The 230686-nt window shown below is 41.9% G+C and carries 212 protein-coding genes and 4 pseudogenes (2 of these 216 only partly in view); 157 read left to right on the plus strand and 59 right to left on the minus strand.

The window, feature by feature from the left end; genetic code table 11:
- Positions 1 to 135: the end of a 23S rRNA (pseudouridine(1915)-N(3))-methyltransferase RlmH gene (gene rlmH, locus ACZ9EE_RS16225; RefSeq protein ID WP_476032980.1), read on the plus strand. It extends 345 nt beyond the left edge of the window; 135 of the gene's 480 nt are visible here — the last part of the coding sequence; its start codon lies beyond the left edge, outside the window; the stop codon is at positions 133 to 135.
- Positions 136 to 301: 166 nt separating this feature from the next.
- The gene (locus ACZ9EE_RS16230; RefSeq protein ID WP_476028563.1) at positions 302 to 1195 is read left to right on the plus strand and encodes a LysR family transcriptional regulator; all 894 of its coding nucleotides are present in this window, start codon (positions 302 to 304) and stop codon (positions 1193 to 1195) included.
- 96 nt (positions 1196 to 1291) lie between these two features.
- Here the strand turns inward: ACZ9EE_RS16230 and ACZ9EE_RS16235 are convergent, their stop codons facing one another.
- Complete coding sequence (locus tag ACZ9EE_RS16235; RefSeq protein ID WP_476028565.1) at positions 1292 to 1663, minus strand: hypothetical protein; 372 nt, start codon at positions 1661 to 1663, stop codon at positions 1292 to 1294.
- A gap of 11 nt (positions 1664 to 1674) precedes the next feature.
- The gene (locus tag ACZ9EE_RS16240; RefSeq protein ID WP_144566153.1) at positions 1675 to 2190 is read right to left on the minus strand and encodes an acyl-CoA thioesterase; all 516 of its coding nucleotides are present in this window, start codon (positions 2188 to 2190) and stop codon (positions 1675 to 1677) included.
- A gap of 452 nt (positions 2191 to 2642) precedes the next feature.
- Between ACZ9EE_RS16240 and ACZ9EE_RS16245 the strand changes: the two genes are divergently transcribed.
- The 6 genes from ACZ9EE_RS16245 (at position 2643) to ACZ9EE_RS16270 (ending at position 9030) form a co-directional block, all read left to right on the plus strand.
- Complete coding sequence (locus ACZ9EE_RS16245) at positions 2643 to 3158, plus strand: acyl-CoA thioesterase (protein ID WP_476028567.1); 516 nt, start codon at positions 2643 to 2645, stop codon at positions 3156 to 3158.
- A 24-nt stretch (positions 3159 to 3182) separates the two neighbouring features.
- The gene (locus ACZ9EE_RS16250; RefSeq protein ID WP_476028569.1) at positions 3183 to 3554 is read left to right on the plus strand and encodes a hypothetical protein; all 372 of its coding nucleotides are present in this window, start codon (positions 3183 to 3185) and stop codon (positions 3552 to 3554) included.
- 741 nt (positions 3555 to 4295) lie between these two features.
- A complete protein-coding gene (locus ACZ9EE_RS16255) occupies positions 4296 to 6014 on the plus strand; it encodes a sigma 54-interacting transcriptional regulator (RefSeq protein WP_476028571.1) in 1719 nt (572 codons plus the stop codon).
- 474 nt (positions 6015 to 6488) lie between these two features.
- Positions 6489 to 7841, plus strand: coding sequence for an APC family permease (locus ACZ9EE_RS16260; protein ID WP_476028573.1), 1353 nt, complete (start codon positions 6489 to 6491; stop codon positions 7839 to 7841).
- 96 nt (positions 7842 to 7937) lie between these two features.
- Positions 7938 to 8729 (plus strand): carbon-nitrogen hydrolase family protein, encoded by a 792-nt coding sequence (locus ACZ9EE_RS16265; RefSeq protein WP_476028575.1) that lies wholly within the window; start codon positions 7938 to 7940, stop codon positions 8727 to 8729.
- Between the two features lie 199 nt (positions 8730 to 8928).
- Positions 8929 to 9030, plus strand: a complete 102-nt coding sequence (locus ACZ9EE_RS16270) for a hypothetical protein (RefSeq protein ID WP_476028577.1) — start codon at positions 8929 to 8931, stop codon at positions 9028 to 9030.
- A 234-nt stretch (positions 9031 to 9264) separates the two neighbouring features.
- Here ACZ9EE_RS16270 and ACZ9EE_RS16275 read toward each other — a convergent pair whose 3' ends face one another.
- From ACZ9EE_RS16275 to ACZ9EE_RS16305, 7 genes and pseudogenes are all read right to left on the minus strand, one after another.
- Complete coding sequence (locus tag ACZ9EE_RS16275) at positions 9265 to 11847, minus strand: lipocalin-like domain-containing protein (RefSeq protein WP_476028579.1); 2583 nt, start codon at positions 11845 to 11847, stop codon at positions 9265 to 9267.
- A 547-nt stretch (positions 11848 to 12394) separates the two neighbouring features.
- Positions 12395 to 13192 carry an AIM24 family protein gene (locus ACZ9EE_RS16280; protein WP_476028581.1) on the minus strand — a complete coding sequence of 266 codons (798 nt, stop codon included), beginning with the start codon at positions 13190 to 13192 and terminating at the stop codon, positions 12395 to 12397.
- 364 nt (positions 13193 to 13556) lie between these two features.
- A complete protein-coding gene (locus ACZ9EE_RS16285; protein ID WP_476028583.1) occupies positions 13557 to 15362 on the minus strand; it encodes a glycosyl hydrolase family 28 protein in 1806 nt (601 codons plus the stop codon).
- Between the two features lie 450 nt (positions 15363 to 15812).
- Positions 15813 to 16121, minus strand: coding sequence for a hypothetical protein (locus ACZ9EE_RS16290; protein ID WP_476028585.1), 309 nt, complete (start codon positions 16119 to 16121; stop codon positions 15813 to 15815).
- A complete protein-coding gene (locus ACZ9EE_RS16295; protein ID WP_476028587.1) occupies positions 16112 to 16831 on the minus strand; it encodes a hypothetical protein in 720 nt (239 codons plus the stop codon). Before ACZ9EE_RS16295 ends, ACZ9EE_RS16290 begins: the two co-directional genes overlap by 10 nt.
- A 32-nt stretch (positions 16832 to 16863) precedes the next feature.
- Complete coding sequence (locus ACZ9EE_RS16300; RefSeq protein ID WP_476028589.1) at positions 16864 to 17745, minus strand: ABC transporter permease subunit; 882 nt, start codon at positions 17743 to 17745, stop codon at positions 16864 to 16866.
- A 133-nt stretch (positions 17746 to 17878) separates the two neighbouring features.
- Positions 17879 to 18132, minus strand: a pseudogene (locus ACZ9EE_RS16305) (amidohydrolase); the annotation flags it as partial.
- 184 nt (positions 18133 to 18316) lie between these two features.
- Between ACZ9EE_RS16305 and ACZ9EE_RS16310 the strand changes: the two are divergent.
- Positions 18317 to 19045, plus strand: a complete 729-nt coding sequence (locus tag ACZ9EE_RS16310) for a ribulose-phosphate 3-epimerase (RefSeq protein WP_476028591.1) — start codon at positions 18317 to 18319, stop codon at positions 19043 to 19045.
- A gap of 62 nt (positions 19046 to 19107) precedes the next feature.
- Here ACZ9EE_RS16310 and ACZ9EE_RS16315 read toward each other — a convergent pair whose 3' ends face one another.
- Together ACZ9EE_RS16315 and ACZ9EE_RS16320 are read right to left on the minus strand one after the other, a co-directional pair.
- Positions 19108 to 19332 carry a hypothetical protein gene (locus ACZ9EE_RS16315; protein WP_476028593.1) on the minus strand — a complete coding sequence of 75 codons (225 nt, stop codon included), beginning with the start codon at positions 19330 to 19332 and terminating at the stop codon, positions 19108 to 19110.
- A 3-nt stretch (positions 19333 to 19335) separates the two neighbouring features.
- Positions 19336 to 19656, minus strand: coding sequence for a YbjQ family protein (locus ACZ9EE_RS16320; RefSeq protein WP_476032981.1), 321 nt, complete (start codon positions 19654 to 19656; stop codon positions 19336 to 19338).
- Positions 19657 to 20001: 345 nt separating this feature from the next.
- Between ACZ9EE_RS16320 and ACZ9EE_RS16325 the strand changes: the two genes are divergently transcribed.
- The 9 genes from ACZ9EE_RS16325 to ACZ9EE_RS16365 all read left to right on the plus strand — a co-directional run bounded on the left by ACZ9EE_RS16325 (position 20002) and on the right by ACZ9EE_RS16365 (position 31143).
- The gene (locus ACZ9EE_RS16325; RefSeq protein WP_476028595.1) at positions 20002 to 21504 is read left to right on the plus strand and encodes a malate:quinone oxidoreductase; all 1503 of its coding nucleotides are present in this window, start codon (positions 20002 to 20004) and stop codon (positions 21502 to 21504) included.
- A gap of 179 nt (positions 21505 to 21683) precedes the next feature.
- Positions 21684 to 21845: a GGDEF domain-containing protein gene (locus tag ACZ9EE_RS16330; RefSeq protein ID WP_476028597.1), complete on the plus strand. Its 162-nt coding sequence runs from the start codon at positions 21684 to 21686 to the stop codon at positions 21843 to 21845.
- A gap of 379 nt (positions 21846 to 22224) precedes the next feature.
- The gene (gene uxaC / locus ACZ9EE_RS16335; RefSeq protein WP_476028599.1) at positions 22225 to 23631 is read left to right on the plus strand and encodes a glucuronate isomerase; all 1407 of its coding nucleotides are present in this window, start codon (positions 22225 to 22227) and stop codon (positions 23629 to 23631) included.
- Between the two features lie 246 nt (positions 23632 to 23877).
- A complete protein-coding gene (locus ACZ9EE_RS16340) occupies positions 23878 to 25278 on the plus strand; it encodes a glycoside-pentoside-hexuronide (GPH):cation symporter (protein WP_476032982.1) in 1401 nt (466 codons plus the stop codon).
- Between the two features lie 127 nt (positions 25279 to 25405).
- Positions 25406 to 26404: a LacI family DNA-binding transcriptional regulator gene (locus ACZ9EE_RS16345; protein WP_476028601.1), complete on the plus strand. Its 999-nt coding sequence runs from the start codon at positions 25406 to 25408 to the stop codon at positions 26402 to 26404.
- A gap of 85 nt (positions 26405 to 26489) precedes the next feature.
- Entirely contained in the window at positions 26490 to 27959 is a 1470-nt protein-coding gene (locus ACZ9EE_RS16350) for a tagaturonate reductase (RefSeq protein ID WP_476028603.1), read from the plus strand.
- A gap of 14 nt (positions 27960 to 27973) precedes the next feature.
- Complete coding sequence (locus ACZ9EE_RS16355; RefSeq protein ID WP_476028605.1) at positions 27974 to 29461, plus strand: UxaA family hydrolase; 1488 nt, start codon at positions 27974 to 27976, stop codon at positions 29459 to 29461.
- Between the two features lie 58 nt (positions 29462 to 29519).
- Positions 29520 to 30173 (plus strand): bifunctional 4-hydroxy-2-oxoglutarate aldolase/2-dehydro-3-deoxy-phosphogluconate aldolase, encoded by a 654-nt coding sequence (locus ACZ9EE_RS16360; RefSeq protein WP_476028607.1) that lies wholly within the window; start codon positions 29520 to 29522, stop codon positions 30171 to 30173.
- Entirely contained in the window at positions 30160 to 31143 is a 984-nt protein-coding gene (locus tag ACZ9EE_RS16365; RefSeq protein WP_476028609.1) for a sugar kinase, read from the plus strand. The genes ACZ9EE_RS16360 and ACZ9EE_RS16365 overlap by 14 nt, the downstream gene beginning before the upstream one ends.
- A gap of 128 nt (positions 31144 to 31271) precedes the next feature.
- On the opposite strand, the pseudogene ACZ9EE_RS16370 reads toward ACZ9EE_RS16365, so the two are convergent.
- From ACZ9EE_RS16370 to nagA, 4 genes and pseudogenes are all read right to left on the minus strand, one after another.
- A pseudogene (locus ACZ9EE_RS16370) lies at positions 31272 to 32608 on the minus strand (IS3 family transposase).
- A 173-nt stretch (positions 32609 to 32781) separates the two neighbouring features.
- Positions 32782 to 33504: a GntR family transcriptional regulator gene (locus ACZ9EE_RS16375; protein ID WP_476028611.1), complete on the minus strand. Its 723-nt coding sequence runs from the start codon at positions 33502 to 33504 to the stop codon at positions 32782 to 32784.
- A gap of 79 nt (positions 33505 to 33583) precedes the next feature.
- Entirely contained in the window at positions 33584 to 34324 is a 741-nt protein-coding gene (nagB, locus tag ACZ9EE_RS16380; RefSeq protein ID WP_476028613.1) for a glucosamine-6-phosphate deaminase, read from the minus strand.
- Entirely contained in the window at positions 34321 to 35520 is a 1200-nt protein-coding gene (gene nagA, locus ACZ9EE_RS16385; RefSeq protein ID WP_476028615.1) for an N-acetylglucosamine-6-phosphate deacetylase, read from the minus strand. The genes nagB and nagA overlap by 4 nt, the downstream gene beginning before the upstream one ends.
- A 225-nt stretch (positions 35521 to 35745) precedes the next feature.
- On the opposite strand from nagA, the gene nagE reads away from it, so the two are divergent.
- Positions 35746 to 37632: an N-acetylglucosamine-specific PTS transporter subunit IIBC gene (gene nagE, locus ACZ9EE_RS16390; RefSeq protein WP_476028617.1), complete on the plus strand. Its 1887-nt coding sequence runs from the start codon at positions 35746 to 35748 to the stop codon at positions 37630 to 37632.
- Between the two features lie 110 nt (positions 37633 to 37742).
- Positions 37743 to 38528: an SDR family oxidoreductase gene (locus tag ACZ9EE_RS16395; RefSeq protein ID WP_476028619.1), complete on the plus strand. Its 786-nt coding sequence runs from the start codon at positions 37743 to 37745 to the stop codon at positions 38526 to 38528.
- Positions 38529 to 38605: 77 nt separating this feature from the next.
- On the opposite strand, the gene ACZ9EE_RS16400 is transcribed toward ACZ9EE_RS16395, so the two are convergent.
- From ACZ9EE_RS16400 to ACZ9EE_RS16415, 4 genes are all read right to left on the minus strand, one after another.
- On the minus strand, positions 38606 to 39814 hold the full coding sequence (locus ACZ9EE_RS16400) for a PP2C family protein-serine/threonine phosphatase (RefSeq protein WP_476028621.1): 1209 nt from the start codon (positions 39812 to 39814) through the stop codon (positions 38606 to 38608).
- Positions 39814 to 40659: an alpha/beta fold hydrolase gene (locus tag ACZ9EE_RS16405; RefSeq protein ID WP_476028623.1), complete on the minus strand. Its 846-nt coding sequence runs from the start codon at positions 40657 to 40659 to the stop codon at positions 39814 to 39816. Before ACZ9EE_RS16405 ends, ACZ9EE_RS16400 begins: the two co-directional genes overlap by 1 nt.
- A 212-nt stretch (positions 40660 to 40871) precedes the next feature.
- A complete protein-coding gene (locus ACZ9EE_RS16410; protein WP_476028625.1) occupies positions 40872 to 41945 on the minus strand; it encodes a Gfo/Idh/MocA family protein in 1074 nt (357 codons plus the stop codon).
- Between the two features lie 271 nt (positions 41946 to 42216).
- Positions 42217 to 43206, minus strand: coding sequence for a glycoside hydrolase family 43 protein (locus ACZ9EE_RS16415; RefSeq protein ID WP_476028627.1), 990 nt, complete (start codon positions 43204 to 43206; stop codon positions 42217 to 42219).
- A 200-nt stretch (positions 43207 to 43406) separates the two neighbouring features.
- On the opposite strand from ACZ9EE_RS16415, the gene ACZ9EE_RS16420 reads away from it, so the two are divergent.
- Positions 43407 to 44255 carry an NAD-dependent epimerase/dehydratase family protein gene (locus ACZ9EE_RS16420; protein ID WP_476028629.1) on the plus strand — a complete coding sequence of 283 codons (849 nt, stop codon included), beginning with the start codon at positions 43407 to 43409 and terminating at the stop codon, positions 44253 to 44255.
- A 46-nt stretch (positions 44256 to 44301) separates the two neighbouring features.
- A complete protein-coding gene (locus tag ACZ9EE_RS16425) occupies positions 44302 to 45141 on the plus strand; it encodes an aldo/keto reductase (RefSeq protein ID WP_476028631.1) in 840 nt (279 codons plus the stop codon).
- A gap of 180 nt (positions 45142 to 45321) precedes the next feature.
- Here the strand turns inward: ACZ9EE_RS16425 and ACZ9EE_RS16430 are convergent, their stop codons facing one another.
- Positions 45322 to 46659: a L,D-transpeptidase family protein gene (locus tag ACZ9EE_RS16430; RefSeq protein WP_476032983.1), complete on the minus strand. Its 1338-nt coding sequence runs from the start codon at positions 46657 to 46659 to the stop codon at positions 45322 to 45324.
- A 496-nt stretch (positions 46660 to 47155) separates the two neighbouring features.
- On the opposite strand from ACZ9EE_RS16430, the gene ACZ9EE_RS16435 reads away from it, so the two are divergent.
- Positions 47156 to 48712: a flavin monoamine oxidase family protein gene (locus tag ACZ9EE_RS16435; RefSeq protein ID WP_476028633.1), complete on the plus strand. Its 1557-nt coding sequence runs from the start codon at positions 47156 to 47158 to the stop codon at positions 48710 to 48712.
- Between the two features lie 75 nt (positions 48713 to 48787).
- On the opposite strand, the gene ACZ9EE_RS16440 is transcribed toward ACZ9EE_RS16435, so the two are convergent.
- The gene (locus ACZ9EE_RS16440; RefSeq protein WP_476028635.1) at positions 48788 to 49993 is read right to left on the minus strand and encodes an MFS transporter; all 1206 of its coding nucleotides are present in this window, start codon (positions 49991 to 49993) and stop codon (positions 48788 to 48790) included.
- Positions 49994 to 50344: 351 nt separating this feature from the next.
- Here ACZ9EE_RS16440 and nirB point away from each other — a divergent pair, with 351 nt between their 5' ends.
- Positions 50345 to 52438 carry a nitrite reductase large subunit NirB gene (gene nirB, locus ACZ9EE_RS16445; protein ID WP_476028637.1) on the plus strand — a complete coding sequence of 698 codons (2094 nt, stop codon included), beginning with the start codon at positions 50345 to 50347 and terminating at the stop codon, positions 52436 to 52438.
- Positions 52435 to 54567, plus strand: a complete 2133-nt coding sequence (nasC, locus tag ACZ9EE_RS16450; RefSeq protein WP_476028639.1) for an assimilatory nitrate reductase catalytic subunit NasC — start codon at positions 52435 to 52437, stop codon at positions 54565 to 54567. The genes nirB and nasC overlap by 4 nt, the downstream gene beginning before the upstream one ends.
- Positions 54568 to 54640: 73 nt before the next feature.
- On the opposite strand, the gene nspC is transcribed toward nasC, so the two are convergent.
- From nspC to ACZ9EE_RS16485, 7 genes are all read right to left on the minus strand, one after another.
- On the minus strand, positions 54641 to 55768 hold the full coding sequence (gene nspC / locus ACZ9EE_RS16455) for a carboxynorspermidine decarboxylase (RefSeq protein ID WP_476028641.1): 1128 nt from the start codon (positions 55766 to 55768) through the stop codon (positions 54641 to 54643).
- Position 55769: 1 nt separating this feature from the next.
- The gene (locus ACZ9EE_RS16460) at positions 55770 to 57005 is read right to left on the minus strand and encodes a saccharopine dehydrogenase family protein (protein ID WP_476028643.1); all 1236 of its coding nucleotides are present in this window, start codon (positions 57003 to 57005) and stop codon (positions 55770 to 55772) included.
- A gap of 565 nt (positions 57006 to 57570) precedes the next feature.
- Complete coding sequence (locus ACZ9EE_RS16465; RefSeq protein WP_476028645.1) at positions 57571 to 58299, minus strand: GntR family transcriptional regulator; 729 nt, start codon at positions 58297 to 58299, stop codon at positions 57571 to 57573.
- A 67-nt stretch (positions 58300 to 58366) separates the two neighbouring features.
- Positions 58367 to 59149: a fructoselysine 6-kinase gene (gene frlD / locus ACZ9EE_RS16470; protein ID WP_476028647.1), complete on the minus strand. Its 783-nt coding sequence runs from the start codon at positions 59147 to 59149 to the stop codon at positions 58367 to 58369.
- Positions 59150 to 59216: 67 nt separating this feature from the next.
- Entirely contained in the window at positions 59217 to 60230 is a 1014-nt protein-coding gene (locus ACZ9EE_RS16475; protein ID WP_476028648.1) for an SIS domain-containing protein, read from the minus strand.
- 134 nt (positions 60231 to 60364) lie between these two features.
- Positions 60365 to 61708 (minus strand): amino acid permease, encoded by a 1344-nt coding sequence (locus tag ACZ9EE_RS16480; protein WP_476028649.1) that lies wholly within the window; start codon positions 61706 to 61708, stop codon positions 60365 to 60367.
- 22 nt (positions 61709 to 61730) lie between these two features.
- Positions 61731 to 62552 (minus strand): TIM barrel protein, encoded by an 822-nt coding sequence (locus ACZ9EE_RS16485; protein ID WP_476028650.1) that lies wholly within the window; start codon positions 62550 to 62552, stop codon positions 61731 to 61733.
- Between the two features lie 221 nt (positions 62553 to 62773).
- On the opposite strand from ACZ9EE_RS16485, the gene ACZ9EE_RS16490 reads away from it, so the two are divergent.
- Positions 62774 to 63331 carry a hypothetical protein gene (locus tag ACZ9EE_RS16490; protein WP_476028651.1) on the plus strand — a complete coding sequence of 186 codons (558 nt, stop codon included), beginning with the start codon at positions 62774 to 62776 and terminating at the stop codon, positions 63329 to 63331.
- Between the two features lie 46 nt (positions 63332 to 63377).
- Here ACZ9EE_RS16490 and rluF read toward each other — a convergent pair whose 3' ends face one another.
- Positions 63378 to 64094, minus strand: a complete 717-nt coding sequence (gene rluF, locus ACZ9EE_RS16495; RefSeq protein ID WP_476028653.1) for a 23S rRNA pseudouridine(2604) synthase RluF — start codon at positions 64092 to 64094, stop codon at positions 63378 to 63380.
- A gap of 225 nt (positions 64095 to 64319) precedes the next feature.
- Here rluF and ACZ9EE_RS16500 point away from each other — a divergent pair, with 225 nt between their 5' ends.
- From ACZ9EE_RS16500 to ACZ9EE_RS16515, 4 genes and pseudogenes are all read left to right on the plus strand, one after another.
- Positions 64320 to 64571, plus strand: coding sequence for a hypothetical protein (locus ACZ9EE_RS16500; protein WP_476028655.1), 252 nt, complete (start codon positions 64320 to 64322; stop codon positions 64569 to 64571).
- Positions 64572 to 64623: 52 nt separating this feature from the next.
- Positions 64624 to 65082 (plus strand): annotated as a pseudogene (locus ACZ9EE_RS16505) (GDSL-type esterase/lipase family protein); the annotation flags it as partial.
- Positions 65083 to 66436: 1354 nt separating this feature from the next.
- Positions 66437 to 67606: an Alp7A family actin-like protein gene (locus tag ACZ9EE_RS16510; RefSeq protein WP_476028656.1), complete on the plus strand. Its 1170-nt coding sequence runs from the start codon at positions 66437 to 66439 to the stop codon at positions 67604 to 67606.
- 8 nt (positions 67607 to 67614) lie between these two features.
- Entirely contained in the window at positions 67615 to 68229 is a 615-nt protein-coding gene (locus ACZ9EE_RS16515; protein WP_476028657.1) for a hypothetical protein, read from the plus strand.
- A 49-nt stretch (positions 68230 to 68278) separates the two neighbouring features.
- Here ACZ9EE_RS16515 and ACZ9EE_RS16520 read toward each other — a convergent pair whose 3' ends face one another.
- The gene (locus ACZ9EE_RS16520) at positions 68279 to 68404 is read right to left on the minus strand and encodes a DUF4023 domain-containing protein (protein ID WP_476028658.1); all 126 of its coding nucleotides are present in this window, start codon (positions 68402 to 68404) and stop codon (positions 68279 to 68281) included.
- Positions 68405 to 68637: 233 nt separating this feature from the next.
- Here ACZ9EE_RS16520 and ACZ9EE_RS16525 point away from each other — a divergent pair, with 233 nt between their 5' ends.
- Entirely contained in the window at positions 68638 to 69573 is a 936-nt protein-coding gene (locus ACZ9EE_RS16525; RefSeq protein WP_476028659.1) for a phosphotransferase, read from the plus strand.
- 34 nt (positions 69574 to 69607) lie between these two features.
- On the opposite strand, the gene pepT is transcribed toward ACZ9EE_RS16525, so the two are convergent.
- Both pepT and ACZ9EE_RS16535 read right to left on the minus strand, forming a co-directional pair.
- The gene (pepT, locus tag ACZ9EE_RS16530) at positions 69608 to 70840 is read right to left on the minus strand and encodes a peptidase T (RefSeq protein WP_476028660.1); all 1233 of its coding nucleotides are present in this window, start codon (positions 70838 to 70840) and stop codon (positions 69608 to 69610) included.
- A gap of 492 nt (positions 70841 to 71332) precedes the next feature.
- Positions 71333 to 72316 (minus strand): nuclease-related domain-containing protein, encoded by a 984-nt coding sequence (locus ACZ9EE_RS16535; RefSeq protein WP_476028661.1) that lies wholly within the window; start codon positions 72314 to 72316, stop codon positions 71333 to 71335.
- Positions 72317 to 72472: 156 nt separating this feature from the next.
- Here ACZ9EE_RS16535 and ACZ9EE_RS16540 point away from each other — a divergent pair, with 156 nt between their 5' ends.
- Genes ACZ9EE_RS16540 through ACZ9EE_RS16555 form a run of 4 tightly spaced genes read left to right on the plus strand, consistent with a single transcriptional unit; the run spans position 72473 to position 75608 of the window.
- Positions 72473 to 73096 (plus strand): TetR/AcrR family transcriptional regulator, encoded by a 624-nt coding sequence (locus tag ACZ9EE_RS16540; protein WP_476028662.1) that lies wholly within the window; start codon positions 72473 to 72475, stop codon positions 73094 to 73096.
- 13 nt (positions 73097 to 73109) lie between these two features.
- On the plus strand, positions 73110 to 73994 hold the full coding sequence (locus tag ACZ9EE_RS16545) for an ABC transporter ATP-binding protein (protein WP_476028663.1): 885 nt from the start codon (positions 73110 to 73112) through the stop codon (positions 73992 to 73994).
- A 6-nt stretch (positions 73995 to 74000) separates the two neighbouring features.
- Positions 74001 to 74798 carry an ABC transporter permease subunit gene (locus tag ACZ9EE_RS16550; RefSeq protein WP_476028665.1) on the plus strand — a complete coding sequence of 266 codons (798 nt, stop codon included), beginning with the start codon at positions 74001 to 74003 and terminating at the stop codon, positions 74796 to 74798.
- 12 nt (positions 74799 to 74810) lie between these two features.
- Positions 74811 to 75608, plus strand: coding sequence for an ABC transporter permease subunit (locus ACZ9EE_RS16555; RefSeq protein ID WP_476028666.1), 798 nt, complete (start codon positions 74811 to 74813; stop codon positions 75606 to 75608).
- Between the two features lie 76 nt (positions 75609 to 75684).
- Here the strand turns inward: ACZ9EE_RS16555 and ACZ9EE_RS16560 are convergent, their stop codons facing one another.
- The gene (locus ACZ9EE_RS16560) at positions 75685 to 76380 is read right to left on the minus strand and encodes a hypothetical protein (RefSeq protein ID WP_476028667.1); all 696 of its coding nucleotides are present in this window, start codon (positions 76378 to 76380) and stop codon (positions 75685 to 75687) included.
- 143 nt (positions 76381 to 76523) lie between these two features.
- Here ACZ9EE_RS16560 and ACZ9EE_RS16565 point away from each other — a divergent pair, with 143 nt between their 5' ends.
- The 12 genes from ACZ9EE_RS16565 to ACZ9EE_RS16620 all read left to right on the plus strand — a co-directional run bounded on the left by ACZ9EE_RS16565 (position 76524) and on the right by ACZ9EE_RS16620 (position 91671).
- Complete coding sequence (locus ACZ9EE_RS16565) at positions 76524 to 77273, plus strand: gluconate 2-dehydrogenase subunit 3 family protein (protein ID WP_476028668.1); 750 nt, start codon at positions 76524 to 76526, stop codon at positions 77271 to 77273.
- A 77-nt stretch (positions 77274 to 77350) separates the two neighbouring features.
- A complete protein-coding gene (locus ACZ9EE_RS16570) occupies positions 77351 to 79066 on the plus strand; it encodes a GMC family oxidoreductase (RefSeq protein WP_476028670.1) in 1716 nt (571 codons plus the stop codon).
- Positions 79067 to 79137: 71 nt separating this feature from the next.
- Entirely contained in the window at positions 79138 to 79488 is a 351-nt protein-coding gene (locus ACZ9EE_RS16575; protein ID WP_476028672.1) for an ASCH domain-containing protein, read from the plus strand.
- Between the two features lie 693 nt (positions 79489 to 80181).
- The gene (gene ltrA / locus ACZ9EE_RS16580; RefSeq protein ID WP_476025550.1) at positions 80182 to 81507 is read left to right on the plus strand and encodes a group II intron reverse transcriptase/maturase; all 1326 of its coding nucleotides are present in this window, start codon (positions 80182 to 80184) and stop codon (positions 81505 to 81507) included.
- 167 nt (positions 81508 to 81674) lie between these two features.
- Positions 81675 to 83408: an ABC transporter ATP-binding protein gene (locus tag ACZ9EE_RS16585; protein WP_476028674.1), complete on the plus strand. Its 1734-nt coding sequence runs from the start codon at positions 81675 to 81677 to the stop codon at positions 83406 to 83408.
- Complete coding sequence (locus ACZ9EE_RS16590) at positions 83409 to 85256, plus strand: ABC transporter ATP-binding protein (RefSeq protein WP_476028676.1); 1848 nt, start codon at positions 83409 to 83411, stop codon at positions 85254 to 85256. It begins immediately after the preceding gene.
- 163 nt (positions 85257 to 85419) lie between these two features.
- Positions 85420 to 86625, plus strand: a complete 1206-nt coding sequence (locus ACZ9EE_RS16595) for an MFS transporter (RefSeq protein WP_476028678.1) — start codon at positions 85420 to 85422, stop codon at positions 86623 to 86625.
- Between the two features lie 317 nt (positions 86626 to 86942).
- Entirely contained in the window at positions 86943 to 88115 is a 1173-nt protein-coding gene (locus ACZ9EE_RS16600; RefSeq protein ID WP_476028680.1) for an ABC transporter substrate-binding protein, read from the plus strand.
- 226 nt (positions 88116 to 88341) lie between these two features.
- Positions 88342 to 89220 carry a branched-chain amino acid ABC transporter permease gene (locus ACZ9EE_RS16605; protein WP_476028682.1) on the plus strand — a complete coding sequence of 293 codons (879 nt, stop codon included), beginning with the start codon at positions 88342 to 88344 and terminating at the stop codon, positions 89218 to 89220.
- Between the two features lie 15 nt (positions 89221 to 89235).
- Entirely contained in the window at positions 89236 to 90210 is a 975-nt protein-coding gene (locus tag ACZ9EE_RS16610) for a branched-chain amino acid ABC transporter permease (protein ID WP_476028684.1), read from the plus strand.
- Positions 90185 to 90964 carry an ABC transporter ATP-binding protein gene (locus ACZ9EE_RS16615; protein WP_476028686.1) on the plus strand — a complete coding sequence of 260 codons (780 nt, stop codon included), beginning with the start codon at positions 90185 to 90187 and terminating at the stop codon, positions 90962 to 90964. The genes ACZ9EE_RS16610 and ACZ9EE_RS16615 overlap by 26 nt, the downstream gene beginning before the upstream one ends.
- Positions 90964 to 91671: an ABC transporter ATP-binding protein gene (locus tag ACZ9EE_RS16620; protein WP_476028687.1), complete on the plus strand. Its 708-nt coding sequence runs from the start codon at positions 90964 to 90966 to the stop codon at positions 91669 to 91671. The genes ACZ9EE_RS16615 and ACZ9EE_RS16620 overlap by 1 nt, the downstream gene beginning before the upstream one ends.
- 227 nt (positions 91672 to 91898) lie before the next feature.
- Here ACZ9EE_RS16620 and ACZ9EE_RS16625 read toward each other — a convergent pair whose 3' ends face one another.
- Positions 91899 to 93707, minus strand: a complete 1809-nt coding sequence (locus ACZ9EE_RS16625; RefSeq protein WP_476028689.1) for a TIGR04190 family B12-binding domain/radical SAM domain protein — start codon at positions 93705 to 93707, stop codon at positions 91899 to 91901.
- A 291-nt stretch (positions 93708 to 93998) separates the two neighbouring features.
- On the opposite strand from ACZ9EE_RS16625, the gene ybaK reads away from it, so the two are divergent.
- Both ybaK and ACZ9EE_RS16635 read left to right on the plus strand, forming a co-directional pair.
- Entirely contained in the window at positions 93999 to 94475 is a 477-nt protein-coding gene (gene ybaK / locus ACZ9EE_RS16630) for a Cys-tRNA(Pro) deacylase (RefSeq protein WP_476028691.1), read from the plus strand.
- Between the two features lie 212 nt (positions 94476 to 94687).
- Positions 94688 to 95791: a PRK06851 family protein gene (locus ACZ9EE_RS16635; RefSeq protein WP_476028693.1), complete on the plus strand. Its 1104-nt coding sequence runs from the start codon at positions 94688 to 94690 to the stop codon at positions 95789 to 95791.
- A 31-nt stretch (positions 95792 to 95822) separates the two neighbouring features.
- Here the strand turns inward: ACZ9EE_RS16635 and ACZ9EE_RS16640 are convergent, their stop codons facing one another.
- Positions 95823 to 95978 (minus strand): hypothetical protein, encoded by a 156-nt coding sequence (locus ACZ9EE_RS16640; RefSeq protein ID WP_215045415.1) that lies wholly within the window; start codon positions 95976 to 95978, stop codon positions 95823 to 95825.
- Between the two features lie 121 nt (positions 95979 to 96099).
- Between ACZ9EE_RS16640 and ACZ9EE_RS16645 the strand changes: the two genes are divergently transcribed.
- Together ACZ9EE_RS16645 and ACZ9EE_RS16650 are read left to right on the plus strand one after the other, a co-directional pair.
- Positions 96100 to 96765 carry a DNA alkylation repair protein gene (locus ACZ9EE_RS16645; protein ID WP_476028695.1) on the plus strand — a complete coding sequence of 222 codons (666 nt, stop codon included), beginning with the start codon at positions 96100 to 96102 and terminating at the stop codon, positions 96763 to 96765.
- A gap of 72 nt (positions 96766 to 96837) precedes the next feature.
- Positions 96838 to 97692, plus strand: a complete 855-nt coding sequence (locus ACZ9EE_RS16650) for a Cof-type HAD-IIB family hydrolase (protein WP_476028697.1) — start codon at positions 96838 to 96840, stop codon at positions 97690 to 97692.
- 218 nt (positions 97693 to 97910) lie between these two features.
- Here the strand turns inward: ACZ9EE_RS16650 and bshB2 are convergent, their stop codons facing one another.
- The 3 genes from bshB2 to pdxK form a co-directional block, all read right to left on the minus strand.
- Positions 97911 to 98576: a bacillithiol biosynthesis deacetylase BshB2 gene (gene bshB2 / locus ACZ9EE_RS16655; protein ID WP_215045418.1), complete on the minus strand. Its 666-nt coding sequence runs from the start codon at positions 98574 to 98576 to the stop codon at positions 97911 to 97913.
- Between the two features lie 33 nt (positions 98577 to 98609).
- Entirely contained in the window at positions 98610 to 98957 is a 348-nt protein-coding gene (locus tag ACZ9EE_RS16660) for a YojF family protein (RefSeq protein ID WP_215045419.1), read from the minus strand.
- Positions 98958 to 99210: 253 nt separating this feature from the next.
- Entirely contained in the window at positions 99211 to 100047 is an 837-nt protein-coding gene (gene pdxK, locus ACZ9EE_RS16665) for a pyridoxine/pyridoxal/pyridoxamine kinase (RefSeq protein ID WP_476028700.1), read from the minus strand.
- A gap of 478 nt (positions 100048 to 100525) precedes the next feature.
- On the opposite strand from pdxK, the gene fdhD reads away from it, so the two are divergent.
- The 14 genes and pseudogenes from fdhD to ACZ9EE_RS16735 all read left to right on the plus strand — a co-directional run bounded on the left by fdhD (position 100526) and on the right by ACZ9EE_RS16735 (position 113852).
- Positions 100526 to 101302 (plus strand): formate dehydrogenase accessory sulfurtransferase FdhD, encoded by a 777-nt coding sequence (gene fdhD / locus ACZ9EE_RS16670; RefSeq protein WP_476028702.1) that lies wholly within the window; start codon positions 100526 to 100528, stop codon positions 101300 to 101302.
- Positions 101303 to 101424: 122 nt separating this feature from the next.
- Positions 101425 to 101997 carry a twin-arginine translocation signal domain-containing protein gene (locus tag ACZ9EE_RS16675; RefSeq protein ID WP_476028704.1) on the plus strand — a complete coding sequence of 191 codons (573 nt, stop codon included), beginning with the start codon at positions 101425 to 101427 and terminating at the stop codon, positions 101995 to 101997.
- A gap of 12 nt (positions 101998 to 102009) precedes the next feature.
- Positions 102010 to 104409 (plus strand): annotated as a pseudogene (gene fdnG, locus ACZ9EE_RS16680) (formate dehydrogenase-N subunit alpha); the annotation flags it as partial.
- A gap of 2 nt (positions 104410 to 104411) precedes the next feature.
- The gene (locus ACZ9EE_RS16685; protein WP_476028706.1) at positions 104412 to 105236 is read left to right on the plus strand and encodes a 4Fe-4S dicluster domain-containing protein; all 825 of its coding nucleotides are present in this window, start codon (positions 104412 to 104414) and stop codon (positions 105234 to 105236) included.
- Entirely contained in the window at positions 105229 to 105942 is a 714-nt protein-coding gene (locus ACZ9EE_RS16690) for a formate dehydrogenase subunit gamma (RefSeq protein ID WP_476028707.1), read from the plus strand. The genes ACZ9EE_RS16685 and ACZ9EE_RS16690 overlap by 8 nt, the downstream gene beginning before the upstream one ends.
- A gap of 506 nt (positions 105943 to 106448) precedes the next feature.
- A complete protein-coding gene (locus ACZ9EE_RS16695) occupies positions 106449 to 107258 on the plus strand; it encodes a formate dehydrogenase accessory protein FdhE (RefSeq protein ID WP_476028709.1) in 810 nt (269 codons plus the stop codon).
- A gap of 16 nt (positions 107259 to 107274) precedes the next feature.
- Positions 107275 to 107883: a molybdenum cofactor guanylyltransferase gene (gene mobA / locus ACZ9EE_RS16700; protein WP_476028711.1), complete on the plus strand. Its 609-nt coding sequence runs from the start codon at positions 107275 to 107277 to the stop codon at positions 107881 to 107883.
- A 26-nt stretch (positions 107884 to 107909) separates the two neighbouring features.
- Positions 107910 to 109142 (plus strand): molybdopterin molybdotransferase MoeA, encoded by a 1233-nt coding sequence (locus ACZ9EE_RS16705; RefSeq protein ID WP_476028713.1) that lies wholly within the window; start codon positions 107910 to 107912, stop codon positions 109140 to 109142.
- Between the two features lie 13 nt (positions 109143 to 109155).
- Positions 109156 to 111093 (plus strand): molybdopterin biosynthesis protein, encoded by a 1938-nt coding sequence (locus tag ACZ9EE_RS16710; RefSeq protein ID WP_476028715.1) that lies wholly within the window; start codon positions 109156 to 109158, stop codon positions 111091 to 111093.
- A complete protein-coding gene (locus ACZ9EE_RS16715) occupies positions 111090 to 111557 on the plus strand; it encodes a molybdenum cofactor biosynthesis protein MoaE (protein ID WP_476028717.1) in 468 nt (155 codons plus the stop codon). Before ACZ9EE_RS16710 ends, ACZ9EE_RS16715 begins: the two co-directional genes overlap by 4 nt.
- Positions 111550 to 111783 (plus strand): molybdopterin converting factor subunit 1, encoded by a 234-nt coding sequence (gene moaD / locus ACZ9EE_RS16720; protein ID WP_476028718.1) that lies wholly within the window; start codon positions 111550 to 111552, stop codon positions 111781 to 111783. Before ACZ9EE_RS16715 ends, moaD begins: the two co-directional genes overlap by 8 nt.
- Before the next feature lie 65 nt (positions 111784 to 111848).
- Entirely contained in the window at positions 111849 to 112868 is a 1020-nt protein-coding gene (locus ACZ9EE_RS16725) for a thiazole biosynthesis adenylyltransferase ThiF (protein WP_476028720.1), read from the plus strand.
- A gap of 286 nt (positions 112869 to 113154) precedes the next feature.
- Positions 113155 to 113463: a YwdI family protein gene (locus ACZ9EE_RS16730; protein ID WP_476028722.1), complete on the plus strand. Its 309-nt coding sequence runs from the start codon at positions 113155 to 113157 to the stop codon at positions 113461 to 113463.
- 17 nt (positions 113464 to 113480) lie between these two features.
- A complete protein-coding gene (locus ACZ9EE_RS16735; protein ID WP_476028724.1) occupies positions 113481 to 113852 on the plus strand; it encodes a DUF423 domain-containing protein in 372 nt (123 codons plus the stop codon).
- A gap of 52 nt (positions 113853 to 113904) precedes the next feature.
- Here ACZ9EE_RS16735 and gerQ read toward each other — a convergent pair whose 3' ends face one another.
- Entirely contained in the window at positions 113905 to 114381 is a 477-nt protein-coding gene (gerQ, locus tag ACZ9EE_RS16740) for a spore coat protein GerQ (RefSeq protein WP_476028726.1), read from the minus strand.
- A 400-nt stretch (positions 114382 to 114781) separates the two neighbouring features.
- Positions 114782 to 115525 (minus strand): hydrogen peroxide-dependent heme synthase, encoded by a 744-nt coding sequence (gene hemQ / locus ACZ9EE_RS16745; RefSeq protein WP_476028728.1) that lies wholly within the window; start codon positions 115523 to 115525, stop codon positions 114782 to 114784.
- A 260-nt stretch (positions 115526 to 115785) separates the two neighbouring features.
- On the opposite strand from hemQ, the gene pta reads away from it, so the two are divergent.
- Both pta and lipL read left to right on the plus strand, forming a co-directional pair.
- Entirely contained in the window at positions 115786 to 116757 is a 972-nt protein-coding gene (gene pta, locus ACZ9EE_RS16750; RefSeq protein WP_476028730.1) for a phosphate acetyltransferase, read from the plus strand.
- Positions 116758 to 116878: 121 nt separating this feature from the next.
- Positions 116879 to 117718, plus strand: coding sequence for an octanoyl-[GcvH]:protein N-octanoyltransferase (lipL, locus tag ACZ9EE_RS16755; RefSeq protein WP_476028732.1), 840 nt, complete (start codon positions 116879 to 116881; stop codon positions 117716 to 117718).
- A 111-nt stretch (positions 117719 to 117829) separates the two neighbouring features.
- Here lipL and ACZ9EE_RS16760 read toward each other — a convergent pair whose 3' ends face one another.
- Positions 117830 to 118600 (minus strand): RsfA family transcriptional regulator, encoded by a 771-nt coding sequence (locus ACZ9EE_RS16760; RefSeq protein WP_476028734.1) that lies wholly within the window; start codon positions 118598 to 118600, stop codon positions 117830 to 117832.
- A 324-nt stretch (positions 118601 to 118924) separates the two neighbouring features.
- Here ACZ9EE_RS16760 and ACZ9EE_RS16765 point away from each other — a divergent pair, with 324 nt between their 5' ends.
- The 3 genes from ACZ9EE_RS16765 to ACZ9EE_RS16775 all read left to right on the plus strand — a co-directional run bounded on the left by ACZ9EE_RS16765 (position 118925) and on the right by ACZ9EE_RS16775 (position 121331).
- Positions 118925 to 119146 carry a YuzB family protein gene (locus tag ACZ9EE_RS16765; protein WP_160724467.1) on the plus strand — a complete coding sequence of 74 codons (222 nt, stop codon included), beginning with the start codon at positions 118925 to 118927 and terminating at the stop codon, positions 119144 to 119146.
- A gap of 270 nt (positions 119147 to 119416) precedes the next feature.
- Positions 119417 to 120724, plus strand: a complete 1308-nt coding sequence (locus tag ACZ9EE_RS16770; RefSeq protein WP_476028737.1) for an HD domain-containing protein — start codon at positions 119417 to 119419, stop codon at positions 120722 to 120724.
- 103 nt (positions 120725 to 120827) lie between these two features.
- Entirely contained in the window at positions 120828 to 121331 is a 504-nt protein-coding gene (locus tag ACZ9EE_RS16775) for a YwgA family protein (protein WP_476032984.1), read from the plus strand.
- Between the two features lie 111 nt (positions 121332 to 121442).
- On the opposite strand, the gene ACZ9EE_RS16780 is transcribed toward ACZ9EE_RS16775, so the two are convergent.
- Positions 121443 to 121628 carry a 2-hydroxymuconate tautomerase gene (locus tag ACZ9EE_RS16780; RefSeq protein WP_144566071.1) on the minus strand — a complete coding sequence of 62 codons (186 nt, stop codon included), beginning with the start codon at positions 121626 to 121628 and terminating at the stop codon, positions 121443 to 121445.
- A gap of 194 nt (positions 121629 to 121822) precedes the next feature.
- On the opposite strand from ACZ9EE_RS16780, the gene ACZ9EE_RS16785 reads away from it, so the two are divergent.
- Both ACZ9EE_RS16785 and ACZ9EE_RS16790 read left to right on the plus strand, forming a co-directional pair.
- Positions 121823 to 122476, plus strand: a complete 654-nt coding sequence (locus tag ACZ9EE_RS16785; RefSeq protein WP_476028739.1) for a site-2 protease family protein — start codon at positions 121823 to 121825, stop codon at positions 122474 to 122476.
- A gap of 14 nt (positions 122477 to 122490) precedes the next feature.
- Positions 122491 to 123003 carry a YwhD family protein gene (locus ACZ9EE_RS16790; protein ID WP_476028741.1) on the plus strand — a complete coding sequence of 171 codons (513 nt, stop codon included), beginning with the start codon at positions 122491 to 122493 and terminating at the stop codon, positions 123001 to 123003.
- A 203-nt stretch (positions 123004 to 123206) separates the two neighbouring features.
- Here the strand turns inward: ACZ9EE_RS16790 and ACZ9EE_RS16795 are convergent, their stop codons facing one another.
- Complete coding sequence (locus ACZ9EE_RS16795) at positions 123207 to 125273, minus strand: transglycosylase domain-containing protein (protein ID WP_476028743.1); 2067 nt, start codon at positions 125271 to 125273, stop codon at positions 123207 to 123209.
- Positions 125274 to 125707: 434 nt separating this feature from the next.
- Between ACZ9EE_RS16795 and speE the strand changes: the two genes are divergently transcribed.
- The 6 genes from speE to ACZ9EE_RS16825 all read left to right on the plus strand — a co-directional run bounded on the left by speE (position 125708) and on the right by ACZ9EE_RS16825 (position 131586).
- Complete coding sequence (speE, locus tag ACZ9EE_RS16800; protein WP_476032985.1) at positions 125708 to 126535, plus strand: spermidine synthase; 828 nt, start codon at positions 125708 to 125710, stop codon at positions 126533 to 126535.
- Between the two features lie 246 nt (positions 126536 to 126781).
- Positions 126782 to 127654 (plus strand): agmatinase, encoded by an 873-nt coding sequence (speB, locus tag ACZ9EE_RS16805; RefSeq protein WP_476028745.1) that lies wholly within the window; start codon positions 126782 to 126784, stop codon positions 127652 to 127654.
- Positions 127655 to 127835: 181 nt separating this feature from the next.
- On the plus strand, positions 127836 to 128324 hold the full coding sequence (locus ACZ9EE_RS16810; RefSeq protein WP_476028747.1) for a YwiB family protein: 489 nt from the start codon (positions 127836 to 127838) through the stop codon (positions 128322 to 128324).
- Positions 128321 to 129991, plus strand: a complete 1671-nt coding sequence (gene argS, locus ACZ9EE_RS16815) for an arginine--tRNA ligase (RefSeq protein ID WP_476028749.1) — start codon at positions 128321 to 128323, stop codon at positions 129989 to 129991. The genes ACZ9EE_RS16810 and argS overlap by 4 nt, the downstream gene beginning before the upstream one ends.
- 129 nt (positions 129992 to 130120) lie before the next feature.
- Entirely contained in the window at positions 130121 to 131281 is a 1161-nt protein-coding gene (locus ACZ9EE_RS16820) for a hypothetical protein (RefSeq protein ID WP_476028751.1), read from the plus strand.
- 125 nt (positions 131282 to 131406) lie between these two features.
- Positions 131407 to 131586 carry an H-type small acid-soluble spore protein gene (locus ACZ9EE_RS16825; RefSeq protein WP_476028753.1) on the plus strand — a complete coding sequence of 60 codons (180 nt, stop codon included), beginning with the start codon at positions 131407 to 131409 and terminating at the stop codon, positions 131584 to 131586.
- A gap of 31 nt (positions 131587 to 131617) precedes the next feature.
- On the opposite strand, the gene uvsE is transcribed toward ACZ9EE_RS16825, so the two are convergent.
- Both uvsE and cls (ACZ9EE_RS16835) read right to left on the minus strand, forming a co-directional pair.
- A complete protein-coding gene (uvsE, locus tag ACZ9EE_RS16830; protein WP_476028755.1) occupies positions 131618 to 132577 on the minus strand; it encodes a UV DNA damage repair endonuclease UvsE in 960 nt (319 codons plus the stop codon).
- 12 nt (positions 132578 to 132589) lie between these two features.
- Positions 132590 to 133792 (minus strand): cardiolipin synthase, encoded by a 1203-nt coding sequence (cls, locus tag ACZ9EE_RS16835; RefSeq protein ID WP_476028757.1) that lies wholly within the window; start codon positions 133790 to 133792, stop codon positions 132590 to 132592.
- A gap of 186 nt (positions 133793 to 133978) precedes the next feature.
- Between cls (ACZ9EE_RS16835) and ACZ9EE_RS16840 the strand changes: the two genes are divergently transcribed.
- The 9 genes from ACZ9EE_RS16840 to ACZ9EE_RS16880 all read left to right on the plus strand — a co-directional run bounded on the left by ACZ9EE_RS16840 (position 133979) and on the right by ACZ9EE_RS16880 (position 148256).
- Positions 133979 to 136090 (plus strand): (Fe-S)-binding protein, encoded by a 2112-nt coding sequence (locus ACZ9EE_RS16840; protein ID WP_476028759.1) that lies wholly within the window; start codon positions 133979 to 133981, stop codon positions 136088 to 136090.
- A gap of 234 nt (positions 136091 to 136324) precedes the next feature.
- Positions 136325 to 137512 (plus strand): acetyl-CoA C-acetyltransferase, encoded by a 1188-nt coding sequence (locus ACZ9EE_RS16845; RefSeq protein ID WP_476028761.1) that lies wholly within the window; start codon positions 136325 to 136327, stop codon positions 137510 to 137512.
- Positions 137513 to 137741: 229 nt separating this feature from the next.
- Positions 137742 to 138593 (plus strand): 3-hydroxybutyryl-CoA dehydrogenase, encoded by an 852-nt coding sequence (locus ACZ9EE_RS16850; protein WP_476028763.1) that lies wholly within the window; start codon positions 137742 to 137744, stop codon positions 138591 to 138593.
- A gap of 167 nt (positions 138594 to 138760) precedes the next feature.
- A complete protein-coding gene (locus tag ACZ9EE_RS16855) occupies positions 138761 to 139891 on the plus strand; it encodes an acyl-CoA dehydrogenase (protein WP_476028764.1) in 1131 nt (376 codons plus the stop codon).
- Positions 139892 to 140025: 134 nt separating this feature from the next.
- Positions 140026 to 141165 carry an acyl-CoA dehydrogenase gene (locus ACZ9EE_RS16860; protein WP_476028765.1) on the plus strand — a complete coding sequence of 380 codons (1140 nt, stop codon included), beginning with the start codon at positions 140026 to 140028 and terminating at the stop codon, positions 141163 to 141165.
- Between the two features lie 60 nt (positions 141166 to 141225).
- A complete protein-coding gene (locus ACZ9EE_RS16865) occupies positions 141226 to 141882 on the plus strand; it encodes a TetR/AcrR family transcriptional regulator (RefSeq protein ID WP_476028767.1) in 657 nt (218 codons plus the stop codon).
- 27 nt (positions 141883 to 141909) lie between these two features.
- Positions 141910 to 145158 (plus strand): fused isobutyryl-CoA mutase/GTPase IcmF, encoded by a 3249-nt coding sequence (gene icmF / locus ACZ9EE_RS16870; protein ID WP_476028769.1) that lies wholly within the window; start codon positions 141910 to 141912, stop codon positions 145156 to 145158.
- Positions 145159 to 145735: 577 nt separating this feature from the next.
- Entirely contained in the window at positions 145736 to 146329 is a 594-nt protein-coding gene (gene rpoE, locus ACZ9EE_RS16875) for a DNA-directed RNA polymerase subunit delta (protein ID WP_476032987.1), read from the plus strand.
- 331 nt (positions 146330 to 146660) lie between these two features.
- Entirely contained in the window at positions 146661 to 148256 is a 1596-nt protein-coding gene (locus tag ACZ9EE_RS16880; protein WP_476028771.1) for a CTP synthase, read from the plus strand.
- A gap of 223 nt (positions 148257 to 148479) precedes the next feature.
- Here the strand turns inward: ACZ9EE_RS16880 and ACZ9EE_RS16885 are convergent, their stop codons facing one another.
- The gene (locus tag ACZ9EE_RS16885; RefSeq protein ID WP_476028773.1) at positions 148480 to 149010 is read right to left on the minus strand and encodes a DUF2529 domain-containing protein; all 531 of its coding nucleotides are present in this window, start codon (positions 149008 to 149010) and stop codon (positions 148480 to 148482) included.
- Positions 149011 to 149170: 160 nt separating this feature from the next.
- Between ACZ9EE_RS16885 and ACZ9EE_RS16890 the strand changes: the two genes are divergently transcribed.
- The 35 genes from ACZ9EE_RS16890 (at position 149171) to ACZ9EE_RS17060 (ending at position 183293) form a co-directional block, all read left to right on the plus strand.
- Positions 149171 to 149542: a response regulator gene (locus tag ACZ9EE_RS16890; RefSeq protein WP_335502835.1), complete on the plus strand. Its 372-nt coding sequence runs from the start codon at positions 149171 to 149173 to the stop codon at positions 149540 to 149542.
- Positions 149543 to 149791: 249 nt separating this feature from the next.
- Positions 149792 to 150646 (plus strand): class II fructose-bisphosphate aldolase, encoded by an 855-nt coding sequence (locus ACZ9EE_RS16895; RefSeq protein ID WP_235741611.1) that lies wholly within the window; start codon positions 149792 to 149794, stop codon positions 150644 to 150646.
- Between the two features lie 124 nt (positions 150647 to 150770).
- Positions 150771 to 151421, plus strand: coding sequence for a fructose-6-phosphate aldolase (fsa, locus tag ACZ9EE_RS16900; RefSeq protein ID WP_476028775.1), 651 nt, complete (start codon positions 150771 to 150773; stop codon positions 151419 to 151421).
- Positions 151422 to 151752: 331 nt separating this feature from the next.
- A complete protein-coding gene (locus ACZ9EE_RS16905; protein ID WP_476028777.1) occupies positions 151753 to 153039 on the plus strand; it encodes a UDP-N-acetylglucosamine 1-carboxyvinyltransferase in 1287 nt (428 codons plus the stop codon).
- A gap of 395 nt (positions 153040 to 153434) precedes the next feature.
- Entirely contained in the window at positions 153435 to 154697 is a 1263-nt protein-coding gene (gene rho, locus ACZ9EE_RS16910) for a transcription termination factor Rho (protein ID WP_476028779.1), read from the plus strand.
- Between the two features lie 277 nt (positions 154698 to 154974).
- Positions 154975 to 155187 carry a 50S ribosomal protein L31 gene (gene rpmE, locus ACZ9EE_RS16915; RefSeq protein ID WP_160724203.1) on the plus strand — a complete coding sequence of 71 codons (213 nt, stop codon included), beginning with the start codon at positions 154975 to 154977 and terminating at the stop codon, positions 155185 to 155187.
- Between the two features lie 167 nt (positions 155188 to 155354).
- Complete coding sequence (locus tag ACZ9EE_RS16920; protein WP_215045460.1) at positions 155355 to 155951, plus strand: thymidine kinase; 597 nt, start codon at positions 155355 to 155357, stop codon at positions 155949 to 155951.
- Positions 155952 to 156329: 378 nt separating this feature from the next.
- Positions 156330 to 156827, plus strand: a complete 498-nt coding sequence (locus ACZ9EE_RS16925; protein WP_476028782.1) for a hypothetical protein — start codon at positions 156330 to 156332, stop codon at positions 156825 to 156827.
- Positions 156828 to 156975: 148 nt separating this feature from the next.
- Positions 156976 to 158049, plus strand: a complete 1074-nt coding sequence (gene prfA / locus ACZ9EE_RS16930; RefSeq protein ID WP_476028783.1) for a peptide chain release factor 1 — start codon at positions 156976 to 156978, stop codon at positions 158047 to 158049.
- A complete protein-coding gene (prmC, locus tag ACZ9EE_RS16935; RefSeq protein ID WP_476028785.1) occupies positions 158042 to 158959 on the plus strand; it encodes a peptide chain release factor N(5)-glutamine methyltransferase in 918 nt (305 codons plus the stop codon). The genes prfA and prmC overlap by 8 nt, the downstream gene beginning before the upstream one ends.
- A 528-nt stretch (positions 158960 to 159487) precedes the next feature.
- Positions 159488 to 160456 (plus strand): stage II sporulation protein R, encoded by a 969-nt coding sequence (spoIIR, locus tag ACZ9EE_RS16940; RefSeq protein ID WP_476028787.1) that lies wholly within the window; start codon positions 159488 to 159490, stop codon positions 160454 to 160456.
- Between the two features lie 111 nt (positions 160457 to 160567).
- On the plus strand, positions 160568 to 161014 hold the full coding sequence (locus tag ACZ9EE_RS16945; RefSeq protein ID WP_476028789.1) for a GNAT family N-acetyltransferase: 447 nt from the start codon (positions 160568 to 160570) through the stop codon (positions 161012 to 161014).
- Positions 161015 to 161199: 185 nt separating this feature from the next.
- A complete protein-coding gene (locus tag ACZ9EE_RS16950; protein ID WP_476028791.1) occupies positions 161200 to 162243 on the plus strand; it encodes an L-threonylcarbamoyladenylate synthase in 1044 nt (347 codons plus the stop codon).
- A gap of 416 nt (positions 162244 to 162659) precedes the next feature.
- Entirely contained in the window at positions 162660 to 163217 is a 558-nt protein-coding gene (locus tag ACZ9EE_RS16955) for a manganese efflux pump MntP (RefSeq protein ID WP_476028793.1), read from the plus strand.
- 243 nt (positions 163218 to 163460) lie between these two features.
- Positions 163461 to 163901, plus strand: a complete 441-nt coding sequence (locus tag ACZ9EE_RS16960; RefSeq protein ID WP_476028795.1) for a low molecular weight protein arginine phosphatase — start codon at positions 163461 to 163463, stop codon at positions 163899 to 163901.
- Positions 163902 to 164151: 250 nt separating this feature from the next.
- Positions 164152 to 164598, plus strand: a complete 447-nt coding sequence (gene rpiB / locus ACZ9EE_RS16965) for a ribose 5-phosphate isomerase B (RefSeq protein ID WP_476028797.1) — start codon at positions 164152 to 164154, stop codon at positions 164596 to 164598.
- Between the two features lie 25 nt (positions 164599 to 164623).
- Positions 164624 to 165190 (plus strand): TIGR01440 family protein, encoded by a 567-nt coding sequence (locus ACZ9EE_RS16970; protein ID WP_476028799.1) that lies wholly within the window; start codon positions 164624 to 164626, stop codon positions 165188 to 165190.
- 175 nt (positions 165191 to 165365) lie between these two features.
- Positions 165366 to 166607, plus strand: a complete 1242-nt coding sequence (gene glyA, locus ACZ9EE_RS16975; RefSeq protein WP_476028801.1) for a serine hydroxymethyltransferase — start codon at positions 165366 to 165368, stop codon at positions 166605 to 166607.
- A 255-nt stretch (positions 166608 to 166862) separates the two neighbouring features.
- Complete coding sequence (gene upp, locus ACZ9EE_RS16980) at positions 166863 to 167492, plus strand: uracil phosphoribosyltransferase (protein WP_476028803.1); 630 nt, start codon at positions 166863 to 166865, stop codon at positions 167490 to 167492.
- Positions 167493 to 167574: 82 nt separating this feature from the next.
- Positions 167575 to 169749: a S8 family serine peptidase gene (locus ACZ9EE_RS16985; RefSeq protein ID WP_476028805.1), complete on the plus strand. Its 2175-nt coding sequence runs from the start codon at positions 167575 to 167577 to the stop codon at positions 169747 to 169749.
- A gap of 434 nt (positions 169750 to 170183) precedes the next feature.
- Positions 170184 to 170411, plus strand: a complete 228-nt coding sequence (locus ACZ9EE_RS16990; RefSeq protein ID WP_476028807.1) for an AtpZ/AtpI family protein — start codon at positions 170184 to 170186, stop codon at positions 170409 to 170411.
- On the plus strand, positions 170411 to 170794 hold the full coding sequence (locus tag ACZ9EE_RS16995) for an ATP synthase subunit I (RefSeq protein WP_476028809.1): 384 nt from the start codon (positions 170411 to 170413) through the stop codon (positions 170792 to 170794). The genes ACZ9EE_RS16990 and ACZ9EE_RS16995 overlap by 1 nt, the downstream gene beginning before the upstream one ends.
- A gap of 11 nt (positions 170795 to 170805) precedes the next feature.
- Positions 170806 to 171519, plus strand: a complete 714-nt coding sequence (atpB, locus tag ACZ9EE_RS17000; RefSeq protein ID WP_476028811.1) for a F0F1 ATP synthase subunit A — start codon at positions 170806 to 170808, stop codon at positions 171517 to 171519.
- Positions 171520 to 171592: 73 nt separating this feature from the next.
- Positions 171593 to 171817, plus strand: coding sequence for a F0F1 ATP synthase subunit C (gene atpE / locus ACZ9EE_RS17005; protein ID WP_335561034.1), 225 nt, complete (start codon positions 171593 to 171595; stop codon positions 171815 to 171817).
- Positions 171818 to 171932: 115 nt separating this feature from the next.
- The gene (locus ACZ9EE_RS17010) at positions 171933 to 172463 is read left to right on the plus strand and encodes a F0F1 ATP synthase subunit B (protein ID WP_476028813.1); all 531 of its coding nucleotides are present in this window, start codon (positions 171933 to 171935) and stop codon (positions 172461 to 172463) included.
- Positions 172460 to 172996, plus strand: a complete 537-nt coding sequence (locus ACZ9EE_RS17015) for a F0F1 ATP synthase subunit delta (RefSeq protein WP_476028815.1) — start codon at positions 172460 to 172462, stop codon at positions 172994 to 172996. The genes ACZ9EE_RS17010 and ACZ9EE_RS17015 overlap by 4 nt, the downstream gene beginning before the upstream one ends.
- A 31-nt stretch (positions 172997 to 173027) precedes the next feature.
- Positions 173028 to 174536 carry a F0F1 ATP synthase subunit alpha gene (gene atpA, locus ACZ9EE_RS17020; protein ID WP_476028817.1) on the plus strand — a complete coding sequence of 503 codons (1509 nt, stop codon included), beginning with the start codon at positions 173028 to 173030 and terminating at the stop codon, positions 174534 to 174536.
- Between the two features lie 87 nt (positions 174537 to 174623).
- A complete protein-coding gene (gene atpG, locus ACZ9EE_RS17025; RefSeq protein WP_476028819.1) occupies positions 174624 to 175481 on the plus strand; it encodes an ATP synthase F1 subunit gamma in 858 nt (285 codons plus the stop codon).
- A 133-nt stretch (positions 175482 to 175614) separates the two neighbouring features.
- Positions 175615 to 177036, plus strand: a complete 1422-nt coding sequence (atpD, locus tag ACZ9EE_RS17030) for a F0F1 ATP synthase subunit beta (protein ID WP_476028821.1) — start codon at positions 175615 to 175617, stop codon at positions 177034 to 177036.
- A 21-nt stretch (positions 177037 to 177057) separates the two neighbouring features.
- Positions 177058 to 177465: a F0F1 ATP synthase subunit epsilon gene (locus ACZ9EE_RS17035; protein WP_476028823.1), complete on the plus strand. Its 408-nt coding sequence runs from the start codon at positions 177058 to 177060 to the stop codon at positions 177463 to 177465.
- 413 nt (positions 177466 to 177878) lie between these two features.
- Positions 177879 to 179156: an ABC transporter substrate-binding protein gene (locus ACZ9EE_RS17040; protein WP_476028825.1), complete on the plus strand. Its 1278-nt coding sequence runs from the start codon at positions 177879 to 177881 to the stop codon at positions 179154 to 179156.
- A gap of 96 nt (positions 179157 to 179252) precedes the next feature.
- Complete coding sequence (locus tag ACZ9EE_RS17045; RefSeq protein WP_476028826.1) at positions 179253 to 180128, plus strand: carbohydrate ABC transporter permease; 876 nt, start codon at positions 179253 to 179255, stop codon at positions 180126 to 180128.
- A gap of 2 nt (positions 180129 to 180130) precedes the next feature.
- Positions 180131 to 181045, plus strand: coding sequence for a carbohydrate ABC transporter permease (locus ACZ9EE_RS17050; RefSeq protein ID WP_476028828.1), 915 nt, complete (start codon positions 180131 to 180133; stop codon positions 181043 to 181045).
- A 130-nt stretch (positions 181046 to 181175) separates the two neighbouring features.
- Positions 181176 to 182189, plus strand: a complete 1014-nt coding sequence (locus tag ACZ9EE_RS17055; protein WP_476028830.1) for an SIS domain-containing protein — start codon at positions 181176 to 181178, stop codon at positions 182187 to 182189.
- Between the two features lie 270 nt (positions 182190 to 182459).
- The gene (locus tag ACZ9EE_RS17060; RefSeq protein WP_476028832.1) at positions 182460 to 183293 is read left to right on the plus strand and encodes a PfkB family carbohydrate kinase; all 834 of its coding nucleotides are present in this window, start codon (positions 182460 to 182462) and stop codon (positions 183291 to 183293) included.
- 582 nt (positions 183294 to 183875) lie between these two features.
- On the opposite strand, the gene ACZ9EE_RS17065 is transcribed toward ACZ9EE_RS17060, so the two are convergent.
- Complete coding sequence (locus ACZ9EE_RS17065; protein WP_476032459.1) at positions 183876 to 185057, minus strand: IS256 family transposase; 1182 nt, start codon at positions 185055 to 185057, stop codon at positions 183876 to 183878.
- A gap of 278 nt (positions 185058 to 185335) precedes the next feature.
- Positions 185336 to 186322: an SIS domain-containing protein gene (locus tag ACZ9EE_RS17070; protein WP_476028834.1), complete on the minus strand. Its 987-nt coding sequence runs from the start codon at positions 186320 to 186322 to the stop codon at positions 185336 to 185338.
- A 220-nt stretch (positions 186323 to 186542) separates the two neighbouring features.
- On the opposite strand from ACZ9EE_RS17070, the gene ACZ9EE_RS17075 reads away from it, so the two are divergent.
- The 14 genes from ACZ9EE_RS17075 (at position 186543) to nuoN (ending at position 200988) form a co-directional block, all read left to right on the plus strand.
- Positions 186543 to 187379 (plus strand): sugar phosphate isomerase/epimerase family protein, encoded by an 837-nt coding sequence (locus ACZ9EE_RS17075; protein ID WP_476028836.1) that lies wholly within the window; start codon positions 186543 to 186545, stop codon positions 187377 to 187379.
- Positions 187380 to 187516: 137 nt separating this feature from the next.
- Positions 187517 to 188236 (plus strand): GntR family transcriptional regulator, encoded by a 720-nt coding sequence (locus ACZ9EE_RS17080; protein WP_476028838.1) that lies wholly within the window; start codon positions 187517 to 187519, stop codon positions 188234 to 188236.
- A gap of 44 nt (positions 188237 to 188280) precedes the next feature.
- A complete protein-coding gene (locus tag ACZ9EE_RS17085; protein ID WP_476028840.1) occupies positions 188281 to 189138 on the plus strand; it encodes a YitT family protein in 858 nt (285 codons plus the stop codon).
- Between the two features lie 1085 nt (positions 189139 to 190223).
- Entirely contained in the window at positions 190224 to 190595 is a 372-nt protein-coding gene (locus tag ACZ9EE_RS17090; RefSeq protein ID WP_476028842.1) for an NADH-quinone oxidoreductase subunit A, read from the plus strand.
- On the plus strand, positions 190586 to 191098 hold the full coding sequence (locus tag ACZ9EE_RS17095; RefSeq protein ID WP_141561107.1) for a NuoB/complex I 20 kDa subunit family protein: 513 nt from the start codon (positions 190586 to 190588) through the stop codon (positions 191096 to 191098). Before ACZ9EE_RS17090 ends, ACZ9EE_RS17095 begins: the two co-directional genes overlap by 10 nt.
- Positions 191099 to 191101: 3 nt before the next feature.
- A complete protein-coding gene (locus ACZ9EE_RS17100; RefSeq protein ID WP_476028845.1) occupies positions 191102 to 192565 on the plus strand; it encodes an NADH-quinone oxidoreductase subunit C in 1464 nt (487 codons plus the stop codon).
- A 3-nt stretch (positions 192566 to 192568) separates the two neighbouring features.
- Entirely contained in the window at positions 192569 to 193669 is a 1101-nt protein-coding gene (locus ACZ9EE_RS17105; RefSeq protein ID WP_476028847.1) for an NADH-quinone oxidoreductase subunit D, read from the plus strand.
- Positions 193669 to 194673, plus strand: a complete 1005-nt coding sequence (gene nuoH / locus ACZ9EE_RS17110) for an NADH-quinone oxidoreductase subunit NuoH (RefSeq protein WP_476028849.1) — start codon at positions 193669 to 193671, stop codon at positions 194671 to 194673. Before ACZ9EE_RS17105 ends, nuoH begins: the two co-directional genes overlap by 1 nt.
- A gap of 51 nt (positions 194674 to 194724) precedes the next feature.
- The gene (nuoI, locus tag ACZ9EE_RS17115; protein WP_476028850.1) at positions 194725 to 195144 is read left to right on the plus strand and encodes an NADH-quinone oxidoreductase subunit NuoI; all 420 of its coding nucleotides are present in this window, start codon (positions 194725 to 194727) and stop codon (positions 195142 to 195144) included.
- On the plus strand, positions 195141 to 195662 hold the full coding sequence (locus tag ACZ9EE_RS17120) for an NADH-quinone oxidoreductase subunit J (RefSeq protein ID WP_476028852.1): 522 nt from the start codon (positions 195141 to 195143) through the stop codon (positions 195660 to 195662). Before nuoI ends, ACZ9EE_RS17120 begins: the two co-directional genes overlap by 4 nt.
- The gene (gene nuoK, locus ACZ9EE_RS17125; protein ID WP_476028854.1) at positions 195659 to 195973 is read left to right on the plus strand and encodes an NADH-quinone oxidoreductase subunit NuoK; all 315 of its coding nucleotides are present in this window, start codon (positions 195659 to 195661) and stop codon (positions 195971 to 195973) included. Before ACZ9EE_RS17120 ends, nuoK begins: the two co-directional genes overlap by 4 nt.
- A gap of 144 nt (positions 195974 to 196117) precedes the next feature.
- On the plus strand, positions 196118 to 197989 hold the full coding sequence (nuoL, locus tag ACZ9EE_RS17130; RefSeq protein WP_476032988.1) for an NADH-quinone oxidoreductase subunit L: 1872 nt from the start codon (positions 196118 to 196120) through the stop codon (positions 197987 to 197989).
- The gene (locus tag ACZ9EE_RS17135) at positions 197986 to 199494 is read left to right on the plus strand and encodes an NADH-quinone oxidoreductase subunit M (protein WP_476028856.1); all 1509 of its coding nucleotides are present in this window, start codon (positions 197986 to 197988) and stop codon (positions 199492 to 199494) included. The genes nuoL and ACZ9EE_RS17135 overlap by 4 nt, the downstream gene beginning before the upstream one ends.
- Positions 199495 to 199500: 6 nt before the next feature.
- Positions 199501 to 200988, plus strand: a complete 1488-nt coding sequence (gene nuoN / locus ACZ9EE_RS17140) for an NADH-quinone oxidoreductase subunit NuoN (protein ID WP_476028858.1) — start codon at positions 199501 to 199503, stop codon at positions 200986 to 200988.
- Positions 200989 to 201194: 206 nt separating this feature from the next.
- Here nuoN and ACZ9EE_RS17145 read toward each other — a convergent pair whose 3' ends face one another.
- Positions 201195 to 201368: a CsbD family protein gene (locus tag ACZ9EE_RS17145; protein WP_476028860.1), complete on the minus strand. Its 174-nt coding sequence runs from the start codon at positions 201366 to 201368 to the stop codon at positions 201195 to 201197.
- Positions 201369 to 201433: 65 nt separating this feature from the next.
- Positions 201434 to 201733 carry a hypothetical protein gene (locus tag ACZ9EE_RS17150; protein WP_476028861.1) on the minus strand — a complete coding sequence of 100 codons (300 nt, stop codon included), beginning with the start codon at positions 201731 to 201733 and terminating at the stop codon, positions 201434 to 201436.
- Between the two features lie 146 nt (positions 201734 to 201879).
- On the opposite strand from ACZ9EE_RS17150, the gene ACZ9EE_RS17155 reads away from it, so the two are divergent.
- Both ACZ9EE_RS17155 and ACZ9EE_RS17160 read left to right on the plus strand, forming a co-directional pair.
- The gene (locus ACZ9EE_RS17155) at positions 201880 to 203379 is read left to right on the plus strand and encodes a mechanosensitive ion channel (RefSeq protein ID WP_476028863.1); all 1500 of its coding nucleotides are present in this window, start codon (positions 201880 to 201882) and stop codon (positions 203377 to 203379) included.
- Positions 203380 to 203451: 72 nt separating this feature from the next.
- Complete coding sequence (locus tag ACZ9EE_RS17160; protein ID WP_476028865.1) at positions 203452 to 204777, plus strand: hemolysin family protein; 1326 nt, start codon at positions 203452 to 203454, stop codon at positions 204775 to 204777.
- Positions 204778 to 204925: 148 nt separating this feature from the next.
- On the opposite strand, the gene ACZ9EE_RS17165 is transcribed toward ACZ9EE_RS17160, so the two are convergent.
- Together ACZ9EE_RS17165 and ACZ9EE_RS17170 are read right to left on the minus strand one after the other, a co-directional pair.
- Complete coding sequence (locus ACZ9EE_RS17165) at positions 204926 to 205648, minus strand: TrkA C-terminal domain-containing protein (protein ID WP_476028867.1); 723 nt, start codon at positions 205646 to 205648, stop codon at positions 204926 to 204928.
- A gap of 54 nt (positions 205649 to 205702) precedes the next feature.
- The gene (locus tag ACZ9EE_RS17170; RefSeq protein ID WP_476028869.1) at positions 205703 to 205972 is read right to left on the minus strand and encodes a hypothetical protein; all 270 of its coding nucleotides are present in this window, start codon (positions 205970 to 205972) and stop codon (positions 205703 to 205705) included.
- Positions 205973 to 206093: 121 nt separating this feature from the next.
- On the opposite strand from ACZ9EE_RS17170, the gene ACZ9EE_RS17175 reads away from it, so the two are divergent.
- Together ACZ9EE_RS17175 and ACZ9EE_RS17180 are read left to right on the plus strand one after the other, a co-directional pair.
- Positions 206094 to 207026: a magnesium transporter CorA family protein gene (locus ACZ9EE_RS17175; RefSeq protein ID WP_476028871.1), complete on the plus strand. Its 933-nt coding sequence runs from the start codon at positions 206094 to 206096 to the stop codon at positions 207024 to 207026.
- Positions 207027 to 207205: 179 nt separating this feature from the next.
- On the plus strand, positions 207206 to 207685 hold the full coding sequence (locus ACZ9EE_RS17180) for a hypothetical protein (RefSeq protein WP_476028872.1): 480 nt from the start codon (positions 207206 to 207208) through the stop codon (positions 207683 to 207685).
- A gap of 127 nt (positions 207686 to 207812) precedes the next feature.
- On the opposite strand, the gene ACZ9EE_RS17185 is transcribed toward ACZ9EE_RS17180, so the two are convergent.
- On the minus strand, positions 207813 to 207983 hold the full coding sequence (locus ACZ9EE_RS17185) for a hypothetical protein (protein WP_476028874.1): 171 nt from the start codon (positions 207981 to 207983) through the stop codon (positions 207813 to 207815).
- Positions 207984 to 208254: 271 nt separating this feature from the next.
- Between ACZ9EE_RS17185 and ACZ9EE_RS17190 the strand changes: the two genes are divergently transcribed.
- The 4 genes from ACZ9EE_RS17190 (at position 208255) to ACZ9EE_RS17205 (ending at position 211123) form a co-directional block, all read left to right on the plus strand.
- On the plus strand, positions 208255 to 208569 hold the full coding sequence (locus ACZ9EE_RS17190; RefSeq protein ID WP_476028876.1) for an anti-sigma factor antagonist: 315 nt from the start codon (positions 208255 to 208257) through the stop codon (positions 208567 to 208569).
- A 13-nt stretch (positions 208570 to 208582) separates the two neighbouring features.
- The gene (rsbW, locus tag ACZ9EE_RS17195) at positions 208583 to 209065 is read left to right on the plus strand and encodes an anti-sigma B factor RsbW (protein ID WP_476028878.1); all 483 of its coding nucleotides are present in this window, start codon (positions 208583 to 208585) and stop codon (positions 209063 to 209065) included.
- Positions 209031 to 209825, plus strand: coding sequence for an RNA polymerase sigma factor SigB (sigB, locus tag ACZ9EE_RS17200; RefSeq protein WP_476028880.1), 795 nt, complete (start codon positions 209031 to 209033; stop codon positions 209823 to 209825). The genes rsbW and sigB overlap by 35 nt, the downstream gene beginning before the upstream one ends.
- An 86-nt stretch (positions 209826 to 209911) precedes the next feature.
- Positions 209912 to 211123, plus strand: a complete 1212-nt coding sequence (locus ACZ9EE_RS17205) for a PP2C family protein-serine/threonine phosphatase (protein WP_476028882.1) — start codon at positions 209912 to 209914, stop codon at positions 211121 to 211123.
- A 328-nt stretch (positions 211124 to 211451) separates the two neighbouring features.
- Here the strand turns inward: ACZ9EE_RS17205 and ACZ9EE_RS17210 are convergent, their stop codons facing one another.
- Together ACZ9EE_RS17210 and ACZ9EE_RS17215 are read right to left on the minus strand one after the other, a co-directional pair.
- Positions 211452 to 211907: a Dps family protein gene (locus ACZ9EE_RS17210; protein ID WP_476028884.1), complete on the minus strand. Its 456-nt coding sequence runs from the start codon at positions 211905 to 211907 to the stop codon at positions 211452 to 211454.
- Between the two features lie 21 nt (positions 211908 to 211928).
- The gene (locus ACZ9EE_RS17215; RefSeq protein WP_476028886.1) at positions 211929 to 212168 is read right to left on the minus strand and encodes a hypothetical protein; all 240 of its coding nucleotides are present in this window, start codon (positions 212166 to 212168) and stop codon (positions 211929 to 211931) included.
- Here ACZ9EE_RS17215 and ACZ9EE_RS17220 point away from each other — a divergent pair.
- The 3 genes from ACZ9EE_RS17220 (at position 212151) to cls (ACZ9EE_RS17230) (ending at position 217581) form a co-directional block, all read left to right on the plus strand.
- Entirely contained in the window at positions 212151 to 214913 is a 2763-nt protein-coding gene (locus ACZ9EE_RS17220) for a CHASE3 domain-containing protein (protein ID WP_476028888.1), read from the plus strand. The genes ACZ9EE_RS17215 and ACZ9EE_RS17220 overlap by 18 nt on opposite strands.
- Before the next feature lie 47 nt (positions 214914 to 214960).
- On the plus strand, positions 214961 to 215785 hold the full coding sequence (locus ACZ9EE_RS17225) for a CheR family methyltransferase (protein ID WP_476032990.1): 825 nt from the start codon (positions 214961 to 214963) through the stop codon (positions 215783 to 215785).
- 296 nt (positions 215786 to 216081) lie between these two features.
- A complete protein-coding gene (gene cls, locus ACZ9EE_RS17230) occupies positions 216082 to 217581 on the plus strand; it encodes a cardiolipin synthase (RefSeq protein ID WP_476028890.1) in 1500 nt (499 codons plus the stop codon).
- A 146-nt stretch (positions 217582 to 217727) separates the two neighbouring features.
- On the opposite strand, the gene ACZ9EE_RS17235 is transcribed toward cls (ACZ9EE_RS17230), so the two are convergent.
- Together ACZ9EE_RS17235 and ACZ9EE_RS17240 are read right to left on the minus strand one after the other, a co-directional pair.
- Positions 217728 to 217982: a GlsB/YeaQ/YmgE family stress response membrane protein gene (locus ACZ9EE_RS17235; protein ID WP_476028892.1), complete on the minus strand. Its 255-nt coding sequence runs from the start codon at positions 217980 to 217982 to the stop codon at positions 217728 to 217730.
- Positions 217983 to 218052: 70 nt separating this feature from the next.
- Entirely contained in the window at positions 218053 to 218400 is a 348-nt protein-coding gene (locus ACZ9EE_RS17240; RefSeq protein ID WP_476028894.1) for a hypothetical protein, read from the minus strand.
- Between the two features lie 145 nt (positions 218401 to 218545).
- On the opposite strand from ACZ9EE_RS17240, the gene ACZ9EE_RS17245 reads away from it, so the two are divergent.
- From ACZ9EE_RS17245 to murA, 5 genes are all read left to right on the plus strand, one after another.
- Entirely contained in the window at positions 218546 to 218872 is a 327-nt protein-coding gene (locus tag ACZ9EE_RS17245) for a YflT domain-containing protein (protein ID WP_476028896.1), read from the plus strand.
- Positions 218873 to 218939: 67 nt separating this feature from the next.
- Complete coding sequence (locus tag ACZ9EE_RS17250) at positions 218940 to 219119, plus strand: hypothetical protein (RefSeq protein WP_476028898.1); 180 nt, start codon at positions 218940 to 218942, stop codon at positions 219117 to 219119.
- A 182-nt stretch (positions 219120 to 219301) separates the two neighbouring features.
- Positions 219302 to 219535, plus strand: a complete 234-nt coding sequence (locus tag ACZ9EE_RS17255) for a DUF1146 family protein (RefSeq protein ID WP_476028899.1) — start codon at positions 219302 to 219304, stop codon at positions 219533 to 219535.
- Between the two features lie 301 nt (positions 219536 to 219836).
- Positions 219837 to 220646 (plus strand): YwmB family TATA-box binding protein, encoded by an 810-nt coding sequence (locus tag ACZ9EE_RS17260; RefSeq protein WP_476028900.1) that lies wholly within the window; start codon positions 219837 to 219839, stop codon positions 220644 to 220646.
- Positions 220647 to 220678: 32 nt separating this feature from the next.
- Positions 220679 to 221989: a UDP-N-acetylglucosamine 1-carboxyvinyltransferase gene (murA, locus tag ACZ9EE_RS17265; RefSeq protein WP_476028902.1), complete on the plus strand. Its 1311-nt coding sequence runs from the start codon at positions 220679 to 220681 to the stop codon at positions 221987 to 221989.
- A 223-nt stretch (positions 221990 to 222212) separates the two neighbouring features.
- On the opposite strand, the gene ACZ9EE_RS17270 is transcribed toward murA, so the two are convergent.
- Complete coding sequence (locus tag ACZ9EE_RS17270; RefSeq protein ID WP_476028904.1) at positions 222213 to 222383, minus strand: hypothetical protein; 171 nt, start codon at positions 222381 to 222383, stop codon at positions 222213 to 222215.
- Between ACZ9EE_RS17270 and spoIID the strand changes: the two genes are divergently transcribed.
- Positions 222382 to 223422: a stage II sporulation protein D gene (spoIID, locus tag ACZ9EE_RS17275; protein ID WP_476028906.1), complete on the plus strand. Its 1041-nt coding sequence runs from the start codon at positions 222382 to 222384 to the stop codon at positions 223420 to 223422. The genes ACZ9EE_RS17270 and spoIID overlap by 2 nt on opposite strands.
- A 77-nt stretch (positions 223423 to 223499) precedes the next feature.
- On the opposite strand, the gene ACZ9EE_RS17280 is transcribed toward spoIID, so the two are convergent.
- On the minus strand, positions 223500 to 224597 hold the full coding sequence (locus tag ACZ9EE_RS17280) for a GerAB/ArcD/ProY family transporter (RefSeq protein WP_476028907.1): 1098 nt from the start codon (positions 224595 to 224597) through the stop codon (positions 223500 to 223502).
- A gap of 477 nt (positions 224598 to 225074) precedes the next feature.
- On the opposite strand from ACZ9EE_RS17280, the gene ACZ9EE_RS17285 reads away from it, so the two are divergent.
- The 4 genes from ACZ9EE_RS17285 to ACZ9EE_RS17300 all read left to right on the plus strand — a co-directional run.
- Positions 225075 to 225884: a peptidoglycan DD-metalloendopeptidase family protein gene (locus ACZ9EE_RS17285; RefSeq protein ID WP_476028909.1), complete on the plus strand. Its 810-nt coding sequence runs from the start codon at positions 225075 to 225077 to the stop codon at positions 225882 to 225884.
- Between the two features lie 329 nt (positions 225885 to 226213).
- A complete protein-coding gene (locus ACZ9EE_RS17290; RefSeq protein WP_476028911.1) occupies positions 226214 to 228211 on the plus strand; it encodes a penicillin-binding transpeptidase domain-containing protein in 1998 nt (665 codons plus the stop codon).
- A gap of 371 nt (positions 228212 to 228582) precedes the next feature.
- Positions 228583 to 230055 (plus strand): ABC transporter substrate-binding protein, encoded by a 1473-nt coding sequence (locus ACZ9EE_RS17295; protein WP_476028913.1) that lies wholly within the window; start codon positions 228583 to 228585, stop codon positions 230053 to 230055.
- A 54-nt stretch (positions 230056 to 230109) separates the two neighbouring features.
- A protein-coding gene (locus ACZ9EE_RS17300; RefSeq protein WP_476028915.1) for a carbohydrate ABC transporter permease crosses the window boundary here: on the plus strand, positions 230110 to 230686 show its 5' portion. Its footprint extends 380 nt past the window's final position; only the first 577 of its 957 coding nucleotides appear in the window; its start codon is at positions 230110 to 230112; its stop codon lies beyond the right edge, outside the window.

Consider the following 230686-nt stretch of genomic DNA (forward strand, 5'->3'; position numbering starts at 1 on the left):
GAGGTAATCAAACGTTCAAATGAGCAGCTGTCTTTTTCACGGATGACTTTCCCCCATCAATTAATGAGGCTGATTCTAGTAGAACAGATTTATCGGGCGTTTAGAATTAATCGGAATGAACCGTATCATAAGTAAATGAGGTTTTAGTATAAATTAATTAATTAAAAGCCAGCCAGCATATGAGTAAGCTTAAGGTTAATATGTTTCCCTTTTGGGTATGACACAAGTGCGTGTCTTTAAAGAAAAATTTGTGGTAAACTAGTCTATCTTTGAAAAAGAAATATAAGGTGTTTGATGATAATTGGAAATTAAACAGTTGCAATTTTTTATTGAAGTTACGCGTACTGGTAGTTTTACTAGTGCAGCAGAAAATCTTTTCATTACGCAGCCTGCCCTCAGCAGAACCATCAAATCATTGGAAGACGAACTTGGCACAAAGCTTTTTGTTCGAACAAGGAAAAAGTTGATCTTAACCGATGCAGGACGTGTCCTAAAAAAACATGCATTAAAAATTGAAGAACAGCTGCAGCAATTGGATGAGGAAATGGATAAGATGTTAATGCTAAAAAAAGGACACATCCGTATCGGGCTCCCTACAGTTACCAATTCTACTTTTTTCTCAAAACTTCTTGCTTCTTTTCATCAAGAATATCCAGAAGTTACGTTCCAATTGGAAGAGGACGGATCAAAGCCGATTGAAGAGAAGATTGTCAATGGTTTACTTGATTTTGGTATTGTCTTTCTCCCTGACAAAAATGAAAGTATTGACTATTATACGTTTATTAATGAGAAACTAAAACTGGTTGTACCCGCCTCCCACCGTTTTATTGGCAAACAGGAAGTGTCATTGCAAGAGCTGAAAGAAGAAAATTTTATTATGTTTAACCGAGATTTTGAATTAAGGAGTCTGGTTATTGCTGCATGCAGAGGAGTTGGTTTTCAACCGACCATTATTTCGGAAACATCACAATTAGATTTTATCCAAGAAATGGTTGCTTCTAATCTGGGTATTACCTTGCTGCCTGAGAGTATATGTATGCAATTAACACATGATATTCAAACAATCTCAATAACCAACCCGACAATCCGATGGAGTTTAGCATTGATCTGGAAAACGGATGCATACATGTCACAGGTTGAGAAAGAATTTATCCGGTTTGCAAAAGTGAAGCTGTCGGAAGTATCCTTACCGTGATTCATAATCTATGATAGAAGATTTCAGCAATGGATTTTTATGCCGTGTCTACAAACAAAACGAGGCTGGGGGGAATTTCCTCACAGCCTCGTTTTATTAATGAATCACAGTTGGACCGGCTAGTTCCCTTGGCGGGTTTCCCAATGCTAACTTGCTGATATTAGCATAACTCACTTGTTCATACTCTTTTAGCAACTGTTTTAGTTCAGAAAATTTTTCGTCCTTTTTTAACTTTTCGATTTCCTCTTGATAGACGGACAAAACATAATCATCTTGTCCTGATGGCGTAAATTCGCCTGGGTCTTCATCCATGAGTAATGCTCCCATATATTGGTATCCAAAATTAAGTTTACGAGTTAGTTCAATGATATTTAAGAACATATGATAAATAGATGGTTTTGTTTCACCTAAGTGTTCAATGGCCATTTTTGCGTCAATCAAATCTTCATAATTTGCTGAGACTAACATGTTTCAACCCCCTAAGTACATGTTTTTTTCGGTGACAGTCTGGATACGAGTTCTTTATTTTGCTCTCTTTTGAGTCTGCGGATTTTTTCGCGTTCTTTTCCAGTTTCGTAAAGATATTTTTCTTCGTCTGTTTCTGGAATAACTTCTGGTACTTCCAAAGGTCTTTTATTTTCATCTAGAGGGACGAAAGTAAAGAAAGCTGTAGCGGCAATTTTGCGTTCCCCTGTTTCAAGATCTTCAGCAACTATTTTGCAGAAAATCTCCATCGACCTTCTACCGGTATAGCAAACAAATGATTCGATACTAACCGAATCGCTTTGACGAATGGGGTGAAGAAAATTAACGGAGTCTGTCGATGCCGTAACACATTGTTTTACTCGTGAATGCCGGCGAGCCGAAAGTGTCGCGCATGCATCCATCTTCTTCATAAGAACCCCGCCAAATAATGTATCATAATTATTCAAATCATTAAGTAACACCTGATCGGTATGAATTACACGCGTTTCACTAATTTTTTTCGCTTCCATTTTATCACCCTATTAAGCAATATCTTCATACTTACCTTCCGCTTTTCTTAGTGTTGGGAGATGTTATCTCAATTAAACCAGTTAGATATTTCCTGAAGTAATGAACAAATGAGGATCAGTTAATTTTCTATTCTTCATGTTTTTCTTATGAATTCTAGTGCTGGACCTAGAATTAAATTGGAATATGATGTAATAAAACAAAGAATGTACCTGTTATATCCTGTACGAAAGAGTGTTAAATAGTGCAATAAGTAATTTTTTTGTACACCTCATATTGGAACGGTTTACTTGTCTTTTAATGTTCAGGCCAAAAACGCTTTCATACAGTTTTGTTATGAATTCCATATATTATTGGCATTGTACCTTTCCACTGTGGTTATATTATAATCACCTATGTGATGTATGAGAAGCGAACGCTTCAAAAACATTTTATATATATAGGGAGAAAATAAATGGAAGCAAAGAAAATTAAAAACACACGTGTTGTTCAAACCGATCAAGTGCTCATCAACGATTTGAACAATTATTCTACATTATTTGGTGGAGTTCTGATGAAGAAGATGGATGCTTGCGCGACTCTTTCCGCCCGTAGGCATTCACGGGTAAAGGAATGTGTTACTGCATCGACAGACTCCGTTAATTTCATTAAACCAATCCGACGAAGTGATTCAGTTTGTATCGAGTCATTTGTCAGCTATACAGGTACAAAATCAATGGAAATTTTCTGTAAAGTGATTGCAGAGGATCTTGAAACTGGGGAACGAAGAATTGCTGCTACTGCATTTTTTACTTTTGTCCCTCTAGATGAAAATAAAAGACCGTTGGAAGTGCCTGGAGTCATTCCAGAAACAGAGGAAGAAAAATTTCTTTATGAAACGGGAAAAGAGCGCGAAGAAATCCGTAAGTTAAAAAGAACAAAAAATAAAGAACTTGTGGCCAGACTTACACTAGATAAACCATGGGATTAATAGTGAAACAAAGGGGAAGATAGTATGATCAGACAATCAAATTACACTGAATTGAAAAATGCACAACTTGCTATCGAAAACTTACATGCAACAAAACCTTCTATTTATAAAAAATTTATCAATATCGTAAAACTAACACGTCAATTGCACTGTGGATATCAGTATATGGGCACAGTCATTATGGATGAAAACACAAGTGATTTCTACCCTAAGTCCCTGGATGACTACGTAATGTCCGTCTACCATCGTGAAATCGAGAAATTAAAAACAGACGAAAAGTTCTCTGAATTAAAACAGGTTCTAAAAAAGTATAAACAAGTAACCTATGTCAACATTAGCAAGTTGGCATTAGGCGAAAATCCAAAAGAATTAGTTGGTCCAATTTTGATCCATTAATAGTTCGAAGGAAACAAATGAGGCACTTATATTTTTCAGTCTTTCAGAAATTCATTGATATCTTATATTAATAACCTAAAACATATTAGTTGGGTGAATCGAAAATTTAGTTCGATTCACCCAATTTGCTTTTAAGACTCCATTGCCAGTGGGATATTTACGGAAAATGGCTTGAGTGGAGATTCTTCAATAATTTTTTGGTTGCTATAGAGTAAGTTGAGAAGTTTCACGTGAAACAAGTAAGGATTTATTGAATTGGAAATCTCAAGAAAAGAAAAAACACAAGGAAGAACCTCAATTAAAATCTGTTACGGTGATCCGTATCATAAGTAAATGAGGTTTTTTGATATCATTTTTTCTTGGAGATTTCTAGGGCCATATTATGGTCCCAGAAATTATTTTTATAGATCTCCTGCAACAACAAGTAAATAATGTGCTAATCCAGTTTGCTGTTTTTCTAACATTTCTCTATGAAAGTCGTCTTTTTAAAAAAAATTTGTTTGATTAACATCCTTTATACTAATTGTATGACCATTTTTATTTAAAAATTAAGTGGTGTTTTACAACATTCTGTATATGGTGAACAGTACCAGTCACTTTTCGCCTCATCCTTTCCCTCCTTATTACACATTTCTCATCCTCACCCTCTTAGTGCCACTTTTCCAATGAAACCGTGTTATCATGAGATTATAAATTATTGGGAACATTATGATTTCTGCCGCTGGAAAGGAAGTAACCAAATTGGATTATAATAAAGAATTTGTCTTAATAAATGAAGCAGCAACCGTAAAGCAAGCCTTAGATATTATGATTCAATGTAACGCAAAACTGCTGGTTATCACTAACGACAAGAAAATTATTGGTATCTATGATAGTCATAACCTTTTAATGCAAATCACTACGCTAGATCAAAAGTTGGTATTTGAAACAGATTTTATTATCGTAAAATATAATGAACTTCTTTCTATTTCTAGTCATGACTGTCCCTATGTCCTTATTGTTGATGAGGATAATCAACTGTTGGGTTGGGCAAATGGAAAATCATTGGAAATCTATTCTTTAAAGCAGGCTTATTCTCAGGATTTGATGGAGCTAACGACGGATTTAGAAGCCATTGTTGACTCCGTTTATGATGAGGTACTAGTGGTAGATCCACTCGGTAAAATTCTTAGAGTTTCGAACCGAAGTACCCATAATTTATGGGGGGTGGACCCTCAGACTGTCATAGGACAAAATATTTTAGACCTTGAAGTAAAAGGCTGGTTCAAGCCATCCGTTACTCGAAAAGTAATAGAAGAAAATAAGAAAATATCCGTTGTTCAGCATAACCGATTCGGAAGAAAAATCTTAGCTGTCGGCAATCCGATCTTTAATCGAAATAAAGATTTAGAACGAATTGTTATTGCTTCTCGTGATATTACACAAGTAACCCGATTAGAGAAAGAGCTGGAGGAAGCAAAAACACTGAAGGAGCAATACCGTAAAGAGGTTGATATATTGAGAAGGGTTCATCAAGGAAAAGATAAGAGGATTATCTACCAATCTGAACAAATGAAAGAGTTAATGTTTGAAGTTGAGCGTGTTGCTCAGGTTGAATCGACAGTAACAATCTATGGAGAATCAGGAGTAGGGAAAGAATTAATTGCCCACTCCATTCATCAGTTGAGTCCACGTGCGGAAAAGCCCTTTATTCGAATCAATTGTGGTTCGATTCCAGAAAATTTATTGGAGAGTGAACTGTTTGGTTATGAAAGAGGTGCCTTTACTGGCGCTCTCAATCATGGAAAAAAAGGTTTGTTTGAATTGGCTAATGAAGGGACCCTTTTTCTTGATGAAATTGGTGAATTACCTTTAAATTTACAAGTTAAACTCTTAAGAGCCATTCAAGAACGCGAGATTATGAAAATTGCTGGAACGAAGGTCATACCGATTAATATCCGCATTATTGCAGCAACTAATAAAAACTTAGAAGAAATGGTAAATGAAGCAGCGTTTCGTGAGGATTTATTTTACCGGATTCATGTTATTCCGTTAGTGGTTCCGCCATTGCGTGAGAGAATGGAAGATATTGAATCTTTAGTTCATCATTTTGTAGAGTATTATAATGACCGATTTTCTACTAAAAGGCACTTTTCGGAAGATGCGATGGAAATGTTAAAGGCCTATAAGTGGCCGGGGAATATAAGACAATTACAAAATATAACAGAAAGAGCTATAGTCACTGCCTCTAATCAAATGATAACGGCTAATGATCTTGTAAAAATTTTAGAGAACCGCAAGAAGAACCAAAATGTAGTCGAGGTTCATTCGATCATCCCTTTACAGCATGCTGTCCTAGAAACAGAAAAACAACTTATTCAATTAGCTCTTTTGAAATACAAAACACTTACGAAAGTAGCAGAAGTATTAGAAGTAAGCCAACCTACCATTAGCAGACTCTGTATGAAACTAAAGAAATAATCATCGGGGTGTTCATGTATAGATTTATTTATAGACATACATAGCATGGATTTAATCAACTGAGTGTTAAGGGTATGCTCATTCATTTTTGAATAATCGTTATTCAAAAATGAATGAGATCTTCTTTTTTTTTTTGAACGAGCCTGAATAATTAAAAGAATCTTCTGAGAAAATAATTGGCACGATAATTGCATTCCTAATATTAACCCTATTTTATTCGAATTTTTAAATGGGGATATTGGGGGAATTTGTAGCAAGAAACGTTAAGATAAGGAGGGCAGAAGGGGTGTGCTTGAAGCAAGGCAGAAAAATTTTTAACAAAAACATTCTGATTATTTTAATTATAAAAAATTATCAGATGTATCTAAGAGGAAGTATTATTGATCGTTAAACAAACTTATGGCTTAAACATTCAATCAAATAACAAGATTGATCTAATTATCCATTATTCTACGGTGTCAAAGGAGGATATAAATGAAAAATCACGAAGTCTCTCTGGAACGAACCTTAACCTTACCGCACTTGGTCCTTTTTGGACTTGCCTATTTAGCTCCGATGATTGTATTTGGAATTTATGGGACGGTTGCCCAAGTAACTCATGGTCTTGAGGCGAGTGCTTATCTTGTTGCCTTAATTGCCATGTTTTTTACAGCCTTCAGCTATACTCAAATGGTTAAAGCCTTTCCTGTTGCCGGGTCTGCCTATACGTACACGCGAAGGTCTCTTAATTCACATCTAGGGTTTATGGTAGGTTGGGCAACCCTTTTAGACTACGTGTTTATTCCGATGGCCATTTGGCTGATTGGAAGTGCCTATTTACATGCAGCTTTTCCAGCGGTACCTATTTGGCTTTGGATAGTATCATTTATATTAGTAACAACATGCATTAATATATTAGGAATAAAATTGAGTACTAAAGTAAATTCCATCATGATGATTTTTCAATTTTTAGTGATTGCTCTTTTTATTATTTTCAGTATTAAAAGTATTTTAGGTGGAATGGGAGAAGCGACACTGTTTTCTATTTCTCCATTCTTTGATGAAGGTGGATCCTTATCATTCATATTTGCGGGGGCTTCGATTGCCTGTTATTCATTTCTTGGCTTTGATGCGATTTCAACTCTTACAGAAGAAACCAATCAACCTGAAAAAACTATTCCAAAAGCAATCATCCTTACTACTGTCATTGGTGGTGCTATTTTCGTAGTTTCTACCTATTTCACTCACTTGGCCCACCCTGGTTTTAATGATTTTGAACGCGTAGACTCTGCTGGGTTTGAAATTGCCAAGCAAATAGGCGGCAATTTGTTTAGCTCGATTTTCCTTGCTGGGATTATCATCGCGCAGTTTGCCTCTGGAATTTCGGCACAAGCGAGTGCATCGAGATTGTTATATGCGATGGGCCGTGATTCTGTACTACCAAAGAAAATCTTTGGTTATCTACATCCTAAATTCAAAACTCCTGTATTCAACATTCTAACGGTTGCGATTATAGGTTTGCTCGCACTTAGACTTAATGTATCCACGTCCACTTCTTTTATTAACTTCGGGGCGTTCGTAGCATTCACGTTAGTCAATGTTTCCGTTATTGCTCACTATTATATTAAAGCTGGAAAAAGATCAGGAAAAGATCATATCATTTATTTATTATTTCCAGCAATCGGTGTTATTTTTGACTTTTGGCTATTAGTGAACTTAGATACACACGCAATGATTTTAGGTGGAGTGTGGGCAATATGTGGTTTTATCTACTTGCTTTTGCTCACGAAAATGTTTAAAAAACAGCCGCCGGAATTGCATTTTGAAAAAATCGAAAAAGTGATGTAACCGTTTAGATTTTTAGTAGCAATTAAAGGATAGTGGTTCTAAAGTCATTTAAGATTTGGGGCCATTCCTTTATTAGTAGCAGGAGGTCGTACTTAAATGGAGAAAAAGCTAAGAATTGCACTGGCTCAACTTTCAGTCATTGACGGAAATAAAAATGAGAATCTAAAAAAAGTGGAGATGGCACTTAAAAAAGCTTCTGACGGATCGGCAGATATCTTGATTTTACCGGAGTTGAACTTGAGCGGGTCGGTCTCGCTGGAACAAATGAAAATATTGGCGGAACGCCGTGAATCTGGAAGTTTTAAACGAATCCAGGATATGGTGAAAATCTATCCGGTCGCAGTACTTTACTCCTTCCCAGAATATGTATCCGAAGAGGAGATGTATATTACATCTTGTCTTATGGATAAAGAGGGTGAGGCGCTGGCTTATTATAGAAAGACACATCTTTTTACAGAAGAAAATCAACTATTTAGTCAAGGCAATGAGTTAGTGAAAATGAGTTTAGGTGGGATTTCAATCGGTCTTCTAACCTGCTATGATGTTGAATTTCCTGAACCAGCAAGGGCATTGGCATTACAAGGTGTAGAAGTACTACTTGTAACCTCTGCTAATATGGCACCCTATGAATATATTCATAGACTGTTGATCCGTGCAAGAGCGCTTGAAAATCAGTGCTTTGTTGTATATTGCAATCGCATCGGCAGGAATGAAAAATTTACGTATCATGGACAAAGTGCCGTTATTGGGCCGGATGGTCAAGTAGTTACAGAAATCGAAGAAGATCTAGAGTCTGTCAAAATCGTTGATTTATCGATCGAGGAGATACAAAAATCAACCTCTGTATTTCACTACATCACTGAACGGAGAACGGAACTCTACCATTGACTTCAAGATAGTAGAAGCTTAATTGAAGCACAATATGAGGTGATAGTATGAAAGAATATAAAAAATGCCAAAGCTGTGGTATGCCATTAAAGAAAATGGAGATCGTGGTACGGAAAAGAATTTAGATAAAAGTTTAATGTACTGTTAGCATTGTTATCAAGAAGGAGAATTCACACAAAAGGACATTTCTGTAGATGAAATGACACAATTTGTTAAAGATAAGTGCATTGAAATGGGGTTTCCGAAGTTTTTGGCAGGAATGTTTGTAAAAAACCTTCATAAATTGGAGAGATGGAAATAGACCTTACAATCCAAGTTAAAAGAGCAATATGTTAGGCTTACCTCATTTTGATTGGTTACGGTGACCGTACCATAAGTAACGTCGAAATGTTCAATTATTAAGAGAGATTTTAATTGTTTAAGGAAGTGTGTATATTTGTATTTAAGTAATTATTCTTAAGTAAGAAAATGTTACTTTAAGATAAACGAAAGCCGATATCAATTGGATATCGGCTTTACAGATTATATTGACAAATTAATTAGATAACTGAGCTAATTGGTTCGGAGTGAGTGCACCAGAATAAACGCGAAGGTCATCCATTTCACCTTTGAATGGTGTATCCCAATAGTTAACGCCTAAACCAAAGCTTGCATTTTTGTTTGAAAAAATGTTCGGGAAATTGCTTCCAGTGAACTTCTTCTCACCATTTACATAGACAATAGCTGTCCCATTATCAGCCGTGAAGATTAGGTTTGTCCACTGATTTAATGGTAAATTGACACCTGTAGCAGCATCATACCAAGCATCTCCTGACCAAACCTGTGCACTTCCGTTTAGAGGCCCTTTTGGAACCAAGCTAACCCAGCTATTAGGATTCGCTGCTCCAAAGAAGGTTGTTGTATAGGTTGTTAACTGGCTTGGTTTGACCCAAAGGGAAACAGAATACGAATTGCTATTGATTAAACCATTTGGTAATTTAATACCCGAAGTACCATTAAATATCGCTGCCTGACCATCTTTGCCTTGAGTATCATAAGTAATCGAACCGCCTGCTGGATTATCTAGCTTATCCCCAGTAACAGAACCGGCACTAAAAGCATTTGCACTTTCCGTCAAATCACCATTAAGGGCATAATGTGCCACTAACTTTGCTGGTACATAAGGAACAATAGTAACCGTAAATGATTTTGTTTTCGTGATGCCACCTTTTGTAATGGTTGCAGTCAATGTTGCGGATACAGTATTCGTACCGTCTGGACGATTCACTTCACCCGTATTGGAAACAAGGCTTGGATCAGAAGATTGCCATGTAATGGCTGCCTCATGTGTTCCTTCAGCCGGCAATGCCAAGTTAGAGTTTACTTGGTCTGCATTGTCAATACGTAAGTCATTATATACCGCATCGACAACTTGAGCATCTGGCATATCGGTATACTTACTTCCCCAAATCGTAACACCTTCACTTGATACCGCTGTAAAGGTCATGACATAGGCTTGAGAAACTGGATCCCAATCACGGACGAATACACCATCATACGTATTGCCGTCAATCGTAATTTCAGCTTGGTAATGGCCTGCTTTCTCCCAAGTCCCTGTCACAGCACCTGAAACCGTTCCGTCTTGATTTAAATGAATGTCGACGGGTTTCGTAATATCTGCAGTTGTTGCTTTGCCATGGTTAATGAATTTATAATCTCCCACAAGGTCTTCTCTATTTACTTTTGCAATCGTTTCCCCTGCATAACGATATGGTGAAATTACAGGCCAGCCATCTTCGTTCATGAAGATTTGCTGAACACGTACTGCATGGTACTCGCCTTGACCTGGGAAGCGGGCATGCATAACCACAAACTTCTTACCTGTTTTATTGTCATATAAGACAGAATTTCCTCCTGGTGAAACATACCCTTCCCCGAGCCCTGTTCCAGGGTCTCCTGGTTTGCGGTCAAATAGGAAGTTCCCCATTAATTTTTCACCATAATCTGAATTATTGACTGAGCTGTTTGGAAAAACTGCATTTTTTCCAGATGGATCAAGATATGGTCCATCTGGATTTTTGGAGCGGAACACTCTCATATTGTAACCGCCATTTGCAGCTAAACCGCCGAGTGATTCATATAAGTAGTAATAGTCTGTATCCTTATCGTAATTAATGAATGGGCCCTCACCTGATTTACCATAACCGCCTGAGATTTTTATTCCAAAATATCGATCAATATAGTTCCCATCAGCAGTTGTCTCATCTTTCCCCGGATAAATGGCCTTACCGGTTGTTTTATCGATTGGGAGAATATATAGCCCGCCGGACCAGGAACCGTAAGTCATCCAAAGGTTGCCATCCTTATCAGGGAATACGGTAGGATCGATGGCATTTGGAACATTGCTTGTATTAAAACTGCCATTGCTATTAAACCAATAATCACTTGGACCGGATAAGGTACCGTTATCCATCAGTTGCTTAATATTGGTATTCGTATATTGGGTGTTGATTTTGCTATAGCTTGTCGGATTCTTACTTAATCCATTGGCGCCATTATCATAATTACTCATCTTTGTAAAACCGGAATACACAATCGTATCAACATATGTGTATGGCCCATCGATCGTTTTCGATACGGCATACCCAATTGCTGATCGTTTATATGTAGAGGATGTGCAGTAGTACATCAAATAGGCACCTTTGGAGCCATCTGAATTGACGTAATCTTTATTCCAAAACGGATCCAGCGCCCAGACAGAATAACCATTAGGATTATCGCCATCATGGTTTCCCGCCCATGCAAATGAACCTGCAAGGTTTTGAGCCAGATCCCCAAATATTATATTGTTTGGTGTGTCGTAACCGTTGTCAAATTGAGTCCAGTTCATTAAATCGGTTGACTTTGCAGCGGCGAGATGAGATCCAAAAGCATAATAGCTGCCATCTTTCGCTTGGATGACAGACGGATCATGTACCGAAGCATTTGAAAATGTAGGTGTTGGTCCTTGATGAGGCAGATTTGGTTTGTTATTTTTGTCACTTGGCGGTGTTGCTGCATTACTTGGAACAGTAGTTGGCAATATAAGCCCAACTGTTAAAGCGGATATCGCTCCGATTTTTGCTAATTGCATTTTCATTTGACACTTCTCTCCTTTATTAAAGCAGAACTTGTAAACGTCATTATTCGTTTTATAACTTTAACTATAAACAACTTAAGATGAGTTATCAGAGGAGTAAACCCTTACATTTTTATTTCGAAAAGGGATTTGGAATGAACTGCTTTTGCTGAAAATAACCGAATCTCGTTATTTTTTGTTGTATCCCTCCTAAAAGGCACAAAGTAACAAATGTTAATACATGGATGGCAAATTAGTATATTAATATTTTTGTTAATCAACTTACCATTTTACTAATAATATAATAGTTGACTATCTATTGTAAATAGAGACTTTTTTACTAGTTTTGTTTAAAAGTTATTAAATATAGAAGACTTCCCTGGGACGGTTGAGCCGGTCATAGTATTCGAGAGCAGAAGTTAGTTTTTAAAGTAGATGCGATGTGAGTTTTTTTAAAAATAAAAAGGTACCTGACCAAATTGCATTTACGCATATGTGGCAGGTACCTTTCCAATTTTCTTACAAGCTTATTACTACGGGGGACTGCCTCCATAGCCTGAGATCCTTTTTATTTTGACGACGGCACTGGGTTTAACATATATCCTAACTTTTCATAAACAGGTAACGTTGGTGCAATAAAGACTTTCCCAGTACCTCTAAATGTTTGAAGCAGACCTTCGCCCGATGCAACAGAACCGAAAATGCTTTTTGATGATTTCTCAACGGTAAAGTCAATATTTCCAAGTCGGAAAAGTGTGAAATTCCCATCTACTTGAACCATTTCATTTTGGAGTTCAAACTCTACAAGTTCATCTTCTGGAACAGGAATTTCAAATACACAATATCCGCTTCCAGATACTTTTGTTTGAAATAATCCTTCACCCCCAGCAATGGCAGAAGAAATATTTTTCACTGGTTGAACAGAAATAGAAACAGTCGATTCACAGCAATAAAAAAGTCCCTTATCCGCAATGATTTCTTCGTTATTAAGTTCAACAATCATAAAGTGTTTAAAACTTGGTTCTAAATAAATAATTCCACTACCTTGGTATTGTGGTTTAATCATGGATTCATTGGCTAAAACACTGGAGGCTATTCCTCTTAAGAAACCTTTAGCATTAGTTCCTCCTAAACTTTTTAATGAAATATTCCCTTTCATAAACTGCAGGGCACCGGATTCAGCTGTAAGGGAGCTGTTTTTAAGTGTGATCCTTACTTGTCTTAATTTAATGTTGGATTTTTGCGCAAAAAATAATTTTTCAGCAACAGAAAAATTATCATTCCCGCCTAATTGTTGATACTCCAAAACCTCAATTTTTATATTTTGATTTTCAACGAAACTTATCACTTGATATGCCTCAGACATCACAATTTCTCCTTTTTCACTTTCTATATTTTTTGAGAAAGATTTTCAACATTCCAAGCACTAGGTGAGCTCATTATCAAACAGTAATTAATGGGTAAAGCTGTACAAAGTTTCATTTTTGTAAGACGTTAGGGACGCAATAACACAGGAGTGTATTCCTCTTCACGCTAGATGGCTTCTCCATCATTAATTTCGCAAGATTAATTATACTAAATTGAAAGGGCTGAGGACAAAGTAATGAAGGTGTACATTAGCCGCCACTTAAATTGCCTGGAATAGCGGCAGTGTTTATATTCCGAATAACATAAAAAAACAGCATCAGTAATTTCTACTAATGCTGTTTTTTATATAACTCTTTATTGTGCTACTTCCATTCAGTATCTGGAAGAGTCTTGCCATCAACTTTGAGATTTTGATATATGCTACCAGGCTGGAACATATCACCGTCATTAATGTTGACATTTTCCATGGTAATATTCTTGACGTATTGGAAATACAACGGTTTATCAGCATGCACAGTGATGTTCTTTAATGTTAGACCATCAACAGGGCTTTCATATAGTCCTTGGAAGAAGGAAGCTTCTTGGGCACCTTCACATGTTATATTTTGAATCGTAATATTTTTAATGTGAGGCGTTGTTTCATCAACTACACCAGTGTATGGAAGTGGAACACCATTTGAGGTGTAATTTGAGTTAATATTGAATGCATCGCCTTGAATATCTTTCATTATGATGTTGTCAAATGTAAGATTTTCAATAGTACCGCCGCGGCCGCGAAGGGTTTTCATACGAATACCAACATTGGTGCCGTCAAATATATCATCCCTGGCAACAACGTTTCTAACGTCACCGGACATTTCGCTGCCGATTGTAACGCCGCCATGTCCATGTTTCATAATGTTATTTCGGATTTCAATGTTTTGGCTTGGTCTGCCAATTTGGCGGCCTTCAGCATCCTTACCGGATTTAATCGCGATCGCATCATCACCAACATTAAATGTCGAACCAAAAATCTTTAACCCATCAACTGAATCTGGGTCGACACCATCTGTGTTTGGTGCATCAACTGGGACAGCTGGATTATTTACGTATACACTATCAATCACCACATTGTTACTGTATAAAGGCTGGATTGTCCAAGATGGTGAATTGGTAATGTTTAGGCCTTGGAGAAGTACATTTTCTGAATCCTTGAATTGAATCAATCTAGGGCGGGCAGTTTGAGTTGCTGGATTGGTAGCTTTTGGATTATCCCACCATAATCCCATATTAAAGTATACTGTTGTGCTAGCATCTGTGTTCGGGTCATATTTTCCATTGTTATAGTCATATGTCCCGGCAAGGTTTACTTTTTTATAAGGATAACCGAATTCATCGACTCCGTTCGAAGGCATTGCTTTAATTGGTCCAGCATTTCCATCGATTGTCCCTTCACCGATGACTTTTAGATTTTTAGCACCTTGGGATGCAATCAAGCTTTGATAAGAGTGGAATGTAGTACCTTCCCAACGGTCTTCAATAACTGGATAGTCAGAAACGTCACGGCTTCCAAGAAGTGTTGCATCTTTTTGAATCTCGAATGTCATATTGCTTTTTAAATTTAGAGGAGCAGAATAATATGTACCTGCCGGAAGTACGACAAGACTGTCTGGACTAGCGGAAGCTGCATCAATGGCTGCTTGAATGGCAGCGGTATCTTTGGTTAAACCGTCACCTTTTGCTCCAAAATCTTTAACATTGAATACTTTACCTAACACATCAGTTCTTACATTAACATGAGCGCTTTTGTTTGAATGATTACCTGCAGCATCTCTTGCAACAACTTTGAAGCTATACATTGTATTTGGTTTTAAGTCAGTTACGGTAAGGTTTGTCATGGCAACACCGTATTCATTTGGTGTTGAACTTCCCGCCAATTTACCATTTACATAGACATCATAAGCTGCTATCCCAGTATTGTCAGAAGACTTATCCCAGATAAGACTTACAGATTTATAGGTTGTCGCATATGCATTAAGATTAAGAGGTGATGTTGGCGCTGATTTGTCCAATGAAACTTGTGCATCACTCGTTGGCGGTGCAGCAAACACTGCATATGGCGCGATTGCGGAACAACTTAGAGCTAGACTTAGTGCTACTGTTGATAATGCTTTTTTTCTTAGTCTCATAAATTACCTCCTGAGTTTAGATGAAAATGCTTACAGTTTTAGATAGTAAAATTCCTGACTTTGGTCTGCATTAACCCAAAAACAACGTTTTCATTTTTAAATAAAAAAGCTAATAGTTTATTTAATAAGTTGCTATCAAAAGTGAAGCGGGTGTCTGATTACACATCCTTTCTAGAAAATGTTAACGTTAACATTTTTTTGTTAACGTTAACATAATTTTTATATTCTAAATCTAATCTTTTATTTTATTTTATTCAATATATATTTTGACCTGTTTGAAAAATAAGACTATATGGCTATTAATCAATAATTAACAAGGGACTGCCGGTATAATAGTTGGTGGTGCATCCGTTCGATAAGTAAATGAGGTTCTTCTTTCTAAAAGTAAATAAGTGGTAAAAGGTGTTAATCCTAAGAAAAATTATTATAGGATTGAACACCCTTGTTTTGTCAATTTTCCAATTCTGTTTTATTTTGCAAAGTAAAATCCGGAGAAAGGGGTGAGACAGTATTGTCGCCTTGAGTTTTATTTTTCTGTACTTTCTTAGACTGCAGGTTTTTGGAGTTGCCTTCCATTACTGCCTCAAGTTCTTTTTTCATCATATTAATAAGGAATATTAAAAAAAAGTATGCAAATAGTGGATCTAAGACAATCCATGGAACCCGGTAGAATTCTCGGTAGTTTTGACCAATTAGTCCAGACCATTCCTTTGTAAGTGAACTCACTTGACTTGGAACATTGTGAGCACCTAGCCCCAAGCTCCCTGATTGATCTGTACCGACAATTTCTTCTGTGAGATACCACCCAAATAAATATTGAAGGTACCGAGGAACATAATCAACACCAACGTATTGAGTAATTGTTGAACAAATATGAGCAAACCATAGGAGGTCATAAAAGGCTTCAGATGTCTTTTTATAATATGAAAATGACTTGCCCCCATCAAATAGGAACTTTGAATAAAGGACTTTCCTTTTAGTTCTTGGATGATATCTGATGTACTAATTAGGACAGAAGGGACACCCACAATAACCAAAATGATCATCTGATAAACAATTATGAACACTGTACCATCTTTTACATAGGTAGTTGAAGTAGCTGTAATAAGCAATAATGTGATAATAATATGCGGAATGATCCGAAATACAACAAACAAATCCTTTACAATTGGCAAAAGTAGCTTAAGCCAAAATGAAAAAATAATCCCGAACAGACCACCAATAAAAACTCTCAGTATGGTGATGCCAAAGGCAATAAGGAGTGTATATTTCGCACCATAAATCATCATTAAAAGGATATCTGCTCCGTTCCGGTCGGTACCAAGAATAAAACGTGATGAAGGCGGGAAAGGCGGGATGACGCTCATAACTCCATTATCATCATGAAGAATTCGTGTTTTGTTAAAATCCGCCGGACCATATAGGGGATAGAGAAAGCTTAGAATTAAGATAAAACTCAGGATAAACAAGCCAAATATGGTCTTTTTGTAGTTTAATATCCTCATATACTGTTATGTTCCTTTCTATTCATTCTCATGGTTACAAACCACGAAAGTAAATTCGATAGAATAATAGGAACCGCAAAAAGCAGAAGACTGATAACATATGGGACAATCCGCTTTGCAAAGAAAGATTTTACAACTCCAATATACCCATCAATGTTAAATAGGTATTCTACTACAATAATATTCGTAAGAATGTACCAGATAATTACTTTTAAATGAATGAGTAATAAAGGAATAATGTTACGAAGGATGTGTTTTAAATAAATAGCTCTCCGTGACAGGCCTTTTGCTCTTGCAAATACTACATAATCCTTTAACTCTTCATTCGAAAATTCTTTTAATAAAAACTGGATTAAGAAAAGGGCGGGGAGAAAGGACGATACGAAAGCAGGTAAAAAATAGGGCTGTGTACTCAGTCCGTCATATAACTGAAACAGTTTAATATCGTAAGTTTTATATAGATAGATGACTAAATATTGTAACAAGAAGATGATTAATAGTTCAGGTGCACTCGTCGTGAAATCGATAAAACCTTTTAATCTTTGTCGGGCGGATGTGGGCAGCATCATGATGGCGGTTGAAACAACTAGCCCCACAATGACTGCAAATAGGAGGGCAAGTGATAAGATGCTCATTGTATAATAATATTTATCAATGGTTGATGCATTTAAATATTCAAAGATAAATGGAACTTCGTCTTTGATATGAAGAAACCAGCTTAGATTACTTTTGGAGTACTCCCAATATAAGCTAACATCCATATCTATTCTTTTTTCTTTCGCATTAAATTGGAGAAATAAAGGGATATTCATCAAAAAGACGAAACCAGCCAAAATGGCTGTTACTTGTATGGGGAGATACAATATTTTTTTAATCAAAAATTATCCATCCCTAACAATAAATTAGTTAAACTTATAGAATTATTAAATATTCCTATTTATTTTCATTTACTATTTTTTCCAGTTTTTTCAAACCTTGTTTAAATGCTAAAAAACATAATAGATTGTCAATTTTATAAAGGTTTTCAATCCATTCTTTTGTGTCTCCTGTCATGTATCGGATAACACGTTCAAGCTCCACACGATCTTTAATCACATTAAAGGTTCCTTTTCCGTCAAATGAACCAATGGTGATGACATCCATATCAAAGGGATTTAAACGGCGGCTAATATTCGTTTGCACCGCTGTCACAAATAAGAACCGGCAACAATTGCATGATTGGCCATATGTGGGGAAGAGCCATGTCCCCGTTCTTCCATAAATTTGTGTTAGGTGGTTTTTATAGGCCTCTGAATAATTTAAAATCCGGGAAATTTGACTACCTTATAATCAGTAAAGTACAATTAGCGGGTATATTTGCCTGTAACTCTCAAAAGGGAAATATTGAATATACCAGATTTCTAAGATACGCTTGAAGTTGTTAACCTATATACAGGAAGGTGTAAATATATGGCAATTGTACTTGCGTCCATTCTTGATGCAGATTGGTCGAAATTATCAGATGAAATACGTGACGTGGACCGTGCAGGAGTAGATGGTTTTAGTATTGATATTATGGATGGAAAATTTGTTCCCAGAACAACATTTGGGCCAAATGATGTTTCTTTTATTAGGAATTTAACAAATGTACCTATTGAAGTACATTTAATGGTTAGTAATCCAGAGAACCATGTTGAATTGTATTGTGATGCTGGAGCAGACCAGGTGGTTTTTCATATAGAGGCAGCGAATGACCCGCTTTCAATTATTGAGTCTATCCACTCTAGGGGTTTACGGGCAGGTATCGCGATTCTTAAAGAAACACCCCTTGACAAAATATCGGATGACGTACTCCAATCGATAGATGCATTGACTATCATGTCTGTTACGGTTGGATATGGCGGTCAAAAGCCATCTTCCGAAACAGTTCAGCGTATTATTGAAATTAGAGAACGAGCTAAAGAAATAAACCCTAATCTTTTCATCGTAATAGATGGTGGGATGAAACCGGATAATTGTTCAGAATTTGTTCAGGCAGGTGCCGATGCAGTTGTAATCGGAACAGGTATTTATCACGCTTCAAATTATGAGGAAGCAATTAAAATTACCCATCAAAATATAGATCCAGATGAACCTGTCTCGAAGCAACGGATAGAAGGCTTGCTTGCCTTACCAAGCAAAAAACGTTTGGAAAAATAAAACGAAAGGAGCCTGTTTTGTTAAAAATTAAACTGGCTCCTTTTTACTATAATGATGGTGCATTATTCTTCTTTATAAAAGCGCTCTCCCGTTTCCTGGTTATAATAAACGACTAATTTTTTATTTGTTGTTGGATCAAATGATACCTCATTTGTTCGGACGAAGCCTTTAGGCACTTGCTGCCCATTCTTTGCCTTGAAGCGGCGGTCCCAGAAGAACCAAGATCCAATGATTAAAATGATTAGAATAATGAGTTGAATTCCGTAATAGCCAATAATCCATTTCATTAATCATACCTTTTCTGCGATAACAGCTGTTCCATAAGCAACAATTTCACTCATATTCTGGCCGATTTCTCCAGAGTCAAAGCGCATCATAATGATTGCAGATGCACCCATAGCGGAAGCGTTTTTTACCATCCGGTCGATTGCTTGCTTTCTGGCATCTTCGAGCATTTCCGTATATTGACTGATTTCCCCGCCTACTAGTCCCTTTAAAGAAGCAACGATATCTTTACCGATTCCTCTTGCTCTTACAGTTAAGCCAAATACTGGACCTATCACTTCTGTAATTTTATGATTGGCAATATTTTCAGTTGTTACGATGATCATACGGAACCGCCCCTTAACAAAAATGATGACTACATGCTCTATTTTACTTTCTATTGGATACAAATACCATCAGTATTTAAATCTTCACAAATGCCGTATTCAACCAGTGCAAATTAGGTCCAGTTTGTTTTGAGAGGGATGTCCCACTTTATTACAAGCTTTAAATAGTTTATAATAATCAGATAATGCTAGATATATAAATCTATAAATAAAGATATTAATTATCACATGATTATCATTGGTACAAAAATGTGTGTTCCTAGGCGGCGCCGTGCTTTTTGTGACACCTATTCAGGAGCGCCTACATCTTTTTTTTCAAATATAGGAGATAAGGAAGCGGTTATAATGAGCAGCATACAGACAAAAACAGACATTATTTTAATTGGTGCCGGAGTCATGAGTGCGACTTTGGGATCTTTATTGAAAGAGTTAGCACCGGAATGGGAAATTAAAGTGTTTGAGAAGCTCGCAAGTTCTGGAGAAGAAAGCTCGAACGAATGGAATAATGCAGGTACCGGCCATTCTGCACTATGCGAACTAAACTATACATCTGAAAAATCAGATGGGTCTATAGATATTAGCAAAGCTATACAAATTAATGAACAGTTTCAGCTCTCAAGACAGTTTTGGTCTTATCTTGTAAACCGTAATTTGATTCAAAATCCGCAAGACTTTATCATGCCAATTCCTCATATGAGTTTAGTACAAGGGGAAAGTAATGTAACTTTTTTGAAAAAACGATTTGAAGCGCTGTCAAGCAATCCCCTGTTTCAAGGGATGGAATTTTCCGATGATCCTGAAAAACTGAAGGAATGGATTCCGCTGATCATGGAAGGCCGGACAACCAATGAACCGATAGCGGCAACAAAAATTGACTCAGGAACAGATGTCAACTTTGGTGCTTTAACCCGCATGTTGTTTGATCACTTACGGAGCAAAAACGTCGAGATAAACTATAAACATAGTGTTAAAGATATTAAGCGTGCTAACGATGGCTCTTGGGAAGTGAAAGTGCATGATATTGATAGCGATACTATGGAAAAGCATTCAGCAAAATTTGTCTTTATCGGCGGTGGCGGCGGAAGTCTGCCGTTACTACAAAAAACTGGCATTCCTGAGTCAAAACATATTGGAGGATTTCCGGTAAGTGGATTATTTTTGGTATGCAACAAACCGGAGATTGTCGAGCAGCATCATGCAAAAGTATATGGTAAGGCTAAGGTTGGCGCTCCCCCCATGTCCGTACCGCATCTTGATACTAGATTTATTGAGAATAAAAAATCTTTACTATTTGGACCGTTTGCTGGCTTCTCACCCAAGTTTTTAAAAACTGGATCCAATATGGATTTGATAAGTTCCGTAAAGCCGAATAATGTCCTGACTATGTTAGCTGCAGGAGCAAAGAATATTCCATTAACAAAATATCTAATCCAACAACTCATGCTATCAAAAGAACAACGGATCGAAGAGTTACGTGAATTTATTCCCAATGCTAAGATTGAGGATTGGGATATCGTGACAGCTGGCCAACGTGTGCAAGTGATCAAGGATACGGAGGCAGGCGGAAAAGGGACCCTTCAATTTGGGACAGAAGTAGTTAGTGCTGCTGATGGTTCAATCGCTGCATTGCTAGGGGCATCTCCTGGTGCGTCTACTGCGGTTCACGTTATGCTGGAAGTATTAGAAAAATGTTTCCCACAACATATAAAAGAATGGGAACCGAAAATATTGGAGATGATCCCTTCCTATGGCTTGTCGCTAGTGGAAAACCCAGAATTTTTCGAGGATATTCATACTTCAACGGCACAGACACTTAATCTAACCGAAAAGGAATTGGTCTATAGCTAATTTTTAACATTTTGGCGGAAGAGTATCATCATAAAAACTAAGAGTAAAGAAACGGGAATTGGATGATCCAATTCCCGTTTCGATTTCGATTACAACAGACTAATAATAATGATCCACATTTATTTTTATCTATGCTACATTAAAGGAAAAAAGTGTTATTCCAAAAGAGGCATTAAACCGTGAATTCACAACTGACAGTCGATATTACGGTAGCTGGAGTGGCTGAGGTAATGAAAGGTACAGAGGAAACGCTGCATCAGCTGTTGAATAAAGCTGATAAAGCTTTATATTCCGCAAAAAGAGAAGGGCGTAATCAAGTGCAAGTCTATACAGCCATTTAGAAACTAATAAATAGTAAGTTAATGCCTCCAAAATGGGAGGCATTTTTGAATTATGTTAGTTTAACAATATAGTCAGCCAGCTAAAGTGTAATGGCAGATTTGTGACAACCTTCTAATAGAATTTTGAACATTTATTGAAAACGCTTAAAAATTTTTTATAAAAACGATTGAATGATGACTTTATCCGAGGTATTATAGAAACAGATAAAATGTTCACGTTAACATACTGAATGAACAAACCAAAGAATACAATCATTAAAATGGAATGAATCCAAATTTTTTCCAGTAAATATGTTAACGTTAACAAAGCATTTTGCGGTCAACTTAAACTTTCTTTCAAATGGCCAAAATATAAATTTACAGGAAGATGGTGAAGAATATGCAAAAATTCATGGATGATAATTTTCTTTTAAAAAATGAAACAGCCGTCCGCTTATATCATGATTATGCAAAACAAATGCCAATCATCGATTACCATTGCCACTTAAGCCCAAAGGAAATCTATGAAAATAAAACCTTTAAAAATATTACGGAAATCTGGCTTTATGGAGATCATTACAAATGGCGTTTAATGAGAAGTAATGGTATAGAGGAAGAGTTAATCACTGGAAGTGCAAGTGACTATGAAAAATTCATGGCTTGGGCAAGAACAGTCCCAATGACAATTGGTAATCCATTATATAACTGGACACATCTAGAATTACAAAGGTTTTTTGGGATTTATGATTTACTCGATGAAGAAAGTGCACCACATATTTGGGATAAGGTTAATACCTTATTAAATAGTGAGGGCTTTGGAGCAAGAGATTTTATTAAAAAATCAAATGTAAAAGTCGTTTGTACAACCGATGACCCAACAGACAGTCTTGAGTATCATCTTAAATTGAAAGAAGAAACTAATTTTGATGTCAAGGTGCTGCCAAGCTTTAGACCTGACAAGGCTTTAGAGATTAATAGAGACACCTTTCAGCAATGGGTTGCAACGCTTCAAGCTGTATCAGGTGTTTCAATCGAATCCTATGAAAATTTTCTAGAGGCACTTGAATCAAGAGTTAGATTTTTTGATTCCGTTGGCTGCAAAGTCTCGGACCATGCTATTGATCAAATGATGTACGCTGATACGACAAAAGAAGAAGCAGCTGTCATTTTTAATCAAGCATTACAAGGAAATAAGGTTTCCATTGAAGATGAAAAGAAATTCAAAACATTCACCTTTAAATTTTTAGGCAAACTTTATAGCGAGCTGGACTGGGCTATGCAATTCCACATTAATGCATTAAGAAATAATAATAGTAGAATGTTTGAAGCAATGGGTCCTGACACTGGCTGGGATTCGATTAACGATGAATCGATTGCGAAGCCATTATCAAAATTATTGAACTTGATTGAACAAGAAAGCGGACTTCCAAAGACCATCATCTACTCATTAAATCCTAACGACAACAATATCATTGCCTCTATGATTGGTAATTTTCAAGGCGGCGGAATCCCAGGGAAAATTCAATTCGGTACAGCCTGGTGGTTTAATGATACGAAGGATGGAATGATTGAACAAATGAAGTCATTATCCAATATGGGGCTTTTCAGCCGATTCATTGGAATGCTGACTGATTCCAGAAGTTTTCTATCTTACACAAGGCATGAATATTTTAGAAGAATCGTATGTTCCCAGATTGCCGAATGGGTTGAAAACGGGGAAGTTCCGAATAACATTGAGTTTTTAGGGAGTATTGTCCAAGGTATTTGTTATCAAAATGCTAAAGAATACTTTGGGTTTGAGCTATAAAAAAAGTCCCACCCTTTACTAGTATTATTGCAGTAATACTAGTAAGGTGGAACACCAAGAAAAATTAATCAATAAATTATATCAAAAATTCACTCCTTGTTTCAAGTAGACACATCGTTTAAAAGGTAAAATACCAAAGTTTTTAAGGTTTTATGGAAACGGATTCAGTAGACTGGTTGAATTAACTAATTATGTATAAACTGCAGGTCCTTATTATATAAAGGTGGTGTATTTATGGCAGACAATATGGCAAGAACATTAAATAAAGATAATAGTACTTCAGATCAAGGCTCAGGGAAAATTACCACAAAAGAGAAAGTTAGTTATGGATTTGGTGACTTTGGAAACGGCTTCATGTTTGACTTAGGTCAGTCCTATTTAATGCATTTCTATACAGACATTGCGGGCATTAGTGCAGCAGCCGCAGCAGGTGTTTTTTCAATAACAAAAATCTTTGATGCTTTTATGGATCCGTTGGCAGGTTCATATATCGATTCAAGGACACCTGGTAAACGAGGTAAATTCCGCCCTGTTATGATGCTAGCTTCCATTTTGCTCGCAGTTATGACGGTCGTTACATTTACAATGCCTGACCTTTCAATGGGTGGAAAAATTGCTTGGGCTTATGGTACCTATATGGCATGGGGTCTAATCTATTCCTTTACAAATGTTCCTTATGGTTCCTTGGCTTCCGTTATGACGAGGAATGTTGGCGAGCGTTCGATTATGGCATCAACACGACAAGCGGGATCAATCGGTGCCCAATTAGTTACGGGCGTTGCCTTTGTTCCAATCTTGATGCTATTCCCAAGTCAAAAAATAGGTTATCCAATAACGGCTGCCATTATGGCATTAATAGGTGTTATTGGTTTTTGGATTTGCTATAAAAATACTAAAGAACATATTAAAGTTGAAAACTCTAAAGGAAAAGAAAAGCAGTCAGCGAAAGATTATTTCCGAGTTGTCTTCACAAACCGTCCATTATGGTGCTTAATTTTAATGACCTTGTTTACGATTTCAGCCATGAATACAAATAACGCAATGATGATTTATTTTTGCCAATATAACCTTGGCCACGTTGGGTTGCAGCCAATTATTAACTTCATCCAAATGGGTAGTTCAGTTGCAGGTATTGCGTTAATTCCTATGCTAGTACGCCGCTTTGGCAAAAAGAAAACAGCGATGGCGGGTCTCTTAATTGGTGTCCTTGCCGATGGTTTAAACTTTATTATCCCAACAAATATTTATAGTTTTATCGTCTTAGTTTCAATCGGTTATGCGGCATTAGCGATTTCAAACGGTGTAACATGGGCATTTGTTTCAGATACGATTGATTATGGACATTGGCACACTGGTGTTCGTAAAGAGGGTGTTACGTATGCAGCATTTAACTTCTCTCGTAAGATTGCACAGTCGCTTGCTGCTCTAGTTTCCGCTGGTGTTCTTGCTGCCACTGGATATATTGCGAATGCTCACCAAACTGCTGGAACACTCCTGGGGATTAAGGGGACAATGACTCTTTATCCAGCGGTTGCCTTACTGCTTGCTGCGGTCATTCTTGGCTTGCTATACAATTTGTCTGATGATAAATTCAAAAGCATTGCCCACGATTTAAATAATGGACGTTGGGAAAAAGGGCGTTTCTAAGTATAAAATAATATAGACATGGGGATCTCCACTCCCCCCTCTTTTACAGCTAAGGCTATAATAGTATTCAAAAATTGGCGCTACTGGTAAAATTAGAAGCGGAAGGTTAGAAAAAGGGTGAACAAACATGGTTACAATTAAAGATATTGCAAAACTGGCAAATGTATCCCATACGACTGTGTCCCGTGCGTTAAATGACAGTCCGCTTATCAAGCCAGGAACCAAAAAAAAGATACAAGAATTAGCTGCGCAGTTGAATTATATACCTAACTTTAATGCCAAAAGCCTTGTCATGCAAAAATCCTATACGATAGGTCTTTTCTTTACAAGTATATCAAATGGTACATCACCTAGTTTCTTTGTAGACACAGTAAACGGTGTTAATAATGTCATCAATGAGAATTACAATTTATTTATAAGAGGCATAGATGATTATCATGACTTTTCATCGATTCATCAGAGACGATTCGATGGGATTATTTTAATGAGCCAAAGTGAAGTGGATAATGCCTTTATCTATCATGTCCTTCATCAAAAAATTCCGCTTGTTGTGATTAATAGAGAGGTTAGCGATCAGTCTATTATTAATATTTTATCGAACGACCGAGAAGGTTCTTGTCAGGCTGTAAAGTATCTTATCCAAAAGGGTCACAAGGATATTGCGATTATTGAAGGGATTAAAGGGTTTAAATCTTCATTGGAGCGGAGAGAAGGATATTTAAAGGCATTGATTGATGAGCAGATTCCCATTCAGAGCGAATATATTGTTAACGGAAATTATGATATGGAAAGCGGATATAAGGCAATGGAAAAATTGTTGTCTTTAAAAAACCCGCCAACAGCCGTCTTTAGTTCCAATGATGATATGGCGGTAGGCGCTCTCAATGCTGTATTTGCAAAGGGACTAACCGTACCTGGGGACATTTCTGTCATAGGTTTTGATGATATTCAAATTGCACGATATACCAACCCTTCATTAACAACCGTCAAGAAACCAATTGAGAAAATTAGCAGGCTCGGTGCAGAAAAGGTTTTGAAAGCTGTCGAAAGTCAAGAGATTAAGGGCGAAAAGATATTTGTTGAAACAGAGTTAATGATAAGAAAGTCCGTTTCAACTTGGAATTAATTATTTTCCCGTTTGTAAGTAAATACTTATAAACGGGTTTTAAGTATGATAATATGTTCACGTGTGCATAAAAGGAGGAACCATTATGCAAAAACTAAACAAAAAAACAATCGAAGGTTATAAAAACTATCCTGAAAAGGTGTTGCAATTTGGAGAAGGAAATTTTTTAAGGGCGTTTGTTGATTGGCAAATTGATGTTCTGAACAAGAATACGGATTTTAATGGCAGTGTGGTGGTCGTCCAGCCGCGAGGAAGTAAAATGGTAGAAAAAATCAATCAACAAGATGGCTTGTATACCCTTTATTTGCAAGGCATGAAAGATGGAAAGCCGGTGAAAGAGCATACCTTAATTGATGCTATCAGCAGGGGCATAGATTTATTCACTCAATACGATCAATTTGTAGAGTTAGCAAAAAATCCTGACCTTCGGTTTATTTTTTCTAATACAACAGAAGCTGGAATTGCCTATGATGAAACAGATCGCTTAGAAGATCAGCCGCAAAAAAGCTACCCAGGAAAACTTACAGCCTTCCTATATCACCGCTTCCAAGCTTTTAATGGGGATATAAATAAAGGATTCATCGTTATTCCTTGTGAATTAATTGAGTGTAACGGTGAAAAATTGAAAAAAATTGTTCTCCAATATGCGATCCAATGGAACCTTGGTGAGGAATTTATTCAGTGGCTAAGCGAAGCAAATACCTTCTGTTGCAGCCTTGTGGACCGAATTGTCCCAGGTTTTCCAAGAGATACAATTGATGAAATGACAGAAGAGCTTGGTTACAAAGATGATTTAGTTGTAGTCGGCGAACAATTTTATTTATGGGTGATTGAAGCCCCGCAATGGATTAAGGATGAGTTTCCAACACATTTGGCGGGTCTAAATACATTATTCGTGGATGACTTAACCCCATACCGGACAAGAAAAGTACGAATTTTAAACGGTGCTCATACAGCCATGACTCCAGTCGCTTATTTATATGGCTTAAATACTGTCGCCGAAGCAGTTGATCACCCAGTAGTGGGGTCCTATATTAAGGAACTAATTTTTGATGAAATTATTCCAACCTTAGATCTTCCAGTTGAAGAATTAACCCATTTTGCTGATGCAATACTCGAAAGATTTATGAACCCATTTATCAAACATTTTCTTATGAGTATTTCGCTCAATTCAATGTCTAAATATAAAACGAGAGATCTGCCATCGTTATTGGAATTTATTGACCGAAAGAAAGAATTGCCAGCCAAGCTTGTATTTTCCCTTGCAGCGCTTATTTCTTTCTATAAAGGAAAAAGAGGAACAGAAGATATTCAATTGTCAGATGATCAGGATATTCTTAATTTGTTTCATCAGCAATGGGGAACATTTGCTGGAACAGTTGAAAGTTTAAGAGCCATTGTCAAAACAGTCTTAGGATATGAGAAGATTTGGGAATTGGACTTAAATGCAGTTCCAGGATTAACGGATATGGTGACAAATTATCTTTATGAAATTGAAACAAAGGGAATGAAAAGCGCGATTGAAGCTGTCTTAGAAGTAAAAGTTGAACAATAGGGGGAGAAACAATTATGTTAGAAATTATTCAAATCAATGAGAATGATAATGTAGTAGTTGCCTTAAAGGACCTGGTAATGGGTCAATCTATTGAAGTAAATGGAAATGAAGTTGTCTTAAAAGAAGATATTAAAAGAGGCCATAAGGTTGCTATAAAGGACATTCAGGAAAATAAAAATGTGGTCAAATACGGTTATGCAATCGGGCATGCAAAAGAGGTTATTCATGCTGGGGAACATGTCCATACTCACAATACAAAAACAAATCTTGATGGTATTCAAGACTACCAATTTAACCAAAAGCTGACGGAAAATCCATATAAACAAGAATCGTTAAATTTTAAAGGCTTCAAACGTCAAAACGGTCTTGTTGGTATCCGTAACGAACTCTGGATTGTCCCAACAGTTGGCTGCGTTAATGGTGTAGCAGAAACGATCATTAAGCGGTTTGTAAAAGAAGTTGGAGATATCAGCCCATTCGAGGATATTCTTGTCCTAAGACATAACTACGGATGCTCCCAGCTTGGGGATGACCATACTAATACAAGGGACATATTGCGTGATGCGGTCCTTCATCCAAATGCGGGTGGTGTACTTGTGTTGGGTCTTGGATGTGAGAATAATAATTTATATGAATTTAAAGAGAGTCTTGGCGGATATGATGAGGATAGAGTAAAGTTTCTTGTTTCTCAAGAGGTTTCAAATGAAATAGAGGCAGGAGTAAAGTTATTAAAGGAAATCTATGAGAATGCTAAAAATGATCAGCGTGAAAGTGTACCATTGTCTGAATTGAAAATTGGTCTAAAATGCGGCGGTTCAGATGGACTGTCTGGTATTACCGCCAATCCATTGCTTGGCAGACTGTCAGACTTCCTTGTAGCTCAAGGTGGAACTACAGTTTTAACTGAAGTTCCTGAAATGTTTGGTGCTGAGACGATTCTCATGGAACGGGCAGCAAATGAAGAAGTATTTTCTAAAACAGTTGAACTAATCAATGACTTTAAACAATATTTTATGGCCAATAACCAGCCTGTCTATGAAAATCCATCACCAGGGAACAAGGAGGGCGGCATCACAACACTAGAAGATAAATCACTTGGCTGTACCCAAAAAGCAGGAACATCGGTGGTGGTGGACGTACTTAAATATGGAGAGAGAATTAAGAAAAAGGGTTTAAATCTTTTAAGCGCCCCAGGAAATGACCTTGTTGCTGCTTCAGCATTAGCATCGGCTGGCTGTCAATTAGTTCTCTTCACCACTGGCAGGGGTACACCATTTGGCACATATGTCCCTACGATGAAGGTATCAACGAATACACCGCTTTATGAAGCAAAGCCTCATTGGATTGACTATAATGCTGGCGTATTGCTTGAGCAGTCAGGCGATGTCGTTTTGCGTGATTTTATTGACTATATTATTAAAGTAGCGAGCGGAGAACTCGTAAACAATGAAAAAAATGAATTTAAAGAGATTGCTATTTTTAAGACAGGCGTTACTTTATAAGCCTTTTACTATAACGAAGCCGTGGGAACGATCAATTCTACTTTAGGAGGACAAAACATTGGCAAAAGATTTACTGTCATTACTTACAAAGGAAAAAATAATCGCAATTGTCCGGGGAATTCCAATGGGCAGCGGGGAGCAAACAGCCAAAGCTCTAGCCGAAGGAGGAATTTCATTTTTAGAGATTACTTTAAATACGGATGGCGCCTTAAATATGATTGACGAAATCAAGGGGAAATTTGGAGAAGGAATAAGAGTAGGTGCTGGGACTGTTTTAAATCTTAAAATGGCAAAGGAAGCGATACAAGCCGGTGCTGAATACATCATCTCTCCTAACCTTGATGAAGAGGTATTAACATATGGGCTTGAACAAGGTGTGGAGGTCTGGCCAGGAACCATGACTCCTTCCGAGATTGTCCGGGCTTATAATCTCGGGGCAAAGGCGGTCAAAGTATTTCCAATCGGTTCCCTAGGAGTGAAGTATATTAAGGATTTACGGGCGCCTCTTAATCATATTCCGATGGTTGCCACGGGTGGAGTTAATTTAGATAATATCAAGGAAGTTCTGAGTTATGGTGCAGTTGCTGTAGGTCTCGGGGGAAATCTCGTAAATAATAGCTTGATTGAAAAAGGAGATTTTGAGAAAATTACTCAGATGGCAGCATCGTATACCAAACTAGCCAAAGAGGTGGAGGAGAATGCAGCAAAATAATCGAGCCGATGTGGTGACAATCGGTGAAAGTATGGTTCTATTTCAGCCGATGGGTGAAAAGGGAATTAAGTATGAATCCCTTTTTACAAAGTCATTGGCTGGAGCAGAATCAAATGTTGCGATTGGACTAACTCGTTTAGGGAAAAAGGTTAGATGGATTAGTAAGGTAGGCAACGATCCTTTTGGTGATTTTATCTTGTCAACGCTTGCGGGAGAAGGAGTGGATGTATCCAATACCCTGCGTGATGAATCATCCCCTACAGCTGTTTACTTTAAAGAAACAAAAGCTTTTGGAGATCCAACTGTGTACTATTATCGGAAAAACTCCGCAGCCAGCAAGATGGAACCGCTTGATGTTCGTCCAGAGTGGCTAGAAGGCGCAAGACACTTACATGTTACAGGAATAACACCTGCATTAAGTGATAGTGCTGCTGATGCTATTCAAAAAACAATGGAACTTTCCAGAGAAATGGGGCTAACGATTTCTTTGGATCCTAATCTAAGGAGAAAGCTTTGGAGTGAGGAGCAGGCAAGAAAGGTACTGCTTTCTCTTATCCCATTATGCGATGTGTTCCTTCCAGGTGTAGAAGAAGCAGAATTTCTCATCGGGAAACAATCAGTTGAAGAATACGGCAGGCAATTCCTTGAAATGGGGCCAAAAGTAGTTGCATTAAAGCTTGGTGAAGAGGGCTCGATTGGTTTTATGGAGGGGACTTCAATCAAAGCAGCTCCTCATGTGATTCAACAGGTAATCGATACAGTTGGTGCTGGGGATGCATTTGCGGCTGGCTTTGTGTCTGTCTTTTTAGACAATCAAACTGACATGACACCAGCTTCTCTGGAAAAAGCCTTAACTCGAGCAAATATTATGGGTGCATTGGCCACCCAATTTAAAGGTGACTGGGAAGGTATACCTGCGTTAGATGAGCTGGAGGCAATTGCGTCAGGGAAAATGGAAGTAAAGAGATAATTTTGTTTCTTTTTCTATGAAGGATCGATATTTGATCTAATCCCAATGCATTAAATGAAAATTTACGATAAAAAAGCCAAGACTAGAATGTAATGTGTACCCGTTGTAAAGGACATTTTAAAAAAAGCCTAGGCAGATTTAAGAAGATGATCTCTGTATTGAACAGGGGTCATCTTTTTTAAATTCCATTGGAATCTATAGTGATTGTATTACATCATATATTGCTTAATTTCTCTTTTTAGCTCCTCTAGGGTTGTACATTCTTTTATAGAAGCTTCATCTTTTAAATGGCCAAAGAAAGATTCCATAGGTGCGTTATCCCAACAGTTGCCTCTCCTTGACATAGATTGGCGTAGTCTAAGTTTTTTTACAGCTTTTTGAAAATCCGGATGTGTATAATGTACTCCCTGGTCTGAATGGATCAATGCATCTTTCACTTTTTTAAAGTGTTTATTCTTCTTTAGTTTTTTTAGGGTATCTGTGGCTAAATCAATGGTCATTCGTTCTGAAATATTATAGGCTAATAGTTCACCTGTGGAACCGTCTTTTATAGCTGATAAATAAGCTTTCCGACCTTCACCGTAAAATAAGTAAGTGATATCTGTTAGAAGAACTTTATAAGGGATTTCCTGCTTAAATTCCCGATTTAAAAGGTTAGGTACGACTCTATGTTCTTGCGTGGCTTTCATCATCCGTCGATAAGGATTTGCCTTTCTAATAGGGCAAATAATTCCGTATTTCTTCATAATTCTTCTAATCCGTTTTAAATTGTATTTAACATTAAATTGACCCGCCAAAGTCATTTTAATTTGACGTGCCCCTTTCTTACGTCGTTTAAAATGAAAGGCTTTTAGGATGATCTCCTTCACTTTCTCATCTCTCGCTTCTTTTTCTTCTCTTACTTTTTGTGACCTTTCAGAGAAATAATTATAATAACCAGACCGGGAAACACCAGCAACGTCACATAAATAGCTCACCATATTCTTTAACTTATACTTCTGTATAACTGAACGGATAAGGATAAACTTTTGATCAGTGGGTAAGGTTATAGGTTCCTTTTCAGCCCCCTTTCTGCAAATCGTATCTTTTTTAATAGTTCATTTTCTGCCTTTAATAAATTGTTTTGAGCTTCTAATCTCGCAAATTTCTCTTCTAGTGTTAGCTCCCTTTCACAAGATCTCCCTGAATTTTCACTTCTGGTATCACGTAGACCGGCTACTCCATTTTCTCTATAGGTTGCCCGCCATCTCTTACCAGCAGCTTTAACACGCTCCATTCCTAAAACACCAATATCGAATCCACATTGTTCAAAGATCTCTCTAGGTAGCTTTCCACCTGTATTTTCTTCAATGAAAAGATGTTTAAATTCATCTGTATAGGTAATTCCCTTTGAACTAACTGATTTAACATAAGGGTTTTTAGAAAGATTCTTAACCTCTTTCTCTGTAAATAATTTCTTACTCATCTTGGTTTCCCCAATTCCGTTTTTCTTAAGTATACAAAAAAGTACCCGATAGAGGACTTTTTTTAAGTGTCTACTCTATCGGGTACATTTTAAATGTAGTCTTGGTTTTTTTTAAATAGGCTGTGTTAATCTTGTATATTGATTTCCGCTCCAGGCGCCTCCGCTTTGAAACGTTACCGTTTCATTTGAATCATAAATTTGTACCGGTCGGCACGATAAGATGATCGTACATATTCAATTGGAGTTCCATCCTTTAAAAAGGTTTGTTGTTGAATAAGCATAATCGGAGCACCTTTTTTTATTTTTAAGAATTTAGCCTCCACTTGATTCGCAATTGACGATTCAATTACTTGTGAAGCGTGGTCTATTTGAAAATTTGATTGTTCTTCAATGTAGGCATAAACAGACTTTTTCACAATCTGTTCTGTCAGGCCTTTAACAAGATTTGCAGAGATATAATTTGATTCTAAAGCCATTGGAACATCATCAGCCAGCCGAATACGTTTAATCTCATACACGGGGCCATGCTCTTGGATCCCGAGCTGGCTGGCAATTTGGCTGGGTGCAGGAATAATTTCAAAGGATATTAATTGGCTCCCTGGTTTTAACCCTCTAGCAGCCATATCTTCAGTAAAGCTTCGTAAGCGATGAAGCGGTTGTTCAATTTTTCGCTCCGACACAAAAGTCCCTTTGCCTTGGATTCGGTGCAGATAGCCATCGTTCACAAGCTGAGTTAAGGCCTGTCTCACAGTCATCCGGCTGATTTGATATTTTTCAGCATACACTCGTTCAGGAGGAATGGAATCACCGGGTCTTAACTCACCTTTATCAATTAAATCCTTTATAAGCTCTTGAAGTTGATAATATATGGGGATGGGGGAATCCTTTTTAATCATTCTCCTCTCGTGCATCCTTTCTACTTAAACTCGGGAAACCGGTTTGCTTCTCGTTTAAAAGGACACGAGAGAGGATAACTCAACTGTGAACCTTTAAACCAGCAATTGCAGCCTTATCTGCAATAATTGTAACATATGGATGATTTTTCAGCACGGATGCTGGAAATTCTTCATCGATTGTATCTTCTGTTAAAAGTCTCTTCAGTGCATCCCTTTTTTGTTCTCCGGAAACGAGTAAAAGAATTTCTTTGCTTTTCATAATCGTGGCTATTCCCATCGTTAAGGCTTTTGTCGGAACTTCCTCTAAGCTGTTAAAATATCTTGCATTCGCTTGTCTTGTGGAGGCTGCTAATTGAACCACATGGGTTTCAGTATCAAAGGATGTTCCAGGTTCATTAAATCCAATGTGACCATTTGCTCCTATTCCAAGAATTTGTAAATCAATTCCGTTATGTTCGGCAATTAATTTCTCATAGGTCTTACATTCTTTTAGGACATCATCGGCAGTTCCACGTGGAACAAATGTGTTCTGCTTTTGAATGTTAATATGATTAAAAAGGTTATCGTTCATATAGTAACGATAGCTATTTGGGTTATCTGCAGAGAGGCCAACATATTCATCCAAATTAAAGGAAGTAACTTCTCGATACGAAGTTCCCTTTTTTTGATGATCAGCGATTAAATTCGCATAGATCCCCATAGGTGTTCCGCCTGTGGCAAGTCCAAGTTTAATGTTTGGAGATTGATTCACTTTTTGAATAATATAATCTGCAGCGATTTTACTCATATTTTGATAATCTGTGGCTTCAATCAGCTTCATTTTGTTTTTCCTCCCTTAGTGTAGGCAACCTTTCCGCGGCATATTGTCAGATAAACATCCAAGTTCTCGTCAAGGATCACAATATCCGCATCTTTTCCTTCCGAAATGCTGCCCTTCCGATCAAAAATATTCAGTTGTTTGGCTGGATTTACAGCAGCCATTTCAACCGCCTCTTCTATTTTGCATCCGGTAAAAGCTAATACATTTTTTACCCCTTGACCCAATTTTAAAATACTTCCTGCAAGAGTTCCGTCACTCAAGGTGGCTCTTCCATCCTGGACGATTACATCCTGTCCGCCTAAATCATAATGCCCATTTTTTAGACACTTTGCCCGCATAGCATCGGTAATTAGAATAATTCCCTTTTTCCCTTTTTGCTTGTAAGCGAGTTTCACCATTTCGGGATGGACATGCACACCATCTACTATTAATTCTGCCTTTAACTCTTCTTTTAAAAAAGCTGCTCCTACCACGCCAGGTTCACGGTGATGCAGTCCCCGCATTTGATTGAATAGATGGGTTACATGGTTTGCTCCAGCGTCGATGGCCTCGATTACTTCCTCAAATGTTGCGTCAGAATGGCCAATTGAAGCAATAATTCCCTTTGTTTTTAAATATCGTACCAGCTCGAGTCCGTCTGGCAGCTCAGGTGCGAGTGTGACAAGCTTAATGGTTTGATTAGCAAGGTCTTCCCATTTTTTAAACAGTTTCAGACTCGGATTAATAATATGCTGAATCGGTTGAGCGCCAGCTTTCTTTTTATTAACAAACGGACCTTCAAGATGGATACCAAGTATTTCCGCCCTGCCTGGAGATTGATCTTTTTTAATGTAGTGTCCGGCATTTATTAAGGCTTCTTCGATGTTCTTTTCTTCTTGGGTCATGGTAGTGGCTAAAAAGCTTGTGGTTCCTTCGCCCGGCAGAGCCTGGGCCATGATCTCCAAAGCTTCTTGTGTGGCGTCCATCGTATCGGCACCGTTTGCCCCGTGGATATGAACGTCGATAAAACCGGGAACGGCCTTATAGGATGAAGGAATGTCAACTGCCTCCCATTCTTCCTCGAAAGTAAGATTTTCTATTGAACCTAATTCCACGATCTTTTCATCTTTTATTTTTATATATCCATTTTCAATCCAATGATCTTCAGAATAAATTTGAATTCCCTTGAGCAAAATAGGTTTAAATTTTGTAGCCATTTTCATTACATCCTTTCTAGACACCGTAATTTTATCATTTACAAAATATAGATGTCTATACCAATTTTCGTTGGGAATTATCGGTATCCACTTATATTATATGATGATAAGCAGCTCGTTTACCAATAATTTCAACTATATTGGTATAGACAACTATAATAGTTGGATGGTATGATGGTCCCTGTGATATAAAACGCTTACACATAAAAAGAGGAGAGATGCTTCATGTTAGGATTTTTACAACGGATTGGGAAGGCGTTAATGCTTCCGATCGCCGTTTTACCAGCTGCTGGTCTGTTATTACGTTTTGGTCAGCCAGACTTGCTGAATATTCCCTTTATCGCAAATGCAGGTAATGCTGTTTTTGCAAACTTAGCTTTAATTTTTGCTATTGGTGTTGCGATGGGATTTGCAAAGGATAGTAACGGGGCTGCAGCATTATCAGGGGCGATTGGTTACTTGGTCTTAACACAAGGAACATTAGCCATTGATAAAGATATAAATATGGGTGTTCTAGGAGGAATTCTTACTGGGATTATTTCCGGACTATTATACAACCGTTTCCATGATATCAAATTACCTGAATGGTTAGGTTTCTTTAGTGGAAGAAGATTTGTACCGATTATTACTTCCGTAACAATGGTCATCATTGCTGGAATTGCTGGATTTATTTGGCCGCCGATTCAAGATGCTATTAATGGGGTCGGTAACTGGATCATTGGTTTAGGGGCACTTGGAGCAGGGATCTTTGGGATCCTAAACCGTCTGTTAATCCCGCTTGGTCTTCACCATGTTTTAAACAGTTTGTTTTGGTTTCAATTTGGGACCTTCCAGGGTAAATCAGGAGATATTGCCCGCTTCTTTGCAGGCGACCCAACGGCTGGAACCTATATGACAGGCTTCTTCCCGATCATGATGTTCGGATTACCTGGGGCAGCCCTTGCAATGATTGCAGCTGCTAAGAAAGAAAAAAGAAAAGCGATTGCTGGGATGTTTATCGGGGTAGCACTCACCTCATTCATTACAGGTATTACAGAACCAATTGAATTTTCATTTATGTTTATTGCTCCACTGCTGTATGGAATTCATGCCTTATTAACGGGCCTTTCATTTGTAATCGTAACTTTGTTAGGAATTAAGGACGGCTTTACCTTCTCAGCCGGCGCTATCGACTATATTTTAAACTATAATATTGCGCAAAAGCCGCTGCTTTTATTACTGGTTGGGATCATTTATGGAGTTGTTTACTTTGTTGTTTTTTATGGCGTAATTAAAGCGTTTAATATTAAAACGCCTGGCCGTGAAGATGAAGAAGAGGAACCGGAAGAAAAAGAAACGATTGAATCAGTTGCAGGGACAAACAAATTTGAAACGATGGCATATCATTTTATCAATGATATTGGCGGTAAGGAAAATATTACAAATATTGATAATTGTGCCACACGTCTTCGTTTAAATATTAAGGACATGGATAAAGTTAGAGATTCTGCGTTAAAATCACATGGTGCAAAGGGCGTTATGAAATTAAACAAAACAAACCTTCAAATCATTGTCGGGACAGAGGTTGAATTTGTAGCGGATGCCATGAAGAGATTGGATACAAAGTCAGTAAGTATTTCGTCTGGGCAAGATTTGACTGCTGAAGCTCAAAACTATCTGCCGTTAAGTGAACAAGATTTTGTGATGCCGATTGAAGGGGAAATAATTCCAATCACTGAAGTAGAGGATCAAGTATTTTCACAAAAAATGATGGGTGACGGCTTTGCGATTATTCCTGCCAAGGGTTCTGTAGTTTCTCCTGTTGATGGAGAAGTGATCAATGTTTTTCCAACGAAACATGCAATCGGCCTTAAATCAAAACAGGGATATGAGATTTTGATTCATATTGGTATGGATACCGTAAATTTAAAAGGGGAAGGTTTTACTGTCCTTGTTAAGGATGGGGATTCAATCTCGAAAGGCCAGGAAATGATAAAATTTGATTTAGAAAAGATTAAGCTTTCAGCAACGTCAACCGTTTCTCCTGTTGTTTTTACAAACTTAACCAGATTAAATATAAAGAAACAAGGGAAAGTTTCACAGGGCGAAAGTGGGATTATTTCGGTAGAGTAACGGACGGCAGGACGTTCGAATCATTTTTAAAATAATCTGTTTCTCCCGTTTTAAAACCTTGAGGATGGTTATAGTACAAAATACATCATTAATTAAGGAGGCTTTATTACGTGGAGAAACTACTTCAAAATCAAGTTGCTTTTGTTACAGGGGCCGGATCAGGGATAGGCAGGGCAGCGGCTATCAAGCTGGCGCAAAATGGAGGCAAGATCGCCCTAGTCGATTTGCATAAAGAAAATGTGGAAGAAGTGAAACAGCAAATCGAAGAAATGGGCAGTGAAGCACTAGTCCTAGAAGCCAATGTTTCTCATCCAGAGGAAGTAGAGGAATGTTACAAACGAACGGTTGACCAGTGGGGAAGATTAGATGTTGTCTTTGCAAATGCTGGTATTAATGGGGAAGTTGCTCCAATCGAGGATTTGAACCCGAAGGATTGGGAATTGACTATCTCCAATAATTTAACTAGTACCTTTCTAACTGTCAAATATGCAATTCCTCATTTGAAGTCTAATGGTGGAAGTATTATTATTACTAGTTCTATCAATGGAAACAGAGTATATAAAAACTTTGGCATGTCTGCATATAGTACATCCAAAATCGGTCAGATGGGCTTTGGGAAAATGGCAGCACTAGAGCTTGCTAACTATAAGATTAGAGTCAATATGGTCTGTCCAGGGGCTATAGATACGAACATCAATGAGAATACATGGAAAGAGAAAGAGAATTTAAAAAAGGTTGAAATACCTGTTGAATATCCGCAAGGCAGCCAGCCGCTTGAACATAAAGCAGGATCGTCTGAACAAGTCGCCGACCTAGTCCTATTCCTAGCCTCCAGCCAATCAAGCCACATCACAGGAAGCGAAGTCTATATTGACGGGGCAGAATCCTTATTATAATTTTTGGTGCCTGACACCATAAAAAGACAAATAGTAAAAAATGTCCACTCAGCGTGGACATTTTTTTTTGTTGTTTTTTAGTTTAGGTCGATGAGTATAAAGCTTTCATCATCGCTTTTAAGGTAGAGATTTTTTTCCTGATTTAGCGACTGTAAAATTTTTTCTTTTAGTTTTAATAAAGGTAATGTGACCGTCTCCCTTAATAAGGGAGCTAAATGATTTGACGCGAGGGGATCAACACCGTCTGTGTACAGGAGCAATCTGCCTCCCTTTTTGAAGGTGAATGTATTTGCCTTAAATTCTATACCCTCAAAGGTTCCAAGTGGCGGGGCTGTAGAAGATAATTCATATTGTTTTCCGTCAGAGCCCTGCCATAGAGCAGGCGGATGACCTGCATTGATATACTCGATTATTTGTTTATCTGTATCAATTGAAAGAACGATAGCGGTAGAATAATGCCTAGCCTCCTCATTGTTCTGAAACAATTTGTGAAGGTGGCGATCCAGTTCTTTCATCACAATATCAACGGCCACACCTGCGGATAGTAATCTTTGAAACAGAGAATGAAGAGTCATCGTAATCAAAGCTGAAGAAATCCCGTGACCCATAACATCAAGCAGAATAACTCCATAGGTATGCTTATCCACTTGGTAAATCCCGTAGATGTCACCGGATAATTCACTAGAGGCATTGTAAAATACTTCCATTTGAACTTTTCCATTGTTAATCGGTTTGGTTAATGATGTTTCTTGGATGATTCTAGCAAGCTCCAGCTCTTTCTTTGTTTCGATTTTATATTTTTGATTTTGTTTGTTCAGTTCAAGCAGTTCTTCTTTTTGCATTTCCAGCTTTTTAAGAGTCGCCTCTAATTCTGCATTCGCTTGATCCTTTGCTTTTAATGCCTCTTCTGTTTGCCTTTTTGCTAGCAGCAATTCATTTTCATATTCGTTTCTTTTGCGCATGGGGATCAAAATGCATTCCAATACGGTTGTCTCTTTTCCCCTTTTTTGAAGAGCATTGATTAGAACAGGAATCTCTTCTCCCTTACTGGACACTAGCGAAATATACATTTCCTCTACCTTTTGTTCAAGTTTTATTAATGGGAAAAAGTAGAATTGAAAGAACAGACGGGCAGGGACGGTGAGAATAGAATTGATATGCTGTCCTCGTAAGGGATTTTGGGTGTAATCAAGTATTTTAAGTAATGTGTGATTAATGGATAAAATAATACCATCTTCAGATAGAGTTAGAAATCCACAAGGTGCATGATCGAGTTGTTCGTCCATTAAGTAGTAACTCCCCTAAACGCTAGGCTGCCAGCTATCGATGCTTCCTTCAGGTATTGGCGGATGAGGAGGATGGTTTCCTCGGGATGACTCATATGTGGGCAATGTCCTGTTGCCTCCATTATTTTCAACATACTGTTAGGCAGATGCTGATGTATGTACTCGCCCACTGCTACAGGAGCTATAATATCATTTGAGCATTGTAGAATAAGTGATGGTACCGTTACTTTTTTTAAATCACTGCGGTTGTCTGCGAAAAAGGCAGCCTCTGCAAATTGACGCGCAATAATAGGGTCAGTGGAACAAAACCGTTCTTCCAGCTGAAGTTTAACCTCCGGCCGCTCCGGATTATTCGTTACCGCCTGTGCAAAAACATTCGCCCAGCCTATGTAATTTTTCTCCATCATCTCAATTAAGCCTAAAAGCTCCTCTTTTTGAAAGCCTCCGTAATAATGCGGAGGGTCATTTAGATAGCGTGGAGAAGGGCCAATCATTACAAGATGAGAGAAGTACTCAGGATGACTCAATGATGCCAGTATACCAATCATACTTCCAACAGAGTGTCCTACAAATACAGCTTCTTTTAAATCTAAGGCTGAACAAATGTCCAATACATCCTGTGCATAGCCCTGAAGACTACTATATTTTTTTGAATCATAGGCACGAATGTCTGAACGCCCCGAACCTACATAATCAAATAAAACGACTTGGTAATCCTTTTCGAATGCGTCACAAACCGCCTTCCAAACTGTTTGATCACAGCCAAAGCCGGGAGAAAAAATAATCGTTTGTCTGCCTTTGCCTTTGACCTTGACATTATTCCGAACTAAAATATCCTGGTCCATCCTGATGCTCCTTTCTAGTATTATATATATATCATAACACTTACTTCCTAAGATTGGCATTTTCTGCTATAGTACTTCGGACCTCACTTTAAGAGAAAATTCTACTAAACTATTGGTATTTTTTATCCTTTCGTGAGGCGATAGTGCTTAATTCTATGTGGATCGGGGTGTTTACAGTCGTTGGAGGTCAAGCCGCCGTACCACCCTTCAGCTTAGTCGGCCCAGGGCTGACATACGGTCTTTACGGTCTCTGAAGAACGAATCGCCTTTTCCATCATAAGGCCTAGGTACTGATCCTGCGACGCTTCAGGCAGGCTATAAAAACTTGGACCACCCGCTAGATATTCCCCCATTTTTTTCAAGCAGGAAGCGATAGCTATTTCATCATCATAAAGCCGTGCCGGTATAAAAGGATTGCGATACACCCATTGCTCCCCAGCTAGGATTCCATCAAGGAAGTATCCTTCCTGGTTTTCTTCCTCACCTTTGTTGATGCGCTTGAATTCCAAGTGAACAGGTGTAGAATAGTCCGCCAACACAGTCAAGCGGTTATCGAAAATTTCCCCGCGGTCTCCACGAACCGATAAGTGGTTGGAGCGAATCCATGAACGATGCTGATCCTTAGTAAAATCATAGATTCCTAACTTTTGATCAAATTCTAGCCATGCTATGTCACGTTCAGCCATGATGATTTTTTCTTCTCTTGGAGCCCCGCCTCGATCAGGGCCGGCCGTGATGGGCGCTTCAAATCTCATTCCTCTAATCGTCGCTTCCTCAAAGCCAACGCCCAGCATTTTTCTCATTATGCTTATACCATGATAAAAGTGAGAAATAGAAACGGTGGCTTGTGTGACGTTCCCTAATCTTCCAGATTGAATCATAGAAAGTCTTGCTGCTTGGATTGGATGTAAATGATATTGTTCAGCAACCTGTATTTTAGCTCCTTTACAGGTAAGCCTCTCGTGCAGCGATAATAACCCCTCAACTGATGATGCCGGTGGAGTTTCCGCCAATGCAGGGATACCCAGTTCTCCTAATAGAAGTAGATATTCAGGGATGGCCGATCCACTAACCGATACGACCACAAAATCTGGGTTTTCGTTTTCCAAGAGTTCAGTTAAAGTCCGATAGGTTGAGACATTCCATTTCTGTTCTAACAATTTCCCGCTAGCTCCATCTCTTACAACCATTCCGCTAACACGAAATAAATCAGGAAGAGCCTGGGCAATTCTCAAATAATATTGTGCTCGAAAACTGGCACCGCCAATAATACTAAATGTAATCACTGTTCATTTCCTCCAATTCCGCTATGTAATAAAAACGCTGACTTAAAAGGTGATTGATGTATAATTTTTGCACACTCTGTTGATTGGAGCGTAAGGGCGCGAAGACTCCTAGGGAGTACGGGGCAGGGGAGACCCCACAGGCGCTTAAGCACCTGGTGCGAGTCAACAGACTCAACAGACTGATAAGAAAGAAGATGCCCCTAAAAGTTATACTTTTGGGACACCTTCTTTAACTGCTCATATATATTTTCACTTGTGTGTGTTACCATTTCTATTCATTTTCATTATAGGGATGAATCGTTTGAATGGTCCCATCGTCGTTATATTTTAGTTCGGTGTATTTTACACAGCGCTGGTGGTCTACTCCATCTGATAAAGAACTATCATGATAAAATAAATACCACTTATCGCCAAATTGCACAATCGAATGATGGGTCGTCCATCCTATTACAGGAGTTAGAATGGTCCCTTTGAAAACAAATGGACCTTGTGGACTTTTACTCATGGCATATGCGATGGTATGTTTAGTTCCAGTAGAATAAGAGAGATAATAATTTCCTTTGTACTTATGGACCCATGGGCCTTCAAAATATCTTCTATCCTCATCCCCAGCAAGGATTGGATTCCCTTCTTCATCCACAATGGAAATCTGTTGTGGTTTTTCTTTAAAAGCCAGCATATCTTCAGTTAATTCCGCTGCCATGGGCCCTAAAGCGGGTTCTGACTCAGCCGGGCCATCCCCATCAGGAAGAAAAGTGTCCGTCCGCCATTTCTCTAATTGACCGCCCCACAGTCCGCCGAAATACATATAGGCCTTTTGGTCATCATCCACTAAAACAGCGGGGTCAATGCTAAAACTGCCTGGTATGTAATTCTCTTCTGGTGTGAAAGGGCCAGCAGGATGTAAGCTAGTAGCAACTCCTATTCTGAAAATATCATCGTGATCTTTGGCAGGGAAAAATAAATAATATTTATTGTTTTTATAGGCAGCATCTGGTGCCCATAACTGTTTCTTTGCCCACGGTACATCCTTTACATGAAGTACTTCCCCGTGGTCTATACATGGCGAGTTAAAATCCTCGATTGACAGGACATGATAATCTTCCATCGCATAGTGTTCCCCGTTATGAGTTAGAGGTCCGTCATGATCAAGGTCATGGGAAGGATAGATATAAATTTTACCCTCGAATACATGGGCCGAAGGGTCGGCTGTATAGATATGTTCCACTAAAGGTGAATTGGGTTTTACGATTTTTTCCATGTTTTAGTCTCCTTACAATTTAAGATTTTAATTGTTTTTTAGTCATGAAGAATGTGCAAATAAAGGGAAGCGTTTTATATAGAACAAAAAATAGGGCAAATTTGTTTGAAAATAATAAATTTTATAATATACTTAGTTTATGCAAACAACAAACGAATGTCAAACACTGACTAGTAGTTGTTAGAAAGGGAGGGGTAGACATGAAAAAAGTAGTAATAACAGGTGGAAGCGGACTTCTGGGACGGGATGTCATAAAGGAATTTCTAGACCATGGTTATGAGGTTGTAAATGCCGATATAAAATACCCTAATGAACAGCTTTGTCGGACCATTATTACCGATTTAACAAATCTAGGTGAGGTATATGGCGTATTGGCTGGTGCGGATGCTGTCATTCATCTTGCCGCTATCCCAGTTGCTTACTCGCATCCAAACGAAGTGACCTTCCAGAACAATGTCATGTCCACCTATAACATTTTAGAAGCCGCGGGTAATTTAGGAATTAAAAAAGCTGTCATTTCTTCAAGTGAGTCGTCATATGGTATTTGTTTTTCAAAGCAGAATCTGCAGCCTCAATATGTACCGATAGATGAGGAACATCCACAATTGCCGGAAGAAAGCTATGGATTATCCAAGATTGTGAATGAAAAAACGGCCGATATGATTCACCGAAGAACAGGCATGCAAGTGGTGTCATTCAGATTAGGAAATGTCATTTCTCCAGAAATGTATAAAAATTTCCCTGGATTTATCCATGATCCTGAACAAAGAAGGACCATTCTTTGGAGTTATATTGATACAAGAGATGCTGCAACTGCTTACCGGTTGGCCATTGAGACAGACGGACTCGGATCAGTTGCCCTTAATATTGGCGCGGATGAAACCAGTATGGATATTGACAGCAAGCAATTAATGGAAATTTGCTATCCGGCTGTTAAGGATTTCCGTAAGGATTTATCAGGTTTCGCCCCATTGTTAAACAATGAAAAAGCAAAAAAGCTGTTAAATTGGCAGCCTGTTCATAAGTGGAGAGATTATGTAAAGAAATAAAACTTAAATTCGTAACTATTAATCGATTATGAAGGAGAGAGAATTTATGATTACTAGTCTAAAAAGTACTACGACATTACATAATGGTGTCAAAATGCCATGGGTAGGCTTAGGTGTTTTTTTGGTAAAAGACGGAGAAGAAGTTGTCAAATCCGTTAAAGCAGCTCTTGAGGCTGGCTATCGAAGCATTGACACAGCTGCAATTTATAAAAATGAAGAAGGTGTCGGCCAGGCGATTGCTGAATCAAACGTTCCCCGTGAGGAGCTCTTTATTACCACGAAAATTTGGAATGCTGATCAAGGATTTGAAGAGACATTAAAAGCATTTGATGTCAGTATGGAAAAGCTAGGGTTAGATTATTTAGACCTTCTTCTCATTCACTGGCCGCTTCCATCCCACGGGAAATACCTAGATACATGGAGAGCGCTGGAAAAACTCTATAAGGATGGCCGCGTTCGTGCCATTGGCGTAAGTAACTTTAAAGTCCATCACCTTCAAGATATTTTGAATAACTGTGAAATTAAACCAATGGTTAACCAGGTAGAATATCATCCACGGTTTAATCAAAGGGAATTACATGATTTTTGTAGGAAAAATGAAATACAGCTCGAAGCGTGGTCGCCATTAATGCAAGGAGGTCTTCTAGACGAGCCTGCATTAGTTGAAATTGCGGCGAAGTATGGTAAATCCACTGCTCAAGTGATTATCCGCTGGGATATTCAAACAGGGGTGGTAACCATTCCGAAGTCTGTTAAGCCCCACCGAATTGTTGAAAATGCGGATGTCTTTGATTTTGAACTTTCACAAGAAGATATGGATAAAATAAACGCCTTGAATCAGGATAAACGTATGTTTGCAGATCCTGATGAGTTTAGTAGAGTATAAACATAATAGATACCTTGAGGAGACTTGTCTGTGACGAGCCTCTTTTTTGTTAAATTAAATATCTAAAGTGAATTTGTCTTTTATTTCATTTGATAGACAAATAAAAAAACAAAAAATCGTCGATAACGATTTTTTGCCTTTTTGGCCGTTAACGGCTATCACTAATTGGATTAATCACGTTTAATAAACGACAACTGGTTCATTTTTGCTAAGATTGTCATACACGACCTTCATCACACTTGATGGGGTGTTGACACAGCCGCCAGATCCTGCGGTCAGGTAAGCGGTACTTGCCCAGTTTCTTCGCCAGCTCGCATCGTGGAACCCGCATCCACTAAGGGTAAATGGTGCCCAATATTGCACCTTAACAGAATAATTTGCATTTCCCACTTCACTTCCCTGAAGGATGGATGGTGTTTCTTTGTACATAACATACCATATTCCTTTCGGGGTATCTTCATGGGTATTATGTCTGCCGGTGACTACATTGCTTGTAAAGGTTAATTTCCCATTTTTATATAGCCAAATACGCTGTTCGGCAATGGACACTTCAGCATAGGTACCGCCAATTCCATTGTTGCTTGTTGCATTATAGCCGGTGCCGTATGTACTCCAGCCAACTCCATAAATATGGTCGGCCTCAAGTGCCTTTTCCCCATTTTCGAAGGCATCCTGGACCCGCTTTGTTTCCTTGGTGACATTAATGGCCCAGCCATAGGATTCTCCTTTTACTGAAACAACCGATCCTGAATGGGTTTTAAATTGGAAATCTTTATTTAAAGTGGATTGAGAGTCATTAATTTCCTTAATCCTGTTTTTTATGTCTTCTGAGTTAATGGTAACCTTCAAATCTCTTGTGACTGCTGCGTTTTGAATTAAATCACTGCCTTGTAAAGTATAAACTATATCCTGAACTTTATAATCAACATTACGATGGACAAGGTCCTGAAGCTTTTTTTCTTCTTTTACTATAATGGGACTTTCCTCTTTGATCGGCTGTATGTATTCAGGCTTCAAATGGATTTCACTTGTATATTCCTGTTTCTGATAATCCTTTAATAATTGAGTAACATCATACTGCATCCCGCCAACACTTTTAGAGACGACTATTTTGCCCTGCTCTAAACGGGCTTCCGCATCTTTGGGAGCTAATAAGCTCTTATTTAGAAAAAGGAGTTTTTCCTCTACAAGTTTTTTCATCGTTTGATTTCGGTACTGATCTACTTTTCCAGGTTGTAGTGAAAAGTTTCTTTCCTTTGAAGATGGCCAAAAGGTCTGTTGGCTTTTTAACAATTTCTTTACACTAGGTAAATCATGACTGGTAAATTCCATTTTCGTATCTTTTCCCTCGAAAATTCGATCTTCTCCGATAAAGACATGGTTTTTTAATACATCGGATCTTAATTTTTTTAATGCTTCGTCAGCAGTCAATCCGCCAACCTTTGTGTTATTGATCATGACATGCGCATTGAACTTGGTTGACTGATGATAGTACATCCCAGCAAATACCACCGCCATGATAACAATAAGACTGCTTCCAATGATGACTTTAACTTTACGCAAGACCTTCACCTCAAGGATAATTGGAAGATTCTTAATATTAAAATTATTAAAAATCTAGTATTTATTAGAGTATTTATTACTATTTCGATTATACCGAGATAATACCAAAATTTCACTCGATTGTTACTGTTTATAGTTAGAAAAGATAGATTATTAAAAGAATAAGGTATCGTTTATATGTATATTTGCTTGTAAAATGCATGATTTAGTGACTTATGAATGAGTAAAATAGTCACGAAAAAATAATGGGGATTATTGAAATAGAGATGGTTAAAAAGTAAATTATCCAATTTGGAGAGATTAGAACAGCTTTTATAAAACGCAGAACCACCTAATTGCCTAAGCAAATTAAAAAAGCTATGCATATTTTATTAAAGATCATTACTATTTTACGATAGTAAATAAAATGGATGATCAGCATGGTCTAATTTTTGCATAAAGAGGTGGTTTATTGGCACGAACATCATTGGCAAATATGTTGCAGAAGTCTTTTGCAAGGGCAAGTAATGAGCTTGAGAATCAAATAGAGACTGGACAAGCATTCATACACGAGGATGAGCCTGTAAAAACTTTTTTTACAACAGAAGAGGAAATTGACCAAATAATGAATTTCAACAGGAGTAAGGGGAATTCTCCCAGAGTGGTCGTTGTGGGAGCAGGTTTGGCGGGGCTCACTTGTGCCTATCGTCTTAAGCAGGCTGGAATTCCCTCTATGGTTTATGAAGCAACGGGCCGGGTTGGCGGACGTTGTTGGACGAGGAAAGGTTTCTTCAAAGAAGAACAAATTGTCGAACGTGGAGGTGAATTTATTGACACTAACCATAAGGAGATCTTGGGATTGGTAAGTGAGTTTGGATTAAAACTTGATCATTTACCCATGGCAGAATCCGCAGGTACCCAGCCTTCTTATTTTATGGATGGCGGTCCTTATTCTTTTACTGATGTAACAAATGATTTTAAAAAGATCTATCCTAAATTAAAAAAGGATTTACAAGAAGCAGGCGAAATGACGCTTTATAATCACTACACGAAGCGTGGATATGAATTAGATCATATGTCCGTTATGGATTATATTAATGAAATCGTGCCAGGAGGGATCAATTCTAAATTTGGTAAACTATTAGAAGTTGCCTATACAATTGAAAACGGTGCTGATGCCAATCAACAAAGTGCATTAAATCTACTTTATTTATTAGGATTTGCACAATCGGACCGCTTTCAAATTTACGGAGATTCAGATGAATGCTTTCATATAAGGGGTGGCAATGACCAACTCCCTGCGCTATTAGCAAAAAGCCTTAATGGACAAATTAGATTTAATTCTAAATTAATAAAGATAGAACAGGCCCAGAATGGGGTAAAACTTCATTTTCGGGAAGCTGATAAGGAATTTGAAGTTTTGGCAGATAAGGTAATTCTGACGATACCCTTTCGAATTTTAAGATTGATAGATTATGAGAATGCAAGATTTTGTTCATTGAAAAAAACAGCAATTGAGGAGCTTGGAATGGGAGTTAACACGAAACTTCATGTCCAATTTACCAATCGATTCTGGAATAAGATTGGAAATAATGGCGAAACTTTTTCCGATACTGGCTATCAGCAGACCTTTGAGTCCTCTCGTGCACAGCCTGGTACATCCGGAATCCTTGTCAACTTTACGGGTGCAGATACCGCGGCAGGCCAATTTGCTTCTACTGAGGGGGAACTAAAGGAAAGGACTAGGGAGTTTTTGGACAAGTTAAAGCATGTTTTGCCTGATTGCGAAATAAACTGGAATGGCTTATCTACTGTTGATCACTGGTTAAGTAATCAATGGAGCAAAGGAGCATATTCCTATTGGAAGGTTGGCCAATTTACAAAATTTGCTGGTATTCCGGGGGAAAGGGAAGGTAATATCTTCTTTGCTGGTGAGCATACTTCGATTAAATATCCAGGATATTTAAATGGAGCGGTTGAAACGGGAGAAAGGGCTGCAAATGAGGTAATTAGTGATTTATTTCATTGAAAATAGTAAGAAAGGGGACACTCTGTAGTGGAATGTCCCTTTTCATTTTAAGATTAACTGTTTTGTAGAGAAAGGTTAAATTTGCCTAGAAGCTTCCTTTGCTATCCAGCTTTTTTGCCAAGATAGCTTTGCGATCAGGACCACGATTAAACCAGCTAATCCAATTCCGGCATAAACTAAAAAGCCTGGTGTATAAGTTCCTGTCATTTGTTTGAGTGTCCCTAGGATATTAGGTACAAAAAATCCTCCGATGCCGCCTGCTGCTCCAACAATCCCGGTGATCCTCCCTATTTCATCTTTAAATCTATGCGGGATTAATTGAAAGACGGCTCCATTTCCCATTCCAAGGAATAGCATCCCGAAGAACAATAAAGTGGTGACAAGCGCTAGTGGTGGAAGCTGACTGACACCGAACATGCATAGGGCTACCGCTATAAATAAAAAGGTCAAAAGACGAGTGCCGCCAATTTTATCAGCAATCGCCCCGCCAACAGGGCGGAAAAAGCTTCCGGCTGCTACACACAGAGTAACAAAATCCCCAGCACTAACCTTTGATAATTGATATTGGTCTACAAAAAAGATACTTAAAAAGCTTGATAACCCTACGAATCCACCAAATGTCACGCTGTAAAGCAGACAGAAATACCAGGTATCCTTTTGTTTAAAAACAGTGAAATATCCCGTTGGTTTCTTTGCTGAAGGCTTTAGAGGTGCATCTTTTGCCATCATGATATAAAGGATAAAGACAATAGAAAGAGGAATAATCGCTAATCCAATTACATTATGCCAGCCAATCTTTTCTGCTAGACGAGGGCCGAAGAGCGTGGCAAACAGGGTTCCGCTGTTACCAGCACCTGCAATTCCCATCGCTAATCCTTGTAAATGAGGAGGATACCAGCGGCTTGCCATTGGAATGGCTGCTGCAAAACTGGCCCCCGCTACACCAAGAAGAATTCCTATTAAATAAAGCTCTGTTAAAGTCTTGCCAAATAACCAACCCCATAAGAGAGGGACCATCGTTACAAGCATCCCAATAATGGCTGTTTTTCTCGGTCCAATTCGATCTGTTAGTATGCCGAGGATTAAGCGGAAGAAGGAACCACTAAGAATAGGAACCCCTACAATGAATCCTTTTTGAGCGGGAGATAGACCGAAGTCTTTCGTAATAAACACTCCTAGCGCACCTAATATCACCCAAATCATAAAACTTACATCAAAATATAAAAATGACGCAACTAATGACGGTGAATGACCACTTTTTCTTAGTTCTGACAATTTCATCTAGTACTTCTCCTCCTTTAGTAAATTAAATAGATACCAACCTGCTATTCGTTAAAATCGATTACCAGCCGATATTGGCTTTTTTTGAAAAGACAACTTTCACAAGCAGCAGCAGAAATGAGAACAGACTCACTTTATTTTTCATTATAGAACCTCCAGCCTTTTTAATTTTTTGCATGTTGTTAGAATAGTCTGCCAACACTTTTTTGTCATGAATGATGTAAGGTCCTCTAACATAAAAACTTTTGTGTTAGGAGATATAACATGATTGATTTCTAATTAGTTAATTTATGAAATAATAAACGGTATTCATGGCCATGGCAGGTACTCTTACAATGCTGGAGGTTTATTATGAAGAAGCAAAAACTAGTATTAATAGGCAACGGGATGGCAGGTGTACGTTGTATTGAGGAGATCTTAACTGTAAATCCTGACGGTTTTGATATCACGATTTTTGGCAGTGAACCACATTTGAACTATAATCGGATTCTTCTATCCACTGTGCTGCAGGGCGGCACAGTGCTTGAGGATATTACCCTCAATGATCGTGACTGGTATGAAGGACGAAAAATTAAACTATTTACCGGGGAAACAGTTGTGAAAATTGATACGGTAAAACAGGTTGTGATCACAGATAAATACCAAGAGACTTCCTACGATCGCCTCATTTTAGCGACTGGCTCGGTTCCATTTCGTCCATCCATCCCAGGTGCGGATAAAAAAGGAGTGACGACGTTTCGAACAATTGAAGACTGTCAGATGATTATGGCAGCTGCGAAGCGTTTTAAAAAGGCTGCTGTTATTGGCGGAGGGTTGTTAGGGCTCGAAGCGGCAAGAGGGCTCCTCAACCTTGGAATGGATGTGACTGTGGTCCATAATGGCCGTTATTTATTAGAACGGCAATTAGATGAAACAGCAGCCAACATGCTTCAAGTTGATTTGGAGAACCAAGGAATGAAGTTTCTTTTTGAAAAACAAACACAGGAAATTATCGGAGATAACCGGGCAGAGGGACTGGTTTTTAAAGACGGAACAAAGATTGATACGGATTTGGTGGTAATGGCAGCAGGGGTTAGACCGAACATTCAATTGGCGAGAGAAAGTGGAATTGAAACGAATCGAGCGATCCTCGTGAACGATTACCTACAAACAAACGCAGAGAATGTTTACGCCGTCGGAGAATGCGTCGAACATCGCGGCCAAGTTTATGGACTGGTAAAGCCTCTATATGAACAAGGGGAAATATTAGCCAAACATATCTCCGGTATCGCGAACCAAGGCTATTCTGGCTCTGTTCTTTCCACACAATTAAAAATCTCAGGGATAGAGGTGTTTTCTGCCGGGAAGTTCCATGAGGAAGCTTCGTCAAAGTCGATTAAATTATATGATGAGGTTAATCAAATCTATAAAAATTTGGTCTTTCATGATCATAAATTGATCGGTGCTGTTCTTTTTGGAGATACAAGGGACCGCACAAGATTGTTAGAACTGATCGTCAAACAGCAGGAAGTTTCTGACCTTGAAAAAACAGCTTTATTGCAATCAGTAATTGAGACTGGCTATTCAGTTGCTGCGATGCCTCTTAGTGAACTAGTTTGTAACTGTAATGGGGTGACTAAGGGCGTGATATTGGAAGCAGTTCAACAAAAAGGATTGACCACCGTTGACCAAGTGAAAAAATGTACGAAGGCATCAGGCTCCTGCGGCGGCTGTAAATCGTTAGTTACTGAACTGCTAGCCTATATAAAAAGCGATGAATGTAATGAAATCATCAAACCGAAATCGATGTGCTCTTGTACCTTCCTGACAGAGGATGAAGTCGTACAAGAGATGCAGTTGAGCGGCATAACTACTTCCATAGAAGCAATGCAGAAGTTGAATTGGAATAGCAAGAATGGCTGCAGCATATGTCGTCCTGCAATCGAGTATTACTTAGGAATGATTTATCCGGAATATGACAGAGAGCAAGGCATTGACAGGATCATCACGTGTATAGAGGAATACAATTGCCAATGTGATAAACAGCCATCCCTGAAATTAGCGGCTTCCTTTAAAAAGGGATTAGAGTTTTTAGCCATGCCTTACTTGTTAAAAATAGGTGTCTCCACCTGTATGCATAATGGAGCAGGTTCTACAATAAAAGATATTGGTGTCATTGGGACGGAATTAGGCTGGGAAATTTATGCGGGAGGCAGCAGCGGGAGAATGATTCGAGCAGGGGAATTATTGGCGGTTGCCCCGACTGATGAAGAAGCTGTCCAAATCATTAGAGGGCTGATTCAATATTATCGGGAATCGGCTAATTACCTGGAACGAACATGGCAGTGGATGGAACGAATGAGCTTAATCCATTTAAGAGAAGTATTGTTTGATCAAGCACTTCGTCAGGAATTACTAGAGCGCTTAGATGAAGAACTATCAGTAAGAAAAGGTGAGGAATTTTGACGGAATTGATGTTAAAGTATTTCCGTAAAAAGCAAAAGGAAGTACAAACGGAAAAAATATATGATACTCAATGTCCCTTTTGTAGTATGCAGTGTAAGATGCAATTGATCGAACAGTCGATTGTTTCCAGAAAGCAATATAAAACGGTAGGCAAAGATAATCCAACCACCCAGGGCCGTGTATGTGTCAAAGGGATGAATGCCTACCAGCATGCGTTTAACAGGGAACGTTTAAAATATCCGATGTTAAAGGTAAATGGTGAATTTGTCCGGATCTCATGGGAACAGGCATTGGAGCAAATAAAAGCACAATTTACTAGAATACAAGAAGAAGACGGGCTTAATGCCTTAGCTGTATATGGGAGCGCATCGATTACGAACGAAGAAGCGTATTTACTTGGTAAATTTGCACGAGTGGCGTTACAGACGAAGTATATCGATTATAATGGCCGATTATGTATGTCGGCCGCTGCTTCAGCCGCCAGTCAAACCTTCGGGATGGACAGAGGATTGACCAACAGTCTCGCTGAAATTCCATTTACCCGCTGTATCATTTTAGCTGGAACGAATGTGGCGGAATGCCAGCCAACTATCATGCCGTATTTTGAAAAGGCAAAGGAAAATGGGGCATTTATTATTGCGATTGATCCACGTGAAACAGCGACTACGAAACTAGCTGACTTACATTTAAAAGTGAAACCGGGAACGGATGCAGCCCTAGCAAACGGGCTGTTGAAGGTGATAATCGAAGAAAATTACATGGATGAGACGTTTATTCAGGATCGTGCTACTGGCTTTGATGTGGTTCAAGATTATGTAAGGTCATTAAAGTTAGAGGAAATAGAAGAAATTACAGGAGTTCCAATTAACCAAATTCGAACTGCAGCCATTAGGTTTGGCAAGGATGAAACAGGAATGATCTTTACGGCGAGAGGCGTTGAGCAGCAAACAGATGGTTCCAGCGCCGTCCGTAACTTTCTTAATATCCTTGTAGCTACAGGCAAGCTAGGCAGGCCGCATTGCGGCTTTGGTGCTATTACCGGACAAGGAAACGGTCAAGGGGCGAGAGAGCATGGCCAAAAAGCTGACCAGCTTCCCGGGTACCGGTCGATTGAAAACGATGAACATCGAGCGTATATAGCAAATGTTTGGGGAATCAATTCAGAGGATTTGCCGAGGAAGGGCGTCTCTGCCTATGAAATGATGCAGAAAATCGATGAAGGAGAAATTACTGGGATGTTTCTAATGTGCTCCAACCCGGTTGTCTCCAATCCAAATGCTGATTTTGTTAAGAATGCATTGAAAAAGTTAAAGTTTCTTGTCGCGGTCGATCTGTTTGTTTCAGAGACAGCCAAACTAGCGGATTTGATTTTGCCAACTTCATCCTACTTAGAGGATGAAGGGACGATGACGAATGTGGAGGGAAGGGTAACGTTACGAGAAGCGAGCTGTCCATGTCCGGCTGAAGTGAAGCATGACTGGCAAATCATTGTTGAGATTGCCCGGGTTCTCGGAAAGGAGAAGTACTTTTCTTTTTCTTCATCAGAAGAAATTTTTAATGAATTGCGATTGGCGAGCCGGGGAGGAATAGCTGATTATTACGGGATTACCTATGAAAGGCTGCGAAAGGAAGGCGGCATTTTGTGGCCATGTCCTGAACTTGATCATAAAGGGACCATGAGGCTGTTTGAAAGTTCCTTTGCCCATCCTGATGGCAAGGCTGTGATGGTAGTCGTTCCCAACAAACCTGTTGTTCCTAAGGAAGAGCTGTGCCGTGAGTATCCATTGTATCTGACAACAGGAAGAGTCATGTCTCATTACTTAACGGGAGTTCAGACAAGGAGAAGTCCTGCGTTAGCTGCTAGAAATATTGAATCCTATATGGAAATTCATCCAGCAACGGCGAGGAGTTACCAAATTGTCGACCAATCCTTAGTTAAAATTGAATCTCGAAGAGGAAGTATATTAGTTCGAAGCAAATACTCTGAGGCAATCCGTCCAGATACCATTTTTGTTCCATTTCATTGGGCTGACTCCCAAAATGTCAATGTTCTTGTCGGAGATGAATTAGATCCTGTCTGCCGGATGCCTGGTTTTAAATTAAGTGCCGTTAAGGTAAGCCCGGTGTAAAACAGGAAAAAACAAAGGGACGGTTCTTATGCTTCTCCCGAAGCATAAGAACCGTCCCTTTGTTTCTAATCTATTAAGCTAATCTCATTTTAAAGTCTTGATAGCCAAATTCGCGTACAATTTCACAATCACCATCAGGTTTTTTAACGGCGATAGCTGGTAATGGCATGCCGTTAAAGGTTGTGTTTTTTACCATTGTATAGATGGCCATATCGCCGAAGACTAATCGGTCCCCGCTCTTTAATGGTTCATCAAAGGAATAGTCACCGATGACATCACCTGTTAAGCAGGTTTGCCCGCCAAGTCGATAGGTGTATGGTTTTTCGCCTGCTTCGCCTGAACCAAAAAGAGGCGGACGGTAAGGCATTTCCAAGACATCCGGCATATGGCAGGTTGCAGAAGTGTCAAGAATAGCAATATCCATTCTGTTTTGATGTAAATCCAACACAGAGGTAATCAGATAACCGGCATTAAGAGCAATGGCCTCTCCTGGCTCGAGATATACTTCTAATCCATATTTATCTTGCATTCTTTTAATACATGCCTCAAGTCGAGGGATATCGTAATCCTCTCTTGTAATATGGTGACCGCCGCCGAAATTGATCCATTCCATTTGCGGAAGCCACTCACCAAATTTTTCTTCCACTGCATTTAGAGTAGTTTCTAAATCGTCAGAGTTTTGCTGGCAAAGGGTGTGAAAGTGAAGTCCGGATACACCCTCAAGCAATTCTGGTCGAAAATGGTCTTTAATGACACCGAATCTGGAACCTGGTGAACATGGATCATAAATGGCATGTCCAACTTGTGTAGAGCATTCTGGATTGATGCGTAAGCCCACTTTACTGCCAGCTTTTAGAGCCTTATCTTTAAATTTCTCCAACTGTGAGAAGGAATTAAAGATAATATGATCACAAATCGAGATAATTTCATCTATTTCATCGTCACGATAGGCAGGGGCAAAGACGTGATTCTCTTTGCCCATTTCCTCGTAGCCTAAACGTGCTTCGAATAATCCACTTGCTGTAGTACCACTTAAATATTTTCCAATGAGGGGATACATTGTTGTCATAGAAAATGCCTTTTGTGCCAAAACAATCTTAGCACCTGTACGCTGGATTACACCGTTCAGGATTTTCAGGTTTTTTTCAACCAGACTTTCATCTACGACATAACATGGTGTTGGTAATTCTTCAAACCGCATTTTATTTAATTAGCTCCGCTTCTTTTTTAGCAGGCTCATCATCAACAAGAATTGGATTAAAGTCTTCTACCCATGGAAGTCCCCATTTGTTTAACTCTTCCATGAATGGATCTGGATTGAATTCTTCGATATTGTATACGCCAGCTTTGTTCCATTTGCCAGTCAAGATCATTGCAGCACCGATCATGGCCGGAACACCTGTTGTATAAGAAATGGCTTGTGAGCCTACTTCTTTATAGCACTCTTGGTGGTCACAAACATTGTAAACGTAATAGGTTTTATCTTTGCCGTCCTTTTTCCCTCTGAAGATACAGCCGATATTTGTTTTACCAACTGTACGAGGTCCAAGGGAAGCTGGATCTGGTAATACAGCCTTCAAGAATTGAAGAGGAATAATTTGTTTACCTTCAAATTCAATTGGCTCAATCGAAGTCATTCCTACATTTTCAAGGGCCTTCAAGTGCATTAGGTAGCTTTGGCCAAATGTCATGAAGAAACGGATCCGCTTAAGTCCTGGAATGTTTTGAGCAAGGGATTCAAGCTCTTCATGATAAAGCAAGTACATATCCTTTTTGCCAACTTCAGCAAAGTCGTATTCACGCTTGATTTCCATTGGCTCCGTTTCAATCCATTCGCCATTTTCCCAGTAACGTCCATTAGCAGAAACTTCACGGATATTGATTTCAGGGTTGAAGTTAGTGGCGAAAGGATAGCCATGATCGCCGCCGTTACAATCAAGAATGTCGATATATTCGATTTCGTCAAAATAGTGTTTTAATGCATAAGCGGAGAATACGCCTGTTACACCTGGGTCAAAGCCGCTGCCTAAAAGGGCTGTAATGCCAGCTTTTTCAAAACGCTCACGGTAATCCCACTGCCATTTGTATTCAAATTTTGCCGTATCCTCTGGCTCATAGTTTGCTGTATCCATATAGTGTGTCTTTGTTGCAAGACAAGCATCCATGATCGTTAAATCTTGGTACGGTAAGGCTAAATTCATGACGATATCTGGTTTTACTTCATTAATCAGCGCGATTAACTCATCCACATTATCAGCATCAACTTGTGCAGTTGTTATTTTTGTTTTGCCGCCATCAAGTTTAGCTTTTAATTCATCACATTTTGACTTTGTACGGCTTGCGATACAAATTTCTTCAAATACTTCACTGTTTTGAACACATTTATGGACAGCAACGGATGCTACGCCGCCAGCCCCAATAATTAGCGCTTTTCCCATTTTCCTATCTCCTAACGTAATAGATTTTTAAAAAGTAAAACGGAATTCCGTAACAACAAAAAAAGCAAGTGCAAAACGCAGGGATTAATTGCGCACAACACTTGCTTTGATATATTCAATATTAAAAATCAAGTATTTCCATGACAAAAAGTCATATCTATACTCTACCAAGTCATCAGACATTTTGGCAGAAAGCTTTTTAATATTTAACATATATCATTTTAGGATCAGAGTCTATATAGCAAATAATCACTTTTACCACTCTTATTGACCGTTTCACAAGTTGTGTGCATGTGCACTGGTTGTAAAGTAACCAACTTATAAAATTTGAGCTTTTAACTCAATCAATAAGGCAACCAAAGTTGCCAATCGGCAGTTGACCCGGCTGTCCGTATGGCCTTAACTTCCAAAGAAGTGGTCAATGTTATCTGCTTGGAAAGATCCAGATATAGTTAAATATTTGCTTTCCAAAATCATGCTACTTCATGTTAGCAGTATATAAAGATAAATGCAAGAGGAAATTTTTAAAAATAATATAAAAAAGGTTGCACCAAACTTACATGACCTATTTTGCCCGATGAACCGTAAGTTTAACCTTGTTTGTTTCACACATAAAGGTAGAGAGGTGGACAGGTTCATCATCTATATTGAATGATATCTTTAAAATTTTAAAGAGATTTGCCCCAATATCGCACTCCAGCCATTTAGCGTAGTCTTTTGTGGCACCAATAACATCAATAATTTTGTCATTACTGACAATTTCCGTTTGGTAATCGTTCAAAAGAATTTTATAAGTAGATTCATTTCCAACAATTTTCTTTTCTAGATCTGGGAATCGAATTAACGAGAAATGGGCAATATCATAAAAAAGAGGGCGATCATTTACATACATGAGCCGCTCAAGTTCCAAAATGGGGCTGCCTTCCTCAACTTTAAGATATTCTGCTATTTCCTCTGTTGCTTGTATGATTTCACTTTTTAAAATTCGAGAATTAGGGGTCATGCCCAGCTGATGACTGAACTCTGAGAATCCACTTACAGATATCAACTCATTGTGAAATTTTTTTGAGGTAACATAAGTTCCTCTCCGTGGAATACGTGTTAATGTACCGTCCTTTACCAACTCCTCAATTGCTTTTCGGATGGTAATCCGACTTACGTTATAAATTTCACATAGTTCAGCCTCAGTTGGTATTTGTTCATCTGGTTTATACTTACCTTGCTGGATATCATTTTTCAACATTTGCCTTATTTGCATATAGAGTGGCTGGGGGGTAGAAGGATTTAAATTCATTACTTGCTTCATCCTTATCAATTCAATAAATTTTAATATCTATTATACATCGAGAGCCCTGTCCTAGTCACCATGCACCAAAATATTGAATTGTTTTTGCAGCTGTTTGGGTACCTAACTGTAAACATTCTTCAATGGTACAGCCTTTCAATAGTCCATAAATAAAACCCGAAATAAAGGAGTCACCTGCCCCCATTGTATCGACTACATTCTCTTCGATTACACCAAATTGGTAAAATTGTTGACCATCATAGGCAAGAGAACCGTTTTCGCCTAATGTTGCCACAGCAACTTTTGAGCCAAGGTTTTTAATTTCCTTTAGATACTGACGTATATAAGCATCATCTTGTGTGTAGGAAAAAAAGGCATAATCGACAAACGGTGGTAAGGTCTTTACCAGAGGATCATTTAATTGGTTTGAAAAATCAAAGGAGGTATGCAGCCCCATTTCTTTAAATGCAGGATAATATTGCTCCACATGTCCCCAAATTCCAGCATGTACGCATTTGTGTGTCCCAATAAAAGTAATTTCCTCCGGCGTTAAGGTAAAGTCAGCCATGACACCTTCATCGTATTCTCCGAATTTGCGATCATTGTCAACTAATTCAACATAGGTGATGGCAGTTTTTCCTTTCTTTTGAGATAGATGAGTGGTATCTACTCCCTTGTTTTGAATCGCATCAATCATTTCTTTACCGTATGAATCAGACCCAACCCAGCCAATATAGGAAGTTTCAGCACCTAAGCCTTGTAAATAGACAGCGACATTGACGGGATTTCCTCCAGGATAGGCCTTCCCGTTTGCTTGATACACATCCATGCAGTTATCACCGACAGTAGCTATTTTCATTGTTATATCCCCACTTTTCCTTTTTTAAGAAGAAACGAGCACTACGAGTAGTGCTCATTCATGATTTCTAATATTCCATTTGGCGATAGTATCTTCTAAGGTCTAACGAATGGTTCCGTTCACGCTCCAGATAAACACTGATTCTGCTTAAGACGGACCAATTAATGCTAACAGCAAAGTGTTTTCTAAATTCCTCGCTGATCCCTTCCATCTCGAAATCTCTTGTATCTATAATCGTTACATTCTTTGTTATATTCTCAACAAATCTTTCTACACGGTCCATTAGAGGCCTTGTTTCGTCTTCCCCCTTTAGTAAAATCACACTTGTATCTTCGACGACAAGTTCAAGCGTACCGTGGAAAAACTCAGCAGCGTGAATGGATTTAGCATGGATCCATTGCATTTCCTCTAATACACACATCGCATAGCAATAAGTATTTCCCCATAAATTACCGGAACCCACCATCATATGATAATCTGTATCTTTATGTTTGATGGCAAATTCCTCTGCTTGTTGATCAAAAGATTTAACAGCATTCAGAATGGCACGTGGGAGTAGATTAACTTCCTTGGTAAATTGCTCATATTGAGGAAATTCATCATGATTATACATAAATCGGAAGATAACCATGTAGAGAAGCATATAAAAAGTATCAAAAGAGTGTTTTTCTGAACCTGTAGTGATACAATAGTCTACCATTTTTGTTAATGGTGTATTTGGCTCTGCTACTAAAGCAATGGTTGTGGCTCCTTTTTCTTTACAATACTCGGCAGCTGCAAGGGTTTCCTTCGTTGTTCCGGAAACAGAGGTAAAGATACAAACTGAATCTTTACTAAAATGCTTATGGTTCATAACCATAAACTCCGCTGCAATTTCTGCATGAACGTCAATCGTAGAGTTTGATTTTAGAATATACTCATAAGGATACATCATGGCAATGGTTCCGCCTGCGCCGATAAGGAAAATGTTCTTGTAGCCTTTTTGGCAGATTTCATCGACAAAACCTTCAATTTCCCCTCTAAATGCAAGGCCCTCTTTTTCAACAAGCTTAAGGAATAATTCTTCATCAAATTTCAACATGGATATGATCCTCCTTTTTTGTGGTGGGTTAAACTATTTGTTATGTCTTGTATTATAGTTAGATATAACAAATAATACAAGCCGTTTTTTAAAAAATAGGAAGTTAGAATAGTGGAGCTAACTTCCTATTAAGGTCATGCTACTACATCATTTCCCTTGTTATTTGCAGACCCAAATCTCTTATTCCAATAAAAGTAAACAGGAAGTCCGGTTGCAATAACAATAAATGCTGCAATCATACCCTGCCAAGGGGCCCATGTGAAGGTTCCCCAAGCAAGCCATGAGGCACCAAGGATGGCTAAAATAGTTGTTAATTTCCACATTGGCATTCGATAGATTGGGTTATAATCCTCTCGTTTACGGCATTTGTAAACAGCTGCAAAGTCCAAAATATTAATGACAAGCTGAATCAGCGTGAAGTACCCAAGTAAGGCGGTTAAATTACTCATAAATACGAGAATACAAGCATAAGTAACCTGAATAATAATAGAAAAACTAGGAGTTTCATACTTAGGATGAACCTTAGCGAAACGTTGGAAAAATAGGCCATCTTTCGCCATCGCATATTCCAAACGAGGCTGAAACATAATACAGGAGCTTAATGATCCGAGAATAACAATAATGGCAGTAATGGCGACAAAGGAAGAAGCAATATGAGAAAGACCTGGAATATAACTGACTGCCTCTGAAACGGCAGCACTAGAATGGATTAATTTATCAAACGGCATTAAGCCGATGACACAAATTGCCAGTAATGTGTACAAAGCTAGTACAATAAACACTGAGCTAATCAGTGCACGTGGGAGAATTTTCCCGGGATTTTTAAATTCGCCAGCCATAAAACAAATCGCGGCCATACCTGTGTAAGCCCAGGTAGTTGCGGATACACCTCCGATTAAACTGGTTTTAACAGCTCCATGGGCGGGCACATATGAAAAATTACCAGCTTTCATATACATCAGACCTAAAACAATGACAATAATAAAAGGAATGATCTTAACAGCAGTGATAATAACTTGGAATAGTCCACCTTCTTTTACACTTCGATAATGGATGGAGGTAATGACTAAAATGATTGCTACTCCTAACAACTTACCAGCTATACCAGAAAAGAAAGGAAAAAAAGTAGCAAGGTAAGAAACAATTGCTAAAGCCATAATAGAAATAGAAGGGGGGTCTAACGCCCAGAACGTCGCCCAACCATATAAAAAGGCAAGAGGTCGCCAACCTGCCTTATTCAGATATACGTAACCGCTTCCATTTTCGGGATAAGCCGTTGATAATTCTGCTAATACCATTACCTGCGGTATTGCGATAAGGCCGCCGATAATCCAGGCTAAAATTGAGATAGAAGGAGTTCCTGCTGCTTTTGCAACATCACCGGATGAAACAAAGATACCTGATCCAACAGTTGTTCCAACTGCAATCGCTAGAGCAGACCAAAAACCCAGTTTTCGTGTAAGAGTGCCATTACTCATAAAGAGTTCCTCCAAATCCAGATTATAAAATTCCCAATTCCTTTATTTTTTCTAATGATTTAATGATTGCATCTTGTGGATTTTGATAATATCTCGTTCCCATAATTTCTAGAGTGCAAACTCCTTCGTAATGTTGGCTTTGAAGACTTGCTAGATCATCTCTCCATTTTAGTACCCCATCGCCTAGTGCTAGATGAGCATCTGATTGACCGTCACCATCGATTAGGTGGAAATGACATACGTCTGGCAGAATGGAAAAATAATCATTAGGTGTTTCATTTGCTAAATGCATGGCCACTGTATCAATCATCCCTTTTAAGGAAGGAGATTGTATTTCCTCCATCATTTTCTTTACTCCTAGTGCGTCGGTAATTAAATTGGACTCAAATTTGGTTAGTGGTTCCAATGCCAGGGTTATTCCCTCTTTCTCAGCCACTTTTGAAAGTTGGTAAATGGAGTCACTTGAATACTTCCATGATTCCCCAAGTGAAACAGAAAAGTCACCAATTCCTGAAGTAATCAACACCATTTTGGTCTCAAGCTCTAGAGCAGAATACATATTTTCAATAAAATAATCGATACTTGCCTTTCGCCATTGAGGATCTAAAGCTGCCAGATTAAACGGGTAAACACATTGTTCGGGAGTATAGCAAACAATCTCCATATTTCTAGACTTAATTTCCTTTTTAATGCTTCTTATACTTTCAATTGGATTACGGTAGATATATAAGTGGGGCTCGCCTGCCCATAACTCAATTTGGCTGATACCTAGGCGCTCCATACTATCCAAAAAGTAGTGGAAAGGAAAATTCCTAAAAGTGATGTTCATACCTGCAAATCTCATTTTATCACCTCCTTATTTTTGAAAACGCTCTATTTGTTATGTCTTGTATTATAATTAAACATTACATGATTTACAATAGGCAATTTTAGAAATTTTTAAATTAATAGATTTGACCGTAATTTGATATTTTTTCACTATAAAGATATTGGAAACATACTTGGAGACAACGGGTAAGTATGGTTTAATTTTAGATAAATTGAACAAGAAGGGTATAAGGACGGATGGAGATTAAATTAGAGTTTTTTGAAAATATAAGCGAACCAGATCACCTGAAGGCCGTGTGGGAAATTCTGTGTGAAAGTGACCAGGAGTTTGTTCCACCACTATCAGCTAGGGGAGGCACCTTTCAAAGTGTTCTTCAGCTCGGGGGGGATCTTGAGGCTTTGCCGCATTCTTACTACAAGGAAATCATTAAACAGCCGCTCATTTTAGCTATGAATAAAGAGAGTGGTAAGGCCACAGGATTTATGACCTTTAAGCATAATAATAGCTGCCCTGAATTAAAGGAATTTTCTCCAAGTAATTATATTACAACGATTTGTGTAAGGAAGAACGCTCGAAACCTAGGGATTACGAGGGAATTTTACAGGATGATTCAATCCGAAAGAATTCCATCCCAATACAGAATGCCTTTTCTTGCAACGAGGACATGGTCAACAAACAGTTCGCATCTGCACATTTTGGAGACACTGGGTTTTGAAGTAAGTGCGAGACTTATCAATCACCGAGGGCAAGGAATTGATACCATTTACTTTGCCAAAAAAGTCAATTATACATAAAAAGGGAGGAACTGAAACTCTATGTCTCAGTTCCTCCCTTTTGCTTTTACCATTCTCTAGGGTGATATTGAAGATCATCAAACAATTGCTCTTTTTCCTTTTTGGTTAAATCCCGCCATTGGCCAATCGGCAAATTACCTAAATGGATATTCATAATCCTAGTCCGCTGCAGCCTGGCAACCTCATAGCCTAAGGCGGCGCACATCCTGCGGATTTGCCTGTTGAGTCCTTGGGTTAGGATGACTTGAAAGACATACCTCGAAAGCTGTGTTACTTTGCAAGGAAGTGTTTTGGTATTTAATATCTCCACTCCCGCAGCCATTTTTTTTACAAATTCAGCTGTAATAGGCTTGTTCACGGTTACAATATATTCTTTTTCATGCTTATTTTCCGCCCGGAGAATTTCATTTACAATGTCGCCGTCATTTGTCAGTAGAATTAGTCCGTCTGAGTCCTTATCAAGCCGGCCAATATGGAAAATCCGCATAGGATGATTCACAAAATCAACGATATTCCCTTTTATATGCCTTTCAGTGGTACTTGTAATCCCGACTGGTTTATTTAAAGCAATATAAACATATTCTTTCTTAACTTTAATCGGATTCCCATCAATCCGGACCGTATCACCAGGCTCGACCTGGCTGCCCATTTGAGCGATCTGGCCATTAATCGTCACCCTTCCTTCACTAATTAACTTATCCGCTCCTCGCCTAGAGCTCTTTCCCGACTCACTAATAAACTTATTAATCCTCATTCTTACCACAACCTTAAGTGGAATTGTTTGCTTAAGAATAACCTACTTTTATTGTTCTTTTCAAGCAGACCCAAATGGTGCCTGTCACCATTACTTCTATTTGCCCTCATTTTAAATGTAAACTATTAAAATATTTTCTGGCAAATTGTGACAAAAACTTCATATCTTAGGAGTGATGAGAACAGACTGGGTAGTCACAGGTGGAAAAAATATTTCCTTGATCAAACTGGAGCCATGAAAACGGGCTGGGTACTAATAAATGGACAATCGTACTACTTTTATCCTTATCCTAACAGAATCATGGCAGCTAATACCGTCATTGATGGCGGTAAAATAGGAGCAGATGGTACATGGCAGCAAGTTCAATATGTGGCGTTAGGAGATTCTCTAGCGGCTGGTATGACTCCACTTGGTGTAGATCGAATTCCAGCTAACGGAATAGATTTAGATTGGGGCTATCCAAACTACTTTGCTGGACCCCTTTAAACGGATTTTGATGTAGTAGAGTAGATTTTGATAACTTTGGTGTGGCGGCTATAAAACTTCAGATGTCATTGCTCAATTAAATAAGGCAGATGTTCAAAAGGAAATTAAAGAGGCAACACACGTTACAATTGGCATTGGCGCCAACGATATACTACCTATAATACAACAGGTTCCTAACGATCGAACTAAAGCTCAAGCTGCAAACATTAACACTATTCTTAGTAAAATTGATCAGTTAATTCCCAAGGCAAAGGTATATGTAATGGGCTATTATAACCCATTCTCTTATATCACAGATGCACAACAGAAGGAAAAGCTAGACAAGTTATTACTTGGTTTTAACGGTCAAATCCAAGCACAGGCTGCTCAGCATGGTGATACGTTTGTACCAACCGTACAAGTAATTAACATAGCTGATTTCCAAAAATACCTGCCAAATCCACAAAACATTCATTTAAGTCTTTTAGGTTATCAAGTAGTTGCTGGTAGGTTCTGGGGATTAATTAGATAGTTTAATAGATTATTAGGCACCTCTTGCCGGGTGCCTAATTTTTTTATTAAAGAAGAATCACCTTCGAACAAATGTTTACATATATCGTGTACATGTAAACATTAAGTATACAGCGCGTTTACGATTTTGTGTACGTGTATACATTTTGTAAACAATGAGTATACAATTTCGTTTACTTGTATGCAAAGGTGTATACATGTTGGGATGGCGCGATGTACACGAATTTGTATTCAATGTTTACGAATTTGTTTACATTATCAAGATCTTTACAAATTGTTTAGTGATTTACACTTTTATTTCTATTCTGTTCGTTCACCTTGAAGAACCTATCAATCTCTTAGCATTATAGAATTCCGGTTAACGGTGTTGATCTAGATTGAGGCTATCCAAACTACCTTGCTGAAAATCTCAAAAAGGGATTTGATTGAGTTGAATTTGATAACTTTGGTGTAAAAAGGTATCAAACTTCAAAGGTCATAACTCAAAATAATAAAGCAGATGTTCGAAACAAGTTAAAGAGGCAACACACCTTACAATTGGCATTGGAGCTAACGATATCCTTCCTGTTCTTCAAAGGATCTTACTAAAGCTCAAACCGTAATTGGTGAAACGGCTGCAAATATTAACACCTTTCCTAGTGAAATTTGAAAAAGTGAATACTAAGGTAAAGGTATATGAAAATGGGCTATTATAATCCATTCCATATATCATAGATGCTCAACAGAAAGCACAGTTAGAGCAACTATTACTTACATATTATGGCCAAATTCAGTCTCAGGCTGCCCTCCATGGTGATTCGTTTGTACAACCGTACAAGTGATTAACTTAGCTATTTCCCCAAGATACCGGCAAAATCCACCAAGTATTCACACAAGTCTTTAAAGGATATCAAATGGTTGCTGGTGAGTTCTGGAGCGCAATTAAGTAGTTTAATAGGCTATCAAAGGCACACGGCAATAAACTGCAGCCAATTGTTAAACACAACTAACAGTCGGAGGTGTAGTTTTTCTATGCGCTTATTTTTTAATAAAAAATGATGTTTACACTTTAGTAGACTTGTATACGAATTGTGCGCATTTTTGTATACAAGTCTACTAAAGTGTTTACACGTTGTTTGCAAATATGTATTCTTGTATACAAATACGTGTACACGTGCCGTATCGCAGTGTATACAGATTTGTATTAAATGTTTACATTTGTGTTTACTTTAATGTTAAGTTTACATATTGTTTACTATTTTACACTTTTATTTCATTTCTATTCACCCCTTGAAGAATCTATCAATCTCCTATAGCCTTATAGTAGACAAATCTTATTACATAAAAAACCAATTTAATGAAAAGGAATGATCGTTATGAATAAATCCAGAGTTGCAGCAATAGATGTAGGAAATGACTCCATTAAGGCTATTTTCGGGGAATTAGAGTATGAATTAAATATTCCAAACATAATTGCCCGGGATACAGAGGATCGCCCTGTTATCGGCATAGAAGAACTCGATAGTAAAAACCCTTTAGATGGGATTCATATCAAGGTTCACTCCCCTGCCCTCAAAGAGAACAGCGCCGTTTATCGTGTCGGTAATTTAGCGACTAAAACAAATAATGCCACGGAATTAGACCCAGGCAGCAGCAAGTCAGAAGAAGACCAAACCTTAATCATGCTTTTTACGACATTGGCCTTGGATGCAGTTAGACAAGAAAGTTTCCCACGTGCTAAGAATGTCATTGATGCATCCTATACATTAGGAACCGGACTACCCCTCCGTGAAGTAAAGGAAGGAAAGGATGCCGGCTATCGTTCAAAATTAGTCGGAAATGTTCACCAAGTTGAATTTTTGGTAACACCGAAGTATCAAGGACTAAAAGTCAATATTAAATTTAACGAAGTAAAGGTTTATCCGGAAGGCTTTGCTGCTTATATTAACCTTGTAATGGACAATAACTTAAAAATCATTAACAAGGATTTAATTGATAAACGCATCTTAATTCAGGACATTGGCGGATTATCAACAGATATCGCGGTAATTAAAAATCGCAATGTTGATGATGATAAGGCACAAGGTTTTAACCTTGGGGTTTCAGAATCACTAGAGGCTATTCGTGAGGAAATTCGCACAAAACACGGTATTGAGCTGGACAGCCGCCGTGATGTAGTGGAAATCATTACAAGGAAAAATGATCGCAATCATATTATGGTCAAGGGGAGCCGGACAAGTGTTCACGATATTACCGATCGTATTTTGCTGGATTTAGCCAAAAAGCAATACCGGTTGTTACGAAATGTTTGGCAGAGAAATTCACAAACTGAAATTTGCTATTTTGTTGGCGGCGGCTCCCATGTTTTAAAAGATTATCTTAAAACCTTAAATAATAACTTGGATGGCTATAATATTGAATTCTTTGAGGATGATAAGGAAAGCATTTGGATGATGGCGAATGCTTACTATAAACTCATCATGGATTTTGTCAGAAAATCGGAGAAGCCTAAAGTACCAGTACAAGTACCAGTCAAAACTAACTAGGTGATAGTATGAAAAAAACTCCTCCATCTGAAATTAAACGAGGCCAAGCACTATCCTTTCGTATTCCTTCAGATACGCCTGACCATATAGTCAAGCATTTACAACGGTTAAAGGAAACAGAACGGAGAAATTTCTCCAGTACAATTGCAGAATTTGTCGTGCAAGGGATTAGTCATTCATTCTCACGTGAGAAAGAAACGATTACCATTCCCCTTCCGAAGAAGTTAACAAAGGCTCAAAAGGATTGGCTAAAGCATGAGCATTCGGAAGCGATGTTGGGTAGTATTCTATATCAGTTGATTGCTGACCCGATCCGGGCCACTTCGTTACTGGCTTCTTTAAATAGTAACTCCTTAGATATTGAAGAGGCCCTATACCTTCAGGAGGAGATACGTTCTGCGTCCCTCACTGCCGCCACTAGTAAGGTGGATAACCCGATCGAGAGAGACACTATGGAGGAGCTTGCAGCAAGTATCGATGACATTGATATGGATGATGACTTAAGTGGATTTGATTGGAACACGGCCAAGAAACCTGAGTCGCTGCCTGGAGAGGAAAAAGTGGAAGAAGAACTTGATTCCGACGACCTGCTTGGCGGATTTTTAGCTAATATGAATAAATAATTCTTCATGAACGGCCCCGACTTTCAATTAAGACGGGGCCTTTTGAAGTTTAATGCTGTTTATTCGGTAATTTTTGACTCTGCTGACCTTCACTTTGACGTTCTTTATTGTCTTTGTCCTTTTCCTGTCTTTCATGCAGCTTTTCTACAAATTCATGGGTAGTTTCGTTATTCATGCAGCTAACCTCCTTTTAAAAAATGAACCATAGTTATTCTGTCCATCAGGAAGTGTAAATATGTGAGTAAAATAGATATAAACCGACCCATCGTTCATACATATAAGTTAAGGTCTTTTTTACTATTTTTTTCAAAAAATGAAGGTCAGTTTTCTTGTTAAGTAAAGTGATTTTCATTATAGTCATAATGGAAACATTATGAAATTATGAAAATATGAATAGGTGGTGGGCCAATGGAGCTGCCTGAAAATCTTGTCTTAGATAGTGGTGCACTTAATGATACATTAATCCTTAAAAGAGAAATTCTCTATAAAGGAATGAATGGACGATTTGTCGAAAGGTTTTTTCTATCTCCATCGAAAAGCTTTATTTTTAAACCGTTAACCAACGATGATCAGTTAGGTAAAGAAGTATGGGTCCATCAACATATACTCCCAAAGTTTCCTCCGATTTACCCTAAGATTATTTCCTACAAAATATGTGAACAGCCTGAGTTAAATTGGATGATAGTAGAGGACCTTGGGGCACTAAACCATGAGTTTAACGAGATAAGTGTTTTAGAAGTAATTAAATTGGTGGCCTGGTGGCATTCATTGCCTATTGAAAAAATCGGGGAAGTACCGACAACGGGATTAAAGCCGTTGATCACTGATATTGTATCTGATGTTTTTAATAGCAAAGAAGAACTCTTACGTCAGCTGCCGATTCTTGAATTGGAAAGAGATAAAATTGAATATGTTTACTCATTGCTAAAAAAAATTATCTTTTCCGATCAACTTGTTTTATCACATGGAGATTTACATTTAGGAAATTTTTCACAAGTCAATAATCAGTTAAGAATCCTGGATTGGGAGCATACCCATTTAAACTCACCCTATTGGGATTTGTACCATTTAATTGATATGTCTCATCCTCTTTTTCCTAAACAAGTGACGTCCGAGCTCCGGAAGCAATTACTGACGGTGTACCTTGAACAGATAAATTTTGACTTAGATAGCAGCCGGTTTGTGAAAGAGTATAATTTGTTCTCAGCTGTTTTCTCGATGTGGATGATGGGGCTGATAAAGAAAGATCTCCAAGCAAAGGAGCGGAAATGGCCTGAAGAACAATTGCATAGGCAGATGAGAGAAACCATCATAAGTCTCAAGCAATGTGTTGAGGCGCTTTAAAAAAGCTAACCACTTGGGTTAGCTTTTTTGTATATTATGCTTTTTGCTCGGTTAATTTAATGATCTCAATAACGGTTTGGGTTGCTTTCACCATATTTTCAACCGAGATGAATTCGAACTTCCCATGGAAATTTTCGCCGCCGGTAAAAATATTCGGTGTTGGCAGACCCATATAGGAAAGCTGTGAGCCGTCTGTGCCGCCGCGGATTGGTTTGGTGATTGGTTTGATGTCTAAGCTAACCATCGCCTCATGAGCAATGTCGACGATTTTCATAACCGGTTCAATTTTCTCTTTCATGTTGTAATATTGGTCATTCAGTTCGAACACGATTCGGTCGGTGCCATATTTGGCCTGCAGTTCGCTTACGATTGCTTGTAAGGCCGCCTTGCGGTCATTGAATTTTTCCCGGTCATGGTCACGGATAATGTAGTGAAGATTGGTTTGCTCCACATCACCGTTGAAGGCCAGCAGATGATAGAAGCCTTCGTATCCCTCGGTATGTTCCGGTGCTTCTTGTGCTGGAAGTTTGTTATGTAATTCCATGCCGATTTTGATGGAGTTGATCATTTTATTTTTGGCAGACCCTGGGTGGATGTTACTGCCATTGATCGTGATTTTTGCTGCGGCAGCGTTAAAGCTTTCGAATTCTAACTCGCCCAATGGACCACCATCAACGGTGTAAGCATATTTTGCATTAAAGGCCGCAACGTCGAACTTATGTGGACCTCTGCCAATTTCTTCATCCGGTGTGAATGCAACGCGGACCTTACCATGTTTAATTTCAGGGTGCTGAATAAGGTAAGCCATTGCGGTCATGATTTCCGTAACGCCCGCCTTGTTGTCCGCACCTAGCAGGGTGGTGCCGTCTGTTGTGATTAAGGTATGTCCTTTGTATTCTGGCAGACTTGGAAAGTCCTTGGGTGACATAATGACTTTTAGGGCTTGGTTTAACACGATCTCGCCGCCGTCGTAGTTTTCGACGATTTGCGGGTTGACGTTTTTGCCTGTGAAGTCGGTGGCAGTGTCAACGTGGGCTAGGAAGCCGATGGTTGGTACGTCTTTGTCGGTGTTGGCTGGCAGGGTTGCCATCACATAACCGTTTTCATCGATGGTTACTTCTTGCATGCCGATTTGGTTTAGTTCTTCGACTAACATGCGAAGCAATGTCCACTGTCCTTCTGTTGATGGACATGTTTCGTTGTTTTCATTTGATTGTGTGTCTATTTTTACATAGGAAGTAAATCTCTCAATTAGTTCGTTTTTCAAGTTTGTGCACTCCCTTTTTTTAAGTTTTTAATCATGAATATCATATCACTTTGGGTGAGCGGTTACACGTTTTGAAAAAAGTTAATGACAAAAGGTCGGTTTGCTAGTGGATAGATTACCGCAACTTCGGATACGCGCCTCCAACTTGCGGATAAGAAGCGCTAACTTGTGGAAAGAGAGAGCCAATTTGCGGATAAGCGCCTCCAACTTGCGCAAGGCAAAACAACTTGCGGATAAGAAGCGCTAACTTGTGGAAAAAGAGAGCCAATTTGCGGATAAGCGCCTCCAACTTGCGCAAGGAAAAATAACTTGCGGATAAGAAGCGCTAACTTGTGGAAAGAGAGAGTCAATTTGTGGATAAGCGCCTCCAACTTGCGGATAAGAAGCGCTAACTTACGGAAAGAGAGAGTCAATTTGCGGATAAGCGCCTCCAACTTGCGCAGGGCAAAACAACTTTGCGGATAGGCACTCCGACTTGCCACAAGGGCAAAATTACCGTTTTAAACGAAAATCCATTGTATAGGATCGGTAGCGATATTTTCCCTCACTTTGCAGATTCATGCTGGTTAATATTCGATTTGCAGTGTAAATATCCTCCACCCCCAAAAACTCCCGACACTCCCTATTAGTAATACTTCTCTTATGAATCAAAAACCACTCCCGCAAAGTCCGTTCATGGGCAAGATGAACTCTGGCGCCGCAAAAAGGGCAAACCCAGGTACGCGGCCGCTTCACCATACCAATTCGGTCACATATTAAACACCTTACCCCACTCTTAAAATCACCAAAGGGAATTTGATAAGACTCACAGATTGGCTTTGGGATATACATCTGATGACTGTTAAGAAGCTCCGCTGACAGCCAATGGAAGGTATCAAGATCTAACTTCTGTTCCTGCCTCGGAATGCTTTTTAAATAAGAAGGAATCAAGTTGGGATATAAAATCTTTGTCCTTTGAGGGGGAACAGCCACAATTTGTTTGGGGTAGGCTAAAACTACAGCGCCGTAAAGAGGAATCTTGATATTTCGACTCTTTAGCCAATCAGAAAGTAACTGATAATTTCGCTCCAGTTGAACCACTGGACTCTCAAACCCGTCCTTATGCCCATCCTCACGGGTCCTAATCAATTGTGGAGGGTTATCTTTAAACTCCAAAATCCCGCCAATATTTTTAACCTCTAACACCACCCCTAACCTGGGGCTCAATAAAAAAGTATCCATTTGAAAATCAGAAGTAGGAGATAAATCATGAAAAATGTGGTGGTCAGATGAAAAAGAGGACTTGCGGAGGACTTCAGCAACCCGGTCTTCCCCGCCAATTCCCGCTTCAACCGAAGACTGCTTTCCAGCCAATACAGGCAGGATAGCGTGTCCTGCAGGAAGACGGCTCTGAGCCGATACTAAACCTTCTAACTTCAATGACGGATCACGATTTTTAATACAAATCTCAAACACCTCCCTAAAATCTACCTGCATCGTAACACATCCCACAAACCCAACCTATTCACCCAGTATCAATTTCATATTTCTGTAAAAAATACAGCTTGTCATCTATTGACCAGGGTAGTCAACGGGATTATAATGACTCCATTGACTGATGTGGTCAACACTAAAAATAGGAGGGCTGCACCAGTGTTTTCAAAATTTTTCAACTTAGAAACGGAAAAACAAGACCGAATTATCAATGCTGCCATAAAGGAATTTGCCCAGAAAGGATATGATAAGGCCTCGACCAATGAAATCGTAAAAGAAGCCGAAATCTCAAAGGGGTTACTTTTCCATTATTTTAAAAACAAGAAGCAAATGTTCTTATTGTTATTTGACCACTGCACCCAAATAATTACCGATGACTTCTACAAAAAGGTCGACCTTATAGAGACTGATTTTTTCGAACGAATACGAAAGGCAGTCTTAATTAAAATGGACCTGCTTGCAAAATATCCCGACATTTTTAAATTCATTGAGGAGGCCTATATGGATGAATCAGTGGATATCAAAACGGAAATTGAGAAAAAGGTAAAGGAACTAAATGAAATAAACATTGGGAGGATTTACGAGGGAATTGATATTAGTAAATTCAGAGACGATGTCGATATCCAAAAAATCTTAAAAATTATCACCTGGACATTTGAAAAATTGAGTGAAGAACAGCTTAACAAAGCCAAACTGACGCCGAATCACGAAATTGACTATCCAGCCATCCAGATCGAAGCGGAAAAATATTTTGATGTGTTAACAAAGGTTTTTTATAAATAAGGGGGCAGGATCCATGAATGTAATCGAGATTAACAACCTGACAAAGACTTACGGCAAGTCTAGAGGGATCACCGATATCAGCTTTCATGTTGAACAAGGTGAAATTTTTGGTTTCATCGGCCCGAATGGGGCGGGTAAATCAACGACGATCCGCACGCTGCTTTCATTGATTTATCCAACAAGCGGCAGTGCGACAATCTTTGGAAAAGACTGCATTCAGTTTGCCCCGGAAATTAAAAAGGACATTGGCTATCTGCCTTCGGAAGTCTTTTACTATGACAATATGAAGGTTAAAGAACTATTAAAATATTCCGCCAGCTTCTATAAGAAGGACTGCAGTAAGAGAATCAAAGAGTTAGCAACTATCATGGACCTTGATTTGAATAAAAAGATAGATGATCTCTCCCTGGGAAATAAAAAGAAGGTTGGCATCGTTCAAGGCCTGCTCCATGAACCAAAGTTAATCATACTCGATGAACCGACGAGCGGGCTGGATCCATTAATGCAGCAAAAATTCTTTGAGTTGCTGGAGGAGGAAAATCAAAAGGGCGCCACTATTCTTTTTTCGTCACACATTTTGAGTGAGGTTCAAAGATTATGCAATCGAGTGGCAATTATTAAAGAGGGCAAGATTGTTACGGTAGAAAAGATAAGTACCTTACAAGAAAACAATTATAAAAAGTTTAAGGTGGAAACGAAATCTGCCCTCTCCCCCGAATATTTCAAGATCATCGGTGTGAATAATTTGGAGGCTAAAGGTAATGTAATCAGCTTTCTATTCAAAGGAAATATCAATACCGTATTGAAAAAAATAGCCGAAATCGAAGTCGTCAATCTATGGATTGAGGAGCCTGATCTTGAGGAGATCTTTATGCATTATTATGAAAAGGAGGCCTAAGAATCTATGAATATATTTTTTCATGAGCTAAAGGCGTATCGGAAATCAACGATAATTTGGACCTTTTCGTTAATCATGGTGGCATTGCTGTTCCTATCCATGTTTCCCTCGTTTGCCAAAGATGCGGATCAGTTCAAAAAGTTATTAGCTGGCTACCCATTAGCGATGAGGAAGGCGATCGGACTTAATTTAGAAAATATATTTACAATTTTGGGATTCTACAGCTATTCCTTGACGTTCACAACCCTTTGTGCGGCGATTCAAGCAATGAATCTCGGTACTGGGATTGTCAGCAAAGAGGTGCGCGAAAAAACAGCTGATTTCCTGTTAACAAAGCCGGTGACTCGCACGCAGATTCTGACTAGTAAGTTATTGGCAACATTGACATCCCTATTGATTACCAATGTTGTCTATTTGATTACGGCCAATTTGATTGCATGGCAGGTTAAAACGGTCGATTTCAGTGTTAAAAAGTTTGTGTTACTGTCGGTGACGATGTTGTTTATTCAAGTAATCTTTCTAGCGATAGGCCTCATCATATCTGTCATCGTTCCAAAAATTAAGTCGATCCTTACGGTCTCACTAGCAACAGTCTTTGCGTTTTACTTTCTCGGTGTTTTTAGCGAGAATTCTGGTGATGATGTGAAACGGTATATCTCGCCATTTAAATACTTTGATAACACCTATATCATCAAACACGCAAGCTATGAGGGATCTTTTCTGAGTGCAGGTGCCGTTATTGTCGTTGCAGCGATTACGGCAAGTTATATGATTTATACGAAAAAAGATATTCATGCCGTTTAGGGGGATTCGAGAATGAATATATTTTTAAAAGAATTAACGTCTCATCGTAAATCACTCCTCTTTTGGTGCATTGGTGTGTTTCTAATGGTGTTATCCGGCATGAATAAATATGCTAATTTATATTCATCCCAGCAATCAATGAATGACGTAATGAAAGATATGCCAAAATCACTGCAGGTGGTCATGGGAGCCGGAAGCTTAGACTTATCAAAGGCGAGCGGTTATTATGGCATGCTGTTTATTTATTTACTATTAATGGCAACGATACATGCGGCGATGCTTGGCGCCGGGATTATTGCGAAAGAGGAGCGGGACAAAACATCCGAGTTCTTATTCGTGAAGCCTGTTTCAAGAACAAAGGTTATTACGGCAAAGTTGCTGGCAGCCTTGTTCAATATATTCGTTATTAATTTCGTCACACTAATGTCGTCGATTGCCCTGATGGCTAAATATAGCAAGGGTGAAAATGTAAATAGAGATATTATCATTTTGATGGTGGGGATGTTCATCTTGCAGCTGTTGTTTATGGTGATGGGCAGTGCAATTTCATCCTTAAAGAGGAAATCGAAGAAGGCTGCTTCCTTTTCAGCAGGTGTATTATTACTGACTTTTATTTTGTCCGTTGCGATTGATTTGAATGAAAGTATTAAAAACCTAAAGTACTTGAGCCCATTTAAATACTTTGAAGCGAAAAATGTGATGTATGGAGGCGGACTTGATCCCCTCTTTGTTGTTATTTCTTTCTTTTTAATCGCAGCCTTTGCAAGTGTAACCTATATTTATTATCAAAAAAGAGATCTAAACATTTAAAGACCGGGGATTTTCCTCCGGTCTTTTTACATAAAGTTTTGCCCAGCTCCAGTCCTGCGGAGCGCTTCTGCTTATCTTACTTTTCCCGGGCCATTTTAATCAGTGTGTTGATATCACTTGCCAGCGTTGTATAGTTTGTCTTGCTAGCTTTAATATTTGCTTTTATTCCATCAATCAACGGCATCGCTTTTGGATTGGTAATCGTTAAGATTTGGACCTGGCCGTCGAAGGCTTTGCTCATTAGATCTTTGGCTTTATCTAAGTTATCATCGGTATTTAGTTTTGACATGTCGATTCCATCAAGATTCCCTTTTCCAGAAGAACCTGATGTGTTGGTTAATACTTTTTGCTGCATTTCATCATATCGTGTTGAAGTCGTTTGTGCCCCCGCCCTTGCTAAGATAACGGTGTCGTCCAGAACAAATACTTTTATCCCGGGGATCCCTGCTCCGGAGAGTCTTGATTCTAGATGCGAGGAAATGCCTCCGTCATGCAGGCTTGAGCTTCCGATTAAGCTGTAAACATTCGTCCCCAGCCCATTCGTCGTTTGACCTTTGGCATTTGTTGTTCTTTTCTTGCCCCGGTCTACACTTGGAATCACATTTGGATTGTCAGTTGACCCGTGGACATGGCCATTTCCTTTTGTGTTTAATGTTTTGTCATGCAGATTTGCAGCATCCACCCGATGCTCCTCTTGCTGTGCTGAACATCCAGAAAGTACGAGAGAGGTAACAAGGATTGGCCCATAGAAATAATTCAACATTCTTCTCATTTTTTACGCCCTCCTTTTTTTATCATTCTCTCCTTTCCTTTTATAAGTATGAATGGTTTATTTTGGAACATAATAATGTCAAAGCATGGATATTGCTGTAATTATTGGATTGATATTAAAGAAATAATCTGGAGGTGTACACCATGGTTGAAGAAAACAACGAAAATCCAGAATCAGTATCTAGGAGGAATTTTCTCCGAAACGCAGGCTTTACAGTTGGTGGACTGGCTGTCGGCGGAATAGTGGGCAGCCTTATTCCGCGGAACAAAAAGGACAATACCAGTACTACAAAAGGTACCCAGACGAAAACAGAAGACTATAATCAAGCACTCATGTATTTTACACCGGAACAATTCCGTGTCATCGAGGCAGCAACAGAGCGGATTTTTCCAGAGGATGAGCATGGGCCAGGGGCAAAGGCACTTGGTGTTGCCTATTTTATCGATCATCAATTAGCAGGATATTGGGGCTTTAATGGTCGGGAATATATGCAGGCGCCCTTTTATCCAGGTGAGAAAGTCCAAGGATTTCAAGGCCGGTTAAAGCGCAGGGAAATTTTTGATATTGCAATCAGGGAAATACAAAACCACAGTATGGCTGTCTATAAGAAGGATTTCACTGAGCTCAAAGAAGATGAACAAGATGCCATCCTTACAGACTTTGAGGGAGATAAAGTGAATGTGACTACCATTTCTCCGAGCGGTTTCTTCCAAATGCTGAGAAGTGTCACGTTAGAAGGCGCCTATAGCGATCCATTATATGGAGGTAATTTACATATGGATGGCTGGAAGATGAAGAACTACCCAGGCAGCCAGATGGCGTATTCAGACATTATTGATAAAGATTTTAAGAAGATAGCGCCGCAAAGCCTAAAAAGCCACATGAATCACTGAAGCTAGCCCCTAGGTGAGTAGTTAGACACTAGAACAAACAAGGAATTGAAAATCCTTATAAAAAAGAAGGTGGAAGTATGGCGAGAAAACTGCCAAAAGTAGATGTGGTAATTGTGGGTGTTGGTTGGGCAGGTGGAATTATTGCCAAAGAACTGACCAAAAAGGGATTAAAGGTTGTAGGATTGGAAAGAGGCAAAGAGCGAAAAACAGAAGATTACTTTATGGTCCATGATGAGTTGCGCTATGCACTTCGCTATGAGCTTATGCAGGACCTGTCTAGAGAAACGATAACCTTCAGGGGCAATGAAAAAATACGTGCCCTCCCGATGCGTCAATATGGTTCGTTTTTGCTTGGTGATGGATTAGGCGGTTCTGGGGTTCATTGGAATGGGCAAACATTCCGGTTTTTGCCTTATGATTTTGAAATCTATAGTAAAACAGTTGAACGGTACGGGAAAAAGAAGATTCCGACCGACATGAATCTCCAGGATTGGGGAATTACATACGATCAATTGGAGCCATATTACGATCGTTTTGAGAAGACAGCAGGTATATCAGGAGAGGAAAATCCACTTGCCGGGAAGCGGTCCGATAAGTATCCGACCCCGCCTATGAAAAAGACACCTGCCATTCAGATGTTCGAAAAGGCAGTAAAAAATATGAAACTACATCCGTATATGATGCCATCGGCGAACCTGTCGGAATCCTATAAAAACCCAGATGGGATCCAGAGGGCGGCTTGTCAATATTGCGGTTATTGTGAGCGTTTTGGCTGTGAATACGGTGCAAAGGCAGATCCCGTTGTGACGGTCATACCTGTTGCCAACAAAACAGGGAACTTTGAAATCAGAACCCATTCCAATGTAAGAAGGATTTTAAAAACAGGTAACAAAGTTACCGGTGTCTTATATACAGATGTGACCACAGGCGAGGATATTGAGCAGCCAGCTGATATTGTCGTGCTAACTAGCTATGTTTTTAATAATATTCGTCTCCTCTTAATGTCTGGGGTCGGCAGACCATATGACCCTAATACAGGAACAGGCGTAATTGGAAAAAATTATGCCTACCAAGTCATAAAAGGAAATGCGATTGGATTTTTTGATAAAAAAGAATTTAATACCTTTGCCGGTGCAGGGTCACTGGGAATGGTGGTCGATGATTACAATGGTGACAATTTTGACCATAGTAACGTTAATTTCATTCATGGCGGAATGATTTCACTTGCACAAACAGGTTTAAGACCAATTCAAAATAACCCTGTTCCCGGAGGAAAACCAACCTGGGGTAAAGAATTCAAGGCCAATTCCGTTAAATATGCCAACCGCTTTTTATCGGTTACTTCTCAAGGTTCTTCTATGCCGTTTAAGCGTCACTACCTTGACCTTGACCCAACCTATAAGGATGCTTACGGCGATCCGCTTATTCGTATTACCTTTGACTTTGAAGAGCAAGACCGCCAAATGGCTAAATTCCTTGCAGGTAAATGTGAAGCGATCTTAAAGGAAATGGGTGCAGATCATATTGATACGATGAAGGAATTAGGCCCGTATGATATAACAACCTATCAATCCACCCATAATACTGGTGGTGTCATCATGGGGGCAGACCCAGCAACCTCTGCTGTAAATAATTATTTGCAAATGTGGGACGTGGATAACCTATTTGTCATCGGCGCCTCCGCATTCCCGCATAATTCCGGCTATAATCCGACCGATACAGTTGGAGCCTTAGCCTATCGCGCTGCAGAAGGAATTCTGAAATACCGTGATAAAGGCGGACAGGTAGTCTAAATGTGCTCTTAATGGATTTAACTATATATAAAGTGTTAATATGAATAAATCAAACAAAGGGAGAGAATCAAATGACAAACCAAAATGAAAACGCTGTACTACCACCAAAAACCTGTTCAATTGAACGGTTAATTACCGTAAAGGCCGATGTCGAGAAGGTTTTAGCGGGTGAAAAAACAGCCACACGCCGGAATGGCCGCTATGCCGATCCAGGCGAAATCATGACACTTGAAGGCCGTCAATTCGTTGTGGACAAGGTGTATTCACAGAGCTTGGGCGGGTTGACCGATGAGGATGCCCGCCGCGAGGGCTTCAGCACGGTAGAGGAATATAAGCAGTCGATCCTTGCCTATCATCCAGGGATGCCATGGCTGCCACAGATGCGTGTCTGGGTCCATGAATTCAGCCCGGTTCAAGATTAATCAGGGTAAACAGAAATAGTCCATTCTCCAATGGGCTATTTTGTGTGCGCTTGGCAGCGCATCGCTCTAATGGGTGAAAGTCCCTAACATGCCGTTGTGGCGGAAATGTATAGCTAACAGGTAGTGCGAGTATCGTGAGATTTCGTGCGGAGGACCTGAAGGCAAAGCTCGGAACAGGTGGCTGTAACCATTTTGGCTGATAAGATGGGATAACCCTGCGCAAAATGGGGACGTCCAATACCACACTGTATCTTATTAGTTATGAGGACTGGCTTCGAGTGAAAGGCGATGAACGTGACCCAAGGAGATCTCATCATCTCCACCGTAGGTGGTAACTCTTTTTCAAAGCCGCGAAGGACAAGAAATGGACTATGGAAGGTGAGAAGTCAGAGCAGGGGATAGTAGTGATTAAACTTGTTGGAAACGCCACAAAGACAAGTGACTTATCACAATGTTGATAAGGCAGACATTGACCCAAAAGGCAGTGAACTGATGCGAAGCCCGTCTGTCCATGGAAGATAAGCAATACGAACTTATCTACTCGTCATGTACTAAACAGAAGTCGATGAGGCAGAAAGCCGAAGAATCGAGACCGAAAGAAAGTAGGTTGTTTAGGGCGAAGTACTAATATTAAATATCAGCCATTGGTTTTACCTATTCAGTTGATAATGTATTGGGAAAGGAAACGAATGCATGAATGAAGCAATAGGAAAACGAAGCTTACGTGTAGTGGAGAATTCTAAAAAGAAACGCAAGTGGTACAGCTTAATGGACAAATTATGGAACTATCAAAACCTGGAACTAGCCTTTTATGACGTGAAGAAAAATCGCGGTTCACACGGAGTGGATAAAGTAACGATTAAAGAGTATGAAATAGAATTGGAACACAACTTAAGAGTGCTCCAAGAATCTCTGCGTTTAAAAACATATCGTGCAAAACCAGTCAGAAGAGTTTTCATTCCAAAAGCTGATGGTACAAAACGTCCACTAGGAATTCCAACAGTAGAAGACCGTATTCTCCAAGCCGCAACCAAAAGAATACTTGAACCAATCTTTGAACAGAAATTCTTAGACTGTAGTTTTGGATTTCGTCCGAACCGTAGTGCACATATGGCGATAGATAAAATCCGACAGGATTTGATGGATGGGTATAACTTTGTAATTGATGCGGATATAAAGACCTATTTTGATTCAATTCCTCATGATAAGCTTATCGATTTAATCAAAGAAGAAGTTGTGGACAGTAGCGTACTAGCATTAATAATGCAATTCCTAAAATCGGGAATCCTTGAAAACGGAAGTTTTTATGAAAGTGACACTGGGAGTCCTCAGGGTGGCGTAATCAGTCCATTATTAGCAAACATCTATCTGCATCCACTCGATGAAATGATGATGGAAAGAGGTCACCGTATTACAAGGTATGCGGATGACTTCGTCATCTGTTGCAAATCCCGAAAGGGTGCAGAAAGAGTACTAAGAACCGTAGTGAAGCTCTTAGAGGAAAAATTAGGTTTGAAAGTTCACCCTGACAAAACTAAAATTGTAGATAATTATGAAGAACCGTTTGTCTTCCTAGGTTACGTTTTCAAAAAAGGGTATTTCCATTCTCCATCAGACAAAGCAGTAAAGAAATTCAAGAAAAGTATCAAGGATGTAACGAGAAGAAACCTAACAGTTAATTTGGAAGAATTCGTCAAGAATCGAATAAACCCCATTGTTAGAGGATGGGGAAGATACTTTGGGGTTGGATTTTCAAAGACTTTATTTCAAAAGTTAGACTCATGGATTCGAAGAAGGCTTAGGATGATTCAGCTAAGAAGCTGGAGAAAAATAAGAAAGCTCCACAGGGAGCTTCGAAAAAGGAATTGGAAGGGCGACCTTCCGCGTCTTTCAATGACTAGATGGAGGAATTCTAAAACCGAACAAGTACATTTTGCGATTCCTAATGAAAGGTTTCGAGAAATTAAACTTGTTTTTCTTTTAGACATTTACAATGAACTACATCCTCAAAGGGGATAAAGTGGAGGAGCCGTATGCGATGACCCGCACGTACGGATCTGTGAGAGGCGCATGAAATTTTCATGCGCCTACTCTATTTTTTTCAATGCTTAAAAATTGTTTTATTCCGGTAAACGAAATTATAATAGCTTTATTATATTAATGTCGCCAAAGGGTTAGGTGAGAGTATGGAATTTTTATCAAAGTACATAAAGAAATATTGGAAGTCATTTAGCATCGCCGTACTATTTCTCACCTTTGAGGCAATAAGTGATTTGATGCAGCCAACCATTATGGCAAAAATCATCGATAAAGGTGTAGTAAACAGAGACATTCATTATGTGTTAAAAATGGGCGGATTGATGCTGTTGATTACGGCTATCGGTGCGATTAGTGCCTCTTCACGAAGCATAATAGCCAGTGTTGTCTCACAAAACTTTGGAACGGAATTGCGCTCCGATTTATTTAAAAAAGTTCAAACGCTTTCTTTTACAAATCTCGACAGGTTTAATCGCGCCTCGCTGATTACTCGTTTAACAAATGATGTCACACAAGTGCAGGTGTTTGTGAATGGGCTGATGCGAGTCTTTGTTAAGTCTCCTTTGCTTGCCATAGGGGGCCTTGTGATGGCCACACGGCTGAACTTGCACTTATCTGTTGTCTTAGCCGTGGTTGTTCCAATTGTGGCCATATTAATAGTCCTTAATCTCCGTCTCGGTTTTCCTCTCTTTTCTAAGGTTCAACAGGCTTTAGACCGCGTGAATTCCGTAATGAGGGAATATTTATCAGGGGTTCGTGTCGTCAAGGCCTTTAACCGCTTTGATGTTGAAATTGGAAAATTTGCCAAAGCAAATGACCAGTTTAAGGATCAATCCATCGCCGCAGGACGTCTGATGGCTACATTCAGCCCGGCAATCATGCTGACAGTAAATCTTGGCATTGTCGCCGTCCTATGGATGGGAGGCCTTGGGGTGGAATCAGGTGACATTCAGGTAGGTCATATCATTGCTTTTACCAACTATATGACGCAAATTCTTTTCTCCTTGATGATGATTTCGATGGTCTTTAATATGTTTGTCAGGGCTAGGGCATCCGCAGGGAGAATTAATGAAGTATTTTTACAAAAGAATGGTGCCTTAGAGGAAACGAAGGCGGTACCGCCGCATCATGGTCACGAAACAGGCAGAATTGACCTTGAAGATGTCACTTTCTCGTATGAAGGAACCAGTGGCGAGCCGATCTTAAAACATATTGATTTAACCATCCTCCCTGGAGAAATGGTGGGCATCATTGGCTCAACTGGTTCAGGAAAAAGTACCCTTGTTGGGTTAATTCCCCGTTTTTATGATGTGACAAGCGGGACCATTAAGGTAGATGGCCAAGATATTTCACAGCTTAATCCGCAAATATTAAGAGATCAAATCGCGATTGTACCACAAAAAAATATCTTATTTACTGGCACAGTAGCAGATAATATCCGCTGGGGGAAAGAAGACGCCACCGATGAAGAAGTCAGGATGGCCGCAGCGATTGCAGGTGCAGATGACTTTATCGCCGCCTCACCGGAGGGATATGAAACGAAAATTGGCCAGGGCGGTGTTAACTTTTCCGGCGGGCAGAAACAGCGGATTTCGATCGCCCGAGCCTTAGTGAAAAAGCCGAGCATTTTGATTTTGGATGATAGTACGAGTGCAGTCGACGTTGCCACCGAAGCAAAAATTAAGGCTGGTTTGAAAAAATACGCTAAAGGCCTAACCTGTCTCTTGATTGCCCAACGGATTACCTCGATTATCGATGCTGATAAAATCGTTGTTTTGGACCATGGGGAACTGGTAGGAGTGGGGACCCACCGCGAACTGCTTTCGGATTGCCGGGTTTATCAAGAAATCTATCAATCACAGATGGGCAAGGAGGTTTTGTAAATGTCAAAAGGAAATGAACAGACTGCCAATACACCTCCACCGCTAAGACCGGGCGGGGCCCAGCGTCTCCGCGGCCCTGTTGTCAAACCCAAGAATTTAAAAGGAACGTTGAAACGCTTATGGCAATATTTTGGCAATGAGAGAAAAATGCTGAGCTTAATCTTTTTCTTTATTATCGTGGATGCCGTTCTGATGCTCCTTGCTCCGTATTTAATCGGAAGAGCAGTTGATGCGATGAGCCTTAAACAGGGGAAGGTTGATTTCAATCTATTAGAAATAATGATTATTGTGCTGACCTGCGCATATGCAGCAGATGCTGCACTCACTTTTTTACAGGGCTGGCTGATGGTGGGTGTGGCACAAAGGGTAGTGAAGCGGCTGCGCGAGGCAATTTTTCGGAAACTGCAAAAGCTGCCTGTCTCTTTTTTTGATACCCGGACGCACGGGGAGCTCATGAGCCGTTTATCAAATGATGTAGATAATATCAGTAATACCATCTCCCAGTCTACGACACAACTAATGTCCGGCATGATTGTGATTGCTGGCTCTTTAATTATGATGATTATCCTAAGCCCGTTATTAACACTAGCTAGCTTAATTACAGTGCCGCTTGTTTTTTTACTGACCAAGACCATTGCTAAGCGCACGAGTGTGTTATTTAAGAATCAACAGGTAGAGCTCGGTAAATTAAATGGTCATATTGAGGAAACCATCTCAGGGATTGAGGTCGTTAAGGCGTTTAATCATGAAGATCAGGTGATTAAAGAGTTTGAATTGGTTAACACAAAGCTTCGTGATGTCGGCCTTAAGGCGCAAATCTGGTCGGGGTTTCTAATGCCGATTATGAATGTCATTAATAATTTTGGCTTTGCGATTGTGGCTGTTATTGGTGGGATTTTGGCAGTGAAAAGCCTGGTTACGGTTGGAGCCATTGCGAGCTTTATCACCTATTCACGCCAATTTGTCCGGCCGTTAAATGACCTTGCCAATATTTTTAATATCCTTCAGTCAGGTGTGGCAGGGGCAGAACGAGTTTTTGAAATCATTGATGAGCCCGAAGAAGTAGTGGATCCGCCGCAAGCGGTTGAATTGATCAATCCAAAAGGCCATGTTGTTTTTGAAAATGTTAGTTTTGGCTACCGCCCGGATGTCCCTATTATTAAGAATGTCAGCTTTGAAGCTCGAATTGGCAGCAGTACGGCTCTAGTTGGTCCAACAGGTGCTGGGAAAACAACGATCGTGAACCTGCTGACAAGATTCTACGATGTCACAGAGGGCAGAATCCTGCTCGATGGCCGTGATATTCGTGATTACACAAGGGATAGTTTGCGGAGATGTTTTGGGTTTGTCCTTCAAGATACGTATTTATTTTCTGGTACGATTAAAGAGAACATTAAATATGGCAAACCTGATTCCACGGATGAAGAGGTGGAGCAGGCAGCCCAAATGGCAAATGCGGATGTTTTTATCAGACGCCTTCCAAATAAATATGAAACGGTATTATCAGAAAATGGCGGAAATCTTAGCCAGGGACAACGTCAGCTTTTAGCGATTGCCAGGGTGATACTGGCACGACCTGCCTTGCTCATTTTAGATGAAGCCACCAGCAGCATTGATACAAGAACAGAGCTTCATATTCAGGAGGCACTGCTTAAATTAATGGAAGAACGGACTAGCTTTATCATAGCCCACCGTTTAAATACCATTCGTGATGCCGATATGATTATGGTCATCGACAATGGTCAAATTATCGAAAAGGGAAGCCATGAGGAATTAATGGAAGCCAAAGGCCGTTATGATCAGATGTTTTTTAATCAATTTAAAAATGTCGAAGGAGCACTTGATTAATAAGGTTACGGGAATGCACTGGTATTTGTGCATTCCTTTTTTGTGTGGATTATAATGACAGATGTCATGACAACTGGTAGAATACCTTATGTTTACTATTATTTTACCTAGATTAAAGGATTTTGGGGAATAATATACATACTTGTTACATAGGGGGATTATTATGAAAAATAAGAAAGAAATATCCACCCGGAAACTGCTCGGAATTGCCGGCATGGGCTGGATGTTTGACGCCCTGGATGTAGGGATGCTTAGCTTTATCATTGCAGCCTTGAAAGTGGAATGGGATTTAACGCCGGGAGAAATGGGTTGGATTGGCAGTATTAATTCGATCGGAATGGCCGTCGGAGCACTTATTTTTGGATTAATGGCTGATCGAATCGGCCGGAAAAATGTTTTTATCATTACCTTACTGTTATTTTCAGTAGGAAGCGGTGCGTCTGCACTTACCACCTCACTAGCAGCCTTTCTAGTCTTAAGGTTCTTTATTGGGGCGGGCTTGGGCGGTGAGCTTCCGGTTGCCTCTACCTTGGTCTCAGAAAGTGTTTCTGCTGAGAAGCGCGGCAGGATTGTTGTCTTACTCGAAAGTTTTTGGGCAGGCGGCTGGTTAGTGGCTGCGGTCATTTCGTATTTTATTATTCCGAGGTTTGGCTGGCAGGTTGCCCTGCTTATTAGTGCGATTCCAGCTCTATATGCCCTGTACTTGCGAATGGGGCTTCCCGATTCACCTCGGTTTACGGCAGTAAAAGATAAGCAGAAGACCACATTGGGTCAAAGTTTGCAGAAATTATTCTCTAAGGATTACGGACGGCAGACGGCAATGCTTTGGATCGTTTGGTTTTGCGTCGTGTTTTCCTACTACGGAATGTTTTTATGGCTTCCTAGCGTTATGGTCATGAAAGGATTCAGTCTAATCAAGAGCTTTCAGTACGTACTTATTATGACAATAGCCCAGCTGCCAGGTTATTTCACAGCAGCATGGTTTATTGAAAAAATCGGCCGGAAATTTGTTTTAGTAGTTTACTTAATTGGTACGGCCATAAGCGCCTATTTCTTCGGTACCGCAGACACTACGGCCATGTTGATGACGTCTGGAATTCTGTTATCATTCTTTAACCTCGGGGCCTGGGGCGGCTTGTATGCTTACTCGCCGGAACAGTATCCTACCATTATTCGCGGAACAGGGACAGGCTTTGCGGCCGCAGTAGGGCGGATTGGCGGTGTATTAGGTCCATTATTAGTAGGAAATCTGGTTGCTCAGCATGTAGCGATTTCTACCATCTTTATAATCTTTTGTATTTCGATTCTAATTGGTGCATTTGCAGTCTTTATTTTAGGTAAAGAAACGAAAAATAAAGAATTAGTATAATAATTATTGAGAAGGGATTCCAAAAATAGGAATCCCTTTTTCGTTGTAACGAACGTGTGATTATATTTAATCAAAATATTAAAAATAGATTGCTTTTGGGTTGAAAAAGTTATTCATTAGCACTTTATTGTAATAAAGCGATTTCCATTAGAAAACGTTTTAATTTTCTTATTCTTTTAATTATTTTAAAATAACTGTATAATAGTACTAGACGAACCCCTAAATATTAATGTACAATGTTTTCAGAATATTATAGATTTTCTTAAGAGGTAGGACAAAGGTCTTGGGTCATTTTTTTAAAAATAGGGGGTAGTTGGATGAGAAAGAGGAAATTAGCTGGAATCTTTATGTCTTTTATGGTAGCAGCAGGAGTAATGGCAGGATGTAATTCAAGTGCGAGTAGTGATGGAGAAAAAGGCGGCACAATCAAAATTGGCGCCAACTTAGAACTCTCAGGCGGAGTAGCCTCCTATGGCCAATCTGCTAAGGAAGGTATTGAATTAGCGATTGAGGAGATTAACAAAAAAGGTATTGATGGTAAAAAACTCGAATTAGTAACGGTCGATAATAAGTCTGATGCAGCAGAAGCTACAAGCGGTGCCCTTAAACTGGCTACACAAGATAAAGTGGCAGCGATGATTGGTGCAGCAACTAGTACAAACACCCTAGCCCAAGTCCAAATTGCTCAAGATAATAAAATTCCATTAATTACACCAACTGCCACAAACGCAACGATAACCTATAAAGATGGAAAATTAAATGACTTTGTCTTCCGTACCTGCTTCATTGACCCCTTCCAGGGCACAGTGGCAGCTAACTTTGCAACCAATGACTTAAAAGTAAAAAATGCTGCTGTTCTAATTGACAGCTCAAGCGACTACTCTAAAGGTCTTGCAGACGCTTTTAAAAAGGCATTTAAGGCTAATGGAGGAAAAATTGTCGCTGAAGAAGCATACGTAGCAAAAGATACGGACTTCCATGCTACCCTAACACGGATCAAAGCCGCAAAACCAGATTATGTATTCCTTCCTGGTTTCTATGAAGAAGTCGGTCTGATTGTAAAACAAGCTCGTGAGGTTGGTCTTACCGTGCCATTTATGGGCGGTGACGGCTGGGATTCTCCTAAACTAGTGGATATTGCTGGTGCCGATCCGCTTAAGAACACATATATTACGAACCACTATTCTTCAGGTGATAGTGACAAAAAGGTTCAAGAGTTTGTTTCAGCATTTAAAGCAAAGTATGATGGTAAATCCCCGGATGCCTTCGGCGCACTAGGGTATGATACAGTCTACTTCCTTGCCGATGCCATTAAGCGTGCCGGAAGCAGTGATCCTAAGAAAATTCAGAAGGCGCTTGAAGAAACAAATGGTCTAGAGCTGGTATCTGGAAAAGTGAAGCTTGATAACCATCATGATCCAATTAAAGCCGCAGTTATTCTTGAATACGTAAACGGTCAACAACAGTATAAGACAAAGGTTAACCCATAGCCCGAAAAGCGGAAGCGCCTAGGCGCTGTAGCTAGACAACCCGAAAAGCAGAAGCACCTTGAACAGTATTAGATTTGACAAATCTTATAGTTTGCTAAGGAATAGGGAGCGCTGATGTCTCCCTATTCCAGTTTATAAGAGAATAATAAGGTAACTAACGTATTTAACTTAAAAACTAGTATTTAGAAAAAGAGATGCAGGAGTTCATCAGAAGGAGTGTAAACATATGGAGTTAATACAACAACTCGTGAATGGAATATCCTTAGGCAGTATTTATGCATTAATTGCGCTGGGATATACAATGGTCTACGGTATTGTAAAATTAATTAATTTTGCCCATGGAGATGTCTTCATGGTAGGTGCATTTATTGGGTTTTATTCGATTACGATTCTTCATTTAGGATTTTTCCCATCCTTGCTTATTTCAATGGCCGTATGTGCGATCTTTGGCGTGTTAATTGAGCGGATTGCCTATAAGCCGTTAAGGAATGCGACTAGAATTGCTGCCCTGATTACAGCTATTGGTGTATCGCTGTTTATCGAATATGGGACAATATATGTCCGCGGGGCACAGCCTGAGGCATACCCAAATAACTTAGTGCCTTTAAAGGACATGAATATCTTAGGTGTACAAATCAGTGGTCAGTCTATCTTGATTTTGTTGACATCAATTGTTTTAATGATTCTCTTGCAATTTATTGTCCATAAAACAAAAATCGGAAAAGCAATGCGTGCCGTCTCACATGATATGGACGCTGCTCGGTTAATGGGGATTAATGTAAATAACACGATCTCGGCAACCTTTGCAATTGGTTCTGCATTAGCAGGGGCAGCAGGGGTGATCTTCGGAATGTATTATACAAAAATTGAACCGTTAATGGGAATTATCCCAGGCCTAAAAGCCTTTGTTGCTGCTGTTTTAGGTGGAATTGGAATTATTCCGGGGGCGATGACCGGGGGATTATTATTAGGTGTTATTGAAGCACTTGTTAGTGCAGCAGGATACTCTTTATGGCGTGATGGTGTCGCGTTTATCGTTCTTATTTTAATTTTAATTTTCCGTCCAGCAGGACTATTTGGCAAAAATGTCAGAGAAAAGGTTTAGGGGGAGGCTTCTACGATGAATATTTTAAAGCAAGCAAAGTTTTTCTGGACATCAATCGTTTTAGCCGTTGTTTTTGCAGTTGTCATGCAATTTTTAATTACCGGTGGAACATTAAATCAATTCTATGTAAATACATTGTTCTTTATGGGCATTAATATTATCCTTGCGGTCAGCCTGCATTTGATTATTGGAATTACCGGACAGTTTTCAATTGGACATGCTGGTTTCCTTGCAGTTGGTGCCTATGCCTCAGCAATTATGACCGTGAAATTAAGCCTGCCTTTCCCAGTAGGTTTACTAGTTGGCGGATTAGCAGCTGCGGTGGCTGGTCTTATTATTGGGATCCCTACATTACGGCTTAGAGGGGATTATCTTGCGATTGCGACACTTGGTTTTGGAGAAATTGTTAGAATTGTATTTTTAAATATTGATTATGTTGGCGGAGCAAGCGGTATGACAGTCTCTCATTTAACGACATGGCCTTGGCTGATTGGCTGCGTATTATTAACTGTTCTCGTCATTGTGAACTTCACAAATTCAACCCATGGCAGAGCCTGTATTTCCATTCGAGAAAATGAAATAGCCGCTGATGCAATGGGGATTAACACGACCTATTATAAAGTTGCAGCCTTTACACTTGGTGCCTTCTTTGCCGGTATTGCCGGTGCATTATATGCCCATAATTTTTATATTATTCAACCAACCAACTTTGGATTTTTGAAATCATTTGATATTTTAATTTATGTGGTCCTTGGCGGTTTAGGAAGTATGTCAGGTGCGGTTATCGCGGCCATCCTCTTAACGATTATTTCCACCTACCTGCAAAGCTACCCAGAGCTTCGGATGGTAATCTATAGCTTAGTACTGATTATCATGATGCTTTATCGTCCGCAGGGGTTAATGGGGACAAAAGAAATTACCTCGTTCTTTAAAGTTGGTAAATCGGCTAAAGGAGGAATACAGCATGACAGCAAAAACACAGTTGCTTAAAGTAGAAAATGCCGGTATCCGATTTGGCGGCTTAAAGGCTGTTTCTGATGTGAACTTGGAATTAAGGAAGGGTGAATTGGTTGGTCTAATCGGCCCAAATGGTGCCGGTAAAACGACCTTTTTCAACCTGCTAACGGGAGTTTACGTTCCAACAGAAGGAAGTATTTCTCTCGATGGAGAAAAACTTAATGGGTTAGCCCCTTTTAAAATAACGAAAAAAGGAATTAGCAGGACATTTCAGAATATCCGTTTATTCAATGAGCTGTCCGTTCTTGACAATGTTAAGGTAGCCTATCATGCGCTCGCGAAGCATTCGATTTTAAGCTCGATCTTCCGCCTTCCTACTCACTTTTCGGGTGAAAAGGAAATGGAAGAAAAAGCAATTGAGTTTTTGAAAATCTTTAAGCTTGATAATGTTTTACATGAAAAAGCAAAAAATTTACCGTACGGTCAGCAGCGCCGCTTAGAGATTGCCCGGGCATTAGCGGCTAATCCAAAGCTATTGCTGCTTGATGAACCGGCAGCAGGGATGAATCCACAGGAAACTGAGGAATTGATGAATTTAATAGCGTTAATTCGAGAAAAGTTCGATCTTACTATTCTATTAATTGAACATGATATGCTTTTAGTAATGGGCGTATGTGAGCGGATTTATGTACTCGACCATGGTCAATTAATTGCCGAAGGTACACCAGAGCAAATCAAAAATAATCCAAAAGTCATCGAAGCGTATCTTGGCGAGGAGGTCTCTTAATGCTTAAAATTAATGATATGAACGTTTACTATGGCAATATTCATGCATTGAAGGGAGTTTCCCTAGAGATAAATCAGGGTGAAATCGTTACCTTGATTGGAGCCAATGGTGCAGGGAAAAGTACACTGTTAAAAACGATTTCCGGTTTACTTAAACCCAAAAGCGGAGAAATCGTATTTGAAAATGAGCATGTAGCCGGTAAGGTAGCCCAGTCCATCGTAAAGAGAGGAATTTCACATGTTCCTGAAGGCCGTCGTGTCTTCGCTAACATGTCGGTGGAGGAAAATCTAGAATTAGGTGCTTACTTACGTAAAGATAAAAAAGGGATCAAGGAAGACTTTGATACAATTTATCAGTTATTCCCCCGCCTCGAGGAGCGCCGCAAACAGCTATCCGGTACGCTTTCAGGAGGAGAGCAGCAAATGCTTGCAATGGGCCGGGCTTTAATGGCTAGACCGCGCCTATTACTGTTAGACGAACCGTCGATGGGACTTGCGCCATTATTGGTCAAGACGATTTTCCGTATTATTGAAGAAATCAATCAAACCGGAACAACGATTTTATTAGTGGAACAAAACGCCAATATGGCTTTATCCATCGCTGACCGTGCGTATGTTATTGAAACAGGAAAAATAGTCGCTTCCGGAACAGCTGAAGAACTCAGCCAAAGCGATCAAATCAGAGCAGCCTACTTAGGCGGACATTAAATCGAAAAGCGGAAGCGCCCTGGTCAGCGGCGTATGGCCTGGAGCGCCCCAACTGAGATAAAGGAAACACGAAGAGCGTAAGCGATTCGATGTTGACTTATCGTAGGGCGGAGCGCGAAGGCCACTAGCCGCTAGGGCGCTGGAGCTGGACAATTTTCAAAGTAATTTTATACTTTCTTATCTCTTAAAAAAGGTATCGGAAAAGAATCCGATACCTTTTAACTGTTTTAGCCCTTTATTTTCCGATATTCCGGATCAAGTTTAAATTGCTGGCGCCGTTTCGGCCTAAGGAGATGTCTGAATTTATTTACATAATCTTCATATAACTGTTCCATTCCGACTAAGGCGAGCGAAAAGAAATTAGCATAATTCTTTTGTACTTCCCACTTCAATTCATTTTTCCCGCAGATACTATACTTATTTAACTCCTCTATTTCTTCCTGAATCTTAGCTAATTCAGTTTCCTGCTCCTCGACGGGAAGAGAAAGTACATGGTCAATCATTTTAATATATTCCTTCGATTTATCAATCTTCTCTTTGATATCAAAGTAGTCCTCTTTATTAATCAGATCGTACTCTAATTTAAAGTCGTTAAGACGTTCGGCTGCTTCATAGGTGGAATTGACAATGTCATCACGTGTCATATCCTTTGTTTCATAGCTAAGCATATGCTTCCAGGAAGGCTGCGTGATGGCCTTACGGTGATCCTCAAGAGTGTGACAATACTTCTTATAGCCATGAAGTTCTGGATGTTCAAAGGCAGGGCTGGCAGGGTCTAGGAATGGTGCCAGTGGTGCGACAAAATAAAAGATTCTAGGGTCCTTGTTACATGCCAGATGAATGGTTTCACAGAAATCAATATTTTCGACCGCACTTATGTAGGTCTGCCCTGGGAATCCTACCATAAAGAACAGGTCGATCTTTTTACAGCCATTTTTTAAGGCAAAATTAAGGGTATCGATAACCTTTTGGTTGGTACAGCTAAATTTGCCATTATAGCGCCTAATTTTTTCATCATGTGTTTCGAGGGTGATTTCAACGCTGTATTTTGGGACGCTGTCATTCATCATTTTAAAGAATTCCTCATCCGCATATTGGAACAATTCAAACACGATTTCATTTTTTAAATGGAGTTCTTTTAAACGGCTGAAAAATTCCTGTACATATTCACGCCCGCCTTGACGCAGGTCATGCAGAATAAATATAGGCGCCCGGCTGAAACGGGAAATAAATTGAATATCTTCAATTAGTTTTTTTGGAGAGCGTAATGCTAAAGAATTCCGGTTGCAATTTTGGTCATAGGCCTCTCTGGAACCGCCGCAAATCAAACAGTTTTGGGTACATCCCCGTGCCGTTAACAGGGCTGTGTTTGGATATTGGAGCCAGCCATTGTAGGGCAGCGGATCGAGAAAGTTCCGGTATTTAAACACGGAGCGAATCGTATAACGATAACCTGGAACATCAATATCATCGAGATCTTTTGGAACATAAGTAATAGGATTGTAACCGTACTCCTTACCTTTTTTCCAGGTAAGGTTAGGAATATCAGCATAATGAGTAATCCCCGCCTCAATCTTATTCATAAGCAAAAGCATCAGTTTTTCAGTTGAATCACCGCGCATAACAAAATTAATAAAAGGATATTCAATTAGCTCTTTATGATAGTAAGTAGCGGATAATCCGCCAAAAATGATCGGAGTCTCAGGGTGAAGGCTTTTAACAACTTTAGCAATCTCGATACTGCCGTGTGCGTGTGGCAGCCAATGAAGGTCGATTCCGAATGCCTTCGTCTTAATTTTCCGGAGCTTGGCCTCCACATCAAATTTTTCACTCATCAGCATACGGTTGGCGATATTAATAATTTTTACCCTAAGGCCGTATCGCTCTAAATAATCGGCAATACTCGTCAGACCAATCGGGAACATCTCAAACACAGGAGAGGATGGGACTACGTCACTGATTGGACCGGCAAGCAACGAGTTTTTTCTAAAGTCATATACACTTGGTGCATGTAATAATACTAGATCGTACTTCATTGTTTTCACCTCAGGTCAATTTATGGGCGAATACTTTTTTATAAAAGTAGTTTGTATGTAGGCAGTCAGATATGTGAGGGCTTTCACAATGGTTTATGACTTGATAGCTTGAGGTCTGCCTTTTCCCAGTGTAGTTAGGTTAGGATCTAGATTTAGTTTACTATAATGATGAATTAATAGAGTGACAATCGGGTGACAGTTTTTGGGTGATTTTGAGTATATCAAGGTTTTTCAATCCAAAATGACAGATGATATAATCCTTATATAAAAATGGTTTAAAGGATGATAACGATGGCACAGTCAAAAACAAACGCGATGCGAATACTTGATGCAAAGAAGGTCGAGTATGACATGCTTACATACGATAATAAAGACGGTAAAATTGACGGGATATCGGTCGCGGAGAAGATTGGGAAAGACCCTAAGATCGTCTATAAAACGTTAGTGGCCCAAGGCACCAGTAAAAATATCCTTGTGTTTGTCATTCCTGTTGCGGAGGAACTGGATTTAAAAAAGGCGGCCAAGGCAGCGGGAGAAAAAGCAATCGAGATGCTGCCAATGAAGGACATTCAAAAATGGACAGGCTATATCCGCGGCGGCTGTTCCCCGATAGGCATGAAAAAGGAATATAGAACGTTCCTCGATGAAAGCAGCAGACAACTGAAAAAGATGGTGGTAAGCGCGGGAAAAATAGGTGTTCAACTTGTGATTGCCCCGTCTAAATTACAAGAAGTAACAAAGGCTGAATTTATCCCAGTAACAAAATGACAGAAGGACTGACAATCTCCATTGTATATGGATGTAAGATAAATTTTTCATAGGCACTCACCTAAAAAACAAGAAAAGCATAAGATAACGTGAAAGTTGAAAGCACCTGCAAATGGGCTGAATTAAGTTTAACTTACTATTAGAAAACTACTCGAACGTTATACATTTTAAGCTTTTAAGCAAGCTGATTTGTTAAAAGGGAGTGTTGATGAGTGGCAGGAAAAATCAAAAATTATTATGCTGGCGGTAATACGGCAAGAGGCTTTTATAATCTGTATGATTCCAATCTGCAAGGATTGGAGAGATTGTTTATTTTAAAGGGCGGTCCCGGAACCGGTAAATCCTCACTTATGAAGAAAATAGGTCAGGAGTGGGTTGAAAAAGGTTATAATATCGAGTTTCTCCATTGTTCATCTGATAATAATTCCATTGATGGTGTGATCATTCCCGCGTTAAAGGTTGGTCTTGTTGACGGGACGGCGCCGCATGTGATTGAGCCCAAGGCACCAGGTGCAGTCGAAGAGTATATAAATCTTGGTGAGGCTTGGAATTCGCGCGCCCTTAATAGGCAGAAAAATGTGATTCAGAAGTTGACAAACCAGATCAGTCAATCATTTCAGCAAGCCTACGCAACGTTTAAAGAGGCATTAGAAATTCATGATGATTGGGAAAAAATTTATATTAACACCATGAATTTTAAAAAGGCCGACCAATTAACCAGTAAATTAATTGACTCGTTCTTTGGAAAAATAAAGTTAAATAAAGCGCCTGATGTCCGTCATCGCTTCTTAGGAGCTGCTACGCCGCAAGGAGCCGTTGATTATGTCCCGAATTTGACTGAGGAAATTCCAAAGCGCTATTTTATTAAGGGGCGTCCGGGTTCTGGGAAGTCCACGATGCTGAAAAAGCTGGCTGCCGCAGGAGAAGAGCGCGGCATCGATGTAGAAGTTTACCATTGCGGTTTTGACCCGCACAGTCTCGATATGATCATTTTCCGGGAATTGGGTGTAGCGATTTTTGACAGTACCGCCCCGCATGAATATTTCCCAAGCCGAGATGGCGATGAGATTATTGATATGTATGAAATTTTAATTGAGCCAGGCACCGATGAGCTGTTTGCTGATTTTATCAGTAACATTGCTGAAAAATATAAAAACAAAATGACTGAGGCGACAAGTTATCTGGCTCGGGCCAAATCCCTGCACGATGAGCTGGAAGAGGTTTATGTAGCCGCAATGGATTTTGCGGTTGTTGAGAAAATCCATGCTAGAATTGCTGGGGAAATAAATGATATGGCTGCCAGTAAGGTCCTATAAAGGTAATAGTGCCGGGGAAGTCCCCGGCACTTTATTTATGTGGGTTTGTCTTACTCTGCTGGCTTTTGTTCCGCTTATTCCCCTTGCTGTTATCGCCGCTGACAAATTCCGTGCCAAATTCCGCTTCCGCGTGTCCTGCTTGTGGTGAATTTTGATTACGGCTGCCTTTATTAATTTTCTTTGTCATGTTATGTATCCCCCCTATCTGCTAATATTGTGTCAAAAGAAACAGTGAATCATCCGGATAAATTAAAGGGAAAAATGGAAAGTAGTAGAATGAGTAATCGAACTGATTTGGGAGAGGATGGATGTTGGTGTTACATGTTTTAATAAAGCTGTTTGAGGAGAATCGCAATGCAGACAACGCTGGACCGATGCAAAATTATATGAAAGGTCATTTCGCTTTCCTAGGAATTAAATCCCCTTTACGTAAGGAATTAGAAAAGAAATTCTTTAAGGACACAGGCTTGTTGCATGAGCCTTTTAACAAAGAATTCATAGAAGAGCTATGGAATAAAGAGGAAAGAGAATATCAGTATACAGCTTTAACTTATATGGAAAAATCTCTGAAGAAACTGCAAAAAAGTGATCTGCCTTTCATAGAATCACTGATTACGATGAAATCGTGGTGGGATACCGTCGATGCGATTGCTCCTAAAACAGTCGGAAAAATAGCAGAGAATTTTCCAGATGTGATAGAAGAAACGATTGATGGATGGGCCATTCATGAAAATATCTGGCTGCGGAGGGCCGCGATTCTATTTCAGCTGAAATATAAGGGAAAAACCAATGAAGATTTGCTTTATCAATACATAATGAAAAATGCGGAGAGTAAAGAATTTTTTATACAAAAAGCGATTGGCTGGGCGTTGAGGGAGTATTCAAAAACAAATCCAGCATCTGTAAGGAAATTTATCGAGGGACATAAATTGGCCCCTTTAAGTGTTCGCGAAGGCAGTAAGTATTTGGGGTGAGCTTAAGATTCTTTAATGGCTGGGAATCTGTGTTAGAATGTCACTAATGAAAAAATGGAAAAGGTGGACAACATGATTAAATGTATTGCATCAGACATGGATGGAACATTATTAAATTCAATGCAGCAAATTAGTGAGGAAAATAAACAAGCGATTATAAAGGCACAGGCTGAAGGAATCGAGTTTGTTGTTGCTACCGGAAGGTCTTATCAAGAAGCTACATACGTACTATCTGAGGCCGGTTTATCATGTCCTGTCATCTGTGTGAATGGCGCGGAGGTTCGCTCAAAAGAAGGCGAGGTACTCTCTTCAACCCCGATTAGTAAAGAGCTTGCGAGAGCGGTTGCAGCCAAACTAAGTGAACATGATGTTTATTACGAGGTTTATACAGACAAGGGTGCTTACACGCTTGATCCTGAAAAAGCCGTTTCTATTTTGGTGGACATTGTCGTTAGTGCTAATCCCGAGATTGATCCTGAGGAGATTAGACAAGCAGCCGGTGCGAGGATTCGGGATGGCTTAATTCATCAAATCGCAGATTACGAGCTTCTTTTTGCGGATGAAGATTATCAAATCTATAAGGTCTTGGCATTTTGCTTTGAACGCAGTCAACTCAAAGCGGCAGGCGCAGACCTTCGTGACTTTTCAGACTTGGATATTACCTCATCCGGACACGAAAATCTTGAAATTACCAATAAGCAGGCTCAAAAGGGACTTGCCCTAGCGTCGTTTGCGAAAGCTAAAGGAATTGATATGGCTGAGACGATGGCGATTGGTGATAACTTAAATGATGTGTCCATGTTCGAGCGGGCAGGAAGGTCGGTTGCCATGGGCAATGCCAGCTATGAAATCAAGGCACTTTGTGATGTGATTACCGATACGAATGATGAACATGGGGTAGCCCAGGCGATACTTGAGGTTTTATAGAAAAGTTACAACAAACAGATTCGATTAAAAGGCCCTTCGCATGTAAAGGGCCTTTTCTGATGGTATTGGGTGATGGCTTATTACACGTTTATACGTCCAGCTCCAGCGCCCAGCGCCTAGCCCCTCGAGGTCACAAGCCAATCCGTCCAAAAGGTTAAAGAACAACCTTTCGGCCGGCTCGTCTTGTGCTTGTCGGGGCTGATCAAGGCGCTTCCGCTTTAAAACTTATATGTCCAAAACCGTTCGTTGTTAATCCAAGCCATCATTTGCGGTTCTTGATTTTTTAACTTTTCTACAGTGCCTTTAAATGAATGCTCTGTTTGCGACCGGTGTGCCTGAATGGCAGCCAGCTTCTTATGAATCACTGGTGAAACATCCTTGATAATATCAGGTTCACCAAGCTCATCAATACAATTTTTGGAGAAGGCAACACAGTGTAAGGTTGGCCGTGCGGCAGCAGGCATTCTTTCAACCGCCCTTATGACAGCCGCGCCGGTGGCATCGTGGTCAGGGTGAACAGAATAACCAGGATAAAAAGTGATAATCAAGGACGGGTTTACCTCATCAATGATGGCTGTAAGGGTGTCTGCTAATTTTTCATCATCTTCAAATTCAACGGTTTTATCACGGAAACCAAGCATGCGAAGGTCTTGGATCCCTATAGCCTCAGCAGCTGCTTTTAATTCTTCTTTTCTAATTTTAGGTAAGTTTTCCCGATCGGTAAACGGGGGATTTCCCATATTGCGCCCCATTTCTCCTAAGGTTAAACAAGCATAGGTAACAGGAGTTCCGTTCTCGACATGTGTTGCAATCGTCCCGGATACACCAAACGCCTCGTCATCTGGATGAGGGAAAACGACCAATAAATGGCGTTCTTTTTCCATAAAACATTCTCCTTTCGGGTCTAATAGGACATCTTATTCAAAAGGCGTAAGACTAATTTCTAATGCTACAGCAAGCTTGCCATCATGGTCATGACCTGCTAACAATAGATGATTTTCTTCATCAATTTCGAAGTGGGTGATCCCCTCAGCATAAATCCAGCCGAGATTAATCTTTAAACCCACACGATACGGACCGGGTCCTTTAATTTTTCCGATTTCATAGCGGACAAGGGCGTTGCGGATAAACGCTCCGGCAGAGAAGAACGATTGGTCATTATGTGTTGCATAGGCACCATTGGTTGTTTCAAGATGAATATAAACATCCTTATTAGCAAAAAGGTTGATAGCGTCCTGAACTTTTTTAACATCGATGAGTTCCAAAGTACAGCCTCCTTCCAAAATGATGGATTTATACCTAATGAGTATTGTTTTTCATAATGTAATTATCATACTAAAATCAAATAGAAAATGCGAAATCCGTGCTTAATAAGAGAGCACATGCGCCTTGACCCAGGAAAAAGGTAGTTCATTTTTTCCTAGGCGCTCCGCGCTGGAAAATTCTCCACGTTAACTATTAACTTCCTGACCCAACGAAAAAGAACCGAACAAGCTCGGTTCTTCATCTTTATCTTTATTATTCACAGTCCTCACAATACTCCGTGACCGCTCGTCCACTTCGGTAAGCCCCATGCCAAGTTGGACCTACATATTCGTTTAATGGGAAACCCTGCTGAATTCCAGCAGAGACAAATTTCTTCGCTACATCGACAGCATCATAGACGGAATTTCCTTTTGCCACTTCCGCAGCAACAGCTGCTGAGTTGGTACAGCCTGCACCGTGGGTATAGTTAGTTTCAATCTTCTCTGATTCGTATATCTGGAACTCCTTCCCATCATAAAGAAGGTCAATGGACTTGTCTTCTGTTTGAAGCTTGCTGCCGCCTTTGATTAACACGAACTTAGCACCCTGATCGTGAATTTTTACAGCTGCTTCCTTCATTTCTTCAATCGTCTTTGGTGTCTTGATTCCCGCCAGCTGACCAGCCTCAAAAAGGTTTGGTGTGACGACATAAGCGCGTGGCAGAAGCAGTTCCCGCATCGCATCTGTAGTTTCCGGATTTAAGACTTCATCTTCCCCCTTACAAACCATGACAGGGTCAATGACAACATTCTTTAATTGATGTTCATCGATTTTTCGTGCGACTAGCTCGATAATTTCAACTGTACCGAGCATTCCTGTTTTCATCCCGTCAATTCCAACTGACAGAATGGTATCCAGCTGTTTTTCGAGTATGGTAACATCAATCGGAAATACGTTATGATGCCAGCCCTTTGGCTCCATTGTGACGATACAGGTAATCCCAGTCATCCCGTAAACGCCAAGCTCTTGAAATGTTTTAAGATCGGCTTGAAGCCCCGCTCCGCCGCTTGAATCGGAACCAGCTATGGTTAATACTTTTTTGATTGCCATTATGTATACCTCCTTTAGAAAATAACTCCTTCCTTATTATAAAACAAAATAAAAAAATATAACAGGAAACGACTATAGTCAGTTGCAATTTAATTAATAGTTACAAAAAAATGACAAACGGACTATTAGTCCTATTAACAAGGAAACATAGTGATAAATATTACTTTCAAAACATGAAGGTGGAAGTACGATAAAGTCAAAAGACAGCTAAAGATTATTTGTAACCGTTTTCTTTCAACGGTAATTATTGTAGTTACAATGATTAAATGGTTATCTTTTTTCATTTTGTTGAAAATCTGACACAAATTAGACCGATGTAATAACGCCGCCATTCTTAAGGGAGTCTAAATACTTCAACCGGCGAATTCCCCCCCTTTATTTGGCATTTTTAATTGAGGCTGTGACATTAATCGCTGAGTGACATTGGTCCTATTTTTACAATGAAGAATAAGGAAAATTTCCTCAAGGAGGGAATGTTATGAACCGTAAAGGTTGTCCCGATGAATATCCAATATCCTTACATCTTAACGGCTATGAGATAGCTGTTTTTCAATTGACGAAATCCAGCCTAGACGATTGGACATATGGATATTTGTTTTCTGAAGGATTCATTCAGGATGCAAACGATATTGAAACCATCACCATAGATGAAGAAATGGGAGCCATCAATGTTTCCCTTCATTCGCATTTTGATGAAGAACAGTTTTTTTTGAAAAAGAAACACTATACAGCCGGTTGTGGCAGAGGGGTTACTTTCTTCTCAATGACCGATGTTAAAAACTTTGCCAAGGTGGCCACAGGGAAAAAATATCTATTAAGTTATTTATTAAAAAAGAGAAGTGAGTTTGCTGGAGCATCTCACCTTTATCTGGAAACGGGCGGAATGCATGGGGCCTGCATTGTCGAGGAAGACGGCACCATCACGATCCGTGAAGATATTGGCCGACATAATGCGGTTGATAAAATTATTGGTCACGCATTACGAAAGGGTTTACCTCCTGAACGGTTAATTTTACTGACAACCGGAAGGGTTTCATATGAAATGCTCTCAAAAGCGGCGAAATTTGGCTTTCCTGTAATCGGCTCCCGTACTGCAGCCACCAAACAGGCTGTTCAGCTGGCGAAATTCTTAAATATTGAGGTTATCGGCTATTTAAGAGGGAAAATGGCCACGGTCTATACCTCCACAGGAAGAGTCAAAAATGATATTTCACAAGAAATAGACTTTGAGAGAAGTATTGAAGGGGGGAATTAAAAACAGAGTTAAACGGGAGTTAAAAAATAGAGAGAAAAAAGCATTCTGCCGCGGAAGCCGATAGGCAAGGCATGGATGCTTATAGAGGGATGTTCTATTCATTTTTGGGAAGGAGAATAGTGATGGTTGAAATGAACTTAAATCGCCGGCAATTCTTAAAGCTATCAGGTGCAACCGCTGCAACTCTGGCAGTAGTTGAACTAGGCTTTAATGATAAAAAGGCCTATGCGAAAACGAAAGATTTCAAGATTGCCAAAGCTACTGTAACACCAACCATTTGCTGCTTTTGTGGTGTAGGATGTGGGATACTCGTCCACACCAAGAATAATACCGTGGTTTATACGGAGGGGGATCCGGACAACCCGATTAACGAAGGTAAACTATGCAGTAAAGGAACAACATTACGACAAATTTATACATCTGAAAAACGTTTAACAAAACCACTGTATCGTGCTCCTGGCAGCACCAAGTGGGAAGAAAAAGATTGGGAATGGATGCTTGATACCATTGCTAAACGTACAAAGGAAACACGTGATGCTTCATTCGTTAAGAAAGAAGCAGGCATGATCGTGAATAAAACAGAAAAGATTGCCAGCATTGGCGGTGCGGCACTTGATAATGAAGAAACCTATTTAGTCTCAAAATTAATGAGAGGGCTTGGTGTTACCTATTTAGAGCACCAGGCACGAATATGACATAGTTCTACGGTTGCCGGTCTAGCACCTACATTTGGTCGTGGAGCAATGACAAATCACTGGAATGACCTTCAGTGGACAGATTGTGCCCTCATTATGGGAGCAAACCCTGCTGAAAATCATCCAATCAGTTTTAGATGGCTGACAAAGGCGAAAGAAAAAGGCGGGAAAATTATCAGCGTGGATCCACGTTATACACGGACATCTGCGGTATCTGATCTCTATGCCCCGCTTCGTTCGGGAACGGATATTCCGTTTGTCGGCGGTATGATTAAATATGCCATTGAAAATAATCTCATTCACAAAGACTATGTTGTGAAATATACGAATGCTTCCTTTATCGTGAAAGAAGGCTACGATTTTAAAGATGGTCTTTTCTCTGGATATGACGAAGCAAAACGAGTTTACGATAAAACGAAGTGGGTGATTGAAACCACTCCGGATGGAAAACCAGTCAAGGATGAAACCTTAACACATCCCCGTTCGGTCTTCCAATTAATGAAACAACACTATTCCCGCTATGACGTCGATACGGTAACGTCCGTAACAGGAACTCCTAAAGAAGATTACTTAAAGGTTTGTAAAGCCTTCTGTGAAACAGGAAAAGTAGGTAAATCAGGTACTATCCTTTATGCAATGGGTACAACCCAGCATACGGTTGGCTCACAAAACGTTCGGATTTTTGCGATCCTGCAGCTTCTATTAGGTAATATTGGGCTGCCAGGCGGAGGAATCAATGCGATGCGCGGTGAATCCAACGTTCAAGGCTCAACAGACTTTGGATTGCTATGGGATAACTTAACGGGTTACCTCGCTGCACCAAAAGCAACGCTGCCTGAACATGCTACACTTGCTGGATACTTGAAAAAAGAAACACCACCAACTGGTTACTGGAGCAACAAACCTAAATTTGTGGTCAGCTTATTGAAATCTTGGTATGGAGCAAATGCGACCAAAGATAACGAGTTCGGCTATCAGTTTTTACCAAAAGGCAACAAAAACTACTCCCATATTAACTTATTTAAGGCCATGTTCAACAACGAGCTTGAAGGTGCATTCCTATGGGGTACAAACCCAGTTGTCGGCGGACCTAATGCTGGTAAAGAAAAGGAAGCGCTTGGCAACCTCAAATGGCTAGTTGCCGTTGATCTTTGGGAAACAGAAACATCAGCCTTTTGGCAAAAAGAAGCCGGCAATGACCCAGCCAGCATTAAGACTGAAGTATTCCTGCTTCCAGCTTGTTCTTCGTATGAAAAAGAAGGAAGTATTTCAAACAGCTCACGCTGGATGCAGTACCGTTGGAAAGCAATAGAGCCAAAAGGGGAGTCCCGTCCGGACCTTGATATCGTCCATGAACTCGCGACGAAACTTAAAAAGCTATATGCCAATAGTCCAAAATCAGCCGATAAACCATTCTTAGCTCTTGATTGGAATTATGGTACTGGTGAAGCACCGAATTTAGATGCTATTGCCAAGGAAATTAACGGTTATGACCTTAAAACAGGTAAATTATTAAAAACCTTTGGCGATTTAAAAGATGATGGCACCACTTCAAGTGGTAACTGGATTTATTCCGGCTTCTATCCTGAAGAAGGAAAAAATCTATCGCAGCGCCGTGATAACAAAGATACAGGCGGCGGAAATTTCTTGAATTGGTCCTTTGCATGGCCGGCGAACCGCAGAATTCTATACAACCGTGCTTCGGCAGACCCTAGCGGTAAGCCTTGGAGCCAGGAAAAAGCAGTTATTTGGTGGGATGCTGCTCAAAAGAAATGGGTCGGAAATGATGTCCCTGACTTTAAAGCAGTCACAGCGCCAACGGACCCAGGCGGAACAGGTGCCTTCATGATGAACAAAGACGGAGTCGCGTTATTATTTGCGCCAACCATGAATGACGGCCCGTTCCCTGAACACTATGAACCATATGAGAGCCCTGTACCAAATGCTTTTTCATCGGTGGAATATAACCCTGCAATTGTGATTAATGATGGCGACTTTAACAAACGCGGTTTCAAGGTGGATTATCCAATTGTGGCGACAACTTACAGGGTCGAAGCACACTGGCAGTCAGGAACAATGACGCGTAATCAAGAGTGGCTGGCTGAAATTGCAAGATATATGTATGTCGAAATTAGTGAAGAATTGGCGAAAGAAAAAGGAATCAATAATAAAGACAAAGTGATCGTTACCTCTGCCCGCGGCAAAATTGAAGCCTATGCAATGGTAACAAAACGCTACAAACCGTTTACGGTTAAGGGCAAAAAAGTGCACCAAATTGGAATGCCATGGAATTTTGGATACAAAGGGTACGCAACAGGAGCAACAGCGAACCGCCTGACTCCACATATTGGGGATGCCAACACGATGATTCCGGAATATAAAGCATTCCTATGTGACATAAGGAGGGCTTAGTGATGGCTGAATACGTAAAATACGTTGACGTTACTAGATGTGACGGCTGTAAGGCCTGTATGGTGGCCTGTAAAAACTGGAACGACCTTCCGGCTGAAGTAACCGCATTCCAAGGAAGTGCTCAATCACATCCAAAAACAAGTGCGGATACCTGGAATGTTCTCCAATATGTAGAGCATGAAAACGGAAAGGGCGATTTAGAATATCTTTTCCGTCACTCATCCTGCTTCCATTGTGATACGGCTGCCTGTGAAAAGGTATGTCCCGAGAATGCGATCAGCTACTCAAAATTTGGATCGGTTGTGATTGACCATGATAAGTGCGTAGGCTGCGGCTATTGTGTACAAAACTGTCCATTTGAAGTGATTTCATTAAAGACTTACAAAGATAAGAACGGTAAGGAATACAAAAAATCCCAAAAGTGTACGATGTGTACGGACCGTCTCGAAGAAGGCTTACAGCCTGCCTGCGTGACCACCTGCCATACGGATGCGATGCAGTTTGGCAAAAAAGACGACATGCTTGCTAGAGCCCAGAAACGATTATCTGAGGTTAAAGATCGTTTCCCTAATGCCAATATTTATAATCCAGAAGGTGTCGGCGGTACACATACCATTTATCTGCTAGCTGAACGGCCAAGTGTTTATGGTCTTCCGGAAAATCCTAAGGTTCCAACATCCGCAGTTTTTTGGAAAGATTATGCCCAGCCAATCGGCAAAATGATGCTGGGTGCCACAACGATGGCGCTTGTCGGCGCATTTATTACGAATAACATTATCAGTAAGAAAACTCAAGGTCAGGAAGATGGAGGTGATAGCCATGAGTAATCATCAAAAGCATCCAAAGGCTAATGAACAAATTCGCCGTTTTCCTAAGGCTTTTGTTTGGGCCCATGCTATCAATGGAATAGCTTTCTTTGCCCTTTACATCACGGCCCTGCCAATGTATACCGAATTCTTTGACTGGCTTTATCCAGTTTTTGGCGGACCGGCAAATGCCCGGCTATTACACAGAATTTTTGCTGTCGTGTTTATTACGCCTACATTCATTTTGCTGATCTTCAGTCCTAAGTTCTTTTTTCTCTGGATGAAAGAATTAATCACGTGGAAAAAGCGTGATCTTCAGTTTTTCGGTAATTTTGTGAAGGAGTTGTTCGGCTTAAGGTTTGGCCATGTAAGACAGACATTCTTTAACGCGGGTGAAAAAATCAACTCTATTCTTCAAATCATTTGTGCAATTTTGGTGATTGCTTCAGGATTCACGATGTGGTTCCCTGAGTTTTTTCCAAGAGCACTTGTTCAGTGGGGTTATGTCCTTCATAATGTTGGGTTTGGCTTAGGAATTGCCGTTATTGTCGGACATATTTACCTTTCTGTTGTGCACAAACACTCCAGACCAGGCTATTCCGGTGTTGTAACAGGCAAGGTTCCGGCATGGTGGGCAAAAGGCCACTATGAGGACTGGTACGACGAAGAAGTGAAAAAAGGCAACTTCCCTAACTTGGATGATCCGAAACGTAAAAAGGGTGCTTAAAAATGGAAAAGCGGCAGTGCCTTGTACAAAGTGCTGCTGCTAGACAGTTAACTACTTAAAAAGAGTAAAAAGAGGAATGGCTGTCGAATAAAGGACAGCCATTTCTTATAAAAAATAAGAATGTACCAACTCTCATGATGTCCATGAGGACGGATCACGTTTAAAAAAAGGCCGGTTGGTGTACTGCATAGAGCATTTCATGAGGACAAAACCAAACAGAAAAAGGTGAAACATGTCCGCATGGAGCTTTTATGAGGACAGAATCAAACAAAAAAAGGCGGAACATGTCCACATGGAGCTTTTATGAGGACAGAATCAAACAGAAAAAGGTGGAACATGTCCGCATGGAGCGTTCATGAGGACAGAACCAAACAAAAAAACGTGGAACATGTCCGCATGGAGCTTTTATGAGGACAGAATCAAGCGAAAAAGAGTGTGACCTGGTCCCATGCGGCATTGGATGAGAACGGAAGCCAGTTAAGATGAAAATAAGAGGTGTGCTAAAGATGATAAAATCCGTTGTTTCAAAGGAATACCAGGAACTGCAAAAAGGGATTGTCAAGCTACAAGAACAATGGAAGCTGCAGCTTGACCCGGAAACCATCAGACCAAACCTTGATAAAGCAGCCATGGAGGCAGGGGTCCCTGCAGCCGCTTTAACGGCTATTGATTTTGAAATTTCACTATTTTTACAGTGGATAGAGGAGGTTACCGCCTTGCTTGTAAGCAACAATCCTGAGTTAGAATCGAAGCTTTCCCGCATTAGTACCTTGCTCACTGAGGAAACAGCAATCAGCTGGATTGAAGAAGCCTTTGCACTCAATCATCTATATTTTACGGCCTATGCAGAGGAAAATAAGCTTGAAGAATGGATCCCACATTTCCTTGCCGAAACAGCCCTGCGGCCATATTTGCAGCTAATCGCGGAAAAGGTTCAGCCTGCAAGTGACCATGCCGTCCCGGGTGCAGGCTGCCCAGTTTGCGGTGAACCTGTTAGATTAGCAGCCATTGATGAGGATGGAAAAAAAGTCATCCACTGTCCGCGCTGTCTTGCTCATTGGCCTGCAAGACGGTTGGAGTGCTCACACTGCGGCAATGAAGATCATCACACAATTTATTTTTTAGAAATTGAAGGCGATGTCACCTCGAAAATTCAAGTTTGCGAGGAATGTAACGGCTATATTAAAATAATTGATAGCAGACAATATATTACAAAACCGTCGGTGGCAATATTAGACCTTAATACCATTCATCTCGATATTGTTGCTCAGGAAAATGGATATAACTCCGTCGGGGAAAAGAAAGAGACAAATTAAGAAGGTGCTTTTATAAATGAAAGCTGCAGCGATTATTTTAGCAGGCGGGCAATCCAGCCGGATGGGCACAAACAAAGCCCTGCTGAAAATCAATGAAAAAACGAATATTGAAAGAATAGCAGATAAGCTAAAACTTCTTTTTGATGATATAATTCTAGTAACAAATGATTCTGAACAATATGAATTTTTAGGGGTGCGGATGATCCCAGACCAATATCCCGGCAGAGGGCCGCTTGCAGGCGTGCATGCAGGCCTTACCGCGTCAGACTACGATCTCAATTTGATTGTCGCCTGTGATATGCCGTTTCTGTCGGGAGAGCTGGCTGAAGCTCTGGTTAACAACGCCCTGTACTATGATGCGGTCATACCCGTCATCCATGGTAAACAGCATCCGTTATTTTCAGTTTTTAAAAAGCAAACCGCTGCCGTTGTAGAGAGACAAATTCAAGTAGGACAACTGCGGATGAAGCATCTGCTCGACCACCTAAACGTGCTCTACTTAACCGAAAAAGAATTAGAAACCTATAGTCAAATGGGGTTAGATCAAGTCTTTTTTAATATGAATTCCCCAGCAGAATATGAAGAGGCCAAAAAGAGGGCAGAGTCCGATTTTTCAAACATGTAGAAATATCTAGGGGGAGTAAGGGAACCATGCAATTTTTCAAAGTCAAAACAGTTGAAGAAACATTTACCTTGATAGATGAAAAAATTCCGGCGATGGAGCAAATCGAGGTAAGGGAGCTCTCTCGTGCGCTCCATTATATATTAGCGAGTCCGGTGGCTGCTAAGGAAAATGTACCGAGCTTTGACCGTTCAACTGTCGATGGATATGCCGTCCGTGCCAAGGATACATATGGTTCCTCTGAAACCATGCCCGGCTTTTTAACCGTTGCCGGTGAAGTAAAAATGGGGGAAGTTCCAACGGTAGAAGTAACTCCAGGCAGCGCTGTTTACGTTCCGACAGGCGGCATGCTCCCCAAGGGAAGCGACAGCGTGATTATGATTGAACACTGCGAGGATGTGGATTCACTTCTCAATACGTACAAGCAGATTGCTCCTTTAGAAAATGTGATTCGTGCCGGTGAAGATATTAAAGCAGGTGAAATCCTTCTCACAAGCGGAACAAAGCTTAGGCCCCAGGAATTAGGGGCGCTCGCCTCATTAGGAGTCACCCATGTGCCGGTTTTTAGAAAAGTAAAGGTCGGCTATCTGTCTTCCGGTGATGAAATCGTCCCATACCAAACAGAAACATTGCAGGAAGGGCAAATCCGCGATATCAACTATTTAACGATTGCCGGACTTGCCCGGGAATGGAATGTTGATGCGGTATACGGCGGGATTGTCCGTGATGATTTTGATGAGTTTCGCGAACGTGCACGCGCCCTTTATGATGAGGTTGATTGTTTAATTCTTTCAGGCGGCAGCTCGGTTGGAGCGAAAGACTATACAACAGATGTCATCCAATCGTTAGGAGAACCGGGAGTGTTCGTCCACGGGATCAGCATTAAGCCGGGAAAACCTACGATTCTAGCCTTAGCAAATGGAAAGCCCGTCATTGGCCTGCCGGGACACCCCGCGAGCGCGATGATTATTTTTAAGCTGTTCGGTGAACGTATTCTCCGCAAGCTAAAAGGAGAAACGAACGAACGGAAGCCGGAGCGGATCTTTGCAAAAATAACAAAAAATATTCCATCTTCCATGGGCCGGGCCGATTTTATCCGCGTCCGTCTGTTAGACAAAGAAGGCGAATGGTGGGCTGAGCCGATTATTGGCAAATCTGGCTTAATTACGACATTGGTTAAAAGCGATGGGATCGTCGAGATTAGTTCAGAAAAAGAAGGAGTTTCACAGGGCGAATGGGTTCCTGTGATTCCATCAAGGTAAGGGGTCAAAGTCAATGGAACAGAAACAGTATAAACGTAAAATCTATTTAGAAGATAAACCCCGTGCGGAAGCAAGAGAAGAAATTCTTGCAGCCTTTCAACAGACCCCTGAAATAGACTGGATGAAAGCGTCGGATGCCTTAGGCCGTGTGACCGCCGAGCCAATCTTTGCCCATGTCTCAATGCCGCATTACCATGCCTCCGCAATGGATGGAATTGCTGTAATTGCTGAAAGTACGTACCAGGCACACGAACAAAATCCGCTCATACTTAAGATGGGTGAACAATTTTGCTTTGTTGATACAGGAAACGCCATTCCTGCGCCCTTTAATGCTGTGATTATGATTGAGCATGTTCATATCGTTGATGATGAAACAATTGAAATTATTGAACCAGCCACTCCTTGGCAGCATATCCGTCCGATTGGCGAGGATATTGTTCAAGAAGAGATGTTGTTTCCGCAAGGACATACGCTCAGACCCGCGGATTTAGGCGTGCTGCTGGCGGCACAGCAGCTAACGGTACCTGTTGTAAAGAAGCCTGTGGTCACCATTATTCCGACGGGTAATGAATTAGTGGAAGCCCATTCTGATTTATCACCGGGAAAAATTATTGAGTTTAACGGTACGGTTTTTGCGGGGTTTATTAAGGATTGGGGCGGCGAGCCGCGTCTGCACCGCATCGTTAAGGACGAACCGGAGAAGATTAAAGAAGTGCTGTTAGAGGCAGCGGAAACCTCCGATATGATTGTGATCAATGCTGGCTCTTCAGCAGGACGAAAGGACTTTACTGTTCACATCATTTCTGAAATTGGTGAGGTGTTTACCCATGGGGTCGCCGCACGGCCAGGTAAGCCTGTTATATTAGGGAAAATAAACGGCAAAATTGTCGTCGGTGTTCCAGGCTATCCCGTCTCTGCCTACTTGGCACTGGAGTGGTTTGTGCAGCCATTAATCTGTAGGTATTTAGGGATTCCTGTTCCAAAGCGGCAAACCCTCACGGTCAAGCTTGGCCGCCGCATCGTCTCTTCGATGGGAGCAGAGGACTTTATCCGAATGAATATCGGCTATGTGAATGGACAATTTGCCGCCAACCCACTTACCCGGGCAGCAGGAGTAACGATGTCCTATGTAAGGGCTGACGCCATGTTAATCGTCCCGCCTCACATCAGCGGCTATGAACAAGGCGAGACAGCTGATGTTGAACTATTACGGCCGCTCGAAGAAATCAAAAATGCGATCGTCTTTAGCGGCAGCCATGACCTAACCATCGATCTGTTATCATCCCAACTGAAACGAGCACGGACAGAGCTGAAAATCGTCTCCTCCCACGTTGGCAGCATGGCCGGCATTATGGCGATACGAAAAGGCGAGGCCCACGTAGCGGGCATTCATTTGCTAGATCCAAGTACAAAACAGTACAATATATCATACGTAAATAAACTATTAGCAGGTCAAGACGTCATCCTCTATCCTTTTTTAAAAAGGAAGCAAGGCTGGATTTTGCAACAAGGCAATCCTCTTGAAATCGGAAACGTCACCGATTTAGTCCGCGCAGGCGCTAACTTTGTGAACCGGCAAAAAGGGGCAGGCACCCGGATTTTGTTTGATTTACTATTAGAGGAAGCAGGCCTCAGCCCTGAGGAGATTACCGGTTATGACCGCGAAATGTTCTCCCATCTAGCGGTAGCGGCAGAAGTGAAAGGTGACGCTCGTGGTGCGGGGCTGGGCATCTATCCGGCAGCAAAGGCAATGGGGCTGGACTTTATTCCGGTCGCAGATGAAGAATATGACTTAGTGATGAAGCGGGAGTTTTATGAAAGTGACAGCGGCCGGCAGCTCATTGACATCATCCAATCACCTGCCTTTATAGAGCAGGTTGAAAAAATTGGCGGCTATCAGGTGGTGGAGAATGCCGTGCCCAAGCGTTTGACAGAAGAGGTGGAAGAATGAAGATGTATGAAATCTCCAAGGATCCGATTGATATACAAGCGGTAATTGATAAAGTAATCCAACGGGAAGCCGGTGCGATTACCACCTTTATCGGAACTGTCCGGGAACTGACAAAGGGCAGGAAAACTCTGTTTTTAATCTATGATGCTTATGAAGCAATGGCCGTAAAAAAGCTGGAGCAGATTGGCCGGGAAATTGAAGAGCGCTGGGAAGGATCAAAGGCGGCGATCACGCACCGCGTCGGCCGGTTAGATATTACCGATGTGGCAATTGTCATCGCTGTTTCGACGCCGCACCGCGCGGATGCCTATGAAGCCAATCGCTATGCAATAGAACGAATTAAAGAAATCGTCCCAATCTGGAAGAAGGAACATTGGGAGGATGGCGAAGCCTGGATGGGAAACCAGCTTGAAACGGTTGCCTATCCCAGCGGCAAACCCGAGGCAGGTGATTTAGATGAATAAGGTCTTGTTCTTTGCGCATTTGCGTGATGTGGTCGGTGAGGAGTTCTTGTTGCTTAAGGCGGACGGTAAAACGGTTGCTGAATTGAAGACAGAACTAGCTGCTAAATATGATTTACCGCGGATGGATACAATCATGACTGCCATCAATGAAGAGTTTGCCTCCAATGAGGAGGTAATCCGTGAAGGGGATGAGATTGCCTTCATTCCACCGGTGAGCGGCGGTTGATTAGACAGGTTGATCTAGGATAAGCTCGCCAAGTGGCGGGTTTTTCTTATCAAGGGGGAAAAAGTATGAACGAACGGTATTCACGGCAAGTTCTTTTTTCGGGAATCGGCAGGGAAGGACAAGCAAGGCTCAGCCAAAAGCACGTCCTGATCATCGGGGCCGGTGCATTAGGCTCTGGGAGTGCTGAGATTCTGACGCGGGCCGGAGTTGGAAAAGTAACCATTGTTGATAGAGATTACGTTGAGGAGAGCAATCTTCAGCGCCAGCAGCTGTATACAGAAGAAGATGTGGCCGAAAAATTGCCAAAAGCGGCTGCAGCGGAAAAACGGCTGCGGGCTATTAATTCAGATGTAGAAATACGGGGCATCATTGGTGACGCTACTCCGGAAATGCTGGAAGATTTGGTTGTAGAGGTTGATTTAATGATGGATGCGACCGATAATTTTGAAACCCGGATGCTGATGAATGATGTAGCGCAGAAATACCAGATTCCGTGGATTTATGGAGCCTGTGTCGGCAGCTTTGGGATGAGTTTTTCGATTATTCCCGGGAAAACACCTTGTTTGAATTGTTTGCTCCGTACGATTCCGCTTCAGGGGATGACCTGTGACACGGGCGGTATTATTTCACCCGCTGTGCAAATGGTGATTGCCCATCAAACGGCTGAAGCTTTGAAGATACTGGTCGAGGATTGGGAGGCAGTCCGGACAACGTTTGTCAGCTTTGATTTATGGCGAAATCAATACACAAGCTTAAAAATGTCAAAAGCGAAGTTTGCCGGCTGCTTGTCCTGCGGTGAGGAGCGGACTTATCCTTATTTGGACCAAGAAAACAGGACAAAGACGAGTGTGCTGTGCGGCCGCGATACCGTCCAAATCCGCCCGTCAAGCTATGGTGATGTTTCACTGGAGAAAATTGCGGGACAACTTAGTTCGGCGGGTTACCAGGTGAAAGGAAATCCTTACTTGATATCGGTGGAAATGGGGACGGAACGGATAGTTATCTTTCAAGATGGCCGCGCGCTCATCCATGGAACGAAGGATTTGACTCACGCTAAGTCGATCTATCAACGAATATTAGGTTAAATGGGGATCCGGACCGGGGTGGTTCGGTTTTTTTTAGTCTTGTGAAGGGGATTCTACAAAAATGAAGATGGATTCTACACGAGTGGGACGGATTCTACGAAAACCACTTTTTATTCTACAAAAAAATGAAAATAACCTTCCAATTCATCTCATTAAGGCATCTCCTATCATACTAATCGACATGTTTCACGTGAAACATGTCGATTAACGAAACAGGTCTATTTTTTCGTAAAATAGACGATAATCATGTAGAATAAATAAGAGATTGAATATAGAGGTGTCACACATGAATATATCGGTTGAGAAATTACTGGCTAGAATAGAGAATGAATTGAAATTAGCTAAAACAAGTGCTAAGGAAGAAACATTAAGGGAAAAGATTTACTCTATTAAAATATTATGCGAACTCATCCTGGATGAAAAGCAAGCTAGTGTGAAGCCTGCTGCAGCTACGATTCAGCCGGCCGTCACCAAGCAGGTCTATCAACAGCCATTAATGAATCAACAAGTATTTCAGCAAGGCTCGTCCTTACAGCAGCCGAAAAAGCTCGAAATGGAAGAGGAAGCAAACGGGGATTCACTATTTGATTTTTAAGATGGGGGAGATTGGCTATGAAAGTATTTATTATTGTTGGGGCGATTAACGCCTTTTTAGCGGTAGCACTTGGAGCATTTGGTGCACATGGACTTAAGGACAGACTCGATGCCCACTATTTAGAGATTTGGAAAACGGGTGTAACCTATCAAATGTTTCATGCGACTGGAATTCTAATTATTGCTATGCTACTGGGTAAAGTACCAATGAGCTCTCTTTTTAATTGGTCCGGATGGCTAATGCTGGTTGGGATTATTTTCTTCAGTGGCAGCTTGTATCTTTTGAGCTTAACGAAGGTTGGCGTCTTAGGAGCGATTACACCGATCGGCGGTGTTTGCTTTTTGGCAGCCTGGGTATTAATGATTGTTGGAGCAGTGAAAAATTTTTAATAGCAAAAAGGCATTGGGAGAGAGGCCCAATGCCTTTTTTTCACACCTTTAATTATCGAGGTGGATAAGTACCCAATGATGGACCGCCGGCAAATGGATATTCATACTCAATTTCTTCAGAGAAGGTAATATAGTCAACCGCAACCATTGGAATCAGGTAGCGAGTGCCGACCTGAGGGTCACTTAAGATGACGTGGTCGCGGCCGGCCGCTTCAATGATCCCTTTAAACTCTTTGGCATTCCACTGATTGTTACCTTCAAAGGTTGCAAATACGCTTACTAATTTTCCTTTGTTTAAGCGAAGAATATTTTCGATGTAGGACTGCTCGATTGGCAGCATCCCAGGAGCTGCTCCAGATCCCTGAGCAGGTGGTGTTGGCATGCCTCCAACTCCAGGCTGCGGAAAGGGTTGTTGGAAGCCTTGCTGGCCAGGCATGAAACCTTGCCCGCCTGTCATCGGTTGTGCACCTTGCTGTCCCGCTGCCCCTGTATAAGGCTGAAATCCTTGTGGATTGTAATATTGACTCATCTTTTTCCCTCCTATAAAAAATTCATTAATCATTAGTACAACTAGACGAATGACCTAACATTTGTATTCATACTCCATTGAACCTAAAATGGTGACAGTGTTTTCGGCTCTTTTCTCACCTCTTTTTGATGAGACTTTCGGAGCTTCATTTTAGACTCGCTGTTAAAATAGTATGAGGATAAGGTATTAAATATGACTGAATGAACAGGAGGATAAAACAGAAAAAAGTTCTCGAAGCATGAGCTCGAGAACTTTTTAAAAAATTGGCTGTGCTATATAAGGCTGTTGATTTCCGTTACAGGCACTCGCTCTCCGGCACCGTATTCCCGCAGGAGTCCAGCGCCTTCCACTCCAATCAACAGGGTAAAAAACAACAGTGTCGTTTAACACAGCAAAAAAATTAAACGTGGAGGAAGCGTGGTACTTGTTCTTCTTCTAGCAGATTGCCGACGAAGAAGGCGCCAAATTCACCATAGCGGGCGCTGACTTCATCAAAACGCATTTCATAAACGAGCTTTTTAAACTGAAGCACGTCTTCTGCGAATAGGGTAACACCCCATTCGTAGTCATCGAAACCAACCGAACCAGTGATGATTTGTTTTACTTTCCCGGCATATGTACGGCCGATCATACCATGGCTGCGCATCATGCTGCGGCGCTCTTCCATCGGCAGCATGTACCAGTTATCATTGCCTTGGCGGCGCTTGTCCATTGGATAGAAGCAGACATGCTTAGCTTTTGGCAATGTTGGGTAAAGACGTGCAAGGATTTGCGGGTTTTGGTAGGGATCTTCACCTGCTGGAAGATAGTTACTCAGCTCAACTACAGATACATAGGAATGAGCTGGAAGGGTGAATTCCGCTAATTTTGTTTTATTGAATTGAGTCTCAATTTCGTTTAACTCCTCCATCGTTGGACGAAGGATCATCATCATAAAATCGGCTTTCTGACCGACGATCGTATATAAAGCATGGCTGCCTTCTTTGCGTTCCTGTGTCTCGTTCCATTTTTCAACAAGACTTAAAAACTCGTGAATCGCGGCCTCGCGCTCATCACTTGAAAGCATTTTCCAAGTTGTCCAATCAACAGTGCGGAAATCATGAAGGCAATACCAGCCATCAAGCGTCTGTGCTGCTTCACTCATTATAATCACTCCTAAATAATCATTCTGCTTATTACCAATCTTAACTATATCATAGTTTGACCAAATGCCGCCTTAATAAAACTCTATATTCAGAGAAGTGGATATTTTAATAAAGAAGGGTAAATAGTAAGAAGGTGAGTGTAATTTTTTGAAAACAAAAACTTTTTCGTGAAACCGCTGCCTGTGACTTACATTGCTTGAAATTTTATCTTGGTAAAGTATGCTAGTAGAGGTAGCTTTTTTAAGGGAGGATTATTGTAGTGAGTGATTTATTCGAAGGATTAAAACAGAAGATTTCTGGAAAGAATTTGCGAATTGTGTTTCCTGAAGGATTGGATGAACGGATTATTCGCGCAGCCAGCCGTTTGGCTGAGGAGAATTTAATCACGCCAATTTTGGTTGGTAACATTGAGCAAGTACAGGCAAAAGCTAAAGAGGTAGGCGTGTCTGTTGATGCTGCAGAAATTTATGACCCCGCATCATATGCCGGCATGGAAGAATTAGTAGCAGCATTTGTGGACCGTCGTAAGGGGAAAGCAACGGAAGAAGATGCCCGCAAAATTTTGCTCGACGAAAACTATTTCGGAACAATGCTCGTGTATTTAAATAAAGCACACGGTCTTGTCAGCGGTGCGGCTCATTCAACGGCTGATACGGTTCGCCCTGCATTGCAAATCATTAAAACAAAAGCAGGCGTGAAGAAGACGTCTGGTGTGTTCATTATGGTTCGTGAAGATGAGAAGTATGTATTTGCCGATTGTGCGATCAATATTGCACCGGACAGCAATGATTTAGCGGAAATTGCCATTGAGAGTGCGAAGACGGCGGAAATGTTTGATATCGAGCCGCGGATTGCGATGTTAAGCTTTTCGACAAAAGGATCGGCTAAATCACCGGAAACGGAGCGGGTTGCACAGGCTGTAGAAGAAGCAAAACGCCGCGATGCGTCACTTGTCTTGGACGGTGAATTCCAGTTTGATGCCGCATTTGTTCCTTCCGTGGCTAAAAGTAAGGCGCCTGGTTCTGTCCTGCAAGGCGATGCCAATGTGTTTATTTTCCCAAGCCTTGAAGCTGGAAACATCGGCTATAAAATTGCCCAGCGTTTAGGCGGATTTGAAGCAGTAGGTCCGATTTTACAAGGTTTAAATGCACCGGTAAATGACCTATCACGCGGCTGTAATGAAGAAGATGTCTACAAGCTGGCGTTAATTACAGCGGCACAAGGATTATAATAAGAAATGGGCTGGTCCTAGCTAGGGCTGGTCTTTTTTCTAGGGTCCAAATCTGGCGTGCTGTTTAATTCCCCTTCTTTTTGATAAAATAAGCCTATTAAACCATTAAGGAGTTACAAAAATGGAAGGTTTACTGCACCAGTACGAATGGCGGATCATCGACCAGTCGGCGGTTGGAATACATTTTCACGCACTACAATCTTTTGGAACGGACGATACACTATGTGCATCTGTCGGGGCAGGTGAGGCACCTGCAACGGCCCGGACATGGGTGCATCATAATACGTTGGTATTAGGGATCCAGGATACGAGATTGCCATTTTTACAGGAGGGCATCCACTATTTGACCGAGCAGGGCTATCAGCCAATTGTCCGGAATTCCGGCGGGTTAGCAGTGGTGCTCGATGAGGGTGTCCTCAATATCTCGTTAGTTTTTCCGGAGGTGGAAAAAGGGATTGATATTAATCGCGGCTATGAGGTAATGTGGCAGCTGATAGGGCAGATGTTTGCCGATTTTCCCCAGATCATTGAAGCGCGCGAAATTGTCGGCTCTTATTGCCCGGGAAGTTATGACCTTAGTATCGGCGGGAAAAAGTTTGCGGGAATCTCACAGCGGCGTTTAAAACGAGGTGTAGCCGTTCAGATTTATTTGTGCGTAAATGGAAGCGGCGCAAGACGGGCGGAGTTAGTTCGGGGATTTTATCAGCTGGCCAAAAAAGAGGAGCAAACGAAATTTGTTTATCCAGAGGTGGTTCCGGAGGTAATGGCTTCGCTCGCGGAATTGCTCGGTGTTGAAATGACGATTGCCGATGTTATGCTGCGGTTATTAAAACAGTTAAAGGCCAATAGTGAACACTTGTATGCAGGGCAGTTGAATGAGTTTGAGCTTGGTTTGTTTCCAGGGTATTATCAACGTGTCGTTGACCGCAATGAAAAAATTGCTGAGATGGTCAATCGTTAAGTGGCTGGTTTAATAACATAAAAGCCGTAGATCTATTCAATAGATTTACGGCTTTCTATATTAAGTGCTGCTGCGCTTTGCCTCTTCTCCCTTAGACGCTTGGAAAGATGCTTACTCGGCTACTTTTTCGAGGTTGCCGTTACGATCCATTTTGAATTTAGTAGCGGGTCTTTCCTCTTCTTCAAATAAGACAAGTTTACGGGCTCGATTCATGATTTTCATCAGTGTTTCATAATCTTCTTGAATGGTTTCCGTATTTTGTTCTAACCCTTCTATTTTCGCTGCCATTTCCTCGTTTTGCTTTCTTAACTCAGCAATTTCTCTCTTCAATCTTTCATTCTCACTTTTTAATGCTTCATTTTGCAGATTGGCATGATGAAAGTTTTGTAAATAGGAGATAACAGAATCAAGTGAAAGTTGTCCACCAGTTGGTGCAGCGGTTCGGTAGGTTTGGACGGCTGCTGCTGGTTTAACATATGTTTCGGCTGCGATTTCTGTCTGCATATCTGGCATTTCTTCGATTGTTTCAATTGTTTCGATTGTTTCCATTGGCATTTCAATAGTAAGCGGTGCCAGTGTTTCTAATTCATCTGTAGCTGGGACCGGCGGATTGTAGAGCAGCTTTTTCTTGCCGCCTTGATCTTTGCCTAACACTCGTTGTCTTTGTTTTCGTTGTTTTTTTGCTAATTGCAGTGCTTTTTCATAGCGGTGGCGGACGACGGCATTCCATCTGAAGCCACAGGCGGCCGAAGTGCGGTTAAGCTTGTCCCCAACCTCCTCAAAAGCGTTAAGCTGTGTGCTGCCTTCTCTTACATGACGAAGGACGGTTTCAGCTAAAAGTAAGTCATTTTCATCTGTCCATGCATCTTGACGAACTTTCATATTATTCAACTCCCTAAGTAATTTTACCAATTTGTCAGTTCCATTGACTGACTTGTTTTTAAAGTTCTAGTCTTAGGATGGACAATTTTTTCAAGGTTTATACCAAAATGAATACAAGGATAGTAGATTTTTTAACTAAAAGATTTAAGGGGGTTTGACAAGAGTTACTAATGATTTCAGCTTGCATTGAAAAAAAAGAACCTGTAAAATGACCTATGGAGTTAGACAGAATGTAAGTTAATTGGATTTGGAAAATTACTAATGATGTTAATTGGATAAAATAGTGAGTAGATAATAGATTGTCGATAGAAAGGGGTGGATGGAATGTCAAATGAATTTCGTGTTTGCGATGATTGCCAGGCCGTAAATTTAAAGACATTGATCCCTCGATTGAAAGAAATGGATCCGGATGCTGAAATTAAAATTGGCTGCCAATCCTATTGCGGCCCCGGCCGGAAAAAGACTTTTGCTTTCGTTAATAACCGCCCTGTCGCTGCACTAACAGAAGAGGAATTAATGGAGAAGGTAAATAAAAAAATTAAGTAAAGCTGCGGCTGAAAATAGACTACATAAGATGATCACCTACGTCCCCAAGACCCCAGGTGATTTTTCTTTTTCTTGGTCGCTGTTATGGTGCCTGTCACCGTTTGTCATATATGTGTGTTATAAATGGTGACAGGCACTCATTTTGCAGCCGACATGGTGTCGAAAAATCCTGCGGAATTTTGTTGGTTTTTGGTATATAATAGGAGTAATGATTACACTGGCCGGTTGGCGGGTAGGAAAGTTAGGTATGTTAAGGGAAGGGGGTATTCCATGCAATTGCAATATTCGGCTGAAAAGTTAACCGAAGAAAAAGTGTTTAAAGACCCCGTCCATCGCTATGTCCATGTTCGAGACCGAGTGATTTGGGATCTAATTGGAACAAAAGAGTTTCAGAGGCTGCGCCGGATCAAGCAGCTCGGCACTACTTTTTTAACCTTTCATGGGGCAGAACACAGCAGATTTAACCATTCTCTCGGAGTTTATGAGATTGTCCGCCGCATCATCGATGACGTCTTTGCGGGCAGACCGGAATGGAACGATGACGAACGCCTGCTCACACTATGTGCGGCGCTCCTCCACGACCTAGGGCACGGCCCATTTTCCCACTCCTTTGAAAAAGTATTTGATTTTGACCACGAAGACTTAACCCGGGCAATTATATTAGGAAATACAGAAGTCAACAAGGTACTTCTAAAGGTAGGCGCTGATTTCCCTGCGCAGGTTGCTGAGGTGATTGCCAAAACAAGCGCGAAAAAGCTGGTTGTCAGTATGATTTCCAGTCAGATTGATGCCGATCGGATGGATTACTTGCAGCGTGATGCCTATTTTACTGGTGTCAGTTACGGTCAATTTGATATGGAACGGATTTTACGGGTGATGCGCCCTAGAGAAGATCAGGTTGTCATTAAAAAAAGCGGCATGCACGCGGTTGAGGATTATATTATGAGCCGCTATCAAATGTACTGGCAGGTATACTTCCACCCTGTCTCCCGCAGCGCTGAAGTGATTTTAACGAAGATCCTCCACCGAGCGAAGTATTTATATGAGAATAACTATTCATTTAAGCTGGAACCAATCCACTTCACCTCTCTTTTCAAGGAGGAAGTGACATTAGAAGACTACTTAAAATTGGATGAGTCTGTGTGTTTTTATTATTTTCAGATTTGGCAGGAAGAGAAGGATCCGATTATAAGCGACCTTTGCCGGCGTTTCGTTAATCGCAATCTGTTTAAATACGCTGAATTTGATCCTGCTAAGGAATATAAAAAGCTAGCGGAATTGACGGTTTTATTTGCTAAAGCAGGGATCGACCCGGAATATTACTTGGTGGTTGATTCATCGTCGGACTTGCCTTATGACTTTTACCGGCCTGGCGAGGAGGAAGAACGGCTGCCAATTCATTTGTTAATGGGGAATGGGGAATTACGGGAGCTTTCCCGTGAATCTGAAATTGTTGATGCGATCTCAGGAAAGAGGAGAACGGACCACAAACTCTACTACCCAGCCGATTTTCTCGAAGACGATTCTGACCACACCCAACGTGAACTAAAAAAGCAAATACGTGCCCTTTTGGAATAGAAATGGTGCCTGTCACCATTAGAGATCTTAACATAGTTAAAAAATGAGAATTGGTGCCTGACACCAATAGAGATCTGTTTAGATGGAGTAGGAGATGACGATGTTGTTAAAAGATCATGCTAAGCTGATGCAGGCGATTATGGTTTCTGGTGAGATTACTGGGAGAAAAAAGCTGCAGAAGATGATTTATATTGCGAAGAAGGTAGAATTCCCTTTTCATGAGCGGTTTCAGTTTCATTTTTACGGCCCCTATTCAGAGGAGTTAACGACGAGAGTAGAAGAGCTGTGTAATATGGGATTTCTAAATGAAGTAAAAGAGAAAAAGGGCGGATACTACCAATATCGCTATACGCTGACAGATTCGGGGAAAGAGTTTTTAAGCCTGAACCAAGTTGAGATGCCGTGTTTAGAGGATTGCTTTAATGATATGAATGAGCAGAATGCTAGATTCCTCGAGCTCGTTTCCACGGTTTTATATTTTGATAATCTCCCAAAAGAAGAAGTAGCGGACAAGGTGTTTACCTTAAAAAGCAGTCAGCGCTATACAATGGCTGAAGTTGATGAAGCCTATCAATACATTGAAACCTTAAAAACTAAAATTCAATAAGCTCAAAAAAACCGCCGGGACGATAAATCATGATCCCAGGCGGTTTTTTAGTGGTGACAGGCACCATTTCTACTATTAACGGGTAATAAATGGTGCCTGTCACTGTTTACATTATTTATCGCTTGCGCGTACGCCGGCTACTGCGTAGTGGTTTTTGCTCATTTCTTCGATGAACACGGTGATTTTTTCTTTTGGGGCACCGGTTGTTTCGCTGACGGCATCCGTCACTTTTTCGACTAATGCGCGCTTTTGGTCTTCGCTGCGGCCCTCAAGCATTTTAACTGTTACATATGGCATATACTTTCCTCCTTATTAACTGAACTACTAGTAGTGTTCCACAAACAAACTAAAAGTGCAATATAGAGTGAACATTTGATTTTCTTTTTACAAGCGGTATCAGGTATACTTAAAGAAATACAGAAGTAATGGTTTAAATGAATTACGGTTTAGCCATTGATCTTAACGGTTTATAATAAGGAAGGAGAAATGAAATGGACGGATTCCACTTGGCCTATCCACTGCGGTTAATTCCCTATGTGGCGATAACCCTTATTTTTGCCTTCACGTTCCATGAATTTGCTCATGCCTACGTCGCCTATAAATTTGGTGACAATACCGCCAAAAAGCAAGGCCGCTTGACACTAAATCCGCTTCAGCATCTTGACCCGATCGGAACGATTCTCATTTTTATTGCTGGATTTGGCTGGGCCCGTCCAGTACCGGTTAACCGCTTTTACTTTAAGAAACCGCGTCTTGCCGGCATTCTTGTTTCCGCTGCAGGCCCTCTTTCGAATCTGATCCTAGCCTCGCTCGGTTTTATTATCGGCTATGGCCTTATGCGTTTCGGTGTTGCATCTTCTTCATATTTTGATGAATTTCTAATGATTTTTATAAATTTAAACATCGTTTTGTTCATCTTTAATCTGATACCGCTCCCGCCGCTCGATGGCTACAGAATACTAGAGGACCTTGCGCCACATCATGTTCGTGCGAAAATGACACAATATGAACAATACGGAATGCTAATCTTTTTAATTCTCGTGATCACCCCGCTTGACCGCTTTACAATTCAGCCTATTTTTAGCATCGTTGTCCCATGGGTAAGGGAAGGATTAAGCAATTTCTATTACACACTGTTTTTTTAGGAGGTCTTGTTTCAATGGAAGAAAATAAGAAAAAGCTTGGTTTTAATATTATTAAAAAAACGGACCCGATGGCCGGGCATAAAGGGTTTGGCAAAGGGGCTTTAAGCCTTGATAATGTATCGCCGGTGTTTATTGATATTGAGGCAGGCGAGGCGGAGATTGATATAGGCGCCATGCATGCCCGCAGTGCGGTGGAAAAAGGAATTAAATTTTTGGCAAATCAAGAAGAAGTACCAAACGGCAAGCCATATTGGCTGGTTTGGGTGACGATTGACCGCAATGAGGAAGGCCCTTATTATGCCGGTGTGACGGCTTGCTATATGACCGTGGATCGTGAAATCCGCCGCGGTTACAAATCTTTGCCGGAGCATGTCAACCGTATGGATAAATCACTTAAACGCCATATTATCGTCGATGTGATGGATGATCCTTCTAAAAAAGTATTGGCCGATTTCTTACGTGCACATAACGCGGTCTTATGGGAGAACTCGACTGAGGAACTGAAAAAAGGATTGTTAGCTGAATAATTCTTTTAGAAAAATAAGCAAGATTAATTCTTGTCCTTTTTTCGAAAAATGAGGTAATATATATTCAGTGTGAAAACACTGTAAAACTAGGACAAGAAAAGCTCCGGAGCAATCCGGAGCTTTTCTATTTGTATAGGTTGCTATAAAAGTTGTTCCAAGTACCAGCGGCTAGGGTTCGCCGCTAAACGGGTACTTTTGCTTTTCTAATTCCATGGCATAATTTTCTTATACCAAGGTACCTGTTTCTCATCTATCTTCTTTTTGTTAACATGGTGAGCATTTTTTAAGTGATCGGTGCAATATTCAGTTGGCTCAGTACCTTTGACAAAGTAAGTGAACCGGCGGACAGGGCAATCCTTTGTTGCCAATTTTCCGTTATCCGGATCAACGTACAGCCCAATCACACCCTCTTTTGGTGCCTTAAATGCCTTAACAGGTTTTCCTTTTAGGGCATCCTCCATAAAATTAGCCCAAATCTTCTTGGCGTACGTTTTTTCCGCAGCCATTTCAATCGGCTTTCCAACATCATAGCCCGCCCACACAGCCGTAACCAGCTGGGGTGAGTAGCCAATCATCCAGCTGTCCGTTTCTGTTGAACCGGATTTTCCGGCGTAGGGCCGGGTGATATCTTTGCTAACCGTGCTGCCGGTTACCTTGGCATAGCCGTTTAACTTTTCATCGAACACCCCTGTTAACATTTGGGTCATCACGTATGCTCGTGCTGCATTTAATACTCTTTCATGATGGTCGTCTTTTTCAAAAATGACATTGCCATTATAATCTTCCACTCTTGTAATTAACTCTGGGCGAACTCGTTTTCCACCGTTTGCAAACATGCTATAAGCATTGGCCATATCAATCATGCGGACTCCTGAGGTTCCTAAAGCAAGAGACGGCACCTCCGTCATTTTCGTAGACAAACCGAATTTTTTCGCGGATTCAATTAAGGTATCCTCACCCAAAAATAAATGGGTCTTGACGGCAAAAATATTGTCAGACACAGCGATCGCTTGGGCAAGCGTGATTTCACCATTTGCATATTTATTATTGAAGTTATGCGGCGTATATTCTGCCTGGCCATCATCAAAATGGAACGTCGTATACTCGCTCCGCATCGTTGATGACGGGGTAAAGCCATGCTCAAGGGCGGCATAATATAGCAGCGGCTTGATCGTCGAGCCTGGCTGTCTAATGGCTTGGACAGCGCGGTTAAACGGACTTTTATCATAGTCTCGGCCGCCGACCATGGCTTTGACATCTCCCGTTTTCGGATCCATAGCGACAAGACCGACTTGAATTTCCGAGGAGCTGGCCACATATTTTTTGATTTGGCTTTCGGCCGCTTCCTGCTGCTTTAAATTAAGGGTCGTATAGACCTTTAAACCGCCTAAAGCAATCGTGCGGTCATCTAAATGAAGCTGGTTTTTGAGCGCATTCCGAACGGCGTCCTGAAAATAAGGTGCTACTTTCACTTTATGTGCGGTGTGGACACCTTCTAATCTAAGCGGTGCCTTCGCAGCAGCTTGGGCGGCCTTTTTGGTAATATAGCCGTTTTCCACCATGGTTTTTAAAATAATTGCCTGACGGGTTTTGGCTTTTTCGATATTGGCAAGCGGCGAATAGATACCCGGCCCCTTCGGTATGCCTGCAAGCATGCTTGCCTCCGCAAGGGTTAAGTCGGAAGCCTTTTTTCCAAAATAATATTGGCTGGCCGCTTCGACACCATAGGCGCCGTTGCCGTAATAAATGGTGTTTAAATAGCCTTCCAGTATATCTTTTTTGGAATAGTTCATCTCAAGGCGAATGGTATAGAATGCCTCGGTCAGTTTCCGTTTCCAGGTTTTATCGTGCTCAAGAAACAGATTCCTTGCATACTGCTGAGTGATAGTGCTGGCGCCCTGCACTTTGGCAAAGGCTGACACGTCGGCGACGACTGCACCGGCTATACGTTTAAAATCAAAGCCGTGATGATGATAGAAGTTCTTATCCTCAACAGAGACGGTCGCATTGACTAAATCTGGCGATATATTCTCCATTCCGACCCAGTAGCGTTTTTGACCGCTGTTGCTTTCACCAATTAAGGTTCCGTTGTCAGCGAAAAATAACGTCGATTGCGGGACAGCGAGCGGCGGAGCCCCAAGAATTTTTGCATAACCAAGAACGCCGGCAAAGAGGATGAGCATACAAATCATGCCGATCAAACTGATGATGATAAACGCCCTTAGGTATTTGATTGTCTTTCGAAACCCTTGATCAGTCATGATTTCCATTAGAGTCACCCCTTTTGATTGCTGGAAGAAGCATTTCCAGTTTTTAAAAAATTAGATAGTAATAGTATTGAAAAAATAGAGTCATTTTAAACATTCATGGAAAAATTCTTTAAATTTTGCTAGACTTTTTCTCGTGTTTGTAATTCAATAGTTTGGGTAGCATAAAAAGAAGAGCGGAAGCGCCTTGACAAGGGGCTTATGACCCCGAGCCCCTAGGCGCTGGAGCTGGACAAAGAAAAGCGGAAACGGCCGTTTAACGACGTATGGATTGACCGCGCCGACTGAGATAAAGGAAACACGAAGAGCATAAGCGATTTGATGTTGACTTATCGTAGGGAGGTGAGGGGCAATCCACTAGTCGTTGGCCGTTGGAGCTAGACAAAGAAAAGCGGAAGCGACAGCTTGACTATATGCTAAATGGAAGGAAGTTGGTCATGTCAATTTGGTTTACAGAAAAGCAGACTGAAAACTTTGGGATCACCATGAAAGTCAACAAAACCTTACATACAGAGCAAACTGAATTTCAAAAGTTAGATATGATTGAAACCGAAGAGTGGGGCAACATGCTGTTGTTAGACGACATGGTAATGACATCCGTCCGTGACGAATTTGTTTACCATGAAATGGTTGCACACATACCATTATTCACCCATCCAAACCCGGAGAACGTGCTCGTGGTCGGCGGCGGCGACGGCGGTGTGATCCGTGAAGTACTAAAGCATCCAAGCGTGAAGAAAGCCACCCTAGTGGATATTGATGGAAAAGTAATCGAGTATTCTAAGAAATTCCTTCCTGAGATTGCCGGCAAGCTCGATGACCCGCGTGTCGATGTCCGTGTGGATGACGGGTTTATGCACATCGCCAAAAGTGAAAATGAATATGACGTGATAATGGTAGATTCAACGGAACCAGTTGGGCCTGCGGTCAACCTGTTTACAAAGGGTTTTTATGCAGGAATTTCTAAGGCATTAAAAGAAGATGGCATCTTCGTGGCCCAGTCCGATAATCCCTGGTTTAAAGCAGACTTAATCCGAAATGTTCAACGCGATGTAAGAGAGATTTTCCCGATTACACGTCTGTATGTGGCCAATATTCCAACATACCCAAGCGGCTTATGGGCGTTTACGATCGGTTCGAAAAAATATGATCCCCTCGAAGTCAGCGAAGAGCGCTTCCATGAGATTGAGACCAAATATTATACAAAAGAACTGCATAAAGCAGCATTTGTTTTGCCAAAGTTTGTTGGCGATCTATTGAAGTAGCGGAATTGTGCCCAAAACCCGAGGATGTGCCGCGGTATGGGCAAAAAAATGACTTTTTGTGCCCATTGAGGGTATGAAAAGTGAAGTGACGGTAACAAAAATTGTTTTTTGTGACCAAAGCTTCGAGAAATGTGGATCCTACGGTCACAAAAAAGAAAAATTGCGCCAATTTGGGTTTATAATACAAACAAAACGGTCACAAAAATCGTTTGTGGCTGGTAATACATAAAAGAGAGGGATAATAGAATGCGTTTTGATGAGGCTTATTCGGGCAATGTGTTTATTAAAAGCAACCCGAGTTTTGAAGAAAGTCAGGTTGTATTATACGGAATGCCAATGGATTGGACGGTAAGCTACCGACCAGGTTCACGTTTCGGCCCAGCCCGTATCCGTGAGGTATCGATTGGTCTTGAGGAGTATAGTTTTTACCTTGACCGTGAGCTGGAAGAAGTAAAATATTTCGATGCTGGGGACATTCCGCTTCCGTTTGGTAATGCGCAGCGCAGCCTTGATATGATTGAAGAATTTGTTGATCGGATTTTAGAGGCTGGCAAGTTCCCGCTGGGAATGGGCGGCGAGCACCTTGTTTCATGGCCTGTCATGAAGGCTGTGTATAAAAAGTATCCGGATTTAGCGATAATCCATTTTGATGCCCACACCGACCTCCGTGAGGAATACGAAGGTGAGCCATTATCACACTCAACCCCAATCCGGAAAATTGCCGAACATATTGGTCCAAAAAATGTTTATTCTTTTGGCATCCGTTCCGGCATGAAGGAAGAGTTAGAGTGGGCAAAAGAGAACGGCATGCATATTTCTAAATTTGAAGTGCTTGAGCCATTAAAAGAAATCCTGCCAACACTAGCAGGCCGTCCAGTGTATGTCACTATCGACATTGATGTGCTTGACCCTGCCCATGCACCTGGTACAGGAACGGTTGATGCAGGCGGCATCACTTCAAAAGAACTGCTTGCGTCGATCCATGCAATTGCCCGTTCAGAGGTTAACGTAGTCGGCGGCGACCTTGTTGAAGTAGCGCCAATCTATGACCCATCCGAACAAACAGCCAACACCGCCAGCAAACTACTCCGCGAAATGATCCTAGGCTGGGTAAAATAAGTGGTAATAGTGCAAACGGTGCCTGTCACCATTTGTGGCGTTAACACGATGTTTTGATAGTTTATGGTGCCTGACACCGTTAAAAAGGGTGCCTGTCCCGGTGCGGGGCGGGCATTTTTTGATTTGTTGGTGATCTAAGTTTATAATAGAAAAAGTATGCTTTAACGCACTTAGGTCAATTATGATGACTAGAGAACGATTTAAAGAGGATGATAAATTCCTTTTAATAAAGGAAGTGTTACATGTGTCAAGTTTGTCTACTACAGAGATTCCGATGAAGATTAATGTGAAAACAACGATTCATCAGCCAGAAGGTTCAGAGACAATTAAGTTGCAGGTGTTTGGCCGCTATTTTGAAAAAGACGGGGCTTCGTTTCTTAAATATGAGGAAGTACTCGAAGAAGGTACAGTCCGGACGATTGTCAAGATCACACCTGATGAAGCATTGATTTTAAGAGGCGGGGCAGTAAAGATGCGTCTCCCCTTCAAGTTACATAAGAAATTAAGAGGCAGCTATGAAATGCCGTTTGGGGTATTTGAAACCATGACGATGACAAGAAGACTTGAGAATTCGAAGGGTCTGATTGATATTCTTTATGATTTTACGATGCAGGGCTCACCTGCAGGGACCTACCATTTAGAGATAACCTTTCAGGAGGAAGAAAGATGAATATAGTTGAACAGGTACAAACAAAATTAAAGGAAGAAATCCGGGCCGCGGTTCTAAAAGCTGGTCTGGCAGCAGAAGAACAGATTCCCGATGTTATTCTCGAAGTCCCAAAGGAAAAGGCACATGGTGATTATTCGACTAACATGGCGATGCAGCTCGCGCGGGTAGCAAAAAAGGCACCGCGGATGATTGCCGAAGCATTGGTTGCTAATTTTGACCGCACAAAGGCCTCAATTGAAAAAATTGAACTGGCGGGCCCAGGCTTTATTAATTTTTACATGAATAATGCCTATTTAACAGATTTAATTCCAACCGTTCTTCAAGCTGGGGACAACTACGGTGAAACAACAACCGGCAACGGCCAAAAAATTCAGGTTGAGTTTGTTTCAGCTAACCCAACCGGGGACCTTCACCTTGGTCATGCGCGCGGTGCGGCCGTAGGTGACTCGCTTTCCAATATCCTTGCCAAAGCAGGCTATGATGTTTCGCGTGAATACTATATTAATGATGCCGGCAACCAGATTAATAATCTAGCGTTATCCGTCGAAGCCCGCTATTTTCAAGCGCTTGGCCTCGAGAAAAACATGCCGGAAGATGGCTATCATGGTGCCGATATTATTGGTATCGGTAAATCCTTGGCTGAGGAGTTCGGCGATAAGTATGTGAATGTCCCAGAGGAAGAACGATTCGAATTTTTCCGTGAGTATGGTTTGAAATATGAAATGGCCAAGTTGAAGAAGGATTTGGAAGATTTCCGCGTTGGCTTTGATGTTTGGTACTCAGAAACTTCCCTTTATAAAAATGGCAAAATTGATGAGGCACTCGCGGCGCTCCGTAAAACAGGCTATATCTATGAGCAGGACGGAGCAACCTGGCTGCGTTCAACGGATTTCGGTGATGATAAAGACCGCGTTCTCATCAAGCAGGATGGTTCTTATACTTATCTAACGCCGGATATTGCCTACCATAAGGACAAGCTTGAGCGTGGCTTTGAAAAGTTAATCAATATTTGGGGTGCCGATCACCATGGCTATATTCCACGGATGAAGGCGGCCATTCAAGCCCTCGGCTATGACCGTGAGGCGCTCGAGGTTGAAATTATCCAATTAGTTCACCTATATAAAAACGGTGAAAAGATGAAGATGAGTAAACGTACTGGTAAGGCCGTCACAATGCGTGATTTAGTCGATGAGGTCGGCCTCGATGCGACACGTTATTTCTTTGCGATGCGCAGTTCCGATACGCATATGGACTTTGACTTGGATTTAGCTGTATCAGAATCCAATGAAAACCCGGTTTATTATGCACAATATGCTCATGCGCGAATTTCTAGTATCCTCCGTTCAGGCGAGGATCAGGGAATTCACGTTGAGGCAGAAGCTGATTTTTCGCTGATCGGTTCTGAAAAGGAAATAGACCTGCTAAAGAAAATTGGTGAGTTTCCTGCGTCTGTCGGTGAGGCTGCACAGAAACGAGTACCGCACCGGATCACGAATTATATCTTGGAATTAGCATCGGCATTCCATAGTTTCTATAATGCTGACAAAGTGCTTGACAGCGACAATCTAGACCGCACGAAAGCACGTCTTGCCTTGGTGAAATCCGTACAAATCACACTTAAGAATGCACTCGCTTTAATTGGGGTTTCAGCTCCAGAAAAAATGTAAATGGAAAGCCTCTAGTGATGCTAGAGGGTTTTTTTTGTTTTGGGAAATTCTACAAAAAAATGAGAATAACGGTAATTAGCTGAGAGATACTAACACTGTTTGATGAAAAAATTAATGGAGGAATATTATATGCCACAGAGAATTTTTCAAGCAGTTCAGCAAGCTCATCAATCACTTCAGCAAATCCATGAGGGATTACAACAATTAACTGGCATGGGAATGGGCCAACAAGGAGGAGGCATGCAATACGGCGGCTTCGCAGGAGGATCCCAATCCATCATGCAGCCAGGCTTTGCCGGAACAGATGCCCAGCAGGTAAGACAGGATATCCAAAATAGCAGCATGGGAGGAAACATGGGTCAACAAGGTGGTTCCTTCAGCAATATGGGAATGGGCCAACAAGGAGGAGGCATGCAATACGGCGGCTTCGCAGGAGGATCTCAATCCATCATGCAGCCAGGCTTTGCCGGAACAGATGCCCAGCAGGTAAGCCAGGATATCCAAAATAGCAGCATGGGAGGAAACGTGGGTCAACAAAGTGGTTCCTTCGGGTATATGGGAATGGGCCAACAAGGAGGAGGCATGCAATACGGCGGCTTCGCAGGAGGATCTCAATCCATCATGCAGCCAGGCTTTGCCGGAACGGATGCCCAGCAGGTAAGACAGGATATCCAAAATAGCAGCATGGGAGGAAACATGGGTCAACAAAGTGGTTCCTTCAGTAATATGGGAATGGGCCAACAAGGAGGAGGCATGCAATACGGCGGCTTCGCAGGAGGATCCCAATCCATTATGCAGCCAGGCTTTGCCGGAACAGACGCGCAGCAAGTAAGACAAGATATCCAAACTAGCAGCAACGGCCAAATCACCAGCAGAAATGCTGGCAGCATGGGCATGAACTCAATGGGTCAAGGTGGATCTTATAATCAAATGGGGATGGGCCAACAAGGAGGAGGCATGCAATACGGCGGCTTCGCAGGAGGATCCCAATCCATTATGCAGCCAGGCTTTGCCGGAACAGACGCGCAGCAAGTAAGACAAGATATCCAAACTAGCAGCAACGGCCAAATCACCAGCAAAAATGCTGGCAGCATGGGCATGAACTCAATGGGTCAACAAGGTGGATCCTATAATCAAATGGGAATGGGCCAACAAGGAGGCAACCTGCAATTTGGCGGCTTCGCAGGAGGATCTCAATCGATCATGCAGCCAGGCTTTGCCGGAACCGATGCCCAACAGGTACAACAAGACATTTCTAATACTTCAAACAGCCAAGGATATATGCAGTAAAAACCTCATCCCTGCTTACGAATCCTTCAATAGGGCCATAAGCAGGGATTTATTTTTTAAAACGAATATCTTCCAAAAAAATGCAGATAGTAAAGATAGAAATTAAGTAGGAGTGAACCGTACAGATGAATATTGGAAGAGCAAAAGAAATCCTAGAATCAGCCGATATGATTAATGTGACCTATGATGGCACCCCCGTGATTATTCAACATGTCGACGAAGCGACCAAAATGGCGCGCATCTATACCCGAAAGGATCCGGAAAATGAACGAGATGTTCCTGTCCTCAATTTAATCGAAGAATAGAAAAGAGTCTCCACCATAAACGGAGACTCTTTCATTTTATTTCAATGCTGGCCCCGCTAATCCGCTTAAAGCCGCGCAATTTACTTAAATCCTCGACTAATTTTAAGGCTGCCTGATCCTTTGCTTTGGCCTCAATCATAAAATCGACATCCTGACCGAGCTCACGCAGTAAATGGACAAACGGCATTATGAATTCCGGGTCGACAAAATCAGCATGGGAGCGGAATTCCTTTTCGTTTTTAGGAGAAGAAATATGGACTTTCGGCACCATCTCTCCCTTTGACCATGTTCCCAAAATGCGCGGCAGCAGCTCATCTAATGGGGCATCGCTAAGATTGGCCATATGATGATGATAATCAAACACTAACCGGATCCCTTCTTTCTCACACACCTTTAGGGTTTCTTCAGCCGTATAGGTCTTATCGTCATTTTCTAATGTCATCACCTTTTTAATATGACTAGGCAGGGTCGTCAGGTTTTCATAAAAACGCGTCAGTGCGGCGGCCTTATCTCCATAGGCCCCGCCAATATGAATATTAATCAGCCCTTGGTCAGCAATCCCCATCGCTTCAAACATCTGATAATGGTACGTCATATCAATGACGGCATTTTCGGTAATCGTCTTTTTGGGTGAAGTGAACAACGTAAATTGATTAGGATGAAAGCTGACCCGCAAATGATTCCGCTTGACCAGTTCGCCAATTTCCCGCCATTCCTTCAAAAACGGAGTGGTAAAATCCCAGCGGACCTCAGGATGAGTGGCGAGTGGGACAATCGAACTCGAAAACCGGTACAATTCGATTTCGTGGGCCAGATTGTAGTAAAGCATCCTTAAGGTATGCTTTAGATTTAGTTTCGTTACCTCGAGCAGCTTTTCCTGGCGCTCTGAGGCGCTAAGCTGCTGATAACGGGTAAAGGTCAGTGCCTTCGCCGGGGAGGCATCCCATAAACTGATCGCATGTGAAACATAGCCGAACCGAATCTTGAACATCAACACTCCCCCTTATAAAAAGTTGCAAACAGCCCCAGCCAGCGCTTCTTTTACAGACCGCCATGGATTTGGTTTAGTTAGTACATCCAGCGACAGCGGTTTAGAATCAAGGATGTCCTGATCGATGACCTTCCTCATTCGCTTGATAAAGTCTGGGTCATAGATATAGCAATTTATTTCTTTATTTAAAAATAAACTGCGCCGATCGAAATTAGCTGTCCCAATATCACAAATTTTATCATCAATCATGATTGTTTTCGCATGATAAAAACCATTTTGGTATTGGTAAACCAGTGCACCTGCTTTTATAAGCCTCCGCAAAAAACGGTATGATGCCTCTTGGACAAGGATATGATCAGAGGTATAGGGGACAATGAGCGTAATTTTGACGCCGCGCCGCCGCGCTGCGAGTAATTCCTTAAAAATGGAAGAGCTTGGAATAAAATAGGGGGTTCCGATGATAATCGATTGATCAGCCTTGTTTATTAGGTCAATAAAAATTCCCTCGAGCAGACCGGCTTCAGTTGGGTTTAATTGATGCCGGATACTTCCTTTGGACAGTGGAGGGAAAATCCCGGGTTCATTGTGAACCTTTTCTCTCGAATACTCGTTCCAATCCAGCAAAAATTCACTCTGTAAAAAATGAACGCCCTCACCTGTTATTTTTAACTGGTAATCACGCCACGGACTAAGTTTCGGGTCCTCATCAATATATTCCTTGCCAATATTATAGCCCCCCATAAAGCCGACCTTTCCGTCAACAATCGATATTTTTCGGTGGTTTCGAACCTGGGCTGAATAAAACAGGAAAGGCAGTTTGACCCGATTGCTAAACGCAACCTGGATTCCTGCGTCCTTTAGTTCCTTTACCTCTTTTTTCTTGATGGTTAAACTGCCAAGCCGGTCAATGAGTAAACGGACCTCAACACCTTCTTGCGCCTTCTCTTTTAAAATAGTGAAAAATTCCTGTCCTAAGCTGTCATTCTTTACAATATAGTACAAAATATGGAGATGTTTTTCTGCTTTTTGAATCTCAGAAAAAAAGCTTTGGAAAAATTCCTTGCCATGTGTAAATATCTCAAATTCACTATGGAGGATACCGGTCTCCACTTTGTTTGCGATCAATTGATGCTTCCTTCGACCTAATCTAAAATCTAAGACTATCCATATAATGAAAAGAACAAGCAGTCCGCTCAGAATGACTACAATCTTCATTGAAAATCTTTCCCCCATTCGGTTAAGTTAGTGTCTCCAAGTAGGGACCTTTCTATAAGTTGGTCTATTTTATAAAAATGATTTGACTGAATGCTCATTCATTTTTATAATAGAGATAGATACAATTCTGAAAATTAACTATTTTCTACAAACAATCGGGGAGAATCAAAGAAAGGGGCGTTTTACTTGAATGGTCTTTTATGGGTCAATCTCATTGCGTTTCTTGCTGTAACCGCTTACGCAATCAGTCTGTTTGTTTATGTGGTCAAAACACGGATTGAATTTATCAAGCTTGGAAAGAAAGTGGAGTTTGATAACAATGTCAAAGAACGGCTGCAAAAAATTTGGGTAAACGTGTTTGGCCAGAAGAAACTTTTAAAAGATAAAAAAAGTGGTGCCATTCATGTCATGTTCTTTTATGGCTTTATTTTAGTTCAATTTGGGGCGATTGATTTTATTTGGAAAGGGCTTGTACCTGGCTCGCATCTGCCGCTGGGTCCATTGTATGCAGGATTTACCTTTTTCCAAGAGATTGTCACATTAATGATTCTCGTTGCAGTGGTATGGGCTTTTCATCGCCGCTATATTGAAAAATTAGTCCGCCTAAAACGCAATTTTAAATCAGGTCTGGTTCTGTTATTCATCGGCGGATTAATGGTATCAGTTTTAATAGGGAATGGAATGGGCCTTATCTGGCATGGCGAAGATCCATCATGGACGGAACCGATCGCTTCAGTTATTTCATTCATTTTTTCAGGTATTGGTGAAACCGCCTCCATTGTCATTTTCTACATAGCATGGTGGGCGCATTTATTATTCTTGTTAACCTTCTTAGTATACGTTCCGCAGTCCAAGCATGCCCACTTGATTGCCGGCCCGGCAAACGTTTACTTTAACCGTTTAGATAAACCGGGTAAGTTGAAAAAAGTCGATTTCGAAGATGAATCACAAGAATCGTTCGGCGTTGGTAAAATCGAAGACTTTACCCAGCACCAGATGATCGATTTTTATGCATGCGTAGAATGCGGCCGCTGCACCAATATGTGTCCAGCTACCGGAACAGGCAAAATGCTGTCCCCAATGGATTTAATTGTAAAGATGCGTGATCACCTTACCTTCTATGGCGCCTCGGTTACCTCAAAACAGCCATGGGTACCGACATTTGCGTTTGCAAATACAAAAGGAAACCAGATTGCGCTTGCGGCACAAGGTCAGGGAGCGCAGGAAACAGCTGCTGCCGCTCCTTACAACCCTAGTTTGATTGGTGATGTAATTACCGAAGAGGAGATTTGGGCGTGTACAACCTGCCGTAACTGTGAAGACCAATGTCCAGTTATGAACGAACACGTGGATAAAATTATCGACCTGCGCCGCTTCTTGGTGTTAACAGAAGGAAAAATGGACGCCGATGCTCAGCGTGCCATGACCAATATTGAACGTCAAGGAAATCCGTGGGGCTTAAACCGTAAAGAGCGCGAGAACTGGCGTGAGGTTCGCGAAGATGTTCATATTCCAACCGTGAAGGAAATGAATAAGGCTGGCGAAGAATTTGAATACCTATTCTGGGCTGGCTCAATGGGCTCATATGATAACCGCAGTCAAAAGATTGCTTTATCGTTTGCAAAGCTCTTGAACGAAGCGGGCGTGAAATTTGCCATTCTTGGCAATAAGGAAAAGAACTCCGGTGATACACCGCGCCGTTTAGGAAATGAGTTCTTATTCCAAGAACTTGCGGCCAAGAATATTGAGGAGTTTCAAAAGGCAGAGGTGAAGAAAATCGTTACGATTGACCCGCATGCCTATAATATTTTTAAAAATGAGTACCCTGATTTCGGGTTAGAAGCAGAAGTATTCCATCATACGGAAGTTCTCGAGCAGTTGGTTCGTTCCGGCCGCCTTGTTCCAAAATATGCGGTCAATGAAACCATTACATTCCATGATTCCTGCTACCTCGGACGCTATAATGACGTCTACGATCCGCCGCGGGAGATTTTAAAATCCATCCCTGGTGTGACGCTTGTGGAAATGGAACGGAACCGGGAAAAAGGGATGTGCTGCGGCGCAGGCGGCGGTTTAATGTGGATGGAGGAAGAAACGGGCCACCGCATTAATGTCAGCCGGACAGAGCAGGCGCTAGCGGTCAATCCGACTGTGATCAGCTCGGGTTGTCCATACTGCTTAACCATGCTTTCCGATGGTACTAAGGCAAAAGAAGTAGAAGAAAAGGTTGCTACCTATGATGTGGCGGAGCTGCTTGAAAAAGCAGTTTGTGGTGACGGGCAAGCAGCTGCATCTTAATCCTTGAGCAGGAGCTGGAAGTTTTACAAATCAAAATTTTTAAAATTTTGTGTAAAATATTTCAACTCCTGCTCGTTTTTATGTAAAATAGATATATAGATTAAAACGCTTACATTAACTTTGAATGCGTGGGCCGGAATCCTTGGTTCCTTGCTTGCGTTATATTTTTCGTTTCATTCCGAGCGAGCGTTCAGTCGCTTTAGGTAAAGGGATAACAAAAAGGGAGAGATTAGCATGGGTAGAACGGTGATTTTAAGCGGTGTTCGAACACCTTTTGGAAAATTAGGGGGAGCATTAAGCAGCTTTACTGCGTCACAGCTTGGCGGTATTGCTGTGAAGGAAGCACTGCTTCGGTCAGGTGTGAAGCCGGAACAGGTGGAAGAAGTCATTCTAGGAACGGTGTTACAAGGCGGGCAGGGACAAATTCCATCGCGGCAGGCGGTACGTCACGCCGGACTGCCATGGGAAGTTAAAACGGAGACGATTAACAAGGTTTGTGCTTCGGGAATGCGGAGCGTAACCCTGGCAGACCAAATCATCCGCGCAGGCGATGAAGAGGTCATTGTTGCAGGCGGAATGGAATCGATGAGCAACGCACCATATGTTTTACCGAAGGCAAGATGGGGCTTTCGCATGGGCGACTCAACTGTTAAGGACTTAATGATCCATGACGGTTTAACTTGCAGCTTTACAGGGGTTCATATGGGCACATACGGAAATAGTACAGCGGCAGAAATGGATCTTTCCCGTGAGGATCAGGACGAATGGGCGCTTCGAAGCCATGTTAGGGCCATTGCTGCCATAGAGAGCGGCAAATTGGCGGAAGAGATTGTATCGGTAGAGGTACCGCAGCGCAAAGGGGAACCGGTGATGGTTTCGGTTGATGAGGGGCCGCGGAAGGATACATCTTTAGAGCGCTTGTCCAAATTATCCCCAGTGTTCAATTCAACTGGCACGATTACAGCAGGGAATGCGCCAGGTGTGAATGACGGTGCGGCTGCCCTTGTGTTAATGAGTGAAGAGCGCGCTGAACGTGAGGGACGTCAGGTGGAAGCTGTTATCTTAGGCCATGCAGCGATTGCGGTCGAAGCAAAAGATTTTCCGCAGACACCGGGCTTGGTCATTAATGAGCTGTTAAGAAAAACAGGCCGGAGCTTGGATGAGGTTGATTTGTTTGAGATAAATGAAGCCTTTGCAGCGGTTGCTTTAGCGAGCGCAAGAATTGCCGGGCTTGATCCAGAAAAGGTCAATGTCAATGGCGGCGCGGTCGCGCTTGGTCATCCGATTGGTGCAAGCGGGGCACGGATTATTATTACCTTAATGCATGAATTGAAGCGCCGCGGCGGCGGTGTTGGGATTGCAGCCATTTGCTCAGGCGGTGGCCAAGGCGATGCGGTGATGATTGAGGTGCCAAAATCGTAAAAAAATGAGTTAGAAAAGAGTTACTGGCGGATAAGGTGGGAAAACTGGCGCAGCCTGTACATTTAGTGGCGGATAACACCCTAGATCTGGCGCCTGGCTCATTATACTGGCAGATAAAATAGTATAACTGGCGGATAACAGATTTTTACTGGCGGATAAGCTTAAATAATTGGCGGATGCCGCCTTTTTTCTGGCGTTATTTTAAAAAAAGAGACTCGGAGGGAAAACAATGAACGTTTCTAAGGTTATGGTAATTGGCGCAGGTCAAATGGGCTCCGGAATTGCCCAGGTTTGTGCCCAAGCCGGCTACAAAGTGGTATTGAATGACTTGAAACCTGATTTCGTAGAGCGGGGTTTAGGGGTGATTGAGAAAAATCTCACCCGTAACGTTGACAAAGGCCGAATCACGGAGGAACAAAAGCAGGCAGTAATCGCCAGACTAACCTCATCAACCGATCTCAACGATGCCAGCAGCGTCGACCTAGTCATCGAAGCAGCAGTTGAAAATATGGAAATCAAAACAAACATCTTTACGCAACTAGATAAAATTGCTCCAGCACATACCATCCTAGCTAGTAACACCTCATCCTTGCCTATCACAGAAATTGCCGCTGCCACTAGCCGTCCGGAAAAGGTAATCGGCATGCACTTTATGAATCCAGTTCCCGTTATGAAACTCGTCGAAATTATTCGCGGGCTTGCAACAGCCGATGAAGTCTATCAAGTGATTGAAGACATGACCAAGACGTTGGGCAAGGTACCGGTTGAAGTAAACGACTTTCCAGGCTTTGTCTCGAACCGCATCCTCATGCCGATGATCAATGAAGCCATTTACACGCTTTACGAGGGCGTTGCCACCAAAGAAGCCATCGATGAGGTCATGAAGCTTGGCATGAATCATCCAATGGGCCCGCTTACGCTGGCAGATTTTATTGGCTTGGATACATGTTTATACATTATGGAAACACTCCACGAAGGTTTTGGCGATGATAAATACCGTCCCTGCCCGCTTTTGCGTAAATATGTGAAAGCCGGCTGGCTCGGTAAGAAATCAGGGCGCGGTTTTTACAGTTACGAATAAAATAGAAAAGCGGAAACGCCTTGAACAGGGGCATATGACCCCGAGACCCAAGGCGCTGGAGCTGGACAATTAAATAAAACCAGGTGGATCACGCCGCATTACATATTCGAAGATTCCCCTGGCACAAGGCATCTGAAATATTCATCCTCAGGAAGGGGAGACATATTATGAATCTGACATTTACAGAAGAGCAAGAAATGATGCGGAAAATGGTTCGTGATTTTGCTCAGAAGGAAATCACACCATTTATCGAAAAAATGGAAAAAGGGGAATTTCCCCGTGACATTGTTCGCAAAATGGGTGAGCTTGGTCTGATGGGGATTCCTGTTCCCGAGAAGTACGGCGGGGCAGGGATGGACTTTACCTCTTATATTATTGCGATTCATGAGCTGTCAAAAGTAAGCGCTGCAGTCGGCGTGATCCTGTCTGTCCACACCTCCGTCTGTACAAACCCAATTTTGTACTTTGGAACGGAGGAACAAAAGCAAAAATATATACCAAAGCTGGCATCGGGCGAGTATCTGGGGGCTTTTTGCTTAACCGAACCAAGCTCAGGCTCTGACGCTGCCAGTTTAAAAACGCGGGCGGTGAAAAAAGGCGAGCATTACGTACTAAACGGCTCCAAGGTGTTTATCACCAATGGCGGCGAGGCAGATGTGTATATAGTGTTTGCAACCACGGACCCAGCCCTTGGAAAAAAAGGAATTGCGGCCTTTATCGTGGAAAAAAATACCTCTGGTTTTATTGTCGGCAAGGATGAGAAGAAAATGGGGCTGCACGGCTCAAGAACGGTGCAGTTAACCTTTGAGGATCTACATGTACCCGCGGCAAACATACTTGGTCAAGAAGGCGAAGGTTTTAGAATCGCAATGGCAAACCTTGACGTCGGCCGAATTGGCATTGCCACCCAGGCTTTAGGGATTGCGGAAGCAGCCTTTGATGCGGCATCAGCCTACGCGAAGACGCGTCATCAGTTTGGCAAACCAATTGCTGCTCAGCAGGGGATTGCTTTTAAGCTGGCCGACATGGCGACAAGTGTCGAGGCGTCTAAACTATTAGTCTATCGGGCTGCTGACTTGCGGAGTAAGGGGTTGAAGTGCACGTTGGAGGCGTCGATGGCGAAGCTGTTTACCACAAGGACAGCAGTGGACGTCACAACGGAAGCCATTCAGGTATTTGGCGGCTACGGTTATACGGAGGATTATCCGGTTGAGCGCTTTTTCCGTGATGCCAAGGTGACGGAGATTTATGAGGGTACAAGTGAGATTCAGCGGATCGTGGTTAGTAAGCATCTATGATGATCATCTGATTTCAGGTGCGAAATGTTAATAACCCCAAAATCTGTTGAAATGTATCCGTTTTTTTAAGGATATCTTAAATTCAGTTAATAAAGCCAAATATTGGGCCCGAATGGGCAGAGGAGGCATGCAAAATGCAATTTAAACTAACGGAAGAGCATGAAATGATTCGTAAAATGGTTCGGGATTTTGCCCGCAACGAGGTTGCACCGACCGCTGCAGAACGTGATGAGGAAGAGCGCTTCGACCGCGAGATCTTTGACAAGATGGCGGAGCTAGGATTAACGGGAATTCCGTGGCCGGAAGAGTACGGTGGCATTGGCAGCGACTTTCTTGCTTATTGTATCGCGGTTGAAGAGCTTTCCCGCGTGGATGCCTCAACTGGCGTTCTGTTATCTGCCCACACCTCACTGGCCGGCTGGCCGATTTATAAATTCGGCAGCGAAGAGCAAAAACAAACCTACCTGCGCCCAATGGCAGAAGGAACCAAAATCGGTGCTTACGGGTTAACGGAGCCAGGCAGCGGTTCAGATGCGGGCGGAATGAGAACGACCGCCCGTTTAGAAGGAGACCACTATGTCCTAAACGGCTCAAAAATCTTTATTACCAATGGCGGTGAGGCCAACATTTATGTGGTCTTCGCCTTAACGGACCCAACCAGTAAGCAAAAAGGAACTACCGCGTTCATTATTGAAAGCGACTTCCCTGGCTTCTCGGTTGGCAAAAAGGAAAAGAAACTCGGTATTCGTTCCTCGCCAACAACTGAAATCATTTTTGAAGATTGCAAGGTTCCTATTAAAAACCGCCTTGGTGAAGAAGGTGATGGCTTTAAAATTGCGATGATGACGTTGGATGGCGGCCGCAACGGGATTGCTGCTCAGGCAGTCGGCATTGCCCAAGGTGCGCTTGATGCAGCCGTCGATTATGCCCGCGAACGCCATCAATTTGGGAAGCCGATTGTCGCCAACCAAGGCATCTCCTTTAAACTGGCCGATATGGCTACCAATATAGAAGCGGCTAGACTACTAACCTATCAAGCTGCATGGCTCGAGTCCAATGGCTTACCATACGGTAAAGAGTCGGCGATGTCCAAACTGTTTGCAGGAGACACAGCGATGAAGGTGACGACCGAAGCGGTTCAAGTCTTTGGCGGCTATGGCTATACAAAGGATTATCCGGTTGAACGGTTTATGCGCGATGCTAAAATTACTCAAATTTATGAAGGAACACAAGAAATTCAACGTCTCGTGATTTCGAGAATGATCACAAAATAACAGCCATGCCAACAGGGGCTCGCCCCTTGGCGTTGGTGCTAGAAAAAGGCGGTACCTAAGATGAAAAAAAGAGAAGTTCAAGCCTCAGTCAAGGATGAACGCCTTGTACAAAAAAGGCGTGATCAAATGATCAAAGGGGCTGTATCACTTTTTAAACAAAAGGGGTTTCACCGGACAACGACAAGGGAAATCGCCAAAGCAGCCGGATTCAGCATCGGCACATTATATGAATACATTCGGACCAAAGAGGACGTCCTATACCTTGTCTGTGACAGTATCTATGACCATGTCAGTGAACGGCTCCAGCAGGATTTAGCTGTGGAAAAGGGAACATTGGAAAGCCTGAAGCACGGAATTGCTGATTTTTTCCAGGTTATGGATGAAATGCAGGCCGAGGTACTGGTCATGTATCAGGAAGTGAAGTCACTTTCCAAAGATGCCCTGCCATATGTACTGAAAAAAGAAGTGGAAATGGTCGCGATGTTTGAGGAGCTGCTGACCCGCTGTGTCGAGAACGGGGAACTGAGATTATCGAACAAACAAATCGAACTTGTCGCCCACAATATTTTTGTGCAGGGACAAATGTGGGGATTCCGCCGCTGGGCCTTAAGAAAGCTGTTTACGCTCGAGGAATATATTGCGATGCAGACAGAGGTTTTATTATCGGGAATTCAAGGCGGGGTCTCAGGCGCAGTTACAGTTCCGGAGAAGGGGTAAGTACATTTTTCCAAAAGGGGGAGCACGATGGGGAAATATCAGCCACGGCATCATATCCGCTTTGTGACGGCGTCAAGCCTGTTTGACGGTCATGATGCCTCAATTAATATAATGAGACGGATTCTGCAGGCGAGTGGAGCAGAGGTGATCCACCTTGGACACAACCGCTCGGTCGAGGAGGTGGTGAACGCCGCAATTCAGGAGGATGTCCAGGGAATTGCGATTTCATCGTACCAAGGCGGGCACGTTGAATATTTTAAATATATGTATGATTTGTTAAAGGAAAAAGGTGCACCGCATATACGAATTTATGGCGGCGGCGGCGGAGTGATTATCCCGCGCGAAATGGATGAGCTGCATGCATATGGAATTGCCCGGCTGTTTTCACCGGAGGACGGGCGAACACTAGGCCTTCAAGGAATGATTGACCGGATGATCCAGGAATGTGATTTTTCAACAATCACTTCAGATGTCAACGAGCAGATTGCAAAGCTGCCAACAGGCGATGTGAATGCGATTGCCAAGCTGATTACGATAGCAGAGCTTCATGTTGATAAAAGGAATGAGGCTGCCGCTGCAGCTGAACAGGTGCTTGAACAGGTCAAGGCACTGGAAAAGGGGATTCCTGTTATCGGGATTACAGGAACGGGTGGTGCCGGAAAAAGTTCATTAACGGATGAGTTAATTCGCCGCTTTATCAATGAGTTTCCAGGGAAAAAAGTCGCGATTCTGTCCGTCGATCCAACCAAACAAAAAACAGGCGGCGCGCTGCTTGGCGACCGGATCCGCATGAATGCGATTTTCTCTCCGAATGTGTACATGCGCAGTCTCGCAACACGGTCTTCCAAAAATGAATTATCGCTGGCGATTAAGGATGCCGTCGCTGTTACAAAAGCCGCCGGTTTTGACCTAGTGATTGTGGAAACGAGCGGCATCGGGCAGGGAGATGCTGAAATCACCGAGATTTGTGATGTGTCGATGTATGTGATGACAAGTGAGTTTGGTGCTCCATCACAGCTGGAAAAGATCGATATGCTCGACTTTGCCGATTTGATTGTCATCAATAAATTTGAACGCAAGGGCTCGGAGGATGCAAAACGCCAGGTGCAGAAGCAGTACCAGCGCAACCATATGCTGTTTGAAAAAGAACTGGACGAAATGCCGGTATACGGTACGATTGCAAGTCAGTTTAATGACCCGGGGACGAATGCGTTGTTTGCGGCGTTAGTGGAAGTGATTAATGAAAAAGCAGGTACTGATTGGGTGACGTCGTTTAGCAAAGATGCGGTGGTGGAAAAGCAAAATGTAATCATTCCGACGGATCGGCGCTATTATTTACGAGAGATAACTGAGACGGTGCGTGGCTACCACCGCAAGGCCGAGGCTCAGGCAAATATTGCCCGGAAATTATTCCAGCTCGAGGGGGCAATCGAGGCGGTTCAGAATCAGCCGGAAGTGGCGGCTGCTTTAGAGGCAGTAAAGCAGGAAACGGAAGTTCAGCTGACGGCAGAATCACGAAAAATCCTCGAGTCGTGGGAGCAGGCAAAGGCAGCGTATGCAGGGGAAAAGTTTGTTACGCGTATCCGGGATAAAGAAATCATCACGCTATTAAAATCAAAAAGCTTATCAGGTCTCGATATTCCGAAAGTGGTACTGCCTAAATATAAAGATTACGGTGAGATTTTACGCTGGGTATACCGCGAGAATATCCCGGGATCATTCCCTTATACCGCTGGGGTGTTTCCATTTAAGCGTGAGGGGGAGGACCCGAAACGCCAGTTCGCCGGCGAAGGGACACCTGACCGGACGAATCGCCGCTTCCACTACTTATCAAAGGATGATGCAGCCAAGCGGTTAAGTACTGCCTTTGATTCGGTGACCTTGTACGGGGAAGACCCGGATTACCGCCCGGATATTTTCGGCAAGGTCGGCGAAAGCGGAGTCAGTGTTTGTACGTTAGATGATATGAAAAAGCTATATGCCGGATTTGATTTATGCCACCCGTCAACATCAGTTTCGATGACGATTAATGGACCGGCGCCGATTATTTTAGCGATGTTTATGAATACGGCCATTGATCAGCAGGTACAGGAGAAGGAAGCAGAGCTTGGCCGGACGTTGACGGTTGAAGAATTTGCTCAGGTCCGAGCCTACACACTCAGCACTGTACGCGGGACTGTTCAGGCTGATATTTTAAAAGAAGACCAGGGACAGAATACGTGTATTTTTTCAACAGAGTTTGCCTTACGGATGATGGGTGATATTCAGCAGTATTTCATTGATCACAAAGTCCGCAATTATTATTCTGTGTCTATTTCCGGTTATCATATTGCTGAAGCTGGAGCCAATCCGATTTCGCAGCTCGCGTTTACGCTGTCTAATGGCTTTACGTATGTGGAATATTATCTGAGCCGCGGCATGAAGATTGATGATTTTGCACCGAACCTTTCGTTCTTTTTTTCGAATGGCCTCGATCCCGAGTATACGGTAATCGGCCGGGTAGCGCGGAGGATTTGGGCAACCGTGATGCGTGATAAATATGGGGCGAATGAGCGCAGTCAAAAGCTGAAGTATCATGTTCAGACCTCAGGGCGGTCGCTGCATGCCCAGGAAATTGACTTTAATGATATCCGGACGACGCTGCAGGCGCTAATGGCTCTGCATGATAATTGTAATTCCCTTCACACCAATGCCTATGATGAGGCGATTACGACACCAACCGAAGAATCGGTGCGCCGGGCGATGGCGATTCAGATCATTATTACCAAGGAGCACGGGTTAACGAAGAATGAGAATCCACTGCAAGGTTCGTTTATTGTCGAGGAGCTGACCGACTTAGTGGAAGAGGCGGTGCTTCAGGAGTTTGACCGCTTGAATGACCGCGGCGGGGTCCTCGGTTCGATGGAGACCCAGTATCAGCGCGGCAAAATTCAGGACGAATCGATGTATTATGAAATGAAGAAGCATACCGGAGAATTGCCGATCATTGGCGTCAATACGTATTTAAATCCAAATCCGCCGTCAGTGGAAGATGTCAATAATATGGAATTGGCCCGGGCCACGAAAGAGGAGAAGGAATTGCAAATTGATAATTTGCGGGCCTTCCAGGCAGCCCATTCGCGCGAAACAGCAGCTGCTTTAACCCGCTTGAAAGCTGCGGCGGTCAACAATGGCAACATCTTCGCTGAATTAATGGAAACCGTCAAAGTCGCAAGCCTCGGACAAATCACGAGAGCCTTGTATGAGGTTGGGGGACAGTACCGGAGAAATATGTAACACGAGAACAGTATTAACGGTGAAAGGCACCATGTGAAGTTTTCACATGGTGCTTTTCGCGGAATGTCTATTTTTGTGATAAAATATGTAGTTGTTATGATATCCAATTGATTTTGGTTCTTATATAATCATCATAGTATTTCAACTTAGATGTGTTTACAGGCAGGTGTGTCCAGATGAAGGGTCGTCACATAATCATTATTTTAATCATTTTCGCCTGGCCGTTATACTATTTATATCAACGCCAGTTGGGTTCAGTTTCGTTCCTGCTTTTGGCCATCTTCTTTTTATATATTTCCATTAAAGAGATGAAAAAACTTAAGAGGGAGAAATCTCAGGAGGGGGATTAATTCATCCCTGCAAAAAATCGAGTGAAACTATCTACTTACACTAGCATAAACACCAAGAATTTGTTTATAATGAAGAATATGCAAAAATTAGAAGTGTGGAAAGTATAACACCCGCACGGGAGCTCGACAGTTATCAAAATTCAATTATTTTTTCATACATAGGATCCTAACTGTCCTGGACCACTCGAAAAGTTATGAGTGTTAAATAGAGAAAGGAAGTGCCAATAGTGAGTTTAGCACAATACTCAAAAGAGGAATTGCAAGAGTTTTCCCTCATGGAAATGGCTTATGAATATTTAAAAAATAGCAAGCAGCCGATCTCTTTTCATGATTTAGTGAACGAGATTAAAGCCGCAGCTGGAATATCGGACGAAGAAATTCGTACACGCCTGGCACAATTTTATACAGATATCAACATCGACGGCCGTTTCCTATCATTAGGAGAAAACCGCTGGGGACTACGTTTCTGGTATCCAGTAGATACAGCTGAAGAAGAGGTAATCACAGCCGTTAAACCGAAGAAGAAAAAGGCGAAGAAGGTTGTGGACGAAGAAGAGCTTGAGGATTTCGATGAAATCGATGAAGAAGATTATGATGATTTGGATGACTTTGCCGATGATGACGACGATCTTCTTGACGATGATGACGATTTAGATGAGGATCTTGATGATGTCGATGAATTTGACGACGATGACGATGTCCTTGACGAAGATGATGAGGATGAATTCGAGCTTGATGAAGCCGAAGTCCTCGAAGATGATCTTGATGAAGACGAAGAAGATGAAGAGTTCGACGAAGTGGACGAAGACGAACACTTGTAAGGCTTCATTTTTGTAAACTCGCCTATATCTCTTTTTGAGAGTGAAGGAAACAGCTTGACTTTTTATTCAGGCCCCTGTATTATCTTTTTTGGGCTCCTTTTAAAAGGACGAATCAATATAACAAATATGCGCTCCCCTCGCAATGCAGCGAGAGGAGCGCTTTTTATTTTTATGTGAAGCTCGGGAGTGCCTGGTCATGGCATCTGATGCTTTTCTAAAAAAACTCCCATATCAGGAGTTTTTTCGTTTTTGGAGCATAGGGAAATAATTTTAAAAAAATATCCTTAAACAACCTGAATAATGCACAAACTGTAATAGAGGAGGACTATTTATGACAAAGTATATTTTTGTTACTGGTGGTGTAGTGTCATCACTTGGAAAAGGGATTACCGCTGCTTCCTTAGGGCGTTTATTGAAAAATCGAGGTTTAAATGTAACGATTCAAAAATTTGATCCGTACATTAACGTGGACCCAGGGACCATGAGTCCTTACCAGCATGGTGAAGTATTCGTTACGGATGATGGTGCGGAAACAGATTTGGACCTGGGCCACTATGAGCGTTTTATTGACATTAATCTAAACAAGTACTCAAACGTAACAACAGGAAAAATCTATTCAACGGTTCTCAGAAAAGAGCGCCGCGGCGACTACTTAGGGGCAACGGTTCAGGTTATTCCACACATTACCAATGAAATCAAAGAGCGCTGCTTCCGGGCGGGAAAAGAAACAAATGCTGACGTTGTCATTACAGAAATTGGCGGTACTGTCGGGGATATCGAATCACTGCCATTCCTAGAAGCGATCCGCCAAATTAAAAGTGATATTGGCAGCAAAAATGTCATGTACATTCACTGTACGCTGATTCCGTACATAAAAGCGGCCGGTGAAATGAAGACGAAGCCAACCCAGCATAGTGTAAAGGAACTGCGCAGCCTAGGAATTCAGCCAAATATTATTGTTGTCAGAACAGAATACCCAGTTTCTCAAGATATGAAGGATAAACTGGCCTTATTCTGTGATATTGATGCCAAAGCGGTAATCGAATGCCGCGATGCCGATACTCTTTATTCAATTCCGCTTGCCCTGCAAGAGCAAAACATGGATCAAATCGTTTGCGATCACTTGGAATTAGGTACAAAGCCAGCAGAAATGACCGAATGGAAAGCCCTTGTCGATCGGGTACTAAACCTTTCCGGTAAAGTCCGCATCGGTCTTGTCGGTAAATATGTAGAGCTTCAGGATGCCTACATCTCCGTGGTAGAAGCGATGAAGCATGCCGGTTATGCTTTTGATACAGATGTGGAAATTAAGTGGATTAATTCTGAAGATGTGACTCGCGAAAATGTTGCGGAACTGCTTAAGGATGTCGATGGTGTGCTTGTCCCTGGTGGATTTGGCGACCGTGGCATTGAAGGGAAGATTGAAGCAACCCGCTATGCTCGTGAGCAGAAAAGGCCATTCCTGGGTATTTGCTTAGGTATGCAGCTGGCTACGATTGAATATGCCCGCAACGTGCTTGGATATCAGGATGCGCATTCCGCGGAATTTTTGCCGGATACAACACATCCAATTATTGACCTTCTTCCAGAGCAGAAGGATGTGGAGGATTTGGGCGGTACCTTACGTTTAGGTCTATACCCATGCCGTCTTGTCGAAGGAACAAAGGCGTTCGAAGCGTATGAGGATGAAGTGGTATATGAGCGCCACCGTCATCGTTATGAGTTTAACAATTTCTATCGTCAAGAAATGGAAGCAGCCGGATTTATTTTCTCAGGAACAAGCCCTGACGGCCGGTTAGTAGAAATTATTGAGCTTAAGGACCACCCATGGTTTGTGGCATCACAGTTTCATCCGGAATTTGTCTCAAGACCAACTCGTCCACAGCCATTGTTCCGTGACTTTATTAAAGCTTCTATTCAAAAATAATTTAGTTTAATGGCCAGTTCCTTAATTGGGACTGGTCTTTATATTTAAGGCTCTGTTAAACGATATTATTGTTTTTTATACTTTGTTGATTGGAGCGGAAATCAACAGCCACATTACAGAGCCATTTTAAAAAAATCGTAAAGATAAATTTACCGGGAAATAAGCCAACGAGCCGTAAAAATCCAGCCAATCAAAAAAAAACAGGGCCCGCCAAGGCCCTGTTCTACTCTTCATATTCCGCTAATATCTCATCAATCGTAAATTTTAAGCCGTGATAGGTAAACAACGCCGCCATTGCAGCCGGATAACCATACCGATTTCCAATCTCATCGGGAAGCAGCCCCTTGGTTAACCGCAAGTCGATATGGACATCGGCTAATTGTGATAAGTTCTGATCTGAGGGCTCAGTTACAGTGGAAGCCGCAACAAAAGGGATCATCTTTTCACGGAGCAACTGGGCCAGTTTGAGTGCAGGCTCATCATTAGAAAATCTAGAAAACAACAAGACACGGTCAGCATCACTTAGCCCGTCCATCTCAGCCTCACTTAACACCTTAGCCGCCTGTAACGGTTCAGCCCCTTCTACCGCTTCAAATTCGACCGCCTTCATTTCCCTTGTGCCATAAATATAGATAGAACCGTCACTTGCAGGGGCTTGGGCGAGCAGGCGGGCGCCATCCTCAAATGAAAATTCCTCTTTTTCTGCTATTTTTTTAAAAACCCCCGTTAATTGGGTGGTAAACATTTTTAACATTTTAACCCTCCTTGTACGCCACTTATTATAAACTTTTTTCTGGCGTAACCCAAAAACAATTGTAAAATAACAAATAAATATAAAACTTTAGGCAGGATATTTATTTCTTAAGGTAGAAATATAACAAGTAAAAGAGAAAGAGAAGAAAGAGGTGGCGTTTATGAAAGAGAAAATTTTAATTGTCGACGATCAATTTGGCATTCGTATCTTGCTAAATGAAGTGTTCCAAAAAGAGGGTTATCAAACATTTCAGGCTGCAAACGGAGTCCAAGCACTAGAAATCGTGACAAATCATCATCCGGATCTTGTCCTCTTGGATATGAAAATTCCCGGAATGGACGGTATTGAAATTCTAAAACGAATGAAAGTTATCGATCCAGAGATTCGCGTCATCATCATGACCGCCTACGGTGAATTGGATATGATTCAAGAAGCCAAAGACCTTGGAGCTCTAACCCATTTTGCAAAGCCATTTGATATTGACGATATCCGTGCGGCTGTCCGCAAACATATTCCGCAAAAAACAAACTAAAAAATGGTATTTTTTCAAAAAGTAAAGCACTGAAGCAGACGATTTTTGATGGGTGCGCTTTCATTGTGACAGTTTCAAAAAACGTGCTCGAATGATGGCATTTCCTCTTTTCTTTTGTTATGATACATATGAACTTTTAACAGGCTGTATATCATTTGGATTTATACATAATTGACAAATCAGAGGGAAAACCTTTTATGGAAGACCTCTGTAAAAATGATATCCGACCTAATATAAGGAGGAAGAGAAATGCCTTTAGTATCAATGAAAGACATGCTTAACAAAGCGAAAGCAGAAGGCTACGCTGTAGGGCAATTCAACTTAAATAACCTGGAGTTTACACAAGCCATCTTAATGGCTGCAGAAGCAGAAAAATCACCAGTCATCCTTGGTGTTTCTGAAGGTGCTGCTCGTTATATGTCCGGATTTAAGACTGTTGTTAAAATCGTTGAAGGCCTAATGGAGGACTTAAACGTAACAGTTCCTGTGGCTATTCACCTTGACCACGGTTCAAGCTTTGAAAAATGTAAAGAAGCAATCGATGCAGGCTTTACTTCTGTTATGATTGACGCTTCCCATCATCCATTTGAAGAAAACGTAGAAATTACTAAAAAAGTAGTAGATTACGCTCACTCAAAAGGCGTTTCTGTTGAAGCTGAATTAGGAACAGTTGGCGGACAAGAAGATGACGTTTCTGGAAGCATCATCTATGCTGACGCTCAGGAATGTGTTGAGTTGGTTAAACGTACTGGTATCGACTGTTTAGCTCCTGCATTAGGTTCTGTACATGGTCCATACAAGGGTGAACCAAACCTTGGTTTCAAAGAAATGGAAGAAATCGGTAACCTTACTGGCATGCCATTAGTATTACACGGTGGTACTGGTATCCCAACAAAGGACATCCAGCGTTCTGTTTCCCTTGGAACTGCAAAAATCAACGTAAACACTGAAAACCAAATTGCTTCTGCAAGAACGGTTCGTGAAGTATTAGCGGCAAAACCAGAAGAATACGATCCACGTAAATACTTAGGTCCAGCTCGTGACGCTATCAAAGAAACTGTAATCGGCAAAATGCGCGAATTCGGTTCTGCAGGCAGAGCGTAATAACTGTCTATTGGTTCTGGATTTTACCGGGACTTTTATAAAAACTGAAAACCGTCCTTTTATAGGGGCGGTTTATGTCTGTAAATAGAAGTCTGAAAATTTAGTCGAAAACGGGGGAGATTCGATGAAATTTTTTATTGATACGGCAAATTTAGACGAAATCCGAGAAGTCCATGAACTTGGCTTACTATCAGGCGTTACCACAAATCCATCCCTTGTCGCAAAAGAAAAAGGTGTATCTTTTCACGAACGTATTAGAGAAATTGCTGCACTTGTTCCAGGTTCCGTCAGCGCTGAAGTCATCTCACTTGATGCAAAAGGCATGATTCGCGAAGGGAAAGAATTGGGAGCCATCGCACCAAACATTACCGTAAAAGTTCCGATGACACCAGACGGAATCAAAGCCTGTCATGCTTTTTCAAAAGAAGGCATTAAAACGAACGTAACCTTAATCTTCAATGCGAACCAAGCATTATTAGCAGCACGAGCAGGTGCCTCCTATGTATCACCATTTCTTGGCAGACTGGATGATATCGGCCAAAATGGCTTAGAGCTAATCTCGCAAATAGCTGACATCTTTGCTGTTCACGGTTTAGAAAGTGAAATCATTGCTGCCTCCATCCGCAACCCAATCCATGTAACAGAAGCTGCGTTACGAGGCGCACATATAGCAACGATTCCTTATAAGGTTTTAATTGGTTTGTTCCAACATCCATTAACAGACAAAGGAATCGAAGGCTTCTTAAAAGACTGGAACAACCGCACAGACGCCTAATTTTTTCACCTTAGAAAACTCCCGCCATTTTTCACAACAAAAACAGACACTCACGGCTGCTTTACAAATTGGGATAAATTTTTTTATTATGAATACATGAAATTGGAATTTTCGTGTAAACTAATGATAGACAAGCTGTCGGAATTTGACTTTTTGTGTTGGAAAAATATACCTATAGCCTCGCTTGGTACCTGTGGACTTTTTAACTAAAGCAGATGCACCATTAATTCAGCCGCTTAGAGCAGCTAGAGCAATGTGCCTGTGCTTAAAATAAAAGTATCGTGCTGACAATCATTCGTGACCTTTCGTGGGCTTAGAAGGGAGTCAAGTAATGGAAAAACTAAAAATTGCGGGCGGTTATCCGTTAAAAGGGACAGTTCGCATCAGTGGAGCTAAAAATAGTGCCGTAGCCCTCATACCAGCAACCATTTTAGCAGAATCACCCGTAACGATCGAGGGTTTGCCGAATATCTCTGATGTGGAAATCTTAAAGGATTTGCTTGAGGAGATCGGCGGGAAAGTCGCCATGACGGATGAGGAAATGACGGTTGACCCTTCAACGATGATTTCGATGCCGCTGCCAAACGGAAAGGTTAAAAAGCTGCGTGCCTCTTATTATTTAATGGGAGCGATGCTGGGGCGGTTTAAAAAGGCCGTGATTGGTTTGCCTGGCGGCTGCCATCTTGGCCCAAGACCAATTGACCAGCATATTAAAGGCTTTGAAGCACTGGGAGCTCAAATCACCAATGAACAAGGTGCGATTTATTTGCGTGCAGACGAACTGCGCGGTGCCCGAATTTATTTGGATGTAGTCAGTGTCGGAGCAACTATTAATATTATGCTGGCTGCCGTACGCGCTAAAGGCCGGACGATCATTGAGAACGCTGCAAAGGAGCCGGAAATTATTGATGTTGCCACATTGTTAACCAATATGGGCGCGAAAATAAAGGGTGCCGGAACGGATGTCATTCGGATTGATGGTGTCGACACGCTCCACGGCTGCCGGCATACGATCATACCAGACCGGATCGAAGCAGGAACGTATATGATTATTGGAGCCGCTGTCGGCGAAGGTATCTTAGTTGATAACGTCATCCCGCAGCATTTAGAATCATTGATTGCTAAACTTCGTGAGATGGGTGTGCAGATTCAGACGAGTGATGACCAAGTGTTTGTTGATGGTTCGGTCAACTTGAAAGCGGTTGATATCAAAACACTCGTTTATCCTGGGTTCCCAACTGACCTGCAGCAGCCGTTTACGACTCTCTTAACGAAAGCTTCAGGATCAAGCGTGGTTACTGATACGATTTATGGTGCCCGTTTTAAACATATTGATGAACTAAGAAGAATGAATGCTAATATTAAGGTGGAAGGTCGTTCTGCAATTATTAACGGTCCAATCCAGCTCCAAGGTGCAAAGGTGAAGGCAAGCGATCTGCGTGCCGGAGCGGCCCTTGTAGTTGCTGGTCTATTGGCCGAAGGAGTTACGGAAGTGACCGGTCTTGAGCATATTGACCGCGGTTATAGTAATTTAGTTGAAAAACTCAATGGACTCGGTGCCACTATTTGGCGGGAAGCACTAACGAAGGACGAGCTCGAACAGCTTAAGAACACATAAAAGACGCACGCGTCTTACTGCGTCCGATTCAGCGATGGGCGCCACAGCCTCAAAAAGAAACCAAATCTAGTAATTAAATAAAGTAGATGTAGACAGTACAAAAGGTGTCAGGCACCATACGGAAGAGGCTAGATTAATGCATCTAGTCTCTTCGTTTAATTAGCAGGGGTAAGAAATAATTACCAGTAATGGAATTATTATTTTTTAGTTGATTAATTTTTTGTACAAAGGGTAAAATAGTAATTGTTTTTATTATGTATATGTTCTGCAATCCTATTCATTTCTTTTATCTACTTCTATTTCAATTCCTCTAATTTCTAAATATTATCTAACTGGACAATCTCCCGCTTTCAACTAGCGGATTTGCTGGAAAAATTTTAAAGAGTGGTGTACAAATGGAATTAACTATTTCAATTTTAGAAAATATGAAGCTGAAGGAACTTTATGAGCTTGCTCGCGAGTATAAAGTCACCTATTACAGCAAATTAACGAAAAAAGAATTAATTTTTGCAATTTTAAAATCTCGTGCCGAACAGCAGGGCTTTTTCTTCATGGAAGGTGTACTCGAGATAATCCAATCAGAGGGCTTTGGATTTTTACGGCCAATTAACTATTCGCCGAGCTCAGAGGATATTTATATTTCCGCATCACAAATCCGCCGTTTTGATCTTCGCAATGGGGACAAGGTGTCCGGTAAGGTTCGACCTCCAAAAGAAAATGAGCGCTATTATGGCTTGCTCCATGTGGAAGCAGTCAACGGGGAAGACCCGGAATCAGCGAAAGAACGTGTTTATTTCCCAGCTTTAACTCCGCTGTATCCAGATAGACAAATGAAGTTAGAAACAACGCCGAAGCATTTGTCGACGAGGATTATGGATGTTGTGGCACCGGTCGGTTTTGGTCAGCGTGGTCTTATCGTAGCCCCGCCTAAAGCCGGAAAAACGATGCTGATAAAGGAAATTGCCAACAGTATTACGACCAACCATCCGGATGTCGAGTTAATTGTACTGTTAATCGATGAACGTCCGGAAGAGGTAACTGATATTGAGCGTTCTGTTGCCGGCGATGTTGTTAGCTCAACGTTTGATGAGGTTCCTGAGAACCATATTAAAGTGGCTGAGCTTGTTCTTGACCGGGCGATGCGTTTGGTTGAGCATAAACGTGATGTTGTTATTTTGATGGACAGTATTACGCGTTTAGCGCGTGCCTATAACCTAGTTATTCCGCCAAGCGGCCGGACGCTTTCTGGCGGTATTGACCCGGCAGCGTTCCACCGTCCGAAGCGTTTCTTCGGGGCGGCCCGTAATATTGAAGAGGGCGGCAGCTTGACGATTCTCGCTACGGCATTAGTCGATACGGGTTCACGTATGGATGATGTCATTTATGAGGAATTTAAAGGGACCGGTAATATGGAGCTTCATCTTGATCGCGGGCTGGCTGAGCGCCGTATTTTCCCTGCACTTGATATCCGCCGTTCTGGTACTCGTAAAGAAGAATTACTTATTCCGAAGGATCATTTGGATAAGCTGTGGGCAATTCGTAAATCGATGTCAGATTCACCTGATTTTGCGGAGCGCTTCTTGAAAAAATTACGCCAAACGAAGTCGAATGAAGAATTTTTCGCCCAATTAGGGGAAGAGTTGAAGACTAGAAGGTAGAAGTTTTTATACTGGAGCGGAAGGCGCTCGACTCCTTTGGGAGGAACTGGCCGAGGAGGCTCCCCGGCACGCCTGCGGAAAGCAATTGTCTAAAGCGGAAATCAACAACCATATTTATCGCGGGTCTTAAAAAAACCAACAAATCCCAACTTGCAAAATTATGTTACCCTTGTTATAATGGGTGCAGTGTCTTTTATGTAATTGGTGCTTGTTTGTAAAGGCAGGCATTTATATAACTCTGTTTCGAATGATTCAGGGCGGAAGGAGCTGAAAAGAAATGAAAGCAGGAATTCATCCTAATTATAAAATGGTAAAGGTGACTTGTGCATGCGGTAATACGTTTGAAACAGGTTCTGTAAAAAATGAGATCCGTGTTGAAACTTGTTCAGAATGTCATCCATTCTATACTGGTCGTCAAAAATTCGCTGAAGCTGGCGGACGTGTTGACCGTTTCAACAAAAAATACGGCCTTAAGTCACAACAACAATAATTACTCAGGGAACAGGCAAGAGAACCTATGGCTTGCCTGTTTTTTATTGAAAAAAATTAGTTGAATGACATAGATATGCAAGAAAAATACTTAAATATAGTCGAGAATTCAGCTTAAAGCATAATATAGATCGTTATAGGGTTCGTTATAGGAAGGAGACGCCGTTTATGTATTTAATGAAACAAAGCGGATGGGTAGAGGTTATCTGTGGCAGTATGTTTTCCGGGAAATCAGAGGAATTGATTCGTCGGGTTCGGCGGGCTCAGTTTGCAAAACAAAATATAGCTGTGTTTAAGCCGAAAATTGATAATCGTTACAGTGAGCAGTCAGTTGTATCCCATAATGGCTCTTCTTTTCATGCGACGCCAATTTCCCATTCTATCGAGATTCTTCATCATGTAGAGGCGGATATCGATATTATTGCGATAGATGAAGTTCAGTTTTTTGATGAAGGAATTGTCCGGGTTGTTCAACAACTGGCAGACAGCGGCCACCGTGTGATTTGCGCCGGGCTTGATATGGATTTCCGCGGCGAGCCGTTCGGACAGATGCCGGCGTTAATGGCAGTAGCTGAATCAGTAACAAAGCTTCAGGCTGTTTGTACTGTGTGCGGTTCACCTTCCAGCAGAACACAGCGGCTGATTGATGGCCGTCCAGCCTCTTACCATGACCCGGTTATATTAGTAGGTGCTTCCGAAGCATACGAACCGCGCTGCCGTCACCACCACGAAGTCCCAAAGACAACACCCGTCACATCACGGTAAGTTGATGGTGATGCGCTGTTGGTGCCTATCACCGAAAACGTGGTTAGCAATGTACAAATAAGATAAATGGTGCCTGTCACCGTTAACACTGTCTGAGAGTTGGTTCTCAGGCAGTTTTTTTGTGGGTCTACTTGGTGGATGTTTGAATTTTTGAAGAGTTGGCGGAAAAAATAGAAAAGTTCACGGGATAACCTGGTTTTTGTACGGAATTTTGGCCGTTTTTCGCGGAATTATCGAAAAAATTCACGGAAATAAACTGGAAGTCCACGGAATTAACGATACTCCAGATTATTACTCCCATTTAGACAAGTCTTTGGTAAGATTTCTCTTGCTGATTACAACTCAGGTCCGGGCATGATAGTAATGGGAGGTGTAATAATGTTAAAAAAATGGATGTCTCTCGTGGGTATCATGTTTTTGTTAATCGTCAGCGGCTGTCAGGGACAAAATAATGATCGTTCGGCCAATGACCTCCGTAACAATAATCCACAACACAATAACATGTCCAGCCAGAACAATGGTGGACCTGATAGTATGAGTGATCGCCGTAAGAACAAACAGCATATGGTTGAAGATGATATCACCAACCAAAATCCAAACTTTCTTGATTTGAAACGGACAGGCAGCGGTGGCGAAGCTGGTGCGACCAATCACGGCAATGATATCAACAAAGCAAAACAAGTCATTGCCCATACGAATGAGTTTAGAACCGATTCTGTCTGGATTAACGGCGACCGGATGTGGGTAACTGTTTACAAAAAAGGGATGCTTTCTGATCAAGCAAGAAATAAAGCGGAAGCCCGCCTTCATCGGAAACTGGTAAAGGCACTCCCGCGTTATAATATTGAAGTCCGCGTCCAGGAGGACCGCAGGTAACATGCTCTGATTTTAGGGCATGTTTTTTTGTTCCAAAAAAAGGGCTTGGTCTAAGATAAAATATTTCTCCCTCAATTTGGTTTTGACGGGGGTTTTCACCTATACTATAATTAGAATGTTATGGACTAAAACTCGAGGTGAATGAACTGTGTTTGATCGTCTTCAATCCGTGGAAGATCGCTACGAAAAGTTGAACGAACTTTTAAGCGACCCAGAAATTATTAATGATTCAAAGAAACTTCGTGAATATTCAAAAGAACAAAGTGATATACAAGAAACTGTACAAACCTACCGCCAGTATAAAGAGGCTCGTGAGCAGCTTCAGGATGCAAAGGCGATGCTTGAAGAGAAGCTTGATGCCGAAATGCGTGAAATGGTGAAGGAAGAAGTCAATGAGCTTGAGGCCCAAATCGAAGAGCTTGAAGCCAAAATGAAAATTCTCCTTGTTCCAAAGGATCCAAACGATGACAAAAACGTTATCTTTGAAATCCGCGGTGCAGCTGGCGGGGAAGAAGCTGCATTGTTTGCTGGTACGCTTTACCGGATGTACAGCCGGTATGCGGAAGCGCAGGGCTGGAAAACAGACCTGATTGATGCCAGCCCAACAGGCCTGGGCGGCTATAAAGAAATCAGTTTTATGATTAATGGTCAAGGAGCCTACTCTAAATTAAAGTTTGAAAGCGGCGCCCACCGTGTTCAGCGTGTACCGGAAACAGAATCAGGCGGCCGGATTCACACTTCAACTGCAACGGTTGTATGTTTGCCGGAAGCGGAAGAGTTTGAATATGAAATCCATGATAAAGATATCCGCTTTGATACCTTTGCTTCAAGCGGTGCGGGCGGACAATCCGTTAACACGACGATGTCAGCCGTTCGTTTGACACACCTTCCAACAGGAATCATGGTATCAATCCAGGATGAAAAGTCCCAGCATAAGAACCGGGACAAAGCGATGAAGGTATTACGTGCACGTGTCTATGATAAGTTCCAGCAGGAAGCGCAGGCTGAATATGATCAGGTTCGTAAATCCGCGGTTGGAACTGGTGACCGTTCAGAACGAATTCGCACCTACAACTTCCCGCAAAATCGCGTAACCGATCATCGCATTGGCTTAACACTTCAAAAATTAGACCAAATTGTTGAGGGTAAGCTTGATGAAATCATTGATGCGTTGATTATGGATGAACAGGCAAGAAGACTGGAAGAAGCATCTAATGAGTAATAAAGTATTCGAGGCCCTAAAATGGGCTTCTTCTTTTTTAGTGGAAGCGGGTCGTAATGAAAACGCCGGTGAACTTTTGCTCCGGCATTTTACTGGCATGTCACGGGCGCAGCTGTTTGCCAATATGCGTGAGAATTTAGAGCCGAGCGTCTGGGAAGCATTTGAAAAGGCGGTTCGGGCCCATGTGGAAGCAGGAGTTCCTGTCCAATACCTGATCGGTTCTGAAGAATTTTACGGCCGGACCTTCAACGTCAATGAGGAAGTTCTCATTCCGAGACCGGAAACAGAAGAACTCGTCTACGGGGCACTCCTGCGCATGAAGAAGATCTTCACCAGCCACCAGGAAATCCGCTTGGCCGACATCGGCACAGGAAGCGGCGCCATCGCCATCACCTTACAACTAGAATACCATCCGTCGACAGTGCAAATGGTGATAGGCACCAATAGGACTGTGAAGCAAGTGTTAAGGGTGATAGGCACCGATATTGCGGAGGGGTCGCTTGCTGTGGCGCGGGAGAATGCGGCCCGGCTTGGAGCGGATGTCAGCTTTGTTCAAGGGGATTTACTTGGACCGTTTATCGCCAATGGAGAGAAACTGGATGTGGTGGTTTCGAATCCGCCTTATATTCCGGCCGCTGATAGGGCTACGATGTCTGAGGTGGTAACGGAGCATGAGCCGCATCGGGCCCTGTTTGCGGGCGAGGATGGCTTGGATTTCTACCGGCGTTTTATGGAGGATCTGCCACATGTCTTGGCTCCAACTGCGCTTGTCTGTTTTGAAATCGGCATGGGGCAGGGAGAGGCGGTAGCAGAGCTGTTCCGAACAACCTTTCCAAAGGTGAATGTCGAAATCGTTAATGATATTAATGGCAGGGATCGGATGGTTTTTGCCGAAATTAAAGAGTGTTAAGCCGAACCTGGTTTAACACTCTTTTTACTATTTATCGTAAAACGGTAAATTTACAAACCTTGTGGATAACTCCTTCGTGAGATCCATACAACGTGCTATTGGACAAATTGGAGAGGTAGCAAATGAATTTTGTTCAATAGGGCCTTTCTATTGGACAAATTGGAGAGGTAGCAAATGAATTTTGTTCAATAGGGCCTTTCTATCGGACAAATTGGAGAGGGTGCAAATGAATTTTTGTTCAATAGGGCCTTTCTATTGGACAAATTGGAGAGGTAGCAAATGAATTTTGTCCCATAGAGTCCTTCCAATGGACAAATCTTCGTTTTTCAAATGAAATTTGTCCTATAGAGCTGCTGCTTTTAGACAAAAACACACTAGCCATCTTGTATTTTGTCCAATAGCCCTCTCCTATCAGGAAGATAAATTTTTGCCAGCAAAAAACTTAATAGAGTTTTTCCAATTTACTAGTTTAAGATTCTTATTCTTTGTCCACAATGAAAATATCGAAGGGCAAAGGGGTTGCTAGAGATGAGAGGGAAACTAATAGTTTGGGGATACTTAGTCATTTTATCATTGGGAACAATGTTGAATTTATATATGCCAAAGACCGAAGCGGCAGCAAAGGAATCAATTGTTATTCCGGGGGAAGCGATTCGCTTGAGGATTTTGGCAAACAGTGATTTTGAACAAGACCAAGCAATCAAACGCAAGGTCCGCGACGCGGTTAATGCACAAATTACCCTGTGGGTACAGGATTTAACGTCCATGAACGAAGCAAGGAAGGTCATCAATGCCAAGCTTCCTGAAATTCAAGATATTGCTGAAAAAGTAGTACATGAACAAGGATCGAATCAGTCAGTAAAGGTTGAGTTTGGAAAAGTTCAGTTTCCAACCAAATTATATGGCCAATACTTATACCCAGCCGGCGAATATCAAGCGATTCTGATTACATTAGGCAAAGGCGAAGGCGCGAACTGGTGGTGCGTATTATACCCGCCGTTATGCTTCCTTGATTTTTCAAATGGTGTTGCCGTCAGCGATGGCTTTGAGGAAAAACACGTAGCAAAAGCAGAAACTGTTAGTGAAAAAGAAAAGCAGGATGATCTTCAAACAGAAAAGGCAGCAGTAACATCTTCTCCTGTAGCAGTTGGAGAAGAAGAACAAGATGAAGACAAAGTAAGCGATCAGGTAGAAAAACAATCTGCGACCGTAAAAGAAGTAGAACAGCCTGTTAAAAAGTTGATTCAAGCGCCCCAAAAATCTGTAGAAGAAATGAAGAAACCAGCAGATGTAGTAAAAGCAGAGCAGCCGGTTGTAGAAGAGGTTAATACTGAAAACTTGGCTAAAGAAGTACAAAACGTGAAGAAACCAGTAGAAGAAGTGAAAAAGGCGAAGAAGAAAGTAAAGAAAGAAGCTCCCTTATACACAGCTAAAGATGAAGAACCAGTAAAAGTTAAGTTTTTCGTGGTAGAAATGTGGGAGAAAATGTTTAACTAAAACTAGTCCAGCCCCGGACTAGTTTTTTTAATGAAATTACCCATCCTCCTGTTCTATTATCTCTAGTTTTTCATAGTAATAGAGTAGAATCTTTTAAACGAGGTGGATGGGATGCAGGCATTAATTCGCAGGGCTAATCAAGAGGACTTAGAGAGTTTACAGGCGTTTTTGACAAGAGCTAATCTTGGGACCGATGGACTAACTGCAGAAACGGTTGACTATTTTCTCCTGCTAGAAAACGAAAATGGCACAATCCGTGGTTCGCTCGGCATGGAGGCATTTGAGGATCATGGAATGCTGCGTTCGCTGGTGGTTTCTCCAGGGCAGGCTGATAATGAAATTTTTGTTCTTTTTGATCAAATGGTCAAATTAGCGAAAGAAAAAGGGATGAAAAGCTTGTTTTTGGCAACAAATAAAAGTGTGGCTTTGCCATTTTTTGAATTAATGGGCTTTCAAAAAATTGAACGGGAAGCGTTACCCACAGAATTTTATTCCTCTGAGCATATTCGACACGTTTTAAATGTGGATAACTCATTATTTTTAAAATTTTCACTATAATTGTGGATTAATCCACAAAGTTATCCACTTTTTCTTCAAACTTATACACAATTTGTGGATAAAACTTGTATTTATACCCACCTTCTTTTATACTTTCAAACGTACTAGGTGAAAAGATAGGAGTTTTTCCGCGTAAATTCGCCAAAATTCGATAAAAGTTTCGTCATCAATAAAGGTGGATAACTATGAACACAAACATCTGGAAAGTGGATAAATATGTGGATAATCTTGAAAGTAATCCACAGGTTGTGGATGCAGCCGATTTTTTAAAAAACAATGAAGTGGTCGCTCTGCCAACAGAGACCGTTTACGGCTTGGGCGGTAACGCTGAAAGTGATGAAGCGGTGGCTAAAATCTTTGCTGCGAAAGGACGTCCTAGTGATAATCCCTTAATCATTCACATTGCCGACCGTAAGCAGCTTAGTAGATTTGTAACCGAGGTTCCGGAAACGGCCGCTAAATTAATGGATGCCTTTTGGCCAGGCCCGCTGACGATTATTTTTAAAAAGAAAGACGGCATTCTGTCAGAGAAGGCAACGGTCGGACTTTCTACCGTTGCGGTAAGGATGCCGGATCACCCGGTTGCACTGGCTTTGTTGAAAACCTGTGGACTTCCGATTGCCGCACCAAGTGCCAACAGCTCAGGAAAGCCGAGTCCGACGAAAGCGGAGCATGTGCTGGATGATTTAAATGGAAAAATTGCCGGTGTGTTGGATGGCGGTGCGACTGGAGTCGGCGTTGAATCAACAGTCGTTGATTGCAGTGAGGGAGTTCCAGTCATCTTAAGGCCAGGCGGCGTGACAATGGAGCAGCTTAAGGCGGTCGTTGGGGAAGTCCGTGAAGATGCGGCCTTAAACGACCAGGCGGCACGTCCAAAGGCACCGGGGATGAAATACCGCCATTACGCGCCAAATGCCCCGCTTTATATGGTGGCAGGTCCGAAAGAATTTCTTCAAACATTAGTGTTGGAGAAGCAGCAGGAAGGACTTCGGGTTGGCGTGTTGACAACCGAAGAAAATCACCATTTTTACAAGGCGGATGTCATTCTTTCGTGTGGCAGACGGGCCGAGCTTGAAACGGTGGCGGCTGCATTATATGATACACTGCGAAGTTTCAACCAAGGCAATGTCGATATTATTTATAGTGAAATCTTCCCGAATGAAGGCGTTGGACATGCCATCATGAACCGTCTGCAAAAGGCAGCCGGCCATAAGCTCATCACCGAATAGCACCAGGGTCTCCCTCGGGGGACGGGTGCTTTTTTAAAGATTAAGAAAGTATAAAAATTGACTTTGAGAATTGTCCAGCTCCAGCGCCCTAGCGGCGAGACGCCTTCGCGCTCCGCCCTACGATAAGTCAACACGAAAAAGCTGCCGCTCTTCGTGTTGTCTAGCTCCAGCGCCTAGGGGCTCTTAGGTCTAAGCCAATCCGTCAAGAAGGCTAAAGAGCAGCCCTCTCGCCGTCTCGTCTTATGCCTGTCGCCCCTGACCCCTGATCAAGGCGCCTCCGCTTTTCGATTTTCCTTTACCTCAGTTGGAGCACTCCAGGCCATACGCCGCTGACCAAGGCGCTTGCGCTTTTCTTACTTCTAAATCCCCTTGGACGTGCATAGGCTAGGATAGTTAGTCCAAGGGGGCGGAGATCAATGTCAGAAATGTTTGGCGAACTCATTACACTATTATTAATGGCATTTGCGCTTGGGATGGATGCCTTCTCGGTTGGGCTTGGCATGGGAATGTACAAACTGCGGCTGAGGAAAATTTTTAATATCGGCCTGACAATCGGCTTATTCCATGTTTGGATGCCGCTATTAGGCCTAATAGCAGGAAAATTTCTATCAGAAAAATTCGGCACCTTTGCTACCCTAATTGGTGGGCTGCTTCTCATGGTCCTTGGGGTGCAAATGATCTGGTCGACGATGAAACAAGAAGAAGCAAAGGTCATCTCACCAGTAGGCTTCGGCTTACTGTTATTTGCCTTGAGTGTGAGTCTTGATAGCTTTTCCGTCGGTTTGACCTTAGGGATTTACGGGGCGAAAACGTTTATGGTTCTTTTATGCTTTGGTATTGTTGCCACCGTGCAGACATGGGCGGGCCTCTTGCTCGGCAAAAAAGTTCAGGGATGGCTCGGGACGTACAGCGAGGCCTTGGGGGGCACGATTTTACTTGCGTTTGGAATAAAACTGCTTACGCAATTCTGGTAAAATGAACTATAAATCTTTTAAAAATCCATCCCAATTTGCTAGAATTAACGTATAATCACTGGTTTGTGCTTAATGGATACAAAGGTTTGTTACATAATCCCACAGAACGGCGATTCGTCCGACAGGTAATTGTCCTGTTGTGGTTCAGCCCTTTTTCAAGACGGGAGAAGGTCCTTTTTTAAAAAAGGTTTGGTTCATTTAACCAATTCCAGGGTAAAATGGTAAGGGAAGGTGGCGAGTAAAATGCGGCATATTTTGTTTGTTTGTACTGGAAATACATGTAGGAGTCCAATGGCAGAAGCTATTTTAAAAAATAAAAAGCTTACCGATGTGGAGGTAAAATCGGCAGGGATTTATGCGGCAAACGGCAGTGAGGCATCCGCTCATGCGAAGCAGGTACTCAATGACAATCAGGTACCGCATAATCATCGCTCACACATGTTAACAGCGGAGACCGTTGAGTGGGCTGACCTCATTTTAACGATGACAAGCTCTCATAAATTTGCGATTCAACAGCAGTTTCCTCAAGCGGTAATGAAGGTGTTTTCGTTGAAAGAGTATACCGGTGAAACCGGCAATCTGGATGTTGTCGACCCGTACGGCGGCAGTCTCGCAGTCTACGAGGAGACCTATCAAGAATTAGAAACATTAATTGATAAAGCAATTGAAAAATTTAAAAGATAGTGATTTGCGAATGGCGAAAAGCTTTTTTGAAAAAACTAACCACTAATAAAAAAGGTAGAGCTCTCTTATGAAAAAGAGGGCTATTATTTTTGCTTTAAATCTCTGAACCGAGGAAGGTTTCTGCTTTAAATTTTTGAGTCGGTGTGTCAAAATGAAAACAGATTATTCTAAGAGTTGCGGCAGCGGAAGTTGGCGTCTGTTTGTAACGATAGTTTTTTGAATTTTGGGAAATGGAACAGGAGGATTTATTATGAAGGTGGCATTAGCGTCAGATCATGGCGGCGTCAATATACGGAAGGAAATCGCCAAATTACTAGAGGAACTAAAGATTGACTACGTAGACTTTGGCTGTGATTGTGAAACATCAGTGGATTTTCCGGATTATGCACTGCCTGTAGCTGAAAAAGTAGCGAGCGGCGAGTTTGACCGCGGGATTTTAATCTGTGGAACAGGGATTGGGATGAGTATTGCAGCCAATAAGGTAAAAGGCATCCGCTGTGCCCTTGTTCATGATACATTCAGTGCCCGCGCAACGCGTGCCCATAATGATACCAATATGCTCGCAATGGGTGAGCGCGTCATTGGACCTGGACTGGCCCGTGATATTGCTGAGATTTGGCTGACGGAAGAATTTGAAGGCGGCCGTCATGCGAACCGGATTGGAAAAATCACGGACTACGAGAAAACACACCTCTAAGCACAGCTTGAAAGAAGGTATAGCTATGATTCAAGATTGGGAAATCGAGCTTGAAGCAATTTTAGGTGAATTTCAAGCACAGGCGGAACTGAAGCCTGGGCAGCTGCTTGTTGTCGGCTGCAGTACGAGTGAGGTCATTGGCGAACGAATTGGCACCTCCGGGACGATTGAAGTAGCGGAAATGATCTTTCAACAGTTTAAAAAACTCCAAGCGGAGACGGGAATTCAGCTCGCCTTCCAATGCTGTGAGCATTTAAACCGGGCATTGGTTATCGAACGCTCCGTAGCTCTCGAGCGGGGCTATGAGGAGGTTTCCGTTGTACCCGTCCGTAAGGCTGGCGGTGCGATGGCCACCTATGCTTTTGGAGGTCTTGAGGATGCAGTAGTGGTCGAATTCGTAAAGGCCGAGGCCGGCATTGACATTGGCCAAACACTAATCGGCATGCACTTAAAACATGTTGCCGTGCCCGTCCGCGTCAAGCAAAAAAGCGTCGGACATGCCCTTGTCACCCTGGCCAAAGCACGTCCCAAACTAATCGGAGGCGCGCGCGCCGTCTACGAAAAAAACACCGAGAATAACAGCTGCTCGTAATGCTAATGGTGACAGGCACCGTTAGCACTATTGTTCGGTTATTAATGGTGGATGATACCATTTCTCCTATTTTTATAGAGTTTAGGGTGGCAAATTCCGAAAGATATGTTAGAATGAAGAAGGAATTTTCGAATTTTGAATTTTATTGGTGTTTTACATAAAAGGGGGATTTAGGATGAAGCATTTGTCTCAAGCGGATGAGCAGGTATTTAAAGCAATTCAACAAGAATTAGGACGTCAGCGTTCGAAAATTGAATTAATTGCCTCGGAAAACTTTGTAAGTGAAGCAGTGATGGAAGCACAAGGTTCTGTATTAACCAATAAGTATGCAGAAGGATATCCAGGACGCCGTTACTATGGCGGTTGTGAATATGTCGATGTGGTGGAAGATCTTGCCCGCGAACGTGCGAAGCAAATTTTCGGTGCAGAATATGTAAACGTTCAGCCGCATTCAGGGGCACAAGCCAACATGGCTGTTTACTTCACGATCCTCGAGCAGGGCGATACCGTTCTTGGGATGAACCTTTCTCACGGCGGACACTTAACACACGGAAGCCCAGTAAACTTCAGCGGCGTTCAATACAACTTCGTTGAATATGGTGTGGACGAAACAACTCACCGTATCAATTATGATGATGTCCGCGAAAAAGCGATAGCTCACAAACCAAAGCTTATTGTTGCCGGCGCGAGTGCTTATCCACGCGAAATCGATTTTGCTAAGTTCCGTGAGATTGCGGATGAAGTTGGGGCTTACCTGATGGTCGACATGGCACACATTGCTGGACTTGTGGCGGCTGGTTTACATCAAAACCCAGTTCCATACGCTGATTTTGTTACGACAACGACACACAAAACCTTACGCGGACCTCGCGGCGGGATGATCCTTTGCAAAGAGGAATTTGGCAAGAAAATTGATAAGTCGATCTTCCCTGGTATCCAAGGCGGTCCGCTTATGCATGTCATCGCAGCAAAAGCTGTTGCCTTCGGTGAAGCACTGGAGGATAGCTTTAAAGAATATGCAGGAAACATTATTGCGAACGCGAAGCGCCTAGCGGAGTCATTGCAAAATGAAGGGTTAAAGCTAGTTTCTGGCGGTACGGATAATCATTTGCTGTTAGTCGATGTGACAAGCCTTGGCTTAACGGGGAAAGTTGCAGAGCATGTGTTGGATGAAGTCGGTATTACCGTTAATAAAAACACGATTCCGTTTGACCAAAATAGCCCATTCGTAACCAGCGGAGTCCGGATTGGTACAGCAGCTGTGACAAGCCGCGGCTTTGGCTTAGAAGATATGGACGAAATTGCGTCTATCATCGCTTTCACATTGAAAAACCATGAAGATGAAGCGAAGCTGAACGAGGCACGTGGCCGCGTTGAAGCATTAACAAATAAATTCACCCTATATCCAGAGTATTAATAGTTTTATAAAAATTGGCCTTCATCTGCAGATGGAGGCCAATTCTTATATCTGCATCAGCCACCGCAAATCAAGATGAATAATTCCCTGCAATCCCCTAATAATAAAGCTTTAGAGACCACCTCCGCGTGCTTCCTCTTAGAAAGAATATTCACGCTACTTTTTGTCTTTCAAGCCAAAGGACATAAGTTGCTCTATGAGTCTTTTTTCTGTAAAATGAGGCGATGATTAATTTTTGAAAAAGGGGCGATTATTGTGGCAAAGGTATACGTCTTCGACCACCCATTAATCCAGCATAAACTTACTTACATACGTGATAAAAATACAGGAACGAAGGAATTTCGCGAACTTGTGGATGAAGTTGCAACCTTGATGGCGTTCGAAATCACGCGAGATATGCCGCTAGAGGACATCGATATCGAGACACCCGTGTGCCCGGCAAAATCAAAGGTTCTTTCCGGGAAAAAAATTGGCATCGTGCCAATCCTCCGTGCTGGAATCGGAATGGTTGATGGGATTTTAAAACTAATCCCTGCTGCGAAGGTAGGCCATGTCGGCTTATACCGTGACCCTGAAACCTTACAGCCAGTGGAATATTACATTAAGCTTCCGAGTGATGTTGAAGAGCGTGATTTCATTGTGGTAGATCCGATGCTGGCAACGGGCGGTTCCGCTATTGAAGCAATTCGCTCATTGAAAAAGCGCGGTGCAAAGAATATTAAGTTTATGTGTTTAATTGCTGCCCCTGAGGGTGTTGAGGCTGTGAAGGCTGCTCACCCAGATGTGGATATTTACATTGCGGCTTTGGACGAGAAATTAAATGACCATGGCTACATCGTCCCAGGTTTAGGCGATGCCGGTGACCGGTTGTTTGGTACGAAATAAAAAGTCGAGCAGCGATGCTCGGCTTTTTTTGCATACTTTCCTCCCTCAAAGAAAACGCTATGAGGAAAAAGGGGAATCATAAATGAAATGGCTGTTATCCATTCTTCTCACTTTACAAACCTCAACCGTACTCATCAACCCGCCGATTCCAACATCTAACCAAGTCGCGATTGTGGTTCTCAAACAACCGCAATCTGAACAGGAAATTAACCGTCTAATCAACCCGTATCAAGACATAAAGCTGCGCCGAATTTTCCATGAGGCCCTCGATGGCTTCTCGATCGAGGGCAGCCCTGAGGCAATCACGAGGCTAGGCCAACAAGAGCGCGTCCTAACCGTATCGCCAGTCGCCAAATACCAGGCAGAGACAGAAGAAAGCGTCAAAATCATTGGCGGGGAAGAGGTGCGCCGTATCTTTGATCATCAAAATCAGCGCCTCACCGGCAAAGGCATCACCGTCGGGGTCATTGATACCGGGGTCGACTATACGCACCCTGATTTAAAAAGTAATTATGCCGGAGGCCACGATCTTGTTGATAATGACCGAGACCCAATGGAAACCCTCGCCATCGGCAAAGCCACGATTCATGGTACCCATGTGGCCGGGATCATTGCTGCCAATGGGAAAATAAAGGGCGTTGCCCCTGAGGCTAAAATTGTCGCTTACCGTGCGCTGGGGCCGGGCGGGGGCGGTACCACTGAGCAGGTCCTTGCCGCGATTGAACAGGCGATCAAAGACAAAGTAGATGTGGTCAATCTTTCCCTCGGAAATGATATCAACGGGCCCGACCTGCCGATCTCCCTTGCGTTAAATCGTGCCGTTGACAAAGGAATTGTCGCCGTGGCAGCATCTGGGAATTCTGGTCCAAATGTCTGGACAGTCGGCTCCCCCGGTACGGCCTCCAAGGCAATCTCTGTTGGAGCATCGACACCGAACATGGAAATTCCTACCTTATTAATAGAAGGAAATCGGATTCGGATTCAGCCCTTGGAGGGTTCTAGTAACTGGGGCCTGGACCGCTCCCTTGAATTGGCGGACGGCGGCATCGGCCGCAAGGAGGACCTGCACAACGTCCAAGGCAAAATGGTGCTAATTAAGCGCGGCACACTGACGTTTACCGAAAAAGTAAAAAACGCCTATGCAGCGGGGGCCAAAGCCGTATTGATCTATAACAATTTGAGCGGGAGCTTCATGGGAAATCTCGATACTCCTATGACCCTCCCTGTTGGAGCGCTCGCTAAGGGTGACGGAGTTATTTTACAAAAAAAAATAACGAATCATCGTGTGACCGCACGGGTATTGGTCAGTGAAGAGCGGGACCGGCTCGCAGACTTCAGCTCGCGCGGCCCGGTGACGGGGACATGGGATATTAAGCCTGATATCGTCGCCCCGGGGGTCGCAATTAATTCGACGATTCCAGGCGGTTACTTATCATTACAAGGCACGAGTATGGCCGCACCGCATGTGGCGGGGGCATGCGCGTTGATTAAGCAGGCGCACCCGGATTGGTCGCCGGCAGAGGTTAAGGCAGCGCTGATGAATACCGCTAAACCAATTGGGCCAAATCCAAGTGCTTTGTACCGAACATATGAGCAAGGGGCGGGAAGGATTCAGGTGGACGAGGCGATTCAGACTACATCACTCGTTACCCCAAGCAGTCTTCGCTTTGGCAAATATAGCGATGAGAATGACAGCCATAAGGCGTTATTGAAAATTAAAAACACGAGTGCGAAGACACAGCGCTATTCTTTTCGAATTCCTTACCAAGTAGAAGGGGTCCGCTGGCGATTTCCTTTTTCGTTTACGCTCGGACCAAAGGAGTCCAAGGAAATTCCTGTCGAGCTGCAAGTTGACCCTAAGGTGTTTAAACAGAAGATTCATGATGGTTTTCTTCAGCTCGAGGCTGGGTCAGAGTTGATTCAAATTCCTTATCTGTATGTGCTCGAGGAGCCGGGATATCCACGGGTGATGGGTTTTGATTTTGCGTATGGCGATCGCCCGGGTGAATACCGTTATGAGGTGTACCTGCCGGGTGGTGCCGAGGAATTTGGGATTGCTTTGTTTAATCCGGATGATTACCGTTTTGTCGGCTTTTTAGATACGGAAACAAATGTGAAAAAAGGACAGTTGCGCAAGGTGATTCGAAAAGAGCAGCTCCCGGCAGCGGGTACCTATCTAATAAAGATATTTGCCAAGAAGGCAGGGAAAGAGGATTTCATCGAAAGGATGATTATGATCGATAAGATGGAGGAATAGTGTCAGAGGGCTGGAGCACAAAAAAAGCTCCAGCTATTTTAATGTAGTGATGACCCATTTTTCAGGCTGTCCGTTTTGATGAAATAAAGGGTCGTTTTTCTACCAAATACTAGACAATAAAAAAATATTTTATTAGAATTAGATTAAAATTTGATTAAAAGTTCACAAAATGGACACAAATTAGCCAAAAAAAATACAAAAATTACAATACAATAAAAGAGGTAACAAAGGTGTCAAACATTCAGAAATTATTAATAGTAGATTGTGGTATAATTCACGTAAATTCATTGACATTGACAAGTGGCTATTGTATGCTAACTAAGGGTATCAATGATAGGGTTTTCATGTCGAATTATCTATATAAAGATAGTTTTTATGGAATGAATTTGTCACCTGCCCGTTTAACATTCTCTGCAGAGTGAGGATGTGACTATATGCGTCAAAATAACCGCAACCCATTCCAAGCAATGGCGTTAATGTCTGCGATTGTCTCCCAGTTAGTCGGCTCCATTCTCATCGGTATTTTTGCTGGCAGATGGCTCGACCGGCATTGGGGTACAGAACCAATTTTCTTAATAATCGGACTGCTTTTGGGACTGGCAGCGGGGACATATTCTATGCTTCTTTCAATCCGCCATTTCTATTCAGGAGATAAACAATAATGCCAGATTTCAGAGTCATGTACAACAGGCAAAAGAAATGGATATTCTACTTGCTGGCCATTTATGTTCTTGGCTGGGGCTTCACTTCGTACCATACGATCTTTCTAGGGTTGATATTGGGGACATGCTTTGGTTTTCTTAACCTTTTACTGCTGGTAAGGAAGACTGAGAAGTTCGATAAACAAGTATCAGCGGGGAAAAAACCCCGATCGCTAGGTTCCTTATCAAGGATGGCGACAGCGGGTATTGGCGCAGCAATTGCCATAAAGTACCCGGAATATTTTAATATTTTTACTTACGTGATAGGACTAATGACATCCTATATTGTCATTATGATAGATTATTTCTACAATGCAATACATGTACACAAAAAGGGGAAGTGAGGTGAGTACATATGGAACATAAAACTCCTGAGTTTGAATTCTTGGGGTTATGGTTTAATGGCGCTAACGTTTTAATGATCACTGTAGCAAGTGTCATTGTTTTTCTAATCGCCGTGCTTTCGACACGCAAGCTGGCAATGAAACCAACAGGGATGCAGAACTTCTTTGAATGGGTGATGGACTTCGTGAAAGGCATCATCAACAGCACGATGGATTGGAAGGATGGAGGAAGATTTCACATCCTTGGAATCACACTCATCATGTATATCTTTGTATCCAATATGTTAGGTTTGCCATTTTCAGTTGTGATTGATGGAACACTTTGGTGGAAATCACCAACAGCTGACCCAATCATAACATTAACTCTTGCTGTGATGATCTTGGGTCTGACCCATTATTACGGTGTAAAGTTAAAAGGTTTCAAAGGATATGCACAAGGCTTCTTCAGCCCGATGGGATTCCTGTTTCCATTAAAGATTATTGAAGAATTTGCCAACACATTAACACTTGGTCTGCGTCTCTACGGTAACATCTTCGCGGGTGAATTGCTGTTATCACTTTTAGCAGCAGGACTGGCCCACCAAGGAATTGCCGGTACCATCGCCGCAGTGCCGTTGACATTAGTATGGCAAGGTTTCTCTGTGTTTGTCGGCTCCATCCAGGCTTATATCTTTACAATGTTAACAATGGTTTACATGGCTCATAAAGTGAGTCATGACCATTAAAATAATCGTTCATGCTCATGAACAAAAATAAAAAAATATTATGTTTTCATACATTTAAGGAGGAAAAAAAGAAATGACAGGTTCAATTGGTATTTTAGCAGCAGCGATCGCAATTGGTTTATCAGCAATTGGTGCAGGTATTGGTAACGGTCTTATCGTAGGACGTACAGTAGAAGGTGTGGCTCGTCAGCCTGAATTACGTGGTATGCTTCAAACTACAATGTTCATCGGGGTTGCGTTAGTTGAAGCCCTTCCGATTATCGGGGTAGTTATTGCGTTCATGGTATTAAACCGATAAAATTTGAAAATTTAGGTGGCGAAGATAACCAAACCTTCGCCATTCATTTATGTTTGTTTCATTAGATTGATTGTTTTCCAACGTTTTAGCAACTCTTGAAAGGAGTGAACCCAGGGTGTTAACTAGCAGTTTTGTATTGGCCACTGCGGCTGAAGGCGGCGGCCACATTAATACTGGAGATATCTTCTTCCAGCTAATCGTATTTATCATTTTGTTAGCCTTGCTTAAAAAATTCGCGTGGGGTCCATTAATGGGCATTATGAAACAACGTGAAGAGCATATCGCTAATGAAATTACTGCGGCAGAAAACAGCCGTTTAGAAGCGAAAAATCTTATCGAAGAGCAGCGTAACCTTCTTAAAGAAGCACGTAATGATGCGCAAAACTTAATTGAAAGCGCGAAGAAGCAAGGCGACTTGCAGCGTGAAGAAATCATTACGACGGCCCGGGCTGAAGCAGAACGCCTGAAAGAAGCTGCCAAGCTTGAAATTGAACAGCAAAAGGAAAAAGCTGTTGCTGCCATTCGCGAACAGGTTGCTTCCTTGTCTGTGTTAATTGCTTCTAAAGTAATTGAAAAAGAATTAACAAATGCAGACCAAGATGCACTAATTAACGAATACATTAAAGAGGCAGGAGAAGGACGATGAGCAACACATTGGTAGCAAAACGCTACGCGTCCGCTCTTTTTCAAATTGCTAATGAACAGCAGATTCTAGGTCAAGTAGAAGAGGACCTTCGTGTAGTTAAGGAAGTATTGGAATACAATTCTGATTTAAAAGCTGTCCTTAAATCTTCAAAGCTTACAATTGATAAGAAAAAAGAGATTGTGAAAAATGCTTTTGCATCAGTGAATGTGTTTGTTCTAAATACGGTATTGGTCTTAATTGATCGTCATCGTGAGGACCAAATTGTGGAAGTAACCGACCAGTTCCTTGAACTGGCAAATGAAGCAATGGGAATAGCAGAAGCGGAAGTGTACAGCGCACGTGAGTTGACGGATGCTGAGCGCGAAGCATTATCTGCGACATTTGCTGCGAAAATTGGCAAAAAATCACTAAGAATTGAAAATATCGTCGATTCCAACCTGCTTGGCGGCATCCGCCTTCGTATTGGAAATCGAATTTATGACGGATCTTTGCGCGGAAAGCTAGACCGTTTAGAACGTAAATTGTTAAGTTAAGCTAAGATATGAAAGAATAGGGGTGAAACTCATGAGCATCAAAGCTGAAGAAATCAGTGCCCTGATTAAATCACAAATTGAAAACTATCAGGCAGAAATTCAAGTGAGTGATGTTGGTACAGTTATCTCAATCGGTGACGGTATCGCTCGTGTTCATGGCCTCGACAATGTTATGGCCGGAGAACTTGTTGAATTTGCAAACGGCGTTATGGGTATGGCACAAAACCTAGAAGAAAATAACGTCGGTATTATCATCCTTGGACCTTTCACAGATATTCGTGAGGGAGACGAGGTTCGCCGCACAGGCCGCATCATGGAGGTTCCAGTCGGAGAAGCTCTAATTGGCCGTGTAGTAAACCCATTAGGACAGCCAGTTGATGGCATGGGTCCAATTAATACTACGAAAACCCGCCCAATTGAAGCAGTTGCTCCTGGTGTTATGGCTCGTAAATCCGTTCATGAGCCGCTTCAAACAGGTATTAAAGCGATTGACGCGCTTGTTCCAATCGGACGCGGTCAACGTGAATTAATCATTGGTGACCGTCAAACAGGTAAAACATCTGTTGCAATCGACACCATCTTAAATCAAAAAGGTCAAAACATGATCTGTATTTATGTTGCTATCGGTCAGAAGGAATCAACGGTTCGTAACGCAGTTGAAACCCTTCGTAAGTATGGCGCATTAGATTACTCGATCGTTGTAACAGCTTCTGCATCACAGCCAGCACCGCTTTTATACCTGGCTGCATACGCAGGTGTTGCGATGGCAGAAGAGTTCATGTATGATGGCAAGCACGTATTAATCGTATACGATGATCTTTCTAAGCAAGCTGCTGCATACCGTGAGCTTTCCTTGTTACTACGCCGTCCTCCAGGCCGTGAAGCATATCCAGGGGACGTATTCTATCTGCACAGCCGTTTGCTCGAGCGTGCTGCGAAAATTAACGATACGCTTGGCGCTGGTTCGATCACAGCATTGCCATTCATTGAAACACAAGCAGGTGACGTTTCTGCTTATATCCCAACAAACGTTATCTCCATCACTGATGGACAAATTTTCTTACAATCTGACCTATTCTTCTCCGGTGTTCGTCCGGCGATCAACGCAGGTCTTTCCGTATCACGTGTAGGTGGATCGGCGCAAATCAAAGCGATGAAGAAGGTAGCAGGTACACTGCGTCTTGACCTTGCTTCATACCGTGAATTAGAAGCATTTGCTCAGTTCGGTTCAGACCTTGATAAGGCAACACAAGCGAAGCTTAACCGTGGTGCTCGTACGGTTGAAGTTCTTAAGCAAGATCTTCACAAGCCGCTTTCAGTTGAAAAACAAGTTGTAATCCTTTATGCATTAACACGCGGTTTCCTTGATGATATCCCATTACAGGATGTTCGCCGCTTTGAATCTGATTTCCATAACTGGTTAGACCACAACCGCAAAGAATTGTTAGACCATATTACTAAAACGAAGGATCTTCCTTCTGATGAGGATATGGCTTCTGCAATCAACGACTTCAAAAAGACGTTTGCAGTTTCCGAATAATAGGGTCTGACATATTGAAAGGGGAGGCTGTGCGGTCCGCCGCACGGCTTTAACCAGACATTCTTTGAAAAAGGGTGGTGAGAACCTATGGCTTCATTACGTGACATAAAACAGCGTATTACTTCAACAAAAAAGACGAGTCAAATCACAAAAGCGATGGAGATGACTTCGGCTGCTAAATGGAACCGCGGTGTAATAAATGCGAAAGCATTTGTACCTTACATGGAGAAGATCCAGGAAGTAACAGCGTCGATTGCAATTGGCTCTAAAGGTGTGAATCACCCGATGCTAAAAGCTCGTCCTGTTAAGAAAACCGGTTATATTGTTATCACATCTGACCGTGGCCTTGCTGGTGCATTCAACAGTAACGTTATCCGCCGTGTGACCCAAACCATTCAAAGCCGTCATCAATCGAATGATGAATTCGCGATTATTACGATTGGCCGTATTGCCCGCGACTTTTTCGTAAAGCGCGGTATGAATGTAGCGCAGGAAATCGTCGGCGTATCCGATCAGCCGAACTTTAGTGACATTAAAGACCTAACTAGTTCAACCGTCGGTATGTTTGAAGATGGAACCTTTGATGAATTATATGTGTTTTACAACCATTATATAAGTGCGATTTCTCAAGAGGTTACGGAGAAGAAACTGCTTCCATTATCGGATTTAACCACTTCTTCAAAGCTCACTTCCTATGAATTTGAGCCATCAGCCGAAGAAATTTTGGAAGTTCTCCTGCCGCAGTATGCTGAAAGCTTAATCTACGGCGCACTGCTTGACAGTAAAGCAAGTGAGCATGCCGCACGGATGACTGCAATGAGAAATGCAACCGATAATGCCAAGGAATTAATTAAGAACTATACACTAAGCTACAACCGTGCCCGTCAGGCATCGATTACCCAAGAAATTACCGAAATCGTTGGCGGTGCGGCGGCGCTTGAATAATAGGTTTCTGGCTGTACGGTCTTAAATTTTTGAAAAAAAAAATTCCCTTTTGGGGACACAGATATAAGCAGTCGCGGGAATGAGTCAATTATTCCCGGACTCTTTTTGAAAGAGTAAGATAGGAGGGAACATGATGAACAAAGGACGCGTTCTTCAGATTATGGGTCCGGTTGTTGACGTTAAGTTCGAAAGCGGTCAGCTTCCTGAAATCCATAACGCATTGAAAATTGTAAACACAACGCGTACTGAATCAGAAGTTGGAATCAACTTAACCCTTGAAGTAGCCCTTCATTTAGGTGATGATACAGTTCGTACAATTGCAATGTCTTCTACTGACGGTTTAACTCGTAATGCGGAAGTTGAAGATACAGGCAGACCCATTTCAGTACCGGTTGGCGATGTAACACTTGGCCGTGTATTCAACGTATTGGGTGATGCCATTGACCTTAAAGAAGATATTCCAGCAAGTGCCCGCCGTGATTCGATTCACCGCGAAGCTCCAACGTTTGAAAATCTTTCTACTGAGGTTGAAATCCTCGAAACTGGTATTAAGGTAGTAGACCTTCTTGCACCATATATCAAAGGTGGTAAAATCGGTCTGTTTGGTGGTGCCGGAGTAGGTAAAACCGTTTTAATCCAGGAATTAATTAATAACATCGCCCAAGAGCACAGCGGTATTTCCGTGTTTGCTGGTGTCGGTGAGCGTACTCGTGAAGGTAATGACCTTTACCACGAAATGACTGATTCAGGCGTTATCAAGCAAACAGCAATGGTATTCGGACAAATGAACGAGCCGCCAGGAGCACGTATGCGTGTTGCCTTGACTGGTTTAACCATGGCTGAATATTTCCGTGATGAGCAAGGACAGGACGTTCTTTTCTTCATGGACAACATCTTCCGTTTCACGCAGGCAGGTTCTGAGGTTTCCGCGCTACTTGGCCGTATGCCATCTGCCGTAGGTTACCAGCCAACGCTTGCAACTGAAATGGGTAAATTACAAGAGCGTATCACATCTACTAACAAAGGTTCTGTTACATCAATCCAAGCGATTTACGTACCAGCCGATGACTATACGGACCCGGCGCCGGCTACGACTTTCGCACACTTGGATGCAACAACAAACCTTGAGCGTAAGCTTTCTGAGATGGGTATCTACCCAGCGGTGGATCCACTTGCATCCACTTCACGTGCATTGTCACCTGAAATTGTTGGCGAAGAGCACTATAATGTAGCACGCCAAGTTCAATCAACATTACAACGTTACCGTGAATTACAGGATATCATTGCCATCCTTGGTATGGATGAACTTTCTGATGAGGATAAGTTAGTGGTACTTCGTGCACGTCGTGTACAATTCTTCTTATCACAAAACTTCCACGTAGCAGAACAGTTCACTGGCCAGCCAGGTTCGTATGTTCCTGTTAAGGAAACGGTTAGAGGTTTCAAGGAAATCCTTGAAGGTAAGTATGACCATCTTCCAGAAGATGCGTTCCGTTTAGTTGGACGTATTGAAGAAGTGGTTGAGGCCGGAAAACGCTTGGGTGTAGAAGCTTAAAGTTTGCCAGGAGGGTAAAAAATGAAGACGGTAAAAGTCAGTGTTGTTACTCCCGATGGCCCGGTGTATGAGTCTGAAGTAGAGATGGTAAGTACCAAGGCTAAGAGTGGTGAGCTGGGCATTTTGCCTGGTCACATTCCGTTGGTTGCTCCGCTTGCAATTAGTGCGGTTCGTTTGAAAAAGGGTGGAAAAACGGATTACGTCGCAGTTAGCGGTGGATTCCTAGAGGTCCGTCCTGATCAGGTGACTATTTTGGCGCAATCAGCTGAACTAGCCTCTGATATTGACGTGGAACGTGCTTTAAGAGCGAAGGAGCGTGCTGAGCAGCGCATGAATGAGCAGCGTGCTGAGCATACGGATTTCAGACGTGCTGAGCTTGCCTTGCAGCGTGCCATCAATCGCCTCGCCGTATCGGAAAAAAGATTATAAAAGTATCTGAAAACCCCTCTGGTGTTTATACCAGGGGGGTTTTTTATCTTTTATAATCCAAAGGATCAAGTAAAAAAATTATTAAATATATAATTTTTTTACTGTCAGATGCTTTGATCTTATGATATTTTAAACTAATAAAGAAGTATTGTACGATACCAATTTCGAAAACCGAAAAAGGATAAAAAAAGAGTTTACCATTCCGAAATAAATTGTTTGAAAGTTTTAGCTATTTAGATATTGACGATAAACGTTATAACATGTCATAATATATTATAATACAACAGGTGATATACACTGACAAGATGAGTCAAAGGAGGATGGTGGAGAAGTAATCCATAGGTTGGTATATTTTTATGAAAGCGGTTTAAATGCCTTTTGTCACCAGAGTGAATCTATTGGGGGGAATGTAAGTGAAACGTTGGTTAAATGTAGCATTCAGTATTTTATTGGTAATGTCATTGTTAATCGGATGTTCCTCAAAAAGCACTACTTCAACATCAAAAGACGGAAAGACAACGATCACATTTTTTTATCGTTGGCCAAATGAGCCGTACAAGTCCTATTTTAAAAGTGTTATTGCCGAGTTTGAAAAACAAAATCCTAACATTAAGGTCGAAGAAGTAACCGCCTTAAACGATGATTATAAACAAAAAGCAAATGTTCTGCTAGGAAGTCAGAATCCGCCAGATGTATTTTTTAGCTGGGCTGGTGAATATGGACAAAAGTTTATTAGAGATGGCGTTGCGTTGGATCTGACAAAATACTATCAAGACGACACTGCGTGGTCTAGCCAGTTAATCAGCTCGCAAGTAGATTTCTTTAAAAAGGACGACAAAGTCTATGGCGTACCGCTTTTTACAGACAGTAAGCTGTTCTTCTACAACAAGGATCTATTTGATAAGTTGGGTTTGAAAGCACCAACTACTTGGGATGAGTTCATGAATGTATTGGCAACGATTAAGAAGAATGGAACAACGCCAATCATCCTGGGAAATAAATCACCTTGGGCTGCTGCTCACTATGTAACGGCTTTGAATCAGCGATTAGTTCCTAAGGAAGTATTGGACAAAGATCTTAGCTATCAGGGGGCCAAGTTTACCGACCCTGGATATGTAGAGGCATTAAAGAAATTAAATGAATTAAGACCATATTTTAACGACGATCCAAATGCAGTTGCACACGATGAAGCAAGAGGCCTCTTCCTGGGCGGGAAAGCAGCAATCACATTCCTAGAAACACAGGAAATTACCTATATGAAAGATGCAACCTTTAAATGGGATACATTTAAGGTACCAACGATTGATGGGGCAAAAGGGGATCAGGGCGGTTTAATCGGTGCTCCTGAAGGCTTTATGATTCACAGTAAATCTGCTCATCCGAAAGAAGCGATGGCGTTCTTGAAGTTTATGACGTCTAAGGCAAATGGCGAAAAGTTAATTAAAGATACTGGATTAGCTAGCACAGTTGTTGACGCAGTCAATGAGAATAGCGCAACGAAAGAAGAAGTAAAAGCAATGGATTTAATTAAGGAACAGAAAAATATGTTGATCTGGACGGATAGTGCGTTAGACAGTCGAATCTTCAAACCATACGGTGATGGAGTACAGACGATGCTTGGCGGCGGAATGAAGCCTGCAGATGTTATGAAGAGTGTTCAAGAAGCAGCGAAACAAGTGTATAACAAGTAAAACTATCTACAAATCTATCAAAGGTGCCGGTTAAGAGAGACAACAACTCTCTTAACCGGCAGAATGCTAAAGATTTTGTCGTTTGGGAGGGTTAAGATGCGCAGAACACGAATAGTCCCAATTCTTTACATGGCACCGGCCTTAATGATGCTGGCTTTATTTGTATACTACCCATTAGTTCGAAATGTAGTAAATGGCTTCTATGAATGGAACCCATTTACATCAGATAGAAGCTTTGTGTTCCTAGATAATTATCTACGACTCTTTAAAGATCCTCTTTTTTACACAGTGATAAAAAACAATCTGTTATACGCGGTGATCTCTGTGATTATGCAGGTTGGTCTTGGGTTAGTAATTGCTGCAGTACTGGAGGATAAGATTTTCAGGAGATTTTCTACCTTCTTCCGGACAACCTTTTTTATACCGGTTCTCATCTCGATGACGGTCATTGGAATCCTGTTTAGTTTTATTTACAATCCTGAAGTAGGCTTACTAAATAGTTTTTTACGACTCATCGGATTAGGAGATTTGGCAGAGGGCTGGCTGGGCAACCCCAAAACGGCGATCTTTGCAGTGATTTTTGTCTCTCAATGGCAAAGTATTGGATATGCGGTCATGTTGTATGTGCTAGCGGTGCAAAAGGTTCCTGGAGAATTATATGAAGCAGCCACCATCGATGGGGCTGGGAAGATTCGTACATTCTTCAGCATTACTGTTCCACAAGTAAAAGAAATGACCTTTGTTCTATTAATCTATACAGTGACAGGATCGTTCTTAGTTTTTAGTGAAGTGTATGTATTAACGAGTGGTGGTCCGGGGAACTCATCACAGGTTTTTAGTACATATCTCTATCAAAAAGCGTTTATTGATAATGAACCAGGATTTGCTTCAGCGATCGCAAACGTGATTCTTGGGATCACGCTCATCTTTTATTTTGTCCAGAATAAATTCTTAAAAACAGGGGAGGAGTAAAAATGAAGCTGGTGGAATCACAGGGAGATTCAGTACAACAAGAAGGAAAGCTTGGGAAAATTGCCGCTCTAAACTTGAAATCTACTAAACGCAAGTCTGGTTTTTCCATCGTTACCGGATTGATCTTTCTCTTTTTACTCCTTTACTTTGCGGCGATTGCCTATCCCTTGTTTTGGATGGTCATTAACTCTTTTAAAACGACGGCTGCTATTTTTAACGACAGCTGGGGGCTTCCAAAAGAATGGCTGTTTTCAAATTATACGACGGCTTGGGAACAAGGGGTTTCCAGCTACTTCATGAACAGTTTGATTATCACGGGCGGGACCTGTTTGTTGACGGTGTTAGTAAGTGCTCTGTGTGCGTATGGGTTAACCCGTTTTCAAATCAGAGGCGGCAAGTTCCTGCTCTTGTTTGTTTCAGCGGGGTTGATGTTTTCACCGCAAAGCAGTTTAATTCCGCTCTATGAGCTGGTTCAAAAACTGGGAATCTTTGATACCTACTGGGCATTAATTCTAACGTTTACGGCCTACCGCATTCCTTTAACAGTGCTGTTAATTCGTTCTTTTTTCCTTTCGATTCCGAAAGAGTTAGAGGAATCTGCTTACCTTGATGGGGCGAACAGCTTCAAGGTGTTTACAAAGATATTCCTGCCAATGAGCAGACCGATTCTGTTCACGGGTGTAATTTTAACCGCTTATTACGCTTGGAATGAGTTTTTATTTTCGATTCTCTTTATTCAAACAGAAGACGTTAAACCGATTACCTCTGGACTGTTAGTGTTTAAAGGTGCCTTAAGTACGAACTGGGGTGTATTGATGGCTGGTTTGGTCATTTCCGCTGTCCCGCTGATTGCCATCTTCCTCATGATGCAGAAATACTTTGTCCGCGGCTTAGCCGAGGGCAGTGTGAAGGGGTAATTTTTAAAAAATAAGTTCTGTTACCGAAATTGTTTTTATACTCTGTTGATTGGATCGGAAGGCGTGCGCCTGGAGAGGAAATCAACAGCCAAATTTAAATGCTTAAAAATAATAATAGGGAGTGGACGCAATGTTGAATTTTAGCAGAGAAAAGTATTTAAAGGTGACAGGTGGAGCCATTGGGCTGAGAGCAGAAATTGAAAGAGTAGTAGATAAAATCTATGAAAAGGGCTTTAAAAACCTCTTCTTAATCGGATCTGGCGGTGCAGTCGCGACCTTCTATCCATTTGAATTTATAGTGAACTCAACATCGACCATTCCAGCCTATGCGGAGATTGCGGCAGAATTTATTTTACAAAACCATAAACAATTAAGTGAAGAGTCACTAGTCATTCTATCTTCTTTATCAGGAACGACAGAGGAGACGGTTGCCGCAGCGAAATATTGTAAAGAAAGAGGCGCAACGACTATTGGCATAACAGGTGAATACAATAAGCCACTTGCTGACACAGTAGACTTTCCATTAGTCAACTTTGCTGAAAATGATTTTGCCAGTGATTCCAATCAATTGGTGCTCTTCCACCTTATTTTTAGACTGATGCATAAAAATGGCGATTTCCCTGAATATGAAAGATTTGCCGCACAGCTTGAATTACTTCCAGAAAAGTTAATCGAGGCAAAGGAAAAATTTGAGCCTAAAGCAGAAGCGTTTGCGATTGTTTATAAGGATGAACCATACCATATGGTGGTCGGTTCAGGAACCACATGGGGCAGGGCTTACTCTTATGCGATGTGTGTATTGGAAGAAATGCAGTGGATTAAAACGAAATCGATCCATGCAGCGGAGTTCTTCCATGGCACTTTGGAGTTGGTTGAAGAAGATACCAGCATGATTCTATTAAAAGGGGAAGATGAAACTCGTCCACTAATGAATCGTGTGGAGCAGTTTGCTGAACAGTATACAAAGAAATTGACGGTGCTTGATACAAAAGACTATGCACTAGAGGGAATCAGTTCGGAATTTCGAAAGTATTTATCACCAATTGTGACGTCTACTCTTCTACAAAGACTTAGCGTTCACCTCGAGGATAAACGGAATCACTCGTTAGAGATTAGAAGATATTATCGTACGGTAGCATATTAAAAGTGTAAGAGGCTGACCCAAAAGGTGGTTGATGAATAATTTTTGCACACTCTGTTGATTGGAGCGGAAGGCGCGAAGACTCCTGCGGGAGTACGGGGCAGGGGAGACCCCGCAGGAGCGAAGCGCCGAGGAGGCTTCCCGTTCCGCCCGCGGAAAGCGAAGCACCTGGAGCGGAGATTAACAGACTAATTGAATGTATAAAAAAGAAGGTGCCCCCTAAAAGTTATACTTTTGGGACACCTTCTTATTTACTAATGGGAGGGACAATTAATGAGATTAATAGCGGTTGGAGATAATGTAGTCGATTATTATGAAGATCGGGAGGAAATGTTCCCCGGCGGGAATGCCGTTAATGTGGCTGTTTTTTGGAAGCGTTATGGTGTAGAGGCCGTTTCATATATTGGCATCGTCGGAAATGACGAAGAAGGCGAGCATATTGTCAGCTCGTTAGCACAGGAACAAATTGATGTTTCCCGGGTAAGAAAAGTGTTTGGGGCTTCTGGTGAGGCGGTTGTTACGCTGGATGAACAGGGCGACCGTAAGTTTGTCGGCTCGAATAAAGGGGGTGTCCAGAAAGAGCTGAAATTGAACTTTTCTGAATCCGAACTAGCGTTTATCAGCACGTTCTCGCTGCTCCATACAAGCGTATTCAGCCATTTGGAAAAAGAATTGCCATTATTGCAGCAGTATATTGATATCTCGTTTGATTTTTCAACGAAATATGATGACGACTATTTAGAGCTTGTCTGCCCCTATATAAAATATGCAATTTTTTCTGGCGGTGACTTAACGAACGAGGAGTGTGAAACGCTAATCGCGCGTGTTCACCAACTGGGGACACCGAATATTATTGTGACCAGAGGTTCAGAAGGATCTTTGTTCTCCGATTCTAAAAGGTTATATAAGCATGGGATCGTAGAGACAGAGGTAGTTGATACACTTGGTGCCGGTGATACCTTTGTGGCAATCTTTTTAAAAGAATATGTCTTGTCCGGGAACGCCGAGGAGGCGATGGAAAAGGGTGCGGCGGCAGCGGCTGAAACATGCCAGCGCTTTGGTGCTTTCGGTCACGGGAAAAAGCGTGGGAAACGGATCACTGTATAGGAAATGAAGGAACTTGTTCATATCGAACAGGTTCTTCTCTATCATAGTCCCATTATTTATAAAAAGTGCAAGTTAATAAGTTCATTGCCCCAAAATGGAAAATGGGAGATAGTTCGGTAAATGAAAGGTCGTTTCATTGCCCGAAAAAGGAAAATGGGAGCTAGTTCGGTAAATGAGAGGTCGTTTCATTGCCCAAAAAGGAAAATGGGAGCTAGTTTGGTAAATGAGAGGTCGTTTCATTGCCCAAAAAGGAAAATGGGAGCTAGTTCGGTAAATGAAAGGTGGTTTCATTGCCCCAAAAAGGAAAATGAGAGCTAGTTTGGTAAATAAAAGGGCGTTTCATTGCCCCAAAAAGTCAAGTCCATTTAATTGTGTAAAAGTATCAACAATGTTTTCACACCAATTTAAAAAGTACAATTATAGTGAACAAGCTTATTTCGAATTTACATTGAGGGGTGGGCATGATAGCCTGGAGGGCAAGCCAGGGGTTGTTAAACTCCTGGCTTCCTGGCTGTTCTTCATGCCCACCGGAGGCTCAATGTCAATTCGAAATTAGGCTTTACACTCTATATTGATAGCGAGTTAGTTTTCTTTTGATTTCTTTAAATAAGGGTAATTCTTACTCGTCCATTCTTCATTAATATCCATTAATACTGAACCAATAATTCTTATTGCAGACTGATCATTTGTAAAAATACGAATAACTCTTTCTCTTCTTCGAACTTCTTGGTTTAATCGTTCTAGCATATTAGTGGTACGTAAGCTTATATGATATTCGACCGGATGGGCAATAAACTGGATAGCATCCTCAAACCCATTTTCTAAGATTTCTATGGCTTTGGAAAAACCTTTGGTATCCTGATACTTTTCTACAAACCGATTTTTTAGGTCCCTAATAACATCCATTTCTGAGTTTTTAAACAAATCTTTTAGCTCTTGGCGAGCTTCAGCAGTTCCTTTTTTCGGCAAGGAATCCAAGAGGTTTCTTATAAAATGGACAGTACAGCGTTGCCATGAAGTGCCTAGAAATGATTCTTTAATTGATGAAACTAATCCACCATGAGCATCAGAAATGACCATTTTAGGGGATTGAAGTCCTCTGGATTTTAAATATTCAAAGAAGGCAGACCAGCTTTCTGTGGACTCCGTGTGATTGACCTTTAGACCAATTATTTCTCTATGGCCACCCTCGTTTACGCCAACAGCAATATGAACACTTTTTGAAACCACTTGCTTGTTTTCTCGGACTTTAATGTACATGGCATCCACGTAAATATAAGGGTAATAGTGTACGTTTAGCGGTCGGTTTCTCCACTCATTAATGGCAGGATCTAAAGTTTTAATTAAGTTAGAGACGAGAGATTTGGAGACACTTTTCCCACATAATTCTTCTACAATTTTAGTAACTTTACGTGTAGAAACACCGTTTACTACCATTTCAACCATGGATAGAATTAATGCTTGATCGCAGCGTTTAAACTTTTCAAAAATAGTAGTAGAAAATTCACCGTCTCTAGTTCTAGGCACTTTTAACTTAAGTGAACCAGCCCCAGTCATCAATTCTCGCTCATAATATCCGTTTCGATAGCCTCTACGTTCTTCTGTTCTTTCATGGGAAAGAGCATTGATATATTCGTCTCTCTCTTTTTCCATTAACGAATTTAAGATAAGTGCAAGTGACGCTTTGACGGGTGATTCTAAAGAGCTATTTTCAATTTTCCCTTTGAGATCTTCTAAATTTATAGTAATATTTATTTGGGTCATCATCATGTCCTCCGTATAAAATGGTTTCTTGGTCGAAAACATTGTAACACGGGTCATGAGGATGACCTATTTTTTTACACAATTATACGGACATAATCCCCCAAAAGGGATTATACTAGCTTGCTCGGTTAATGAAAAGGAGGTTCATTGACCGAAAGACAAATATGATTGCTACTTCAGTATATGAAAAGACTGGTTCAATCATTTTAAAAATAAAAATGAACAGAACCCCATAAGAAAACTCCCTAAGTCTGTAACTTAGGGAGCTTCCGCTTTTACTAATATTCTACTTTCCACATATATCTTCTTTTTGAAAGCGGGTGATTACGAGCATCTGCTAATTGTTCGGCATAGCGGCGCAGAACGTAATTTAATACCAATGGTGCGATATAGCCTTTTAACTCTTCGTCAATGCCTTCTAAATCAAGCTCTTTTGCATCTAACACGACGAGCTTTTTACCATATTTTTTCGAGAAGTCTAAGGCTCTTTCATCTAATGGACGTGTTTCATCTAAGCCAACTAGGATAATAAATGGTACTTCTTCATCAATGATTTCAAATGGACCATGGAAGTATTCACCTGAGTGAATGGCATTAGAGTGGATCCACTGCATTTCTAATAGAATACAAGTAGTGTAGGAATAGGCGATTCCATAGTTGGCTCCGCTAGCCATTGTATAGATCACTTTTTCATCCTTATATGCCTGCCCAAATTGTTGAGCTCGATCTGCAAATTGCTTGCCGGCTTTTTCAAAAGCGGCTTGGGTATTGGCTAAGCTATTGACCATTTTGTCAAACTTATCGTTTCCTTCTAAGACGTTTAGAACACCCATCGTTAGTTGATATAGTAAGCCTAAGTTGGTATTGAAGGCAACGGATTCAACGCCCCATTCGTATTTAACAACGAATTCACTTTCCTGTGCGAGTGGGGAGGTTGGTTCGTTGGTGAACCCAACTGTTAATGCACCTTTTTGACGGGCAAATTCAGCTGCCTTTACGGTTTCTGGAGTGGTACCTGACATCGAGCAAAGAATCACGAGTGAATTTTCGCCAAGTTTTCTAGGGTTGCGATGAATGAATTCATTGGAGCTGTATACATCAGAAGGAATGTTTTTTGCTTCTCGGTCCATGATATATTTGTTCGGATACATGATAGCAGAGGAACCGCCGCATGCAACAAAGTATACGTGGTTAATTGTACGCCCTTTCAAAGCATCTAACACGTTTTTTACCTGTGGATCTACAACTACTTGTGAGTTTACCATTCATTTTTCCTCCTTAGGACTGTTTGGTCTAACATATAATAATACATTATATGATGTTATAGTATTATACATGATATAAATTGTCAATCTCTTTTGAAAATTAAATTTTATATTTTAACAGACACTAATATTAAATTGACTTATAACATATTATAATGTTATATTAACTTTGAATATCTTATTAAATAAAATTACAGGATGAAGTGAAGGGGATGGGGAAATGTCAAAGATTACGAGGGATCAAATTACGGGAATGAACTTCCATTATAAGCACTATCCTTTGGAATACTTTTTAGATGCAATGGTTCGATATGAATGCAAAAATATTGAATTATGGGGAGCATCCCCTCACTTTTATGTAGATGATCTAAAACTCAGGGATATGAAAAATATAAAAAGAGAGATTGATAGAAGAAACTTATCGGTGGTCTGCTTTACACCGGAACAGTGTGTGTATCCAATCAATCTTGCGGCCAAAGAGGATGGCATTCGGGAAAGAAGTATCCAATATTTCATCAAATCGGCGGAGGCCGCAACAGAATTAGAGGCGCCATTACTATTAGTTACGCCAGGCTGGGGTTATGAAAATGAAGATCGACATGAGGCGTGGAAGAGAACGAGAGATTCGTTGGAAAAATTATCAACGGTTGCCGGTGAGCTCGGGGTAACCCTCGCGCTTGAACCATTGACAAGAGTAGAATCCAATATCATTAACGATGCGAATTCGTTAAAAGCGATGCTAAAGGAAGTAAATAATCCTTTCCTCAAAGGGATGATTGACACGATTCCGATGGCTCTGGCTAATGAAGACTTCAATGATTATTTCAGCATCCTTAAAGACGAGATTGTCCATATTCATTTTATTGACGGGAAACCGGAAGGCCATTTGGTGTGGGGAGACGGGGTCTTACCACTGCAAAAATATATTGATCAGTTAAGTCAGCATGGTTATCGGGGATCGCTCACATTAGAGTATACATCCTATCAATATGTGCAGAACCCGGATAAGGCGATGGAACGGACGTTGGACGTGCTTTCAGGGGTGTTAGCCGATTGAAACAAATTGATAGCTGGAAATTATTTATATATACTGGTAAGTAACAATAGAATAAGCAGTTGGACCTAAATGTTCTCGAGGGAGGGGCTTTCCTCCCTTTATAGTTTGTTAATAAGAAAATTAGGCAGGTGATTGTAATGCTAAGACAGGATGACCAGATTCCTTTATATATTCAATTGAAGGAGTCACTTCTCAGCTCCATCTTGAATGGGGATTTAAAGTACGGGGATAAAATCCCAACGGAAGCAGAATTAAGTGAAGAATATAAAATCAGCAGGATTACCGTCAGAAAGGCGATTCTTGAGCTGGTTGAAGATGGGTTCCTGGTGAAGCGGCAGGGCAAAGGGACGTTCGTTAACAAACGGAAAATTGAGCGGAAGATTGTCCATTTTTTAAGCTTTAGTGATGCTTGTAAAGCGAATGGTCTGACAGCGAGCAGTCAAGTGATTAAAAAGGAAATTGTCCAGCCAACGGCTAAGGATAAAGAGCTGCTGCAGCTTGAAGAGGGGGATGCTCTGTTATTTATTCAGCGGGTCCGCTATGCTGGAGATTCTCCGATTATGATTGAAAATAATTATTACTCCTATAAAAAATTTCATATCTTACTGAATGAGGATTTAGAGGGTTCTGTTTATAAAGTGATTGAAGAAAAGTTGAATATTAAGCCGCGTGGTTCCTGGGAGACTACGCTGGAGATTGTCCGGGCATCAGAGGATGAGGTGCAATTACTTAATACTTCAAGCGGCGAGCCACTATTTTATATGGAAACGACTGTTTATGATGAAAACGACGAGCCTGTCCATCGCGGGAAACAGTTTATTTTAGGTGATAGCTATAAATTCATCTTCCAGCAGTAGTTTTAAAAAGACATTCGGAATTTGATATGGGGAAGTAGAGCGCGATGAGGAAAACAATCCAAGATTGTTTATACATTTTGCTAGGTTCGCTTATTTTTTCAATTGGGATTAACTATTTTACCATTCCAAACTTGTTATCAGAAGGCGGGATTATCGGCTTGACGATCGTTTTTCACTATGTTTTCCATTGGTCGCCTGGGATTGTGAATTTTGTCCTCAATACGGTGCTTGTTTTGGTAGGAATGAGGTTTTTGGAAAAAAGGGCTATTATTTATACGTTATTTTCCACTTTTTCCTGTTCTTTGTTTCTGTATCTGACAGAGGCATCGGGAAAACAGTTGACAGACGATACGTTATTAGCGGCCATCTTTGCCGGTTTGTTGGTAGGAGGCGGCATAGGGATTATTTTTCGTGCCGGGGGAACCTCGGGAGGGACGACGATTTTAGCGAGGCTGGCCAACCAGTTTCTTGGCTGGAGTATGGGGAAGAGTATTTTGGCGATTGATCTGATCGTCGTGACCGGCTCGGTGTTTATCATTGGGCTGGGGAAAGCGATGTATACGTTGATTGCGGTTTACTTAGGCGCTAAGGCGATCGATTTTATTGTGGAAGGCCTAGAAGAAAAGGTGGCTGTCCTGATTATTTCGAATTCATCTGAATTGGTGTTGGATGCGATTACAAATAGGTTATCACGAGGAATTACCGTTTTAGAGGGACGCGGCGGTTATACCGGTGATAATAAGGATGTGCTGTATATCGTGATTAATAGGCAGGAAATTGTTCAGTTGAAGAATTTGATTTATGCAGTGGATGAGCATGCTTATGTGACCGTTCATCTTGTACAGGAGATGATTGGTAAGGGGTATAAGGTTGGTAAGACTAAGGTGGCGAAAGGTATATAGGTTGTCAGGGGGGAGCGTTTTATGGAGACGCTCTTTTTTTGTCCTCATGGAGCTATCATGAAGACAGAAACTGGATGGGAGCTCTTATGTTTGTCTTCATGGAGTTGTCATGAGGACAGAAACTGGATGGGAGCTCTTATTTTTGTCTTCATGGAACCGTCATGAGGACAGAAACTGGATGGAAGCGCTCATTTTGTCTTCATGGAGCCGTCATGAGGACAGCTACTAGGCGGGAGCTCTCTTCTTTGTCCCCATGAAAAGGAAGATATTTGTTGGGCCAGTCTTGCGACTGGCTTTTATGTGAAAGGCCCCAAAAGGAGATGGAAAATGATAGATGAACTGTTAGTAAATTTTATTTAGTGGTGATAAAGTCTCAGTTTTTTCGACCAATGGAATGAAGGGCTGAATTTTGCATATGATGATAGGGGAAATGGATATGCAGTTGGGCTGTCCGTAATTGGTTAATATTCTAGCAATATAACAAGTTGGTGTGGTTTTTTGTCGAAAGAAAGTGATTATTGTTGGATTTTTTGAAAAGGAAAGAAAAGTGAATATTTGATGACAAATCTCACAGACAATATCGACAAAATTATTGTTGAATAGTGGATAAGGGGCGAAGGAATTAGCATATTCTTGGGTTCTTGCGAACCCTTATCTATGCACGTCATCTTCCGCTTACGCTCCAGATCACGTGCACCTAAAGCGGCTCTTTGGATTAGTTCTAGCTGGTTCGCTCTTGCGTCATCTCTGATGTTTTTCAGGGGAGCTTCTCTGCGAGATCACGCAAACGCTCAGGGGGAGGGGACCCGTGTCGTAAGACAAGTTTAGGGTGAAAATTGAATTTCTATCGCCATGTGCTTTCGCACATTGCGCTTCCGCTAACGCTCCAGCTTGCGAAATTCCCCATTTTTAGCCTCTTTGTGAGAGCGAGCTCTCACGAGGCTAAAAATGGGGAATTGTCGCGGCGATAGAAATCCAATTTTTTTATAAAGTTGGCTTGTCGACAGGGGTTTGTAACAATGCTATAATGAATTCGGTTACATATTTAATTAATATGAAAATTTACAACATTGGAGGGGATAGACATGGAACTTAATGTATATCAGAATAATTATCTGATAGTTTTTGTGTTCCTATGTCTTGGTGTGCTGCTGCCTGTGGTGGCGTTATATTTTGGGAAACTTCTGCGTCCAAATAATCCGAGTGATGCGAAGAATACCACCTATGAAAGCGGTATTGAGCCATTTCACGATTCGCGTGTGCAGTTCAATGTCCGCTATTATATTTTTGCCCTGATGTTTGTTATTTTTGATGTAGAAACTGTGTTTTTATATCCGTGGGCGGTGGCTTATGATAAGCTTGGGATTTTTGCACTCGTTGAGATGTTGATTTTTGTGGCGATGCTTTTACTTGGCCTTGTGTATGCTTGGAAGAAGAAGGTGTTACAATGGATTTAAGACTAGAAGACTTCACACCGGATGAAATAAGAGAATTAGAACGAAATGTATTTTTTGCCACGCTGGAGCAAATTAAGGCATGGGCACGGAGTAATTCTTTGTGGCCGATGACATTTGGTCTGGCTTGTTGTGCGATTGAGATGATGGGTACTGGGGGCGCGAACTATGACCTTGACCGGTTTGGGACGATTTTCCGTACGTCGCCGCGGCAATCGGATTGTATGATTGTCTCTGGTACGGTTACGAAAAAAATGGCGCCAATTTTACGCCGCCTATACGATCAAATGCCAGAGCCGAAATGGGTAATTGCGATGGGTTCTTGTGCGACTGCAGGCGGGCCGTATGTAAAATCGTATTCCGTGGTTAAAGGAGTCGATCAGATAGTCCCAGTGGATGTCTATATCCCAGGATGTCCGCCAAACCCTGCCGCTTTAATATACGGAATCAATAAGTTAAAGGATAAAATTCGTTACGAAGCGAAGACTGGGAAGAAGGTGATCTAACCGATGAGTGGGGAGAAGGATCTCGAACAATTAAAGAAAGAGGCGGCCGCAAAGGCCAAGGCTGAAGCTTTAGCTAGGCGTCAGGCGAAGGAGGCAGGCGGATCTGCGCCACCACCACCACCGGCACAGAAACAGGAGGACGCACCAGCATCAGCCCCGGCGGCGAGTGCGGGCAACGCCGATGATCTCGCCAAGAAAAAAGCAGCAACAGCGGCGAAAGCAAAAGCGGCAGCGTTAGCGAAAAAGCAGCGTGAAGGAATCATAGAAGAGGAAGCCCCTGCGGCGGTGGAGCCGCCAGCTCAAACGGCAGAACCAGCTTCTAGTAATGATACAGATGACCTTGCGAAGAAAAAAGCAGCAGCAGCGGCCAAGGCTAAAGCAGCAGCATTAGCGAAAAAGAAGCGCGAAGGAGCCGCCGACGAAGAGAACACAGCTGAGGAAGCACCGGTTCAGGCAGCGGAAACCACTTCAGGTGATGATACGGACGACCTCGCGAAGAAAAAGGCGGCCGCAGTGGCAAAGGCAAAAGCAGCGGCGGCAGCAAAACGCAAAGCAATGGAATTAGCAAACGGTACGACACCGGCCGAGGAAATTACCTCTGAACCAGCAGACGATTCCGATGACCTCGCAAAGAAAAAGGCAGCCGCAGTGGCGAAAGCAAAAGCGGCGGCAGCAGCGAAACGCAAAGCAATGGAATTAGCTGGCGGTGACACTTCGGCAACGGAAGATGCACCAACTGGAGATGACGCCAAAGCGAAGGCAGCAGCAGCGGCCAAAGCTAAAGCCGCCGCGGCAGCGAAAGCCAAGGCAGCGGCAGCCGCAAAGGCCAAGGCAGCTGGAACCGATGCAGCCGATGCAGGCGGCGATGATGAAAAGGCAAAAGCAATTGCGGCAGCGAAGGCGAAAGCAGCGGCGGCAGCCAAAGCAAAAGCGGCAGCAGGCGGGAAAACTGGCGCTGCAGCGGAACCGGCAGCTGAGGTGAAGCCATCTGTTAATCAGCCATACTTAGATAAGTATGTGAAAGTAATTGCGGAACACTTAGGACCAGATGTTTTAGAAGATTCTTATATTAATAAACTTTCCAAAGATGTTCCGACACTTGTAGCGAAGCATGATACATATTTCAAAGTAGCTCAATTTTTAAAATATAATGAGCTGCTTGGGTTTGATTATCTGTCAGAGCTGCATGGAACAGATTTTGAAACACATATGGAAGTCTATGTTCACTTATACTCATACAAAAACCGGCAATCGGTGGCATTGAAAGTGAAGATTGACCGAGATGAACCAACAATCGAATCCTTGCAGCCACTCTGGGCCGGAGCGAACTGGCCTGAATGTGAAGCATACGATTTACTCGGCATTAAATTTATAGGACATCCGGATTTACACCGGATCATGCTTGGAGAAGATTGGGTTGGCCATCCACTGCGTAAAGATTATGAACAGTATGATGTGGAGGTGTAACCAATGATTAGAACAGAAGAAATGCTGCTAAATGTCGGTCCCCAGCACCCAAGTACGCACGGAGTATTCCGCCTTGTAGTTAAAATTGATGGGGAAATCATCACAGAAGCAAGGCCTGTCATCGGTTATTTACACCGTGGAACGGAAAAATTAGCCGAGAACCTGCAATATACACAGATTATTCCTTATACCGACCGGATGGACTACCTCTCGGCGATGACCAATAATTACGTCATCTGTCATGCGGTTGAAACGATGATGGGAATCCAGGTGCCTGACCGTGCGGAATACCTGCGCGTACTTGCGATGGAGTTAGGGCGGATTGCCAGTCACCTTGTTGCCTGGGGAACGTATGTCCTTGACCTTGGGGCGACAAGTCCATTTATTTATGCCTTCCGCGATCGTGAAATGATTATCAATATGCTAAACGAGTTATCAGGTGCCCGTTTGACCTTCAATTACATGCGTGTCGGCGGTGTGAAATGGGATGCTCCTGAGGGCTGGATTGAAACGGTAAGAGATTTTGTTCCATATATGCGCGAGCAGTTGAAAGGCTACCACGACCTTGTTTCCGGAAATGAAATCTTTTTGGATCGGGTAAAAGGTGTTGGCAAGTACACGAAAGAAGAAGCCCTTCAATACTCGCTCAGCGGACCGAATCTTCGCAGCACAGGGGTAAAGTGGGATCTTCGTAAAGATGAGCCATATTCGATTTATGATCGCTTTGACTTTGATGTTCCAACATCAGAGGACGGGGACTGCTTAGCGCGCTACCACTTACGGCTTGAGGAGATTACTGAATCGCTGAAAATCGTTGAGCAGGCTGTGGAACAATTCCCTGCTGAAGGGGACATTCTTGCCAAGGTTCCCAAAATCATTAAAGTACCAAAAGGGGAAGGGTTTGTCCGAATTGAATCACCCCGCGGGGAGATTGGCTGCTATATTTACAGTGACGGGAAGAAGGAACCGTACCGCTTAAAGTTTAGGAGACCATCATTCTATAATCTACAAATTCTTCCGAAATTACTAGTAGGCGAAAATATTGCAAACTTGATAGCCATTTTAGGAGCAGTGGATATTGTCCTTGGGGAGGTTGACGGCTAATGATTCAAGATTTGCTCCAATCAAGCCCTGGCTGGGCAAACTTTGGAATTTTCTTTTTACTCGGTGTCATCTTGCTGCTAGTCGTTTTAGGTTTCGTTACCTACGGAATCTTAGCCGAGAGAAAAGTAATGGGATATATGCAATTGCGTCACGGCCCTAACCAATTGGGCGGCCGCTGGGGATTATTGCAAACTGTTGCAGACGTATTAAAGCTTTTATTAAAAGAAGATGTAATTCCGAAAGCAGCAGATCGGCCATTATTTATTTTGGCGCCGATTATTGCCTTTGCACCGTCATTCATGGTGCTCGCAACGTTACCGTTTACCGACAAGTTTCAATTTGCCGATATCGGAGTCGGCTTGCTTTATTACATTGCCATTTCTGGCTTAACGGTTTTTGGGATGCTGCTCGGCGGCTGGGCCTCGAATAACAAGTACGCCCTCTTAGGTGGCATGCGTGCGGCGGCCCAAATGATTTCTTATGAAATCCCGCTCGTCATGTCGGTATTAGGGGTTATCCTGTTAGCAGGAAGTTTAAACTTAAATGATATCGTACTGCAGCAAAAGCATGGCTGGTTTATTCTCTTGCAGCCAATTGGCTTTATTGTCTTTTTTATCGCTTCGATTGCGGAATTAAACCGGACACCGTTTGACTTACCAGAGTCGGAAAACGAACTGGTTGCCGGCTACTTCGTGGAATACGCTGGATTCCGCTGGGCGTTCTTCATGCTTTCCGAGTATGTGTATGTATTTGGGATGTCGACACTGATTACCGTCATTTTCCTAGGCGGCTGGCTGGCGCCATTTGCATTCCTTAGCTTCATTCCTGGAGCAGTATGGTTTGCACTTAAATTCTGTTTAGTAGTCTTCATCTATTTTTGGATCCGGAGTACGCTGCCGCGTTTCCGTGTCGACAGATTGATGGAATTCGGCTGGAAAGTCCTATTGCCAATCGCATTAGCCAACATCTTCCTAACCGCCATCATCAAATCACTATTTTTCTAATGGTGCCTGACACCAATAACAATATTTAAACTGTCAAAAGGGGTGAAAAACGTGCTTGGAGTATTTAAAGGCTTGAAATATACCCTGAAGCAATTATCGCGCGAGAAGGTTACGTATGATTATCCGAATAAGCCGCTTCCACTGCCGGACCGCTTTCGCGGCATCCAAAAGTTCTATCCGGAAAAGTGTATTGTCTGCAATCAGTGCATGAATATTTGCCCGACAGATTGTATTGATTTAACAGGTAAGAAGCATCCGGACCCAACGAAAAAGGGGAAGATCATCGACACATATGATATTAACTTCGAAATCTGTATCCTATGTGACTTGTGCACAGAGGTATGCCCAACGGAAGCAATCGTCATGACGAATAACTTCGAGCTCGCTGCATACAGCCGCGACATGTTATTTAAAAATCTGGAATGGCTGGATGAAAACGACGAAAACGTACGGCAGGTGAATAAACCATGACATTCTCAGGCGAATTCGTCGCATTTATGGGACTCGCACTCGTTGCGATTATCGGCGGCGTACTGCTGTTAAATCTTAATAAAGTTATCCATATGGTTGTGGCCCTGATCTTCACGTTCGTGGCCATCGCCGGGATTTACGTACTGCTTTCCGCGGAGTTTATCGCGGCAGTGCAAATCTTAATCTATTCAGGGGCGATCACAATCATTATGCTGTTCGGCATCATGTTAACGAGGCATAACGATGACAGTGAACCGAAAACAGGCAGATTACGAAAGTTTCTCTTGTTTCTTGGCGTGCTCGGCTTTGCCTTTGCGGTTTACATTGGCATCTATAATTTCAATATTGAACAGGTTCCGACCAAGCTCCATGAAAATAACACGTTGCAGATTGGGCAGGCGCTCTACTCAAAATATATTATTCCGTTTGAGTTAACATCTGTATTGCTTTTAGTGGCTCTAGTCGGTTCGATTGTCTTAGCGAAAAATGATAAGAAGAAGGAGGCGGATGAGGAATGAGTTCAGTTCCCGCTTCAGCCTTCCTGGCCTTGGCACTAATTTTATTTTGCATCGGCTTATACGGTGCATTGACAAAGAAAAATACCGTAATCGTTCTAATCTCAATTGAGCTCATGCTGAACGCTGTTAATATTAATCTGGTAACCTTCAGCAAATATGGCATGGCACCGTCGATTACAGGACAAATCTTTGCCTTGTTTGCCATCAGTGTGGCAGCAGCAGAGGCAGCGGTAGGTCTGGCAATTCTAATTGCCCTCTATCGCAACAAGAAAACCGTCGACATCGACGAAATGGACACAATGAAACATTAAAAAGACTCAGGCATCCTCAGGAAGTAACAAACACACGGGTCCTGAGCGTATTCGATCATACTTCGGGCCGTCACAAGCACGGAACGCCCGAAGCGGAATCGACAAAATTCGGATGGTCACTCATTACCATCCAAGGGGTTGATAATATTGGAAAATGCATGGCTTATCCCGCTTTTCCCGCTATTATCGTTTTTGATCCTTCTTCTATTCGGTAAGCGGCTGAAGGACGCGAGCGCATATGTGGGGATTCTCTTCACGCTCGCATCGCTGATATATTCCATTTTGGTCTTATTCCAGCGCTTTTCAGAGCCAACCTACGGGACAAATTTTGAATGGCTCACAATAGGAGATCTGCATCTTACAGCGGGCTTCGAAGTCAATCAATTAAATGCATTAATGCTGGTAATCGTTTCGCTCGTAAGTTTCTTGGTACATACGTACTCGAAAGGGTACATGCATGGCGACGAGCGCTTCTCAGTATTCTATGCCTATTTAGGATTATTTACCTTTGCGATGCTGGGGCTGGTGATTTCACCAAACCTGCTGCAAACCTATATTTTCTGGGAGCTAGTTGGTGTTGGTTCCTTCTTATTAATCGGATTTTATTTTTACAAAGAAGAAGCGAAAGCGGCTGCCAAAAAGGCATTCATCATGACTCGGATCGGTGATGTCGGTCTGTTTATCGGGATGATTCTTCTTTTCTGGGAAACGAAAAGCTTTGAATACAGCGTTATTTTTCATTCAGTTGAAACAGGCGCCATTCCAACATCTATGATTACCTTAATTGCGATTTTAATTTTTATCGGGGCCGTCGGAAAATCCGGTCAGTTCCCGCTTCATACTTGGCTTCCAGATGCAATGGAAGGTCCGACACCGGTTTCGGCTTTAATCCACGCTGCTACCATGGTTGCCGCTGGTGTATATTTAGTCGCAGCACTATTCCCATTGTTCTTAGCAAGCCCAACCGCACTGCTTACGATTGCCGTCATTGGAGCGTTTACCGCCATTTTTGCGGCAAGCATTGGGTTAGTGCAAACCGATATCAAACGAGTGCTTGCCTACTCAACGGTCTCACAGCTTGGCTACATGATGTTAGCTCTCGGCTCTGCCGGCTATGTGGCAGGTGTATTCCACTTAATGACCCATGCCTTCTTTAAGGCTTTGCTGTTCTTAGCAGCAGGTTCGGTCATTCATGCAGTTCACACGCAAAACATTGAGGAAATGGGCGGACTTTGGAAAAAATTAAAGCTGACCGGGCCGTTATTCTTAATCGGAACACTCGCGATCAGCGGAGTGCCGTTATTATCCGGTTTCTTTTCAAAAGATGAAATTTTAGCTGCTGCATGGGAAGGCGGACATCCAATCCTGTTCTTGCTTGCGCTCATTGCTGCATTCATGACGGCATTCTATATGTTCCGTTTGTTCTTCCTAGTTTTTACCGGCGAAGCGCGCGGCGATCAAGCACATGTGCACGAGTCGCCAGCTAATATGACGATGCCGATGATGATCCTTGGTGTACTCGCAGTCGTCGCGGGGTATTTGAACACACCATGGTTCGGTACGTTCCTTGGCGATTGGCTGGTGGACGGCAATGAAACACTTGCCCGCCATGCCCATACGGAAGGTCCTGTCTGGATCATGATCGCAGCAACGCTCGTTTCATTAGCAGGAATCTATTTGGCCTACTTGATGTACTATAAGCGTTCCATTGCCCGCAACTGGTTAAGCGGCACAGGGGACACTTTACACAGTATCTTATTTAATAAGTATTACGTTGACGAGTTCTATCAATATACCGTTGTCGCGGCGTCTAAAGCACTCAGCTACTTCTTACGATTCATTGATGTCTTCGTTGTGGAAGGACTTGTCAAAGGCGTGGTCGGGATTGTCCAAGGACTCGGCAGGGCTGGCTCCAAGCTGCAATCCGGACAGGTACAGACCTATGGGGCCGTCGCCTTTATCGGTCTCGCACTGCTCGTCGTCATCTTTGCATTTACAGGGGGGTACTTACGATGAATTTATCAGCAGTTCTTTCAATCCTAGTATTCTCCCCAATACTCGGTATCATTGTCTTGGCAATCATGCCAAAATCAGTTGAAAAACCAATCAAAATCGTTGGTTTTTTAGCGACGCTGCCAGCGCTATTCTTGGCGCTTGCTTGCTATCTCCATTTTCAATGGGGCAAAAATCTGGCAGACTTTAACGTGGCCAAAGAGTGGATTCATTTCCGCGGTATGAATACGGAAGAGCCCTACTTCGCGGTCAACTATGAGCTGGGCTTAAGCGGTTTTCAGCTTCTGCTTGTCGTGTTAACCGCCGTAGTGGCGAGCCTCGCAGCAATTGCCGCGGTACGGTTTGTCAAAAAGGAATCGAAAGGCTTTTTCATGCTCTTTCTTCTGTTAGAAATAGGAATGCTCGGGGTATTTACCGCTGAGAACTTAATCCTATTTTTCATCTTTTTCGAAATTACCCTTATCCCAACGTTCTTTTTAATCGGAAAATGGGGTTATTTTGAAAAAGAAAAAGCGGCATACAGTTTCTTAATTTACAACGGGTTAGGCTCTGCTGTCCTCCTGATTGTGATTATGATTTTGTTTGCGAAAACAGGTACTACCAACATCGAGATGCTGAGACAAATGATGGCAGACCCAAGTGCACCGCTGTCCGGTGACTTGAAAATGGGCCTATTCATCGGTCTATTAATTGCCTTCGGTGTCAAGTTACCAATCTTCCCATTACACAGCTGGATGTTAAAGGTGCACGTACAGGCACCGCCAGCAGTCGTTATGATTCACTCTGGGATTCTATTAAAAATTGGGGCTTACGGATTAATCCGTTTTGGATTGGGGATTTTCCCTAAGCAGTTTGATACCCTTGCGACACTGATTGCTGTCCTGGGTGTAATCAACCTTCTTTACGGAGCGTTCCTAGCCTTCATCCAAACAGATTTTAAAATGGTTCTCGCTTATTCGTCGATTTCCCACATGGGCATCGTGTTGATCGGCCTTGCGGCGATGAATACGGCTGGGGTACAGGGAGCGATTTTTCAAGTAATCTCGCACGGGTTAATTTCGGCGTTATTGTTCTTCATCGTCGGCATCCTGTACGAGCGTACTGATACATCACTTCTTGAGAACCTGGGCGGAATGGCGAAGGGGATGCCGCTTGCGGCTGGTTTCTTACTGGCAGGCGGGATGGCCTCACTGGGACTTCCAGGCATGTCCGGCTTTGTTAGTGAATTTATGGCCTTCCTAGGGCTTTTCAAAGAAATACCATGGCTTGCCGCTGTCGGAACGATTGGGATTATCTTGACTGCCGCGTACGTATTGCGCGCTGTCTTAGGAATCACCTACGGTAAGGCGCATCGTGAGTTCGGTGGTGTGATTGACTTAAAAGGTGTCGAATTTGTACCGGTTGTGGTACTAATGGCTTTAATTGTGTTAATTGGGGTTTATCCAAGTGTTCTAAGTTCTCCGCTGCAAACAACACTAGAAACCATCATGTTAGGGTTAGGAGGGTGATGAAGAATGGATTTAACGACATTGAAATCATTTAACTGGAGTGTCATGACACCAGAGTTCATCATCCTCGGTGTGGCAGCAGCATTGACATTAATCGATTTATTTCTACCGAAAAAACAAGACCGCCGCTTCCTTGGCTGGATTGGAATCCTTGGCATTTTAGCCGCCATTGTATCGGTTGTATCGCTACTCAATACGGGAGCGACATCGATTTTGGATGACAGCTTCACGTTGGATTCCTTTGGCAAAGCCTTTAAGTTAATCCTGCTTGTCGGTTCAGGGCTCGTCATGTTCCTTGCTGTCAGCTACGAGGCAAAGGAAGGGATGGAAACCTACCGCGGCGAGTTTTATTACTTATTCTTAACCGCCTTGCTCGGTGCAATGGTAATGACCTCTAGCGGTGATTTAATTACGTTATTCATTGGACTGGAATTGTTAACTGTTTCTTCCTATATCCTAGCGGGCATCCGCAAGCACAATATAAAATCAAATGAGTCGGCGATGAAATACGTCATCAATGGCGGGATTTCAACCGCAATCACCTTGTTTGGGATGAGCTATGTGTATGGATTAACAGGAACAACGAACCTGTTCGACATTGCCCAGACACTGTCTGCCGTGACAGATGCCCAGCATGCGTACCTGCTCGGGCTGTCATTCTTAATCATTTTTGTAGGTTTATCGTTTAAATTAGCGGCTGCTCCGTTCCATATGTGGGCACCGGATGTTTACCAAGGAGCACCGACACCGGTTACGGCCTTCCTAAGTGTCGTTTCAAAATCAGCCGGATTTGTCATTGTGATTCGCCTCTTGATTGCCGTCTTTTACAATGCGGCACCAACAGGGGCAAACGGCGAAGGGATCCTGTTTAAAATGCAGGATTACCTCGCGGTGATCGCTGCAGTTACCATGATTGTCGGAAATGTTGTGGCGTTAAGGCAGACAGATATTAAGCGCTTGTTCGCCTACTCCAGTATCGCCCACGCTGGGTATATACTGGTCGCCTTAACGAGTATGAGCTCGAACATGCTATTTTCGATCTGGTTCTACCTGCTTGCCTATATGTTAATGAACCTTGGCGCTTTTGCGGTCATTCAGCTGATCACGGAACAGTCCGGATCAAGTAAGATTGCTGATTTCGCGGGTCTTTACCGCCGTTCACCGGTTCTCGCCGTCATCATGGGAATACTGCTTGTTTCTTTGGCAGGTTTTCCAGGTACAGCTGGATTCATCGGAAAATTAAATATCTTTGTCGGGGCTTTTTACGGCACACCACACTATGTGCTGGCCTCGATCATGATTGCAACAACCGTCGTTTCGTACTTCTACTATTTCGGCATCATGACGCAAATGTTCTTCCGCCCGGCCGCGGACGAGCGTAAATTGAATATCCGTTTCGGAATCGTCGTTGTATTATTAGTTGCCGTCGTGGGGTCAGTCTTATTTGGAATCGCGCCAAATATTGCACTCGACTTCTTGAACAACCTGCAGTAATTTTTGAAAAAGAAACTCGGGGAGCAGGGTCTGAACCTTGGCTTATCCAGGGAGATTATTTCCCGGGGAAATAGGAAATCGATCCAGTTGGCCGCTTTGGGGAAGGCGGCTGATCGGGATATGTGGTCAAATATAGGGGTAAACATAGAAAAAGAAGAGGCTGGGGGAGCCTCTTCTTTTTGCGCTATAAAGCTAAACCGTTCTCTTTAATCCTCCGACAATTTTTCTTTTACTTCCCCAATCCCTTCCTTTACTTTCCCTTTCACTTTATCAAATTTACCATCCGTTTCAGTAGAATGGTCATCGGTTGCCTTTCCCCATTGTTCCTTTGCTTCCCCTTTTACCTGATCAAATCCGCCTTTAACTTTATCTTTATTCATCTGAATTTCCTCCTTTATCTATTTTGCTCTATAAAATTAGTACCCTATCTGAATTTGCCTCAAACCTAGAGGTTGTCTAGCTGATCTTTCTTTTGACCATCGGTAATGCCATTATCTTGATCGACGCCATCACCGACCCCTTTTTCTTTTAATTTAGTTTCTACATCCTTCTGGATATCCTTGATATTCTCTTTTGCCTGCTCGAGGGAGTCGTTAGATGTGTTCTTAGTATGGTTATCGACCGCATCTTTTTGCTGGCCATCACTAATACCATTATCCTGGTCGACCCCATCACCGCACCCGGCTAAACCGCCAAAAGTCAGTAACGCTGCCATTCCACCAGCTAACAATGCCTTTTTACTCATCGTTTCTCCTCCTTTTGTTATTCAATTGCTAAAGTATATTCCCAGCGAAACTGCCCGCGAAACCTATTTTCTAGGATGTTTGAAATGAAAGAGACCGGGTATATCACCTAGCAAACAAGCATGAGATATGAAAAGGAGCGATGTTGATGAACGTAAAAGATATGATAGCTGGCTGGTACATATACACTGATCAGATTCCTCACCTGCTATTTGCACTTCTGGTCTTATTAATAGGCTGGCTAATCGCAAAAGGGATAGGAAAAGCTGTGACGTCACTATTAAAGAAAACAAGGATCGATGACAGGTTGTTTTCAAGCTTTGGAAATGGTAGAAAGTATTCATCTGAAACGATCATTGGAAAAATTGTTTACTATGCGTTATTGGTAGTTGTTTGGATTATCTTTTTTAACATGTTGAGCTTAAGCATGATTGCCCAACCGCTTGTTAGCATGGTGTCAACGATAACAGGGGCAATTCCACATCTATTAAAAGCGGCTCTTATTCTATTATTCGCTTGGGTGGTTGCCTACCTGCTGCGCATGCTTTTCAAAAAAGGCGCTGCAATGCTGCAGTTAGACTCACGATTGGTTAAATGGAAAATGGCAGAAAACCCAGTCGAAGCCCAAAATGGTGTTGATCGAATTGCCCAGGGTGTCTTCTATTTTGTTCTGTTATTATTTTTACCTGCCGTATTAGGAGCATTGCAAATCGATGGAATCTCTGGTCCATTTACTCATGCCCTAACTTCCATGGTTGCGTTTATTCCTAAATTATTTGCGGCCGCATTGATTGTCTTGATCGGCTGGGTGATTGCGAAACTAGTCCGCGATATTTTAACGAACTTCTTAAAAAGCTTAGGAGCTGATTCGTTAGGTCAGCGTTTTGGCATCATGAAAAATCAGGAAGATACGAATCTATCAACGATGATCGGGAATATTGTCTTTATCTTCATCTTAATCCCAACGATCATTACGGCTTTGGAAAAGCTGGATTTGAAAGGAATCTCTGAACCTGCAATTGCGATGTTAAATCACATCTTGACGTTAATTCCTAATGTTGTGGTTGCAATCATTCTTATGTTAGTAGGTATCTGGCTTGGAAAGTGGATTGAAAAAATGGTCGTTCAAATGCTCTGGCGTTTACGATTTGACAGCATCTTTCACCAGATTGGCATTGGTACATTAACACCGGAAGGTTCAAAGTTCACCCTATCACAAATAGTCGGGCTGCTTGTTAAAATTGTCGTCGTGTTACTATTTGCGGTCGAAGCCTTACAAATTGTTCATTTAGACTTCTTAGTAACGCTGGCAACAGGGGTAATTGCTTATCTGCCAATGTTATTAGCTGCGATTTTAATTTTAGGTGTAGGGCTATATGTTGGTCATTTAATCGAACGTATTTTACAAAATGTTATTAAAAATAATTCCTCGCGCACCCTGGCAGCGATCGCCAAATATACGATTTTCGCGATTACGATCTTTATGGCATTAGACCAGCTAGGTGTCGCACACTCCATTGTAAATGCCGCCTTCATTCTCGTTCTAGGCGGGTTGGCGCTGGCCTTCGGTCTGGCCTTTGGTCTAGGCGGAAAAGCATTTGCCGCTAAATATTTAGAAAAACTAGATAATAAGCTTGGGAAAAAATAATCAATAATAGACCATGGCAATCCGGAATCCAGCGGGATTCCGGATTGTTATTTTTTGAGGGGGGATTCCTTAATGCTGTGGTTGAACATATTGACCATTATCCTTTTAATTGTCTTAACTGGGTTTTTCGTGGCGATTGAGTTCGCCATCGTCAAAGTAAGAACCTCAAGGATCGACCAACTGATGGCGGAAGGAGAGCAGCGGGCCGCGGCCGCAAACAGAGTGGTTACACACCTCGATGAGTACCTATCGGCTTGCCAGCTCGGAATCACCGTGACGGCCTTAGGACTTGGGTGGCTAGGGGAACCAACGGTGCAGAGGCTGTTTCATCCCGTCCTGGCCGCATTTCGGTTAAATGAAACGGTTACCCATTTCTTATCGTTTACGCTGGCGTTTGTCGTTGTTACCTTTATTCATGTCGTGGCGGGGGAATTGGCGCCCAAAACCTTCGCCATCCAAAAGGCGGAGCAAATTACACTTGGGTTCGCTAAACCAATTATCTGGTTTTATAAACTCATGTTTCCGTTTATTTGGCTGTTAAACCATTCGGCCCGTCTGCTTGTCGGTATTTTTGGTCTAAAGCCGGCTTCAGAGCATGAGATGGCCCACTCGGAAGAAGAACTGCGCATCCTCTTGTCGGAAAGCTATAAGAGTGGTGAGATTAATCGGAATGAATGGCGCTATGTGAACAATATCTTTGAGTTTGATGAACGGGTCGCAAAAGAAATCATGGTGCCGCGGACAGAAATGTGCTGCATATCGGTGGGCGATACGATGGAAGAGATTGCCGAGAAGCTTCACAGTGAGAAATTCACTCGTTATCCTGTGGTTGATGGGGATAAGGATCATGTACTTGGGATGTTGAACGTAAAAATGTTGTTAACTCAACGGTTTATGACTAAAAGCTCTCTCCAAGAATGGAAACTTGAATCCCATCTTCAGCCTGTGATTACCGCGATTGAAACGATCCCGATTCGGAATTTATTGTTGCTGATGCAAAAGGAACGAACCCATATGGCGATATTGCTTGATGAATATGGCGGTACTTCTGGGCTGGTAACGGTGGAAGATATTATTGAAGAAATCGTCGGTGAGGTAAGAGACGAATTTGATGGGGATGAGGTTCCCGCGGTTCGGACTATTACGGCGGGGAGCCACTATATTATTGATGCGAAGGTAGCTATTCAAAACGTAAATGAATTATTGGATATTGAGTTAAGTGCGGAAGGCATCGATACGCTGGGCGGCTGGTTTTTAACCAAAAGGTCGCCACGGGTTGCCATCGATGCGGTGGTAGAGGCAGAGGGCTATGAATTTAAGGTGATAGAGTCGGAGGGATACCATATTAAATACGTAGAAGTGAAAAAAAGCCAGACCCAAAAGGTGATTAATGAATAATTTTTGCACACTCTGTTGATTGTAGCGGGAGTACGGGGCAGAGGAGGCTTCCCGTTCCGCACACGAACCGCTCGCGCCTGGAGCGGAAATCAACAGACTAAAAAAGAAGGTGGCCCTAAAAGTTAAACTTTGGGGACACCTTCTTTAATTAAGGCATATGATTCACTGGCAGTTCAAGATCCTTTTGGAACTCCTTCATAATCGAAATATCCTCATGAAACACCTTCAGGATGACCTCCTTGACCCCATATATCAACAGCTGATCTCCTTCGTGAAGCCTTGTTTGATAGAGATGCGTGCGAATCTTAATGTCGCCGCGCTGAATAAACAAAACAACCAGTTCCAGCTCTTCGTGGTTCCGGACCGCTTCCTGAAACGTTTGGTGTACAAGCGAAGAGGTTTCATAAATAGAAAGATTGAGCAGCAGATCCTCTTTATTTTTCAAAAAAACATCGCGGACAGGCAGATCCGCCAGTTCAATATTCTGCTTCATTTCTCGATTGAAAAAACCAGCCAGGACCCGCCGAACGCTTGCTATTTTTAACACTCCAAAAACCACAATAACAGCGCCTGCACTGAAAAAGATTTCCTGTGCCCGCAGGCCTTCTGATAAAAATTGGCTAATCGATGAAACAATCACAGCGAGGGAAAACGCACCGAACAAAATAAGAAAGATCGCCAGTTTTCGGCGTATCGGGTGCCCCAAGATCAGCTCCGATTCCCCGGTTGTAAAGCCGGTTCCCGTCATCAGCGAAATCACCTGAAACCTCGAGACCTCCACTTTCAACCCCGTTAAGCGAAATAAAATCACAAAGATCTCAATGACAGCAAGAATAATCACCAGGTAGATGAACAAAAATAGTAAATTCATTGCTAGCACCTCACAAAAATGGTTGGGGCTGCTCGAAGCCCCAACCTGTTGCCGTTACTGTAATTTCTCATTATAAAATTGAACCGAGTACATCGCACCTTCGTCGACCATTTTGTTATCTTCTACATCATGTGGAAGCGGGTGACCGCCTTTATGAATCGGAAGCTCTTCACTTTTTTGATAGACAGTTGGCAGAATTTTTCGCTTCCAATCTCTTAATATTGTTTCTGCCTTGATCCGATTGGGCTTATTGCTTAGCCACAGTGCAGCCGAGGCACCAACTCCAACAGCTAATAGTGAGCTCATACTTAAGACACGTTTCATCTAAATTACCTCCTTAAGATTTGAACAATCTATTTTAATTAATAAATACCCATATGGATGAAGGATTAAACGTTTAAATGAACACATAAGCGGGGATAAGGTCTAATGAGGAGGGATTCTTTTGGAAAAATATATTGGTGCAAACAAGTGGAAGTGGTTAGAGTGGAACAGCGAGAAGATCATCCAACTCCCCCCATCCAATAATGAGGATCCTGTTATGACTGTTTGGCTGAGGCAGGTTGGAAAAGATAAAGCCAATAGTTTGCGCGTAACCAGCTTAGCGAATGGCGAAAAAGTCATCAACGGTTCCCTCATTTTTCAACAAAGTTATACAGACGAAACCGATTATAAAATTTTTCATTTCTTTTTAACAACCAATCAATTAATAACCGTTGACCTTGAAATCACCTCGCTGGATCGAGACAACCTTAACCGCCAATTAGCGCGGACGAATAATGCCGTTGAAGGTTTTTTACTTTTTCTCGGAGAACTGATGAATGGAATGCTGGTGGAGATTGATCAGTTTGAGGAAACCCTTAAAACACTGATCTGGAATGTGAGAAAAAGAAACGAAATTGGGATCCTTGAACTTGTCTATAAACGCCGGCATGAACTGTTAGTCTGCAAAAACCTGTTAATTCCAATCAATGAAGTAAAAATGGCTATCGACGAAGTCAATTTCCCTGACATTATGGAAGGAGAATTTTTTTCGTGTACGAGCAAACGGATTGAGCGGGCCAAGGTCCTGCTCAATGAGTATGAACATGAGCTTGACTCGCTGATTAATTTAGAAGAGGTGATTTCCTCTCATCGCGGAAATGAAATTATGAAAACCTTAACGGTGATGACGACGATTTTTACACCGATAATGGCCTATGGGTCGTTATGGGGCATGAATTTTAAGTATATGCCGGAACTCAACTGGCGCTACGGCTATATTTTCTCGATTGTTATGATCATCATTTCAACAGCCCTTTTGTATTATTTTATTAAAAATAAAGGCTGGACAGGCGACCTGTTAAAGGGGAAAAAGAAAGGGTCCTTTTTTAAATAAATGGTTTGAGGACGAAGCTGAAGTGGTACTACACTAACAAGGCTAGCAAAAAGCTAACCTGAATGAAGATTCTAGTAAACGGAAGAGGGTGGTAGAAATATGTGGTTGCTTGTTCGGTAAACCCTGTTGAATGACTAGGGATGAAAAACAGCAGTCTTGGAAAAAAGGAGGAAATAACGATGACTACGAATTATACTAAAACGAACACGTTGGATGAAGCAGGCATTAAAGATGACGACACCCTTTACAAGCAGAAGGAAAACGAGCAAAATTCGATGAACAGCGAGAACAACCTGCAGCAAAGGAATGGTCATCGAGACGATGATCTTCCGTTTATGGATCGGCAAGGTTCGCAGCAGGAGAATCAAGAACATCAAGAACAGTTTAGGCAAATTGGACAATCAAGGGATATTCAGGGTTCAGAAAACAGTGACCCTTATGGGCAAGCCAATCATGAGAGGGCTTCGCAAAATGATCAGCGGGACCGTCAAGAACAAGGACAGCACCTGTCTGGTTATAACATCGCCAAGAGCGATGGGCGCGACTTTCAAACACAAGATGACGTAGAAAGAAACAATGGAGATCCCCATCCTGAAAAGCAGGTAGATGAATTTTATCAGCGCTATGCTCAAGATGATCCGCTTGATAAACAAATCTAAAAACCGGATTCATGGGAATCGAAGCTTACTATAAATAAGGCTTGCACCTAACTAGTGGTGCAAGCCTTTTCATCTATATATATCCGGCAAAAAAATAACGGCCCAAAGAAATGGCCGTTACCTCTATCTATTGAAGCGGATCTGGAGTTAAACCCCTTTCCTCTTTCAGCTCAGTACCCGTTTTGGCTTTCGTCATTTGCTTGCCAAGTCTTTTTACTTCATCAAAGTTCTGCGCCATCGAACCATTTTTCTCCGTTTCGACTTTCAACTTTGTTTTTAATTTATTCAGCTCATCCATAATTTCCTCCTCCTTCCAGCTGTGGTAGCTTTTGTATACCCTCTTACTGGAATTTTAAACTATACCATTAGGGCTGGGTCACAAGGACTATTCGATAGATTAGTATTGTTGGGTATAATGGTAGAGAAGCAAAAGCGAAGCAGAGGGACGGTTCTCATGCTTCGGAAGCATGAGAACCGTCCCTCTGCTTCCAAAATTTTTTTGAAAAAGTAGGTTTAGAGTGTTTAAAATGTGGTTATATACAAAATAAATATCTTGAGGTGATGATGGAATGAATCTAAGTATAGATGTACATCAGCAAAACGAAGAAGTAACCGTGATGCTAGCAGGAGAAATTGATGCTTTTACAGCACCAAACCTTAGAGAGGAGTTATTGCCGCTCGCTGAAGGGGAAAATAGAATCATCAGTATTAATCTTAAGGACGTTTCCTATTTAGATAGTACGGGTCTTGGTGTGTTTGTCGGCTTATTTAAGAAGCTCAAGGAAAATGGTGGAGAATTAAGACTGGTTGAGTTATCTGATCGACTAAAACGGCTTTTTGAGATTACAGGTCTAGGCAACATTATGAATATTTCAGCAAATTAAAGGGTGGGGGACGATGAAACAAGTGATGGACTATATTGAAATGAAGATTCCAGCAAAACCAGATTATGTCGGTGTAATTAGATTAACGTTATCAGGGATTGCCAGCCGCATGGGTTATACATATGAGGAGATTGAGGATATTAAAATTGCTGTCAGTGAAGCGACAACAAATGCGGTCCAGCATGCATACTCCACAGAGGAAGGCGGCGAAGTCACCTTAGGGTTCGGCATTTATGAGGACAAGTTAGAAATTATGGTAGCTGATAGCGGAAAGAGCTTTAATTTTATTCAGACCAGAAACGAACTAGGCCCTTATACGGAATCAAGTACGGTTGAACAACTTTCAGAGGGAGGGTTAGGTCTGTTTTTGATCGAAACACTGATGGACGAGGTCCGTGTTTTGAATCATTCCGGTGTAACGGTCTTCATGGCGAAGTATCTAAGTGGGGAGCGTGAAAATAATGGGACAGCAGCCACAACTCGTGAAGCGAACTAAGGAAGAAATCGACGCTCTGATTCTGGAATTTCAACAAAAGGAGAACCCCTTAGCCCAAACCATTTTAGTCGAACATTATACCGCCCTAGTTGGGAGCCTTGCCCGAAAATATTCAAAAGGACGAGAATTTCATGAAGACATCATGCAAGTCGGAATGATTGGCTTATTAGCCGCAATCAGAAGGTATGACAAAGGTGCCGGGAAGTCCTTTGAATCCTTTTTAATTCCGACGGTCATCGGAGAAATCAAACGGTTTTTACGTGATAAAACATGGAGCGTCCATGTCCCGAGACGAGTGAAGGAAGTTTGGCCAAAGATTAAAACCGTCGTGGACGAGCTGACTAATAAATACCAGCGTTCTCCCAAAATCCAAGAGATTGCTGAGTACATGGAGTTATCGGAAGAGGAAGTTCTGGAAGCAATGGAAATGGGGAAAAGCTACCAAACTGCTTCTGTCGACCTGCCGATTGAAACCGGTTCAGAGGGAAATGTGGTCACCGCTTTAGATATACTCGGTTCCCCTGATGATGGTTTTGAAAAAGTAGACCGAAAACTATTGCTCCAAAGCGCGCTGCATGTTTTATCAGAGCGAGAAAAGGAAATTATTCATTGCACGTTTGTGGAAAATAAAAGCCAAAAAGAAACGGGTGAACAACTGGGAATCTCGCAAATGCATGTCTCCCGCTTGCAAAAAAAGGCGATCGAAAAGCTCCGCAAGGAACTCGCACGTGATTCCTATCAAGGATTAAACACTGTGTAAATAGAAGTAAAGGTGCCTGTCACCCACTCGGGTTAATGTTCTAACAAGGGTGGGGGACAGGCACCTTTTTCAAAGGGGATATGTTTATGAATATTGTCATTGTGGATGATAACATAACTAATCTAATGATTATTGAGAAAATCCTGCAGAAGGCGGGCTATGATCAATTAGTGTTGTTGTCATCTGCCAGAGAATTATATGATTATCTGCAGCTTGATGCTTCTGGTTCAGGTACAGACTCTGTGGAAGTTCCTGTTGATTTAATCCTAATGGACTTGATGATGCCTGAGATTGATGGACTAGAAGCCTGCCGGACAATTCTTGCCGATGAGCGGTACGAGGATTTGCCGATTATTATTGTAACGGCAATGGGGGATTCTTATAAGATGGCGGAGGCTATGGATGCCGGCGCGCTAGATTATGTGATGAAACCAATTAATAAAGTCGAGCTGCTGGCACGGATTCGCTCTGTTCTTCGGTTAAAGTATGAAAAGGATTTACGAAAGGAGCGGGATAAACGGATTCAGCATGAGTTGGACCTAGCCAAGCAGGTCCAACTGAGCATGCTAAGTGAGCCGATCCAAAAGGACGATGTGGCTATTTCGGCGGTCTACAGGCCTTCTTTTGAACTCGCAGGAGACCTGTATGCCTGGTATCCAATCAGCCCGGGCCGCTATGGGGTCATTTTGCTTGATATGATGGGCCATGGGATTTCGTCTTCACTCGTTTGTATGTACATATATTCGACATTAAAGGATGCGATTACAGGGATAGGCGATCCTGAAGCCGTAATAATGGAATTAAATCGAAGGATGAATCAGCTCCAGATGCCGGATAGTCTAGAAAACTATTATTTTACGGCGATTTATTTTGTACTAGATACAGCAGAGCAGACGATTGAATACGTAAATGCGGGCCACCCGGCTGGCATTGCCGTTGTTGATGACGAAGTGCAGTTGATGACGAGTGGCTGCTGTCCGCTTGGTTTTTTTGAGGAGATTGAGGTAACCAAAGGGGTTATTCCCTATAAAAAGGGAGCCCGAATTTTGCTGTTTACGGATGGTCTGTCGGAGGGACTTGAAGCGGAATATGAGGCTGCAATCGAAAAATTGATTCACAGTTTAAGTGAGCAGGCGATGGAGGAACCGAAGGAGCTGTTTGAACGGCTGCAGTTGAGTTCTGAGATGCTGCAGGATGCGAAGGATGATATGTGTTTGGTGATGGTTTCAACAAGTGGGGTCGATAGTGCCCGTGGTCGGGAAAAAATGATTCGGACGGGCAAGGTGAGGAAGCGATAGTACCAGTGTAGAGGGGAACATGGTAAGGGTAGGCACTTTCAGAGATTGATAGTGCCGGTGCGCAATAGGAAGAGAATAGGGAGGGTATTCTGAAAGGTTGTTAGTGCCCATGTGTGGGGAAAAAGAGAAGGACGACGGGCTCTATGAGAAGTTGATAGAGCCTATGGGCGTGGAAAAAAGAGTAGGATAGCATTCTGGGAGGTCGATAGAGCCCGTGCCCGTGGGGAAAAAGAGTAAAACGAGCATTACGAAAAATTCCCCCTTGCCCCGGACAAACACCAGCAAAAAAATAAAAGGTGCCAGCATTAAAACTGGCACCCGAATCAGTCTACTCTGCTAGATAAGCCTTGAACATCCAGCCATGCTTCTCCAAGGACGTCCGAATCGCAATAAACATATCCGCCGTCGGCTGATCGTCCTTCTCCTCGGCAACGGTAATCCCTTCAGTAAGTTCACCGCAGACCTTGTCAAAATCATCAGCCAGCGTCTGAACCATCTCCCCTGTGGTTTCATCCCCTGTCGCTTCCTTAATCGACGAAAGCTCTAACTGTTCCTTAAGCGTGGCCGTTGGTGCCTCACCTAGTGACAGCATCCTCTCTGCAATCGTGTCCAGATGCAGCGCGGCCTCCGTGTACAACTCTTGAAATTTAACATGAAGGCTAAAAAAGTTTTCTCCCTTTACATACCAGTGATAATGATGAAGCTTCATATAGAGAACCGAAAAGTTAGCCACTTGCTGGTTGAGAACCTCTGTTACTTGAACCTTTTCTTTTGTTTTCGCCATTTTATCATACCTCCAAATTAGTCATGCTAATAATTGAATACCCGGCAAACACCCAATTGAAACGATAAAAATTTTTAAAAAAAGAGGTTTCAAAAGGCAGAAAAGAGGGTAATAGAAGTAGGATAAATGAACTGGAATTAAAACTATTACTATAGTATCAAAATTATTTAAACCAATGAAACCTGCATTTTCACAGGTTAAAATAAGAGTATATTCATTGAGGGGGCGGTTACCATAAAGGGCTTGAACTTCAACATCCATGCAAAAATTATCGTCGGTTACTTATCGATCTTACTTTGCTTGGTACTGTCACTACTAACAGTAATTAATAGAATGACAGATTTGCAAAAAGAGGTAAACTATGTAGCCAATCACGATATCGAAATACACGATCTGGCCAATCAGATTCAAAAAAATGTGCTCGACATGGAAACGGGCATGAGAGGTTATGTGATAACGGGGGATGAGGAGTATCTGGATCCCTATAATCAAGGAAATCGAAGCTGGCTGGATAATTACAATAATCTCCATTCCCTGCTAGACAGCCGCAGTCAGCAGCGGAATTTGGAAGAAATAAAACCGTTAATCGTTAACTGGATCGAAACTTCCGGTGAATCTGTCATAAATGAAAAAAAGAGCAATAATACACGCCTTTTAAATGAACATTTCGCGGAAAACAAAGGCAAGAAGCTTACGGATCAACTGCGGACGCAGTTTCAATCCTTTCTGGCAACGGAAAAGAAATTGACAACAGGACGCATTAATCAACTTAATGAGCATACGAATAATTTAAAATTAATTTTATATGGAATTATTATTGTAGTATCAGCAGTTACCATTGTCATCTCGGTTGTTCTTTCTAACGCCATCGTTAAAACGATTAAACAGGTAGTAAGAACAATCAAAGATATAACCGAAGAAAATTCAGATGTCGACCTGACCACACGTTTAGAAGTAAAAACAAGAGACGAGACCCGGGAACTTGCTGAGGCAATGAACCACTTGCTTAACAGTCTCGAAAAGCATAACTGGGTGCAAAAAAGTCTAACCGACATTTCCACCTTATATCAAGGGATAACTGATATCAATGAGCTTACCAAGATCTTTATTAGCAAACTTGCTCCATTAGTTGGGGCAGCTTATGGGGTCGTCTATCTACGCCGCGAGCAAGGGGGCGAAGTGGACTTTGTAAAAGTGGCCGGTTATGCCGTCGCCGATGATGACCTCGTCAAGACTAAATTTCGCTTAGGTGAAGGAGTCATTGGTCAAGCGGCCGTTGATAAAAGAATTTTTCTAATCGAACAAATTCCAGATAATCATTTTAAAATAACAACCGGGTTAGGGGCTTCGAACCCGCGTAATCTATTAATTGCCCCGATCTTGTTTGATGATCGAGTAGAAGCAGTCGTCGAGCTGGCGGCACTCGAGCCGTTTCAAGCTCAGCATCTGACCTTACTCGATTTGATCCAAGATAAATTTGGCTCTTCGATTTCAACCGTAAGCGGACGAATGGAAGTAGAAAGGCTCCTGGCGGAATCCCAGGTCCTTACCGAAGAATTACAAGCACAGTCAGAAGAACTACAGGCACAATCGGAAGAATTACAAATGCAGCAAGAACAATTGCGGCTCTCCAATGATTATTTGGAAGAGCAGAAGGAATATGCTGAACAACGTGCCTTCGAACTTAAAAAAGCGAAGGACGAGCTAGAAGATTATTCATTGAAATTAAAAATGAGTTCACAATACAAAACCGATTTCCTTTCGAACATGTCACATGAGCTGCGCACACCATTAAACAGTATTCTGATCCTGTCGCAAATGCTGATGGAAAATAATACAGAAATGGACCATACGGAAGTGGCCGAATACGCGAAGGTTGTGAATACCTCTGGCGCTGACTTGCTGCGGCTGATTGATGATATCCTTGATTTATCGAAAATCGAAGCAGGAAAAATTGAAATTTTAACAGATGAAGTTAATGTCACTGAGATTCCGCAGACGATGCGCAATCTATTCAACCCGATGGCAGCGAAAAAGAATCTACAGTTCGACATCAAAATGGATCCTAATATACCACCCGTTATCTCAACGGACGGGCAAAGATTGCAGCAAATATTGAAGAACCTTTTATCGAATGCCTTTAAATTTACGGAACAGGGCAGCGTCACGCTGCAAATTGAGCTGGCCCCTCCTGAAAAAGCAGGCAAATTACTCAATAAACAAACGCGCGAACCTGTCCTTGCCATCTCTGTAACAGATACAGGAATTGGCATTCCACAGGAAAAGCAGCAAATCATTTTTGATGCCTTCCAACAAGTGGACGGGACGACAAATCGGCAATATGGCGGTACGGGTCTTGGCTTATCGATTTGCCGTGAATTTACTCGATTGCTTGGCGGCACACTTGAGGTTCAAAGCGAGCCGGAAAAAGGCAGCACGTTTACTTTGTTTATACCGAGCCGATTGGAAGCAGAAGAATATATCGCGACCGATATGCAGTTGGCGATAGAGGAAGCTGCAACGGCTAGTGAAATCGAATTATCGGAGGAATCGGCATGGGTAAGTGAAGATCAACAACCTGCCCTAGCCGAAGAAGAATGTCCCGATGAGCATTTATTTAAAGGGAAAAGAGTCCTGCTAGTTGAAGATGACGGCCGCAATGTGTTTGCACTGGTTACCGCCTTAGAGCGGAAGGGTGTGAACGTACAGGTGGCTGAACACGGAAAGCAGGCGTTAGAAATGCTGCAGGAACGCGGCCGCTTTGACCTTGTTTTTATGGACATCATGATGCCGGTCATGGGTGGCTATGAGGCAATGAAAATCATCCGGGAAGACCTGGGAATGCACAATCTGCCGATTATCGCATTGACCGCGAAGGCCATGAAAGGCGAACGGGACAAGTGTATGGAGGCCGGTGCCTCTGATTATATTATGAAACCATTGAATATCGATCAGCTATTCTCGTTAATGCGGGTATGGCTGACAGAGCAGGTGAACCAAGATTGAACGACAACAAGACGCCTGAATTATGGATAGACACAGAAGATACAGAAATGAACGAATTGCAGGAAGTGGAAATCAATTTGCTGCTAGAAGGACTTTTTCAAATGTATGGATACGACTTCAGAGGATATGTGCGTGCTTCATTAAGAAGAAGGATTTTAAACCGGATGAAAACAGAGCGGTTACCAACGATTACCGCCCTCTTGGAAAAAGTACTGCACGAGAAAGGGTATTTGGAGCGATTGTTAAATGACTTGTCGATTCGGATGACAGAAATGTACCGCGACCCCAGTTTCTTTGCGGCCTTTCGCAGCCAAGTCGTACCGCTCCTGAGAGACCTTCCTGAGATTCGGATCTGGCACGCCGGGTGTGCGACAGGTGAGGAAGTTTACTCGATGGCGATCTTGATGATGGAGGAAGGTCTCGCCAAAAAGACGAAAATCTATGCGACTGATATGAATGAAAAGGCACTTCTTGCTGCCCAAAAGGGGGCCTTCCCCTTGAAGAAAATGCAGCAATATACAAAAAACTACCTGAAAGCAGGTGGGAAGATGGCCTTTTCTGAATATTATACGACCGACCATCAATTTGCCTATTTCAATCCTACTTTCGAGGAGAACTTATTTTTCGCACAGCATAACCTGGTGACGGACGGCTCCTTTAATGAATTTCACGTGATTTTATGCCGGAATGTGATGATTTATTTTGATAATGAGCTGCAGCAGCAGGTACATCATTTGATTCATAGCAGTTTGGCTGACGGAGGCTTTGTCGGTTTTGGCAGTAAAGAGTCGCTTTTGTTTGTTCCTAAGAGTCTGAAATATGAGGAATTTAACTCTCAGGAAAAGATTTATCGAAAGGCCGGGAATCGGTGATATCATTGAGGTTTTCGCTGATACGTGGCGGAAAATCGCTGATATCGGGTGAAAACCGCGATATCGGGTGAAAATCGCTGATATCGTGTGAAAACCCGCTGATATCGTGTGAGAAATCGCCGATATCGGGTGAAAAATCGCCGATATCAAGTAGAAAACCGCTGATATCTCAATTTCTCACCCGCCAACCCATTAAAAAAAAAACGTTTGGAGCCTGCCCGATTATGGGTGAGGCTCCTTTTGTTTGATATACAAATAGAAAGGGTATTTCATAGTAAAAAAGGGTGAATACCGTCATGAAAAGAAAACGCTTTGAATGGCTTTTTGCTGCGCTGATGATCGTTTGTAGTTATATGGTCATATTTATGGAAGTACCGGTATGGTGGAAGGCGCTGTGTATGACCCTTTACGCTGTCATCATTATCAACACGGTCCTGGCCCTTTGGCTTGAGAACCGCCCCGCTCAAACCACCCTGTTATGGACCTACATATTAATCTTGCTGCCGGTTCTCGGCTATATTTTTTACATTTATTCTGGTCAATTACTGGTCAAAGGGGAGTTGTTTAAAAGTAAGCGGATAAGTGATCGTGAGCTATTTGAAGCGCTTGATAAAAAGCAAAAGAAGCTCGACCTATCAAACTTGAATGACCACCAGCGTTCGTTTGCCAGCTATTTGGAGAAGGTAACGTTAACCGACCAAAACCAGAACACCAAAACCAAAATATTACGTAATGGTAATGATACCTTTGAAGAAATTAAACGGCAGCTAAGAAAAGCGCGCAATTTTATTCACCTTGAATATTACATCTTTCGCTATGACCGCCTAGGCCAAGAATTGATCGATATTTTAAAAGCGAAGGTGAAGGAAGGTGTCGAGGTGCGGCTCCTGTTCGATGCGGCCGGCAGTTTCTCCCTTTCAAAGAAGGCAATGAAGAAAATGTTGGAGGCTGGCATCAACGTCCGGCCTTTTTTACCTTTAAATAGAGGCTGGTATAATCAAAAGTTTAACTTCCGGAATCATCGTAAAATCATTGTCATTGATGGAAAGGTCGGCTTTTCCGGCGGATTAAACGTTGGGGTTGAATACCTCGGCGAAGACGACCACTTCGGTTTTTGGTGTGACAGCCATGTCGTGCTCGAAGGGGAAGCGGTTCAAACGCTTCATGCGGTGTTTCTGCTTGATTGGAAGTACGCCACTGGCGAAATCCTTTTTGAAAATGACCGCTATCTGCGGCCCGTACCTGTAGCGGGTGACGGCTTGGTCCATGTCGTTGCAACAGGTCCGGAAACACGGGATATGAGTGACCACTACTACGCGATGATCACCTGCGCCACAAAATCAATCTGGATCGCCACCCCGTACTTCATTCCCAACCAGGCCATCCAAACAGCACTCAGAATCGCTGCCCAAAACAACATCCAGGTGCGCTTAATGGTGCCTGACACCAATGATGGTTTCCTGACCCAATATGCGACGCAATCGTATTTTCCGGAACTATTAAGGGCAGGGATTGAGATTTATTCGTACCAAAAGGGCTTTTTACATAAAAAAGTGATCATTGTCGATGGGGATCTTGCTTCGATTGGCACTGCGAATGTCGATATGCGCAGCTTTCATTTGAATTTTGAGGTGAATTTGTTTTTAACCGGGACGGACTCGATTAATGATCTCATTGTTCATTATGAAGAGGATCTAAAGGATTGCCGCCGCATCCGGCCCGTCGAGTTTTATAAAAGAGGCCTGGAGGTAAAATGGAAAGAATCGTTTGCCAGGTTGTTTTCCGGGGTCCTATAGAGGTATACGCTGCGGCCTGGGTGGCTGCTGGCTGCGGCGGGTACCTCTTTTTATGGAGTGAATTCATTGCCTCGCCAAAGTGAGCAGGGGATTTCTCCGCAACATAAAAAGACTGCCGGTAAGGCAGTCTCGACTAAATCTTTTGATTATGCAGTTTTTCTTCTACCTTTTAGGATGAGACTTAATACAAACACCAGGATAATCGCTCCGATTAGTGCTGGGAGGATAAAGAATCCACCGATTTCTGGTCCCCATCCACCTAAGATTAATGAACCAAGCCATGCACCGATAAAACCTGCAATAATATTTCCGATAATACCGCCTGGAATGTCACGTCCTAGAATGAGTCCAGCTAACCAACCAATGATACCTCCAATAATTAATGACCAAATAAATCCCATGAGAATGTCTCCTTTCTATTTTTCATTTTGTTATGCTTATTAAATACCCGTACTCGGAGCACTTAAACATTTAAAAACTAAACTTATTTTGATTTTGCTTAATTCGCTCCTTGAGACGGAGCTGCGGGTCCTGCAAGGCAGTGTCTAAAAAATGATAGCAAAGCTTTAATTCAAACGATCGCTTTTTAAAGCCTTCTTCATCCCGTTCATCCAGGCATTTGTCCACTTCCCGTTTCAATAAACTGATCTTAGAAATGATCTCAGCACGGCGTCGTTGGTTTTCTTTCCATTTTTGTGAGGATTCCAATTGATAGTCACTTAGCTTCGTTAGTCTCCGGCCACATTTGCACAATGTTTCACCTACATTTAACACTTCAAACTCCGCGTTCCCGCAATTTCTACAGATTAATTTCTTCATATATACACCTCCAGTAGTCATAGGTGTTTTCTATATACCCAAGTTGAAGTTGTTTCCAAACTTAATAGATTTTTAGAAAAGTAGGTTTTATTTCATTTGGAGCCGGTTATATACGTAACAGAAGTTGAAAAAAGGAGGAAGCGAAATGGAAACAGTTAGAATCGTTGAAAATGGTGTACAGGCGAAACAGGAAATTGAGCAGTTAATCATGCAGGGTTATTCAAAGGATGAAATCTACTTATTAGCCCACGACAAAAACCGCTCTGAGGACCTAACCGATTCATTAGATGTTAACGATATTAGTGTTCAAGAACAGGGTGTATTCGATTCTATTGCCAATGTATTCCGAACTCGCGGAGACGAACTTCGCTCTAAATTAGTGTCATTGGGCGTATCAAGTAATGATGCGGAACGATATGAAGAAGAATTGGACCATGGTAAGGTCATCGTTGTGGCAGCAAAATCAGCTTAACCATATATAAAATATCGATAGGAAGCGGCTGTTTCCTATCGATTAAAAAAATAATGAGGTGAAGAGGATGAAATTTTCAAAACAAAGTTTAGATACATTATTAGGTGTTCACCGGATTGTAAGACATAGAAGAAGTAAAAGACGCAGCTTAGAGGAATATTTTGAAAATCCGATTATCCATAAGGAGATCCAAGGGGACAGAGTGTTTGTTCCATTAAATATCGACCGGGTGTGGAATGAGATATAATTTCGGGTTGCCTGCTTAAACATGAATTTCTCAGGAGGAATTTTGTTTAGGCAGGCAATTTATATGTAAACCCTTCCTATATTTTGAATAATCCAAAAATATCCAAAACATGAATCTTTTCTGACTTTCATTCGTCTATATGATAGAATATTGGTTGGGCCTGAAAAAGGGAGGGCAAATGGATGGAGGACTTTGGGCAAATAGCGTTAGTGAGTATCCTGTCACATATCGTCTTTATTGCATTAGCCTGGTATGCGCTGCAGGCAATCCGGTTAGAAAAGCTGTTGAGACCAAACCATGTGTTCCAGGCACGATTACTATACATATTGTTAGCCATCATGATCGGTTCATCTGTTAGTAACTTTTTCCTTGATTATCTTCAATGGTCTAAACAACTGCCATTATTGCTGCCATAACGGACGATAATTGGAAGCATGGGGACGGTTCTCCTGCTTCCAACAGGAAGCACAAGAACCGTCCCCATGCTTCCCATGCTTCATCCTGACGAATGAAATTGGAAAAATTTTAGGTCTTCTTTCGTGTTCCCAAACCACAATATTTTGAGTACAATCGAGTTTATGTGGAAAGCTAAGGATGTCCCAAATTTGGAAGGTATGAAATGATTGAATGAGCTCATTTTTGTCATAAAGTGACGACATTTCCCACGTATTGCTCTCAGACTGCCTGGCAACAATGGTAGTGAGGGGGAGTGGAGAAATGAAGAGACATGTTAAGAATTTTATATATATGATTTTAATTGTCAGTTTGATCCTTGTTATGATGGGAAACAAAACAACTGAAGCCATGAGCAGCTTGTTAAAGGCAGAAAAGCAGGCGGGCAGCGACTCGTTGATTTTGCCAAAAGGCGCCGATGATTTAGCGAAAATAGGCTCTATTTTGCAGGCCGAACATATTTTGCCCGATTATTGGTCTTTTTATGCACGTGAGCATGTGACCAGCATGAAAAGTGTAGAAGAAGTGCAGAATTATGCGAAAAAGCTTCAGCAGAAGTTTCCGGATTGGAAATGGTCTGTAACCAACACCAGCCAGAAGTGGCAAGTGACAGCAGTATCTCCAACATCAAAACACCACCAAGAAATGCTTCAATTGATGGCAACCCACACAAAACAACCTGTAGATGCGTATATAGTATATAGTGTTCGTGGAAGTGAGTGGAACAAGGCGACTGAGAGCTTTTTCACTACCAAAGAGTTCCGAAATAGGCTATCTGACATATTTCGGGGCAAACCTACAGTTTTCTCTTGTATGAAAGGCGTTTTCAGTGATAAGATTGATACGGCTTTGGCAAAGAAGGCTGGCAGGGTGATGTCAGGTTTTAATGCAAAAGAGATCGAAGCGTTAAAAGAGGAGAATTTCATGTCTGTTTCGGCATCATCGCCAATGTTTACAGGCTCCATAGATCACAAATTGAATAACATGAATTTACAAATTGGCTTACGCTCCGAAGGATTGGGCGCGAAGACTACCATAGTAGTTGGAACCCCTATCATAACGATTGAATATTAATATAGAGAAAATGGACGCGGAGGGGAATACTCTTGGAAAAGATCATCGTCCGCGGCGGACAAAGGTTGTCTGGTACGGTTAAAGTTGAAGGTGCAAAAAATGCCGTGCTGCCTGTGCTCGCTGCAACATTATTAGCAAGTGATGGAAAAAGTGTGATACGTGATGTACCTACACTCTCCGATGTATACACAATTAATGAAGTGATTCGCAACTTAAACGCTGAAGTGGCTTTTGACAATAATACAGTTGTTGTTGATGCATCTAGAGTGTTAAAAGAAGAGGCGCCGTTTGAATACGTACGAAAAATGCGTGCGTCTGTCCTCGTTATGGGATCGTTATTAGCTCGAAATGGCAGAGCCCGGGTCGCGTTACCTGGTGGCTGTGCGATTGGATCCCGTCCTATTGACCAGCACTTAAAAGGATTTGAAGCAATGGGTGCGAAGGTAAAAGTAGGAAATGGCTTTATTGAAGCGGAGGTAGACGGCCGCTTAAAAGGTGCAAAGATTTATTTGGATTTCCCAAGTGTAGGGGCAACAGAAAATATCATGATGGCTGCGACTCTAGCACAGGGTACAACCATTATTGAAAATGTTGCGAAAGAACCTGAGATTGTCGATTTAGCTAATTTCTTGAACAAAATGGGCGCTAGCGTCAAGGGTGCCGGCACTGGTACGTTACGTATTGAGGGCGTTGATGTATTATTTGGCGCTGATCATGCGATTATTCCTGACCGGATTGAAGCGGGTACGTTTATGGTAGCAGCTGCGATTACGGGTGGAGATGTATTGGTAAGGGGTGCAGTCCCTGAACACTTATCTTCTTTGATTGCGAAAATGGAAGAAATGGGCGTTGAGATTCATGAGGAAGAAGATGGTGTACGTGTCATCGGTCCTGATCGTCTGAAGGCAGTTGATATTAAAACAATGCCGCACCCAGGATTCCCAACAGATATGCAGTCACAAATGATGGCGTTATTGCTTCGTGCAGAAGGTACTTCCATGATTACTGAAACCGTGTTTGAGAACCGTTTTATGCACGTGGAAGAATTCCGCCGCATGAATGCAGATATCAAGATTGAAGGCCGTTCTGTTATTTTAAATGGTCCTTCTAATTTGCAGGGTGCTGAAGTGTCTGCAACTGACCTTCGTGCCGCAGCAGCGTTGATTCTGACTGGTTTGGTATCTGAAGGCATGACACGCGTGACTGAGTTGAAACACTTAGACCGCGGTTATGTAGACTTCCACGGCAAGTTGGCTGGATTAGGCGCAGATATCGAACGTATTACAGAAGCTGACGAAACGTTTGTCGAAACAAAGAAATATGTTTCTGATATGAACGCTTAAAGTTTTTCAAATAAGATGAAATAATAGTGAAAGAATCCCTTAGTAGACAGTCGTCTGATATCCGACGGCTGTGTTACTAAGGGATTCTTTTGTTTATGTGAAAGTTGATGGTGACAGGCACCGTTTCTTTGGTGGGGCACTTATTTATAGTGTTTACGGTCGAATTGGTGCCTGTCACCGTATCTCCGCTATCTACTTTGGTTACAGGTAAATCCACGGTGGGTCACTTAATCATAGTGTTTATAACCATATGGGTGCCTGTCACCATTTCCATCACATTTACTGCTAAAATATCTGTAATAAATGCTTGTCCGCCTCCATATGTATGTAATTGAGACGCAATCCGGCAGGTTTGTGCTGGCTCGAGAATTTTACAAACTGGAGGCACTATCATGAACAAAATCAAACCACTCATCGTACTAGCATCACTCCTCATTGCCTTAACCATCATTATTCCCTCTGTTCTAGTATTACCATTTTCAGGGGAGCACAACTCGAGCGGAAAGCTCGGGGAAGACTTAACCAAGGCCTCCGCCAAGGGAACACCGACAACCTCTAGCATAGACGCTGATACGGCTGTAACGGTATCTGTTTACCGCTCAGCTAAAAAGGTAATTGAAAAAGTTCCTTTTGAAGATTATCTGATTGGGGTTGTGGCGGCGGAAATGCCGGCAGAATTTAAGGAAGAAGCACTCAAGGCTCAGGCATTAGCGGCACGAACATATATCGTAAACAGATTGGTAAATAAGGATACGATGGGGGTACCAAAGGGTGCACAGGTAACCGATACGCAAATCCACCAGGTCTATATGAATGATGCTGAAATGAGACGCGACTGGGGTCAGGATTATGCATGGAAAAAGAAAAAGGTCGTCGAAGCCGTTCGTTCGACGGGCGGCCAAATTTTAACTTATTCCGGAAAACCGATCGACGCTCTGTTCTTTTCCACAGGAAATGGCTATACCGAAGATTCAGAGGACTACTGGGCTGGCAGTTTTCCCTATCTACGAAGTGTCCCGAGTCCATGGGATAAAGAGTCACCGAAGTTTTCCAATCAAAAGGTGCTAACGGTGAGAGCGTTTGAAGCAAAGCTGGGTGTGAAGATTGGCTCAAGTTCGACAATCGGAAAAATTGTCGCCCGTACCACTGGAAAAAGGGTGGCGAAAGTCGACTTTAATGGCAAGGTGCTGACCGGAAGGGATATCCGGGAAAAATTAGACCTGAAGTCGTCCGATTTTTCATGGCAGCGTAAAGGCAATAATATTGTGATTACCACGAAAGGCTTTGGCCACGGCGTTGGCATGAGTCAATACGGGGCGAACGGTATGGCCGAAGAAGGGTCTGATTATCAGGCGATTGTGAAGCATTATTATAAAGGGGTAGAGGTCACTTCAGCAGAGAGTATGCTGTCTACCTTGACCGCACAAAAATAAATAAGTCAGGCGGGGCGCCTGGCTTATTTATTTTTGTCTAGGAACAAAGCTGAGTACCTGAATAATGAAATGACCTGTCATTTACGGTTTTTTAAACCTTTTACAAAAGCAATTATTAACAGGATCACTGGAATAATCATCTGAAAAGGCAGGTGTAAAAGATAGGGGATAGTCACTGTGCCTTCTTGTATATGCTCTGAATAATTGGAAGCAATGGTCATCGAACCGATTATGATGACAACCCCTAGTGGAAAAATAAGCATCGAATGGTCTTTAAGTTTAAAAAGGTCGGCTGCTCCAATAACAGCAACATAATAATAAACACATAATTTAAAAAAACCTGCTATAATCAAATAAAGAATAAAGAAAATATCCAAGCGTTGGAGAAAAGCTGTGAGTTGAATTTTTCTAATCGTGTTATAGAGCGGAAAAGGGGATCGTAAAAAAAGTTCCACCCCTAACACAGCAATATTGATGACGGATGTAATCGTGATGTTAATACCGCTTAAAATCATTCCACCCAAACAAACCTTTAATACTCTCTTTTTGTTATTTAAATAAGGCAGCAGCATCGTAAGGACGATCATTTCGCCGAAAGGAAAATTAATAGTATGCTTTAAAACCGTTTTTAAAACAGGACTCCAGCCATTTTCAAGAATTGGTTTTAGGTTTTCTAGATGTAAGATATCCGTAAATAAAATCGTAAAGAAACCTGCAATCGCTAATAAATAAACACCGATAAAACTTATCTCGCCAACCCTTGCAATTACCTCAAAACCCTTATAAATCCCGTACATAACCGTAACAATCATAAAAAAATTCAGTATGATCAAGGGTGTGTTTGTGTAAATTGTCGTCACTAACAGCTCCCCGATATCCCTTAAAATTCTCGAGCTCTGATATAAAAAATAAGAAATGTAAAAAAAGGCAATAAGACCGCCTAACCATTTCCCGAGGATTTTTTGCACATAACTAGTTAACGGGATTTCAGGATAGTAGGTAAAGAGACGATAATAGACCAAAAAGAGTAATAAACCCCCTGCCAGCCCTAGTAGATTTGCGATCCAGGCATCCTGTTTGGCCGTTGCTCCCGGGCCAAACAAAACGGCGGTACCTAATTCAAATAAAACAATCAGGATAAACAATTGGTATGAATTGATTTGGAGCTTCTGCATAGGTTCATTCCTTCTCCCCTAAAAACATTGTTTCCAGGAAACTTCTTCATTTACAGTAAGCAGTGAAAATACATCTATAATATGATTACCTATTTTTAACATTCTAATATTTTTTTTTGAGCGATCCGGCAGCTGTAAGATTGTATGTATATTCCAAAAAATTCTACTAAACGCACAGGGATAAATAACCCGCCATTAGAACTTATCTGACGGTTCATAAGGACAATTGCATAACAAAAGAGCTTAGTCCACAACAAGCTCTCTAAAGCTCCCGAACACGCCCCAGCACCCGCCAAACTTCCCTTTAACCATTGCCCCATGCCTTAATTAAAAGCATAACAAGCTCACCTCGAAAAATTTTTAAAAAAAGAATGCATAAAATCATTCCTACTGTCGAAAAATAAGTTTTAAAAATTTTTTTGCCCTCGTGTATATAATTCTACTTATCTGTTCAGAATGATTGCTGAGGTGATGAAAATGAGAGAGGAAGAAAACAAACGATCTTCTCAAAGTTCCAGTGTAAAACGCTTTTTCAAAAAGCGTTGGGTATTTCCAGCCATTTATATCGCAAGTGCAGCAATCATTTTAACCGGAGTTCTATGGTATCAATCATCAAGCAGCAACACTAATAAGTATGATTACAAGGCCACTGACCTTTCCGGTAAAAAGAACAATGCTCCAGCAGTTGAAGTAAACAAATCAATCGAAAACTTCAAAATGCCAGTAGCAAACGCTGATGATGCTGTCGTCAAAACAAAATTCTATGATTTCCAAGGCAAAGCAGCGGACCAGGAATCAGCCTTAGTATTCTACAATAATAGGTATGAGCCAAACATGGGAATCGACATTACTGAGAAAAACGGCGAAAGCTTTGATGTTACTGCATCACTTAGCGGAACCGTTACACGTGTCGAAGAAGATGCAACACTAGGAAATGTGATTGAAATCGATCATGAGAATGGCGTTGTTACACAATACCAATCTGTTAAAGACATAAAAGTGAAGGTTGGCGACCAAGTAAAACAAGATCAAGTTATTGCCAAGGCTGGACAAAGCTTGTTCAACGAAAAAGCTGGAACCCATGTACATTTTGAAATCCGTAAAGACGGTGTAGCAGTAAACCCAACAAACTACTTTGAAAAATCGTTGAGCACACTGCAAGAAGACACCCTTACGAACGATAGTAAAGAATCATCAAAAACTCCGGACGTAAAACAAGACCAACAAAAAATTGAAGATCCGGCTACTGATGACTCAACAAACTCTAAAGATAACAGCAACTCATAATAAGCAACTAAGGGGAAGGGGAATAAACACTTTCCTCTTTTTTTTGTTTGGAGAGGGAGCACGGGGACGGTTCTCATGCTTCCGAAGCATGAGAACCGTCCCCGTGCTCATTGGGCAAAAAAAAAATCCGCCATGAAGGCCGGATTATCAAAGGGGGTTTGAATAAGTGTGAATAAACATAGTATAGCGTCTAGTTATGAACAAACTATTAAGAAACGATTAATATTTTCTTAAAAAGGAACCCCTTTTGTGAGCTTTGATGCAAATCCAGATTTGACCATTTCCACACCCTAGTATGTTAGAATGGAAATAAAAGGAGGGATTTGGTTTTGAAAAAATTACTAGGGATTCTGCTCCTGCTGGTGATCACCGTGATTGCCGGCTGCAGCAAGGAACCCACTCCAGAACAACGATTCTCCGATTACATAGCTTTATGGAACCAGCAAAAATTTTCAAAAATGTATGATTATCTTTCTAGTGATGCAAAAAAGAATATCAGCAAAGAACAATTCATATCTCGCTACGAAAAACTCTACGATGATTTGCAGATTAAGGACCTCAAAATCGACTTCAAAAAGCCGAAAAAGGATCAGGAAGATAAAGAACCAGTCCAATATTCTTTTACCGCCAGCATGAATAGTATTGCTGGGCCGATAAAATATAGCCAGCAAGCTAGATTACAAGAAGAAGAAAGAGACAATAACAAGAACTGGTATGTAGACTGGAATACTGAGTTCATTTTTAAAGGATTAAAAGAAGGCGATAAGATAAGCATGAGTACGTCGGCACCGAAGCGCGGGGAGATTCTCGACCGTAACGGCTCGGGTCTGGCAGTAAATGGCCAGGTATATGAGATCGGCGTCGTGGCGGGGAAGCTGGACGATGCGATTCTTTCGCAATTGGCGCCGCTCTTAAAGATGACAAAGGAGCAGATTAACAATTTGCTTAGTGCCAGCTGGGTGCAGCCAGGACAGTTTGTGCCGCTCGCGAAGGTGTCAATGGACGACCAAAAGCGAATTGCACAGTTGATTGCACTCGAGCCGGTAAAGACACGGAAAGTGGAAGCACGGGTTTATCCTTATGGAGCGGCCGCAGCACAGCTTGTTGGCTATGTCGGGGCAATTACTGCCGATGATCTGGCAAAGCTGAAGGACAAGGGTTACACGAGTGGTGATGTGATTGGCAAGCGCGGCCTTGAGCAGGTGCTGGATGAGCGCTTACGGGGCACAAGAGGTGTAAAGATTGTCATTAAAAAGAAGGCGGCCGGGAGCGCGGATGTGGTCCTTGCCGAGAAGCCGGTTGTCGATGGCCAGGATGTTAAGCTGACGATCGATGCGGAGTTACAAAAGACGGTGTTTACTGAAATTGACGGGGAAGCCGGAACAGCAGCAGCGATGAACCCGGTGACTGGAGAAACGCTGGCGCTTGTCAGCAGCCCATCGTTTGACCCGAATCAGGTCATGCTTGGTATGGCTGCTGAAGAGTGGCAGGCACTGCAGAAGAACCCTAAGCAGCCGCTGACGACTCGTTTTAAGCAAGCCTATGCGCCTGGCTCGGTGATGAAAGCATTAACGGCAGCGGTCGGCCTGGAGACCGGCTCGATTGTGCCAGGTCAAGCAGTGCCGATTTTAGGAGCGAAATGGCAAAAGGATCAGTCATGGGGCAAATATTTTGTGACGAGGGTTCATGCCGGGACAGAGCCGGTGAATTTGGAAAGAGCGCTCGTTTATTCCGATAATATTTATTTTGCTCAGGCTGCATTGAAGATAGGGAAAGATAAGTTTGTTGAAGGGCTGAAGAAATTTGGCTTTGAAGAAGAGTTAGGCTATCCGTTCCCGCTTGAGAAATCGGTAACGGGCACACTCGGCAATGATATTTCGCTCGCAGACTCAGGTTATGGTCAGGGTCAGGTGCAGATGAGCATTGTTCATTTATTGGCCTCATATACGCCGTTTGCCAATGGTAACGGAAATGTGATCAAACCGGTTCTGCTGTCGGATGAGCAGCAGGGGCAGGTTTGGAAGGAGGCTGCGGTCTCAGCTGAGAATGCTAAGTTGATTTCGGCGGATTTGCGCAAGGTTGTGAGTGATCCTGGCGGGACGGCACGTGCAGCTGAGATCCCAGGGTATCCATTGGCAGGCAAAACGGGGACAGCTGAGATTAAGCAGAAGCAAGGGGTAACTGGCACGGAAAATGGCTGGTTTATTGCTTATAACCCGGATAATCCGAGCTTGATGGTGGCAATGATGGTGGAAAATGTCCAAGGCAGGGGCGGATCGCTGATACCGGTGAACAAAGTGAAAAATGTGTTTATGAAATGGAAATAAGCGTGAATGGAGCACAGGTGATTTTTGCTATCACCTGTGCTTTTTTACCGTTTATGGAATTATTTCTTCTTTATTAATTCAATTCCTACCAAAACAGTGCCAGTTTTTATCATAAAATAATAAAAATAGAATTATTTTCCATGAAAAAATACCTATAAGAGCTATGTATCAGAAATAGGATCTTACCCTATAAAATCATGTATTAATAGGTCAAGGGTCGGATGTCAGCTGGAGAGTTCTGCTGGAAAACAAGGAAAACAGCGTGTTTTTATAGGTACAAGCTATCATTGACAGCGCTTTCAAGCAAATTTATATTTAAAATATTAAAAATTTACAATATTTTTAATATTTTAAAAGTGAGGTGGATGGACATGAAAGTAAGAAGAGTTATCGTAACATTGCTTGTTCTTTGTAGTTTCTTTCTCACAACCACAACAACCAGTTTTGCGGAAGGCGTAAAACAACCTACTTACCCAAAGTACACAAAAAACGCAGCCATCACTTGGTGGACGTGGACAGCAAATCCCGACAAAGTTATTGCAGCCTTTAACAAAGAGTATCCGAACATTAAAGTAGATCACCCGTTAATAGGGAGCGGAAATGCGGAGTACAACAAACTAACCACTGCCATTAAAGCAGGAGCAGGGGCTCCAGATGTTGTACAGATTGAATACCAGTACATCCCTAAGTTTGTTGATACAGGTGGAATTCTCGATATATCAAAATATGTAAAATCATACGGCTCCTACTTTCAACCTTGGACATGGAACCAGGTAAAACAAGGCGGCAACATTTACGCCATTCCAGAGGATATCGGGCCATTGGCATTACTTTATCGGCCAGATATATTTAAAAAATATAATTTAGCCATTCCAAAAACTTGGGATGAATTTGCGATAGAAGGCGAAAAGCTGCACAAGCAGAATCCGGATATGTATATGTCCTACTTCCCGATTAACGACGGTGGCTTTATTACGGGTTTACTGTGGCAGGCCGGCGCTAGACCATTCACGAAAACATCAAAGGGCTGGGAGATTAACTTAAATAGTCCTGAAGCAAAGAAAGTGATAAATTTCTGGGGGGATTTAGTCAATAAAGGGGTTGTCCATGCAACAAATGATTGGAATCCACAATGGCAAAGCAACATCGGTAAGGGATTGTATGCTTCAGTAGCGGGTGCTGCTTGGTCGCCAACCTACATGATCCAGCCGTATGTGAAGAAGGGAACCGATAACTGGAATGCAGCAGATATTCCTCAATGGGCGGCAAATGGGAAATTTGTTGACGGTAACTGGGGCGGGTCAACCAATGCCGTAACCACACAATCAAAATATCCTGAAGCGGCTGCACTTTTTGCGGCTTGGATTAACACGAGTGCTGCAGCTGAAAAGCTAGATGTAACTGACACGACAAAGGGCGGGCGGGGACAAGTACCAGGAAATAAATATGGCATCCTGCAATCAGAGATGAATGCTCCTAATCCAGCTCTTAAAAATCAAATTTCTGGTCCAATCTATGCGAAAGCAGCTGCAGCTGTTGATACTTCCTACCAATGGAGCCCGTGGACGGATTATGTGTACAACCAAATGACAATAGAATTTACAAAAGCAGCAGCAGGAGAACAATCATGGGATCAAGCGCTTGATAATTTGCAAAATGAAGTGACTGTTTTTGCAAAATCTGCGGGGTATAAAATCGTTTCTAAGGAGGCACAGAGCTCAGCTAAACAACCTCTATCTGCTCAAAATTCGCCGGCCCTGCCAGTGGTCATTGTCTTAGCCGCTATTGCTCTGATTATTTGGTTCTTTAAGAGAAGACAATCATCCTTAGAAATAGAACTGTAAGAAAGTAATGGTCAAAGAAGCTATTAATAAAATGCAGAAACGCGAGGGATGGTAATGGTAAAAATTCGACGTGTTCCCTATATATTTCTTACCCCTTTTCTGATCTTGTTCGCTCTATTCTTTGTTTTTCCATTTATTTATTCACTTATATTGAGCTTGTTCGTTAATATCCAAGGGAAGTATCACTTTGTTGGTTTGACCAACTATCTAACTGCATGGGAGGACAAAAGCTTCTGGTATGCCGTTTACCGTGTTGCCTACTATGGCGTGGTACAAGTTACCATCATGCTAGTTTTGGCTTTAGTTTTAGCTCTTTTTTTAGATAGCAGATTTGTTAAAAATAAAGCAGTATTTCGTGTGATTTATTTCTTGCCCTATGCGGTACCAGGTGTAATCGCCGCGATTATGTGGGGGTTTCTGTATTCCCCTGATCTTAACCCTATTTTAAGTATTTTTGGTATCTTTACAGGCGGAAAGCCGCTTAATTTATTGGATTCTGGAACCGTTTTGTATGGGATTATGAACATGGCTACATGGGCATGGACCGGATACAATATGACCATCTATTTTGCAAGTCTGACTTCTATCCCGATCGAACTGTATGATGCGGCAAAAATTGATGGCTGTAATG

The organism is Bacillus sp. URHA0034, assembly GCF_056280405.1.

Excerpts from the sequence above, each read along its gene's own strand:
- ACZ9EE_RS16650 (WP_476028697.1), top strand. The coding sequence starts at position 96,838 with ATGATTAAATGTATTGCATCAGACATGGATGGAACATTATTAAATTCA.
- glyA (WP_476028801.1), top strand. The coding sequence starts at position 165,366 with ATGAAGCATTTGTCTCAAGCGGATGAGCAGGTATTTAAAGCAATTCAA.
- ACZ9EE_RS16850 (WP_476028763.1), top strand. The coding sequence starts at position 137,742 with ATGAACGTTTCTAAGGTTATGGTAATTGGCGCAGGTCAAATGGGCTCC.
- lipL (WP_476028732.1), top strand. The coding sequence starts at position 116,879 with ATGGAAGGTTTACTGCACCAGTACGAATGGCGGATCATCGACCAGTCG.
- ACZ9EE_RS16825 (WP_476028753.1), top strand. The coding sequence starts at position 131,407 with ATGAATATTGGAAGAGCAAAAGAAATCCTAGAATCAGCCGATATGATT.
- ACZ9EE_RS16645 (WP_476028695.1), top strand. The coding sequence starts at position 96,100 with ATGTTGGTGTTACATGTTTTAATAAAGCTGTTTGAGGAGAATCGCAAT.
- ACZ9EE_RS17055 (WP_476028830.1), top strand. The coding sequence starts at position 181,176 with ATGTTGAATTTTAGCAGAGAAAAGTATTTAAAGGTGACAGGTGGAGCC.
- ACZ9EE_RS16545 (WP_476028663.1), top strand. The coding sequence starts at position 73,110 with ATGAATGTAATCGAGATTAACAACCTGACAAAGACTTACGGCAAGTCT.
- pdxK (WP_476028700.1), bottom strand. The coding sequence starts at position 100,047 with ATGGCAATCAAAAAAGTATTAACCATAGCTGGTTCCGATTCAAGCGGC.
- rpiB (WP_476028797.1), top strand. The coding sequence starts at position 164,152 with ATGAAGGTGGCATTAGCGTCAGATCATGGCGGCGTCAATATACGGAAG.
- ACZ9EE_RS16345 (WP_476028601.1), top strand. The coding sequence starts at position 25,406 with ATGGTTACAATTAAAGATATTGCAAAACTGGCAAATGTATCCCATACG.
- ACZ9EE_RS16600 (WP_476028680.1), top strand. The coding sequence starts at position 86,943 with ATGAGAAAGAGGAAATTAGCTGGAATCTTTATGTCTTTTATGGTAGCA.
- hemQ (WP_476028728.1), bottom strand. The coding sequence starts at position 115,525 with ATGAGTGAAGCAGCACAGACGCTTGATGGCTGGTATTGCCTTCATGAT.
- ACZ9EE_RS16550 (WP_476028665.1), top strand. The coding sequence starts at position 74,001 with ATGAATATATTTTTTCATGAGCTAAAGGCGTATCGGAAATCAACGATA.
- ACZ9EE_RS16895 (WP_235741611.1), top strand. The coding sequence starts at position 149,792 with ATGCCTTTAGTATCAATGAAAGACATGCTTAACAAAGCGAAAGCAGAA.
- ACZ9EE_RS16320 (WP_476032981.1), bottom strand. The coding sequence starts at position 19,656 with ATGATCATCGTAACAACTGAAAATATTGCCAATCATAAAATTACAGAA.
- nirB (WP_476028637.1), top strand. The coding sequence starts at position 50,345 with ATGAAGAAGCAAAAACTAGTATTAATAGGCAACGGGATGGCAGGTGTA.
- ACZ9EE_RS16415 (WP_476028627.1), bottom strand. The coding sequence starts at position 43,206 with ATGGAAAAAATCGTAAAACCCAATTCACCTTTAGTGGAACATATCTAT.
- nagE (WP_476028617.1), top strand. The coding sequence starts at position 35,746 with ATGTTAGGATTTTTACAACGGATTGGGAAGGCGTTAATGCTTCCGATC.
- ACZ9EE_RS16510 (WP_476028656.1), top strand. The coding sequence starts at position 66,437 with ATGAATAAATCCAGAGTTGCAGCAATAGATGTAGGAAATGACTCCATT.
- ACZ9EE_RS16310 (WP_476028591.1), top strand. The coding sequence starts at position 18,317 with ATGGCAATTGTACTTGCGTCCATTCTTGATGCAGATTGGTCGAAATTA.
- ACZ9EE_RS16275 (WP_476028579.1), bottom strand. The coding sequence starts at position 11,847 with ATGAAAATGCAATTAGCAAAAATCGGAGCGATATCCGCTTTAACAGTT.
- nuoN (WP_476028858.1), top strand. The coding sequence starts at position 199,501 with ATGGATTTAACGACATTGAAATCATTTAACTGGAGTGTCATGACACCA.
- ACZ9EE_RS16990 (WP_476028807.1), top strand. The coding sequence starts at position 170,184 with ATGCGTCAAAATAACCGCAACCCATTCCAAGCAATGGCGTTAATGTCT.
- ACZ9EE_RS17170 (WP_476028869.1), bottom strand. The coding sequence starts at position 205,972 with ATGAAACGTGTCTTAAGTATGAGCTCACTATTAGCTGTTGGAGTTGGT.
- ACZ9EE_RS16570 (WP_476028670.1), top strand. The coding sequence starts at position 77,351 with ATGGCGAGAAAACTGCCAAAAGTAGATGTGGTAATTGTGGGTGTTGGT.
- ACZ9EE_RS16675 (WP_476028704.1), top strand. The coding sequence starts at position 101,425 with ATGGTTGAAATGAACTTAAATCGCCGGCAATTCTTAAAGCTATCAGGT.
- ACZ9EE_RS16715 (WP_476028717.1), top strand. The coding sequence starts at position 111,090 with ATGAAGATGTATGAAATCTCCAAGGATCCGATTGATATACAAGCGGTA.
- ACZ9EE_RS16515 (WP_476028657.1), top strand. The coding sequence starts at position 67,615 with ATGAAAAAAACTCCTCCATCTGAAATTAAACGAGGCCAAGCACTATCC.
- ACZ9EE_RS17100 (WP_476028845.1), top strand. The coding sequence starts at position 191,102 with ATGAGTGGGGAGAAGGATCTCGAACAATTAAAGAAAGAGGCGGCCGCA.
- ACZ9EE_RS17210 (WP_476028884.1), bottom strand. The coding sequence starts at position 211,907 with ATGGCGAAAACAAAAGAAAAGGTTCAAGTAACAGAGGTTCTCAACCAG.
- ACZ9EE_RS16430 (WP_476032983.1), bottom strand. The coding sequence starts at position 46,659 with ATGGCGGTGGTATTTGCTGGGATGTACTATCATCAGTCAACCAAGTTC.
- nuoH (WP_476028849.1), top strand. The coding sequence starts at position 193,669 with ATGATTCAAGATTTGCTCCAATCAAGCCCTGGCTGGGCAAACTTTGGA.
- ACZ9EE_RS16585 (WP_476028674.1), top strand. The coding sequence starts at position 81,675 with ATGGAATTTTTATCAAAGTACATAAAGAAATATTGGAAGTCATTTAGC.
- ybaK (WP_476028691.1), top strand. The coding sequence starts at position 93,999 with ATGGCACAGTCAAAAACAAACGCGATGCGAATACTTGATGCAAAGAAG.
- ACZ9EE_RS17015 (WP_476028815.1), top strand. The coding sequence starts at position 172,460 with ATGAGCAACACATTGGTAGCAAAACGCTACGCGTCCGCTCTTTTTCAA.
- rsbW (WP_476028878.1), top strand. The coding sequence starts at position 208,583 with ATGAAACAAGTGATGGACTATATTGAAATGAAGATTCCAGCAAAACCA.
- ACZ9EE_RS16820 (WP_476028751.1), top strand. The coding sequence starts at position 130,121 with ATGCCACAGAGAATTTTTCAAGCAGTTCAGCAAGCTCATCAATCACTT.
- nuoK (WP_476028854.1), top strand. The coding sequence starts at position 195,659 with ATGAGTTCAGTTCCCGCTTCAGCCTTCCTGGCCTTGGCACTAATTTTA.
- ACZ9EE_RS16375 (WP_476028611.1), bottom strand. The coding sequence starts at position 33,504 with ATGATTAAAAAGGATTCCCCCATCCCCATATATTATCAACTTCAAGAG.
- ACZ9EE_RS16365 (WP_476028609.1), top strand. The coding sequence starts at position 30,160 with ATGCAGCAAAATAATCGAGCCGATGTGGTGACAATCGGTGAAAGTATG.
- gerQ (WP_476028726.1), bottom strand. The coding sequence starts at position 114,381 with ATGAGTCAATATTACAATCCACAAGGATTTCAGCCTTATACAGGGGCA.
- cls (WP_476028890.1), top strand. The coding sequence starts at position 216,082 with ATGAAAAGAAAACGCTTTGAATGGCTTTTTGCTGCGCTGATGATCGTT.
- ACZ9EE_RS16400 (WP_476028621.1), bottom strand. The coding sequence starts at position 39,814 with ATGGACGAACAACTCGATCATGCACCTTGTGGATTTCTAACTCTATCT.
- icmF (WP_476028769.1), top strand. The coding sequence starts at position 141,910 with ATGGGGAAATATCAGCCACGGCATCATATCCGCTTTGTGACGGCGTCA.
- ACZ9EE_RS16685 (WP_476028706.1), top strand. The coding sequence starts at position 104,412 with ATGGCTGAATACGTAAAATACGTTGACGTTACTAGATGTGACGGCTGT.
- ACZ9EE_RS17145 (WP_476028860.1), bottom strand. The coding sequence starts at position 201,368 with ATGAATAAAGATAAAGTTAAAGGCGGATTTGATCAGGTAAAAGGGGAA.
- ACZ9EE_RS16795 (WP_476028743.1), bottom strand. The coding sequence starts at position 125,273 with ATGGAAATCATGACTGATCAAGGGTTTCGAAAGACAATCAAATACCTA.
- speB (WP_476028745.1), top strand. The coding sequence starts at position 126,782 with ATGCGTTTTGATGAGGCTTATTCGGGCAATGTGTTTATTAAAAGCAAC.
- ACZ9EE_RS16885 (WP_476028773.1), bottom strand. The coding sequence starts at position 149,010 with ATGTTAAAAATGTTTACCACCCAATTAACGGGGGTTTTTAAAAAAATA.
- ACZ9EE_RS17255 (WP_476028899.1), top strand. The coding sequence starts at position 219,302 with ATGGAGGACTTTGGGCAAATAGCGTTAGTGAGTATCCTGTCACATATC.
- ACZ9EE_RS16995 (WP_476028809.1), top strand. The coding sequence starts at position 170,411 with ATGCCAGATTTCAGAGTCATGTACAACAGGCAAAAGAAATGGATATTC.
- atpA (WP_476028817.1), top strand. The coding sequence starts at position 173,028 with ATGAGCATCAAAGCTGAAGAAATCAGTGCCCTGATTAAATCACAAATT.
- ACZ9EE_RS16260 (WP_476028573.1), top strand. The coding sequence starts at position 6,489 with ATGAAAAATCACGAAGTCTCTCTGGAACGAACCTTAACCTTACCGCAC.
- ACZ9EE_RS16610 (WP_476028684.1), top strand. The coding sequence starts at position 89,236 with ATGAATATTTTAAAGCAAGCAAAGTTTTTCTGGACATCAATCGTTTTA.
- ACZ9EE_RS16560 (WP_476028667.1), bottom strand. The coding sequence starts at position 76,380 with ATGAGAAGAATGTTGAATTATTTCTATGGGCCAATCCTTGTTACCTCT.
- ACZ9EE_RS16270 (WP_476028577.1), top strand. The coding sequence starts at position 8,929 with ATGACACAATTTGTTAAAGATAAGTGCATTGAAATGGGGTTTCCGAAG.
- ACZ9EE_RS16425 (WP_476028631.1), top strand. The coding sequence starts at position 44,302 with ATGATTACTAGTCTAAAAAGTACTACGACATTACATAATGGTGTCAAA.
- rpmE (WP_160724203.1), top strand. The coding sequence starts at position 154,975 with ATGAAAGCAGGAATTCATCCTAATTATAAAATGGTAAAGGTGACTTGT.
- ACZ9EE_RS16890 (WP_335502835.1), top strand. The coding sequence starts at position 149,171 with ATGAAAGAGAAAATTTTAATTGTCGACGATCAATTTGGCATTCGTATC.
- rho (WP_476028779.1), top strand. The coding sequence starts at position 153,435 with ATGGAATTAACTATTTCAATTTTAGAAAATATGAAGCTGAAGGAACTT.
- ACZ9EE_RS17205 (WP_476028882.1), top strand. The coding sequence starts at position 209,912 with ATGAATATTGTCATTGTGGATGATAACATAACTAATCTAATGATTATT.
- ACZ9EE_RS16490 (WP_476028651.1), top strand. The coding sequence starts at position 62,774 with ATGGAGATTAAATTAGAGTTTTTTGAAAATATAAGCGAACCAGATCAC.
- ACZ9EE_RS17225 (WP_476032990.1), top strand. The coding sequence starts at position 214,961 with ATGAACGAATTGCAGGAAGTGGAAATCAATTTGCTGCTAGAAGGACTT.
- ACZ9EE_RS17155 (WP_476028863.1), top strand. The coding sequence starts at position 201,880 with ATGAACGTAAAAGATATGATAGCTGGCTGGTACATATACACTGATCAG.
- ACZ9EE_RS16780 (WP_144566071.1), bottom strand. The coding sequence starts at position 121,628 with ATGCCATATGTAACAGTTAAAATGCTTGAGGGCCGCAGCGAAGACCAA.
- ACZ9EE_RS16860 (WP_476028765.1), top strand. The coding sequence starts at position 140,026 with ATGCAATTTAAACTAACGGAAGAGCATGAAATGATTCGTAAAATGGTT.
- ACZ9EE_RS16315 (WP_476028593.1), bottom strand. The coding sequence starts at position 19,332 with ATGAAATGGATTATTGGCTATTACGGAATTCAACTCATTATTCTAATC.
- ACZ9EE_RS17250 (WP_476028898.1), top strand. The coding sequence starts at position 218,940 with ATGAAATTTTCAAAACAAAGTTTAGATACATTATTAGGTGTTCACCGG.
- ACZ9EE_RS17105 (WP_476028847.1), top strand. The coding sequence starts at position 192,569 with ATGATTAGAACAGAAGAAATGCTGCTAAATGTCGGTCCCCAGCACCCA.
- argS (WP_476028749.1), top strand. The coding sequence starts at position 128,321 with ATGAATATAGTTGAACAGGTACAAACAAAATTAAAGGAAGAAATCCGG.
- ACZ9EE_RS16810 (WP_476028747.1), top strand. The coding sequence starts at position 127,836 with ATGATGACTAGAGAACGATTTAAAGAGGATGATAAATTCCTTTTAATA.
- ACZ9EE_RS16765 (WP_160724467.1), top strand. The coding sequence starts at position 118,925 with ATGTCAAATGAATTTCGTGTTTGCGATGATTGCCAGGCCGTAAATTTA.
- ACZ9EE_RS16760 (WP_476028734.1), bottom strand. The coding sequence starts at position 118,600 with ATGAAAGTTCGTCAAGATGCATGGACAGATGAAAATGACTTACTTTTA.
- ACZ9EE_RS16235 (WP_476028565.1), bottom strand. The coding sequence starts at position 1,663 with ATGTTAGTCTCAGCAAATTATGAAGATTTGATTGACGCAAAAATGGCC.
- ACZ9EE_RS16355 (WP_476028605.1), top strand. The coding sequence starts at position 27,974 with ATGTTAGAAATTATTCAAATCAATGAGAATGATAATGTAGTAGTTGCC.
- ACZ9EE_RS16785 (WP_476028739.1), top strand. The coding sequence starts at position 121,823 with ATGGACGGATTCCACTTGGCCTATCCACTGCGGTTAATTCCCTATGTG.
- ACZ9EE_RS16565 (WP_476028668.1), top strand. The coding sequence starts at position 76,524 with ATGGTTGAAGAAAACAACGAAAATCCAGAATCAGTATCTAGGAGGAAT.
- ACZ9EE_RS16480 (WP_476028649.1), bottom strand. The coding sequence starts at position 61,708 with ATGAGTAATGGCACTCTTACACGAAAACTGGGTTTTTGGTCTGCTCTA.
- mobA (WP_476028711.1), top strand. The coding sequence starts at position 107,275 with ATGAAAGCTGCAGCGATTATTTTAGCAGGCGGGCAATCCAGCCGGATG.
- ACZ9EE_RS16485 (WP_476028650.1), bottom strand. The coding sequence starts at position 62,552 with ATGAGATTTGCAGGTATGAACATCACTTTTAGGAATTTTCCTTTCCAC.
- ACZ9EE_RS16925 (WP_476028782.1), top strand. The coding sequence starts at position 156,330 with ATGTTAAAAAAATGGATGTCTCTCGTGGGTATCATGTTTTTGTTAATC.
- ACZ9EE_RS17185 (WP_476028874.1), bottom strand. The coding sequence starts at position 207,983 with ATGGATGAGCTGAATAAATTAAAAACAAAGTTGAAAGTCGAAACGGAG.
- ACZ9EE_RS16475 (WP_476028648.1), bottom strand. The coding sequence starts at position 60,230 with ATGTTGAAATTTGATGAAGAATTATTCCTTAAGCTTGTTGAAAAAGAG.
- ACZ9EE_RS16855 (WP_476028764.1), top strand. The coding sequence starts at position 138,761 with ATGAATCTGACATTTACAGAAGAGCAAGAAATGATGCGGAAAATGGTT.
- sigB (WP_476028880.1), top strand. The coding sequence starts at position 209,031 with ATGGGACAGCAGCCACAACTCGTGAAGCGAACTAAGGAAGAAATCGAC.
- ACZ9EE_RS16245 (WP_476028567.1), top strand. The coding sequence starts at position 2,643 with ATGGAAGCAAAGAAAATTAAAAACACACGTGTTGTTCAAACCGATCAA.
- ACZ9EE_RS16605 (WP_476028682.1), top strand. The coding sequence starts at position 88,342 with ATGGAGTTAATACAACAACTCGTGAATGGAATATCCTTAGGCAGTATT.
- nspC (WP_476028641.1), bottom strand. The coding sequence starts at position 55,768 with ATGCGGTTTGAAGAATTACCAACACCATGTTATGTCGTAGATGAAAGT.
- ACZ9EE_RS16770 (WP_476028737.1), top strand. The coding sequence starts at position 119,417 with ATGCAATTGCAATATTCGGCTGAAAAGTTAACCGAAGAAAAAGTGTTT.
- spoIIR (WP_476028787.1), top strand. The coding sequence starts at position 159,488 with ATGAGAGGGAAACTAATAGTTTGGGGATACTTAGTCATTTTATCATTG.
- atpD (WP_476028821.1), top strand. The coding sequence starts at position 175,615 with ATGAACAAAGGACGCGTTCTTCAGATTATGGGTCCGGTTGTTGACGTT.
- ACZ9EE_RS16865 (WP_476028767.1), top strand. The coding sequence starts at position 141,226 with ATGAAAAAAAGAGAAGTTCAAGCCTCAGTCAAGGATGAACGCCTTGTA.
- atpE (WP_335561034.1), top strand. The coding sequence starts at position 171,593 with ATGACAGGTTCAATTGGTATTTTAGCAGCAGCGATCGCAATTGGTTTA.
- bshB2 (WP_215045418.1), bottom strand. The coding sequence starts at position 98,576 with ATGGAAAAAGAACGCCATTTATTGGTCGTTTTCCCTCATCCAGATGAC.
- ACZ9EE_RS16695 (WP_476028709.1), top strand. The coding sequence starts at position 106,449 with ATGATAAAATCCGTTGTTTCAAAGGAATACCAGGAACTGCAAAAAGGG.
- ACZ9EE_RS16955 (WP_476028793.1), top strand. The coding sequence starts at position 162,660 with ATGTCAGAAATGTTTGGCGAACTCATTACACTATTATTAATGGCATTT.
- ACZ9EE_RS16725 (WP_476028720.1), top strand. The coding sequence starts at position 111,849 with ATGAACGAACGGTATTCACGGCAAGTTCTTTTTTCGGGAATCGGCAGG.
- ACZ9EE_RS17190 (WP_476028876.1), top strand. The coding sequence starts at position 208,255 with ATGAATCTAAGTATAGATGTACATCAGCAAAACGAAGAAGTAACCGTG.
- ACZ9EE_RS16325 (WP_476028595.1), top strand. The coding sequence starts at position 20,002 with ATGAGCAGCATACAGACAAAAACAGACATTATTTTAATTGGTGCCGGA.
- ACZ9EE_RS16595 (WP_476028678.1), top strand. The coding sequence starts at position 85,420 with ATGAAAAATAAGAAAGAAATATCCACCCGGAAACTGCTCGGAATTGCC.
- ACZ9EE_RS17035 (WP_476028823.1), top strand. The coding sequence starts at position 177,058 with ATGAAGACGGTAAAAGTCAGTGTTGTTACTCCCGATGGCCCGGTGTAT.
- ACZ9EE_RS16590 (WP_476028676.1), top strand. The coding sequence starts at position 83,409 with ATGTCAAAAGGAAATGAACAGACTGCCAATACACCTCCACCGCTAAGA.
- ACZ9EE_RS16690 (WP_476028707.1), top strand. The coding sequence starts at position 105,229 with ATGAGTAATCATCAAAAGCATCCAAAGGCTAATGAACAAATTCGCCGT.
- ACZ9EE_RS16615 (WP_476028686.1), top strand. The coding sequence starts at position 90,185 with ATGACAGCAAAAACACAGTTGCTTAAAGTAGAAAATGCCGGTATCCGA.
- uvsE (WP_476028755.1), bottom strand. The coding sequence starts at position 132,577 with ATGTTCAAGATTCGGTTCGGCTATGTTTCACATGCGATCAGTTTATGG.
- ACZ9EE_RS17295 (WP_476028913.1), top strand. The coding sequence starts at position 228,583 with ATGAAAGTAAGAAGAGTTATCGTAACATTGCTTGTTCTTTGTAGTTTC.
- ACZ9EE_RS16340 (WP_476032982.1), top strand. The coding sequence starts at position 23,878 with ATGGCAAGAACATTAAATAAAGATAATAGTACTTCAGATCAAGGCTCA.
- atpG (WP_476028819.1), top strand. The coding sequence starts at position 174,624 with ATGGCTTCATTACGTGACATAAAACAGCGTATTACTTCAACAAAAAAG.
- ACZ9EE_RS16465 (WP_476028645.1), bottom strand. The coding sequence starts at position 58,299 with ATGAATTTAAATCCTTCTACCCCCCAGCCACTCTATATGCAAATAAGG.
- ACZ9EE_RS17045 (WP_476028826.1), top strand. The coding sequence starts at position 179,253 with ATGCGCAGAACACGAATAGTCCCAATTCTTTACATGGCACCGGCCTTA.
- prmC (WP_476028785.1), top strand. The coding sequence starts at position 158,042 with ATGAGTAATAAAGTATTCGAGGCCCTAAAATGGGCTTCTTCTTTTTTA.
- ACZ9EE_RS16945 (WP_476028789.1), top strand. The coding sequence starts at position 160,568 with ATGCAGGCATTAATTCGCAGGGCTAATCAAGAGGACTTAGAGAGTTTA.
- ACZ9EE_RS16730 (WP_476028722.1), top strand. The coding sequence starts at position 113,155 with ATGAATATATCGGTTGAGAAATTACTGGCTAGAATAGAGAATGAATTG.
- ACZ9EE_RS17235 (WP_476028892.1), bottom strand. The coding sequence starts at position 217,982 with ATGGGATTTATTTGGTCATTAATTATTGGAGGTATCATTGGTTGGTTA.
- speE (WP_476032985.1), top strand. The coding sequence starts at position 125,708 with ATGTCAATTTGGTTTACAGAAAAGCAGACTGAAAACTTTGGGATCACC.
- ACZ9EE_RS17160 (WP_476028865.1), top strand. The coding sequence starts at position 203,452 with ATGCTGTGGTTGAACATATTGACCATTATCCTTTTAATTGTCTTAACT.
- ACZ9EE_RS16970 (WP_476028799.1), top strand. The coding sequence starts at position 164,624 with ATGATTCAAGATTGGGAAATCGAGCTTGAAGCAATTTTAGGTGAATTT.
- ACZ9EE_RS16710 (WP_476028715.1), top strand. The coding sequence starts at position 109,156 with ATGGAACAGAAACAGTATAAACGTAAAATCTATTTAGAAGATAAACCC.
- ACZ9EE_RS17150 (WP_476028861.1), bottom strand. The coding sequence starts at position 201,733 with ATGAGTAAAAAGGCATTGTTAGCTGGTGGAATGGCAGCGTTACTGACT.
- ACZ9EE_RS16620 (WP_476028687.1), top strand. The coding sequence starts at position 90,964 with ATGCTTAAAATTAATGATATGAACGTTTACTATGGCAATATTCATGCA.
- ACZ9EE_RS17070 (WP_476028834.1), bottom strand. The coding sequence starts at position 186,322 with ATGGTAAACTCACAAGTAGTTGTAGATCCACAGGTAAAAAACGTGTTA.
- ACZ9EE_RS17165 (WP_476028867.1), bottom strand. The coding sequence starts at position 205,648 with ATGAATTTACTATTTTTGTTCATCTACCTGGTGATTATTCTTGCTGTC.
- uxaC (WP_476028599.1), top strand. The coding sequence starts at position 22,225 with ATGCAAAAATTCATGGATGATAATTTTCTTTTAAAAAATGAAACAGCC.
- ACZ9EE_RS17245 (WP_476028896.1), top strand. The coding sequence starts at position 218,546 with ATGGAAACAGTTAGAATCGTTGAAAATGGTGTACAGGCGAAACAGGAA.
- ACZ9EE_RS17180 (WP_476028872.1), top strand. The coding sequence starts at position 207,206 with ATGACTACGAATTATACTAAAACGAACACGTTGGATGAAGCAGGCATT.
- ACZ9EE_RS17075 (WP_476028836.1), top strand. The coding sequence starts at position 186,543 with ATGTCAAAGATTACGAGGGATCAAATTACGGGAATGAACTTCCATTAT.
- cls (WP_476028757.1), bottom strand. The coding sequence starts at position 133,792 with ATGAAGATTGTAGTCATTCTGAGCGGACTGCTTGTTCTTTTCATTATA.
- ACZ9EE_RS16535 (WP_476028661.1), bottom strand. The coding sequence starts at position 72,316 with ATGCAGGTAGATTTTAGGGAGGTGTTTGAGATTTGTATTAAAAATCGT.
- ACZ9EE_RS16705 (WP_476028713.1), top strand. The coding sequence starts at position 107,910 with ATGCAATTTTTCAAAGTCAAAACAGTTGAAGAAACATTTACCTTGATA.
- ACZ9EE_RS17080 (WP_476028838.1), top strand. The coding sequence starts at position 187,517 with ATGCTAAGACAGGATGACCAGATTCCTTTATATATTCAATTGAAGGAG.
- nagA (WP_476028615.1), bottom strand. The coding sequence starts at position 35,520 with ATGGCTACAAAATTTAAACCTATTTTGCTCAAGGGAATTCAAATTTAT.
- ACZ9EE_RS16285 (WP_476028583.1), bottom strand. The coding sequence starts at position 15,362 with ATGAGACTAAGAAAAAAAGCATTATCAACAGTAGCACTAAGTCTAGCT.
- ACZ9EE_RS16960 (WP_476028795.1), top strand. The coding sequence starts at position 163,461 with ATGCGGCATATTTTGTTTGTTTGTACTGGAAATACATGTAGGAGTCCA.
- frlD (WP_476028647.1), bottom strand. The coding sequence starts at position 59,149 with ATGAAAATAGCTACTGTCGGTGATAACTGCATGGATGTGTATCAAGCA.
- ACZ9EE_RS16985 (WP_476028805.1), top strand. The coding sequence starts at position 167,575 with ATGAAATGGCTGTTATCCATTCTTCTCACTTTACAAACCTCAACCGTA.
- ACZ9EE_RS16555 (WP_476028666.1), top strand. The coding sequence starts at position 74,811 with ATGAATATATTTTTAAAAGAATTAACGTCTCATCGTAAATCACTCCTC.
- ACZ9EE_RS16920 (WP_215045460.1), top strand. The coding sequence starts at position 155,355 with ATGTATTTAATGAAACAAAGCGGATGGGTAGAGGTTATCTGTGGCAGT.
- ACZ9EE_RS16525 (WP_476028659.1), top strand. The coding sequence starts at position 68,638 with ATGGAGCTGCCTGAAAATCTTGTCTTAGATAGTGGTGCACTTAATGAT.
- ACZ9EE_RS16250 (WP_476028569.1), top strand. The coding sequence starts at position 3,183 with ATGATCAGACAATCAAATTACACTGAATTGAAAAATGCACAACTTGCT.
- spoIID (WP_476028906.1), top strand. The coding sequence starts at position 222,382 with ATGAACAAAATCAAACCACTCATCGTACTAGCATCACTCCTCATTGCC.
- ACZ9EE_RS17280 (WP_476028907.1), bottom strand. The coding sequence starts at position 224,597 with ATGCAGAAGCTCCAAATCAATTCATACCAATTGTTTATCCTGATTGTT.
- ACZ9EE_RS16460 (WP_476028643.1), bottom strand. The coding sequence starts at position 57,005 with ATGGGAAAAGCGCTAATTATTGGGGCTGGCGGCGTAGCATCCGTTGCT.
- ACZ9EE_RS16500 (WP_476028655.1), top strand. The coding sequence starts at position 64,320 with ATGAAAACGGGCTGGGTACTAATAAATGGACAATCGTACTACTTTTAT.
- ltrA (WP_476025550.1), top strand. The coding sequence starts at position 80,182 with ATGAATGAAGCAATAGGAAAACGAAGCTTACGTGTAGTGGAGAATTCT.
- ACZ9EE_RS16735 (WP_476028724.1), top strand. The coding sequence starts at position 113,481 with ATGAAAGTATTTATTATTGTTGGGGCGATTAACGCCTTTTTAGCGGTA.
- ACZ9EE_RS17215 (WP_476028886.1), bottom strand. The coding sequence starts at position 212,168 with ATGGATGTTGAAGTTCAAGCCCTTTATGGTAACCGCCCCCTCAATGAA.
- ACZ9EE_RS16420 (WP_476028629.1), top strand. The coding sequence starts at position 43,407 with ATGAAAAAAGTAGTAATAACAGGTGGAAGCGGACTTCTGGGACGGGAT.
- ACZ9EE_RS16265 (WP_476028575.1), top strand. The coding sequence starts at position 7,938 with ATGGAGAAAAAGCTAAGAATTGCACTGGCTCAACTTTCAGTCATTGAC.
- ACZ9EE_RS17050 (WP_476028828.1), top strand. The coding sequence starts at position 180,131 with ATGAAGCTGGTGGAATCACAGGGAGATTCAGTACAACAAGAAGGAAAG.
- ACZ9EE_RS16575 (WP_476028672.1), top strand. The coding sequence starts at position 79,138 with ATGACAAACCAAAATGAAAACGCTGTACTACCACCAAAAACCTGTTCA.
- ACZ9EE_RS16280 (WP_476028581.1), bottom strand. The coding sequence starts at position 13,192 with ATGTCTGAGGCATATCAAGTGATAAGTTTCGTTGAAAATCAAAATATA.
- ACZ9EE_RS17120 (WP_476028852.1), top strand. The coding sequence starts at position 195,141 with ATGACATTCTCAGGCGAATTCGTCGCATTTATGGGACTCGCACTCGTT.
- ACZ9EE_RS16625 (WP_476028689.1), bottom strand. The coding sequence starts at position 93,707 with ATGAAGTACGATCTAGTATTATTACATGCACCAAGTGTATATGACTTT.
- ACZ9EE_RS17095 (WP_141561107.1), top strand. The coding sequence starts at position 190,586 with ATGGATTTAAGACTAGAAGACTTCACACCGGATGAAATAAGAGAATTA.
- ACZ9EE_RS16350 (WP_476028603.1), top strand. The coding sequence starts at position 26,490 with ATGCAAAAACTAAACAAAAAAACAATCGAAGGTTATAAAAACTATCCT.
- ACZ9EE_RS16240 (WP_144566153.1), bottom strand. The coding sequence starts at position 2,190 with ATGGAAGCGAAAAAAATTAGTGAAACGCGTGTAATTCATACCGATCAG.
- ACZ9EE_RS16845 (WP_476028761.1), top strand. The coding sequence starts at position 136,325 with ATGGGTAGAACGGTGATTTTAAGCGGTGTTCGAACACCTTTTGGAAAA.
- nagB (WP_476028613.1), bottom strand. The coding sequence starts at position 34,324 with ATGAAGCTGATTGAAGCCACAGATTATCAAAATATGAGTAAAATCGCT.
- ACZ9EE_RS17060 (WP_476028832.1), top strand. The coding sequence starts at position 182,460 with ATGAGATTAATAGCGGTTGGAGATAATGTAGTCGATTATTATGAAGAT.
- ACZ9EE_RS17260 (WP_476028900.1), top strand. The coding sequence starts at position 219,837 with ATGAAGAGACATGTTAAGAATTTTATATATATGATTTTAATTGTCAGT.
- ACZ9EE_RS17285 (WP_476028909.1), top strand. The coding sequence starts at position 225,075 with ATGAGAGAGGAAGAAAACAAACGATCTTCTCAAAGTTCCAGTGTAAAA.
- ACZ9EE_RS16880 (WP_476028771.1), top strand. The coding sequence starts at position 146,661 with ATGACAAAGTATATTTTTGTTACTGGTGGTGTAGTGTCATCACTTGGA.
- ACZ9EE_RS16640 (WP_215045415.1), bottom strand. The coding sequence starts at position 95,978 with ATGACAAAGAAAATTAATAAAGGCAGCCGTAATCAAAATTCACCACAA.
- fsa (WP_476028775.1), top strand. The coding sequence starts at position 150,771 with ATGAAATTTTTTATTGATACGGCAAATTTAGACGAAATCCGAGAAGTC.
- ACZ9EE_RS16520 (WP_476028658.1), bottom strand. The coding sequence starts at position 68,404 with ATGAATAACGAAACTACCCATGAATTTGTAGAAAAGCTGCATGAAAGA.
- ACZ9EE_RS17065 (WP_476032459.1), bottom strand. The coding sequence starts at position 185,057 with ATGACCCAAATAAATATTACTATAAATTTAGAAGATCTCAAAGGGAAA.
- ACZ9EE_RS17240 (WP_476028894.1), bottom strand. The coding sequence starts at position 218,400 with ATGAAGAAATTAATCTGTAGAAATTGCGGGAACGCGGAGTTTGAAGTG.
- atpB (WP_476028811.1), top strand. The coding sequence starts at position 170,806 with ATGGAACATAAAACTCCTGAGTTTGAATTCTTGGGGTTATGGTTTAAT.
- ACZ9EE_RS17090 (WP_476028842.1), top strand. The coding sequence starts at position 190,224 with ATGGAACTTAATGTATATCAGAATAATTATCTGATAGTTTTTGTGTTC.
- ACZ9EE_RS16950 (WP_476028791.1), top strand. The coding sequence starts at position 161,200 with ATGAACACAAACATCTGGAAAGTGGATAAATATGTGGATAATCTTGAA.
- ACZ9EE_RS17085 (WP_476028840.1), top strand. The coding sequence starts at position 188,281 with ATGAGGAAAACAATCCAAGATTGTTTATACATTTTGCTAGGTTCGCTT.
- moaD (WP_476028718.1), top strand. The coding sequence starts at position 111,550 with ATGAATAAGGTCTTGTTCTTTGCGCATTTGCGTGATGTGGTCGGTGAG.
- fdhD (WP_476028702.1), top strand. The coding sequence starts at position 100,526 with ATGAACCGTAAAGGTTGTCCCGATGAATATCCAATATCCTTACATCTT.
- ACZ9EE_RS17270 (WP_476028904.1), bottom strand. The coding sequence starts at position 222,383 with ATGATAGTGCCTCCAGTTTGTAAAATTCTCGAGCCAGCACAAACCTGC.
- ACZ9EE_RS16405 (WP_476028623.1), bottom strand. The coding sequence starts at position 40,659 with ATGGACCAGGATATTTTAGTTCGGAATAATGTCAAGGTCAAAGGCAAA.
- ACZ9EE_RS16905 (WP_476028777.1), top strand. The coding sequence starts at position 151,753 with ATGGAAAAACTAAAAATTGCGGGCGGTTATCCGTTAAAAGGGACAGTT.
- ACZ9EE_RS16790 (WP_476028741.1), top strand. The coding sequence starts at position 122,491 with ATGGAAGAAAATAAGAAAAAGCTTGGTTTTAATATTATTAAAAAAACG.
- ACZ9EE_RS17135 (WP_476028856.1), top strand. The coding sequence starts at position 197,986 with ATGAATTTATCAGCAGTTCTTTCAATCCTAGTATTCTCCCCAATACTC.
- ACZ9EE_RS16440 (WP_476028635.1), bottom strand. The coding sequence starts at position 49,993 with ATGAAATTGTCAGAACTAAGAAAAAGTGGTCATTCACCGTCATTAGTT.